Genomic DNA, 223527 nt, shown 5'->3' on the forward strand with positions numbered 1-223527 from the left:
GCTCATGACGACTGTGACGACTCAGGGGTGGGTGGCTTGAGGAGATCCGGTATACGGCTGCTGGCCGCCGCCGTCGGCGGCGCCCTGGTCCTCGCGGGCTGCGGCGGCGACGGCGAGTCCCACGCCCGCCCCGCGCCCGAAGGGCTCACGGCCCGCGGCGCGCCCCAGAAGGCCGTCCCGCAGGGCAGGGGCAGCAAGGTGCCCGACGACTTCAACGGTGACGGCCACCGCGACCTCGTGCTCGACGACCTGGCGCACCGCGGGCACGGCGACGACCCCGGCATCGGCGTCGTGTACGGCACCCGCGCCGGCCTCTCCCCCGGCGCCCGGCAGCTGCTGACCGCGCGCGCCAACGGCGCCCGTACGAAGGGCGAGCTGCCCGCCGCCTTCGAGTCCGAGGCGGCCTGTGACCTGGACGGGGACGGGTTCACCGACCTGGTGGTGTCGACGGATCCGCCCTACGACGGCCAGGGGCAGCCGCCGGTGCCGCTCCAGCTCCTCTTCGGCTCCCCGAAGGGCCTGACCGGCAAGGCCGTCAAGCTCCGGGTGCCCACGCGGGCGCGGCTCGGCAACGACTGGCCGGACCAGCCGGTGTGCGGCGACTTCGACGGGGACGGCGCCCAGGACCTCGTCCTGCACGCGAGCGGCGCCCATCTGACCTTCCTGCGCGGCCCCTTCACCCGTGCGGGCGGGCCGCGCGCGGCCGCGGCCCCGCTCACCGCGCCCGGCAACGAGCTGGTGACGGGCGGGCCCGCCGTGGACGTGAACCGCGACGGCTACGACGACCTGGTGGTCCGCGCGGAGGCGGGCGCGTCCCGTGGCTCCCTGGTCCTCGGCGGGCCCAAGGGGCCGAGCCGCACCGGGGCGCTGCTCCCCGCGGGCACGGACACGGCCTTCGGCGCCTTCCGCGGCGGCCGTGCGGTGGACGCGGCGCTGCCGGGGCCGCGCGGCATCGCCCTGCGCTACGACGTGCCCGGCACCGCCCGCGCCACCCTCGCGGTGCGCGACGCCTCCGTGCGGACCGGCGACTTCGACGGCGACGGCCGCAGCGAGCTCGTCGTGACCGGGGGCCGCCCCGGCGAGGTGTGGCTCTACCGGGGCCGGGCCACGGGCCTCGCGGCTCGCGCCACGGCCACGCTCGCCCCCGCGGGCGGAGGCGAGAGCGTCCAGGTCCTGGAGGTGGCCGACTTCGACGGCGACCGCCGCGCGGACGTGGTCGTACGGACGTCCACGGGCCGGGGCACCGACCGCGTGGAGGTGTACCGGGGCGTGCGGTCCGCCGCCCTGGTGGAGCGGAAGCCGAGCCTCACCTTCTCCACCACCCTGTTCGCGAACCGCTAGGCCGCAAGCTGCGGTTCACTTCACGGCCCACCTCGCACAACCATTCGTACAGCCCGCCGGTCACATCCCCGGAAGGACCACTTCACTCACGGGGAGCGTACGTGCGCGCAAGGAACCTGGCCCTCACGGCGACCGCGGTCGTCCTCGCCGCGGGCGGCGTCACGCTGCCGCTGGCCGGGACGGCAGCGGCCGAGGGTGCCACCGTCCGCAAGGACGACTTCGACGGCGACGGCCACCGCGACCTCGTGATCGGTACGCCGGGGGCCAATTCCGTGACCGTGACGTACGGTTCGGCGGCCGGTGTCGACGAGCGCCGATCCACCACGGTCACGCAGGACACGGCCGGGGTGCCCGGAGTCACCGAGCGGGGCGACGAGTTCGGCGAGAGCGTCACCAGCGGCGACGTGAACGCCGACGGCTACGCGGACCTGGTCGTCGGCGCCCCGGGAGAGAAGACCCCGGGCAAGTCCGGCGGCACGGTCACGATCGTCTGGGGCGGCAAGAACGGCTTCACGAAGGGCGGCACGACGCTCACCGCTCCCGCCGACAGCGAGCGCCGCTTCGGCGAGGCCGCCGTCTTCGTCGACATCGACGGCGACGAGGTCGCGAACCTCGCCGTGATCAGCGGCGACCGCTGGTGGTTCTACGCCGACGGCGTCCCGCGGGACGGCCGTGCGATCGGCCTGGAGACCGACTTCCTGCCCCGGGGCGTCCGCCTGGACAACATGACCGCGGGCCACTTCACGTCCAAGGACGGCTACACGTACGTCCTCACCGGCGAGCGGGCGGACGGCGGCGCCTACACCGCGTACATGAAGGGCGGCGCGGGCGACTACGGCTACTGGTCCGGCGTCCTCGCCGAGGGCGACGACCCGAGCGCCTCGCGCGACCCGCTCGCCGTGGGAGACGTCAACGGCGACGGCTACGACGACCTGGTCACGGGCAACCCCCGCGCGGCGAAGGGCGGCGCCGTCAGCGTCCGCTACGGCGCCGACGCGAAGTTCGGCGCACCCGTGACGTACACGCAGGACAGCGCGGGCGTGCCCGGGAGCGACGAGCCGGGCGACGCGTTCGGCGGGTCGGTGGCGGCGGGCGACGTGACGGGCGACGGCCGTGCGGACGTCGCCGTCGGCGCGCCCGGCGAGACGCTCGGCGCCCCGTCCGTGCGGGGCGCGGGCGGTGTCGTCGTCCTCAGGAGCGGCGCCCGCGGCCCGGGCGACGGCCGCGCCGTGCACCAGGACACGCCCGGGGTGCCGGGCGTCGGCGAGACCGGTGACGCCTTCGGGTCCAGCGTCCGGCTGAAGGACGTCACCAAGGACGGCAGGGCGGACCTGGCGGTCGGCGCGGGCGGCGAGGACATCGGCTCGGGCTCCGCCGCACGTCGGGACGCGGGCGCCGTGTGGGTCCTGCGCGGCTCCTCGGGCGGCGTCACGGCCTCGCACGCGACCTCGTTCAACGGCTCCGACGTCGGCGTGCGGCTGCCCGCGGGCGCGGGCGGCCCCGGCAGGGCCTTCGGCGAGACCCTTCGCTGACCTTCCTTCCTCATTCCCCATCTCTCCCAGCACAGTTGGAGCAACCTTGCGCAAGAAGACCCTGTCGGCCGCGGTGCTGTGCGCCGCGACCGTGATCGGTGTCGCGGGCCTGTCCGTCACGCCCGCCGCCGCGGCCGAGCCCGCGCCCCGGCCGAAGGCCGACTTCAACGGCGACGGCTTCGCGGACCTCGCGGTCGGCGTGCCCGACGCGACCGTCGGCGGCAAGACCAAGGCCGGATACGTGAACGTGGTCTGGGGCGGCAAGAACGGCCTCGGCAAGCACGGTTCGGCGACCATCAGCCAGGACACGGCCGGAGTTCCCGGCAACGCCGAGAAGGACGACGGCTTCGGCCACACGGTGAAGTCCGCCGACATGAACGGCGACGGCATCACGGACATCGTCGTCGGCACCCCCGACGAGGACAACGGCCCGACGCTGAGCGCGGGCACCGTCACGGTCCTGTGGGGCTCGAAGTCCGGCATCAAGGGCGGCTTCACTGCCGCCAACGGCGAGTACTCCGACAACAGCCTGGGTGCGGTCCTCACCACCGGCGACTTCGACGGCGACGGCAAGCAGGACATCGTCCTGAACTCCCACTTCGACGAGTCCAGCGCGCTGATGCTGCGCCCCGGCCCGTTCAAGGCGGGCACGCCCGCGAAGCTGTCGCGCATCGACAGCTGGCACTTCGGCGGCCCGCGCGCGGTCACCACCGGCGACTTCGACGGCGACGGCCGCGACGACCTGGCGCTGGCGTACGGCGGCATGGAGATCCTGGGCACCAGGGTCGTCAGCCGTGCCTCCGGCGAGTGGAAGACCCAGTGGTCCACCGGCAACGGGGCGACCGCCCTTGCCGCGGGCGACTTCGACGGCGACGGCACGACGGACCTGGCCCTGGGCGGCGTCCAGGCCAACCCGGAGTCGGAGGACCCGAGTGAGGCGTTCTGCCAGAGCCCCGTGGGCGGCGCGATCGCCACGGTGTACGGCAAGAAGGACACCGCGCTCGGCGGGCCGGTCGCCTGCACCACGCAGGACTCCCCCGAGGTGGGCGGCACCGCCGAGATCGAGGACAACTTCGGCGCGCACCTGGCCGTGGGCAACCTCGACGGGGACGGCATCGACGAGCTGATCGTGGGCGCCGACACGGAGACGGTGGGCACCGCGAAGAAGGCGGGCAGCTACTGGACGCTGGCGTCCGCGGGCACCGGCAAGCCCTTCGTGGGCCCGTCCTTCACCCAGAACTCGGCGGGCGTCCCCGGCACGGCCGAGGCGGGCGACCGCTTCGGCGCGGCCGTCGCCACCGGTGACTTCAACGGTGACGGCTACCCCGACACGGCGGTCGGCGCGCCCGGCGAGGACGCGTCGACGGGCGGCGTCTGGTACGGCCGGACCCCGAAGGACGGCCCCACCCCGGACCAGGTCACCGTCACCCCGGGCAAGCTCGCCCTCAAGGGTGCCCACGCCTACGGCACGGTCCTGGGCCACTAGCCCACCGCCCCCATGGGTGCCGGGGCCGCGCGCTGGGTGCGCGCGGCCCCGGCCTGCCCTTCCGGGATCCCGTGAACGCCGATGGCCCCCTCACTGAACCAGTGAGGGGGCCATCGACTTCATGGAGCGCCCGGCAGGCCTTGCACCTACATTTCCCATCGGATGATGGGCGTCTTTCCTTGGACCACAGACGCGCGACTCCGGTGTTGTGCGCCGAAGTTGTGCCTTGATCTTACACAGCTCCAGGGCCCGGAGCCAACTCCGTGCCGCACGGCGGACACTGACGCCCGCGCCTCCGCCGCGCGGGGGAGGCGGACATCGGACGACGGTTCGATTACTGGGGACCGATGCCCGACGACAGTGGGGGTCATGACGATCAGTGAGACGGCGGACGGCGAGACGGCGATCGGCTCGACGGACGCGGCGGACGCGGCGCGAGGTCCGGCCCCCGGCGCCGACGGGACCGAGCGGCCGGTTCCCCCCTGGGCGGAACGCGTCGCCCGGCTGCTGCCGCTCGTGGCCCTGCCGGTGTGCCTGTGGCGGCTGCCGATCGGCTTCGGCTTCTTGATGGGCATGGACACGGAACCCGAGACCTGGCCCGTATGGGCGGGCGTGGCCTACGTGGTGACGCTCAGTCTGCTGTCCGAGGCGTTCGCGCTGCTGTGCCGGGGCCTGGTGCGGCCGTGGGGCGAGACCGTGCCCGGCTGGGTGCCGGGGCTGCGCGGGCGGCGGATACCGCCCTTCCTGGTGATCGTGCCCGCGGCGCTGAGCGGTCTGCTGCTCACGGCACTGCTCGTCGAGTGGCTCCTGTCCGCCTTCCACGTCGCGGGCTTCGCGAACGTCCCTTATACGAACGGCTGGTGGGCCCTCCTGGCCGCGACGGTCAGCGGCCTGTTCGCGCTGTGGGGCCCGATGGTGCTCGCGCTGACGTACGCGTACTGGCGTCGCCGCCAACTCCCCATCACAGCAAGGTAACTTCACCCCATGGGCACACAACCCTCACACCCCGTCAGCGGTCTCTCCTAGGTCAAGGTCCAGGCCAACGCATACGCAAACGTGCGACCGGGACCCGGCACCCCTGTCATCAGACCCGCAGGAGAGATCACCGCATGGCTCAGCGCAAGCGCACCGCCTCCCGCGACACCCGGCCCCACAGACCCGGCCACCGCCTCCGCCTCGCCGCCGCCACGACCGCCGTGGCGCTCACCGGCGGGCTCCTCCTGGGCGCCGTACCGACGGCCGCCGCGGCGCCGCGGGCCGCGCTCCCGGCCGAGGACGCCGACTTCGACGGCGACGGCTACGCGGACGTCGCCACCTCCGCCCCCTTCACCTACGTGAACGGCAAGAAGGCGGCGGGCGCCGTCGTCGTCACGTACGGGAAGGCGAGCGGCGTCGACCGCTCCGTGAAGTACACGCAGAACAGCCAGGACGTTCCCGGGGACGCCGAGGCGCAGGACTGGTTCGGCAACGAGCTGGCGTACGGGGACTTCGACGACGACGGCTACGACGACCTGCTCGTGAGCGTCTCCGGCGAGGACGTCGGCCGCGACAAGGACGGCGGCAGCCTCCAGATCCTGTGGGGCTCGGCGATCGGCCTGCGCGGCGGCACGACCCTGAAGGACCCGCGCCCCAGCAAGCACGACAACTTCGGCGGGGTCCTCCAGGCCGGCGACTTCGACGGCGACGGCAAGGACGACATCGCCATGGGCACGGTGACCACGGCGGTCGTCGACGTCTACCGCGGCGGGTTCAGCCGGAGCGGCAGGACCGGCGGCCACTACACCGTCACCCCCCGCATCCACGGCAACGGCGAGGTCGGCGTCAAGAACCTGCACTCCGGCGACGCCAACGGCGACGGCAAGGACGACCTGATCGTCAACGGCTACGAGAACGACACCCAGCGCGGCTACGACGCCAACTGGTGGATCCCCGGCTTCCGTTCGGGCCTCAAGGTGTCCTCCGCGCAGAAGCTGCTGCCCGGCGTCATCACGGACCTGGGCGACACCGACAAGGACGGCTACGACGACGTCGTCATCGGCAACTACTGGGACAGCGGCATCCCGGGCGCGGCCAAGGGCGGCGCGGTGCACGTCGTGCACGGCGGGGCGCGGGGCCCGGCGCACGGGGACCGCGACAAGTTCACCCAGAACACCTCCGGCGTCCCCGGCGGCAGCGAGAAGGGCGACAGCTTCGGCAACGAGCTGGACCTCGGCGACATCAACGGCGACGGCAACCTGGACCTGGTCGTCGGCGCCCCCGGCGAGACCGTCGACGGCGTCCAGGACACGGGCGCGGTGACCGTCCTGTACGGCCGCGCCAACGGCTCCGGCCTCAGCGGCCGCGGCGCGAAGCTCCTCACCCAGAACAGCCCCGGCGTACCGGACTCCAACGAGAAGCACGACTTCCTCGGCACGGACGTGCACGCCGACGACCTGAACGGCGACGGCCGCGCGGACGTGATCCTCGGCGCCCACGGCGAGAACGCCGGCAACGGCGCCGTCTACCCCCTCCTCTCCGCCCCCGACGGCTCCCTCAAGGGCACCTCCGGCGTCTACCCCGGCACAGCGGGCCTCCCGTCCACCGGCACCCCCCGCCTGGGCGCGAACTTCGCCGACTGACACCCCCTGCCCACCTCCGGCCGGGCCCCCGCACGGGCCCGGCCCTCCCTTCCCAAGGAGCCCCTGTGCGCCTGCGCACCGCAGCACTCCTCACCACCACCCTCACCGCCGCGACGCTCACCCCGCTCGCGCTGCCCGCGACGGCGACGGCGGCCCCCGCCAAGCACGCGGACGACTTCAACGGGGACGGCTACCGGGACTTCGCCGCGCCGCAGTCGGGCGAAGGCAACAAGGGCGGATCCGTCCACGTCACCTTCGGCACGGCGAACGGCCCCGGCACCCGGACCCAGGTCGTCGACCAGGACAGCCCGGGCGTCCCCGGCGCCGACGAACGGGGGGACTCCTGGGCCGAGGGCACCCGTGTGGCCGCCGACTTCGACCGCGACGGGTACGGAGACCTCGCCGTGTCCGCCGTGGGCGAGAAGGTCGGCCGAAACCGCGGCCAGGGCTCGGTGACCGTGCTGTGGGGGTCACCGACCGGCCTGAAGGGCGGCACGGAGATCCCCAACAAGGCCCCCGGCGCGCGGAAGGCGTTCGGGTACGGCCTCGCCACCGGCGACTTCAACGGAGACGGCAGACCGGACCTGGCGGCGACCAACGGCGGTGCGGTGTACGTCTACAAGGGCGGCATCTCCCGCTCCGGCGTGGGCGGTTCCGTGCAGCGCCTCGCCAAGCGGGGTCTGTCCCCCGACGACCTGATCGCGGGCAGGGTCACCAAGGACCGCGCGACGGACCTGGTCGTCGTCGGCCAGGTGATCAGGGACTGGAAGGAGACGGGCGACGCCTGGTTCGTCAAGGGCGGCACCACCCTCAAGCCCGGCGCGACGCTGCGCCTCGGCGCGTACGCGGACAGCACGAACGGCGTGGTCGCCGACTTCGACAAGAACGGGTACGGCGACCTCGCGATCGGCAACTACGCGGACGCCAAGTACAAGGGCGCGGTGACCGTGTGGCGCGGCGGCAGGAACGGCCCGGGTACGGCGACCCGGCTCACGCAGGGCACCCCCGGCGTGGCGGGCGCCCCGGAGAAGGGGGACCGCTTCGGCGGATCCGTCTCGGCGGGCGACACCAACGGTGACGGGTACCCGGACCTGGCAGTGGGCGCGAGCAGCGAGGACGTCGGCGGCACGCGGGACGGGGGCGGTGTCCACGTCCTGCGCGGCGGCGCGGGCGGCCTGAAGGGCGCCGGGTCGAAGTGGTTCGCCCGCGACAGCGCGGGGATCCCGGGCGCCCCCTCCGAGGGGGACCGCTTCGGCAGCGCGGTACGCCTGCGGGACACCGACCTCGACGGCTACGCGGACCTGTACGCGCACGGCGAGGTCGACCCGGTCCGCCTGCCCGGCTCCCCGTCCGGGATCAAGAACAGCGGGGTGACCCGCGTGGAGTACGGAATCGTCGAGGGCTTCCTCCAGTAGGACAGAGTCGGCCCCGGCCCTCGCGGAGGACGCTCACGGGCGCGGGGGCAAGGGCCGAGGGGATGGCGCCGCCCCTCACCACAACCCTCGCCCAACCTCGCGTGTCACACAGGTGAAGACCAGGCGTCACCCACAGAGTTGGAGCACCCGTGCGCACACGCACCCTCGCCCTGGCCGCCGCCTCGGCGCTCGCGGCGACCGGCCTCACCCTGCCGTTCGCCGCGAGCGCGGGGGCCGCGCCCGGCGGCGCCACCCCGCCCGTGAAGGCCGACTTCAACGGGGACGGCTACGAGGACCTCGCCGTCGGCGTTCCCGCGGGAAGCGTCGGCGGCAAGGCCAAGGCCGGTTATGTGAGCGTGGTCTGGGGCGGGCCCCAGGGACTGCGCGTCAAGGACAACGTACGGATCAGCCAGGCGACGGCGAACGTGCCGGGCACCCCGGAGGCCGGGGACCGCTTCGGCGCGGCCGTATCCGTGGCCGACTTCGACGGCGACGGGCTCACGGACCTCGCGGTCGGCGCCCCGGGCGAGGACGTCGACGGCAAGGCGGACGCGGGCAACGCGACCGTCGTGCACGGCGCGAAGGACGGCTTCGGCAAGGCCAACAGCGCGGGCCGCGGCGCCAAGGCCAAGGACAGCTACGGCAACGCCCTGGCCGCCGCCGACTTCGACGGCGACAAGCGGACCGACCTGGCGATCGGCGGCACCGACAAGGTCGTCGTCAACTACGACCCGCGCGGCGCGAAGACCCAGCCGGGCATGGGCGACCGCATGGGCGGCCGCGCCCCCGTCCTGACCACGGGCGACTTCGACGACGACGGCCTCGCCGACCTGGCCGTGGCGTACTACACCAAGCAGCAGCCGTACACCCAGTCCCACGTCCACCTCTACCGCTACGACAAGCAGGAGCGCCGCCTCCTCCTGTCCTGGGCCAGCAGCAACGGCGCCGCCTCCGCCCTCGCCACCGGCGACTTCAACGGCGACGGCCTGGACGACCTCGCGCTCGGCAACTGCCGCGAGATCGCCGACGAGAACATCGACGACCCCTGCGGCCCCGAGGAGCTCACCAAGGGCGGCGGCGTCCACATCCGCTACGGCAACCCCAACGGCTCCTTCGGCTCCCGGACCCAGACCCTCAACCAGGACACCCCGGGGGTCCAGGGCGTCGCCGAGAAGGGCGACGGCTTCGGCGAGGCCGTCACCGCCCGCGACATCGACAACGACGGCTACACCGACCTGATCATCGGCGCCCCCGGCGAGGCCATCGGCAGCAAGAAGAACGCGGGCAGCGTCACCGTCCTGTACGGCGCCAAGAAGGGCATCCTCGACGCCGACGACGAGCTCGGCGACGGCAAGGCCAACGGCTACGCCTTCCAGCAGGACACCAACCAGATCCCCGGCCCCGCCGAGACCGGCGACCGCTTCGGCGCCGCCCTCGCCACCGGCGACTTCGACCACGACGGCAAGCCCGATCTGGCCACCGCCGCCCCCGGCGAGAACGCCTCGTCCGGCGGCGTCTGGGCCTCCCCGGACGTCCTGCCGCCCGGCACCACCGTCTTCACCCCCAAGTCCCTTAAGCTGCCCGCGCCTTCGTCCGCGCTGACGTACGGCGCCGTCCTCGGCCGCTAGGCCGCCGCACCGCCCGCACCACCCGAGGCACCCGCGTCACAACAGGTCACCCGCGCCCCGGGGACCCTGAGGACAACCCCTCAGGGTCCCCCTAGGGGTTGTCACAGGTCGGCCGCAAACGGACTCTCCCCCACAGGAGGGGCGCGACCGCCCCGCCGGACCAGGTACGTTCGATTCCGTGGCTGGATTCAGGATCGGACGCGGCGGCCGGGACAACCGCGCACAGCAATCGGGACGCCCCCAAGGACACCAGGGGCCGGGACAGAGCCCGCAGCAGGGCCCCGGGCAGGCCCCGTACGGACAGCGGCCCCCGCACCAAGGCGGCGGCCAGGCGCCGTACGGCTACCCGCCCGCGCCCTCGCACGGACACCCCGCCCCGCCCCCGTACGGCGGCCAGGGCCCCGGCCCGGGCCAGTACGGCGGCGGGCACCACGGCGGCGGGCACCACGGCGGCGCCCAGCAGTGGCCCCAGCCTCCCGGCGGCCGGGACGAGCCCGAGTACTTCGGCGGCCAGGGCGGCCACGGCGGTCACGGCGGACACGGCGGCGCCCACGACCCGTACGCCGCCAACAGCCCCGGCAACACCCAGGCCTTCTCCCTCGGCGAGGACCCGTACAACGACGGGGACACCTACCGCGCGGGCCAGGCCCCGGCCGGCCCCATCGGCCCCAAGCTGCCCTGGAAGGACCTGCTGCGCGGCATCGTGCTGCGCCCGGGCCCGACCTTCCTCCAGATGCGCGACTACGCGATGTGGGCCCCGGCGGTCATCGTCACGTTCCTCTACGGCCTGCTCGCCGTCTTCGGCTTCGACGAGGCCCGCGAGGACGTGCTCAACGCCACGCTGTCCACGGCGATCCCGTACGTCCTCACCACCGGCGTCGCGATCTCCCTGAGCGCCCTCATCCTCGGCGTCGTCACGCACAGCCTGGCCCGCCAGTTCGGCGGTGACGGCGCCTGGCAGCCGACCGTCGGCCTGTCCATGCTGATCATGGCGATCACGGACGCGCCGCGCGTCATCGTCGCGCTGTTCCTCGGCGGCGGCAACGGCTTCGTCCAGCTGCTCGGCTGGGCCACCTGGCTCGCGGCGGGCGCCCTGCTCACCCTGATGGTGAGCAAGTCGCACGACCTGCCCTGGCCCCGCGCCCTCGGCGCCAGCGCCATCCAGCTGCTCGCGATCCTGTCGATCATCAAGCTCGGTACGTTCTGACGCCGCCGCGCACGCACGCGAGTCCAGGGCCCCGGCGGGCACGACCGCCGGGGCCCTTGCTCATGCCCGCCTCCGTCACGTACCTTGCAATGCAATGTTCCAGGCGAAGCAAGGAACCGAAAGGGGGCGGGGGGATGACGGATCCGCTGACGAAGGCCGCGAGCCAGCTGCGCAAGGGCGTCCTGGAGTACTGCGTCCTGGCCCTGATGCGGGACGGCCCGCGCTACGGGGTGGAGCTGGTCGAGGAGCTGTCCGCCGTCGCCGTGATGACGACGAGCCAGGGCACGATCTACCCGCTCCTGTCCCGGCTGCGCCGCGACCGCCTGGTGGACACCGAACTGCGCGAGTCCCCCAGCGGCCCGCCCCGCCGCTACTACACGCTCACGCCCGGGGGCCGCACCGCCCTCGCGGACTTCCACACGAGCTGGCCCCTCTTCCGGGACGCGGTCGACCACTTCCTGGCCCCGGCGCCCGGCACGTCGCACGACACGGAGACCCCTCATGAACGCCCTTGACCACACCCTGGTCCGCGCCTACCTGACCGAGGTGGAGCGGGCCACGAGCGCCCTGGAGCCGGCCCGCCGCCAGGAGCTGCTCGCCGATCTGCGCGAGCACGTCGAGTCCCGCATCGCCGACGCGGGCGCGCCCGACGACGCCACGGTGCGCGGGATGCTCGCGGACCTCGGCACCCCGGCGGCCATCGCGGCCTCGGCCCTGGCGGAGTCCGCACCGGCTACAGCTCCGGCCCCGGACACGGCCGGGCCCACCGCCGATTCCGATTCCGGCTCCGACGCCGTCCGCACCAAGCTGACGATCCTGCTGCTGCTCTGCGCCGCCCCGCTCGGCCTGCTCTGGCACCCCTTCGCGACGGTGGCGGCGGGCGGCGCCGGCCTCTACCTGCTGTCGACGTCCACCCGGTGGACCACCCGGCAGAAGGTCACGGGCACGACCCTGACCCTGCTGATCCCGCTCCTGCCGGTGCTCGTCGGCCTGCTCCTCGCGGCCGGCCGCATCGGCCCGATGGAACTGCTCCTGCTGATGCTCTTCAGCCTGGTCCTGCCGGTGCTCGGCGCGCGGCTGCTGTGGCAGGCGGCGCGGGGCGCCCGGACGGCGGCCGGGGCCTGAGCCCCGGCGCAGGACGACGGCGCGCCCCCACCCGTCCCGGGTGGGGGCGCGCCGTCGTACGCGAACGACCCGGTCAGGCGTCGAGGACCTGCCCGTGCCGCTTCACGACCGGCGGCTCGACGCTCCACGGGAAGTTGATCCACTCGTCGGTCCGCTTCCACACGTACTCGCACTTCACGAGCGAGTGGGACTTCTCATAGATCACGGCGGAGCGGACCTCGGCGACGTGGTCGAGGCAGAAGTCGTGCACGAGCTTCAGCGTCTTGCCGGTGTCGGCGACGTCGTCGGCGATGAGCACCTTCTTGTCGGTGAAGTCGATCGCGTTCGGCACCGGGGCCAGCATGACCGGCATCTCCAGGGTGGTGCCGACGCCCGTGTAGAACTCCACGTTCACCAGGTGGATGTTCTTGCAGTCGAGGGCGTACGCGAGGCCGCCCGCGACGAAGACGCCACCGCGGGCGATGCTCAGCACGACGTCGGGCTCGTACCCGTCGTCGGCGATCGTCTGGGCGAGATCACGGATCGCGCCGCCGAACTTCTCGTACGTAAGGTTCTCGCGCACGTCGCTCATGGGGGATGTCACACCTGGGTCCGATGGAAGTTGAGGAAGGAACGGGAGGCGGTCGGCCCGCGCTGGCCCTGGTAGCGCGACCCGTAGCGCTCGGACCCGTACGGGGCCTCGGCGGGCGAGGTCAGCCGGAACATGCAGAGCTGCCCGATCTTCATCCCCGGCCAGAGCTTGATCGGCAGCGTGGCGAGGTTCGACAGCTCCAGGGTCACGTGCCCCGAGAAGCCGGGGTCGATGAACCCGGCGGTGGAGTGCGTGACGAGCCCGAGCCGCCCGAGGCTCGACTTCCCCTCGAGCCTGCTCGCCAGGTCGTCGGGGAGCGTGATGACCTCGTACGTCGACGCGAGCGCGAACTCGCCCGGGTGGAGGATGAACGGCTCGTCCCCCTCCGGCTCGACGAGCCGCGTCAGGTCCGCCTGCTCGACGGAGGGGTCGATGTGCGGGTACCGGTGGTTCTCGAACACCCGGAAGTACCGGTCGAGGCGCACGTCGATGCTCGACGGCTGCACCATGGATTCGTCGTAGGGATCGATCCGTACCCGCCCGGCGTCGATCTCGGCCCGGATGTCCTTGTCTGAGAGAAGCACGCACCGAGGATACGCAGAGCGCGCGGGAAGGCCGCAATTTGCGCAATGCGGCACCCGCGCGCTCTGTCGCCGTACTGGCGGTGGTGGTGCGGGGCGAGGGGCGCCCGGCCTCGCGGCCGCCCGCGCCCTCCCCCCGCTGTCCGCCTACCGCTTCTCGAACTCCACCGGCACCGCGTGGCGGAGCCGCGCACACCGCGGACAGCGGATGAGGCGGCCGGGCCCGAGCCGGTCGGCCTGCTGCATCGGGAACGAAGCGGTGCTGAACACGTGCCCCTCGGCACAGCGGACGACGGTGCGCTCCATCAAGTCTTTGAGTCCCTTCCCCAAAGCCGTAACTGGCGGACGACGAAAGCCACATTACGGGATGAAAGGGACGCCACTCCAGGCGGCACTCCGACCCTCACGCCCCCCACACACGACCCCCGGATCCGGCACGCCGAGACCTCCCGAGGACCCTTGGGAAGACCCCCCACCGTACGCCCCAACTCCCTTCGCCCGCAGTCACGCAGACCCCACACAGCGCAGCCGGGCCCCGGGGGCACGGCGCCCGGGGCCTGGGATGAGGTAGAGTGTGCGACAGTACGAAACCGGTTCAACCGGTGTACCGCGCGGGTGTAGTTTAATGGTAGAACATCAGCTTCCCAAGCTGAGAGCGCGAGTTCGATTCTCGTCACCCGCTCTTCTGAAGCCCCAGGTCAGCGACCTGGGGTTTGTTGTTTTCCGGGTGTCGACGTGCCGGGCCGGTCAGCGGTGTTCCGGGTACGCGGACCCGTCGTACAGATACTCGGGACACCCCGTGGTGAGGGCCCGCAGCGCGGCGTTGAGGCGTCTGCCGAGGCGGGGGCGCAGCAGCGCCCGGGCATCGGCGACTGCGACGAAGGCCGTGTCGGACAGTTCCTCGTCGTGGGGACGGAGGGCGGCTGCCCGGTCGTGGGGCAGGACGCCGCCGTCGTAGACGAAGCAGAGCTGGTCGTCCCACGGGCCGTGGGGCGGGACCCAGTCCACGACCAGGAGCGGGAGCGGGGCGACGTCCAGGGCCAGCTCTTCCCGCAGCTCTCGCAGGGCTGCCCGGTGTGGGGGCTCGTTGGCCTCGGCCATTCCGCCCGGCAGGTCCCAGCCCGGCTTGTACGTGGGCTTGACGAGGAGCACCCGGCCGTCGGAATCCGTGATGAGCACGTCCGCCGCTACGCGCTTGCGGGGCTGGGTGGCGTTGCCCTCGGCGAGATACGCGTTCCAGGCCACCGGGTCAGCGGGAGAGGGAGGCTTCATCTTCGGTCCTCCGGGGCGTGAGGATGTCGGCGAGCAGGGCCATTCTCGCCGTCCGTGCGGCGTCGGACCGCTCCAGGTACTCGCCCACGGGCCGGTGGGCGCGATGCGGCCGCAGCGTCCGGTGGAGCGTGTCGAGTTCGTGGGCCACGCGCACGGACGCCAGGGCGGGACTGGTGGTCAGCAACCGCTGCGCGGTGTGGACGGCCGCGTCGAGGTCCCCCCGGCGCGTGTGCACGGTGGTGAGGGTGATCCGGGCCAGCGCCAAGGAGCGCGTACGGCGCTCGTCCCGGAGGCTCACCGCGGTCTCGGCGTGGATCAGCGCACGGTCGTACTCCCTGAGGTCCGACCAGACCAGCGCCTCCTCCCCGGCCAGCGCGGCGTCGTCGAACGGGCTGAGCCAAGGGTGTGCGGCCCCCGTCGGCGCGTCGAGGGCGGCGTGCGCCCGGTCGAGCGCGCGGGCCGCTGCGGAACGGTGCCGCGCTGTCGCCAGGGCTCGGGCGTGCATGGTGTGCAGCCGCGCCGTCAACGCCGAACTGGCAGGTCCGGCCCGCAGCAGCTCAAGGCCTGTGCGGGCCCACTGAGCGGCCGCCGCCGGATCTCCGGTGTGCAGGGCCAGGTGGCTGCTGCTGGCTGCGATGTTCGCGGTCAGCGGTGCGTCACCCGATGTCCGGGCCAGTGGCAGGGCCCGGCTGAAGTAGCGCTCGGCAAGGGCGTCGTTCCCCGAGTCGTGAGCCATCCAGCCGGCCATCTCCGTCAGTGCCGCTGCGGTGGCGAACACGTGCGCCCCGCTCCCGGCAGGGGCGACGAGCCGGGGAGCGACATGTTCGCTGAGGTACCGCACCACCGCCCCGTGGAGCCGCCCTCCACCCGATTGCCGGTCGGCGGCCCGAAAGGCATCCACCGCAGCCAGGTCACCCTCGTCGTCCCCGTTCGGTACGCCCGCCCCAGGGTGTGCCCGGGCCTCTCGGACAGGACTCGTATCCGGCTCCCAGGAGCGGCGAGCGAGGCCGAGCAGGTGGCCGGGGATGTGGAAGGCGTCCGCGATCTGCTCGAAGAGCGCGAGCTTCTCCACTCGGCTCTTGCCGTTCATGTAGTCGTAGAGGCGTCCCTGTGTGATGTCCGCCGCGGCGGCGAGGCGACGCGTGCTGATGCCCCGGTGGTTGAGCAGCCGGAAGACCGCTCCCATGTCCCGTTCCGCGCAGGCTTTGGTGAAGCGCTCGTCGCCCAGGAGCCCGGCGACGACGCCACACACCTCTGGGGATCGGCTTCCCATACGGCCCTCACTCCCGCGACGGGCCTCCGATGCTAGGGCCAACAAGGGCCCTGTGACTCCACGTTGGGGTCACCCTTTGGAGTCTCCCTGGCATCGGGCCGAGTCCTTGACTGGAGCATCAGGCAGCGCACGCTCCGCCGACCGCACCAACCGTCAGGAGTCCTCGTGATCACTCATGCGACGCCGAGAAGGCGCGACATCCGCTACGACCCCGCCAGCCGGCGCACGACCGTCCCGATCGTGGTGCACCGCCTCGACGGCACCACCGTGGACACCGCCCTCGTGCTCACCCCGGACGAGTTGCAGCTCTACGCGATCCAGCTCGACCAGGCCATCGAGCAGCGCAAGAGGACCGAGGAACGGGCGGTCGCGTGAGACGCCCCGCTCCAAGAGCCACCGGAAGGAGCACCGGCCATGGACGACTTCCTACCGCCGCCGAAACGCACCACCAGCCTCGAGAAGCTCTTCACGACAAAGGCGTACCGCCGGGTTCAGACGCCCGCGGAATGCCATGAGTACAAGAAGGTCTCGGGTTCCTCCGACGGCGCCAAGACGTACGACACGACCGCCACTTGACCTGCTCGCTCCCGTGGGGCATGGCATCGCCGCGCCCCACGGGCGAACACCTGGAGGAATCGCGTGATCAAACTGCGCCTCACGCCGTACGCAGACAGCGCATGGTCGTGGGACGGCGGCCGCTACACCACCGCGAGCGGCACCAGTGAAGTCGTCCCGTACGAGCATCCGATGCTGGAGCAGGCCGCGGTCACCGATGGAACGCGCACCCTGCTGATGGTCCGGGAGCGCGTCGCGGACCATCAGCCTTCCCGCCCGGACGTGCGGGCGGTCGTCCCAGGCGATCTGGACAAGGCCCGCACTTCGGCGAGGTGCTGGCCGACGGACTACGTACTGGTGGAGACGGCCCCCGGTCTGCCGGTACGGGTATCTGCCGGGCCGTGCGGCACCGCGCCGCTCTACGTGGCCCACGACAGCAGCAGCCTTTACGGCTCCTGGGACATGGCCGACCTGGCCCGGCACGCGACCGGGCTGAACCCGCGCGAGGTCGCCCGGCTGCTGATCTACCGGCCCCGGTACAGCGGCGAGACCGTCTTCCGGGGCATCCACCGGCTCACCGAGCGAGCCACCGCGATCTACGGTGGCCACCTGCACCTTCACTACCCCGAACCGGCCCTGCACTGGGGCCCTCGCGAACTGGCCGACGACGCCGACGTCCTGGGCGCCTTCGTCACCACGTTGGACGAAGCCCTCGACATACGCCCCTTGGACCCCGCGACCACGGTGTTCCACCTGACGGGCGGCTTCGACTCGGGCACGCTCGCGACCCGCGCCGCCGAGCGATGGCCGCACCGATTCGCTACTTCGACCCTGCTGATCGGCGGGCCGGGACGCGACTCGCAGGTCCGGCGCCGTCGGCAGATCTTGCAAGCGGTGCCGTTCTCCGGCGAGGACTTCATCGTCGACGCGGCACGGCATCCTCCACTCCACCCGAAGTGCGAACGGGTACGTGGCGCGCCGATCAGCCCGTACGAGGAACCGCTGCACCACCCCTTCACCACGCTCACCGCGCTGCTGGCCGAGCACGGCGCCCGGGCGGTGGTCACCGGCCTCGGCGGGGACGAAATGGTCGCGCTCTCCCAGGACGAGTACCCCCACAAGTCCATGGGCGAGATCGGTGACGACCTGCCCTGGATCGGTAAACGAGCTCGGAACGCCCTGGAGTTCGCGGACGACGGCATCGCTCCGCCCGCGACGGTCAACTCCATGACACTGCTGTCGCTGGAGACGGCTGCACCGATCCTGCTGCGAGCGGGAATCTGGCCGGTGCATCCCTTCGCCGACCCCGGCATGGTCCAGTTCGGTGAGTGGCTACCGCTGTCCTGGCGGGAGTTGAAGCATCTCCAGCGGCGTCGCCTGGCGGCCCTCGGGCTCGGGCCGGACGTCACCGAGTCGAGGAGGCGGGAGTCGTTCGCCGAGGTCGTCCAGCAGGCCCTCACGACGCACGCCCGGCCCCTGTTCACCCACATGCTGCGCGAAGGATCGCCCCTCTTCGAGCAAGGACTGGTCGACCCCGACGGGCTGCGCCGCGCCGTACGACGGCTCGGCACGGTGCCTTACCGGGAGGACGGCGACGCCCAGCTCCTGGAGGTCATCGACCTCCACCTCGCCGTCCGCGCCTTCCTGTAGCTTGCGCCGCAGCCCCGATGAGGAGCTCGCCTCATGTACGTCATGCGCCCCGCCACCGCCGCCGACTCCCCCGCCGTCGAGCGGATGATCCTCGCTCGCTCCACCTGGCTGGAGCAGCGCGGCCTGCCCAGCTGGCGCGGCAGCGCGGCAGACCTGGCCGCGCAGGCCGAGAACTCCGACGGCTCGATGTGGCTCCTCGTCGAGGCCGACTCCGGCCGTGTAGTCGGCTGCACGAGCGTCCAGCCCCACACCCCGCCATGGGGCTGGACGAAGCACGAACTCGCCGAGCCCGCGGACTACCTGTACTCCACCGTCACCGACCCCGCCGACCGCGCACACCGCCCCGGCACGCTGATCGCCCACTGGGCCGTGGACCGCGCGGCCCGCACCGACAGGAGCTGGGTCCGCCGCGGCTGCATGATCCCCGCCCTCGTCCGCTACTACGAGACCCAGGGCTTCCAGCTGCTGCACGAGGTGCAGCGCACGCGTCATCGGGTGTACCTCATGGGGCGGAGGGCAGAGCGAATCGGTGGGCTCGACTCGCGTGTCCGCACCGCGGTGGGGCAGACGGAGCGGCCGCGGCCGCGAGGCCGCGGAGAACCGAAGCCATGAGGGAGACCTGAGCAAGCGCAGCTCCGCCGACGCCGGTCAACGCAGCAGACTCCCTGCGCTCCCCTTCACCACGCAACAAGACGCGACCGCCCGAGCACGCCGCTCGGCACTCGGCCTCCTCGACGCATCGCTTCTCACAGAGGACACCGAACTCATCGCGAGCGACCCGACCGCCCACGCGATCCTGCACCCGGTCAGCAGTCGGCCCACGTGCAGCTTCCACCCGGCCCTGACGGTGTCGGCCCAGGTCACCCCCCTGTCGGTCACGGGCGGCCGGGGCGCTCCGAAGGCCGAGCACCCCGACGAGGAAGCGGTCCACGGCAGAGCCTGGGCATGGTCACTGCGCTGGCCCACCGGGGCGCACAGGGTGACGGCGGAGCTGTTCACTTCGCCGCGGCCGGGGCCGGGGCATCCGTGCTGAGCGAGGGCCTGGCCCGCGGGCTGGTGCGAGTGCTGGGCGGAGCGCCTGAGGACACCGGCGGGCCGACGGCGACGACATCCTTCGGCACGTACTCCGCGCCCCAGGCGGACGGCTGGCTCCCCACGGCCCTGCGAGCCATCACAGCGGAGCTGAACCCAGCGGCCCCAAGGAGACTTGGGACTGGCTCTACGAGAGCCGTAACGACACCCGGCGAGCTCTTCTGCGCCCGGAGCCCTGCACGGCGTCGGCGACCCACGCCAGCACACGCATCACTTGGGCGGTGCACCCGGTGCTCTTCCTGCCGCTCACGGACGACCACGAAGCTTTTGAACTCCGAGCGCGTGTGCACGACTTCAAGCCCCACGCGACCGACTGAGTTACAACTCTCTACTGGTTCAGGCGGATCGCTCCGCTCCCCGCGCGCGGCCCGGCCGCGGACCGCGCCGCGCGCCAGGCGTTCAGCCACCTGAAGCCAGAGAAGGGGTACGTCGTGGCTGGGGCGGTCGGCTCCACGGCTTTAGGCAGCCGATTTGGCGCGAGCCTCGAAGATCACGGCCCCAACGTCGCGCTTTAGCGGGCAGGTCTACAGACTGCCCGACGCGCCGGAAGCTTACGGGGCCATGATCACTCGCGCCAAAGCGGCTCCACCCGCAGCCCCAACCGACCTAAGAAATCACCACATCCCTAGAATTCGATCTGCGCGAAAACATAGGAAACGAAATCGCCACTCTTCGCGTTCTTCTCCATAGAGCCCGGCTTCACCTTGGCATAGTCGCTATAGTAGCCCCTAAGTTCACCCAGGATGCCATTGAGATCCAAACTGCTAAAATCCGTCTGCGCTGCGGCCAATTCACGGAGCTGCGTCGGAGCATAGATGCGCTTACCGAGCAACCTGGCCGCAGCCATCATGGATAGATGAAAACGCAGATTTGTGCGCTCGCTCGCCGAAGTTTGCTGATGAGTCGTAAGCAAAAATAGGTCGATTTCCTTTTGCCGCCGAGCCACCCAGAGATAGATAGGCAAATCGATCTTTTTCGAAAAAATGCGAGAATACTCGTCGTTTCGCTTCAAGAGGCTAGACGGCCGAGCCCGAGAGTTGTGCGGTTGACTCAACCCCATAGCCATGACCGATTGCGCAAGGAGAGGAATGCCCACGATTCGCTCGGCACTCTTACCAATATTGCGATAGTAGTTCTTGCGGCGGTCGTAAAACCACCCGTTGGCCAGGAAGTAGGACTCGATCTCACGCTGAATCTCATCAGTTGCCCTTAGCGAGGCAGCTGGCACAGCTGTCTGTCTATTAGTTGCCCTAATAACTCGATCCCTCTCTCCGGGATCTTCTGTTACAAGAATCCGGACCAGAACAGAGCGAGAGAAAGCGGGGTGGTCCTGCTCCAGATCAGATAGGGACCTGTAGATCGTGTGTGAGGTTTGAAGGCCATTTACGATCTGCACATCATCGAGGATATAGGTCTTACTCACAATGGAAGTCTTGGAGCAAACGATTGTCACTCCGTTATTCAGCCACCAAAATTCGACACCATTTTCGTCCAACAGGGACTCTCGAATCTCCTGGTTTACCTCCACATCACCTTGATAATCCCTGACATTCCAGTCGAAAATATGACGCCGGAGCAATCCGGCATCATCGCTTAGGAATCCCAGGTAATCCTTCAGCGTTACCAACGCTACGTGGCTTGTCCCACTCGTCGCATTCTCCAAGTAGGTCAGCTTCAAGGTATACGAAGGAACGCGACTGGCGGCCGCCCAGAGCTCTGCAGCACCGAGAAATTCCGCGTACCCAGTGGCATTAGGAACCAGGCCGGCAAACTGACTTTCGAGCTGTTTAGCCTTGGCTTCAACTTTTACGTTGACTTCGCTCTTCTTGCCACGCGTTACGTACGAAAAACGTACTTCGACGCTAGGGTGTCGAATTGCCAGCTTCTGCAGTGCTCGCCTGAAGATAGCGACTCTATCGACCACAGCATTAGAATACAGAAGCTTGAGGTCTTCATCAGATTCACCCAAATTGAGTAGCCGGGAGACCGAGGAAGATACCAGATCGATTGCAGTCTCAGTGAACGACTCCTCCTGCTTGGCCTGCACAAGCCAGAGAAGGAGGCGTGTACCTACTGCGATACTCGACGGCGAGAATCCAGCGTCAAATACATCGCTATCTTCCTCAAGAAGAGAGCTGCCAAGGAAGACATATACGCCATCAATCGCACCGTCGTTCCCGCCCCCCACAACACCGCTGACCACCTCATCGGCAGACAAGTCAAAGTCTCGCAAAGCTTGCTCACATGCGAAAATCTCGAATGCCTCATCTGCTGGCAGAGGAGTAGCGCGCTCTGCCTGGCGCTGCTGCATGATCTGGTCCAACAGCACGAGTTCATTACTTGGCACTGGACTACCTGCCTCACCGTCAGTCCCTGAAGGCTGGGACTCAAGGCTAGAGCAAAGCTACTTCGCCACGGCCCAGTTGGACATCTTTCTGGCGTCTGGATCGTGGCTCGCGAAGCTACCCGGCAACGGCAGAGGCCCACTTCGTCCCGCTGGCCATCCGCAGGTGTACAGCCAACCGACAAATGAACGCCCTCCCGGGCCGTGGAAGGGCGCTCAGAGTTGGCCAACGTCGACAGCTACCGACAGCTCAGCAGCAGGTCAGAGCGTTGATCGACAAGGCGGCCACAGGTCACGGCCGTCGGTAATCAGTTGTGGCTGTACAGCACCGCGGTACCGCAACCCCAGCAACCACCCCGTCCGGTAGCTTCCATCCGGGCCGGGAAGTGACCGAGATGGCTGGCACTGACCGATTCTCTGTTGAGCTACGGATCAGAAGGCCAGGGGGCAGACGAGACGGTTCGGCACAGGCCGGGCCGTCTCAGTTTCCGTCTCAATTCAGGCCCGTTCACGGTCGTTCAGACGAGATCCAACGAGGGCTCACCCTCGGCAGCAGAGCCCCATGAACGCGGGTAACGCCCCTGCGCACGCCCCTCTGAGCCCCCAACAGGCTTGGCAGGCGTGTTGGTGGTTGGGACGCGGGCTGTGTGTCGGCCAGACAGCTGCATCAGCCCTGCTGCTGGGCCGCAGTCCGTGCAGTCACGACGTCACCGTGAGGCATACACAGTCGTGGCCACCAGTGTCTGTGTTGGGACGTGCTCCCCGGCCCGCATGCGCAGCAACAGGTCGACGGCAGCGTCCGCGATACGCCGGGGATCCTGCACGATCGTCGCCCGGAAGGGCGTGACACCTGACTTGATGGTTGCCAGCGCGTCCGGTGTCCCGTCTACGCCGAGGATGAACAGTCCGGCGTGCTGGTAGCCCCGCGCCTCCTGCTTCTTAACCGCATCCACAGCTCCCAGGGCCATTTCGTCGTTGGTGCAGTAGATGGTGTCCAGCGATTCCCCGCGTCGGAGAAGGTAGCGCAGATGCTGGTCAACGATGTCGCGTGCACTCTCCCGAGAGAAGTCCCCCTGCAGGTTGATGTCCAGTCGGGAGGGCGACACCATGTCGCGAATCTTGGCCGCGAAGACGAGGTGCCGGCCAATCTGTGCCTCACCTGCCACGACGAGGATGGAGGGCCGGTTCTTCCCTGCTTCCCGCAGCTCCTGACCAACCCACTGCGCTGCGCGCTCACCGATCTCGTCCGCGTCACAGCCGACGAACACGGTGTTGGGAGGATAGTCCTGCACCTGCGGGAAGGGCCTGATGTCGACGAACACGATCGGCAGGCCGGACATGGTGCTGGTATCAGCCAGTTCTCGCCGGATGGTCTCCGGGCGGGAACAGACAATAAGGCCGCCAACAAATGACCGCCTCTTCTTCCGAATGGCATTGAGCTCCCGCACCTGGCTCTGACCGCTGTAGTCGTGCCGCGGCAGTTTGACGACGAGGTCCATACCGTGGTGATCAAGAGAGCGGACTGCGGAGTCCAACAATCCGGCGAGCCAACGGGTCTGCACAAACGCTGAGATCAGGATGAAGACTTGAGGCCCAGGTCGAGTGAGGCGACGCATCAGCAGGAAGGCTGCCGGAAAGGCCATCGCGGCGGTTGCCACGAACAACCAAGCAGGAACGGAGGCACCAGCACACGAGCGGGTCAGCGCCGCGACCGCGCCTCCGCCAGCCGTCAGGACGATGCCGCTAGCCAACGAGACTGCCAGATCGGCGAGCACTTCCCGTCGTATGCCTCGTCTTTCGCTCAAGTGCTGCCCTTCTGATCATGCTCCTGCGCCAGGGGCCAAGCACTGCGGCCGACGGACGCGACGCACGTGTCTGGTAGTACCGCACGCAGGCCCCATCCGGCGAGGGCGCACGAGGGGAGCGCAGAGGGTACAGAGATGGCATAGAGGAGCGAACCTCTAGCGACCCGCCCGTCAAGCTACCGACAGCTCAGCTTGACCACCGACCCACCTGCGGTACCGCAGCGAAGTGCAGCAACTTCCACCAACCGACAGTGCCCATCACCGGCCCTCATTGGACTCCCGGCAGCCTGTATCAACGCCAATGGCCGCTTTCTGTAGAGCTACGGATCAGGAGGTGGGCCATGGTGTGCGCATCAGCCGCACCACAGGCGCACCGGATCAGGCAGGGAACAGCGGGGAACACGGTGAGCATAGGCAGGCCTGACGAGACCGCTATCCGGCCGTCCGCCCTGGTCGGGGCCCTAACCGCCCCCAAATGCCCACAGCTTCCCAAGCTGGGGAGCGCGAGTTCGATTCTCGTCGCCCGCTCTTCTGAAGCCCCAGGTCAGCGACCTGGGGTTTGTTGTTTTCGGGGGCGGGCGCTACCGCCCGAGCCGTGGCTCCAGCAGGTCCAGTGCCTCCTCCCATCGGTACCGCTCCGCGCCGCCTCCCGCCTTCGGCGGATGGGGCTCGTACGAACCGATGAGCACACCCATCGCGCGCAGCCGCTCCAGGCTCTCCGAGTAGGCGGGGTGGGCCGCCTGAGCGGCGTTCACGTACGGGAGGGCGGCGGTGGGGATGCCCAGGGCGTACGCCTCGCACAGGATGCCCAGGGTTAGGTGATCAGCTGGCCGGCGTCGGGGGCGACTCCGGCGGCACAGTACTCGGCCTCGGGCGTGGCCCGGCCGGGTCGATCGCCAGGGGGCGCCGTGGGTGGACAGGGCAGGGCCCGTGGGCGTGGGGGCAACTGCCGCCTAGGCTCGTGGTCATGACTCTTGTCGACGCGGTGATCGTTCGTGATCTGGCGCCCACCGGGGTGTTGCGGGTCGCCATCAATCTGGGGAATCCCGTTCTTGCTCAGGGCACGCCCGAGGAGCCGGGTGGGGTGAGTGTCGCTCTGGCTCGGGAGGTCGGGGGGCGGCTGGGGCTGCCGGTGCGGTTTGTTTGTTTCGACGCGGCTCGTAAGTCGTACGCCGCGATGACTGAAGGGCGTGCCGACCTGTGTTTTCTGGCCGTGGATCCAGGCCGCGAGGAGGAGGTCGCGTTCAGTGCGCCGTACGTGCACATCGAGGGGACGTACGCGGTGGAGCGGGGCTCGCCGTTCGTCTCTGCCGCCGACGTGGACCGGGTCGGGGTGCGCGTCGGCGTCAAGAAGGGGTCCGCGTACGACCTTCATCTGAGCCGCGCCCTCCGGCACGCCACCGTGGTGCGCGGTGACGACGGGGTCGACGTGTTCCACGCCGAGGGTCTGGACGTGGCGGCCGGCATCCGTCAGCCGCTGACCGCGCACGTGGCCCGGCGCCCCGAACTGCGCCTGCTCGAACCGGCGTTCATGACCATCCGGCAGGCCATGGGCACGACGCGGGAGCGGGGTCCGGAGACCGTGCGGTTCCTCAGCGAGCTCGTGGCCGAGCTGGTGGCGTCCGGGTTCGTCGCCGAGGCGCTGCGCCGCTCCGGCCAGGATCCGGCGTTGGCCGCCCCCGCCGGGGGCTGACGCGAGCCGGGGTGCGACGGGGGCGGGGTGGGCGGCCTCCCCGCTGTGGGAGACCGCCCGGACCAGGGCGGGCGACAGGAAAGCCGTGTCCGCGCGGAGCAATATCTGTGCTCGCCGGGTGAGAAATAGGCGCGAGCCGTGGCGAGTATTTCTCGGGCCTTGCCGGGAGGGAAGTTATTCATCGTGTCCGGCCGATCTCGGCGTGCTACTGTCGACTCAGTTGCAGGTGTGGTTGCCAGGCAGGTTCATTTCCGACGGGGTAATCATCACGGCGACACGGAATGCGCGCAGTGCATTCCTGAAAACGCCTCCGAAGGAGAAATGACATGGCTGCCGGTACCGTGAAGTGGTTCAACGCTGAAAAGGGCTTCGGCTTCATCGAGCAGGACGGCGGGGGCCCCGACGTCTTCGCCCACTACTCGAACATCGCCACCCAGGGCTTCCGCGAGCTGCTGGAGGGCCAGAAGGTGACGTTCGACATCGCGCAGGGCCAGAAGGGCCCGACGGCCGAGAACATCGTTCCCGCCTGACACCCGCACCACCGCGCATACTTCGCAGCTGGGGCCCGCACCTTGGGGTGCGGGCCCCAGCTCGCTGCTTTTTCAGCTACGCCGCACCATGTCATTTGGCGCCTTCTCACGTCTCCTCGCGCCTTTTCGCTTCCTTTCAGCCAGCCGTTCCGGGGCGTTCCTGTGGTTCCCCGTGCCGTCCTCTCGACGCGTCAGGGAATGTCCTATGAATTTCAGGTGTTCACCGCGCTCCCTGTGATGCAGGGACGTGCGGAAATCGGCAGGCCGTACCCGGCGCGTTCGCGCTGCCGGAGACCGGTGTGCCCGCGCTGCTCGTCACCGACCCAGCACTCTCCTGGAGGTCCCTTTGACGCCTGCTCGGACTCAGCACCATGGAGTGAACCCGTCCCCCGTGGCCGTGGTCGACGGCAAGGACGCGTCCGGGCCACGGGTCTGTGACGACATGACGGTCGAGGTGGCGCTGTCCCTCATGGCGGGGGCCCGCGTCGATCACCTCGTCCTCTGCGACGGGGACGAACAGAGGACGGGCCTGGTCACCCTGGCCGGGCTCGCCGTCCTCCGCGGCAGCCCCGGCTACACGGACCGGCTCCGGCTGCGGGACGTCCTCGGCGGGCCGGTCGCCTCGCCCGGCGGCCTCTCCGTCGCCTGCTGACCCCCTCGCCCGGTCGGCCCACCCTCCTTACTCCTTCCCTGTGAGGCATCATGCGCTGTGTCATCGCCCGGTACCCGTTCGAGCTGACCAAGAACGGGGTGCTGGCCTCGATGGAGGGCGTCAAGCCCGAGTGCGTCACGGGCGAGTCCGTGACCATCGGCCGCCGCCGCTACCCGGTCAAGCAAGTGGGCCGCGTCATCACCCGCCAGGACCCCCGCGACTTCACCAGCGGCGAGATCGTCCGGGCCATGACCCGCCTCGGCTTCACCTGCCACGCGCAGCCCGAGGCCGCGCCCGCGGTCGCCCCCACGCCGTTCCAGAACGCGTCGGCGCTGCTCGGCGGCGCCGCCGTAGCGGAGGTGTGACGACCGGCGGGAGACCGCCAGCAGAGACTCAGTGAGGGCCTTGCCGCCAGGTGCCGGCAAGGCCCTCACTGGCGTACGGGCGCGGCACCGCCCGCGCCGCGGCCCTCGGCCCCCACCGCCCCGGGCCGCAGAAAGCCCCCGGCCGGTCGCGGTGCCGGGGAGCGGAAACAGGCGGTCGGCACGGCACGAGGGGCGACCGATGGTGTTGAATTCCCTTCGGGGCCCTGGTGCCGTACGGCATCGGGGCCCTTCGACGCGTTGCACGACGAGGTGACATGGCAGCAGATAATCCGCTCAGCGGTCGTCTGGACGACGACGACTACCCCGCGTACACCATGGGCCGGGCCGCCGAGATGCTCGGCACCACCCCCGGCTTCCTCCGGGCCGTCGGTGAGGCCCGGCTGATCACTCCGCTGCGCTCGGAGGGCGGGCACCGCCGGTACTCGCGCTACCAACTGCGGATCGCCGCACGGGCCCGCGAGCTCGTCGACCAGGGGACCCCGATCGAGGCCGCCTGCCGCATCGTCATCCTCGAGGACCAGCTCGAGGACGCCCAGCGCATCAACGCCGAGTACCGCCGGGCCGCGGCCGCGGCGTCCGACGACCGTTCCGCCCCGGGCTCCGGTTGACGGAACGCGCGGACCGGCCGGGCCCGGCCCGGTGCCCCTCAGCGGCGTCGGGGTGCGAAGCGCCAGGGGCCCGAGAGGTCTCCTTCCGCGGTGAGGCCGTAGTGGGGGAGGTCGCGCCAGCGGGGGTCCGTACGGGAGCGCAGGGCGGACCAGGCGGACAGGGACGGGTCGTGGCCCGCGTCGACCGCGAGGCGGTAGAGGCGGTCGGCCTCGGCGAGGGAGCCGCGCTGGGCGCAGAGGTGGGCCAGGTCGCAGAGGGCCTCCACATGGCCCGCGTGGGCGGCGGCGCGGGCGTGGTGTCCGGCCGCCTCGTGGTCACCCGACTGCTGTTTGAGGCGGGCCAGTTCGCCCAGGGCCCGGGTGCGGCCCAGGTCGGCGGCGCGCTGGTAGAGGCGCTCCGCCTCGGGCTTCCTGCCGTCGGACTCCCAGAGCCGGGCCAGTTGCAGCAGGACGCGCCCGCCCCCGGCGGCGGCCAGGCGTTCGGCGCCCTCGCTGTCGCCGCTCCGCTCCCGGCGCAGGACGAACTCGTTGAGCACCTGGGCGTCCCCGGCGCGGGCGGCACGCAGGACGAGCGCCTCGGCTCCTGACGTGTCGCCGGACTTCTCGCGCAGCCGGGCGAGGAGGACGAGGGCGCCGGAGTTGCCCGCCCGGTTGGCGGTGTGGGCCAGGCGTTCGGCGCCTTCGGAGTCGCTGTTCTTCTCGCGCAGCCAGGACAGTTCGAGCAGCGCGAAGGTGCTGCCGCCGCCCGCCGCGCCGCACGCCATGCGCTCGGCCTCCTCGCCCGCCCCTTCCTCCTCCTTGAGCAGGGCGAGGTGGGCGAGCGCGTCCGTGCTGCCGTACGAGGCCGCGTTGCGGTAGAGGGCCACCGCGGCCTCCCGGTCCCCGGCCTTCTCCCGCAGCCGGGCCAGCTCGGTCAGGGCGTACACGCTGCCCTGGCGCACGGCCGCGCCCAGGAACCGCTCGGCGCCCTCGCTGTCGCCCCACCGCCGCTTGAGCCGGGCCAGCTCGGTGAGGGCGAAGATGCTGCCGGAGTCCGCGGCGAGGTCGAGGGCGCGGGCCGCGCCCTCGCGGTCCCCGGCCTGCCGCCGCACCCCGGCGAGGCGCAGCGCGGGGCGCACCTTGCCCCGGGCGGCGGCCGCGATCACCAGGCGCTCCGCCGCCGCGCCGTCGCCCGCCTTCTCGCGCAGGCCCACCAGGTCGGAGAGGGCGTACGTGCTGCCGGTCTGGGTCAGGGCGAGGAACGCGAGCTCCTCGGCGCCGTGGCGGTCCCCCGCCTCCTCCCGGGACCGGGCGAGTCCCGCGTACGTCCTGATCTTGCCGGTGGCGGCGGCGTTCCTGGTCAGGCGCTGGGCGCCCTCCTCGTCCCCGGCCTCCTGGCGGAGCCGGACGAGGCGGGTCAGACAGGAGCTGTCGCCCTGGTTGGCGGCCTCGTGGGCCAGTTCCTCCGCCCGGCCCGGCTCGCCCTTGAGCTGGCGAAGGCGGACGAGTTCCCAGCGCGCCCTGTGGTCGTCCTCCCACGCGGCCTCGTAGAAGTCCTTCGCCCGGTCGAGGTCGCCGACGCCCTCGGCGATGCGGCCCAACTCGGGCCGCACGTCGGTGTTCCCGGCCTTCAGCGCCCGGCCGTAGAGGGACGCGGCGATCCGGAACCGGCCCCGCGTCTGCGCGGCGCGCGCCAGGGTGACGCTGTCGTCGGTGGTGAGGCAGTGGCGCTCGGCCGCGGCCCAGAAGGGGGCCGGGGGGCACAGCAGGCGGCGCTCGACGCGGCCGTACTGCTCCAGGTAGTCCGCGAGCCGGTAGGCCCGGCGCGTGCCCGTGCCGCTCCGGGACGCCACGGGCGTGAGCGGCCCCGGCACCCCGTGGCACGGCATGGCGCAGTACGCGAGGGCTTCCTCCAGCCAGGCGCTGCCGAGCAGGCCCCGCTCCTGGTCCTTCAGATAGCCCTCGGCGGCCTCGGCGAGCAGCTCGTGCGGCAGGGCGGGGCCGTGCCCCAGCCTGCGGTAGTCCATGGCGGCGTGGACGAGCGCCTTCTCCGCCGGGGGCGCGCACAGATAGCGCCGCATCAGTTCGGGCACGCCCGCGAGGAACTGGGTGATCTCGCCGTCGGTCGCCCCCGCGAGGGCGCTGGCGAGGCGCGGGTCGTGGTGCGCGCGCTGCCGCGCCCGGTACAGGTCGTGCTCGGTGAACGACTTGGGCACCACGACGCACCGGCCGATGCCGGTGAGGAGCTTGCGCTGCTGCTCGAAGCGGTCGTCGGCGCCGGTGACCGAGGGCAGCGTCAGGGCCTCCCAGAACCGGGGCCAGATGGTGGCGAGGACCAGGACCGGGCCGCGGCGCCGGTCGGTCAGGAGCGAGCGCAGGGCGGCGGCGATGCCCTCGGCGGTCCGCGCGTCGGGAGCGAGGAGGTAGTGCTGGACCTCGTTCAGCCAGATCACCGTCTGGGCGCCGACCTCCGCGAGGTGCACCAGGGCGGCGTCCGGGCGCGTCGGGTCGAAGGGGTGCCACACCCGCCACCCCGGCGGCAGCCGCCGCAGCACCTCCCAGCAGGCGCGGGTCTTGCCGGTCGAGGACTCGCCGACCAGCGTGACCATGAGGCTCTCGCCGCCGGTCGCCCGGTCCACCAGGTCGCCGAGGGCCGCGTCGTGGTCCCTCGGTACGTACGCGGGCAGCCTCGGCAGCGACCGGTCGCCGGGCACGCTGATCGACCGGTGCACCTCAAGGGCGAAGGGGTCGAGGTCGACGACGGGGCTGCCGAGGGGCTGGGCGAGCTGGGCGGCGACCCACATGCGCCGCACCCGCGTCGCCACCTTGCCCGGATCCCGGCCCGCCCACCGGGCCAGCAGGAGGGCGACGGAGGCGACGTCCTCCTGCCCCGTCGGGAGCTCCGTGGAGCCGATGATCCGGTGGATGGTGGCCTTCGAGGGGCTGCCGGGGAGGGAGTCGTCCTGCCCGATCTCCTCCGCCATGCGCTGTGTCGACGGCGTCCCGGCGTCCACGTAGAGCTCGTAGACGTACTCCTTCAAGTCCCGCAGCGGCGCGGGAGTCACGCCCAGCGGCTGCGGAATCCGTCGCTGGCTCCCTTGCCGCGCACCACTCTTGCGACCGGTCATCGAAGCATCCTTGCGTGGGCGGGGCGCGGCCGCCGCGAAAGTCGCGGATTCGGCCGCGGACGGGGCGTCAGGGGCGGTCGGTCAGGAGACGAGAGCCCGGAAGGTCTCGTCGGCGGCCGCTCCGACGAGGGCGGACACGAGGCCGCTCAGGACGAATCCCAGCAGGGTCAGCCGCTCGCGACGGCTCAGGGGGCGTCGGGGCATGACGGGGCTCCTGTCTCGGTGGGCTCGGGCGGCCGACCGGATCGCCGGCCGGGTTCCACTCTCACGGACGGGCGCGCGCCCGGGACGAGTTGAGACGAGACGGCGGCGCGCGTACCGGCGTACTGGACCCGAGGGGGCCGGGTAGCCGCACGGGATGGGTGACATCCTCGTGGGCACGTGTTCGTGGACCGACCGGGAGCTCGTGCGGAGCGGCTGGTACCCGGTGGGGCGGCGGGACGCCGAGGGGCGGCTGCGGCACTACGCCGAGCGGTTCCCGGTCGTGGAGGTGGACGCCTCCTACTACGCGCTGCCCAGCGCGCGGAACAGCCTCTTGTGGGCGGAGCGGACGCCGCCCGGGTTCGTCTTCGACGTGAAGGCGTTCTCGCTGCTCACCGGCCATCCCACGCGGAGCACGGCGCTGCCGGAGGAGCTGCGGGGCGGGCCCCGGGGCCCGGAGGCGCTCGACGCGGTGTGGGAGCGGTTCACCGCGGGGATCGCGCCGCTGCGCCGGGCCGGGCGGCTGGGCAGCGTGCTCTTCCAGTTCCCGCTGTGGTTCCGGCCCGGGCCGGAGGCGGAGGCGTTCCTCGCGGACTGCGCCCGGCGCACCCGGGGGTGGCCCGTCGCGGTGGAGTTCCGGCATCCGGCGTGGTGGTCCGCCGAGCGGGGCGGGGCCGCGCGGGCGCTGCTCGCGCGGTACGGCATGGCCGCCGTCGCCGTCGACATGAACCGGACGCTGCCCTCTTCGGTGCCGCCGGTCACGCCCGTCACCACGTCACGGCTCTCCGTCGTGCGGTTCCACGGGCGCAGCGCCGCGTGGGGGACGGGGAGCAAGGAGGAGCGGTTCCGGCACGCGTACACGGAGGCCGAACTCGCCGAGTGGGTGCCGAGGCTGCGCGCCCTCGCCGAGCGGGTCGAGCGGGTCCACGCCCTGTTCAACAACTGCTGCGGGGACGCCGCGGTGCGGGCCGCCGAGGCCCTGACGCGGCTGCTCGGCCCCGCCGGCCCGCGGTGACCGCCGCCCCCGGGTCCGCGGTGACCGCCGCCCCGCCGCCCCGCCGGTCCGCGGTGACCACCGCCCCGCCGGTCCGCGCCGGCCGTCGCGCTCAGGCCAGGAAGCCGCCGTCGATGTTGATCGTCGCGCCCGTCACATACGCGGACTCCGGGCCCGCCAAGTAGACGATCAGGCCCGTCAGTTCCTCCGGGGTCGCGTAGCGGCCCGCCGGGGTCAGGCCGGTCATGACGTCGGCGACCGGGCCCTCGGGCGGGTTGGCGTCGGTGGCCACCGGGCCGGGCTGGACGTTGTTGACCGTGATCGCCCTGGGGCCGAGCTCCCGGGCGAGGGCGCGGGTGAAGCCGGCGACGGCCGCCTTGGTGAGGGCGTACGTCGTACCGTTCGGGAACGGCATCCGGTCGGCGAAGACGCTGCCGATCGTGATGATCCGGCCGCCGTCGCCCAGGTGGCGCAGGGCCTCCTGCGAGGCCACCCACACCGCGCGCACGTTCACCGCGACGTCCCGGTCGAAGTCGTCGACGGTGAGCTCGCCGAGCGGGCCCATGGAGCCGACGCCCGCGTTGTTCACCAGGACGTCCAGGCGGCCGAAGGCGGACACCGTGCCGGTGACGGCGGCGCGGACCGCCTCCGCGTCGGCCGAGTCCGCCGCGATGGCCACGGCCCTGCCGCCCTCGGCCTCGATGTCCGCGACGACGCCGTCCGCGCTGCCGGGCGAGGAGTGGTACGTGAGCGCCACGGCCGCGCCCTCGCGGGCGAGCCGGCGGGCGATGGCCGCGCCGATGCCCCGGCTCCCGCCGGTCACCAGGGCGGCCTTGCCGCTGAGGGGTCCGTCCTGCTTCGGCGTGCTCGTCATGCGGCTGCCTTTCGTGGATCACCCGTCGGACGACGCGTCAGGTTGATGCGTCAACCCGAAGCTAAGCCCGGTAGGTTGATACGTCAACCTGAACGCGTAGAATCGCGCCATGAGCGATTCCGGGTGGCTGAGCGACGAACAACAGCGCGCGTGGCGGAGCTTCGTTTCCATGCACACGGCACTGCTCACGCGCCTGAACGCCCACCTCCAGGACGAAGGGGGCCTGTCCTCCTCCGACTACCAGATCCTGGTGGCCCTCTCCGAGGCGCCGGGCGGCCGCGCCAGGGCCACCGCCCTGGGCCGCGAGACCGGCTGGGAGAAGAGCCGCCTCTCGCACCACCTCAGCCGCATGGAGCGGCGCGGCCTGCTGCGCCGCGAGGCGTGCGCCGACGACAGCAGGTACGCCGACGTCGTCCTGACCGACACCGGCCGGGCGGCGATAGAGACGGCTGCGCCGCGCCATGTCGCCCATGTGCGCGCGTGGTTCGTCGACGCGATGACGCCCGAGGAGCTCGCCGCCTTCGGTGACCTGTGCGACGCGGTGGTGACCAAGGTGCGGGTGCCGACGGACGGGCCCTGCCGGATCGGTTTTGAGCCGACCGGGGCTTGAAACCCGCGCCCCGGGCCCTTTTGCCCCTACGCTCGTTGATCCCCTCAGTGCGATGTGAGCGGTGCCCGAGCGGCATGGAGGCATGGATCGACAGTGCTGCCCGGCGTCGGCCTCCCGAGGGCAGGTGAGGTGAGAGCCCCGTGCGCATGACCGACCTTCAGCGGTGCGAGCTCCGTCCCGGACGGCTCGTGGAGTGGACGCTGCACCCGGCGGCGGTGGGGGCCGCGCGCGACCTGCCCGACGACGTCCGGCCGCCCGCGTACGTACAGGAGTCGCACATCCGCACCTCCCGTACGGTGCGCGGCGACGGCCTCTTCGTGCCGACCTGGCTCGGCACCGTCTTCGACCTGCCGGGGCGGATCGACCTCGACGTGCTCCAGGACGCGCTGCGGGCCTGGACGCTGCGGCACGAGACGCTGCGCAGCGGCTTCCGCTGGGCGGGCGACGAGATGCGGCGCTTCACGCTGGCCGCCGAGGACGTGGCCCTGCACCGCGCGGACGGCGGCACCTTCACCGACGCCGCGACCCTGACCCGCTATCTCCAGGACCGCTTCGACACCGCGGCCGACGCGCTGACCTGGCCGAACTTCATCTTCACCGCGATCGTCCGGGACGACGGGGCGACCGTGTGCATGGCGTTCGACCACAGCAACGTCGACGCGTACTCGGTCCACCGCATCACTGCCGAGATCCACGAGCTGTACGCCGCCGGGCTCCGGGGCGACGCCGTGGCCGCCGCGCCGGTCGCCAGCTACGTCGACTTCTGCGCGAGCGAGCGCTCGGACGCCGACCGGATCGACCACACCCACGCCGTCGTGGCGCGCTGGCGGGAGTTCATCGGCCGGTGCGAGGGGAAGCTCCCCAACTTCCCCGTCGACCTCGGCCTCGACCCGGAGGGTCCGCTGCCCGAGCAGCGGCTGCTGCACGAGATGCTCGTGGGCGACGCGGAGGCCGCCGCCTTCGAGGCGTACTGCCGTCCCTACGGCGGCAGTCTCGTCGGCGTCCTCGCGGCCGTCGCCCTCATCACCCGGGAGATCAGCGGCCTGCGGGTGTACCGCACGGTGGTGCCCTTCCACACCCGGGTGCGCTCCCAGTGGGCCGAGTCGGTGGGCTGGTACGTGGGCGGGGCGCCGATCGAGGTGCCCGTGGCCGACGCGGCGGACTTCGACGACGCGCTGCGGATGGTCCGCGCCGCCCTGCGCGAGGCCAGGCCGCTGTCCCGGATGCCGATCGCTCGGGTGCTCCCGCTCCTCGGCGCCGACTTCCGGCCCACGTCACCGGACCTGTACTCGATCGTCTCCTACGTCGACACGCGGGCGACCCCGGGCGCGGAGCGGTGGCAGGAGCTGAAGGCGTACGGCCTGATCCGGGTGTCGTACGGCGACCAGGTGTGCGCGTGGATCACGCGGCTCCACGAGGGGCTCCAGTTCGCCTGCCGCTACCCCGACACCGACGCCGCGTACAAGAACATGCGGCTCGTCGTGGAGCGGCTGCGGGAGCGGGTGGTGGAGGTGGCGCGGGCGGTGCCGGGCGCCGGCAGGACCGTGCGGGCCGAGGGCGTGTCGCGGCTCAACTCGGTTTCCTAGGGCCCGGTTCCGCCTCGCGCGGGGCGCGCACCGCCGCCTCCAGGTGGCCGCGGAACCAGCGGTGGCCCGGGTCGGCGTCGTTGCGCGGATGCCAGGCCATGCCCAGGTCGATCGGCGGCAGGGGCAGCGGCACGGGGAAGGTCCGCAGGCCCAGGGCCTCGGTCGCGCCGGGGAGCCAGCCGGGCAGGGTCAGGGCGACGAGGTCGGTGTCCCGGGCCAGCAGCATCGCGCCGGTGTGGCTGGGGACGACGACCGCGACCCGGCGGCGCAGGCCCAGCTTCGCCAGCTCGGTGTCGATGGGGCCCAGACGCTTGCCGAGCCGGGAGATGCCGATGTGGCCCGCCTCGGCGAAGCGGCGGGCGTCGAGGGGCCCGTCGAACAGCGGGTGCCCGGCGCGGGCGACGCCGACCAGGGTCAGCCGGGAGAGCTGCCGGGTGCGGGTCTCCGGGTCCAGGTGGGCCAGGACGCCCAGTTCGACGTCCACCAGGCCCTGGCGGAGGGCCGGCCCGCCCTCCGCCGACTCCGGCAGGAAGACCACGTCGACGTGCGGCGCCTCGGCGTGGACGCGCTCGGTGAGGGTCCCGGCGAGGCCCGCCTGGAGCAGGTCGATGGTCTGCACGGTGAAGGTGCGCCGCAGGTGCTCGGCCGCGAAGCCCGCGCCGGGGCGCAGCACCTCGTCGCAGCCGCGCAGCAACGCGGCGACCTCCTCGCGGAGTTCGAGCGCACGCGGCGTGGGGACCATGCCCTGGCCCGCGCGCACCAGGAGGGGATCGCCGACGGCGCGGCGCAGCCGGGCGAGGGTGCGGCTGGCCGCAGCCGGGGACGTGCCGAGCCGCTCGGCGGCGCGCGTCACGCTGTTCTCCTGGAGCAGGGCGTCCAGGGCGCGCAGCAGGTTGAGATCCATGGGCCCTCCCGAGCTGCGTCTTTACGCAGGCGGCAACTATGGGGTGCCGATCCTTGCATTGCTCCGGCAGCCCGCGGTGGCGAGGGTGGAGGCATTCCCCGGGGCACCCGCGACAGCCCGGACCGCGCCCCCCTTCGCCTTTCTCAGGAGACCTCATGCACCAGTCCGACCAGGACAAGACAGCCCGCGTCGGCCGCGAAGGCGACGTGCTCGCCGTGGTCAGCCAGAGCGGCCCGGCCGTCTCGTTCTTCGACGCCGTCACCGACCGGTGCGTCGGCTCGGTGGAGGTCCGCGCCGAGCCGCACGAGGTGTGCTTCGACCCGGTGCGGCGACTGCTGTGGTGCGCGACGACGTACGCCTCCGGCTACTACCACGACAACACCGGGCGGCGTACGGAGCTGACCGTCATCGACCCGGACGCGCGCCGCGTCGTCGAGGTCGTCGACATCGCGCCCGAACACGGGCCGCACGGACTCGCGTTGGACCTCGCGCGCGGGCGTCTCTACGTCAGCGTGGAAGGGTCCGCCGACCGGTCCGGCGGGGTCGTGGTGATCGACGTCGAGAGCCGCAAGCCGCTGGGCCGCATCGACACGGACGCGCCGGGCCCGCACTGGTTCGCCATCGACCCGGCGGGGACCGTCGGGTACGCCACCAACAAGGAGGCGCCGTTCGTGTCGGTCGTCGACCTCGAACGGGGCGTGCTCACCGCGAAGGTCGAGGTGCCGGGCAGCGAGGGCCTGGCCGTCTCCGCCGACGGCACGCACGCCTTCGTCGCCTCCCCGTACGGGTCCTTCGCGCCGCCGCGGGCCGCCGACGGGACGGCGGGGGCCCCGCCCGCCCCCGGCATCCGCGTCGTCGACGCCCGGACGGCGTCCGTCACGGGCTTCCTGCCCACGGAGAACGTCGTCTTCCCCGTGCACCTGACGTCGACGGGCAAGCTCCTCGCGGGCGAGCTGCGGATGACGCCCACGTCGGCGAGCAGCCTGGGAGGCCACGCGCCCGGACGCCTCCGGGTGTACTCCGCGGCCACCCACGAGGCCCTCGGCGAGGCCGAGGTGGGGCACTTCCCGCTGACGATCACCTCGTCGCCCGACGGCAGGCTCGGCTACGTTTCCGGCGTCGTCTCCTCCACCGTCGACGTCGTGGACCTGGAGACGCTGCGGCGCCTGGCGCGCATCGACGTCGCCCGGCGCGGCGAGGCCGGCGCCCACGGCCTGGCCTACGTGCCGCGCCCGGCCTGAGGCGCCGGGCCCCGGCGCCCGGCCCGGCGATCAGGTTCACGCCGACTTCGGCCGTCCGGGGCCCGCCCCGGGCGGCCGGGGGCCACACTGCCCGGAAACCGCCGCCGCTCCTCCGGAGGACGCCATGACCACCGCCCCCGCCCCTCTCAACGCGTTCAAGGCGCGCCTGTCCGGGGGCGGTTGCCTCACCGGGCTCTGGCTGAGCCTCGGGGAGGCGTCCGCGGCCGAGGTCTGCGCGGACGCCGGGTTCGACTGGCTGCTCGTCGACGGCGAGCACGGGCCCAACGACGTGCGCAGCACCCTGGACCAGCTCCGCGCGATCGGCGACCGGACCGACGCCGTCGTACGGCCCCCGAGCGGGCGGGCGGACGGGCTGCGGCCGCTGATCGACATCGGCGTGCGGTCGTTCCTGGTGCCCATGGTCGAATCGGCCGCGCAGGCACGTGAGTTGGTCCGCGCAACGCGCTATCCGCCGCACGGCACCCGGGGCGTCGCCAGCGCGGTGACGCGCGCCTCGCGCTGGAACCGCACGCCCGGCTATCTGGGCGCCGCCGACGCCGCCATGTGTCTGATCCCGCAGATCGAGACGCCGGGGGCGGTGGCCGCCGCGGCGGACATCGCGGCGGTGGACGGCGTGGACGCGCTGTTCGTGGGGCTCTACGACCTGTCGGCCGCGCTCGGGCACCTCGGCGCGCCGGACCACCCGGAGGTGTGGGGCGCCTTCACCGGGGTCGTCGCCGCGTGCCGCGGGGCGGGGAAGCCGTGCGGCACCTTCGCGCCGACGCCCGAACTCGCCGCCGCCGCGCGGCGGGAGGGCTGCTCCTTCGTCGCCGTCGGCAGTGACGTGGGCCTGCTCGTGCAGGGCGCCGCGGAGCTGCTGGCCCGCTCCCGCACGGCCGGTCGGGCCTAAGCGGTCTCGTGGAAGTGGGCCGCAGACCGGCAGCGCCCCGAAGGGGCGCGGGGAACTGCGCGACCAGCCACGACGGTCCGCAGGCGATCGACGGCCCCATCGCGGCAATTCCAGCAAAGCGCCTAGTCGGGCCGCAGCGACCGCCAGATGCGGTCGGGCAGGACCCGGGCCGCCTCGTCCAGGTCCACCTCGTAGGTGCTGGAGAGCCAGCGGTGGGCCGTCTCCGCGACGGGGCCCATGACCAGGACTTCGATCAGGGCGGGCGGCAGGGCCGCCACCTCGCCCGCGACGATGCGCGGGCGCAGCCAGGCGGCGATGGGCGCGAACTTGGCCTCCTTCGCCGCCATCACCTCCTGCGCGTGGGCCGCCAGATAGCTGGAGTACGCGGAGCCGTGCAGGAAGAGGGCCACGTCCCGGTGGTCGCGAGTGAAGTCCAGATAGGTCCGCACCAGGGCGCGGATGCCGGTGCGGACCGTGCGGCAGCGGGTGACGGCGGCCGCCACCGGGTCGCAGAGCTGGTCCACGCAGCGCAGATAGAGCGCGGCGGCCAGGCCGTCGAAGCTGCCGAAGTGGTGGTACAGGCTGCCGAAGCTCACGCCGCTGCCCGCCGTGACCGCGTTGACCGTGAAGCCCTGCGCGCCCGCGTGCGCGTACACCCGCAGCGCGGTGTCCAGGAGCAGGTCGACGGTGGCCTCGCCCCGCTGCTGCTTAGGGGACACGGCGCCGCCCGGCCTTCCGCGTGGCTCCGGAACGGATGCGTCCGGCTGCTGTCACCTCGTCCGCCGCCATGCGTTCCAGCGTAGAGCAGAACCGGCCGCGCGGAGGTCGGCCGGAACGCTTCGCCACCCGGGTCTTCTAGAGGAATTTTCTAGAAACTATCTCCACCAACTCGCTTGCTGGGCCACACTCTTGCCATGGCAGGTCCTCCGCCCCAGCGCCCGCACGAGCCCGTTCCGGGCAATCCGTACGTCGACCCCGTCCCCGCCCCGCGGCGGCGCGGGGGTGCGACAGCCTGGATCGTCGCGGGCGCCGTGCTCGCGGCCGTGGGCGCGGGCACGGGGGCGTACGCGCTCCTGAAGGAGGACGGGGGCAAGGGGTCGGGCGGTTTCCGCGCCCCCCTCACCCGGGACCGGGGACCGTCGGGCGAGCCGTCCGGCTCGGGGGAGCGGACGGACGCGCCCGGCGGCCCCGGCACGCCGGTGCGGCGGATCGACGTCAACGCCGGGGCGAAGCCCGGCGAGTCCAGGGGCTGGCTCGACCTGAACGGCGTCAAGCTGCCCGGCAAGGGCGCCATGCTCGGCGACCTGTGGACCGTGGACGGCGGCGCGCCCGGCGGGTCCGACGCCCTCGTCGTGCAGGCCCTCTACGACACGGTTACCGGGTACCGCGCGCGGGACGGGAAGAAGGCCTGGACGCTGCGGCTGCCCGACCGGGTGTGCGACACCCCCGTCGACAGCGCGGGCGGACACGTCGTCGTCGCGTACGGCGACGGCACCACCTCCGGCTCCGGCAAGTGCAACCAGCTCCAGCAGATCGACCTGCGGACCGGCGAGAAGGGCTGGCACCGCGAGCTCAAGGAGCACGACCTCTCGGACAGCACGATCAGCGTCCGCCTCGCCATGACCGACGCCACCGTCACCGTCGGCCAGGGCGATCGCGCCCACACGTACCGCGTCAGCGACGGCAAGCGGCTCTTCTCCTCCAAGCGGGACCGCGTGGGCACCTGCTACCTGAACGACGTCGCGGGCGGCGCGCGGCTCCTGTACGTCGAGAACTGCGCGGCCGGGGCGCCCAAGGCCCACGGCGTGGTGAAGAACGTCGACCCCGAGACGGGCCACGTCCGGTGGCGCTACCGGACCAGGAACGGCTGGAGCGTCGACAAGGTGTACTCCGTCGACCCCCTCGTCCTCGCCGTCCGGAAGCGGGGCGACTACGACAAGTGGAGCGTCGTCTCCGTCGACGGCCGAGGGCGCCAGCGCGCCTGGATCCCGATGGACCGGGGGCCGTACGCGTTCGAGTTGTGCGACGGGGCGGGGGACGCGGGGGAAGGCGTGCAGAACTGCCCCGGCGGCGCCGTCGGCGGCGACGCGCTCGTCCTGCCCACCGAGCCCAAGGACGGCACCCTCGGGCCCAACAAGGTCGTCGCCTTCGACCTGGCGACGGGTAAGCGGCGGTGGGACGCCGCCGTGCCCGGGCGGCAGCTCAGGCCCGTGCGGCAGGCCGGGAGCGGCCAGGTCTCCGGGATCGTCGTGTACGTGCGCGCGCAGTCCGGCAAGACCGGCCGCACCGTGCGGTTCCCGGCCGCGGGCGGGGCGCCGCGTGAGCTGCTGCGGCACTCCACGCCCGCCCAGAAGTGGGAGGCCGCGATGTTCGCCGGGGAGACCCTGTTCAGCGGCGGGCGGATCTTCGTGGCGCCGTCGCGGCTCGACCCCAAGAGCCTCAGCGGCGAGAAGGAGCAGGGGCGGCTTGTGTCGTTCGGCCGGTGACATCCGCTGACGGCCCCGCCGGAGAAGCCCCTCGCAGAGCACAGACCTTGGAGAGACGATGACGCAGCCCCCGCCCGGACCGCCCGAGCCCCAGGGGCAGTTCGGGCCGCCGCCGCGGCTTCCGGCGCCGCCCGAGGGCTTCGGCCCGCCGCAGGCCGGGTTCGGGCCGCCGCAGGCCGGGTTCGGCCCGCCGGTGGAGCCGCCGCCCGGGGGCTACGGGCCGCCCGCACCGCCGCCCTCGCCGAGGGCCCGCCGCCGCAGGGCCGTCGTGATCGCCTCGGTGGTCGCGCTCGCCCTCATGGCCGGGGGCGGGGCTTGGTACGTCGCCGCGCGCGGTGACGGTTCGGACGGCGGCGGGGGCAAGGGCGGCGGCAAGGAGCCGGGGCCCGCGTACGCGCGGCCCAAGGAGGTCGTGCCCGCCGACCCGAAGGCGACCTTCCACGGCGGGGCGCCGGTGCCGAAGCTGCCCGGCAAGGAGAGCACCTGGCCCGTGAAGGGGTCCTGGCTCACGGACGAGGTGTACGTGAAGTCGTCCGTAGCGAAGATCACGGGGCTCGACGCGGCCACGGGCGAGACGCGCTGGACGCTGCCCAAGCCCGGCCAGTCCTGCGGCGGTTCGCCGGAGGTCGGCGCGGGCGGGATCGCCGTGGTGGTCGTCGCGCCCACCACGCACGACAAGAAGGGCTACCGCACGCCCTGCACCCAGGTCATGGCCTTCAAGGTCGCCACCGGCGACAAGCTCTGGACGAAGACCGTCAGGACCGGCTACCAGACGGAGAAGACCGCGTTCAACCAGGTCGCGATCAGCGGCCGGACGGTCGCCGTCGGCGGGCTCTACGGCGGGGCCGCCTTCGACCTGCGCACCGGCGAGCCGCGCTGGAAGCCCAGCGCCAGTGACACCTGCCGGGACGTGGGCTACGGCGGCGGCGCCCGGCTCGTCGCGCTCCGCTCCTGCGGCGACTACGGCTCGCAGAAGTACGAGGTGCAGGACCTCGACCCCAGGTCCGGCAAGCCGCGCTGGCGGTACAAGCTGCCGGGCGGCGTGAAGAACCTCAACGTCATCTCCACCGCCCCCGTGGTCGTCGGCGTCGACTCGGGCGAGATCACCGGGCAGGGGGCGAGCGACGTCTTCGCCCTGGACGGCCGCGGCAGGCTGCGCTCGAAGATCTCGCTGCCGGAGCGGAGGTACATGCACGACTGCGGCGACACCAGCGTCGTCAACGACTGCCAGGGCCTCGTCGTCGGCAACGACCGGCTGTACGCCCCGACCGCGCGCCGCAACGCCAAGGACGGCATCTCGTCCACGAACGACATCGTCGTCTTCTCCCTCGCCACCGGGAAGACGACCGGGCAGCGCGGCAACACCGACAGCAAGGGCCCCCTGTTCCCCTTCCGCATGGACGGCGGGAACGTGCTCGCCTACCGCGACCAGCTGGGCGTCCAGGTGGTGACCCTCGACGGCCGGACCCTGCGCGAGAGGAAGCTCCTCACCTCCACCAAGAGGCCGAGCGGCCTCGTCCCGGTCGGCTCGGAGCTGCTCTTCACCCACGGCCGCCTGTACATCAGCACCGACCTGGTGTCCAGGTCCAGCTCGAAGACCCCGCAGTTCATGATGTACGTCTTCGCCCGCAAGGACCAGAAGGGACAGCGGGGGCAGGGCGGCTAGCCGTCCAGGAACTGCGAGCAGCGGTACGGGCCGAAGCGGCGCTCGCCGTTGTCGAGGGTGACCTGGACGTCGTCGGGGCGGATGCGGCGGTCCTCGTCCTTCGACGACAGGTACGACTGGGCGCGGGCCAGGGTGCAGACGAGCTGGCCGTTGGGCAGGCGGTCGCTGTCAGCGTCGAAGAAGGAGCCGGGCGAGCGGTAGGTGACCCGGTCGCCCCTGCCCGTCACGTCGATCTCGCCGATCTCCACGAGGTTGGTCAGACCGCTCTCCCGCTCGGTGCGGTTCGGGCCCGCGCCGAGCAGCTTGACGGCACCGGCGAGGTCCCGGATTTCCGCGTCGGGGCGGGACACACCCCGCAGCCCGGTGCCGTCCACGAAGTACAGCCGCAGCCCCCGGGTGAGGCCGGTGGCCGGGTCCGCGCCGGTCACCACGCCGGTGGGGCGCACCCCGCAGGCCGTGAGGGCGGCGGCGAGCGCGAGGGCCAGGACGGGCGCGGCCGCGCGTGCGGGGGTCACCGGGGCCCGTCCCCGGGGCCCGCCGCCGGGCGCAGCGGCAGGCGCAGGGTGAAGACCGCGCCCCGGCCGCCGGGGCCGTTCGCGGCCTCGATGGTGCCGCCGTGCAGGCGCGCGTTCTCCAGGGCGATGGCCGTGCCCAGGCCGCTGCCCTCGGAGCGGGTGCGGGCCGCGTCGGCCTTGTAGAAGCGGTCGAAGACGTGGGCGAGGGCGTCCGGGGCGAGCCCGGGGCCGTGGTCGGTCACGGTGAGCGTGGCGAGGCCCGCCCCGGTGGTGAGGCGGACGGTCACCGGCGGGGCGCCGTGCCGCAGCGCGTTCCCGACGAGGTTCGCGACGACCACGTCGATCCTCCGTACGTCGATCAGGGCGGGCGCGGAGTCCGGGAGTTCGGCGGTCACCCGGCCGGTCCAGGCGCGCAGGGCGAGGGACGAGCGGACGGTGGCGGCCAGGTCCGCCTCCGTCGGACGCAGCCGGGCCACCCCGGCGTCGAAGCGGGACATCTCCATCAGGTCGTCGACCAGGCGGGTCAGCTTCGCCGTCTCGGCGCTGACGGTGCGGGCCGCGTGCGCGGCGTCGGGCGGGAGCCGGTCGGCGTCCTCGTCGAGCACGGTCGCCACCATCGTCATGGCGGCCAGCGGGGTGCGCAGCTCGTGCGACACGTCGGCGACGAACCGGCGCGCCTTCGCCTCCTGCTCCCGGGCCCTGGCCTCCTGGTCGCGCAGCTCGGCGACCGTGGTCTGGAGCGCGTCGGCGGTGGTGTTGAAGTCCCGCGCGAGGTCGGCGAGTTCGTCCCGGCCCCGGGGTTCGACGCGGGTGCCGAGGTCGCCGTCGGCGAGGCGCCGCGTGGCCCGGCCCAGGTCCCGCACCGGGCGGAGCACCGTACGGGCGGCGAGCAGCGCGAGCACGGCGGTGAGGACGAGGACGGGCAGCAGTCCGTCGCGCACGGAGGTCAACAGGGCGGCGACGTCCCGCTCTTCGGCGCGCAGCGGCGTCACGGCGAAGACCTCCAGGCGGGAGGCGCGCCCGCCCTCGTAGGTGACGGGCGTACCGACCGTCAGATACGGCTCGCCCTCGTGGGTGACGCGCTGGAAGCTCATCCGGCCCGAGACGCGGACGTCGGCCCTGAGGCCGGGGGTGATGCGGGGGTCGTCCGGCGGCCCGTCGGAGGCCGCCTTGAGGTTCTCGTACCGGGCCACGACCAGGGGCGAGCCGGGGAGCCCGGAGGACACCGAGCGCGCGAACACGCTCAGCGAGCGCTGGTCGGGCGGCACGTCGACGTCGGGCGCGAGCGCGTCGACGCGGGTGCGGAGGTCCTGCTGCGCGGCTTCCTGGGTGCGGCTGAGGACGGCCGTGCGGGCCTCGCGGTAGGCGAGGGCGGTGGCCGTGGCGGTGCCGATGAGGGCGACGAGGACGAAGGTGACGACGAGCCGGGTGCGCAGACCGCGCGGGGCCCGCGGGGCCCGGAGCCTTCCGGTGCGGCGGCCGGGACGCCCGGTGCGGCGACCGGGACGTTTCACAGCGGGCCGAACCGGTAGCCGAAGCCGCGGACCGTCTGGACGTAGCGCGGCCGGGACGCCACGTCCTCGATCTTCGCGCGCAGCCGGCCGACGGCGGCGTCCACGATGCGGGAGTCCCCGAGGAAGTCGTGGTCCCACACGCTGCGCAGCAGCTGTTCGCGGCTGAAGACCTGGCCGGGCGACGCGGAGAGCTCAAGGAGGAGGCGGAGTTCGGTGGGCGGGAGCGCGAGGGGGGTGCCGCCCTTGGTGACGGTCAGGCCCGCGCGGTCCACGACGAGGCCCGCGTAGGTGTCCCGGGCCGCGACCGGGGTGGCGCGGCGCAGGGCCGCGCGGATGCGGGCCTCCAGGACGGGTGCGGTGACGGGCTTGACCACGTAGTCGTCGGCGCCCGCCTCCAGGCCCCGGACGACGTCCGTGTCGTCGCCGCGCGCGGTCAGCATGATCACGGGCAGCGTCGGACGGGACGTGCGGGCCCGCACGCGGCGGCACACCTCGAAGCCGTCGAGGCCGGGGAGCATCAGGTCGAGCACGGCGATGTCGACGGCCTCGCCCCCGGGCCCGTCGAGCAGCGCGAGGGCGGCCTCCCCGGTGGCGGCGGCGGACACCTCGTAGCCGTGGCGGCGCAGCACCAGCTCCATCCCGTCGCGCACGGGGGCGTCGTCCTCGATCAGCAGCACATGCGGCATGCGCTCGATTATGGGCGAGGGCCCGGCTCTTCCAAGCTGGTCAGAGGGGTCGGACGGGCGCCGCCCGCACATTGTTACGTGCTCATCATGTGGCCATGGAGGGACCATCATGTGGCCGCCGGACGGTGAGGCGCATGACCACCACCTCACGCAGGGCGCCGGTCTCCGGCGCGCCCCGGCTCCGGCTCGCCGCGCTCGTCGCGGCCCCCGTGCTCGCGCTCTCCGTCGGCTGCGGCTCGGGCTCCGACGGCGGCGACGGCGGCAAACAGGACCAGGTCGCCTCCGTGCCCGATTCCCCCGGCAAGGGGAGCGGCGACGACAAGGCGAAGGGCTCGGCGGACACCTCCGGCGGGGACAGGGCGGGCAAGAGCGCCTTCTTCGACGCGCAGATGAAGTACGTCCGCTGCATGCGCACCAAAGCGGGGCTGAAGGACTACCCCGACCCCAAGCTGAGCGGCTACCTCGACTGGCCCGAGATCGACAAGATCGTCGACCCGGACGGCAGCGGCGAGGAGTACAAGGGCGGCAAGGACGGCGTCTGCGGCGACGAGCTCCGCGCGGCGATGAACCTGGAGCCCAAGCGCGACCAGCAGCAGGACTTCGAGTCGATGCTCGCGCACGCCAAGTGCATGCGGGACAAGGGCGTCTCGCAGTTCCGCAACCCGACGATGACCGACGGCAACGCGCAGCCCGGCGGCGAGCCCGACCCCACGTCACCGAAGCTCGACACGGAGTCCCCCGCCTACAAGGAGGCGCGGGAGGCCTGCGCGGCCAAGCTGCTCGACGGCCTGGACGGCATGCAGTGAGACACCGTACGGGCTGGCTGGCGGCGGCCGGCGCGGCCGCCGCCGGGGTCGTGACGGCGGGCGCCTTCGCGGTCGGCGGCGGACAGCGGGACGGGGCCGGGGACGAGGGCGGGGCGCCGCCCGCGACCGCCGAGGTCGTCCGCACCGACCTGGTGCTCAGCAAGACGGTGGACGGCACGGTGGACTTCGCCGGGCGCAGGCCCGTGAAGTCGGCGGTGCAGGGCACGGTGACCGTGGCCGCGCGCGAGGGCACGACGGTCCGGCAGGGCCGGGCCCTGTACGAGCTGGACGACAAGCCGGTGACCCTGCTGTACGGGCCGGTGCCGATGTTCCGCGAGATGAAGAAGGGCGACCGGGGCACGGACGTGCTCCAACTGGAGCGCAATCTGCGCGACTTGGGGTACGGGGCCAGCCTCTACGTCGACGTACGGTACGACGCCGCGACCGCGGTCGCCGTCAAGCGGTGGCAGAAGTCCCTCAACCGGGTGCCGACCGGCCGCGTCGGCAAGGGCGAGGTGGTGTTCCAGGGCGGTCCTGTCAAGGTCGTCGCGGCGGACGCCGCCCTCGGCGACCAGGTCGGCCCCGACGCGGCCGTGCTCACCGCCGCCTCGCCGACGCCCGTGGTGCGGGCCGGGCTCGACCAGGGCGACGGCTCGCTCGCCGCGCGCGGCACCAGGGCGGAGATCCGGCTGGCGGGCGGCAAGAAGGTGCGGGGGAAGGTGACGGGCACCGTGCGCCCCGAGCGCACCGAGGACTCCGGGCCGGGCGACAACGGCATCACCGTGGAGATCGCCCTGGACGGCGGCGCGGCCGCGCTCCACGGCGAGGCGGCGCGGTCCACCGCCAGCGTCACCTTCGTCAGCGAGAGCAGGCGCGGCGTCCTGGCCGTACCGGTCGAGGCGCTGGTCGCCCTGCGCGGCGAGAGCGGCGGCTACGGCCTCCAGCTCGTGCCCGCCTCCGGCCCGCCCCGCATGATCCGCGTCGGGACCGGCATGACGGCGGACGGCCGGATCGAGGTGCGCGGCGAGGGGCTGCGCGAGGGCGTACGGGTGGGGGTGGCGACCCAGTGAACGGTCCCGCGCCCCGGACAGCCGCGGCACGGCAGGACACCGTCGGACCCCCGGGCGTCGCCGTGGTCGAGCTGCGGCGGGCCACCAAGGTCTACCCCGGTGGCGTCACCGCCCTGCGCGAGGTCGACCTCACCGTCCGCGACGGGGAGTTGCTCGCCATCGTCGGGCCCTCCGGCTCGGGGAAGTCCACCGCCCTGAACCTCATCGGCACGCTGGACCGGCCCACCTCCGGCAGCGTGCGCGTGGCCGGGCACGACGTCGGGGCGCTGTCCGACGCGCAGGTGGCGGCGCTCCGGGCCCGGCACATCGGGTTCGTCTTCCAGCACTTCCACCTCGCCCCCGGGCGCAGCGCCCTCGACAACGTCGCCGACGGCCTGCTGTACGCGGGCGTCCCCGCGCGGCGGCGGCGCGCGGCCGCCGCCGACGCCCTGGAACGGGTACGGCTCGGCCACCGCCTCGGCCACCGGCCCGGCGAGCTGTCCGGCGGCGAGAAGCAGCGCGTCGCGATCGCCCGCGCGCTCGTCGGCGCGCCCCGGCTGCTGCTGGCCGACGAGCCGACCGGTGCCCTCGACTCCGCGTCCGGGCAGGTGGTGATGGAGCTGCTGCGCGAGCTGAACGCGGCGGGCACGACCGTGTGCGTCATCACCCACGACCACGACATCGCCGACTCGCTGCCGCGCCGCGTGCGCTTCCGCGACGGGGAGGTCGTGTTCCAGGACGGGGAGAGCGCCTTCCGGGGCGGGGGCATCGCCTTCCGGGGCGGGGGCATCGCCTCCCGCGACGGGGGGACCGCCTCCCGGGACGGGGAGATCGCCTCCCGCGACGGGGAGGCCGTCGGATGAGCGCGCCCGGCAGGGACCGGCTCAGGCCCGCGCGGCTCTCCCTTGCCGACGTGCTGCGCGTCGGCTCCGTCGGCCTGCGGGCCCGGCGCGCCCGCGTGGTGCTCTCCTCGCTCGGCATCGCCATCGGGATCGCCACGATGGTGGCCGTCGTGGGCCTGTCCACGTCCAGCCGCGCCGATCTGATGCAGCGCCTCGACCGGCTCGGCACCAATCTGCTGACCGCCGAGGCGGGCAAGGACGCGAGCGGACAGCAGGTGAAGCTGCCGAAGAGCGCCGTCGCCATGGTCGAGCGCATCGGCCCGGTGCGGCAGGCCACCGCGACGGCGAACGTCGACGCGCGCATCCGCCGCAGCGCCGCCGTACCGGAGGAGCGGTCGGCACCGGTGACCGCGCAGGCGGCCCGCGCCGACCTGCTCTCCGCCCTCAACACCCGGGTGGCGAAGGGCGCCTGGCTCGACCGGGGGCGCGACCGGCTGCCCCTGACCGTGCTCGGCCGGATCGCCGCCGAGCGGCTCGGCATCACCGCGCCCGGCGAGAAGATCATGATGGGCGACCGGTACGTCGTGGTCGTCGGCATCCTCGCCCCGGTGGAGCTGGTGCCGACGCTCGACCGGGTCGCCCTGGTCGGATTCCCGGCCGCCGAGCGGTACTTCGGCTTCGACGGCCATCCCACGACGGTCTTCGAGCGCTCCACGGACGCCTCCGTCGAGGACGTCCGCGCGGTCCTCGCCCGCACGGTCAACCCCGGCGACAAGGGCTCCGTGACGGTCTCGCGCCCCTCCGACGCGCTCGCCGCGAAGACCGCGACCGACGAGGGCCTGACCGCGCTGATGCTGGGGCTCGGTGCGGTGGCGCTCCTCGTCGGCGGGGTCGGCGTCGCCAACACCATGGTGATCTCGGTGCTCGAACGCCGTACGGAGATCGGCCTGCGGCGCGCCATCGGCGCCACCCGGGGCGCCGTCAGGATCCAGTTCCTGACCGAGTCCCTGCTCCTGTCGGCCATCGGCGGCGTCGCGGGCGCGGGCCTCGGCGCCCTCGTCACCCACGGCTTCGCCCTCGCCCAGGGCTGGACCCCGGTCGTGCCGCCCTGGTCCCTCGCGGGCGGCCTGGCCGCGACCCTCGTCATCGGCGTGCTCGCGGGCCTGTACCCGGCCGCACGGGCGGCGCGGCTGCCTCCGACGGTGGCCCTGAACGCCGCGTGATGCCCGCCATGGCGGGGGCGCGGCTTCGTCCGACGACTGTCCTGAACGCCGCGCGGCCTCCACCGCGCGCGGGGGGGCGCGGCTGCATCCGTCGGGTGCCCGGAACGCCGCGTGACCTCCGCCGTGGCGGGGGCACGGCCGCACCCGTCAGCTGCCCCGAACACCGCATGACGCCCGCCTCGGGGGCGGCGCGGCCTCCACCGCGCAGGGGGGCGCGCGGCCGTGTCCGGCAGCTGCCCCGAACGCCGCGTGACATCCGCCGCGATCGCGGTACCCATCCCGTATGGAGCCCATCGACCACACATCGGCCCCGGTCCTGGAAGCCCTCGACGCCTACCACGACCGGGGCCGGCTCGCCTTCACCCCGCCCGGACACAAGCAGGCCCGCGGCGCCGATCCCCAGGCGCGGCGGGTCCTGGGGGACGCCGTGTTCCGGTCCGACGTGCTCGCCGTCGGCGGCCTCGACGACCGGCGCGCGAGCGGACACGTGCTGCGCCGGGCCGAGCGCCTCATGGCCGACGCCGTGCACGCCGAGCACACGTACTTCACCACCTGCGGGAGTTCCCTGTCCGTCAAGGCGGCCATGCTGACCGTGGCCCACCCCGGCGACCGGCTCCTGATCGGCAGGGACGCACACAAGTCCGTGGTCGCCGGGCTGATCCTGTGCGGCATCGACCCGGTGTGGGTGGAGCCCCAGTGGGACGCGGAGCGCTCCCTGGCGCACCCCCCGTCCGTGGCCTCGTACGCGGCGGCCCTCGACCGGCACCCCGACGCGCGCGGCGCGCTCGTCACCAGCCCGACGCCGTACGGCAGCTGTGCCGATCTGCGGGGGCTCGCCGAGCTGTGCCACGGGCGCGGCCTGCCCCTCGTCGTCGACGAGGCGTGGGGCGCGCACCTGCCCTTCCACGGGGACCTGCCGTCGTGGGCGATGGACGCGGGCGCCGACATCTGCGTGACCAGCATCCACAAGATGGGCAGCGGCCTGGAGCAGGGGTCCGTCTTCCACCTCCAGGGCGACCGCGTCGACCCCGCCGAGCTGGCCTCGCGTGCCGACCTGCTCGGCACCACCAGCCCCTCCGTCCTCATCTACGCGGGCCTCGACGCCTGGCGCCGCCAGATGGTGCTGCGCGGCCACGAGCTGATGTCCGACGCGCTGCGGCTCGCCGCCGAGGTCCACGCGGAGATCGAGCTGATCCCGGGCCTGCACGTGAACGGCCGCGCCGACCTCACGGGCCCCGGGCGCGCCGCCGACCTCGACCCGCTGCCCACGGTGATCGACATCTCCGGACTCGGTACGACGGGCTACCGCGCCGCCGACTGGCTGCGCGAACACCACGCGCTCACCGTGCACATCGGCGACCACCGCCGGATCGGCGCACAGCTCACCCACGCCGACTCCCGCGAGACGGTCGACCCCCTCCTCGACGCCCTGCGCGACCTGGCCGCGCACCGCGCCGAACTGGCCGACGCGCCACGCGTCGACGTGCCCTCCCCCGCCGAGCTGCGCATGGAGCAGGTGTGCCTGCCGCGCGACGCGTACTTCGGCGCCGTGGAGTCGGTGCCCCTCGACCGGGCCGCGGGCCGCGTGGCCGCCGAGATGGCCACGCCCTACCCCCCGGGCATCCCCGCCGCCCTCCCCGGCGAACGCCTCACCGAACCGGTCCTGGAGTACCTGCGGAGCGGCCACGCGGCGGGCATGTACATCCCCGACACCGCCGACCACACCCTCCGTACGCTCCGCGTCCTCAAGGAATGAGCGCCGCCGGGCCGCACGAAGCGTGACGTTCTCCTCTAGCCTTGCCGTGTGTCGGACACATGTCCGACATGCGAACCGGAGCGAAGTGCCTCGCGGCGCGACGCGGTGAACAAGAGGACGGACAACCGATGCCGCGGCGGCCCCCGAGACGCCCCCGCGGGCGAAGACGCCCGCAGCCCCGGATAGCGGGCGCGCTCCCGCCGGGGGCGGAGGGCTCGCTGCCGCCGGAGTCAGAGGTCCCGCTGCCACCAGAGGCCGAGGTCTCGCTGCCGCCGGGGCCTGAGGGACCGCTGCCGCGGCGGGCTCGGGACGGGGCCGGGGCGGGGTCGGGCCCCGTGCCACGGGCGCAGGGTGAGGCCGGGGTGGAGTCGGGCCCCGCGCCCCGGACGCAAGGTGGAGCTGAGGCGGGGTCGGATCCGGCACCCTGGGCGCAGGGTGGAGCTGAGGCGGAGTCCTGCCCCGCGCCCCAGACGCAGGGGGAGGCTGGGGCGGAGTTCCGCCACGCACCCCAGGCACAGGGTGAGGCCGGGACTGAGGCGGGCCCCGCATCCCAGACGCAAGGTGGAGCTGGCCCCGCGCCCCGGGCACAGGGTGGAGCTGCGGCAGAGTCCCGCCCCGCTCTCCGGGTGCAGGGTGAGGCCGAGGCGGAGTCCAGCCCTGTGCCCCAGGTGCCGGGCGAGGTCGGGCCGGGGCCGGGCGTCGCTCTCCGGGCGGAGGTTCCGAGGGCCGAGAAGCGGGGTGGGCTCCGGGCGGAGCGGGGCCTGGCTCGGCAGGGCCGGGGCGTGCTGCCCCTGATGCGTGGTGTGCTGCGGCGGGAGTGGCAAGGCGTAGCCGTCACCGCGTGGCGGGAGCTGCGCTCCCGGGGCGTGGCGGGCGTCGCGCTCGCCGTCGGCGGCACCCTCGCGATGCTCCTCCTGCACGGCTTGGAGCAGATACCCGACCCCGACCGCGTCGTCCGCATGCTCGGGGAGGTCCGCGCCGACCAGCCCCTGTGGCAGTCGCTGCTCCGCACCCCCCTGTCCGTGTTCATACCGACCCGCGACCAGCCGCCCTGGGGCGGCGTCCCCCGCCTGGTCCTCGCCTTCGGCCTGGCGCAGCTCCTCGTCGGCTGGCGCCGCACGCTCCTGGTCGCGTACGGGGCCACGCTCGCGGGCACGCTCGGCGCCCGCGTGATGATCGCCATCGGTCCCGGGCACTGGGCCGGGGTCCCGGCCTCGTACGCCCACGACGTGGACACGGGGGCCTCCGCGGCCGTGGTGGGCCTCTTCACCTATCTGGCGGTACGGCTACGCGCCCCCGTCCTGGGCCTGGCCTTCGTCGTCCCCACGGTCGTCGGCTCCCTCCTCAACCCGAACCTCGCGGGCCGGGAGCACCTGGTGGCCGTGGCCCTGGTTGCGGGGGTGGCCATGGCGCTCCATGGCCGGGGTGGCCTGCCGCGCGGCGGCTGAGCGGAGCGGCCCCACCGCTACCGCGGCGGGTTTCCTCCCGCCCTCCCGCCCGACGCTCGGCAGCCTTGCCGGCCGAGCCCCGACGCGAAGCGCCTGCGGCTGAGCGAGCACCACCACCGCTACCGCGGCGGATCTCTCCCACCCTCCCACCCGACGCTCGGCAGCCTTGCCAGCCGAGCCCCGACGCGAGGCCCCCGCGCGTGGCGCCCCACACATCCCGCCCCGGCGGGGGCAGGCGGCAGGACAACGCCGAACGTGGACGGCCAGGCCCCGACACCAAGCACCCGCAGGGCGGTGCCCCACGCACCCCACTCCCGGGCGGGGCAGGTAGTGGGACCACGCCGGGCACGGGTGGCTGGGCCCCGGCACCTAGCACCCGCGGCTGGTGCCCTGAACGGATCCCCACGGGGTGGAGGGCGGCGGGACCACCACAAGCGTGCGCGGCCAGGCCCCGACACCAAGCACCCGGGCGGCGCCCCACGGATCCCACCCCGGCGGGGGCGGGGAGGCGGGACCACCCCGAGCATGCGCGGCCCGGCCCCGACACCGAGCGCCCGCGGCAGCCTGCTCCGCCCCGGAGGGGGCATGGGCTGTGGCACCGCGTCGGGTTCGCACCGCCGGGCCCGGCACCAGGCGGTTGGGGCCGGACACCCCACGGGTCCTGCCCCGGGCGGGGTGGGGCCACGTTGAGCCTGCGTGGCCGGGGCCCGGCGTGGGGCGTCTGCGGCGGAAGGTTCCGAGGTCCCCGTCCAAGTTCAGGGCGGGTGGGTGGGGCCGTCCCGGTCGCGCGGAGCGCGGCCACCTGGGTGCCGGGGCTGAGGGCGGGCGCCCTGCCTCGGGGGCGCCTCCCCGGGCGGGGCGGGTGCCGCGAGGTGCCCGGGCCAGGGCAGGCGGGTGGGACCACCCCCGGCTCGGGCGGGTCCGCAAGGCACCCGGGTCAGGGGGGTGGGCGGGACCACCCCAGGGCGCGGGCAGGTGCCGCGAGGTGCACAGGCGGGGGCGGGTGGGTGGGACCACCCCGGCTGCGCGGAGCGCGGCCACCTGCGTGCCGGGGCTGAGGGCAGACACCCCCGGCCCGCCCGCGCAGGGCCCCAGCGAGCGCGCAAGGCCCGGCCAGCGCACGAGCCCCGGTCGCGGCGCAAGGCCCCGGCCACCGCGCAGGCCCCGGCGCGGGCGCGGGCCCAGGTCAGCGCGCGGGCCGCAGGAGGGCCGCCGCGGTCAGGAAGGCCGCGGCGAGCAGCGCCGTGCCGATGCCGAAGGCCAGGTGGTAGCCCGAGGTCAGCGCCTCGGCCCGGGAGTGGCCGGAGGCGAGGAGGGACTCCGTGCGGGAGGCGGCGAGCGTCGAGAGGACGGCGACGCCGAGCGCGCTGCCGATCTGCTGCGTGGTGTTGAAGAGCCCGGACGCGAGCCCCGCGTCGTCCGCGCGGGCCCCGGACATTGCGAGCGAGGTCAGCGCGGGCAGCGCGAGCCCGAAGCCGGCGGCGAGGAGCATGACGGGGAGCAGGTCCACCCAGTAGGTGGCGTGCACGGGCACCCGGGTCAGCAGGCCGAGGACGCCGAGGAGGAGCACGAGCCCCGCGAGGAGCACGGCGCGCTCGCCGAAGCGGGCGTTGAGGCGGGCGGAGACTCCGAGGGACACCGCGCCGATGACGGCGGCGGCGGGCAGCATGGCGAGGCCGGTCTCGGCGGCACCGTACCCGAGGACGTTCTGCAGGTAGAGGGCGACGAGCACCTGGAAGGAGAAGAGGGCGGCGACCATCAGCATCTGCACGACGTTGGCCCCGGTCACCGCCCGGGAGCGGAACATCCGCAGGGGCAGCAGCGGCGTGCGCGCCTTGGTCTGGCGGACCACGAAGCCGCCGAGCAGCACGACGGCGAGCCCGCCGAAGCCGAGCGTGTGCCCGGAGGCCCAGCCGTACTGCTCCACCTTCACCACGCTGTAGATGCCGGTCATCAGGCCTGCCGTCACCAGGAGCGCCCCCGTGACGTCGGCCCCGGCGCGCAGCCCGAGCCCCCGGTCGGCGGGCAGCGCGGGCAGGGCGAGGAGCAGGGCGGCGAGGCCGATCGGCAGGTTGATGAAGAAGATCCAGTGCCAGTTCAGGGCGTCGGTGAGGACGCCGCCGAGCACCTGCCCGAGCGAGGCCCCCGCGGCTCCGGTGAAGCTGAACACGGCGATGGCCCGGGCCCGTTCGCCCGGCTCGGTGAACAGGGTGACGAGGATGCCGAGGCTGACCGCCGAGCTCATGGCCCCGCCGACGCCTTGCAGGAAGCGCGCGGCGATGAGCGTCGCGGGACTCGTGGCCGCGCCCGCGAGGACGGAGGCCAGCGTGAAGAGCCCGATGCCGGTGACGAACATCCGCTTGCGGCCGATCAGGTCGCCGAGCCGCCCCGCGAGCAGGAGCAGGCTGCCGAACGCGATGAGATAGGCGTTCACGACCCAACTCAGCCCGGCCGGAGTGAAGTTGAGGTCCTCCTGCATGGCGGGCATGGCCACGGTCACGATGCTGCCGTCGAGGATGATCATCAGCATCCCGGTGGCGATGACACCGAGGGCCAGCCGCCGGGAGCGACCCCCGGACGGTGCACCCCCGGACGGCGCACCCGCAGACGGCGCACCCCCAGACGATGCACCCGCGGACGGTGCGCCCCCAGACGGCGCGCCCGCAGACGGCACTTCCAGGCCCGCCGGATCCCCGGCCGGTGCGGTGGTGGCTGTCATGAGTCTCTCCTGTCCGATACGGCCGGGCGACGAGGCCCGGCACGCGAGAAGGGGGCGGGAAGCAAGGGACGCCCCAGGCGTTCCGCAGCGCGGGCCCGGCCCGGCCCGATCAACACTCCGGACCGTAGCAGATAGTTTCGTTGCAGACTATCTATCTCGGTCGCACCCCCCGCCGCTCGGCTACCCTGGCCGTATGACCGCCATGGCACCCACCCGCACCGAACCGGACCTCTCCTTCCTCCTCGACCACACCAGCCACGTCCTGCGCACGCAGATGGCGGCGGCGCTCGGCGAGATCGGGCTCACGGCGCGGATGCACTGCGTCCTCGTGCACGCCCTCCAGGAGGAGCGCACCCAGGCGCAGCTGGCCGAGATCGGGGACATGGACAAGACGACGATGGTCGTCACCGTGGACGCCCTGGAGAAGGCGGGCCTCGCCGAGCGGCGCCCGGCGCGCGAGGACCGCAGGGCCCGTGTCATCGCCGTCACGGAGAAGGGCGCCGAGGTCGCGGCCCGCAGCCAGGAGATCGTCGACGGGGTGCACGAGCGGGCGCTCGGCGCGCTGTCCAAGACCGACCGCACGGCCCTGCTCCGCGCCCTGAACCGCCTGGTCGAGGGCCACTTGGCGACCCCGGCCGAGAGCCCGCGCCCCGCCCGCAGGGCACGTCAGCGGGCCTGACGGCCGCCCTTCGCGGTCCGTCCGCGCGGTCCCGTACGGTGAGAGGTCCCGGTGCGCCGTCGGCGCGTACGGGCGACCGCAGAGGAACGAACGAGGGTGGGGCCACCATGGCGCTGTTCGGAAACGCGCACACCGTCGACCCGGCGTCGGCACAGCAGGAGTACGCGCGGCTCATGGGCCACGGCGAGCAGGTGTACGCCGCGTACCGGCTGATACGCGACACGATCCTGCTCACCGACCGGCGCATGATCTTCGTCGACAAGCAGGGGATGACCGGCAAGAAGGTCGAGTACCACTCCGTGCCGTACCGGAGCATTACGCACTTCGCGGTGGAGACCGCGGGCCACTTCGACCTGGACGCCGAGCTCAAGATCTGGATCTCCAGCAACCCGGTGCCGATCGAGAAGACCTTCACCAAGGGCGTCGACATCTACGAGGTGCAGGCGATCCTGACGCAGTTCGTCGCGCGCTAGGGCCGACCCGTGGGACGGGGGCCAACCCGTGGGACGGCCCCCGTCCGCCGCGTGGACGCCCCACGTGGACGCCCCGCGCAGGCGCCGGGCGGGCGGCTCGGGGTACGTTCGTAGGGCACCTAAAGGCTAAGAGGGAACGCCCCATGATCTTCATCACCGTGAAATTCACCGTCCGCCCCGAGCGCAGCGAGGACTGGCTCGACCTCGTCGACGACTTCACGCGTGCCACCCGTGACGAACCCGGCAACATCTTCTTCGAGTGGTCCCGCAGCGTCGACAACCCCCACCAGTTCGTCCTGGTGGAGGCCTTCCGCGACGGCGAGGCGGGCCGCGAGCACGTGGAGTCCGCGCACTTCGCCGCCGCGATGGAGACCATGTCGTACGCCATCGCGAGCACCCCCCAGATCGTCAGCACGGAGATCCCCGGCATGGACGGCTGGGGCGCGATGGGCGAGGTCTCGCCGCGCGAGGCCTGAGCGAGGCGCGAACGCGAGAGGGGCCCGGCCGCGGTGCGGCCGGGCCCCTCTCGCGTTCTCCCGCTCCCCTCACGCCCGCGGCAGCCGGTCCAGGAAGCCGTACACCGTGCGGATGCGGCCGTCGTCCGCGAGGACCGCCACGTCCGAACCGGCCACCGGGGCGGAGCCGTCCGCCCCCGACACCAGCTCCCAGGTGAACCGGACGAGGCCGTGATGGCCGTCGAGCTCGCCGGTCCGCCGGAACTCGAACCCCGGGAACTGCTTCTGCACGGCGGCTATCACCGCCACCAGCGCGTCCGTCCCGGCCGCGTCGGCCAGCGGGTCGGTGTACGTGCCGTCCGGCGTCCAGGCCGCCTCCACGGCCTTGCGGATGCCGTCGGTCCCCGTGGCGTTCCAGGCCTCGAAGTACCGGGCGACAGCGGTCTCGTGAACGTCCTGTGCGGGCATGGTCTTCGCCTCCGTGAGTGTCGGTGTCCGTACGTCGTTCCCGGGGCCCGGCCGGAGTGCGCCGCCCGGGCCCCGGTGACCTCAGAGTGCCGCGCGGGGGCCGCCCGGCGCGATGACGTCCCAGGTAAAGCAGTCTCGTGAGTGGCTTCCGCCGGGCGCGCGCGTGTGTTGTCCTAGGGGGCCGATTTCGTTCGCCGAGCCGGGAGTTGCCGGATGCGGAAGCAGTTGGTCGGTGGTGTCGTCGCGGGGATGCTGCTGCTCGGGGCCTGCGGGGACCCGGGCGCGGAGGACGGTTCGGGCGGGGCGCCCGCGCCGGATCCGCCCGCGGCCTCGCGCACGGACGGATCGGGACGGCCGTCGCAGACGAACCGGCAGCAGGCGGAACGGGACAGGGAGAGGGACAAGGAGCGGGGCAAGGAGGGGAGTGCCTCCCGCGAGGGCCCCAAGTCCCCCGGTGCGTCGGGCGGTCGGGCCTCCGGGCCCGAGCCCGCGCCCCGCGTCCTCTACCTCGGCGACTCCCTCGCCATGGAGAACCAGGACGTCCTCGGCGCCCTCCTGCGCGACCGGCTCGCCGCCCGCTACACCAGCGCCCCCTACTCCGGCACCACCCTCTGCGACTACCTGGAGGACACCGGCGAGGACTCCCTCGTGCCGGACGGGGACAAGGCGGCCACGCTCGTGCGCAAGCTGCGGCCCGACTTCGTGGTGCTCCAGTTCTGGGGCAACGCGTGGGGCTACACGCCGTGCATGGGCGGCGTCACCTACGACAAGCAGCGGGACGCGTACTTCACGCGGTACGCGGCCGACGCGCGGCGCCTGACCGGGCAGATCGAGGAGGCCGCGCGGGACGTGGGCGCGGCGCGGCCGAAGGTGGTGTGGGTGTCGCAGGGCCCGGACGTCATGACGCCCGACCGCGTGCGCCGCGTGAACGAGCTGTACCGGCGGCAGGCCGCCGCGTCCGGCGACCTGGTGTCGGACGCGGGCCGGGCGGTCAGCCCGGCGTCGGCCCGCTACCGGTGGGTGCGGGAGCTGCCCTGCACGGCGGACGAGCGCGCGCACCCGGTGTACTGCACGGAGCCGGGCGGCCGTACCGCGCTGCACCGGAGCGACGACTACCTGCACTTCTGTCTGGCCCCCACGACCCCGAAGTCCCGGCCCTGTCCGGTGCGTTCGCCGGGCATCCGCCGGATCGGGCAGGCGGTCACGGACACGGTGGCCCGCGCCGCGCGCCGCTGACCCGTTCCCGGTCCCGGTCCCGGTCCGGTTTCCCGTTCCCGGGCCCGGGAACGGCTCAGTCCCTGCGCCACGCGCTGTACGTCATCACGTCCCCCGCCCGCGCCCCGCTCCGCGGCTGCGCCTTGGTGAACATCACCTCCAGGCCGAGCACGGTCCCGGTCCCCGGGTCGAGGATCAGCATCCGGCGCAGCTCGTCGTCGCCCGCGCCCCGGGACCGGTGTACGTACGCCTGGCCGGAGCGGCCCAGCCGGTCGGTGATCGCCCCCGCGGGCCGCAGGCCCTCGGTGTCGGCGAGGACGCGGGCGAGCGCGGCGCGCTCGCGGGCGCCGGGCGTCCAGGTGTCCAGGAGCCGCGGCAGCGCGTCGAGGAGCTGGTCCGTGGTGAGCGGGCCCGAGCGGCGGCCCGCGCCCCGGTCGTAGGCGTCCGCCAGATAGGCGCGCAGCCCGGCGGGGGTGTGCGGCGGCCTGGCCGGCGCCCCGGGCGGCCGCGCGGGCGGCTCGGCGCGCGGCCCGGACTCCGCGGGCAGGCTCCAGGTCCGGACGTGGCTGCCCCGGCGCAGGCCCGGCTCGCCGTCGCGCGCGGCGGCCCGGGCCCGCACGGCGACCTCGGCGAGCGGCACGGCGGCGGAGCCCGCGCGCGGGTGCAGGGCGCGGGGCGCGGCCGTGGCGGACGTGGCCGCGAGGTCGGGCAGGGTGAGCACGAGCACCGCGGCGAGCGCGACGGCGGCGGCCTCCGCCCACAGCACGACGCGGCGGCGGGCCCGGCGCCGGCTCGTGTGCAGGAGCTGGTTGAGGCCGCGTTCCGCGCGGGCGTCGAGCGGCCGGTCGCGCCAGGGCCCCTCGGTGGCGGACACGGGGTCGGCCGCGCGCAGCAGGTCCAGTTCGTCAGTCATGGGTGCCGTCTCCTGCCGTTACGTTCATCCGCATCCGGTCGATCTCCGCGCGCAGCCGCCTCCGGGCCCGGTGCAGCCGCATCGCGGCGGCGCCGCGCCCGCAGCCGAGGGCCACGGCCAGGTCGTCGATGCCCAGCTCCTCCCAGGTGGTCAGGCGCAGCGCCTCCTGGTCGGCGGGCGAGAGCCGGGCGAGGGCCTCGTGCACCCAGGCGCCGGGCGCGTCGGCGTCGGGGCCGGTGACGACCTGGCCGTGCCGGGTGGCCTCGTGGTGGCCGATGCGGTGCAGCAGGCGGCGGTAGCGGCCGAGGCCCCGCACGGTGTTGGCCAGGCAGTTGCGGGCGACGCCGTACAGCCAGGGCAGCGCGTTCTCGGGCAGTTCGGCGCGGCGCCGCCAGGCTATGGAGAAGACCTCCGCGACGACTTCCTCGACCTCGTGCGTCTCGCCCGCGCCGAGTCTGCGCGCCACGAAGCGGCTCACCGCCCAGTAGTGCTCGCGGTAGGCGGCCGCGAAGGCTTCGTCCGTGCTCATGAACCGTAGGTGTCCGGCATGTCCCCGATCTTCACACCCGGGCGCTGTGAGTTTCGCGGCAGGGCTTCGCGGTGACGCCCCGGGCGGTCCCGGACACGTACGGGGCATGAGGGCAACCGTGAAGTGGCTGACGACCACCGACCACAAGACGATCGGCACGCTCTATCTGGGGACGGCGTTCGCGTTCTTCTGCATCGGCGGTGTGATGGCGCTGTTCATGCGCGCCGAGCTGGCCCGCCCGGGGCTCCAGATCATGTCGAACGAGCAGTTCAACCAGGCGTTCACGATGCACGGCACGCTGATGCTGCTGATGTTCGCGACGCCGCTGTTCGCGGGCTTCGCGAACTGGCTGATGCCGCTCCAGATCGGCGCCCCCGACGTGGCGTTCCCCCGGCTGAACATGTTCGCCTACTGGCTGTACCTGTTCGGCTCGCTGATCGCGGTGGGCGGCTTCCTCACCCCGGGAGGGGCGGCGGACTTCGGCTGGACCGCGTACGCCCCGATCACGGACGCCGCGCACGCGACGAACATCGGCGCCGACATGTGGATCATGGGCTTGGCCTTCTCCGGCTTCGGCACGATCCTCGGCGCGGTCAACTTCATCACCACGATCATCTGCATGCGCGCGCCCGGCATGACGATGTTCCGCATGCCGATCTTCACCTGGAACGTGCTGCTGACCGGCGTGCTCGTCCTGCTCGCCTTCCCGGTCCTGGCGGCCGCGCTGTTCGCCCTCGAAGCGGACCGGAAGTTCGGCGCGCACATCTTCGACGTGGCGAACGGCGGGGCGCTGCTGTGGCAGCACCTGTTCTGGTTCTTCGGCCATCCCGAGGTGTACATCATCGCGCTGCCGTTCTTCGGCATCATCTCCGAGGTCATTCCGGTGTTCTCGCGCAAGCCGATGTTCGGCTACATGGGGCTGATCGGCGCGACCATCGCCATCGCCGGTCTGTCCGTGACGGTGTGGGCGCACCACATGTACGCGACGGGCGGGGTCCTGCTGCCGTTCTTCTCCTTCATGACGTTCCTCATCGCGGTGCCGACGGGCGTGAAGTTCTTCAACTGGATCGGCACGATGTGGAAGGGCTCGTTGAGCTTCGAGACCCCGATGCTGTGGGCCGTCGGCTTCCTCATCACCTTCGTGTTCGGCGGTCTGACCGGGGTGCTCCTGGCGTCCCCGCCGATGGACTTCGCGGTGACCGACTCGTACTTCGTGGTCGCCCACTTCCACTACGTCATCTTCGGCACGGTCGTGTTCGCGATGTTCTCCGGATTCCACTTCTGGTGGCCGAAGTTCACCGGCAAGATGCTCGACGAGCGCCTCGGGAAGATCACCTTCTGGACGCTGTTCATCGGCTTCCACGGCACGTTCCTCGTCCAGCACTGGCTGGGCGCGGCGGGCATGCAGCGCCGCATCCCCGACTACCTGGACGCGGAGGGCTTCACGGGTCTGAACACCCTGTCCACGATCTTCTCGTTCCTGCTCGGGATGTCCCTGCTGCCCTTCTTCTACAACGTCTGGAAGACCGCGAAGTACGGCGCGTACGTCGAGGAGAACGACCCCTGGGGCTACGGCCGCTCCCTGGAGTGGGCGACGACCTGCCCGCCGCCCCGCCACAACTTCCACTCCCTGCCGCGCATCCGCTCCGAGTCCCCGGCGTTCGACCTGCGCCACCCCGAGATCGCGGCGGAGCTCGCGCCCGCGCCGGAGCCGAAGGAGAGGGCCGCCCTGTGACCGCGATGGACGACCGCCCGGTGGCCCCGGCGGAGGCGGCCCTGCTCATCCACGAGATCGAGGGCCACCTCCTGGTGGAGTCCGCCCGCACGGAGAGCCGCGCGGCGGCCGCCCGTTTCACCGCCCGCCTGGACTGGCTCACCCAGGCCCAGCGCGAGGAGGTGGAACGGGTCTACACCGAGGACCACATGGCCCTCACCCGCCACACCTGGCGCCATACGGCCCACCGCTGCCGCGAACTCCGCACGGAGTACGAGACCCGCTACCGGTCCCTGCGCCGCCGCCTCTTGGCGGGGGCCCTGCTGGGCATGACGTTCGCCCTGCTGGTCGCCGGGGCTTGGGTGAGCGCCCCTTAAGGGGCGCGGGGAACTGCGCGACCAGCCCCCACGCGGCCGCAGACGAACCCCTAAAGCGCAGGCGGCCCGGCCTCGACGCGCCGGAGCACCGGGACAAGCCGGTCAAGGTCAGGGCCCGACTGGAGCTGCCGCTCGTCCCACCAGGTAGCCCCCGCGTCCCGCAGGGGCGCGACCACCTCCCCCGCGGCACCGGGTTCGCACGGCGTGGCCCCGCCCAGCACGAGATCGAAGGCCCCGCCCCCGTAAGGACGGTGATCCCGAAGGTAGCCCACAAGATCGCGCACCTCGGCGACAGCCGGAACGCACCCGTGTCGGGCGGCCTTGAACAAGGGCACGGCCCCGTCCCACCGGGCGGCCCTGCGCATCGGGGGCCGGTTGGGCCAGAACCCCCCGATCCACACGGGCGGCCGGGGCCGCTGCACGGTCGCGGGCAGCAGGGTGACGTCACGGACCTGGAAGTGCGGGCCCTCATGGCTGACGGCCTGCCCGGACCAGTAGCGGCTCAGGAGGTCCAGGCCCTCGTCCAGGAGCTCGGCGAGGACGCGCGGGTCCGTGGGCTCGCCGAAGCTGCCGTACTCGTCCTCGACGGGCCCGCCGAGCCCGGCGGTGAAGATCACCCGGCCGCCGGACAGGGCGTCCAGGGTGGCGACCTGCCGGGCGAGCTGGTGGGGGCGGCGGCGGGCCACCGGCGTCACCAGGGTGCCGAGCCGCAGCCGCGAGGTGGCGAGCGCGGCGGCCGTCAGGAGCATCCAGGGGTCCCCGAAGGGCTTGCCCGCCTGTGCGGCCTTGTCGTGCACGACGTGGTCCCAGACGAACAGGCCGTCCCAGCCCGCCTGTTCGGCGGCGACGGCGACGCGCGCGACCGCCCTCGGGTCGGCGAAGTCACCGAAGTTCGGAATGTTGATCGAGAAGCGCATGGGAGGCATGGTGACGCGGGGCCGGGAACGGCGGCAATGGGTTTGCCCCCCGCGGCCGACCGCCTACCGCCACCATGGAAGCCATGGGAACCATGGAGACCGGCGACGCGGCCGCCCCGGACCCGCACGCGGAAAACCCCACCGACATCGCCGTCCGCTACCACCGGGCCGTGGGCGCCGGGGCCACGGGCGACGCGCTCGCGGCGTTCTTCACGGCGGACGCGGTCCACCGCGAGCTGCCCAATCTGCTCTTCCCGAAGGGCGTCGTCCGCGATCTGCCGGGCATCCTGGAGGCGGCCGAGGCCGGACGCGGCACGCTGCGCCGCCAGACGTACGACGTCCGCAACGCGGTGGCCTGCGGCGACAAGGTGGCCCTTGAGGTGGAGTGGACCGGCGAACTCGCCGTCCCGCTGGGCTCTCTGCCCGCGGGCCACGTGCTGCGGGCCCACATCGCCACGTTCCTCGACTTCCGCGACGGCAGGATCAGCGGCCAGCGCAACTACGACTGCTACGAGCCGCCGGCCTGAGGGCACACGCCCCGGGACGGCGGCTCGCGCACTCCACGGCCGGGGTCAGAGCGGCAGGCCGTAGTCCGCGCAGACGGGCTTGAAGTCGGGCTTGTCGGCGCCCAGGGCGTTGACGACGTCCTGGGTCGTCGGACCGTCCGTGAACAGGCCGACGTGGCCGACCGGGTTCTTCGGACACTGGTCCTGGACGACGATGTTGCGGACGTTGTCGCCCTTCAGGAAGCCCTGGCTGTACGGGGTGGAGACGCGGTCGTTCTTCGTCGCGATGACGGTGTAGCGCACGCCCGGGACGGTGTCGCCGTCCGCGAACAGGGCCTTCTGGAAGTCCGAGCCCTCCTCCTGGTCCTTGAGGCCCTGGAGGTTCAGATGGTCGAACGCGCCGTTGACCAGGCCCATGACGCCCAGGGCGCGGCCGAGTTCGGTCAGGCCGCTGAGGGTGGTGCCGTGGTTGGTGGGGGCGAGCGCGACGAGCCGGTCGACCTTCTTCGCACCGCCGAGGCGCTTGATGTAGTAGTTCGGCATCATGCCGCCCTGCGAGTGCCCGACGACGCTGACCTTCTTCGCGCCGGTCGACGCGAGCACCTTGTCCACGAAGGCGCCCATCGTCTCGGCCGACTGGGGAATGGCCGTGAGTCCGCCGACACGGCCGCCGAAGTTGAACGGGCTGCCCATGCCGTAGTTGAAGGCGTAGACGCAGTGGCCCTCGTTGGCGAGGGTCGGGCCCATCGTGACCCAGTTGGCGCCGAGGTTGACGCCTGTGCCGTGCACGAAGACGACCGGGTTGGGGTGCTCGGCGGACGGCTTGCAGCTCCAGTCGTTCACACCGGTCACGGCGTTGGGGCTGACTAAGAAGTTGCGGACGCCGTCGGCGACCCCGCCGACGGGGTACGACGGCTTGCGCGGCTGCTCGGCGGCGCCCGCCGGGGCCCCGGCGGCGGTGAGCGCGGTGGCGGCGAGGGCGACGGGCACGACGGCGGCGGCGGCGCGCCGCAGGGAGCGCGGCAGACGGCGGCCGGGTGCGGGTGTTCCGTTCACGGTTCCTGTCCCTTCGAGCGAGCTGGCACGTGCGGGGGGTGAGGGCGTCACGAGGACGCGCCAGGGGAAGGTCATGGCCATGACATACGGGTGAGGGGAATCTGAAACGTCACCGCTTCAGATTTGGTTACTTGAAAGTAGGAGCGGGGCGGCGCCGACGCAAGAGGCGTGCGCGGGACAATTTCCCTGCGGGGGCGGCGAGTTGGCGAAGCGGCAGCTGAGAGGGGCGGCAGGGGTGGAGTCCGACGAGGCGGACGAGCCGGGCGGGGCCGCGCGGCGGCCCGCGCGGGCGTACGGAGGCAAGTCGGCCGAGCAGCGCAAGGCGGAGCGGCGGCGGCGCCTGCTCGACGCGGGCGTCGACCTCTTCGGCTCGGGCCCCGGCGCCTACCGCGCCGCGTCCGTCGCGGCCCTGTGCGCCCGCGCGGGCCTGTCGACGCGCCAGTTCTACGAGGAGTTCCGCAATCTCGAAGAGGTGCTCGCGGCCCTGCACCAGCACGTCCAGAAGGCTGCTCAGACCGCCGTCCTCGCGGCCCTGGCCGAGGTCACGGACGGCACCGTGCGCGAGCGCGTGGAGTCCGCGTTCCGTGCGTACGCGCGCGTGCTCACCGCCCATCCGCACCTGGTGCGGATCGCCTTCGTGGAGGTCACCGGCGTCACGCCGGAGCTGGAGAAGCAGCGCCTTGAGGCCCGCAAGGGCTGGGTCGGCCTGCTCGTCGCCGCCCTCGACGAGGCCGCGGCGCGCGGCGAGATCGGCGCCCGCGACTACCGCGTGGCCGCGCTCGGCTTCGTCGGGGCGGTCAACGCGCTCCTGTACGACTGGACCACCGGGTACGTGGACGCGGACCTGGACACGATCGTGGACGAGCTGATGCGGATGTTCATGGGTCTGCTGCAGCCGCCCGACGCCGGCGGGGCGCCCGCGACGGACCCGGGCTGACGGGCGGCCCGGGCCCTTCGCCCTAGGGGCGCAGGTGGGCGAGCAGCGCGTCCGCGACGGGGTAGACCGGCTCCGCAGGAAGCAGCGCGCGGGCGCCGTCGAGGTCGCCCGCCACCACCGACTCCCGTACGCGCCGGGCCAGGCCGGGGCGCCCCGCCTCAAGATCGGTATCCTGCGACTGCGCCACGCGGCGCCCGTCGCCGAGGAGTTGAGCCGCATGCAGCCGCCCGTCACCCTGCGCCCCTGGCGGACCGCCGACGCCGCGAGTCTGGTCGAGATCTACCGCGACGCCGCGCTGCGCCGCTGGGCGCTCCGGGGCCCCGAGGACGAGGCGGCCGCGGTCCGCTGGATCGAGGACCACGAGCGGGCCCGCGAGGCGGGTGACCGCTTCGCCTTCGCCGTTACGGAGCCTTCGGCCGAGGACCGCGTGCTCGGGCAGGTCGTCCTCAAGCGCGAGGGCCCCGACCCGGCGTCCGCCGAAGTCGGCTACTGGACCGCCGCCCCGGCGCGCGGCCGGGGGGTCGCGCCCCGCGCGCTCGAGGCCCTGACGGACTGGGCCTTCACCACGTTCGCCGCGGAGGGGCTGACGCGCCTGTCACTCCTCCACCAGGTGGACAACGAGGCGTCGTGCCGGGTCGCGCACAAGTGCGGCTACGACCTGGCGGAGGTTCTGGCCCCGTTCCCGCCGGACTATCCGCTGAGCGGGCACCTGCACGTACGCGAGCGGGTGGCCTGACCGGCCGCTACTGCGTGGCCCCGCGCACGAGCGCCGCGAAGGCCGCCACCGAGACGGTGACGCGGGGCCCGTCGGGCCATTTGCTGTCGCGGATGGCTATGTGGGGGCCGGGGAGTTCAGCGACCTCCAGACATAGGCTGATGTCCCCGCTGTACGACGACTTGCGCCAGGCCGCGCCGTTGAGGGGGGCGCACTCCACGCAGTCTCCGCCGGTGTCGCCGGTGTACGACGACTTACGCCACCGCGTGGTCGTCAGGTCCAGAGTGGTAGCCATGACGTTCCTTCCCGTACGCGGGTGATCAGCGCCTGGGCCTGCGGGTCCGACCTCAGAAGACGCCGCGCACAGCAGCACCCACAAGGGCCGTGAAAGCGCCTGCCGAGACGGTGACGCGGGCCCCGTCGGGGCGCTTGCTGTCGCGGATGACTATGTGCGGGCCGGGGAGTTCAGCGACCTCCAGACATAGGCTGATGTCCCCGCTGTACGACGACTTGCGCCAGGCTGTGCCGTTGAGGGGGGCGCACTCGACGCAGTCGCCGCCGGTGTTACCGCTGTACGAAGCCCTTCGCCACCGCGTGCTCGTCAGGTTCTGGGTGTGCCCCATAGCGCTCCTCCATCACGCGAGTGATCAGCTCCGCCGAGTCTTCCGTCGGAAGGGCAGCGGCCTGCAAGTTAGCGTAACGGAGGGTGGCTTCGCGGATAGTTGACGGATTGGCGGTCATGTGGCCGGAGATCAGGTCCTCCGTGTAGACGACCTCCGGGTCGCTCTCGAAGCGCAGCTGGTTGAACGAGCCGATCAGGCCCATGTGTTCGCCTGCCGAGAAGGGCAGGATTTGGATGTGCACCCAGCGCTGCTGCCCACAGGTCAATAGGTGCCGCAGTTGCTCCCGCATGACTACGCGGCCACCGATCGGCCGGTGCAGTGCCGCCTCATCGAGGATCACCGTGAGCAGAGGCGGGCTCTCTCGGTCCAGAATCCGCTGGCGCTCCATTCGAGCTTCAAGCAAGTCGTCAAGGTTACCCGGCATGCCGGTGGCCAGCACCGCACGGGCATAGTCCGGAGTCTGGAGCAGTCCGTACACGTACTGCGCCTGGTACGTGGAGATGTACGTGGCCTTGGCCTCCATCTCCGCGTAGGCCTGGAACCAGCTCGGCAACTGGCTGCGCAGCACCAGGCCTACCAAACGCGAAAACGTACCGTCCGTGCCGAGCGCAGCGTCAAGGCGCTCGGAGAAGTCGCGCGTGGGCACCTTCTTCGCGGTTTCCACCTGGCCGACCAGGGAGCCCGTGCAGAAGATGCAGCCGCCGAGCTCGGCCTGGTTGAGCCCCGCACCTTCTCTCAGGCGGCGCAGCTCCGATCCGTAGAAGTCCAGCGGGGACGCGCTCGGGTCCAGCTCGTTGATGCGTACCACGGAAAGGTTCACCCCCGGCGTCAAACGCCCGTCAGCGTTGCTCTCGTTGCGTAGCCAAGGGTAAGCGGAGCGCGTCAGCCTGAGTGACATGAATCACGCAACTGACCTCCTTGACCAAGGAGTTGGCGGCAGCTATCGGATGAGCTTCACCGTCGGTGAGCACTCGGCGCGGCCGCTGCGGCGGATCCTGCGGTCGTACCTGGGGCGCTGGGAGCTCGCCGGGCTGGCGGACGACGCGGAGCTGGCGCTCACGGAGCTGGTCGCGAACGTGGTGCGGCACGTGCCGGACCGCCGGTGCGCGGTGCTGATCGTGCGCCGCCCGCGCGGGCTGCGCGTGGAGGTGATGGACGGCAGCCCGATGCTGCCCGCCCCGGCGGGCGAAGCGGACGGCGAACCGGCGGAGGGCGGGCACGGGCTGAGGCTCGTCGCCGCGGTCACGGACCGGTGGGACGTTACGGTGCTGCCGGGTGGCGCGGGCAAGACCATCTGGTTCGAGTGCGACGACGGGAAGGGCGTGGACGGTGACCCCTGAGCAACTGATCGCCGAGCACGGGCTGGTGCCGCTGGAGTTCGAGGGAGGCAGGTTCCGCCAGACGTGGGCGGGGCCGCCGGACGCGGCGGGACGCCCCGTGGGGACGGCGATCATCATGCTCCTGACGTCGGAGCCGGGCGACTTCTCGGCGCTGCACCGCCTGCCGACCGACGAGGTCTGGCACTTCTACCGGGGGGACGCCCTGGAGCTGCTGCTCCTGCACCCGGACGGCAGCGACGAGCTGCGCGTCCTCGGCGGTGGGGGCGAGTTCCAGGTCGTCGTACCGGCGGGGACGTGGATGGGCGCGCGGGTGCGGGCCGGGGGCGACTGGTCGCTGTTCGGTACGACGATGGCGCCCGGGTTCATGGACGAGGATTACGAGGGCGGGGAGGCGGGCGCGCTCGCCGCCGCGTACCCGAGCCGAGCGACTCACATCAGGGAGCTGTGCCGTGACTGACCCCGAACTTCCCTCGCTGGCAGGCCGTGTGGCCCTCGTGACCGGGGCCAGCGGGCTGCTCGGCGGCGGTATCGCCCGGCGGTTCGCGGCGGCCGGGGCCGCGGTGGTCCTGCACTGCCGCGAACAGGGCGCGCGGGCCGAGGCGTTGGCCGAGGAGATCGGCAAGGCGGGCGGCGACGCGCTGGTCGTGGCCGCCGACCTGCGCGAGGAGGACGAGTGCCGACGGCTCGTCGGCGCGGCCCGCGACTGGCGGGGGCGGCTCGACGCGCTGGTGAACAACGCCGGGGTGCAGCCCGTGCAGCCGCTCCCCGGCATGTCCGCCACCGACTGGCGGGAGCTCCAGGAAGCCAATGTGACCAGCGCGTTCGCCTGTACGCAGGCGGCGGCCGAGGTCATGGGCGCGCAGGAGGGCGGCGGCAGCGTCACGCAGATCGCCTCCGTCGAGGGGCACCAGCCCGCGCCGGGGCACGCGCACTACGCCGCGTCGAAGGCCGCGCTGATCATGTTCGCGCGGGCGGCCGCCGTGGAGTACGGGGCGGTGGGGGTGCGGGTGAACAGCGTGTCGCCGGGGCTCATCGGACGGCCCGGGCTCGCGGAGGACTGGCCCGACGGGGTGGAGCGGTGGGGCCGGGCCGCGCCGCTCACCCGCCTCGGGCGGGCGGAGGACGTGGGCTCGGCCTGTGTGTTCCTGGCGTCCTCGGGGGCCTCGTGGATCACGGGGGCGGACCTGGTCGTGGACGGCGGGGTGAGCGCCCGCCCCACGTGGTGACCTGACGGCCGGCACCCCGGGCTCCTGCGCGGGCCCAGGCCTCGCCCGGGGCGTTCCCGGGGCCCTGCGCGGGGCCCTGCGCGGGGCCCTGCGCGGGGCCCTGCCGGGTCGGCGCGGCCCTGGCCCCGGCGGCACCGGGCCTCGCGGCGGCTGGGGCCCGCGCGGGCCGGTGCGGCCCGGCCCGCGCGCCCTGTCGTCCGCTAGCCCGCCGTGTCCTCGTCCGCGGCCGCGTCCCCGGCTGCCGCGTCGCTACAGACCCTCACGGTGCCGGTGTTGTCCACGTACCGGGCCGAGACCCATCCCGGGCGGTCGCGCAGCAGGTACCAGACCGCGTTGCCGTCGATGACCTGGGCCCTCACCTTGCATCGCAGGCCGACCGTGGCCCGGTGGGGCAGCCTGGCGACGGTGGCGGAGTCCGTGCTGGGGAACTCCCGCACGTTGACCCCCGATTCGTTCACGACGGTCCCGTAGGGCTGCCTGGGTGTGGCCATCTCTTCCTCACTTCCGTGACGGCCCCCCGCCCGTGCACCGAGGGCCTGAAGGAGGTTTCGGCGCCATCCGCCTCGTTCACACCGCATCGGCCATCTGTTCGCGCGGATCAGGCCAGGTGGGGCCCTCCCGGGGCGCGGCCCGCCGCGAAGGGCCCCGGAACGGCGACAACCCGCGAGCCGGGGGAGGATCGCGGGTGTCGCCGGGGGATCTGTGGAGGGCCTGGCGGGAGGTGACCCGCCGAGGGCCCAGGGCCGAAGCCCCGTGGAGAGGCCCGGGGGGCCAGGGTCAGTGGGAGACCAGGTCGGGCTCCCGGTCCTCGTCGACGGCGGGGGCCTCGGGCCCGGGCTTCATCAGGAAGAGGGAGAGGACCGCGGCGACGAGGACGGCGGCCGCCCCGGTCACGAAGGTCGCGGACATCGCCTCGGTGAAGGCCGACCGGACCGCGTCCCCGAGGGCCGCGTTCCCCGTACGGGCGGCCTCGGCGAGGCCTTCGACGACGGAGTTGTCCGCGACGTCACCGTACGACGCCGGCATCTCCTTGTCGTACGTGCTGGAGAGGACGGAGCCGAGGATCGCGACGCCGAGGGCGGCGCCCGCCTGCTGGACGGTGTCGTTGAGGGCGGAGCCGACACCGGCGTGCTCGCCGGGAACCGCGCTCATCAGGGCCGCCACCGCGGCGGGCATCGCGAGACCGCCGCCCATGCCCATCAGGACCATGGCGATGGCGACGATGCCGAAGCCGTCACCGGGCTCGAGCGTGGTGAGGGTGAAGAAGCCGCCCGCGGTGATGGTGAGACCGACGGCCACCAGGAAGCGGTTGCCGAGCTTCTGGCCGAGCGTGGCGCCCAGCGTGTTGAAGACGAGGGAGGCGACGGCCAGCGGCGCGAAGGCCCAGCCGGTCTTCGTCGGCGAGTAGTGCAGGACGAACTGCAGGTACTGGGTCAGGACCAGCAGCAGACCGCCGTTGGCGAAGGTCAGCAGGACGATCGAGAAGCTGGCGCCGGTGAAGACGCGGTTGCGGAACAGCTCGATGGGGACCATCGGCTCGTCGACGCGCGTCTCCCAGAAGCCGAAGCTGACGAGGGCGACCACGGCCACGATCCCGGCGACGAACACCTTCGGGGAGTCGAAGCCCTCCTTCGGCCACTCGGTGATCGTCCACACCAGGGCGACCATGCCGATGACCGACAGGGCGATGCCGAGCGGGTCGGCCTTGCGCCAGGGGCCCTTGGACTCGGGCATCAGGATGAGCGCGGCGAGGATCGCGAGACCCACGATGGGCAGGTTGATCAGGAAGACCGAGCCCCACCAGAAGTGGCCGAGCAGGGCGCCGCCGAACACCGGGCCGCCGACGAGGCCGACCATCGCCACGGCGCTCCAGGCCGCGATGGCCTTGGGCCGCTCGTCCTCGTCGAAGACGGTGATGAGGATCGAGAGGGTGCTGGGCATGATCAGCGCGCCGCCGATGCCCATCAGGACGCGGCCCGCGATCAGCTGCTCCGGGCTGTTCGCGACGGTCGCGATCAGTGAGGCCCCGCCGAAGAGGACAAGGCCGAGCACCATCACCTTGCGGCGGCCGAAGCGGTCCGACAGCGAACCGGACGTCAGCAGCAGGCCCGCGAAGACCAGCATGTACGAGTCGAGGATCCACTGGATGTCGGAAGCGGTGGCGTCGATGTCCTCGGCGATGGGCGGGATCGCCACGGTCAGGATCATGTTGTCCACGACCAGGACCAGCGTGCTCAGGCACAGCACGACGAGGATCAGCCAACGTCGCGGGTCACGCACCGGGGTCTCACCGCCCGTTCCCTCCCCCCGGTCGTCCGTGCCCTGTGCTGCAAGCCCGTCCATCGGACCTCCTCGGTACGTCGTTCGCTGACACCGAACACTGTACGCACGCCGCACAGTGTTCGCAACCTCCGAACACTGTTCGCATTCTGCGCTAAGGTGGGGGCGTCACGTCGGAGCAGAAAGAAGGGTGGCCGCATGCCGCGCACCGGGAAGCCGACCGCGATCTCTGTCTGGACCCGGCCGCAGCGACCGCGCCGGGAACAGCCCGCGCTCAGCCGCGATCAGATCGTCTCCGAGGCCATCGCGCTGCTCGACGCCGAGGGCCTGGAGGCCCTGAGCATGCGCAAGCTGGGCACGCGGCTGAACGCGGGCGCCACCTCGCTCTACACGCACGTGTCGAACAAGGACGAGATCATCGAGCTCGCCGTCGACCGGATCTACGGCGAGATCGAAGTGCCGACGCCCGCCTCCGGCTCCCGCGACGACTGGCGCGCCGCGACCAAGCAGTTCGCCGAGAACGTCCGCGAGACGCTCCTGCGGCACCTGTGGATCTCCTCCGTCCTCGGCGAGCTGGGCATGGCCCACCTGGGGCCGAACATGATGGGGCTCACGGAGGAGATGCTCGGCCTCTTCGAGGCGGGCGGCTTCGACCTGGAGACCTCCGAGATCGCCGTCAAGACCATCTGGGCGTACGTCATCGGCATCGCCACCACCGAGGCCGCGTACCTCACGACGGTCGCGCGCAGCGGCCGCACCGAGCAGGAGTGGCACGACACGGTGCGGCCCGCGGCGGCCGACGCGGTGCAGGCGTATCCGCGGCTGCGGAAGATGTACGCGATGTCCCCGCAGGGCGCCGACGCGAGCAGCGCGCGGCAGGGGTACTTCGAGGTGGGCATCGCCTGCATCCTCGACGGCCTGGAGACCCACGTCGCCCTCTGACGCGGCGGGGCCCGGTCCCTCCAATGGCCCGCTCCGGTGGCCGCCCCCCGACGGCCACCGGACGCTCGGGCCATGACCTCACCGGAACGTGACACGCATCGTGCGGCGCCCCCGGGGCCCGCCGGACCCTCGGGACCCGGGGACGACGAGAGCGCCTGGGCGTCGGGCGGCACGCTCTTCGCCGGTGTGCTGATGCTCGTGTACGGGGCCCTCGGAGTCCTCACGGGAATCGCGGGCATCGGCAAGGACGACGTGTACGCGCGCATCGGCGACTACGTGTACAAGTTCAACCTCACCGCCTGGGGATGCATCCACCTCGCGCTCGGCGTCCTGGTGGCGGTGACGGGCTGGGGCATCCTCAAGGGCGCCGAATGGGCGCGTGCGACCGGCATCGCCCTCGCCGCGGTGGCCATGGTCGCCCAGTTCCTCTGGCTCCCCTACAGCCCCCTCTGGGCCCTGATCTCCCTGGCCATCGGGGCGTTCATCATCTGGGCCCTGTGCACGAACGACTCCCCCGGCGGTCCCGCGGCCCGCTGAGCCGGGCGGCTAGAACGACGCGGGGCCGCCGTTGGCCGCCAGGACGTCGTGGATGGCCCGGGTGAAGGCCTGGGCGGGTGCCGACGGGGTGCCCGTGCGCCACACCGCCGCCACCTCCGCCGCGGGCAGGTCCGGCACGGGCACGAAGGTGATGTCGGGCCGGGAGTAGTACGTCTGCACGGACGCGATGACCGGCGAGACCCCCTGGCCCGTGGCGATGAGCGTGATGAGCTCCTGGAACGTGGCCACCGCCTGCCCCCGTCTGATCTCCCGGCCGGACGGCGTCCGCGGCGGCACCTGGAAGTCCCACCAGTAGGACGGCGCGCTGTTCACCACCCCGAAGCAGGTCTCGCCCGCCAGGTCCTCCCAGGACACGGAGGCACGCCCGGCAAGGCGGTGGCCGACGGGCATCGCCAGGACGCGGGGCTGGCTGATGACGACGGGCCCGACGGTCAGGTCGGGCTCGCGCACGGGCAGGCAGGTGAAGAGCACGTCGACCTCCCCGGACCGCAGCGGCCCGAGCGGATCCTGGAACTGCGTCTCCCGCATCCGGACCTCGCACCGCGGGCACCGCTCGCGGAACAGCTCCAGGATGGGCTGGGTCAGCGCCCCGGCCCCCGCGCCGAGGAAGCCGACGCCCAACTCGCCCTCCACACCGCGCGCCGCGTCCTTGGCGCGGGCCACCGCCTCCTCCATGAGGCGGTGCAGCGGCGCCAGGTCCTCGTACAGCCGGCGCCCGAGCGGCGACAGCCGCACCACGCGGCTGGTGCGTTCGAAGAGCGTGCCGCCGATCCTGCGCTCCAGCTTCTTCACGGTCTGGCTGACGCGCGCCTGCGACACGAGCAGACGCTGGGCCGTGTGCCCGAAGTGCAGCTCCTCGGCGAGCGTCAGAAACGTCTCAAGCTCCTGCCGTTCCATCCCCGGCCCCTCCCCCTGGTAACCGCCTGACCTGCATCGATAAGTCAGAGCGTGGTGATCGTTTCATGGATCGTCGTTGATCGGCCGCGGGCGGCGGCGGATCGTTGGCCTTGGCCCGCCCCCCGTCAACTCCCAAGGATCCGCCATGTCTTCGCGCCCCCGCAGGTACGTCGTCGCCGCCACCGCACTCGCCCTCGTCGCGGGACTCTCCGCAGCCGGGGCCGATGCCTCCACCGCCCCCGCGGGCAAGGACGCGCGGTGGAACGCCGCCTGGGCGGCCGCCCCGCAGCGCCCCAGCATCGGCTTCGGACCCAACTGGTCGGAGGCGGGCTTCGAGGGCCACACGCTGCGCCAGGTGGTGCGCGTGACCCAGGGCGGCGACCGGGCCCGCGTCCGCCTCTCCAACGCCTACGGCGCGTCCCCGCTGCGCATCGCGGGCGCCACCGTCGCGCGCACCGAGGGCGCCAAGGGCGCCGCCGTCGCGAAGGGCACGCTGCGCCGCCTCACCTTCGGCGGCGAGCGCGCGGTCACGATTCCGGCCGGAGGGCAGCTCTCCAGCGACGCGGCCGCGCTCGGCCTGGACCGCTTCGACTCCGTCACCGTGACGCTCCGGCTCGCGGGCACCACCGGGCCCGCCACCTTCCACGCCCAGTCCTTCGCGACCAGCTACCGCGCCACGGGCGACCACCTCACCGACACCGGCGGCGGCGCCTTCGGCGAGTCCACCGCGTCCTGGTACTACCTCGCGGGCGTCGACGTGCGCGGCGAGCGGCCCGCGCGGCGCGACGGGGTCGTCCTGTTCGGCGACTCCATCACCGACGGCTTCGGCTCCTCCGCCGACCACAACCGCCGCTGGTCGGACGCCCTCGCCGAGCGCCTCGCGAAGGCGGGCACGCCGCGCCCCGTGGTCAACTCCGGCATCGGCGGCAACCTGGTCCTCAACGACTCGGCGTGGTTCGGGGACAGGAGTTCCACGCGGTTCGCGCGGGACGTCACCGACCTGCCGAACGCCCGGACCGTGGTCGTCCTCGAAGGCGTCAACGACATCGGCTTCAGCGAGACTGACAAGCCGCTGTACAAGCCCGCGCCGGTCGTCACCGCGAAGGAACTCATCAACGGCCACCGGAAGCTGATCCGCGCCGCGCACGCCAAGGGCCTGAAGGTCGTCGGCGCGACCCTGGTGCCGTTCGGCGGCTCCGACCACTACGGCGAGCGCGCCGCCGCCGTCAGCGACGCCTTCAACACCTGGGTGCGGACGTCCGGCGCGTACGACGCGTACGTCGACTTCGACAAGGCCCTCGCCGACCCCGAGGACCCCGAGCGCATCCGGCCCGCGTACGACAGCGGCGACCATCTGCACCCGAACGACGCCGGGTACCGGGCCATGGCCCGCGCGGTCGACCTGAAGACGCTCTAGCGCCGCGCCGTCTCCTCCTCCCGCGCTGAGTAGAGCGTTCGTTCCAGTCCGTGGCGAGGATCCGCCGTGGGCTACTCGTGCGTGTAGAAGTGGTAGAACGTCGCCGCGAAGACGCCGCCCGCGACCACCGCGGCCATGCCCGTCGACCGCAGCACGCTCGCGTCCGTGAGGCTGTACAGGAAGCCGAAGCTCACGCCCGCGAAGGTGGCCCAGGCCGCGGCGCGCAGCTCGCGCGGCAGGCCGGGGGCGAAGCGGCGCACGGCGGCGTACAGAACGCCGAAGGCCACCCCGGTGACCAGGCCGTACAGGACGTTCCCGCCGGTGATGGGGCCGCCCTCGCGGTGGATGCCCGCCGCCCAGACGCCGTAGACGACGGCGAGGACGAGGGGCCCCGCGAGGACGTGGGAGAGGCTGCGGATGCCGGGGGATCCGTGTGCGGTGAGTGCCATGGCGGTTCCTCTCTGCTCGGGCCCTGCGGCCTCCTCCCAGGAAACACCCGCGTGAGCCCGCGCTCCACCGGAGCGATGAGTTTCCGGGCCGGGACCGGTCTCCCCCATGACACGGCGCACCGCTACCGCACCGCGCGAGGCATCGCAGGTGACGATGCGCCTGTACAACCGCAAGCAGGCAGCCGCCCGCCCGTCCTGCTCCATCCGGAGTCACCCCGGTCGCGCCCGGCGCGGCCGGGGTCTTGCCTGGGGGCGTGCCCCCACGCCTGCGCGCCGCCCTCTGTGCCGTCCTGCTCGTCCTCGCCTGCCTCCTGGTGCCCCTCGGCGTGGTCGCGACCTGGGCGGCGTACGAGATCCACGACACGGACCGGTACGTCGCCACGATGGCGCCCCTGTCCTCGGACCCGGCGGTGCGGGCGGCCGTGGCCGACGCCGTCACCGACTCCGTGGTCAAGGAGATCGTCAAGGAGGTCGACGCGGGGCCGCTGCAGCCCACGGTCGAGTCGTTCGTCCGGGAGGCCGTGGGCTCCTTCACCGGCACCGCGGCCTTCCGCACCGCCTGGAACGCGGCGAACCGCGCCGCGCACGCCGCCGTCGAACGGGCCCTGGAGAACGACTCCGACGGCGAGGTGAGCATCGACCTCGCGCCGATCACGGAACAGGTCAAACGGCGGCTCACGGAAGAGGGCGTGCCGTTCGCCGACCGCATCCCGGTGCGCCACACCGAGATCACGGTCATGAAGGCGCAGGACCTGAGCGACTACCGGAAGGTGTTCCGCATGCTCCAGGCCGCGGGCCTCTGGCTGCCCGTCGCCGCGGTGGTCTTCGCCGTCGGCGGCATCCTCCTCGCGGTGCGCCGCCGCCGCGCCGTCCTCGCGACCGCCCTCGGCACGGCCGCCGGGGCCGCCGCGCTCGCCGCCGCCGTCGCCGTCGGCCGCGCGCTCACCCTGGACGACCTGCCCCCGGACGTGTCCCGGGCCGCCGCCGGTGCCGTCTACGACGCCCTCACGGAGAGCCTGCGCGTGACGGCCTGGGTCCTGGTGGGCCTGGGGCTGCTCGTGGCGGCCGGGGTGTGGCTGCTGTCCCGCGGGCGCCCCGGGAAACTTTCCGCGGGGCCGCCACGTCTCTAAGGGAGGATTCGGACAGCGCGCCGCCCGCCGGGCGCCCCGTCGAGGAAAGGCCGCCCCTTGGAGCACGCGACGGCACCGCCCACCGCCCCCGAGGACCCGTTCCCCGACGACGCCCCCACCCGGCGGCCGGGCCGGTGGCGGGCCTCCGCCTGGACGGCGGGCCTGCTGCTCGCCGGGGTGAGCGCGGTCCTCGGCTGCCGCGCCGCCGACACCGACGCGGTCACGCCCGTGCCGCAGGTCCTCGCCTTCCTGCCCTGGCTCCTGGCGCCCGCCGTGCTCGCCCTGCTGCTCGCCGCGTACGGGCGCTGGCGCGTCGGGCTCGTCTGGGCGGTGGCCGTGCTCGGCGGGCTCGCCTGGTTCATGGAGCCGTACGGGAAGATCACGGAGCCGGACGGGCCGCCCCTGGCCGAGCTGCGCGTCCTCGCCGCCAACGTCGAGTTCGGGCACGGCGCCCCCGGCCTCGTCGAGGCCGTACGCAAGCACAAGCCGGACCTCGTCTTCGTCTCCGAATGCGACCGCGGCTGCCAGGACACGCTGCGCGAGGGGCTGCCGAAGTCGGCGTACCCCCACCGGGTGGCCGCCGGGGGCGACGGGGCCGACGGGTCCGTCATCCTCGCCGACGTGCCCCTGAAGCGGGCCGAGGGCGTGCGCGGGACGCTCGGCATGCCCGGGGCCGTCGCCGACGTCAAGGGCGTGGCCGTGCGGCTCCAGCTCGCCCACCCCATGCCGCCCACGCCCGGCGACGTCGACCGCTGGCGCACGGAGCTCGGCGCCCTGCGGGACTTCGCCGCGGCGGGGGACGGGCGGCCCACCATCCTGGCCGGGGACTTCAACGCCACGCAGGACCACGCGGCGTTCCGGCGCGTCCTCGGTACGGGGCTGCACGACGCGGCGCGGCTCGCCGGGGCCTCGCGGACGCCGACCTGGCCCACGCTGCTGCCGCGGCCCTTCGGCGCGCAGATCGACCACGTCCTCACGACGCCGGACTTCGCCGCGCACGAGGCCCACTTCCTCACCCTGGGCAACACGGACCACCGTGCGGTGCTGCTCGACCTGACGCTGCACCGGGGCTGATCCCTCGCGGGGGCGCCCCAGACCCGCCCCTTCCCGAACCGGGGGCTGCCGCCCCCGTGCCCCCGCCTTTTCGGCGCTGCGCGCCTCGTCCTCAAACGCCGGACGGGCTGGAAGATCCAGCCCCTCCGGCGTTTGAGGAGCGGGGGTCTGGGGGCGGAGCCCCCAGTTTCGGGAAGGGGCGGGATGGGGGAGGCCCCCGGCAGGGCCCGTCGCCGCAGGTCAAGGCGAGGCCCGGCGATAATGGCGGCATGCCCCGCCCACCGGACTGGCTCGTCAGGTCGCTCAAGCCCCAACCGGCCCCCGTCCCCTGGGCGGCGGTCGCCCGCGCCGCCATCGCCATGGCCCTGCCCCTGGCGGTCGGCACGGCGGCGGGCCACCCCGCCTACGGGGCGCTCGCCAGCATGGGCGCCCTGTCGGGGGTGATCGGCGACACCGCCGACGCGTACCGGATGCGGATCCTCAACATCGCCGTCCCGCAGCTGTTCGGCGCGCTCGGCGTCACCCTGGGCTCGCTGGCCCACGGCCACGGCTGGGCCGCGGTCGCCGCGGTGACCGTCATCGCCCTGGTCTCGGGGATGATGTCGACGATCGGCGCCGTCGCCTCCGTGTCGGGGCTCCTGCTGCTGCTCAACGCGGTCATCGGCGCGGGCCTGCCGCTGCCCGGCGCGTGGTGGCTCGCCCCCGCCCTGATGACCGGCGGCGGCCTGCTCGTCCTCGTGCTCGCGCTGCTCGCCTGGCCGCTGCGGTCCGGCGTACCCGAACGGGCCGCCGTCGCGGCCGCGTACGAGAAGGTGGCCGCGCTCCTGGAGGCGGCGGGCACCGAACACACCGGGGACGACGCCTACGACGAGGCCCGCGCCGCCGTCACCGCCCAGCTCAACCAGGCCTACGACCTCGTCCTGGCCCGCCGCGCCCGCGACCACGGCCGCAGCCCCGACCTGGTGCGGCTCATCGCCGAGCTGAACGCCATCACGCCGGTCGTGGAGGCCGCGCCCGCCGCCCACCAGTACGGCGAGGAGCTGCCGCCCGAACTCCCCGAGGCCGCCCGCCGCCTCGCCGCCGCCATCGCGCGCGGCCCCGGCGCGGAGCCCGTCGCGCTCGGCCTGCCCGCGGAGCTGCCGGGGACGTACGGGGCCGCGGCCCGCGCCGTGTACCAGGCGCTGCGGCACGCCGCCGACACCCTCGCCGACCCCGACCCGCTGACCGCCGTGCACGCCGACGACCGGCTCGGACGGCCCGCCGCGCTGCGCGTGCGGGCCCGGCGCGCGACCCGCAACGTCGTGCTCTCCGGGGCCTCCTGGCGCTACGGCCTGCGGCTCGCCCTGTGCATCGGCATCGCGCAGTCCCTGGTGTCCCTCATCGACGTGCCGCGCTCGTACTGGGTGGCGCTCACCGTCACCTTCGTCCTGAAGCCGGACTTCGGCTCGGTGTTCTCGCGCGCGGTGATGCGGGCCGTCGGCACGGCGGTGGGCCTCGTGGTGGCCGCCGCGGTGCTCGCCGCGCTCGAACGGGGCTGGTGGGACGTGCCCGTGGTGCTCGTCCTCGCCATGCTCGTGCCCGCGCTCACCCCGCGCGGGTACGGCTACCAGACCGCCGCCATCACCCCGGTGATCCTGCTCCTGTCGGACGTCCTCAACCACCAGGGCTTCGGGCTCGTCCTGCCCCGTCTGCTCGACAGCCTCATCGGCTGCGCCATCGCGCTGGTCGCGGGCTATCTGCTGTGGCCGGAGAGCTGGCACACGCGGATCGGGGACCGGCTCGCGGACGCGGTCGCCGACACGGCGGCGTACGTGGAGTGCGCGTTCGGCAAGGACGGCGCCGCGGGCGATCCCGCCGCGCGGGCCCGGATGCGGCGGCGCCTGTACCGCGACCTGTCCGACATCCGCACCGAGTTCCAGCGGGCGCTGACCGAACCGCCGCCCGTGGGGGCGCGGGCCGCCGCGTGGTGGCCGCTGGTGGTGGCCGTGGAGCGGATCGTCGACGCGACCACGGCCGCACGGGTGCGCGTACGGCACGGAGCCTCCGCCCCCGAGGGGGCGGAGGCCGGGGAAGTCGTGCGTCAGCTGCGCGAACTGGCTGCCGCGCTGCGGGAGGTGGAGGTGCTCGTCCCGGTGCCCGTGGAGTTCACGGGCCCCAAGGACAGCGTCCTCGAACCCCTCCGCCAGGAGGTGGCCGCGGCCCGCGCGATCGCGTCACCGCGGCCGTGACGCTTTCAGGTCTGCGCACGGCCGCCCAGGAACGTCAGTGCTTGGCGGCCTGAACCTGCTTCATGGCCTTGGCCAGACCGTTGGCCCAGAGCTGGTTGACCCGGGCCCGCTCCTGCGCGTTGGGCTGGGCGTTCTGGCAGGACGTGCCGGGGCCGCCGCCGGACATCAGTTCCGAACAGGGGCCGGAGTAGTGGTCGGGGAGGCCGAGCACGTGGCCGGTCTCGTGGGCGGTCACGCGGGTGGAGTTGTACTGCTGGTTCTGCCGGTAGTCGAGGAAGATGTAGCCGCGGCCGTGGCCGTTGGTGCTCGCGTACGAGCCGCGCGGGTCGTTGCCCTCGCGGTACTCGAAGCTCGTACCGCTCGTGCCCTCCTGGAGCTTGACGTTGGAGACGGCCGCGTTCCATATGGAGGTACTCGCGGCGATCTGCTGCCGGAACGACGGGGCACGCTGGGTGCTGTAGGTCACCGTGACGGCCTGGGCGCCGGGGTTGGCGGCACGCTTCTCGGCGACGGCCTTGACGACGGCCTCGAAGAACGCCTTGTTGGCCGCGGCCTCCTCGGCGGAGCCGGTGTACCCGGCGTAGGAGGACGACGCGGTCGTGGCGGCCTTGGCCGAGTCGGACGACGTGGCCGCCGAAGCGACGGAGGAGGTGCCGAGCGCGGCGACCGCGAGTCCGAGCGCGGCGGCGACGGACACATAACGCTTGTGCATGTGGGGGGCTCCCTACTCGTTCGGTGAAAGATGAACGTTTCGGTATCCGTGAGTGTCGGGGAGCCGGGCGCGTTGCGGATGATGGCAGCTGGCGATAGCCCAGGGCTATCGCCGTACATCCGGTCACCGGACGGAGGGGCAACTTCTACGGTTCCATGGGTGTTTGGGAGGCTGGTGTGCTGCCGTAACCCGCTCTACGCTCACGCCCATGGAGCTCGAGGTCAGGCACCTCCGCGCACTCTGCGCCATCGCTGACAGCGGCAGCCTGCACAAGGCGGCGCGCCAACTCGGCATGAGCCAGCCCTCGTTGACCACCCAGCTGCGGCGCATCGAACACGCCGTGGGGGGCCAGCTCTTCACCCGCGAGCGCACCGGCTGCCGCCCGACCCCGCTGGGCCGCACCGTCCTCAGCCGCGCCCGGCCGCTGGTCATCGAGATGCGGGCGCTCGTCACCGAGGCCCGTGCGGCCGCCGCCCGCTCCGCCGACGGGGAGCCGCGGCTGCGCATCGGGTCCACGGCGAGCCGCGCCATACCGGGCTGGCTGCGCAGGCTCCGCGCCAGCATGCCCGGCACCGAGACCTCGCTCCAGATGGACGTGTCCGCGAACGCGCTGCTCCGCGACGTCGCCGAGGGCCGCCTCGACGTCGCGTTCGTGCACGAGGTGGAGGGCAGTCCGCTCAGATTCCCCGACGGGCTCGCCCGCCGCGTGCTCATCGACCGCGAGCCGCAGTTCGTCTCGCTCGCCGCCGACCACCCCGCCGCCCGCGAGCCCGTCATCAGCCTCGCCGACCTCGCCGACGACCGCTGGATGGTCGACCCGACCGTGGACGGGGAGTGGGACGGGCTGCGGCGGATGCTGAGATCCGCGGGGCTCGACCCCCGCGTGCTGCACGGCGACTACCTGACCGCCGCCACGCTCGTCGCCACCGGCGAGGTCGTCACCGTCTGCCAGCCCACCTCGGTGGCGAGACCCGACATGGCGGTCAGACCCCTGCACGGCGATCCGCTGGGCGTCCGCCTGTACGTCGCGGCCCGTACGGAGACGGAGCTGAACGCCGTGTACGGCGAGCTGGAGGCCGCCTACTGGGAGGCCGCCGCGGAGGCCCCCGCCTACCAGGACTGGCTGCTCGGCACCCGCGGCGCCGGACCCGCCGCGCCCCGTCCCCCCACGCGTCCCCCCGCCGCTCCCCCCGGCCGCCCGCCGCGCGGCGTCCCCGCCCCCGGGGACCTTGGCCCCCACCCCACTCGGGACCTTCGGCCAACCCCTCTCTGACCTGCACTTCTTACCGTTTTACGGTTCTGCGTCGCGGTCTGCGGCCAGTTGTTACGTGCCCTACGGACGACGCACACATGGCGCCCGTAGCTTCATGTCCGTCGCCACCGCAAAGGGGCACATAGACGGACAAGACGCCGACCAGTACGAGGGAACCACGCCATGCGCGCCACCCGACGCACCATCCGCACCGCCGCCATCGCCACCGGCGCGATCGCCGCGCTCGCCGTCCCCGCCACCGCGGCCTTCGCCGACTCCCCGGCGGCCCCGCACCAGGTCGACGGCGCCACCGCGCCGAGCGACCGGACCGGCGACGACGCGACGCCGGCCCCGGACCCCACGCCGACCCCGGACGACCACGCCAAGCCGGACGACCACACCAAGCCGGACGACGAGACCAAGCCGGACGACCGCACCAAGCCCGACGACGAGACCAAGCCCGACGAGGACAAGGACAAGCCGGTCCCCGGCGGCTGGGAGTCCAAGGGCACCGTCGCCCTCGGCCACGGCTGGACCGCGAAGGTCGACGTGAACGCCTCCGCGCGCTCCGCCAAGGCCCAGCTCCTCAAGGACGGCGTCGCCAAGGGCTCCCTGGAGGCGTACGTCAAGCCCGCCTCCACGAAGATCGACGGCTGTACGTTCACGCTGACCGCCGACGGCACGGTCACCAAGACCGGCACGCCGACCCCGCCCAAGCCGCAGCCGAAGCCGAAGCCGAAGCCGCAGCCCGCGAAGAAGCGCACCTTCGTGCGCGAGTACAAGGACCTCGGCAGGACCGGCTTCGACGCCAAGGTCTACAAGACCGGGGCGGGCTACGAGGCGGACATGATCGCCCCGGCTCCGGACACCGGCAAGAAGACCGTCTGGGACACCCTGAAGCAGACCGGCGCCAAGGCGGCGTACGGCCGGCACAACGGCGCGCACTTCGTGCTCAACCCCGACGGCACCATGAAGGGCTGGGTCGAGGGCCACGCGCAGGGCGGCACCACGCCGAAGCCCACGCACCCCTCCTCCACCAAGGTGCCGCGGGGCGGCGTCAAGGCGGGCGCCGAGGGCGTGGACGGCTCCGCCGACGCCTCGCACGCCACCCCGCTGGTCGCCGCGGGCGGCGGCATGGCGGCCCTGGGCGCGGCGGGCCTGGGCTTCGCGATGTACCGCCGCAAGCAGAACGACTAGGCAGCCGGTCAGCACTACGTGAGACGGGGCGCCCCGGGAAAAGGGGCGCCCCGTCCACGCGTTCACGTACGCGACGGCTCAGATGCCGATGTCGTCGCCGTCCGTGCGCCACACCGACACGACCGCCGGGCGCACGATCTTGCCGGGGCCGTCGGGCCAGACGCTCGCGGGCTTCTCGACGGACGCGCCGTCGACCTCGCCCGGGTGCTGCACGGCGACGAGCACGCGCCGCTCCTGCACGAGCGGGCCGCAGGTCTCCGCGCCGGTCGGCATCGTCAGGAACTGCTTCAGCTCACCGCGCCGCTCGCCCTTCGTGGCCACGCCGAACAGGCCGTCGTGGGAGCCGAGCTGGTTGCCGTCGGTGGAGATCCACAGGTTGCCGTGCGGGTCGAAGGCCACGTTGTCGGGGCAGGAGATGGGGCTGACCTTGTCCTTGGGGAAGCCCGCGAAGTACGTGGCCGGGTCGTTCGGGTCGCCCGCGACGAGGAAGAGGTTCCAGGCGAAGCGCGTGGCCTCCGGACGGTCGCGGGACTCCGTCAGTTCGAGCACCTGCCCGTGCTTGTTGAGGTTGCGCGGGTTGGCCTCGTCGGCACCGGCCTTGCCGGGCTTGCCGCGGTCGGCGTTGTTCGTCAGGGCGACGTACACCTTGCCGGTCTTCGGGGACGGCTCGATGTCCTCGGGGCGGTCCATCTTCGTGGCGCCCACCTTGTCGCCCGCGAGCCGCGTGAAGACGTACACCTCGTCGGCGGTCATGCCCTCGACGTGCGAGACGGCCTTGCCGCCCGCGTACGCGGTGGCCAGCGGGATCCACTGGCCACTGCCGTCGAACTCGCCGTCGGCCGGGAGCTTGCCCGTGCCGTCGATCTCCGTCACCGGCGAGTCGCCCGTGAACTTGGCGACGTACAGCGTGCCCTCGTCGAGCAGCGTGAGGTTGTGCTCGCGGGCCCAGCGCGAGTCGCCCTTGGCCATGCGCTTGCTGGAGACGAACTTGTAGACGTAGTCGAAGCGCTCGTCGTCGCCCATGTAGACCACCGGGCGGCCGTCCCGGGTCAGCCGGGGCTGGGCGCCCTCGTGCTTGAAGCGGCCGAGCGCGGTGCGCTTGCGGGGCGTGGAGTCCGGGTCGTACGGGTCGAGCTCGACGACCCAGCCGAAGCGGTGCGGCTCGTTCGGCTCCTTGGTCAGGTCGAAGCGGTCGTCGAACCGCTCCCACTTGCGCTCGGACTCGCCCCCGACGACGCCGTAGCGCTTCAGGCGCGCGGCCTGGGTGGGGTCGGTGACCTTGTCCGCGTGCGCGAAGTACTGGTTGAAGTTCTCCTCGCCGTGCAGCGTGGTGCCCCACGGGGTGGTGCCGCCGGAGCAGTTGTTGAGCGTGCCGAGGACGGTGGTGCCGCGCGGGTCGGCCTTCGTCCGGACGAACTCGCTGCGGGCGGCGGGGCCGGAGAGGTGGAACGTGCTGGTGGCGGTCAGGCGCCGGTTCAGCCGGTGGCGCGGCACCGCGCGCAGGGCGCCGGTCTTCCGCTCGCCGTCGACCACGACCACGGACAGGCCGTGCGCGGCCCAGGCGATCTCGACCTGCTCACGGGTCGGGTTCTTGGCGTCGTAGCCCTTGAACATCAGGACTTCGTCCGTGTACTCGTGGTTGGCCACGAGCACCTGGCGGCCGTGCTCCTCGCTCTCGCCGCGCAGCGGCAGCAGGCTGAGGAAGTCGTTGTTGTAGCCGAACTGGCCGGCCTGGGCCTTCGCGGACTGCTTGTCCGCGTCGAAGGCGGGGGCGCCGCGCAGGATGGGCTCGCCCCAGCGGATCACCACGTTCTGGCGGTAGCCCGCGGGGACGGTGACCTGGTCGGCCGTGTTGGGCGCGACGGGCGTGAACCGCAGGCCGCGGGCCGCCTTCTTCCCTCTGGGTTTGTACGCCGCCGGGGCCGCGCCCGGGGCCGCCGCGGCTTCGCCCGCGCCGGGGCCGAGGGCGACGCCGCCCGCCGCGGTGGCGGCCACGGTCACCACGGCCGCCGCGCGCATCACGGAGCGCCGGCTCAGGGCACCGGCTATGACGTCGCCGACGTACTCGTTGTCGCTGGTGTTCGGCACCGGGTGGAAGCAGGCGTCGCCGCAGCGGAACCGGCACGTCATGGCCGAGCGGCCGCCGGTGCCGCCCGGGTGTGAGGTGATCAGGGGCAGCAGCTTGCGCACGGGTTCCTCCAGGGTGGCTGAAATGGGCTGCGACGTGGCTGTTTTCACTCGATTCACAGCGGTCCGGCTGGAGGCTAGGGGCGGCTGCCAGCAGCACGGGGGACTGCGGGTGAACGGAGCGTGAACCGCGCCTGGCCCCTGAGGTCGGGCGGGGGCCCCGTGCGGCCTGGGAGGCGGCGGATACCCTTACGTGTCCCTTGTGGCCAGGGGGCCTGTCGGGGACCCACTCACGCTGAACTCACATTTAGGGGTGCGCATATGGGCATTCTGGATCGTCTGCGGAGCGCCTTCCGGCGTCCCCGAACCAATCCAACGCCCCCCTCCCCCCAGGCCTCCACACCCGGGGCCGAGCCCCTCGCTCCCCAGGCCGAGGCCGAGTCCCCCGCCCCTGCCGAGCTCCAGGCCCCGCCCCGGGAGGAGCCCGCCGACCGGGCCCCGGCCGTCCCGGCCCAGGCGTCACCGGCGGAGGACCTCGTGGCCGCGGCCTTCGACAACGTGACGGTCCGCCGCTCCGCGGCGGAAGCCCCCGCCCACCCACCCGCCCATGCCGGGGAACCTCACAGCGCAACCTCCACGGAACGGCCCACCCCCACGGTGCCCGCCCCCGCAGAGTCCCCCCGAGCAGAGGAGCCCCAGGCCACAGAGCCCCCGCCGGAGCAGCAGCCCCAGGCCGAAGCCCCGGCCGTGGCGAAGCCCGAGGCGGAAGTCCCGGCCCAGGCCGCCCCCGCCGCAGACGCCCCGGTCGAGGAGCACCCCGAGGCCGAAGCCCCCACGGAGCCCACTCCCCCGCAAGCTGCCGAGGAACCGCCCCCAACCGCTGTGGGCAATCGTCCCGCGGGGCGAGTGGGGCATCCCCTGCTCGAGCGAAGCCGAGAGCTTGGGGAGGGGTGGGCACAGCCCGAGGTGCCGAGCAACCGTACGGCAGAGCCCGCCCCCAAGGTGCCCGCCCCCGCGGAGGCGCCCCGGACGGAGAAGCCCCAGGCCATAGAGCCCCCGGCAGAGGACCAGCCCCAGGCCATAGAGCCCCCGGCAGAGGACCAGCCCAAGTCCGAAGCCCCGGCAGAGCCGGAAGCCCCCGAGCAGGAGCCCAGGGCGGAGGCCCCGGTCGAGGAGCAGCCTGAGGCGGAAGCCCCCGCCGAGCAGGAGCCCGAGGCGGAAGCCTCGGAGGGAGCTTCGGCCGAGGAGGGAGGACCGGCCCCGGCGGACGCCCCGGCCCCGGCGGACGCCCCGGCCAAGCCCGCGCTCAGCCTGGCCAGGCTCAAGGCGCGGGCCCCGGGCCTCGCCCCGGCGTACAAGGCGGCCGGCGCGGCCCTGCGCAAGCGGGGCCTGACGGGCACCCGCGCCCGGGTCTACCTCGTCCTGGACCGCTCCGGCTCCATGCGCCCGTACTACAAGGACGGCTCCGCCCAGGCCCTCGCCGACCAGACCCTCGCCCTGGCCGCCCACCTCGACCCCACCGCCACCGTCCACGTCGTCTTCTTCTCGACGGACGTCGACGGCACCGGCACCCTCACCCCGGCCGACCACGAGAACCGCGTCGACGAGCTGCACGCGGCCTGCGGCCGCATGGGCCGCACCAGCTACCACCGCGCCGTCGAGGAGGTCGTGGCCCACTACGAGAAGTCCGGGGACGAGGGCCCCGCCCTCGTGGTCTTCCAGACGGACGGCGCCCCGGACACCAAGGGCCCCGCGACCCAGGCCCTGGCGGACGCCGCCCGGCACCCGCTGTTCTTCTCCTTCGTGGCCTTCGGCGACGAGGACAACAAGGCCTTCGACTACCTGCGCCGCCTCAAGGCGGACAACGCCGCCCACTTCCTCGCGGGCCCCGCCCCCAAGGAACTGACCGACAAGCAGCTGTACGACGGCCTCCTGGCCGCCTGGCGCCCCCGGCCGTGAGGTGAGTCGATCTTCGTCGGGCCGTTAGGATTTCGACCATGGCGGCCACTGGATCCGAGAAGCAGGGGGCGGACGAGAGCGCGAAGGCGTTCTACGTCTCGACCCCCATCTACTACGTAAACGACGCTCCTCACCTGGGCCACGCCTACACGACCGTCGCAGGCGACGTGCTCACGCGCTGGCACCGGCAGCGCGGCGAGAAGGTGTGGTACCTCACCGGCACGGACGAGCACGGTCAGAAGATCATGCGCACGGCCGAGGCGAACGGCGTGACGCCCCAGGAGTGGTGCGACAAGCTCGTCGAGGAGGCCTGGCGCCCCCTCTGGGAGCACCTGGAGATCGCGAACGACGACTTCATCCGCACGACGGAGAAGCGGCACACCGACCGGGTGCAGGAGTTCGTCCAGGACCTGTACGACAAGGGCGAGATCTACAAGGGCGGCTACGAGGGCCCGTACTGCGTCGGCTGTGAGGAGTACAAGCTCCCGGGCGAGCTCCTCGACGGCGAGGGCGCGTACGAGGGCCAGAAGCTCTGCCCGATCCACAAGAAGCCGGTGGAGCTCCTCAGCGAGGAGAACTACTTCTTCAAGCTGAGCGAGTACGGCGACAAGCTCCTGGAGCACTACGCCGCGAACCCGGGCTTCATCCAGCCCGAGTCGGCGCGCAACGAGGTCGTGAATTTCGTCAAGCAGGGCCTTCAGGACCTGTCGATCTCGCGCTCCACCTTCGACTGGGGCGTGAAGGTGCCGTGGGACGACAAGCACGTGATCTACGTGTGGGTCGACGCGCTGCTCAACTACGCCACGGCCGTGGGGTACAACGAGAACCCGGCGAAGTTCGACGGCACCTTCCCCGCGAACGTGCACCTCGTCGGCAAGGACATCCTCCGCTTCCACGCGGTCATCTGGCCCGCGATGCTGATGGCCCAGGGCCTCCCGCTGCCCGGCAAGGTCGCCGCGAACGGCTGGCTGATGGTCGGCGGCGAGAAGATGTCGAAGTCGAACCTGACCGGCATCAAGCCGCAGGACCTGACCTCGCACTTCGGCGTCGACGCCTACCGCTGGTACTTCCTGCGGGCCATCGCCTTCGGCCAGGACGGCTCCTTCTCCTGGGAGGACTTCACCGCCCGCTACACCAGCGAGCTGGCCAACGACTACGGCAACCTCGCGTCCCGCGTGGCCGCCATGGTCGGCAAGTACTTCGGCGGCGCGCTGCCCGCGGCCGCGGCGGACGGCCCGGCGGAGGCCGCGGTGCACGAGGGCCTCGCGCAGGCCGTCGCCACGGCGGACGCGAAGATCGGCGACGACCTCGACTTCCAGGGCGGCATCCTCGCCGTCTTCGACTTCGTGAAGCAGGTCAACGGCTACATCACGGAGCAGGAGCCGTGGAAGGTGGCCAAGGACGAGAGCGAGCAGGGCAAGGCCCGCCTCGCGACCATCCTGTACACGGCCGCCGAGTCCCTGCGCGCGGTCGCCGTGCTCCTCAACTCCGTCATGCCGGACACCTCCCAGAAGCTCTGGGACTCCCTCGGCGCCGAGGCGTCCCTGGGCGCGCTCGCGGACCAGAAGGTCCAGGACGCGGGCGCGTGGGGGCAGCTCCCCGCGGGCTCCACGGTGACGAAGGGCGCGGTGCTCTTCCCGCGCCTGGAGGAGCCGAAGAAGGCCTAGCCGGACACGCGGCACAGCTCGGCGGAAGGGCCCGGAACCATGCGTTCCGGGCCCTTCCCGCGTCTCCGCGCGCCTTCCGTACGAGGTGGCGTCAGCTCTCGTACGTCCGGACGAGCCGCGCCAGCTGGCGTCCGGCCGCCCGCAGGGGCTCCTCGCTGCGGTTGACCTGCGCCGTCACCTCGGCGCCCTCCAGGGTGCTGATGACGGTGGTGGCCACCTCGCGCGCGTCGGCCTCCGTGAAACCGCAGGCCAGGAGCTTCTCGGCGACGATGTTCTCCCAGCTGCGCAGCGCCTCGCCGCACACCCGCTGGATCTCCGAGTCCGTGCCGAGGGTCTCCAGGGCGGCGGCCGTGATGGGGCAGCCGTCGGTCCAGCCCGACGCGCGCAGTTCGACGGCCAGCCGCACGGCGCAGGCCTCGATCGCGGCGGCCGGCTCGCCCTCAGGGGTGAGCGCGTCCTCGAGCAGCCGGCCGAACTCCCTCTCCCCGTACTTGATCGCGGCCACCGCGACGGCTTCCTTGCCGCCCGGGAAGAAGTGGTAGACGGAGCCGAGCGTGGCCTGCGCCTCCTTGGCGATCTGTTTGATGCCGGTGCCGACGTAGCCCTGCCGCTGGATGAGCTGCGCGGCGACCACGACGATCCGCTCGCGCGTGCTGGGGGGCGCGCTGTACATGCTCATCCCGCCACCTTACCCACTCTCTGAGTAGAGCGTTCGTTCTAGTGCTGTGCTACGTTACTCCCGGCTCTGGATAGATCGTTCGTTCTAGAGATACTCAACAGGGAGACAGGAGACAGCCATGTCACAGTCCGTAACCGTTCTGGGGCTCGGTCCGATGGGGCAGGCCATGGCGGGCGCCTTCCTCGACCGGGGCTACGAGGTGACGGTGTGGAACAGGACCCCCTCGCGCGCCGCCGCGCTCGTCGAGCGGGGCGCCCGGCTCGCCGCCACCCCCGAGGAAGCCCTGCGCGCCAATGACCTGGTGGTTCTCAGCCTGATCGACTACGACGCGATGTACACCGCGCTCCAGGGCGCCGAGGCCGCGGTCGCGGGCCGGGTCCTGGTGAACCTCAGCTCGGACGTCCCCGAGAAGGCCCGCGCCGCGGCCCGCTGGGTGACGGAGCTCGGCGGCACCCATCTGACCGGCGGCGTCCTGTCCCCGCCGCCCACCATCGGCAGCCCGGACATGTCCACCTTCTACAGCGGCCCGCGCGCGGCCTACGACACGCACCGCGCGGCCCTGGAGGTCATCACCGGCAAGACCGACTACCGCGGCGAGGACCCGGGCCTCGCGGCCCTGATGTACCAGCTCAACATGGTCGTCTTCTGGCCCGCGATGCTCGCCTACTGGCAGGCGGTCGCCCTCGCCGGGGCGCACGGCATCTCGGCCTCGGAGATGGCTCCGTACGTGGCCGGCAACTACGAGGGCATGCGGCAGTTCATCGACTTCTACGCGCCCCGCATCGACGCGGGCCACCACGCGGGCGACGTGGACCGCATCTCGATGGGCGTGGCGAGCATGGAGCACGTCGTCCACACGAACGCGGACGCGGGCGTGGACACGGCGTTCCCGCAGGTCGTCCTGGACGCCTTCCGCCGGGGAGCGGACGCCGGGCACGGCGCGGACAGCTTCAGCAAGCTGGTGGACCTCATGAAGAAGCCCGCCTGACCGCCGGGGCCGTGCGGGCCGTACGCCGGGGCCCGCACGAGTGGCTTGATCTCTACCCCGTCAGTGAGCTGTTGATCACTTCGTGACCGGACTCACTCCCTCTTCACGCCTCCGCACGTACGCTTCACAGCATGGCCACGAATCCCGCTTCCGACCCGCGGCGCCCCCGGCGCTCCGCGGACGAGGTGAACGAGGAGATCCGTGCGCTGTGGCTGCGCTGCGGCGGGCGGTTGAGCACCGACCAGCGACGCGAGTATCAGCGCCTGGTGACGGAGTGGGCGACGGCGGAAGCCGCGGACCAGCAGGACTCCCCGACCAGAGCCGCGTAGGCGTCAGCCGCTGGGCACGACGCAGTCGCGCGGCTGGGCCCGCCCGTCGGGCCACCCGAGCCCCACGAACCTCAGCTTGCGCGTGCGGGGGTCGAGTTCGACCACCGCCACGGGTTTGTCGTAGGGGTTGCCCGCGTTGGTCAGGCACACCCACCCACTGGTTCCGGCCACCCGGTGCGCGGACTCCAGGCGTGACCACTGGGCGGCGACCCGCTCGCGGGGCGGCACCGACCCGGCCGACCGGGCGTTGGCGAGGAAGACGGCCTGCGCGATCGTGCGCACGCCGTCGTGCACGAGCATCGTGCGCGAGTCGTCGTAGCGGACGGGCCCGATGTCACCGGCCCCCTGCCGGTCGGTGAGCGCGCGCAGCTCGGCCAACTCCCGCTGCGGCTCGGTCAGATACGCGGGCCGGCCCTTCGCCCCGGCCAGCTCCCGCGACCAGGCCTCGGGGTGTCCGGGCGCGGTGTACTGCACGGTGACCGTGGGCTCCCCGGCGCCCTGCCCGCCGCGCAGCTTCCGCCAGTCGGCGTCGCTCAGGTAGCGGTCCAGGGTCGCCGCGCCCGAACCGCTCACCACGGTGTACCGCTTGCCCCGGCACGGCACCTCCGCGAGCTTCAGCGCGAACAGGCGCAAGTGCACCGGACGGCCCGCGAAGTAGACGACCTTCGCCCGGGACTGGCAGATGTTGTGGCCGATCAGCGAGAAGTCGTTGCCGGTCTCGCCCGGGTCGCCGATGGACGGGGACGTGAACTCCTGGTCCTTCGCGCCCGCCGGGCCCTTCTCGTCCCCGCTGAACGCCCGCGCGAGCGACTCCACGTAGACGTCGTCCGGACGGGTGTCCTTGACCAGGACCGTCTCCTCGTCACGCAGGCCGTGGTGGAAGGCGGCGAGCGCCGCCGCCTGCTGCCGGTTGGTGGGGATCACCCGCGCGAGCCCGGGGAAGCGCGGCCTGCCCTCGCGCCGCTCGACGTTGGCGAGTTCGTCGGCGCTGGCCCGGCTGATGAGGACCGGGATGCGCAGCCCGTTCGTCAGCCGGTCCACGGCGTCGACGGTGTGCCGCAGGCTGAGGTTGAAGCCGGTCACCGCGCGCAGGTTGTGCTTCTTGTCGTCCGCCAGCTTCGCCAGGCCGTCGACGACGCGGGCCTGCTGGGCGTAGTTCCGGCCGGGGTTGGCGAGCACCAGGCGGATCAGCGGCTTCTGCTCGGCGCGGTTGGCGCGGTACTGGGCGAGATAGGCGCCCTGTACGTCGCTGCGCAGCTGGGTGCGCTCGGCGGCCGAGTCCGGCTGGAGCGGCAGCAGCATCGCCACGGTGACGTGCGGCTCGCCGTCGATCCGCCGGTTCTCCCTGGCGATGGCGGCGCTGACCCTGCTGATCTCGGCCGTGCCGAAGTCGTAGCCGGAGCCGTTGATTCCGACGCATTCGCCGCGGTGCTTCTCCACGCCGTCCGCGCAGTGGTCAGGACCGCCCACGGCGGGCGGCACCAGGATGCCGACAGCGGTCCTCACGGCCGCCACGACCAGGATCGTGACGGCCTTCTTCAGACGTGTGGCCCACACGTGGTTGTACAGCCAGTTCAGCACCGCCGCCCCCTTCGCCCCGCCATCCGACCTCCCCTTCGCCCGCGGCCCCCGGTGGCCTCCGCCCGGCCGGTCAGCCGATGTGCCGCGTGCAGGCGCACGGCTTCAACGGCTGTCGCTCACGGGCCCGTTCGGCCCACTCCCCGGCCGTGCGCGACAGCACCTCGACACCCGGCACGGGCTCGTCGCCGAGCCGGTCGAGCAGCTGCCGCCAGGTGCCCGTCACCGCCGGGTCCACCGGGCCCGTGCGGTCCTCGTACAGCCACACCGCGTGCAGCAGCCGGTCCACGCGGCGGCGCAGCACGTCGTCGCCGCGCGCGGGCACCTCGCCGAGCGCGCGGGCGTGCCGGTCGTCGGGCGTGCCCGCGAGCGGCGCCTCGCAGGGCGCGCCCGCGACGGCGAGCAGCTCCCCGCACCAGTCGGCCATGGCCCGGCGCGGGTCGCGCGCGGGGAACGACCGCGTCAGGTGGTCGACGGCGCGCGCGGCCCCGGACACGGCCAGGTCGTGGTGCGCGGCGTGCGCGGCGGCCGAGCCGAACAGCTCGTCGGCGGCGTCCTCGCCGGGCCCCGCGGCCGGGGGCGGCGGCCCGAAGTGGTCCCGCAGCAGCGCGTGGTCGGCGCGCCACATCGCGCCCCGGCCCTGGCCCGCCCCGCCCGTCATCGCGTACAGGCGGCGCATCAGGAGGTGGCGCAGGCCGCGGTCGCCGATGAAGTGGCGCGGGCAGTGCGGCCAGCCGTTGTCCTGGAGGAGTTCGGCGACGCGGTACGCGGACAGGCGCTCGTCCCGCTCGCCCTGTCGGGCCCGGATCAGGCGCTGTGCGCACGGCCCGGTGTGCGCGACCGAGAGATGGCTGAGCAGGTCGAGCCAGTGGCCGTGCTGCTCGGGCGGCAGTTCCTCGGGGAGCCGGCGTCCGACCAGATCGTCCAGGAGCAGTTCGGCGACGGGCCGCGGCGGGGCGTCGGACGCCTCCCGGCAGCGCACCGGCGCGTCGAGCAGGGACCAGTCGGTGAGCGCGGCCGGGTCCGTGACGCGCAGCGCGGCCGCGGCCTCGCCGAGGCGGGTGACGAAGCGGGGGCGTCCGCCGCTGAGCCGGTGCACGGCGCTCTCCACGCGCAGCCGCGCGGCGTGTTCGCCCGGCCGGTGGCCCGCGTCGCGGCCGTGCCCCCGGAGCCGGGCCAGCTCGTGGTTCTGCTGCTCGGGGGTCAGCAGCGGCATCCGGACGAGCAGCACGCCGCGCGCGGGCGCGACCAGGCCCGGAACGCCGCCCTGTCTTCGCTCCCAGCCGGGCAGGCCGCCGTCGGCGGGAGCCCAGACGGCCGGGGCGTCCGCGGCCCCGTCCGCCGCGTCCGGCGAGCGGTACAGGAAGCGGCCGCCGTCCGCGCGGCGCGCGGTGGCGAGGACGACCACGCGGTCGTGGTGGCCGCTCTCGCGGTCGAGCAGCACGGACCGGAGCAGGCGGCGGCCGAGGCCGTTGTCGGCGTGGTCGAGCAGCACCGCGGGCCGCCCGGCCCGCGCCATCCGGCCGCGTACGGAGGTGTACGCGGCCTCCACGTCCTCGCGCAGGGCCCGGAACAGGAAGCTCTCCGCGTTGGCGCGGGCCTCGCCGCCCTGCTGGAAGTCGACGCTCAGCGCGTGCAGGCCGAGCCGGGGGTGTCCGGCCGCGCCCGAGTAGGAGCCGTAACAGGCCTCCAGGGCGGCCTTGCCCTCGGACGAGGTCCGTTCGAAGAGCTCGTCGAGTATGGCGGTGATCAGCGGTGTGGCCAGCGGCTGGGCGACGAGGAGCGCGCCGAGCGCGGCCAGGTAGGCGCGGAAGGCGCGGTGCAGCACGCCGCCCCAGAACGAGCCCCGCGGCAGCAGGTCGTCGTATCTGCGCACCTCGCCCAGGCCGTCGGCCGGGACCGCGAGGGCGTCCCCCGCGGCGACCGCGACCAGGCCCGCGTACAGGCGCGGGGCGCCGATCGCCCCGCCGTCGCCGCTCCAGGCACCGAACTGGACGGCCAGCTCCCGCAGGGCCTCGGTCGCCTCCGAGCGGGTGCTGCGCCGCTGGTCGGCGCCTTCGCGGAACACGGGCGCGGCGCAGTCGACGTGCGCGGCCGGGACGTAGCGCCCGAACACGTCGCGCACGCAGGCCAGCAGCCGCCCCTTGCCCATGCCGGGTCCGCCGGTGAGGAGCACCACCGGCAGGTCGGGCCCGTACAGGAGCGGGCGGTTGCGGCCCTTGGCCGTCTTGCCGAGCAGCCGGGCGAGAAGGCCGTCGTCGTCCAGCAGCTTGCCGAATCCCAGGTCGTCGGGCACCGGTCCCCCGAAGCGTCACGATTCCGCCCCGCGCCCCGCAGCGTGACGGATCGTCAGGGTAAGGGCACGGCACGGGTGTTGAGGAGACCCCGCCGGGTCACGATTGGCCCTCAGGCTCCGGTGAGCGCCGGGTTCGGGGTGAGGATGCGGCGCAGGATCGCCTCGACCTCGGCCCGGGTCGGCGGGGTCTGCGAGGCGAGGGAGCGCAGGCTGATCCCCATGAGCGCGGCTCCCGCGGCGGCGGCGGTGTCCGGGTCGGTGTAGTGGGCCAGGGCGCGCAGGATGTGCCCCTGGTGCTCCTCGGCGATGTGCCGCAGCGCGGGCCGCCGCAGGGCGGCGAGGTACAGCTCCAGGTCCACCACCTGCTGGGCCCGCTCGGGCCCGGCGAGCGGCGGCAGGACCGCGTCGGCGAGCAGCACGGCGTGCTGCTCGGGCGTGAGCTGGGGCCGGCGCGCGACCCACTCGTCGAGGTACGCGGCGAACCGGTCCACGGACCGGCGCAGGGCCGCCGCGATCAGGTCGTCCTTCGTGGCGAAGTGGTACGTCGTCGCGCCGAGCGGCACCCCCGCCTCGGCGGCGACGGCCCGGTGCGTGAGCCCCTCGACACCGCGCTCGGCGATGACGCGCTCGGTGGCGGCGACGATCTCCGCGACGCGCCGCACGGGATCACGCCGACGGGGCTCGGGGGCGGCCATGTCTCCTCCTCGACGACGCGCACAACAGTACGTTCGTACTGTAACGCCGCACGAGTCCCACCGACTCGATCCGGCCCGCCCGGCACCCGAGAACGAGACGCGAGGCAATCCAGCCCGCCCGGCACCCGAGAACGAGACGCGAGGCAATCCAGCCCGTCCGGCACCCGAGAACGAGACGCGGGGCAATCCAGCCCGTCCGGCGTTTGAGGACGAGGCGCGAAGCGCCAATGAGGGGGAAAGGGGCGAAGCCCCAGACGAAAGGGCCCGGACCGGAAGAGGCCCGAACGCAAAGGGGGGCCCGGGACCGCCGAGGTCCCGGGCCCCCTGCCCTGAGCCGGAGGCTTACTTCTCGCCCTGCTCACCCTTGGCGGGAGCCTTGCGCAGGGCGATGTTCAGCTCCTTGAGCCGCGCCTCCTCAAGCACCGTGGGCGCGCCCATCATCAGGTCCTGGGCGTTGCCGTTGAGCGGGAAGGCGATGGTCTCGCGGATGTTCGGCTCGTCCGCGAGGAGCATGACGATGCGGTCGACGCCCGGGGCGATGCCACCGTGCGGCGGGGCGCCGAGGCGGAAGGCCTTCAGCATGCCCTTGAACTCCTGCTCGACGGTCTCCGCGTCGTAACCCGCGATCTCGAAGGCCTTCAGCATGACCTCGGGCTCGTGGTTGCGGATGGCGCCGGAGGACAGCTCGATGCCGTTGCAGACGATGTCGTACTGCCAGGCGAGGATGTCCAGCGGGTCCTTCTCCTCCAGGTCCTTCATGCCGCCCTGGGGCATCGAGAAGGGGTTGTGGGAGAAGTCGATCTTGCCGGTCTCCTCGTCCTTCTCGTACATCGGGAAGTCGACGATCCAGCAGAAGCGGAAGACGTTCTCCTCGAAGTGGCCCGCGCGCTTGGCGGCCTCGACGCGGACCGCGCCCATGATCTTGGAGACCTCGTCGAACTCGCCCGCGCCGAAGAACACGGCGTGGCCGGCCTCCAGGCCGAGGCGCTTGGTCAGCTCCGCCACGTTCGCCTCGGTGAGGAACTTGGCGATCGGGCCCGCGAAGGCCCCGTCCTCGCCGACGCGGATCCAGGCCAGGCCCTTGGCGCCGTGCTCGACGGCGTACTCACCGAGGCCGTCGAAGAACTTGCGGGACTGCCCGGCCGTGTCCGGCACCGGCAGCGCGCGCACGTGCTTGCCCGCGAAGGCCTTGAACTCCGAGCCCTCGAAGACGTCGGTGATGTCGACCAGTTCGAGCTTGGCGCGCAGGTCCGGCTTGTCGTTGCCGTACTTCAGCATCGACTCGCGGAACGGGATGCGCGGGAACGGCGAGGTGACCTCGCGGCCGCCGCCGAACTCCGTGAACAGCTCGGTCATGAGCTTCTCGATGGGCTGGAAGACGTCTTCCTGCTCCACGAAGCTCATCTCGACGTCGAGCTGGTAGAACTCGCCCGGCGAGCGGTCCGCGCGCGCGTCCTCGTCGCGGAAGCACGGCGCGATCTGGAAGTAGCGGTCGAAGCCGGAGATCATCAGCAGCTGCTTGAACTGCTGCGGCGCCTGCGGCAGGGCGTAGAACTTGCCCGGGTTCAGGCGGGAGGGCACCACGAAGTCGCGCGCGCCCTCGGGGGAGGTCGCGGTGAGGATCGGCGTCGCCATCTCGTTGAAGCCGAGGGCCACCATCTTGTGGCGGATCGCGGCGATGACGGCCGAGCGCAGCATGATGTTGCGGTGCATGCGCTCGCGGCGCAGGTCCAGGAAGCGGTACTCCAGGCGCCGCTCCTCGTTGACCCCGTCCTCCGCGTTGATCGTGAAGGGCAGCGGGGCCGCGGCGCCGAGCACCTCGACCTCGGCGGCCTCGATCTCGATCTCGCCGGTGGGCAGCTCCGGGTTCACGTTGTCCGCGCCGCGGGAGACGACCTTGCCGTCGACGCGGACGACCGTCTCCTTGGAGAGCTTGTCCAGGGCCTCGGCGGCGGCCGTGCCGGGACGGGCGACGAGCTGCGTGATGCCGTAGTGGTCGCGCAGATCGATGAAGAGGATGCCGCCCAGGTCGCGCCGATTGTGCAGCCAGCCGCTCAGCCGGACGTCCGTGCCGACGTCAGAGGCGCGGAGCTCACCGCACGTGTGGGACCTGTACCGATGCATCGTCGTTCATCCACTCTTTCGAGATCGGGGGCTAGCTGCCAAGGCTACCGTCCAGCGCAAGATCACTTCGCCTCCGTTCAGGGGCCGCCCCGAAGGGGCGCGGGGCTGTACCCATGAGCGGCTCCGCCGCGTGGCGCGCCCAGCCACGGCAAGCCCGCGGACGCGAAGTGGAGCGCAGCGACACGGCGGGGCGCAGGCCCACCGAGGAGGCAGGGCCCCGGCACTCAGTGGCGGCTGGTCCGTACCTCTTCCTACAGTGAAGCAATGCGCACCAATGAGCCCCGCGAGCAGAGGGGTGACGCCTCCCTGCCGCCCGGCCAGGGCGCACTGCCCCCTGTGGAGGACGTACTCGCCGCGATCGCCACCGGCCTGTGGCGCTGGGACAACGCGAGCGGCACCGTCACCCTCGACGCGGAGGCCGCCCGGCTGCTCGGGCTCGCGCCGCGCGCCCAGACCACCACGGAGGTCGGCGTGCGCTCCCGCTTCCACCCGGTCGACTGGAACGAGATCCACGGCATCGTGCAGCTCGCCGTCGCCGAGGGCACCCTCGCCGAGGCCCGGCTGCGGATCATGGACGAGCAGGGCCGGCACGTCCTGCGCACGGTCCGCAGCCGCACCAAGCCGGTCGTCCACGACTCCTCGTCGACCGCGTACGAGCTCATCGGCACCCTCCAGGAGGTCACCGAGCCGGGTCCGGGCGCCGCCGCCCGCGCGCCCGTCACCGGCGACTGGCGCCGCTCCCGCGAGGCCTTCCTGCTCGACGCGGGGCGCGCGCTCGCGGAGGCGCGGTCCACGGAGGAGGTCCTGCGGGTCGCCGCGGGCCTGTCCATGCCCGGGTTCTCCCCGGACGGCCTCGCCGTCTTCGGCTCCACCGGCGACCGGCTCACCGTCGTCGGCCACCACGGACACCACGGCTACGGGGACGACGATCCGCTCGCCGCCATGCCCCTGGACACCGACTACCCGGCCGCCGAGGTGCTGCGCACCGGCCGCGCCGTCTATCTGTCGTCGCCGCAGGAGTACCGCCGCCGCTATCCGACGACGTGGCCCCTCGCGTCCCGCTTCAAGCGGCAGTCCTGGGCGTTCCTGCCGCTGACCGTGGCGGGCCGCACGATGGGCGCCTGGATGGCCGCGTTCACGTACCCCGTCTCGTTCACGCCCGACGAGCGCTCCGTCCTGACGACCGTCGCCCGGATGCTGGCGCAGGCCCTGTCGCGGGCCGGGGTCGCCGAGTCCGAGCGGGAGCTGACCGAGGGCCTCCAGCGGTCCATGATGCCGACGCTCGGCCCCGAGATCCCCGGCATGAGCGTCGCCGCGCGCTACGTCCCGACCGGCGGCGGCCTCCAGGTCGGCGGCGACTGGTACGACATGATCCCGCTGCCCAGCGGGCGCATCGCCTTCGTCATCGGCGACGTACAGGGCCACGACGTCCGGGCGGCGGGCCTGATGGGGCAGCTCCGCATCGCCCTGCGCGCGTACGCCTCGGAGGGCCACCGCCCGGACGCGGTCCTCTCCCGCGCCACCCGCTTCCTGTCCGGCATCACGGACGGCATCACCTACGGGTCCACGGACACCCGGGACGACCCCGACCACGCGGCCACGGACCCGCGCTTCGCGACGTGCCTCTACGTAGAGGCCGATCCGGCGACCGGCCTCCTGGAGATCGCCCGCGCGGGCCACCCCGAACCCGTCATCCGCATGTCCGACGGAACGGTTCTGCAGCGGCCCATCGCGGGCGGCCTGCCCCTCGGCATCGACCCGGACGCGGACTACCCCACGACCCGGCTCGTCCTCGACACCGGCGAGACGATGCTGATCTGCACCGACGGCCTGATAGAGACCGGCGGCCACGACCTGGAGACCGGCTGGACGCGGATCCGGCGCGTCCTGGAGAACTACGACGGGTTCTCCGAGTACGCGGAGCCCGCGGGCCCGGAGTACGAGACCCGGTCCCGTCCCGCCGGGGCGGACGACGACCTGGAGACCCTCGCCGACACCCTCGTCCAGGCGGTGCACGGCCCCTCCTCGCACCACACCACGGGGCCGCTCGCCGACCGCCGCGAGGACGACATCGCCCTTCTGCTGCTGCGCCGCACCGGGCGCCCCGAGGAGCGCGTCCGCATCCGCCGCACGATGCTGACCATCGCGCAGGCCGAGCCGGAGCGCGTCGCGGGCGCGCGGGGGCACCTGCGGGACCTGCTGCACGACTGGGCGGACACCGACCAGGTCGACTCCGCCGTCCTGCTGATCTCCGAGATGATCACCAACGTCCTGGTGCACACCGACGGCGACGCCCTCCTCGTCGCCGAGGTCACCGGCGAGAACGGCACGCGCAGGCTGCGCGCGGAGGTCACCGACAGCAGTGACGACCTGCCGCACAAGCGCCACCCCGGCGAACTCGCCTCCTCCGGGCGCGGTCTCGTCCTCATGGACCTGCTCGCCCACCGGTGGGGCGTGGACCCGCGCGGGGAGGGCAAGAGCATCTGGTTCGAGCTCTACGAAGGCTCGGCCTCGGCCGGAGGGGATGCCGGGGAGGGCCCCGCGGACGCCTTCTCCGCGTAGCGGGCCCGCAGCTCGCTGACCACCCCGAAGGCCGCGGCCGTCAGCGGCACGGCGAGCAGCATGCCGATGATCCCGGCGACGGACGCGCCCGCGGTGATCGCGAGCATCACCACCGCCGGGTGCATCTGCACGGTCCTGCTCTGGATCATCGGCTGGAGCACGTGCCCCTCCAGGACCTGCACCGCGAGCACCACGCCGAGCGCCCACAGGGCGATGACGAGGCCGCGGTCGGCGAGCGCCACGAGGATGGCGATGGCCCCGGAGAGGAACGCCCCCAGGTACGGGATGTAGGCCCCGACGAACACCAGGGCCCCGAGCCCCCACGCCCCGGGGACGCGCAGGATCAGCAGCCCGACGGTGATGCACACCGCGTCGATGAGCGCGATGAACGTCGTGCCGCGCATGAACCCCTCGACGGCCGTGAAGGCCCGCCGCGCCATCGCCTCCACGGTGTCCCCGGAGTGCGCGGGCACCAGGGACCGCAGCGTGCTCGCCGCCTTGTGGGAGTCCCGCAGGAAGAAGAACACGAGCAGCAGCGCGAGGACCGCGGTCGCGATCATCTCGCCGACCACGCTCAGGCCGCTGACCACCCCCGAGGCCGCCGTGCCGCCGAACTTGCCCAGGAGGTCCTTGGAGTTGGACGCCAGGTCGTCCAGGGAGGTGCCGGCCGCGCCGAAGTGCTTCGACAGGTCGTGCGCGGCGTTCTTGAGGGAGTCCACGATCTGACTGCCGGTGTCGATCAGGGCCTTCACGACGATGTACGTCGCCCCGCCGACGACCGCGAGCACGGCCGCGCACGTCAGTCCGGCCGCGAGGGACCGCTGCACCCGCATCCGCACCAGGCGCCGGTACAGCGGCCCGAGCAGCGCGGTCCCGAGCAGCGCGAGCAGCACGGGGGTGACGGCCGTCTTGAAGACCACGCACAGCCAGACCCCGACGGCGGCGACACCCGTGACGAGCAGCGCCACCACGCACCAGGCGGCCAGCCGCCGCACCACCTCAGGCAGAAGCGAAGACACCCTGCCACCCGACCACGCCCCCCACCACTCCGCACCCGGAACGAAGCGCCCGGGTGCCCCACCCGCTCCCTTCCTTCTCCCCGCTGTGGGCAGCTGGTCCGCCCGCCCCCTCCCCCTCCCAGCTGTAGGCCGCTGGTCCGCCCGCTCCCTCCCCCTCCCAGCTGTGGGCAGCTGGTCCGCCCAGGGGGCGGAACGGGTGGGCACAGCCCACAGCGGGGAGCAACCGTCCAACAGGGCCCCGCCCCGGGCAGAGGGCACCCGCCCCGCGCAGGGGGGGGGCAGGCGCCCAGCAAGGAGGTCACATGCCGTGCACCGCGGGCACGGACCCCAGCCGCCCCTTCTGGAAGTCCTCAAACGCCTGCTGCAGCTCCTCGCGCGTGTTCATCACGAACGGCCCGTAGTGCGCCATCGGCTCCCGAATCGGCTGCCCGCCCAGCAGGACGACCTCCAGATCCGGCGTGTGGGAGTCCTGCCGCTCGTCCGCCCGGACGGTGAGGGAGCCCCCCGCCCCGAAGACGGCGGTCTGCCCGACCTGGACGGGCCTCCGCTCCGCACCCACCGAACCACGCCCGGCCAGCACGTACGCGAGCCCGTTGAAGTCCTCCCGCCAGGGCAGCGTGACCTCGGCCCCCGGCCGCACCGTCGCGTGGACCATGGTGATCGGGGTGTGCGTGATGCCGGGCCCCTCGTGCCCGTCGAGCCCGCCGGCGATGACCCGCAGCAGCGCCCCGCCGTCCGGCGAGGTCAGCAGCCGCACCTGGCCACCGCGGATGTCCTGGTAGCGCGGGTCCATCATCTTGTCCTTGGCGGGCAGGTTCACCCACAGCTGGAGCCCGTGGAAGAGGCCGCCGGACATGACGAGCGACTCCGGCGGCGCCTCGATGTGGAGCAGGCCGGAGCCGGCCGTCATCCACTGGGTGTCACCGTTCTTGATGGTGCCGCCGCCACCGTTGGAGTCCTGGTGCACGAACGTGCCGTCGATCAGGTACGTCACGGTCTCGAAGCCGCGGTGGGGGTGCCAGGGCGTGCCCTTGGGCTCTCCGGCCGCGTACTCCACCTCGCCCATCTGGTCCATCATGATGAACGGGTCGAGGTACTTGTAGTTGATCCCGGCAAAGGCCCGGCGCACCGGGAACCCTTCGCCCTCGAAGCCGCTCGGCGCGGTCTTCACGGCGAGCACGGGCCGCGCCGTGGTGTCGGCGGGCACGGTCACGCGGGGCAGGGTCAGCGGGTTCTCAACGGTCACTGCAGGCATGGTTCGGACCTCCTCTTGCGCTCAGGTTAGTTGAACGTAGAACTTTCTGCCACCTGGAACGCGGCACGGCCCGACGGCATTCCCACCGCCCGCCCCGCCACACACCCCCCTGACCGAAACGCGCCCCCCGACACCCCGGCCACCCCCTCCGCACCCGGAAGCACCCCCGCCCCCGCACCCGCCCCGCGCCCATCCCGCACCCGGCGCCACAAGATCGCCACATATCCCGCATATGCAGATAACGACTTCCCGGGACACACCAAAAGAAGAGCAACCCATTGACAACGTGAGCCACAGACCGATTCACTCACCACGCAACAACAGGAGCACATTTCCCGGCACCCTTCGGGGCGCCCGCGAATTGCTACTCCTAAACCATTGTTTCCGCGTACTCAAAACGCAGGGAGGGAGGGTTTTACATGGCTAAGATCATCAAGGCCCTGAAGGCCGCCACGAAGAAGAACGAGCCGAGCCTGAAGCAGTCCGCCTGGTACATCTGGTACTGAGCGCCCTGCTGACCCGGGCCCGGACCGCCCGGCACGTCCGGTACCGACCTTCGGGCTCACGGGCCCGCGCACGGCACAGGAGCCGGTTTCCTTCCGTTCCGCCGCGCGCGGGCCCCTCATTCCGGAGACCTCCGTATGTCATCCACCGAGCACAGCCAGAATCAGCGGAGCCAAAAGCCGGAGAGCACAACCGGCGCCACCGTAAAGAATTCAGAAAGCGCAGCGGCGCGCGGAACCGGCGGCCCGGGAAATCCATCGGCCCCCACTCGGACGCATCCGCGGAACCGCCGCACCACGGTTTTCGCGCCCCGGCTTCAGGCCCTCCTCGACGAGCACACCGGCAAGGATCTCGTACGGCTGGAACCCGACACGATCGGCATCGCGGGCGCGGAGCTCTCCGACCGCATCCTGGCCGCGCGCCGGGCGACCGAGACCGAGCGCCCCACCTTCAAGCCCCTGCACGGCCGCTCGATCTCCAAGGCCGAGGCCGCGTCGGTGATGCGGACCGTCGGCCGGGACGTCCGCGCCGCCCTGGACGGCCCCGACCCGCTCCCCGCGGACACGGACCTGTCCGGGCCCTGGCCGATCACCGGGCACCGGTTCCTGCGCGACCTGGTCCTGCGCGACGACCCCTGGCGCCTGCGCGTCCTGATGTCCCGCCTCCTGGAGATCGACACCAAGGTCACCTGGACGACGATCGTGACCGGCGCGGCCCTGCCCCGCCGCCCCCGGCCCGGCCCGCACCTGACCCGGCTGGCGAACCTCGTCGCCGAGGCGGAGACCTACCAGGACCGGCGCTACGCCATGGGCATGTACCGCCGCGCCGCCGCCCCGGTCTGCTTCACCGTCTCCACGCTCGTCGCCAACGCCCTGTGGCTCGGCTCCCCCTTCGACGACTCCGCGTCCGACCGCGCCGTCCTGTACGAGGCGATGCGCCTGCTGCCCCCTTCGTGGAACCTGCTGCGCAACCGGTCGCCCGAGTACCCGGCCATCGACGACCGGATAGGCCCCGGCGACGACATCCTGATGCTGCCGCTGCTCACCCACCGCGACCCCGCCCTCTGGGACGCCCCGGACGAGTTCCGGCCCGAGCGCTGGGACGCCCTCGACCCCGACGACACCCCCGGCTACCTGCCGTTCGGCCACGTCAGCGAGCGCTGCTGGGGCCGCCATCTGGTGCTGCCGCTCGCCGAGCTGCTCCTCGGCCACATCCGCAGGACCGGCCTGATCGTCGCCCCCGGCCAACGCACCGCGGAGGTACCGCTGCTCGGCCTGCTCGGCGTACGGACCGTCCATGTGGGGCACCGCGACAAGGTCCGCCGGATCTGACGGGCGGCCAGCCTCCGACGGGCGGCCGACCCCTGGCAGGCAGCCGACCCCTGGCAGGCGACCGGCCCTTGGCAGGCAGCCAACCCCGGGCAGGCGACCGGCCCTGACGGGCGGTCAGCCGTACATGCGGCGCATCGCGAAGTCCACCATCTGCTCGACGGCCTTCGCGTCGAACACCATGCGGTGCTCGCCCTCCATGTCCAGGACGAAGCCGTAGCCGGTCGGCAGCAGGTCGATCACCTCGGCGCCGGTGATGACGAAGTACTTGGAGTCCTTGCCCGCGTAGCGGCGCAGCTCCTTGAGCGACGTGAACATCGGGATGACCGGCTGCTGGGTGTTGTGCAGCGCGAGGAAGCCCGGGTTGTCGCCGCGCGGGCAGTACACCTTCGAGGTCGCGAAGATCTGCTGGAAGTCCTCGGCGGACATCGAGCCCGTGGTGAACGCGCGCACCGCGTCCGCGAGGGACGGCGGCGACGGCTCGGGATACAGCGGAGGCTGCTGGCCGTAACCACCGGGCATCTGCGCGTGCTGCTGCGGCTGCTGCGGCGGGGCGTACCCCTGGCCGACACCGGCGTGTTGGTCGTAGCCGTACATGCCCCCAGCCTACCGAGAGCGGCGTGGCGGGCCGCCGGAATATTTATCTAGTGACCGCTAGACAATGGTGCGGCGACTCGGCTACGGTTTCTGTAGTGGCGGCTACAGATAGTCGTGGCCGCCGGAACCGGAGGGGGACTCCCATGCCCGCACACCCGCAGACGCCGACCTCAGCGACGGATTCGCCGGTCGCGACCACACCCGCTCCCGGCGCGACGTTCGCCCGCACGGCCGCGGGCACGGGCCCCGGAGTGCTGCTCGCCCACGGCGCGGGCGGCTCGATCGCGGCCAACTACGGCCCGGTCCTTGACGCGTTGACGCCCACGCACCGCGTCGTGGGCGTCGACTACCCGGGCACGGGAGCCACCCCCCGCTCCCGGACCCCGCTGACCCTGGACACCCTCGCGGACGAGCTGGTCGCGGCGGCCGACGCCGAGGGCCTGGAGACCTTCGCCCTGGTGGGCTATTCGCTGGGCACGGCCGTGGCGCTGCGGGCGGCGACGCGGCACCCGGAGCGGGTGACGGCGCTGGTCCTGACGGCCCCCTTCGCCCACCCGGACACGCGTACGCGGCTGACGGCCGAGGTCTGGCGCGGCCTCGCCGCGTCCGGTGACCGGGACACCCTGGCCCGGTTCCTGCTGCCGCTCGCCCTGAGCCCGGCGGCCCTCGCCTCCCTGTCCGCCGCCGACACGGAGGCGACCGTGCGGGGCACGGCGGAGTCGGTCCCGGAGGGCTCGGCCGACCACGTGGACCTGGTGGCCAGGGTCGACGTGCGGGCCGATCTGGCGCGGATCGCGGTGCCGACCCTGGCGGTCATCACGACCGAGGACCAGCTGATCCCGCCCGCGCTCCAGCGCGAGGCGGCGGCGGGCATCGCGGGCGCCCGGACGGCGGACCTGGCGACGGGCCACCTGCCCTTCGCCGAGAAGCCCGCCCAGTGGCAGCGGCTGATATCCGACTTCCTGGGCGACCTCCCCGCACACCGGGGCGGGAGGAAGTAGACCCAGCTCACACTTGGACGCTCAGGGGTTGCCTCTTATTACCGACGGGTAGCATCATTTAAGACCACAAGCTACTTACTGGTACGCCTACGAGGTCCCCGCCTCCCAAGCCATTACGGAGCCGTCGCCATGGGGCACTACAAGTCGAATCTCCGCGACATCGAGTTCAACCTCTTCGAGGTCCTCGGCCGCGACAAGCTGTACGGCACCGGCCCGTTCGCGGAGATGGACGTCGAGACCGCCAAGAGCGTCCTCAGCGAGCTCGCCCGCCTCGCGGAGAACGAGCTGGCCGCTTCCTTCGAGGACGCCGACCGCAACCCTCCGGTCTTCGACCCGGAGACCAACACCGCTCCCGTGCCGGCCTCCTTCAAGAAGAGCTACCAGGCCTTCATGGACTCCGAGTACTGGCGCCTCGGCCTGCCCGAGGAGATCGGCGGCACCACCTCGCCCCGCTCCCTGATCTGGGCGTACGCGGAGCTGCTCCTCGGCTCGAACCCGGCGGTCTGGATGTACTCCTCGGGCCCGGCGTTCGCCGGGATCCTCTTCGAGGAGGGCAATGACGTCCAGAAGAAGATCGCCGAGATCGCCGTCGAGAAGCAGTGGGGCTCGACGATGGTCCTCACCGAGCCGGACGCCGGTTCGGACGTGGGCGCGGGCCGCACCAAGGCCGTGCAGCAGGAGGACGGCTCCTGGCACATCGAGGGCGTGAAGCGCTTCATCACGTCCGGCGAGCACGACATGTCGGAGAACATCCTCCACTACGTCCTCGCCCGCCCCGAGGGCGCGGGCCCCGGCACCAAGGGCCTGTCCCTCTTCCTCGTCCCGAAGTACGAGTTCGACTTCGAGACCGGCGAGCTCGGCGCCCGCAACGGCGTGTACGCGACGAACGTCGAGCACAAGATGGGCCTCAAGGCGTCCAACACCTGCGAGATGACGTTCGGCGACCAGCACCCCGCCAAGGGCTGGCTGATCGGCGACAAGCACGACGGCATCCGCCAGATGTTCCGCATCATCGAGTTCGCCCGCATGATGGTCGGCACGAAGGCGATCTCCACCCTCTCCACGGGCTACCTCAACGCCCTGGAGTACGCCAAGGAGCGCGTCCAGGGCCCCGACCTCGCCCAGTTCATGGACAAGAGCGCACCCAAGGTGACCATCACCCACCACCCGGACGTGCGCCGCTCCCTCATGACGCAGAAGGCGTACGCGGAGGGCATGCGCGCCCTGGTCCTGCACACCGCCGCCGTCCAGGACGAGATCGCGGTCAAGGAGGCGGCGGGCGAGGACGCCGCCGCCCTGCACGCGCTCAACGACCTGCTGCTCCCCATCGTCAAGGGCTACGGCTCCGAGAAGGCCTACGAGCAGCTGGCCCAGTCGCTCCAGACCTTCGGCGGCTCGGGTTATCTGCAGGAGTACCCGATCGAGCAGTACATCCGCGACGCCAAGATCGACACGCTCTACGAGGGCACGACCGCGATCCAGGGCCAGGACTTCTTCTTCCGGAAGATCGTCCGCAACCAGGGCGCCGCGCTCAACGGCCTCGCCGAGGACATCAAGAAGTTCCTCGCCGTCGGCACCGGGGGCGAGGAGCTCGCCGGGGCCCGCGAGGAGCTGGCCAAGGCCGCCGTCGAGCTGGAGGCCATGGTCGGCGTCATGCTGACCGACCTCGCCGCCACCGAGCAGGACGTGAAGTCGATCTACAAGGTCGGGCTCAACACCACCCGCCTGCTGCTCGCCTCCGGTGACGTGGTCGTGGGCTATCTGCTGCTCCGCGGTGCCGCCGTGGCCGCCGAGAAGCTGCCGACCGCGTCCTCGAAGGACGTGCCCTTCTACCAGGGCAAGATCGCCGCGGCCAGGTTCTTCGCGGCGAACGTCCTGCCGGGCGTCGCCACTCAGCGCGCCCTCGCCGAGGGCGTGGGCCTCGACCTGATGGAGCTCGACGAGGCCGCGTTCTAGGCCCCGCCAAGGCTCTGGTGGCCCGCTCCCGTCCGGGGCGGGCCACCGGCGTCGACGACCCCCGCCGCCGCGGGCGAAGGGGGCAGGACCAGGGGCACCACCGCGCCCGGAGGCCCCGCACAGGGCCCGAGGGCCTGGTTAGGCTGAGCGGCATGCGCACACGCCCCCGCTTCGATCGCGGTCACACCGACGACCTGATGTCCTTCCTCGCGGCCAGCCCGTCGCCGTACCACGCCGTGGCGAGCGCCGCAGAGCGGCTGGAGAAAGCGGGCTTCAGGCAGGTCGAGGAGACCGACGCCTGGGACGCCTCGAGCGGCGGCAAGTACGTGCTGCGCGGCGGCGCGATCATCGCCTGGTTCGTGCCGGAGGGCGCGCGCGCCCACACCCCGTTCCGCATCGTCGGCGCGCACACCGACTCCCCGAACCTGCGGGTGAAGCCGCTGCCGGACGCCGGCGCCCACGGCTGGCGCCAGGTGGCCGTCGAGATCTACGGCGGGCCGCTGCTCAACTCCTGGCTCGACCGCGACCTCGGCCTCGCGGGCCGCCTCACCCTGCGCGACGGCTCCACCCGCCTGGTCAATGTGGACCGCCCGCTGCTCCGCGTGCCCCAACTGGCCATCCACATGGACCGTTCGGTGCCCACCGACGGCCTCAAGCTCGACAAGCAGAAGCACATGCAGCCCATCTGGGGCCTGGGCGACGACGTGCGCGAGGGCGACCTGATCCGCTTCGTGGAGGAGGAGTGCGACCTCGCCCCCGGCGAGGTGACCGGCTGGGACCTGATGACTCACTCCGTCGAGCCGCCCGCGTACCTCGGCCGCGACCGCGAGCTGCTCGCGGGCCCGCGCATGGACAACCTCCTGTCCGTGCACGCCGGTACGGCCGCGCTCGCCGCCGTGGCCACCGCCTCCGGGGCCGACGCGCTGCCGTACGTCCCGGTGCTCGCCGCGTTCGACCACGAGGAGAACGGCTCGCAGTCCGACACCGGCGCCGACGGCCCGCTGCTCGGCGGCGTCCTGGAGCGCTCGGTGTTCGCCCGCGGCGGCTCCTACGAGGACAAGGCCCGCGCCTTCGCGGGCACGGTGTGTCTGTCGTCCGACACCGGGCACGCCGTGCACCCCAACTACGCGGAGCGGCACGACCCGACGCACCACCCGCGCGCCAACCGGGGCCCGATCCTGAAGGTGAACGTCAACAACCGCTACGCCACCGACGGCGCGGGCCGCGCGGTGTTCGCCGCCGCGTGCGAGAAGGCGGGCGTGCCGTTCCAGTCGTTCGTCTCCAACAACGCGATGCCCTGCGGCACGACCATCGGCCCCATCACGGCGGCGCGGCACGGCATCAAGACGGTCGACATCGGCGTCGCGATCCTGTCCATGCACAGCGTGCGCGAGCTGTGCGGCGTCGACGACCCGCCCATGCTGGCGGACGCGCTGCGGGCCTTCCTCGAAGGCTGACCCCTTTCGGGCCGTCCCTGCGCGCGGGAGGCGAAAACATCCCGTTTGCGGGTACTCATGGGCGCATGAGGCTTCTCGTACGCGACCGTCTGTTCGGCATCGGCGACGACTACTGGATCGAGGACGACCGGGGCCGCAAGGTCTTCCTCGTCGACGGCAAGGCCATGCGGCTGCGGGACACCTTCGAGCTGAAGGATCCGCAGGGGCGGGTGCTCATCGACATCCACGCCAAGATGCTCGCCCTGCGCGACACGATGGTGATCGAGCGCGAGGGCGAGCCGCTGGCGAGGATCAAGCGCAAACGGCTCTCGCTGCTGCGCAACCACTACCGCGTGGAGCTGGCCGACGGCAGCACCGTGCTCGACGTCAGCGGCAAGATCTTCGACCGCGAGTTCGCGATCGAGTACGAGGGGGAGCTGCTCGCGGACGTCTCCCGCCGCTGGTTCAGCGTGCGGGACACGTACGGCCTCCACATCACCCGGGACGACGCGGACCCGGCCCTCCTGGTGGCCATCACGGTCTGCGTCATCCGCCTCGCGGAAAAGGAACACGGCGAGGACTGACCCTCTGTTCCCGCTGTGGGCAATCGTCCCGCAGGGCGAGTGGGGCATCCCCTGCTCGAGCGAAGCCGAGAGCTTGGGGAAGGGTGGGCACAGCAGCGAGGTGCCGCCCAGCGGTCACAGCAGGGGCGCGGCCCAGGCGCCGCCCAGCCGTCACAGCCGGGGCTCAGCCACGCCCATCCGCCGGTCCTTGAGGGCCGGGAACTGCTCCCGGGTCTCGGCGACCCGCGCCAGGTCCAGATCCACCGTGAGCACCTCCGCGGCAGACGGCCCCGCCTCCGCAAGCACCTCACCCCAGGGATCGACCACCACACTCGCCCCCGCCTGCGGCACCCCCGCGTGCGCCCCCGCGGTCCCGCACGCGAGCACGAACACCTGGTCCTCCACCGCCCGCGCCCGCGCGAACAGCGACCAGTGCGCGCGCCGCCGCGCGGGCCACCCCGCGGGCACCACGAAGACCTCGGCCCCCGCGTCCACGAGCCCCCGGAAGAGCTCGGGAAAGCGCAGGTCGTAGCAGGTGGCGAGGCCGAGCACCGCCTCGGGCGTCCGGACGGTGACCAGCTCGCGGCCCGCGCCCATCAGGACGGCCTCGCCCTTGTCGAAGCCGAAGCGGTGGATCTTGCGATAGGCGCCGGCGAGCTCACCGGCGGGCGAGAAGACGAGGGAGGTGTTGTAGAGGGGCCCCTCGCCCGCGGCGCCGCTGTCGGACGGGGCGCGCTCGGGGACGGAGCCCGCGTGCAGCCACACGCCCGCGTCGCGCGCGGCCTCGGCCATCGCCTCGTACGTCGGACCCTCCAGCGGTTCCGCCTCCGTGGCGAACGCCTCGTACCCGAAGGCCCCGGTGGTCCACAGCTCGGGCAGGACGATCAGATCGGGGCCCTCGCGCTCGGCCACCTCACGCACCAGCGAAGAGACCCGCAGCCGCCGGGACTTGACTGATTCGTCATCCTCTACGGCGATCTGGAGGAGAGAGGCGCGCACAGTACCACCGTCCTGGCATTCGAACCGTCAAGTAGGCCTACGATCGTCACACGAAAGCACTGCCGGGGTGCCCACGGGCAGCGTAACTTAAAGCCCCAAGACACCCACCGCCCGCGTACGACCGCCGAGGGGTCCCGTGAGTCTCCATCCCAGCCTGCAAACCTACGCCGATGCCTGGGCCCACGCCGTGGAAGCGATATCCGAGCTGGTGACCCCGCTCGCCGAGGGCGAGTGGAACCAGCCAACCCCGTGCCCGGGCTGGTCCGTCCGGGACATCGTCTCGCACGTCATCGGCCTGGACTGCGAGATGCTCGGTGATCCGCGCCCGATCCACACGCTGCCGCGCGACCTGTACCACGTGAAGACCGACGGGCAGCGGTACATGGAAATGCAGGTGGACGTCCGCCGCCACCACACGGCACCGGAGATGACCTCCGAGCTGGAGTACACGATCATCCGCCGCAACCGGCAGATCCGGAACGAGTCGCGCGCCCCGGAGACCATGGTGCGCGGCCCCCTCGGCACCGAGCAGAGCCTCGAACTCGCCATGCGGATCCGGGCCTTCGACGTGTGGGTGCACGAGCAGGACCTGCGGGTCACGCTGGGCAGGCCGGGAAACCTCGACTCGCCGGGCGCGTACGTCGCCCGCGATCTGATGCTGCACGGCCTCGCGAAGGTCGTCGCCAAGAAGGCGGGCGCCCCCGCGAACTCCGCCGTCGTCGTCGACGTGAGCGGGCCCGTGGAGTTCCTGCGCACGGTGCGCGTGGACGCGGAGGGCAGGGGCACCGTCGACAACACCCCCTCGCTGGGCCCGCTCGTCACCATCGCCACCGACTGGGAGACGTACGCGCGTCTCGCCTGCGGGCGAGTGGCGCACACGGCGGTCCGCGACCGCGTGAAGGTCGAGGGCGACCAGGAACTGGGCGAAGCGATCCTGGGGGACTTCTCCGTCACCCCGTGACCCGGCCGCACGCGGACGCCTCCCCACGACGCGGCCCCGGGGAGGGGGCGAGCCCCCTCCCACCGCCTCACGCCGCGGGCACGTGCACCGTCTCCACCCGGCTGGCGACGAGCCGCTCGCGCTCCCTGCGCGCCGCGCGCGCCCGCAGCCGCAGGATCTGGCTCACCCCGAGCGCCTGAAGGACGAAGACCGAGGAGAACGCGATCCGGTAGTCGTCGCCCGTGGCGTCGAGGAGGACGCCGACCGCGAGCAGCGTGGTCATGGACGCCACGAAGCCGCCCATGTTGGTGATGCCCGAGGCCGTGCCCTGGCGCTCCGGCGGGTTCGCCGGGCGCGCGAAGTCGAAACCGATCATCGAGGCGGGGCCGCACGCCCCTAGCACCACGCACAACACCACGAGCAGCCACATCGGCGCGTGCGCACCGGGGTGGACGAGGACGGCTGCCCAGACGACCGCCGTCGCGCCCACCGTGCCGAGCGCCAGCGGCAGCCGTGCCGCGTGGTGTCGGGCCACGATCTGGCCGAAGACCAGGCCGACCGCCATGTTCGACAGGACGACGAGGGTCAGCAGGTCGCCCGCCGCGCCCCGGCTGAGGCCCTGCGCCTCGACCAGGAACGGCAGGCCCCACAGCAGCAGGAACACCATCGCCGGGAACTGCGTGGTGAAGTGCACCCACAGGCCGAGCCGGGTGCCGGGCTCCCGCCAGGACCGCGCGATCTGCTCGCGTACGAAGCCGGGTCCGGCCGTGTCCCGGGCGGCCCGCGGCGGCGGCTCGTGGCCCTCGGGGTGGTCCTTCAGGAACAGCGCCATGAGGACGAGGACGACGACTCCGGCGAGCGCGCTGCCCGTGAACGCCCGGGTCCAGCCGATGTCGTGCAGGAGCCGGGCCAGGACGAGCGTGGAGACCAGGTTGCCCGCCATGCCCACCAGGCCCGCGAGCTGCGCGACCAGGGGCCCGCGCCGGGCCGGGAACCAGCGGGTGCCGAGCCGCAGCACGCTGATGAACGTCATCGCGTCGCCGCAGCCCAGCAGCGCGCGGGCGGCGAGCGCCGTCCCGTACGAGGGCGCGAGCGCGAAGCCCAGCTGCCCCGCGGTGAACAGGACCGCGCCGAGCGTGAGGACCTTCTTCGTGCCGAGCCGGTCGACCATCAGGCCGACGGGTATCTGCATGCCCGCGTACACGAGGAGCTGGAGGATCGAGAACGTCGACAGGGCCGACGCGTTGACGTGGAAGCGGTCGGCGGCGTCCAGGCCCGCGACGCCGAGCGACGTACGGAAGGTGACGGCGACGAAGTAGACGGCGACGCCGACGGACCACACGAACACGGCCCGCCGTCCGCCCGGCGGATCCCCGGGCAGCCGCCCGGCCTTGGTGGCGGAGCCGCTCATCGCGTGGCCCCCCGGGCCAGGTTCTGGAACCAGCCGACGTGCCGGGTGACGACCGCCACCGCGGCGTCCGCGTCCTCGGCCGTCAGCGCGGCCAGGATCTCCTCGTGCTCGGCCAGGGTCTTGGCGATCCGGTCGGGGTGCGAGTGCATCACCGCGACGCCCATCCGCAGCTGGCGGTCGCGCAGCTGGTCGTACAGGCGCGCCAGGATCTCGTTGCCGCCGCTGCGGACGATCGTGGCGTGGAAACAGCGGTCCGTGGTGGCCGCCCCCGCGAGGTCGCCCGCCGCGGCCTGCGCCCGCTGCTTCTCGAGCAGCTCGGCGAGCCGGTCGAGCAGGCCCGGCGGCGCGGGCACCGCCTTGCGCACCGCGTGGGTCTCCACCAGGAGCCGGGTCTCGACGACGTCCGCGATCTCCTGCGCGGAGACGGGCAGGACGAGCGCGCCCTTCTTCGGGTAGAGCCGGAGCAGCCCCTCCACCTCCAGCTTCAGGAGCGCCTCGCGCACCGGTGTGCGGGACACCCCCACGGCCTCCGCCAGCTCGCCCTCGGTCAGGAGCGTGCCGCCCTCGTAGTGCCGCTCCAGGACGGCCCGCTTCACGTGCGCGTAGACGCGCTCGGCGGCGGGGGGCTGTTTGCCGGGCGAGGCAGCGGCCGTGACGGGGGCGGGGGCGGGGGGAGCGGCAGGCGCGGTCGGCATGCGCACAGCATAGATACAACAGGTATCCGATGGATCTTGCGTCCACGATCCGGACGCGGCGCTCGCACGCCCGTGACCATGCGACAACTTTCGGGTCACTTTTTCCGTCGTCCGTGCATCCTTCACGCTCCGTCGCGAGTCTTGTCCGTGGCGGCTCCCCCATGTCGTCTGTAATTCAGGGGGATTTGGGGTGCGGGCCGCCCAATTTACGCATCAGGGACAATGGAGCGTTTACTTTGAGAATTCGGACAACAGGCATGCGCCGGGCCTCGGCCGCCGCCGTCATCACGGCCGGAGCCGTCATGACGACGACGGTCATCACGGTCCCCGCCGCGCACGCCGCCGCGCCGCCCAAGCCGTCGATCTCGGCCAAGGGCGGCTTCCTCATGAACAGCGGCACGGGCAAGACGCTGTTCACGAAGAGCGCCGACACCCGCCTCAAGACGGGGTCCACCACCAAGATCGCGACCGCGCTCACGGTGCTGAACCAGCCGGGCCTGAACCTGAACCGCAAGGTCAAGTACCAGAAGGCGTACAGCGACTACATCGTCCGCAACGGCGCCTCCTCGGCCAAGGGCCTGATCGTCGGCGACACCGCCACGGTCCGTGAGCTGCTCTACGGCCTGATGCTGCCGTCCGGCTGCGACGCCGCCTACGCGCTCGCCGACACCTACGGCAAGGGCTCCTCGCGCGGCGCCCGCGTGAAGTCCTTCATCGGCAAGATGAACAAGACCGCGCGCGACCTGGGCCTGCGCAACACGCACTTCGACTCGTTCGACGGCATAAGCAATGGCGCGAACTACTCCTCGCCGCGCGACCTCACCAAGCTGACGGTCAAGGCGATGAAGAACTCGCTCTTCCGCACCATCGTGAAGACCAAGGGCTACAAGGCCAAGCCCAAGATGCCCAACGGCGGCACCCGCGGGATGCCGGTCTGGGGCAACACCAACCAGCTGCTCGGCACCTACCGCGGTGCCATCGGCGTGAAGACCGGCTCCGGCGCCCAGGCCAAGTTCAACCTGGTCTTCGCCGCGACCCGCAACGGCAAGACGGTCGTCGGCACCGTCCTGACCGCGCCCACGAAGGAAGCCCGCTACAAGGACGCCAAGAAGATCATGGACTACGGCTTCCGCGTCGCGTGACTCCCGTCGTGACAGGGGAAAGGGGGCCCGCCGCACACCGCGGCGGGCCCCCTTCTCGCGTGCGTGCGCGCCTACGCCCAGGTCATCAGCCGCTTCGGCTGCTCCAGGATCGCCGCCACGTCGCCGAGGACCTTCGAGCCCAGCTCCCCGTCCACCAGGCGGTGGTCGAAGGAGAGGCCGAGGGTGGTCACCTGGCGCGGCTTCACCTTGCCCTTGTGGACCCACGGCTGGAGCTTGATCGCGCCGACCGCGAGGATCGCGGACTCCCCGGGGTTCAGGATGGGCGTGCCCGTGTCGATGCCGAAGACGCCGATGTTCGTGATCGTCACCGTGCCGCCCTGCATGGCGCCGGGCGACGTCCTGCCCTCGCGGGCCGTGGACACCAGCTCGCCGAGCGAGGCGGCCAGTTCGGGCAGGGTCTGGGCGTGCGCGTCCTTGATGTTCGGCACGATCAGACCGCGCGGGGTCGCCGCGGCGATGCCCAGGTTCACATAGTGCTTCTGGACGATCTCCTGGTTCGCCTCGTCCCAGGCGGCGTTCACCTCCGGGTTGCGGCGGATCGCCACCAGGAGCGCCTTGGAGATCAGCAGCAGCGGGTTGACCCGCAGGCCCTCGAAGGCCCGGTCCTGCTTCAGCTCCTCGACGAGCTTCATCGTGCGCGTCACGTCCACCGTCACGAACTCCGTGACGTGCGGCGCCGTGAACGCCGAGCTGACCATCGCCTGCGCGGTCGCCTTGCGGACGCCCTTGACCGGGATGCGGGTCTCCCGCGCGTCCCCGGCCACCACCGCTACGGGCTCCTGGACCGCCGCGGCCGCGGGGGCCGGGGTCTCGGGCGCCGGGGCCACCGCCGCGTGCACGTCCTCGCGGGTGATGACGCCGTCCGGGCCCGTCGGCGTGACCGTGGCGAGGTCCACGCCCAGGTCCTTGGCGAGCTTGCGCACGGGCGGCTTGGCCAGCGGCCGGGTGCCGGCGGGCGCGGCGGCCGCCGCCTCGGGGGCGGGCGGCGCGCTGTGGCCGTTCAGCTCGGCCTGGACGGCGGCCGCGGCGGGCGAGGGGTCGGCCTGGCCCGGCACCTGCTTGCGGGCGCGGCGCTTGGTGGAGGACTCCGCCACGCCGTAGCCGACGAGGACCGGCTGGCGCCCCGCGGGGGCGGCGGGCTCCGCCGACGGCGCGGGCTCCGGCGCGGCGGCGGGCGCGGGCGGCGCCGCCTCGGGCGCGGGCGCCGCGCCCCCGGACACGTCCACGGTGATGATCACCTGGCCGACGTCCACGGTCGTGCCCTCGGCGAACCGGAGCTCACGGACCGTGCCGTCGAACGGGATCGGCAGCTCCACGGCCGCCTTGGCCGTCTCCACCTCGCACACGACCTGGCCGTCGGTGACGGTGTCGCCCGCGGCCACGTACCACTTGAGGATCTCCGCCTCGGTGAGTCCCTCGCCCACGTCGGGCATCTTGAACTCGCGGACGGCCGCCGTGGTGTCAGTCATTGTCGTCACGACCTCTTCCCTCAGTACGCAAGCGAGCGGTCGACGGCGTCGAGCACCCGGTCGAGGCCCGGCAGATAGTCCTCTTCCACCCGCGCGGGCGGATACGGGGAGTGGAAGCCGCCGACCCGCAGGACGGGCGCCTCCAGGTGGTAGAAGCAGCGCTCGGTGATGCGCGCGGCGAGCTCCGCGCCCGAGCCGAAGAACACCGGCGCCTCGTGCACGACGATCAGGCGGCCGGTCTTCTCGACCGAGGCCTGCACCGTGTCGAAGTCGATCGGCGAGACGGAGCGCAGGTCGACGACCTCCAGGGACTTGCCCTCCTCGGCCGCGGCCGCGGCCGCCTCCAGACAGGTGCGCACCATCGGGCCGTACGCCGCGAGCGTCGCGTCCGTGCCCTCGCGGACCACGCTCGCCCCGTGCAGCGGGTCCGGGATGGCCTCGGTGTTGACCTCGCCCTTCTCCCAGTAGCGCCGCTTGGGCTCGAAGTAGATGACCGGGTCGTCGCTCTGGATGGCCTGCTGGAGCATCCAGTACGCGTCCGACGAGTTCGAGGGAGAGACCACCTTCAGGCCCGCGACGTGCGCGAACAGCGCCTCGGGGGACTCGCTGTGGTGCTCGACGGCGCCGATGCCGCCGCCGTACGGAATGCGGATGACGACCGGCACCTTGACCTTGCCGAGCGACCGCGCGTGCATCTTCGCGAGCTGCGTGACGATCTGGTCGTACGCGGGGAAGACGAAGCCGTCGAACTGGATCTCCACGACCGGCCGGTAGCCGCGCAGGGCCAGGCCGATCGCGGTGCCGACGATGCCGGACTCGGCGAGCGGCGTGTCGATGACGCGGTCCTCGCCGAAGTCCTTCTGCAGCCCGTCCGTGACCCGGAAGACGCCGCCGAGCTTGCCGACGTCCTCACCCATCACGAGGACCTTGGGGTCGGCCTCGAGGGCCGTGCGCAGGGATTCGTTGATCGCCTTGGCGACCGGCAACTTCTTCACGGCCATGGCTACTTGACCTCTCCGCCGGTGACGGCGTCCGCAGGGGCGTCCGCGAACGACGCTTGGTAGGCGGCGAAATCGGCTCGCTCCTCGTCCACGAGAGCGTGCCCGTCCGCGTAGATGTTCTCAAAGATCGACATCGGCTCGGGGTCGGGCATGGACCGCACCACGTCCCGCACCCGCTTGCCCAACGTCTCGCTCTCCGCGTCGAGTTCCGCGAAGAACGCCTCGTCCGCGTGGCCCCCGGCCTCCAGATACGCCCGCAGCCGCTTGATCGGGTCCTTGGCCTCCCACGCCTCGCGCTCCTCGTCGCGGCGGTAGCGCGTCGGGTCGTCGGAGGTGGTGTGCGCGCCCATGCGGTACGTGAACGCCTCGACGAGGGAGGGGCCCTCGCCGGTGCGCGCCCGCTCCAGGGCCCACTTGGAGACCGCGAGACAGGCGAGGACGTCGTTGCCGTCGACGCGCACGCCCGGGAAGCCGTAGCCCTGCGCGCGCTGGTACAGCGGTACGCGGCTCTGCTTCTCGGTCGGCTCGGAGATCGCCCACTGGTTGTTCTGGCAGAAGAACACCACGGGGGCGTTGTAGACCGCCGCGAACGTGAAGGCCTCCGCCACGTCGCCCTGGCTGGTGGCGCCGTCGCCGAGGTAGGCGACCACTGCGCTGTCGGCGTCGTCCTTGGCCACGCCCATCGCGTAGCCCGTGGCGTGCAGCGTCTGGGAGCCGATCACGATGGTGTACAGGTGGAAGTTGTTGCTGTTGGGGTCCCAGCCGCCGTGGTTCACGCCGCGGAACATGCCGAGCAGCAGCGTCGGGTCGACGCCCCGGCACCAGGCGACGCCGTGCTCGCGGTAGGTGGGGAAGACGTAGTCGTCGTCGCGGGTCGCGCGGCCCGAGCCGACCTGTGCCGCCTCCTGGCCGAGCAGCGAGGGCCACAGGCCCAGCTCGCCCTGGCGCTGCAGCGTGACGGCTTCGGCGTCGAAGCGGCGGGTCATCACCATGTCCCGGTACAGCGCGCGCAGGTCCTCGGGGGTCACGTCCGCCACGTACTTGTCGTACGCGGGGTTCTCGACCCGCTCGCCCTCGGGCGTCAGCAGCTGGACGAGCTCGGGCTGCGTGCCCGGGCCCGTGGCCTTCTTGGCACTCGCGCTCTTCTTCGCGCCGGCGCTCTTCGCGCCGGCACTGGTGCGCTTGGCGCCGCTGCCTGCGCGGCGCGGCGTACGCGCGGCGGTGCTTTCCACGGTCACGTGTGCTCCTCCGTCGGTCCGGCCCCCGGGGTCCACCGGCAGGCCAGTACGGCTCGCCCGATTCCAGCCCGTCGCACGGGGTGGGTGCGGCTCAGCGGGATTAGGCGTGACAGTCGTCCCGGCGAGCGCCCTTCTCCAAGCACGTTACCCAGTGCGTACCGAAACTGTGAAACCCCGTCTGACCTGCAATTTTGCTTGGATTTCCAAGTAAAGGCCCACTAGGAAATCCAACTAAACCGAGAAGCCGGGAAACACTCGCTGGTCACGCCACTGATCACAGCCTGGCAGGGGGCCGGAACACCGGCACGTTATCCCGGCCACCCCGGGCACGGGAAGAGTTGATGTGTGACACTGGCACCGTGCGCGAACAAGGAAAAATCACGGTATTCCTGCTCGATGATCACGAGGTCGTGCGTCGCGGAGTCCATGAGCTCCTCTCGGTGGAGTCCGACATCGAGGTGGTCGGAGAGGCGGGCACGGCCGCCGACGCCTTGGTGCGCATTCCGGCCACGCGTCCGGATGTGGCGGTGCTCGACGTCCGCCTTCCCGACGGCAGCGGGGTCGAGGTCTGCCGTGAGATCCGTTCGCAGGACGACTCCATCAAATGCCTGATGCTCACTTCCTTCGCGGACGACGAGGCCCTCTTCGACGCGATCATGGCCGGTGCCTCCGGATATGTCCTGAAGGCCATTCGCGGCAATGAACTCCTGACCGCCGTGCGGGACGTCGCCGCCGGAAAGTCCCTGCTCGACCCGGTCGCCACCGCCCGCGTCCTGGAGCGCCTGCGCGACGGCAACGGCGCCAAGGGCGACGACCGCCTGGCCAACCTCACCGAGCAGGAGCGCAAGATCCTCGACCTGATCGGCGAGGGTCTCACCAACCGCGCCATCGGCGAGCGCCTCCACCTCGCCGAGAAGACGATCAAGAACTACGTCTCCAGCCTGCTGTCCAAGCTCGGCATGGAGCGCCGCTCGCAGGCCGCGGCGTACGTGGCGCGGATGCAGGCCGAGCGCCTTCGCTGAGCGCTTCGCGGGACGTGCCCCAGCATGACGTGGGGCGTCCGCGGCACCGTTGTGGCCGCTCGCGCCCCCGCGGCGGAGCCGCACGTGGCCACAGCCCCGCGCCCCTTCGGGCGCTCCCGGGCCGCAGCGGGCCCTGGCCCTCGGGACTTACGTCCCTTGTTTACGGTACGGGGGGCTCTTCTCCCGCCCCGCACGCGTGCCGCACGGTAGGAACCATGCCCTCCGACTCCGACCAGCAGCTCGCCTTCGCCCTGCTCCGGCGCACCGACTACGGCCGGGTCGCGACCAGCATGCGCGCCCTGCCCTTCCTCGCGGCGGCCCGCCACATCGTGACCGACGGGCACGTGCTGCTGCGCATGCACCGGGGCTTCGGGTACCACGACGCGTGCGTCGGGAGCGTCGTCGCGTACGGCGCGGACAACCTGGGCACGGCGGCGGCCGCCGAGGGCCAGTGGACGGTCCAGCTCGTCGGCCTCTGCGAGGCCGTGCGCCCCACCACGGCGGAGCTCGCGCGCTTCGGCGCGCCCCCGCGCTTCGTGGACGGCGAGCCGTACGACGCGGTGTACCTCCGCATCGCCCCCCAGAAGGCCGTGGTCCACACGCTGAGCCCGGCGTCTGCCGCCGTGCGCAGCGCGCCCGCCCACGCCTCCGCCCCCGCTCAGGGCTGAGCGCGGCGGCCCCGGAGGGTCACCCGCAGTTGTCCCGGAGGGTCGCTGGGCGTCGGGTCGGAGGTCACTCGGAGTCGGACCGGAGGGTCACTCGGAGTCAGGCCGGAGGGCCACTCGGAGACAGACCGGAGGGTCACTCGGAGTCGGACCCCTCGCCGCCCTCCGTACCGCCGTCGTTCCCGCCGTCGTCGGGCGGGGAGACCGGGTCGGACGGCTCGGTGGGCGGGTCCGAGGGATCGGTGGGCGGGTCCGTCGGATCGGTCGGCGGATCCGTGGGCTCCGTCGGCGGATTCGTCGGCTCCGTCGGCTTCGTCGTCGGCTGGGTCTGCTGGTGCGTCGGCCGGGTCGACTGCTGGGGATAGTCGTTCTGCCCCCCGGTGCCGTCGCCACCGGGCTGTGTGTTGTTGTCCGCCGTCTCGTCGTCGTCCGCGCTCTTGCTCGGCTTCTTCTCCTGCGACTGCTTCGTCGAGGGCGTCTTGGAGGGGCCGTCGTCCTTCTTGTCGCCGGTGCCGTTCCCGGACAGCGCGAACGCGACGCCCACCGCGACCGCGATCACCGCGAGCACGGCCAGGATCCACACCTTGCCCGCGCGGCCGCGCCCGCCGCCGTCGCGGTGCCCGCCGTCGAAGCCACCGTCGTCGCCGCCCGGCGGCCGCAGCATGGGGCTCGGGATCTGCTGCGTACCGCTGTCCCCGGGGTGCGGCATCGCGGTGGTGCCGCCGACGCCCATCGCCGGGGTGTGCGCGCCCTCGTGGCCGTGCACGGCCGTCACCGGACCGGTGTTCCAGGTCCCGGTGTGGCTGCCCTGCTCGGCGAGCATCTGGAGCCCGTACTGGATCAGACCGCGCATCTCCTCGGCGGTCTGGAAGCGGTCGTCCGGGTCCTTGGCGAGGGACCGCATGACGAGCCCGTCGAGCTCCGGCGGCGCCGCGTCGGACACCTCGGACGGCGGTACGGGCGTGTCCTGGACGTGCTGGTAGACCACGGACAGCGGCGTCTCGCCGGTGAACGGCGGCCGCAGCGCGAGCAGTTCGTACAGCAGGCAGCCCGTCGCGTACAGGTCGGACCGGTGGTCGACGGCCTTGCCGAGCGCCTGCTCGGGCGACAGGTACTGGGGCGTGCCCATGACCATGCCGGTCTGCGTCATCGTCGTGGACGCGCCGTGCAGGGCGCGCGCGATGCCGAAGTCCATCACCTTCACCGCGCCGGTGTTGGTGATGGAGACGTTCGCGGGCTTGATGTCGCGGTGCACGATGCCGTGCTGGTGCGAGTAGGCGAGCGCCTCCAGGACGCCCGACACGATGATCAGCGCCTGCTCGGGCCCGGGCGCCTCCGCATTGATCAGCAGATCGCGGATGGTGCGGCCCTCGACCAGCTCCATCACGATGTACGGGACGGAGTTCCCGCCGATGAAGTCCTCGCCGGAGTCGTAGACCCCGACGACCGCGTGGTGGTTCAGACCGGCGACCGACTGCGCCTCGCGCGTGAAGCGGGCCTTGGACACCGGGTCCTCGGCGAGGTCGGCGCGCAGCAGCTTGACCGCGACCGTACGTCCCAGACGCACGTCCTCCGCGGCGAACACCTCGGCCATGCCACCGCGGCCGAGCCGGTGGGTCAGGCGGTACCTACCGTCTCCGACCAGGCCACCGTTTCCCCACATCTCGGGCACGTCTGACATACCGCCGCCAGTCGCCTCGGGGTCGGACGGGCCCTGAGCGCGCTGCGTCTGTGCCATCAGTCCTCGCCGTCGTTCTGATCGTGGTCCGCCCGTGGAGGGCGTGCACCGGATACGTGATAGGAGCGGTACGGGGTACTCCGCCGTGCCACGCTACAGCCTCCGCGTGGCATGCCGGTCCGAGGTGGACCGGCCATCAAACCCGCCGAGGGCTCCCCGAGGCAAACTTGTAACGCTTACGAGACTCTTCTTGCGCGTACGGTCACGGAACGGGCACCGAGCTTGACGTGGCATCCCCCTCGGGCAGACTTGGCCAGGAATAGCGGATCGATCACCGTCCTCGCGACGTCATCGGTCGCAACCCATAGCCACAGTCACAACCGCGGCGCCGTCTCGCGTCCGCGCCGATGGGGGACGCACGACATGAGCCAGGACGGCGCTCAGGGCCGGTACGCGGGCAGTTCACTGGCCGGCGGCCGCTATCAGCTGCGCGATCTGCTCGGCGAGGGCGGCATGGCCTCGGTGCACCTCGCTTACGACACGGTGCTCGACCGACAGGTCGCGATCAAGACACTCCACACCGAGCTCGGCCGTGAGCAGTCCTTCCGCGAACGCTTCCGGCGCGAGGCCCAGTCCGTGGCCAAGCTCACGCACACGAACATCGTGTCGGTCTTCGACACCGGCGAGGACGATCTTGGCGGGTCGACCATGCCGTACATCGTCATGGAGTACGTGGAGGGCAAGCCGCTCGGCGCCGTCCTGGACGCCGCGATCCGCCAGCAGGGCGCGATGCCCACCGACCAGGCGCTGAAGATCACCGCCGATGTGCTCGCGGCCCTGGAGATCAGCCACGAGATGGGCCTGGTCCACCGCGACATCAAGCCCGGCAACGTGATGATGACGAAGCGGAACGTCGTCAAGGTCATGGACTTCGGCATCGCCCGCGCCATGCAGTCCGGGGTCACCTCCATGACGCAGACCGGCATGGTCGTCGGCACCCCGCAGTACCTGTCGCCCGAGCAGGCCCTCGGCCGCGGCGTCGACGCCCGCTCCGACCTGTACTCGGTCGGCATCATGCTGTTCCAGCTCGTGACCGGCCGCCTGCCCTTCGAGGCGGACTCGCCGCTCGCCATCGCGTACGCGCACGTCCAGGAGGAGCCGGTCGCCCCGTCCTCCGTCAACCGCTCGCTGCCCCCGGCCGTCGACGCCCTCGTCGCCCGCGCGCTCAAGAAGAACCCGAACGAGCGCTTCCCGACCGCCGAGGCGATGCGCGACGAGTGCCTGCGCGTCGCGCAGTCCTTCCAGGCGGCGGCCCCCAGCATCGTCCCGGGCGCCCGGACCGCGAGCGGCGCGGGCGTCGGCTCCGCCGTCTTCCCGCCGGTCGACTCGACGAACCCGCAGACCCCGGGCAGCGTCCAGACGCCCTACCAGCCGGGCCCCTACGGCCCCGCGACCCCGGCCGCCCCCACCCCGCAGCCCGGGTACGGCTACCCGCAGCAGGGCTTCCCGACCCCCGCGCCCACCAACGCGTACGCCCCGGCCCCGCAGGCCGCCCAGACCCCGCCCCCGTACTCCCTGTCCCCGCAGCCCGCCACGGCTGCGGGGACCGGTGGGCGGGGCGGCTCGGGCGGCGGCAAGCGGACCATGCCGGTCGTCATCGGCTCGATCGTCGTCGCCCTGCTCGCCATCGGCGGCGTGATCACCGCGATCTCCCTGAACGGCGACAGCGACGACGGCGGCGCCAAGGAGACGAAGAAGCCGGTCGCCGGGCACCGCGGCCCGGACCGCACGAACACCATCGAAAAGACCGAGTGCACCGAGCCGGACACGGCGTACAACGAGCCGGACAAGATCAAGCTGCCCGACTTCAGCTACAAGGACTGGCGCTCGGTCCTCTCCTGCCTCCAGGCGGCCGGGTGGCACTACGACAAGCAGAAGCTCGACGAGAACACGTACGGCGAGGACACCGTCATGGGGCAGATCCCCAAGGCGGGCTCCGACGTCGACCCGAAGGACGTGGAGATCACCTTCCAGATCTCGACGGGCAACCCTTCGTAGCGCCTCCGCGTGGGCCCCTCGCAGGGTCGGCCGGTGGGCCTTCGCAGGGCCACCGGACGCCGGGCCCGGAAGTTCCTTCCGCGCACCGGTCACATTCCCTCCTCCCGCTCCGTCAGTGAAGCAACAGACCGAGCGGCGCGAGAGCGGCACAGAGGAGACCAGCCATGCAGGCCCGTATGAAGAACCCGGCGTACGTCCTTCCCACCAGCCTCAAGGGCATCGGCAGCATCATGCAGGCCATCGCCGAGAGCGGCCTGCCGCAGGAGCTCCAGGAGATCGTCGGCCTGCGGGCCAGCCAGATCAACGGCTGTAGCGCCTGCATCCACAGCCACACGGAGAACCTGGTCAAGGCCGGGACGAGCACCGAGCGGCTCGCCGCGGTGGTGGCCTGGCGCGAGGCGCCGTTCTTCACGGACGCCGAGCGCGCCGCGCTGGCCCTCACGGAACACGTCACGCGGCTCGCGGACCGCTCCGCGCAGGCCGTGTCCGACGAGCTCTGGGACGAGGTCGCCGACCACTTCGACGAGCGGGAGCTGTCCGCCCTGATCCTGGTCATCGGCGTGACGAATCTGTTCAACCGGATCAACGCCACGATTCAGGAGCCCGCGGGCCGTACGTGGGGCTGAGCCCGGAGCCATCGACCGAGGGCCCGGTACGCGGGGTGCGTACCGGGCCCTTTCGTGTCCGAGCCGCCCGGCCTGCGGGCGACGCCTTTCCCGTACGGGCTGGATGCGCGTACGGGACAGAGGTAGGGGCTAGAGGTAGGGGCCGCCGCTGCGGCCCGCCACGCCGCCCTCTTCGTCGCCCTCGTGACCGCCCACGCCCGGGGGCAGCGCGCGGCGCATCTGCTCCAGCTGGGCCCGCGCGGCCATCTGCTGCGCGAACAGCGTCGTCTGGATCCCGTGGAAGAGGCCCTCCAGCCAGCCCACCAGCTGGGCCTGCGCGATGCGCAGCTCCGCGTCGCTCGGCGTCGCCTCCTCGGTGAACGGCAGCGACAAGCGCTCCAGCTCCTCCACGAGCTCGGGCGCGAGGCCGTCCTCCAGCTCCTTCACCGAACTGGCGTGGATCTCCTTGAGCCGCACCCGGCTCGCCTCGTCCAGAGGTGCCGCGCGCACTTCTTCCAGAAGCTGCTTGATCATGCTGCCGATGCGCATGACCTTCGCCGGCTGTTCGACCATGTCCGTCACCGGGACCTCGCGGACGTCGTCGCCGCCTCCGCCTCCGCCGCCGAGCGCCATGCCGTCCTGGCCGACAACCAGGACCTGGGGATTCTCCGGCGACCGTTCGTTCCTCGGCATCTCCATGCCGCCATTCTCTCGCACCCGTTGTTCACACATCCTTGGTGCCCCCATTCGCTGATGATCCACCGTGTGCGGCCGCGCGGAACCGGGGCTCGTGACCGCGTCAGCCCCGGCGCACGCGCAGCCCCAGGAACCCCAGGCCGAGGCCGATCAGGACCAGGCCCGCGCCGAGCGGCAGGACGCGCAGGCCGGGGATAGGCGGTCCGGTCGCCGTACGCCGTGCGGACGGCGGCTCGGCGGCGTCGGCGGCGGGCGGCGGCCTCGGTTCGGTGCGCGGTTTCCGGGCCGCCGGGGGCGGCAGCGGACGCCAGCCGCGCGGATCGGGCACGACGAGCGGCTCCGCACGGCCCGGCCGGGCCCTGCCCTCGCCCGCACGGCTCCCGGCGAGCTCCACCTCGTCGTAGTACGCGGCCGAGGGGGCGGGGGACGGGTCGGCGGCGTACCCCGGGGCCGGGGCGAGCAGCACGCTCACCAGCGCCACCGGTACGGCCCCGCGCGAAGCACGGCACAGCCACGACGTCACCGCACGACTCCCTCCCGCTGCCGGGTCGCCAAGATCGCGGGCGTGCAGCCAGCCTCACACGGCACGCAGCATCCGGCATCTCGGCATCGGGCACGTGAGCCCGTCCGGCGTTTGAGGACGAGGCGCGAAGCGCCGATACGGCGGGGGCACGGGGCGGACAGCCCCCGGTTCGGGAAGGGGCGGGCCTGGGGCGCCACCCGCGAGGGCCGCTCCCGCGAGAGCTACCGCACCAGCAGCACCTTCCCCATGTGCCCCCCGTCCTCCAGAACCTGATGCGCGGCCCCCGCGTCCCGCATCGGCACGGTCCGGTCCACCACCGCCCGTACCTGCCCCGCCCCGATCAACGGCCACACGTGCTCCCGCACGGCCGCGACGATCGAGGCCTTCTCCGCGACGGGCCGGGCCCGCAGCGAGGTCGCGGTGACGGCGGCCCGCTTGCGCAGCAGCGTGGCGATGTTCAGCTCGCCCTTCACGCCGCCCTGCATGCCGATGATCGCGAGGCGGCCGCTGACCGCGAGGGAGTTGACGTTCCGCTCCAGGTACTTGGCGCCCATGATGTCCAGGATCACGTCCGCGCCCGCCCCGTCGGTGGCCCGCTGGATCTCCTCGGCGAAGTCCTGCTCGCGGTAGTCGATGAGGATGTCCGCGCCCAGGCCGCCGCAGAACGCCAGCTTCTCCTTGCCGCCCGCCGTCACCGCGACGCGCGCCCCGACGGCCTTCGCGAGCTGGATCGCCATGGTGCCGATGCCGCTGGCGCCGCCGTGCACGAGGAGCGTCTCGCCGGGGCGCAGATGGGCCACCATGAACACGTTCGACCAGACCGTGGCCGTGACCTCCGGGAGCGCGGCCGCCATGACCAGGTCGACGCCGTCGGGCACCGGCAGGACCTGCCCCGCCGGGACGGCGACCTTCTCCGCGTAGCCGCCGCCCGCGAGCAGCGCGCACACCTCCTGGCCGACCGCCAGACCGGCGACGCCGGGGCCGAGCGCCGCGATCCGCCCGGAGCACTCCAGGCCCGGGTACGGGGACGAGCCGGGCGGCGGGTCGTAGAAGCCCTGCCGTTGCAGCAGATCGGCGCGGTTCACGGCACTGGCCGCCACGTCGATGAGGACCTCGCCCTCAGCGGGTACGGGATCGGGGACCTCGGCCCACTGAAGCACCTCGGGCCCACCGGATTCGCGGATCGTGATCGCATGCATGCGGGCGAGGCTACTCCCGCACCCTTTGGCCGGAAGGGTGGTGCCCGCGAACGACACGGCCCCGGCCCCCCTCGGGGCGCGGGGCCGTGTCGGCACTCCGGGCAGCGCGGACCTCAGTCCAGCGGCCGCGCCACCCGCCGCGCGTCCGCCGCCGGTGGCTCCGGAGCCGGGGAAGCCCGAACGATCGTGATCAGCCGGTCCGTCAACTGGAGCTCACCGATGGCGGGATCGTCGTAGGCGAGCAGCCTGTGCCCCCGTACGACGCTGACGACGAGGTCCGGCATGTCGCGCACTCCGCGCCCCACCTCGGCCTTTATCACCGGCCGTTCGACCAGGTCGAGGCCGCTGCCCTGCTGGATCAGGTCCTCCATGACCACGCCCGCGCTCGGGCTGAGCACCGAAAGGCCGAGCAGCCGTCCCGCCGCGCTGGCACTGGTGATGACGGCGTCGGCACCGGACTGCCGCAGCAGCGGCGCGTTCTCCTCCTCGCGCACCGCGGCCACGATCTTCGCCTGCCGGTTGAGCTGCCGGGCGGTGAGCGTGACCAGGACCGCCGTGTCGTCGCGCTGGGTCGCCACGATGATCTGGCGGGCCTTCTGCACCTCGGCCCGCAGCAGCACGTCGCTGCGCGTGGCGTCGCCGACGACGCCCGCGTAGCCCTCCGCCGTGGCCGCGTCGACGACCTTCGAACTGGGGTCGACGATCACGACCTGCTCGGGCTTGAGTCCCGTCGCCTGCACGGTCTGGATCGCGGAACGGCCCTTGGTGCCGAAGCCGACGACGACGGTGTGGTCACGCAAGTTGGACCTCCAGCGGGAAAGCCGCCATTCCTCACGGGTGCGTTCCGTCAGCACTTCGAGCGTGGTGCCGACGAGGATGATCAGGAAGAGCACGCGCAGGGGCGTGATCAGGAAGATGTTGGCCATCCGCGCGCTGTCGCTGTGCGGGACGATATCGCCGTACCCGGTGGTGGAGAGCGTCACGGTGGCGTAGTACGAGGCGTCGAGGAAGTCGATCGTCCCGTTCGCGTTGTCGTGGTAGCCGTCGCGGTCGACGTACACGATGAGGATGGTCAGTCCCAGCACGAACATCGCCATCAGCAGGCGTTTGCCGACCTGGCGCAGGGGGCGTTCGACGACGCGCCTGGGGAGTTTGACGCGGTGGGTGACGAGGTGTTCGTCGGCTTGGCGCGCGATCGCGTCATGGCCGGGCAGTTTCACGTGAAACACACCTCGCCGAAGGGGTCCGCCAGTTTCACGTGAAACACACCTCGCTGAAAGGGTCCGTCGAGCCGTCGGGGCCCAACTCGCCGTGTGATCCACCTGGTTCGGTCCAGGGCAGATCGAGAATCTCCACTTCCTGCCGACGGCGCGCGCCGCCCGGCGGCACCACCGCGAGCCCGTCGGCGACCGCGATGCCCCGCAGCATCGCCGGGCCGTTGTAGTGCAACGGCACCGCGTACTCGGCCCGCAGGACAACCGGCACGAGGCGCGTGTCGTGCGGATGCCCGTGTACGTCGTCCCGCAGCGGCGCCGTGTACGGCTCTGCGGCGGGACGGCCCGCGAGTCCGCGCAGCAGCGGCTCGGCCAGGGTGAGCAGGCCGGAGACGGCGGCGAGGGGGTTTCCGGGGAGGCCCACGAGGTGGCGGACGGGAGGGCGGCCCGGCGCTGCCGGGGCCCGGCCGGGGGTAGCAGGGGGCGCCTTGGGGTGGGATTCCTTGGGCTGGGTGGCCTCCGGTCGGGCGGCCTCGGGCAGGCGGGCGAGCAGCATCGGGTGGCCGGGGCGTACCGCGACCCCGTCGACGAGCAACTCGGCGCCGAGGCGGCGCAGCGCGGGGTGGACGTGGTCGACGGGTCCGGACGCGGTACCGCCGGTCGTCACGATCACGTCGGCCGTGGACCGAACCAAGGCTTCGTAGAGGGCTTCCGCGTCATCGCCGAGGCGGCGTACGGCTGTTACGGCCACGCCGAGCGCGCGGAGCCAGGGCGGCAGCATCGGACCGAGCGCGTCCCGGATGCGACCTTCGTGCGGAAGCCCTTCGGTGAGCAACTCGTCGCCCAGGACGAGCACTTCCGCGCGGGGGCGCGGGGCGACGGACAGCGCGTCGTACCCGGCCGCGGCGGCGAGGCCGAGCACGGCGGGCGTCACCAATGCGCCGGGCGGAAGGAGTTGGTCCCCCGCGCGGCACTCCTGGGCGCGCGGCCGGATGTCCTGGCCGGGCACGACATCGCGCTGGGCGTGCAGCTTGTTCTTGTCGTCCACGCGCGCGTGCTCGCTGCGGATGACGGCGGTGGCGTCCTGTGGGATGCGGGCGCCGGTCGCGATCCGCACCGCCTCGCCGTCAGCGAGGGGCTCGGGCCGCTCCTGCCCGGCCAGGACCCCGTCCGCGAGGACCGTCCAGGGCCCCGGCCCGGCCACGGCCCACCCGTCCATCGCCGAGGTGTCGAAGGAGGGCAGGTCGGTGAGGGCGGCCAGGGGTGAGGTGAGGACGCGACCCAGGGTGTCGGACAACGGCGTGGTCACGGCAGCGGCGGCCCCCGGACCACCGGCCCTGCGGGACACCGCGCGGGCTTCGGGCCAGGAGGCGGCGCGGGAGCGGTGCCGCGCGCCTCCATGGGCCGCCGGGTCGTCGCCGGGCGCCGCGGCCCGGTCGCGCTGGGGCCCGGGGCCGCCTTGGGCAGGCGTGGACGGCGCCGACGGCTCGGGGTGGGAGCGGGGTGCGCCGGGCTCGTCGCGGTGGGGCGAGGTGCCCTGGCCGGTGGGCGGCGCGCTCGCGGGGGCGGTCCTGGGCTCCGGCCCGGGGGTGGAGGCGGTGCCCGGTGCGGGGGCGGCTGGGTCGTTCGCGGCCCTGGGGGCGGGCGAGGTGCCCGAGGTCTCAGCTGCGGGCGGAGCGCTCGGGGCCCGGGAGGCGGGCGGAGCGCTGGGTGACCCGGGGGCGGGCGGGACGTCCGCGGAACCCCTTGTGGGCGGAGCGCTCGGCGACCCGGGGGCAGGCGGCACGCTCGCGGAAGCCGCTGTGGGCGGAGCGCTCGGTGCCGCAGGGGCAGGCGGCACGCTCGCGGCTCGGGTGGCGGCGCGGTCCTCGTTCACCAGGGCCAGTGCCTCGTCCAGTTCGGCGTCGGCCGATTGGCCCCCGGTCATCGGGCGCCCGGATTCTCGTCGGCCGGGGCGGCCTGCGCACTGCCGGACGGCGCGTCCAGTGCCGTACCGGCGCTGGTGGCGGACCCTGACGGCCGGTTCCCGGCCGCGGGCGCCCCGCCCGGGTCCCCTTCCTCGGCCCAGCGGGCCGCGAGCGCGGCCGCCTTGCGCGATGCCTCCGCGACGGCCTGCGGCCCGCCGCTCGCCCCGGCGAGCCCCGCCGCGTACCCGACCAGGAAGGTGGTCAGCGGCGCGGCGGGCCGGGCCACGCCGTGCGCGGCGTCGCGGGCGAGGTCGAGGAGGGCGCCGGTGTCGACGTCGAGGTCGATGCCCAGTTCGTCCTTGACTGCGGAAATCCATTCATCCAACAACACGTGCCCATGCTCCCTGATCCGCGCGCGGGCGGCGGCGATGTCGTCCCAGGTGTCGCAGTCGAACGCGGCCAGCGGCTCGGCGATCCGGGCCAGGTCGAGGCGTTCGGTGAGCAGCCGAAGCGGCAGCCCGGCGAGCCCGGCTCCCGCGCGGGCGGGCTTCCCGGCGACGCCGGGGAGAGGCTCCCCGGCCGCACCCCGGGCGGAATCCCCGGCGGCGACTCGGACGGGACCCTCGGTGGCGACTCGGGCGGGACCTCCGGCGGCTTGAGCGGGGCCCCCGGCGGTGGCTCGGGCCGGACTCCCGGCCGCGATCCGGGCCAGTTCCCGGCGCAGCGCGGCGGCGCGGTACACGGCGACCAGCGGCTGGTCACGGCCGTCCGGGTCGGTGAGCAGCGCGCCGTCCGCCGTGCCCACCGCGGCGACGAGGCCGCGTACCGTCTCCGCGCGCAGGAACGGCAGGTCCGCGGAGAGCACCACCACCAGCTCGGCGGCGGTGTGGCGCAGGCCCGCGTCGAGCGCGGCCAGGGGCCCGCCGCCCGCGGGCTCCTCACGTGCCCACACCACGGGCCGCCCGGTGGGCCGGGGCGCCGCCACGACGACGGTCGTCGTCGCGCCGGAACAGGCGGTCAGGACGCGGTCGAGCAGCGCCCTGCCGCCCACGCGCACACCAGGCTTGTCCGCGCCGCCGAGCCGCGCCGCGCGGCCTCCGGCGAGCACGACGGCGTCGAACGCCGTCGTGCCGGGGGCCGTGTTCGTGGTCATCCACCGAGTATGGGCGCCCGAGATGTCAACGCCACCCCTTATGCGTGCCCCGCAGGTCTCATGTTCCTCACGGGCGGAGGGACCCGACGGGTGAGGGCGCCATCCGCTGAGGGCTCCGGGAGGTGGCGCCCGGGCGCCACCCGGCGGGGCCTTAGCCGTCGGCCGGGTGGCGCGGGGCGGCCCTCAGCCGGTGGAGCCCGGTCACACCTTGCGCAGCAGCACCGCCGGCTGTTCGACGCAGTCCGCCACGAACCTCAGGAAGCCGCCCGCCGTGCCCCCGTCGCACACCCGGTGGTCGAAGGTGAGCGACAGCTGGACGACCTGCCGGACCGCCAACTCCCCCTGGTGCACCCATGGCTTGGGCACGATCCGGCCGACGCCGAGCATGGCCGCCTCGGGGTGGTTGATGATCGGCGTGGATCCGTCGACGCCGAACACTCCGTAGTTGTTCAACGTGAACGTGGACCCCGTCAGTTCCCCGGGCGTGAGTGTCCCGGCCCGGCCCGCCTCCGAGAGGCGGGCGAGCTCGGCGCTCAGCGACTCCGTGTCGCGCGCGTGCGCGTCCCGCACGACGGGCACGACGAGCCCGCGCTCGGTCTGCGCGGCGAAGCCGAGGTGGACCTCGTCGAGCTGGACGACCTCCCGCGCCTCCATGTCGACCGTGGAGTTGAGCTCCGGATGGCGGGCGAGGGCCGCCGTGCAGATCCGGGCGAGCAGCGCGAGCAGGGAGACCTTCGGCCCGCCCGCCGCGTTCATCGCCGCGCGCGCGTTCATCAGTTCCGTCGCGTCCGCGTCGACCCATGTGGTGGCGTCCGGTATCTCCCGGCGGCTGCGGGACAGCTTGTCGGCCACCGCGCCGCGCACACCGCGCAGCGGCACGCGCGTGCCGGACGCGGGGGCGCGACCCGTGGCGGGCGCGCCCTCCCGGGTGCTGCCGAAGGTGGCGCCGAGGCCCGTCGCCGTGGTGCGCGCGGCGGCGGACGCCGGGGCGGGGCCCGCGGACGGCGCGGCCGTGGCCGCCGACGCCCGCATGACGTCCTCCACGTCGGCCCGCAGGATCAGCCCGTCCGGGCCCGAACCTGCGAGCTGCCGCAGGTCCACGCCGTTCTCCCGCGCCAGCCTGCGCACGAGTGGCGAGATCACCGGCACGGGCCCCTCGTCGTGCTCGGGGCCCTGCCCGGCGTCGGGGGTCCGGCCGGAGCCCGCCCTGGGCTCCACGGGCGCTTCCGAGCAGGCCTCCGCCCGGGTCTCCGTTGTCTCCGTTGGTGCTGCCGTGGGGACTGCCGGGGTAGCCGTCACGTCCAGCGCGGGGCGGATCCGTCGCCGCCTGGCGGGGGCCGCTCCCGTGCCGTAGCCGACGAGTACGTTCCCCGACGTCTCGTCCGCCGGGCCCGGGCCGCTGTCCGCGGCTCCGCCGCGCGCAGGTGCGCCCACCGCCGGGGTGCCCACCGCGACCGTCAGCAGGGGCGCCCCCACCGGCAGTTCGGTGCCCTCCTCGCCGAAGCGGGCGGTGACCACGCCCGCGTACGGGCAGGGGACCTCGACCATCGCCTTGGCCGTCTCGACCTCGACGACCAGCTGGTCCACTTCCACCACGTCGCCGACCTGCACCAGCCAGCGGGTGATCTCCGCCTCCGTGAGCCCCTCACCGAGGTCGGGCAGCTTGAACTCCAGGACCTGGGCCATCAGCTCCGCGCCTCCCACTGCAACCGCGCCACGGCGTCCAGGATGCGGTCGACGCCCGGCAGGTGGTGCCGCTCCAGCATCGGCGGCGGATAGGGGATGTCGAGCCCGGCGACCCGCAGCACCGGCGCCTCCAGGTGGTGGAAGCAGCGCTCGGTGACGCGCGCGGCGATCTCCCCGCCGGGCCCGCCGAAGCTGCTCGCCTCGTGCACCACGACCGCGCGCCCGGTGCGCCGCACGGACGCGGCCACCGTCTCGTCGTCGAACGGCACGAGCGAGCGCAGGTCGACCACTTCGAGGTCCCAGCCCTCCGCGCGCGCCGCCTCCGCCGCCTCCAGACAGACCGGCACGGACGGGCCGTACGTGATCAGTGAGGCGCTGCGCCCGGTGCGCCGCACCACGGCCTTGCCGATGGGCTCCACGGTCTCCGGAGCGTCCGGATTCCACTCGGCCTTCGACCAGTACAGGCGCTTGGGCTCCAGGAAGACCACGGGGTCGTCGGAGGCGATGGCGGCCCGCAGCAGTCCGTAGGCGTCGGCGACCGTGGCTGGCGTGACGACATGGAGCCCCGGCGTCGCCATGTAGTACGCCTCGGAGGAGTCGCTGTGGTGCTCGACGCCGCCGATCCCGCCGCCGTACGGCACCCGGATGGTGAGCGGCATGGGCATCGCGCCCTTGGTGCGGTTGCGCATCCGCGCCACGTGCGAGATCAGCTGCTCGAAGGCGGGGTAGGCGAACGCGTCGAACTGCATCTCCACGACGGGCCGCAGGCCGTACATCGCCATGCCGACCGCCGTCCCCAGGATGCCCGCCTCGGCCAGCGGCGTGTCCGTACAGCGGTCGTCGCCGAACTCCGCGGCGAGTCCGTCGGTGACGCGGAAGACGCCGCCGAGCGTGCCGACGTCCTCGCCCATGACGTGCACGGTGGGGTCGTCGGCCATCGCGTCGCGCAGGGCGCGCCCGAGCGCCTGCCCCATGGTGGCCGGTTTCACGGCGACAGTGGTCATCGGCCCGCTCCGTCCGACTCGGTCTCGGCGTCGAGCTCGGCCCGCAGCTGGGCGGCCTGCTCGCGCAGTTGGGAGGTCTGCTCGGCGTACACATGGGTGAACAGGTCCATCGGGTCCAGCTCGGGCTCCTGGTTCATCCGTTCCCTCAGGTCCGCCGCCATCGCCTCGGCGTTCTCGCGCACCGCGGCGGCGCGGTCCTCGTCGAGCAGCCCGCGCGCGGTCAGCTCCCGCTCCACGAGCAGGACCGGGTCGTGGTCGCGCCAGGCCTCCACCTCGTCGTCCTGGCGGTAGCGCGTGGCGTCGTCCGCGTTGGTGTGCGCTTCCAAGCGGTACGTCACCGCTTCCACGAGGGTGGGGCCGCCGCCCTCGCGCGCGTGCCGCACGGCCTCGCTGAGCACCTGGTGCACCGCGACCGCGTCGTTGCCGTCCACCAGGCGGCCCGGCATGCCGTAGCCCACGGCCTTGTGCGCCAGGGAGGGGGCGGCCGTCTGCTTGGCGAGCGGCACGGAGATCGCGAAGCCGTTGTTCTGCACGAGGAAGACCACCGGCGCCCGCCACACGGCCGCGAAGTTCAGCGCCTCGTGGAAGTCGCCCTCGCTGGTGCCGCCGTCGCCGACCATGGCGAGCGCGACCACGTCGTCGCCCTTGAGGCGGGCGGCGTGCGCGAGGCCCACGGCGTGCGGCAGCTGCGTGGCCAGCGGCGTGCACAGGGGCGCTATCCGGTGCTCACGCGGGTCGTACCCGGTGTGCCAGTCGCCGCGCAGGAGCGTCAGGGCACGCACCGGGTCCAGGCCGCGCGCCACGGCCGCGAGGGTGTCCCGATAGCTGGGGAAGAGCCAGTCGCGCTCCTCCAGGGCGAGCGCGGCGCCGATCTCGCACGCCTCCTGGCCGGTGCTCGACGGGTACACCGCGAGCCTGCCCTGCTTGGTGAGGGCCGTCGCCTGGGTGTTGTACCGCCGTCCGCGCACCAGTTCGGCGTGCAGGCGCAGGAGCAGCTGCGCGTCGGCCGAGGCGGCGGCCTCGGTGCCGAGCACCCGATACGGCGCCGCGTCGGGCAGCAGCGGCTCAGGGTCGGTCCTGAGCTGCCATGCGGGGGGCGGGGCGGGTCGATAGGCGCCCCGCTGCTCCATGACCGTCATGACGGCACCTCCTGGGGGGATGCTGAGGGAAGCGGTCTCCTCGTGGGAGCTGCAAAAGAGGCGCGGCGATGTGATGCGCCTCACCTACCGATTGTTCGGTCGTTGGCACATTTTGGCTACAGGCACCTCCAGGCTGTGGACAAACGGTTCTGCACAGCCTGGGATGGACGCATTACGTCCATGGTAAGGAGGCGGGGGGACATGGCAGCTGAACGAATGGCCGACAAGCAGGACGGGGGCCGTCCGGAACCGCCGCCCCGTCCGCTGGACGCCATCGACCGCGACATCCTGCAGATCCTGCACACGGACGGTCGCGCCTCGATACGTTCCGTGGCGGAGCGAGTCCACGTGTCGCGGGCGAACGCCTACGCGCGCATCAACCGGCTCATCGAGGACGGTGTCATCCGCGGCTTCGGCGCCCGGATCAACCACGAACGGGCAGGCCAGGGCGCTTCCGCGTACATCACCCTGAAGATCGTGCAGAACACCTGGCGCACGGTCCGCGACCAGCTGCGCACACTGCCGGGCGCCTCGCACATCGCCCTGGTCAGCGGCGACTTCGACGTACTGCTCCTGGTGCACACGCCCGACACGCGCGCGCTGCGCGAGCTGGTGCTCACCCGTCTGCAGTCCATCCCCGAGGTCCTGAGCACACGCACGCTGCTGGTCTTCGAGGAGGACGACCTGGAGACGGAGGGCTGAGGCGCCGGCCGTTCGCGCCGGGCGTACGCCGACGGATTCAGCCGTCGGCGTACCACCGGCTCTCAGCCGTCCGTACGCAACCCGGCGAACGCCAACTGCACCACTGCTTCAGCGACTTCCGTACCGTCGGCGGCACCACGGCTGTCCGGCCGGTACCACTCCACGATAGAATTGATCATTCCGAAGAGCAGCCTGGTGGCGAGGCGCAGCTCGACGTCCGAGCGCAGGTCGCCGTCCGCCGCGGCCTCCTTGAGGAGCGCCGCGACCTGGTGGTCGAAGTCCCTGCGCCGCTCCATCGCCCAGCGTTCGGTGTCGGTGTTGCCGCGCACGCGCAGCAGCAGCGTCACATAGGGCAGCTCGGCCACGAGCACCTCGACGGTGCGGCGCGTGACGTACTCCAGGCGGTCCACCGCCCTGCCCACGCGCGCGTGCTCCTCGTCGAGGACGGCGAAGAGGCCGTCGAGCGCCCGGCTCACCGCGCGCCGCAGCAGCTCCTCCTTGCCCGCGACGTGGTGGTAGATCGACGACTTGGAGATGCCGGCCGCCTTGGAGAGGTGCTCCATGGACGTGCCGTCGTAGCCCCGCTCGTTGAAGACCCGCACAGCGACCTCCAGGAGGGTCTGCGGGGTGTAGGTGTCGCGCCTCGCCGTGGTCATCCGTTCTCCTCCTGAGCGGCCGCGAGGCGCAGCCCCGGAGAGGGGGCGTAGCGCCCCGAGGGGTACTCGCTGTGCACGTCGTCGAGGAACCGGGCCACCCAGGAGAAGCCGAGCCCGGTTCCCCAGGCGAGCGGTCCGCGCGGGTAGTTGACGCCCAGGCGCATGGCGGTGTCGACGTCGTCCGCGTCGGCCACCTCGCGTGCGACGGCGTCGTGCGCGATGTCGACGAGCATCGCGACGGTACGGGCCACGATCATGCCCGGGGTGGCCCCGATGACGCTGACCTTCTTGCCGAGCGCCTGGAAGAGGCCCACGGCCTCGCTGAGGGCCCGGTCGCTCACGCGCACGTCACGGGCGAGGGCGATCCGGGTGGCGCTCGCGTAGTCGAGGGCCAGGTCGAACTCGATCGTGGGCTCCGCCGTGGCGTGCACGGACGCGCCGGAGACGAGGGCGAGCCGTGCTCCGCCGGGCAGCTCGATCCAGCCCGGGTACGGCGCGCACGCGGCCTCCTCGCGGTCCACGCGGATGCCCGCGGCCTCGATGAGCCCGACGAGGTCCGCGGCCTGGAACAGCTCGCCGCGCAGGGTGACGGTCGCCGGCGCGTCGGCGGGCTCCGCGGTGTGCGGCTCGGCACGCGGGGCGTCGTCCCCGTACGCGTACCAGCCCTGTCCCGACTTGCGCCCCAGGCGGCGCGATTCGACGAGGCGGCGCTGGGCGAGGGACGGCGCGAACTTGGGGTCCTGGAAGAACGACTCCCACACCGAGCGCGTGACGGCCTCGTTCACGTCCTGGCCGATGAGGTCGGTCAGCTCGAAGGGGCCCATCCTGAAGCCGCCGCACTCGCGCAGCACGGCGTCGATCGTCGCCGGATCCGCGACCCGCTCCTCGTACGCGCGCAGCGCTTCGGCGTAGAAGGGGCGCGCGACGCGGTTGACGATGAACCCGGGGGTGTCGGCGCAGCGCACCGGGGTCTTGCCCCAGGCCTTCGCCGTGTCGTACGCGCGCGTGGCGGCCGCTTCGTCGGTCGCGAAGCCGCTGACGACCTCGACGAGGGGCAGCAGCGGCGCCGGGTTGAAGAAGTGCAGGCCCACGAAGCGGCCGGGCCCGGTCAGCGCGCCCGCGATGGCCGTCACGGACAGGGACGAGGTGTTCGTGGCGAGCAGACAGTCCTCGGAGACGACGCCCTCAAGGTCCTGGAACAGCTTCTGCTTGACGTCCAGTTGCTCCAGGACGGCCTCGACCACGAGCCCGCACCCGGCGAGCTCGGCCAGGTCGTCGACCGCCTTGAGGCGCCCGGCGGCCGCGGCGCGGGCCTCTGCGTCGAGGCGGCCCTTCTCCACCAGCCGGTCCAGACGGGCGGCGATCGCCTCGGCGGCCGTCTTCGCGAAGCCGGGCGCGGCGTCGTACAGCCGCACCGGGTGTCCCGTCACCAGGGCGACCTGGGCTATGCCCTGGCCCATGGTGCCGGTGCCGACCACGGCGACCGGGCTGCTGAGATCGAGTGCTGTCATGCTCGCGATCCTCCCGCACAAGGGTCTTGGCCAGGGTTTCGGGGTGGGCGGGGAGGTTTTCCACAGCTTTGGCAGACCCTCTTGTCCCGACCGATCGTTCGGTTACTCTAGCTCTGTCCAGCTGTTCCTGCCCACTGCCCCTGCCCAGCTCGCCAGCTCGAAGGAGAGCTGACTCGACGAGGAGTTGGTCCCTCATGGCCGCCGAAGTCACCGCGCACCAGCTGATCGCCAAGCACCGGCCCACGCTCGACCAGGCCCTCGAGGCCATCAGCACGCGCGCGTACTGGTCGCCGCACCCCGAGCACCCCAAGGCCTATGGGGAGAACGGCAGCCTGAGCCTGCCGGAAGGCAAGGCCGCCTTCGAGTCCCTCCTGAACGGCCGCTTCGACCTCGACCAGCCCGGCACGGACGACTGGACGGGCGCGGAAGTCTCCCCCTTCGGCCCCGAGTTGGGCATCACGTATCCGCACCCGGACGTGGACACCCTGCTCCCCGCGATGCGCGCGGGTCTGCCCGCCTGGCGCGACGCGGGCGCCGAGGCGCGCGCGGCGGTCTGTCTGGAGATCCTGTCGCGCATCAGCGCCCGTACGCACGAGTTCGCGCACGCGGTCATGCACACCAGCGGCCAGGCCTTCATGATGGCGTTCCAGGCGGGCGGCCCGCACGCCCAGGACCGCGGCCTGGAAGCCGTGGCGTACGCGTACGCCGAGCAGGCCCGCACCCCCGGCACCGCCGAGTGGAACAAGCCCCAGGGCAAGCGCGACCCCCTGGTCCTCACCAAGCGCTTCACCCCGGTCGGCCGCGGCATCGCCCTGCTGATCGGCTGCAACACCTTCCCGACGTGGAACGGCTACCCGGGCCTCTTCGCCTCCCTCGCCACGGGCAACGCGGTCCTGGTCAAGCCCCACCCGCGCGCCGTGCTCCCGCTCGCCCTGACGGTGCGGGTCGCCCGCGAGGTCCTCGCCGAGGCGGGCTTCGATCCGAACCTGGTCGCGCTCGCCGCCGAGCGCCCCGGCGAAGGCATCGCCAAGACCCTCGCCGTCCGCCCCGAAGTCAAGATCATTGACTACACGGGCTCCACGGCCTTCGGCGACTGGCTGGAGACCCACGCCCGCCAGGCGCAGGTCTACACGGAGAAGGCGGGGGTCAACACGGTCGTCATCGAGTCGACCGACAACTACAAGGGCATGCTGGCGAACCTCGCCTTCTCCCTGTCGCTGTACAGCGGCCAGATGTGCACGACCCCGCAGAACCTCCTCATCCCGCGCGAGGGCATCGCGACGGACGCGGGCGCCAAGTCGTACGACGAGGTGGTCACGGACCTCGCCGCCGCGGTGAGCGGCCTCCTGGGCGACGACGCCCGGGCCAACGGCATCCTGGGCGCCCTGGTCAACCCGGACGTGAAGGCCCGCCTGGAGGCGGCGCCCGGCATCGGCGAAGTCGCCCTGCCCTCGCGGGAGATCGCGAACCCCGAGTTCCCGGACGCCGTCGTGCGCACCCCGGTGATCGTGAAGCTGGACGGCGCGAAGCCGGACGCCGAGGCCGCGTATCTGAGCGAGTGCTTCGGCCCGGTGTCGTTCGCCGTCGCCGTGGACTCCGCGGCGGACGCGGTGGACCTGCTGCGGCGCACGGTGCGCGACAAGGGCGCCATGACCGTCGGCGCGTACACCACCTCCGAGGACGTCACCTCCGCCGTCGAGGAGGCCTGCCTGGAGGAGAGCGCCCAGCTGTCGCTGAACCTGACCGGCGGGGTCTATGTGAACCAGACCGCGGCGTTCTCGGACTTCCACGGCTCCGGCGGCAACCCCGCGGCGAACGCCGCGCTGTGCGACAGCGCCTTCGTGGCCAACCGCTTCCGCGTGGTGGAGATCCGCAAGGAGGCGTGAGCGGGCGGCACACGGCGCCCGCCGGGCCCGGCAGCGGGCCGCGCGGCCCGGCCCCGGGAGCGGAGGCTCAGTCCCGCGCTCCCGGCGGTCCGCCCGCCGGCCCGTGGAGCGACGACCAGTGGAACAGCGTCATGCCGACGCTCGTCGCCAGGTTGTAGCTGGAGACCTGCGGCCGCATCGGCAGGGACACCAAGTGCTCGGCGCGGGCCCGCAGCTCCGGAGACAGACCGCTGCGCTCGGACCCGAAGGCGAGGACGGCGTCGTCGGGGAGCTTGAGCCCCCGGATGTCCTCGCCCTCGGCGTCGAGGGCGAACACCGGTCCCGGGGGCAGCTCGTCGACGTCCAGGCGCTCCACCGCCGTGGCGAAGTGCAGCCCCGCACCGCCGCGGACCACCGTGGGATGCCAGGGGTCGAGCGTGCCGGTCGTCACCACGCCCGTCGCGCCGAAGCCCGCGGCGAGCCGGATCACCGCCCCCGCGTTGCCGAGGTTGCGCGGATCGTCCAGGACGACGACGGGCGCCGTCCTCGGCCTGCGGGCCAGCACCTCCAGATTGGCGGCGCGCGAGGGACGTACCGCCAGAGCAGCCACCGCGGTGGGGTGCAGCCGGGGCACCAGGGCGCGCAGCGTCGCGTCGCCGATCTCGGCGAGCAGCCCGTCGAGCGCGTCCGTGACGTCCGGCGCGAGGTCCTCCGCAAGAGCGAGCGCGGCCGCCTTGTCGCTGGTCAGCGCCACCGGGACACGCGCGCCGAAGCGCAGCGCGTGCTTCAGCGCGTGAAAGCCGTCCAGCAGCACCGACGTAGCGGCGAGCCCGCGCCACACACGCACCGCGTCCGCCGTGCCCGGCCCGCCGCCCTCATCCGTACCGCTCATGCACCGAAGCCTACGCGCGTGTGCTCGGCACTCTCCTGCGCGCTCCGGCCGCCCTGCGGGGCCGTCCGCGGCCCCGCAGGGACCCGCGCAGGGTGGAGGCCCCGGGTAAGGCGGGACAGCGGCAGACGGGCGGACAGCGCTCCACGCGCGCGTGCCGCCCACCTCCCGAGCCGCCGCAGGAACGACGTCGGCAGGAACACCGCGTCGGCCGCGATCATCGCGAGCGAGAAGAACGGCAGGCCGAGGACCAGCGCGATCACGGCGTGCTCGCAGATCATCAACGTCAACAGCACGTTCTTGACGCGCCGGTTGAGCAGCGTGAACGGAAAGGCGACCTGCACGACGACCGTCCCGTAGGTGATGATCATGATCATCACGCCGTGCGAGGACAGCAGCTCCGACAGGGCGGGCCAGGGCGAGAAGTAGTCCAGGTTCAGCGGGTAGTAGACCGCCGTCCCGTCCTGCCAGCGACTGCCCTGGATCTTGTACCAGCCCGCCGTCGCGTAGATCAGACACGCCTCGACCATGATCACGAGCAGGGCCGCGTTGTGCACGAGGTTGGCCACGACGTCGAGCAGCAGGCGCTGCGCCCCGCGCGGCGCGTGCCGCCCGGCGGCCCACCACAGACCCTGGGACGCCCACAGACCCCAGAAGAGCACCAGCCAGAACCAGCCGAGCTCACCCATGCCCGTCACGAGGGCCAGCGCGATCCCGAGCACCCACCACAGAACGGGGCCGACGCGGTCCCCGCCCCCGGCACGCGCGCGTGTCCGTCGTCGCGCGTCCAGGGACCACACCTGTCCGCAGCGCGTGAACACCAGGTAGATCGCCATCAGATGGATGACGTTGTCGCCGCCGTCACCCATGAAGATGCTGCGGTTCTGCAGCGAGAGGACACCGATCATGAAGAGCACGGACATGGTCCGCGTGCGCCATCCCACCAGCAGCAGCGCGCTGGTGAGCATGGCGAAGCCGTAGACGAACTGGAACCAGAGCTGCGCTTCGGACCACATGAGCACCGTGAACGCGTCGTTCTCGGAGAGCAGCTGGCGGGCCATGTCCCAGCCCCACGGACCGTCGGGCCCGTACAGCTCGTTCCGGTGCGGCAGTTCGCGCAGCAGGAACAGCAGCCACGTCGCCGCGAAGCCGATGCGGACCACCGCGCTCTGGTACGGCCCGAGAGCCCGCGCGGTGACGCGCTGGAGCCCCCGCGCGAGCGGTTCGAGACGCGGCACTTGACGCTCCTTCGGGCGGCTCACCGGACACCGCTCCCCTCGGCGACGTCCCGCCTCGCGCGCGTGCCGTCGGCCAGGGGCAGGTCGTCCGGGGTCACCGACCACCATGGCAGCAACCGGAGGAGCGGTTCGGCGTTGCTCTTCTCGTCGCTCCACTTCGGCGGCCGCACCCCCGTCGTCCGTGACCGGACCTGCACCTGGTCGATCGCCTCACCGCGCGCGAGCGGCTCGTGGCGGTCGATGCGCAGCAGCACGATGCGGCGGACGTAGCGCTCGGAGATCTCTCCGCGCAGACCGGTGGGACGATTCTTCGCGTCGTGCGTGGACACGAAGAAGTCCCAGGCCCGGCGCAGTTCGTTCTGCTGCGTGTGGCTCGGCAGGAGGTTGTGGTCGATGGCCGCGCCGTCCTGCGCCGACAGGTCGTACCAGCGGGTGACCCGGCGACCGCCGTCCGCGGTACGCAGCTGCGCCCGGGCCTGCACCGCGACGTTCTGCTGCAGCGGATTGGGCGCGAACAGCTTCCAGTTCTGCTCGAACTCCGGGTACACCCAGTCGTAGATCTTCTTGCCGTGCTCCTTGCTCACCGTGTTCGCCGGGGCGACGTGCAGGAACAACATCCCCAGGTGCACGCAGACGGTGACGACGATCAACGCGAGCGCGAGGGCGGCGGCGAGCTGGTAGCCACGGGGGAGGCCGGCGATTCCGGCGGGCAGGTCGGGACCGGAGCCGGGGCCGGGGCCCGTGGGCAGTTCGGGGGGTGGGCTGCCGTGGTTCGGGGGAGCGCCCGCGATCGGGGGGTCCCCCGCAGGCCAGGCGCCGGCGTCGGCGGGGGAGTCTCCGGGGGCGGGGAGGCCTGCCTCTGCGGGAAAGCCGCCGCCGGCCGAAGGGGCACCACCTGACGAAGAAGCGCCATCGGCTGAAGGGGCACCACCCGACGAAGGAACCCCATCGGCCGAAGGGGCACCCGATGACGCAGGGGCACCATCGGCCGCAGAGGCATCGCCCTCCGGAAGGGAGCCATCGGCCGCAGACGCGCCATCACTACGGGAACCACCATCGGCCGAGAGACCATCGCTGGCCCCGCGCACCCCGTCCCCTACGGATGCCCCATCCGCCCTGGAGACCTCGCTCATCCCGGCGGCCTCACCTGCCCCAGCAGCCTTGACCATCCCGGCAGCCTCGCCCGCCCCGAACAGCTCCTCCACCGCAGGCATCCCACAGCCCTCTTGTGCCTCCTGCATCCCGGAGGCCTGCTCGGCCCCATCCGACGCTGAAGGCGCAACGGCCTCGTCCGGCGCGGAAGACCCGTCGGCCCCGTCCGGCGCAGAGGACCCGTCAGGCCCGACAGGCCCGTCCCGCGGGCCCTTGTCGTAGGCGTCCATTCCGTCCCGTTTCCCGTTCCCGCACCGAACCCTGCCGCCGGAACCGTACTCAGGCCTGCCCGCCAGGCACAGCGGCACGGAGGTTATCCACAGGGTTGACACCTTATGGCGAGGCGCCGCACCATTGAATTCCGGCGGACCGAACGATCGGTCGGGAGGTCGTCGGAGGACGCAGAGACTGCCCGAGGTCGAGGGGGACCGAGATGGCGACAGCGCACAAGGCGCCCGACGCGGCGAAGGACAGGGCTGCGCCCGGCCCCGCGGCCACCGGCGTGGTCCCGGACACCACCGAGCTCGAGGCCCTCTTCGACGCCGCCGTGGCGGCCGACGAGCGCATCGAGCCCCGCGACTGGATGCCCGACGCCTATCGCGCGACGCTCGTGCGCCAGATCGCGCAGCACGCCCACTCCGAGATCATCGGCATGCAGCCGGAGGCGAACTGGATCACGCGCGCCCCGTCGCTGCGCCGCAAGGCGATCCTGATGGCCAAGGTCCAGGACGAGGCGGGCCACGGCCTGTATCTGTACAGCGCGGCGGAGACGCTCGGCGTCAGCCGCGACGAGCTGCTCGACAAGCTGCACTCGGGCCGCCAGAAGTACTCATCGATCTTCAACTACCCGACGCTGACCTGGGCGGACGTGGGCGCCATCGGCTGGCTCGTCGACGGCGCGGCGATCACCAACCAAGTCCCCCTGTGCCGCTGCTCGTACGGCCCGTACGCACGCGCGATGGTCCGCGTCTGCAAGGAAGAGTCCTTCCACCAGCGCCAGGGGTACGAACTGCTGCTGACTCTCAGCCGCGGCACCCCCGAGCAGCACGCCATGGCCCAGGACGCCGTGGACCGCTGGTGGTGGCCGTCCCTGATGATGTTCGGCCCCCCGGACGCCGAGTCGTCGCACTCCGAGCAGTCCATGACCTGGAAGATCAAGCGCCACTCGAACGACGAGCTGCGTCAGCGCTTCGTGGACATCTGCGTCCCCCAGGCCGAGTCCCTCGGTCTCACGCTGCCCGACCCCGACCTGCGGTGGGACGAGGAGCGGGGACACCACACGTTCGGCCCCATCGACTGGAGCGAGTTCTGGTCGGTCCTCAAGGGCAACGGCCCGTGCAATGAGGAGCGCATCACCCAGCGCAGGCGCGCCCACGAGGAAGGCGCCTGGGTGCGCGACGCGGCAGCGGCGTACGCCGCCAAGCACAGCGACCACGACAAGGACCGCCGCCCCGCGGCGCTCGGCACCCCCGCGGAGGCAACCGCATGAGCAGCTCGACCGAATGGCCCCTGTGGGAAGTGTTCGTGCGCTCGCGCCGCGGCCTCTCGCACACCCACGCGGGCAGCCTGCACGCCCCGGACGCCGACATGGCCCTGCGCAACGCCCGTGATCTGTACACGCGCAGAAGCGAAGGCGTCTCCATCTGGGTCGTGCCCTCCGCCGAGATCACCGCGTCGTCCCCGGACGAGAAGGACTCCTTCTTCGATCCGGCCGCCGACAAGCCGTACCGCCACCCGACGTTCTACGACATCCCGGAAGGAGTGAAGCACCTGTGACCACGACGCCCCGCACCACCGACATCGCGGCCCTCGCCCTCGGCGACGACGCGCTGGTGCTCTCGCACCGCCTGGGAGAATGGGCGGGCCACGCCCCCGTCCTCGAAGAAGAGGTCGCCCTGGCGAACATCGCGCTGGACCTCCTCGGCCAGGCCCGCATCCTGCTGTCCCTCGCGGGCGACGAGGACGAGCTGGCGTTCCTGCGCGAAGAGCGCGCCTTCCGCAACGTCCAGCTGGTCGAGCAGCCCAATGGCGACTTCGCCCACACCATCGCCCGCCAGCTCTACTTCTCCGTCTATCAGAACTTGCTGTACACCCAGCTGGCCTCCACGGACAGCGAGTTGGCGCCCCTGGCCGCGAAAGCCGCCAAGGAAGTCGCCTACCACCAGGACCACGCCGAGCAGTGGACGCTGCGGCTCGGCGACGGCACGGCGGAGAGCCACCAGCGGATGCAGCGCGGCCTGGACGCCCTGTGGCGGTTCACGGGAGAGCTGTTCCAGCCGGTGCCCGGCGTGGACATCGCCTGGCAGACGCTGCGCGAGCAGTGGACCGCCACGGTCACCGGAGTCATCGAGAAGGCCACGCTCACCGTCCCGGAGGGCCCGCAGAGCGGGGCCTGGACAGCGGGCGCAGGACGCGAGGGCCTGCACACGGAGCCGTTCGGCCGGATGCTCGCCGAAATGCAGCACCTGCACCGCAGCCACCCGGGGGCGTCATGGTGAGCGTCGCGCCCACCGCCCTCGAAGAGCGCCTGCTCGCCCTGGCGGGTTCGGTGCCCGATCCCGAGCTGCCCGTCCTGACCCTCGCCGAGCTCGGCGTGGTCCGTGCGGTCCACGCCAGCGGCCCCGGCCGGGTCGAGGTCGAGCTGACGCCGACGTACACCGGCTGCCCCGCGATCGAGGCCATGTCCGCCGACATAGAGCAGATCCTCCACGAGCACGGCGTGGCCGACGTCCAGGTGCGCACGGTGCTCTCTCCTGCCTGGTCCACGGACGACATCAGCGCCGAAGGCCGCCGCAAGCTCGCCGAGTTCGGCATCGCCCCGCCCCGCCCGCACGCCGCCGAAGGGCCCGTGCCACTCACCCTCGCCGTGCGCTGCCCGCACTGCGGCTCCACCGACACCGAGCTGCTCAGCCGCTTCTCGTCCACGGCCTGCAAGGCGCTGCGCCGCTGCGTGGCCTGCCGCGAACCCTTCGACCACTTCAAGGAGCTGTGATGGCGCGCTTCCACCAGCTGCGCGTAGCGGCCGTCGAGCAGCTCACCGACGACTCCGTGGCCCTGACCTTCGACGTCCCCCCGGACCTGCGCGAGGACTACCGCTACACCCCGGGCCAGCACCTCGCCCTCCGCCGCGTCGTCGACGGCGTGGAGATCCGGCGGACCTACTCGATCTGCTCCCCGGCACCCGCCCCCCAGGAGGCCGGGGCCCCCGGCACGTTGCGGGTCGGCGTGCGCGTGGTGGACGGCGGCGCCTTCTCGACGTACGCGCACAAGGAAATAGCCGTGGGCGACGAGCTGGAGGTGATGACCCCCGCGGGCCGCTTCACCCTGGACCCCGCCCCCGGCCGGTACGCGGCGGTGGTCGGCGGCAGCGGCATCACCCCGGTCCTCTCCATCGTCACCACGCTCCTGGAGCGGGAGCCGCGTGCCCAGTTCTGCCTCATCCGAAGCGACCGCACCACGGCGTCCACGATGTTCCTTGAGGAGGTCGCCGACCTCAAGGACCGCTGGCCGGACCGGTTCCAGCTGGTGACGGTGCTCTCCCGCGAGGAGCAGCAGGCCGGGCTCACCTCCGGGCGGCTCGACCAGGAGCGGCTCGCGGCCCTGCTGCCCGCGCTGCTCACGGTGCCCGAGGTCGACGGCTGGTTCCTGTGCGGCCCGTACGGCCTGGTGCAGAGCGCGGAGCGGACCCTGCGGTCCCTCGGCGTGGACCGGCGCCGCATCCACGAGGAGATATTCCACGTCGACGCCGCCCCCACGGCAGCCGCGACCGTGCCGGTGCGCGAGCACAGCACCGTCACCGTGACCCTCGACGGCCGCTCCGGCACCTGGCCGGTGCAGGCGGGGGAGACGCTCCTCGACACGGTGCTGCGCAACCGCGCGGACGCGCCGTTCGCCTGCAAGGGCGGAGTCTGCGGCACCTGCCGGGCCTTCAAGGTCTCCGGGGACGTCCGCATGGACCGGAACTTCGCACTGGAGCCGGAGGAGACCGAGGCCGGATACGTCCTGGCCTGCCAGTCCCATCCGACCACGGACAAGGTGGAGCTGGACTTCGACCGCTGAGCCGACCGCTGCCGCGCCGGTGCGCCCGCCACCGGGGCAGCACCTGTTCCCATCTGCTAGAACCTGTTCTATCTTGACGACCCGTCAGAAACGGTGACGGGGCGAACGGACACGACCAGGCCGGCGCGCGCGGGAGGACGAACAGTGGACTTCACCTTCACCGAGGAGCAGCAGGCAGCGCTGGAAGCGGCCCAGGCGGTCTTCGCCGACGTCGCACCCGACGGCGTGCCCAGCCCCTCCCTCACCCCCGGGGCCGTCGCCGACGACTTCGACCGCGCCCTGTGGGCCAAGCTCGCCGAGGCCGACCTGCTCAGCCTGCTCCTCTCCCCCGAGTACGGCGGCTCCGGCCTCGACGCCATCGCGCTCTGCCTCGTCCTGCGCGAATCAGCGAAGGTACTCGTCCGCGTCCCGCTCCTGGAGTCCAGCGCGGCCGCGTGCGCCGTACAGGCCTACGGCAGCGACGAGTTGAAGCAGAGGCTCCTCACCCGGGCCGCTCGGGGCGAGGCGGTCCTGACCGTGGCCGCGCACGGCCGCACCGGACATGACGGAGCCGAACTCGCCGTCACCGCACGGCCCGACGGCGCCGACTGGCTCCTCGACGGCGTCCAGACCGCCGTGGCCTGGGCGCAGACCACCGACGTCACCCTCGTACCGGCCTCCGCCCCGGAAGGCCGCACCGTCCTCGCCGTCGTCCCCCGCGCCGCCCCGGGCCTGAGCCTCGCCGAGCAGATCTCCACCAGCGGCGAACGCCTCGGCGAACTGCACCTGGACTCCGTGCGCGTGCCCGGCTCCGACCTCATCACCACCGACGGGGCCTGGGACTTCCTACGCGACCTGGTCACCACCGGCACCTGCGCGCTCGCGCTCGGCCTCGGCACCAGGGTGCTGCGCATGACCAGCGAATACGCCGGGAAGCGCGAGCAGTTCGGTCACCCCATCGCCACGTTCCAGGCCGTCGCGGTCCAGGCCGCCGACCGCTACATCGACCTGCGCGCGATGGAAGCGACCCTCTGGCAGGCCGCCTGGCGCCTCAGCACACCGGACCGCACGGCCCCCGGCGACGGGCTGCTCCCTGTCGCCGCCGACATCGCAGTCGCGAAGACCTGGGCCTCGGAGGGCGTACGCCGCGTCGTCCAGACCGCTCAACACCTGCACGGCGGCTTCGGCGCCGACACCGACTACCCCCTGCACCGCTACCACGCCTGGGCCAAGCACCTGGAGCTCTCCCTCGGCCCTGCGGCAGCCCACGAGGAAGCACTGGGCGACGTACTCGCCGCCCACGCCCTCGGCTGAGCCGACACGCGACAGCGACCGGGGGCCGCCGAGGAGGAGCGGACCCGCGCGGGAAAGAGGCAGCGGTGGCGGCGCCCTAGATCACGGTGCCCGGCTGACCCTTGTCATCGACGACGGGCTTGCCGGAGGCCTCCCAGACCTGCATGCCGCCGTCCACGTTGGCCGCGTCGATGCCCTGCTGGGCGAGGTACATCGTCACCTGTGCCGAACGGCCCCCGGACCGGCAGATCACGTTCACCCTGCCGTCCTGCGGCGCCGCCTCGGTCAACTCCCCGAAGCGGGAAACGAATTCACTCATCGGAATGTGCAGCGCATCCGCCACGTGGCCAGCCTGCCACTCATCGTCCTCACGGACGTCGAGCAGAAAGTCGCCGTCCGTGAGATCAGCGACCGTGACCGTGGGCACACCAGAACCGAATTCCATGCCACCGACGCTACCCGACCCCCGCGCCACGGCCCCGCTCGACCGCCCACAGCCGACGGACTGCCGCGAAAACCGGGCCGCCGCCGCTCACGTCGCGGTCAGCCGCTCCAGCTCCGCCTCACGCTCCGCGACCTGCGCGAGCAGCTGCTCGGCGATCTCCTCGAGCAGCCGGTCGGGGTCGTCGGGCGCCAGCTTCAGCATCGCGCCGATCGCACTCTCCTCCAGCTCCCGCGCGACCACCGAAAGGAGCTCCTTGCGCTGCGCAAGCCACTCGAGGCGGACGTACAGCTCCTCGCTGGGGCTGGGCCGCTGGTCCTCGGGCACCGGCCCCGCGTCCCACTCCTCGAGGAGTTCCCGCAGCAACGCCTCGTCACCACGGCCGTACGCCGCGTTCACCCGGGCGATGAACCCGTCACGCCGCTCCCGCTCCTGCTCGTCCTGTGCGAGATCGGGGTGCGCCTTGCGCGCCAGCTCCCGGTAGAGCTTGCGGGCCTCGTCGCTCGGCCGGACCCGCTGCGGCGGCCGCACCGACTGATCGGTCAGCATCGCGGCGGCCTCGGGCGGCAGCCCGTCACCGTCCATCCAGCCGTGGAACAGCTCCTCGACCCCCGGCATCGGCAGCACCCGCGCCCGCGCCTCATCGGCCTTGCGCCGGTCCTCCGGATCACCGGACCGCGCCGCCACCGCCTCGGCGATCTGCGCGTCCAGCTCGTCGAGGCGCGCGTACATCGGGCCGAGCCGCTGGTGATGCAGCCGGGAGAAGTTCTCCACCTCGACCCGGAACGTCTCCACCGCGATCTCGTACTCGATCAACGCCTGCTCGGCCGCCCGCACAGCCCTCTCAAGCCGCTCCTCAGGCCGCGCACCGCCCCCGGGCGGCGCGCCTTCCGGCGTCTCGTCCTGCACCTGCTCGGCTTCCGGGCTCGTCACCAGGCCAGCGTAGGCCACACCCGGGGCAGGCCCCCGCCCAGAGCACGTCGATGAACGCCACAGTGGCTCCATCGGGCAGGTCCAGGTCGTGGCTGCCGCCGGAGAAGACGTCGCTCACCGACCTATGATGCGATCCCGGCCCTCCACCTGCTTGGAGAAGACGCATGAGGGATGCGAGCACCGGCAAAGTCGTCGTGAACAGGGCGATGTCCCTGGACGGCTTCATCGCCGGTCCCGGCCACACGATGGACTGGATCTTCGAGCACCTGACGTCGGCGACGTTCCCCGAGGTCATGGCGGCCACGGGCGCCATGCTCGTCGGTCGGGGCACGTACGAGGTCGGCAAGCGCATGTCCGACGAGAAGACCGACTACGACGGCGGGGCGCAGTTCGTCCTCACCCACCGCCCTCCCGACGAGCCGGACCCCCACGTCACCTTCCTCACCTGCGACATCGAGGAGGCCGTGGCCACGGCACGCCGCGCCGCCGGCGACAAGAACCTGGAGATCCTCGGCGCCGACGTGGCCGCCCAGTGCCTGCAGCGCGGCCTCGTCGACGAGATCCTGGTGTACGTGCTGCCGGTGCTGCTCGGCGACGGCGTCCGCTTCGCCCCGCCGGGCCTCGGCCGGATCGACCTGGAGCCGTTCAGCAACGTCCAGTCGGGCGGGGTCACCATGCTGCGCTTCCACGTGCGCAAGTAACGGTCGCACCCAGGGCCTGTCCGCTGCGTCAGCCCACCACAGCCACGGTCACGCCCTCGATCACGGACACGTCCTCACCCCGCCCGCCCCTCAGACCCCTGCCTCAGCAGCCACCCGCCCCTCGCGCACGGCGGCGACAAGTCGGGCGTGGTCCGCCTCGGTGCGGTCGGCGTACGTCATCGCGAAGTCGGCTATCGCCTCGTCCAGTTCGTCGTTCTTGCCGCAGTAGCCGGCTATGAGCCGGGGGTCCGCGCTGTGGGCGTGGGCGCGGGCCAGCAGGGCTCCGGTCATGCGGCCGTAGTCGTCCAACTGGTCGGCGGCGAGCGCGGCCGGGTCGACGCTGCCCTTGCGGTTCCTGAACTGCCGTACCTGGTAGGGCCGTCCGGCGATCGTGGTCCAGCCGAGCAGGAAGTCACTGACGACCTGCATCCGCTTCTGGCCCAGCACCACGCGTCGGCCCTCGTGGGCGGCTTCCTGCTCCTTGAACCCGGCCGTCGGCAGGTGCGGCAGCAGCGCCGACGGGCACGCCTCCTTGACCTGGAGGACGAGCGGCTCGCCCCGGTGGTCCAGGAGCAGCACCACATAGGAGCGCAGCCCGACGCTTCCCGTGCCGACGACGCGGAACGCCACGTCCTGGATCGCATAGCGCGCGAGCAGGGGAAGCCGGTCCGCCGACAGCGTGCTCCGGTACTCGCCAAGGGCCAGGGCCACCGCCGCGGCCTCGGCGTCCGGTATGCGGCGCAGGACCGGAGGCGCGTCGACGAAGCGCCTCGGCATGACGCCGCCGTGGTCGTCCCCGGAAGTGGGGACGGGCTCGGTCGACTTGGCCGCGAAGCGGGCGCTCGTGTTCTGCCGGGCCTTCTCCGAGACCCGGTCGAGGGTGCCGAGCAGGTCGCGGGCATCGGTGTGGGAGACCAGTTCCTCGTCGGCTATCGCGTTCCACGCGTCGAGGACCGGGAGTTTGGCGAGCAGCCGCATCGTGCGGCGGTATGCGCCGACGGCGTCGTAGGCGGCTTCCTTGCAGGTGTCCTCCGTGGCACCCGCCTCGCGGCCCGCGAGGACGAGGGAGGTGGCCAGGCGTTTGACGTCCCACTCCCAGGGGCCGTGCACGGTCTCGTCGAAGTCGTTCAGGTCGATGATGAGGCCGCCGCGCGCGTCTCCGTAGAGCCCGAAGTTGGCCGCGTGGGCGTCGCCGCAGATCTGTGCGCCGATGCCGGTGGTGGGGGTGCGCGCGAGGTCGTACGCCATGAGACCGGCGGCGCCGCGCAGGAAGGCGAAGGGGGTCGCGGCCATCCTGCCGGTGCGGATGGGGGTGAGCTCGGGGATCCGGCCCTTGTTGGTCTCGGCCAGGACGGCTAGGGGGTCGGGGCGGTGGTCGTCCTCGGCGTACTCCGCGTGGGCGGAGCGCGGGACGCGGGTGCGCAGGGCCTTGCCTTCCTGCTTGGGCCGCGGGTGGTGGCCCGCGCCGTGCGCGGGCAGACGGGCGAATCCGTCCACGTGCGGCAGCCGCCGCGCACCTTCCGGCTCCCGTGGCCCCGGCACCACCGCACCAGCGCCTGAACCGGCACCGGCACCGGTGGCCAACGCTCCCTTGCCACCGCCCGACGATCCGAGCCCGCCCTCGCCCGCGCCACCGCCGAGCGACCCGCCCGTGCCGGATGTGTCAGTTGTCTCAGTCACGGCCATCGCCCCCCGAATTCCGGCGTCCGCGAGGCCACGTCGGCGCGTGCGCCCCGTCCGGGGCGGAGCCGTCGCGCGGTGTCGCGAACATCAACTGGCTTCGACCGTACCGCCGCGAGCGAATCCTCGTCACAGCCTGTGGATAACTTCGGTCCGGCGCTCACACGAGCCGCGGCGTGACATACGTCACCGCCCCGCAGAGAAGCAGAGAAGGTGCGGCCCGGCGGACTCGACGGGAAGGCCGGCCGATCGCACGCACCGAGCACCGACCGGAGTGACCTCCGGCACAATCCGGCCCTAGGCGGCCCGGCCCACCGAGTCGGGCCCGCAGCCCGGCCCCAGCACCGCGTCCCAGCTTCAGCACCGCGCCCCGGCCTCAGCCCGCCTTCGGCCCAGCCCTCGGGTCACCCCGGCGCAAGTCCGGGAAAAACAGAAAGACCCCAGATGAACTGGGGTCTTCACTGGTGCGCGAGGGGGGAGTTGAACCCCCACGCCCTTTCGGGCACTGGAACCTGAATCCAGCGCGTCTGCCTATTCCGCCACCCGCGCATGGGTGTTGTCTTTGGGTCTCTCACTGTGTGGTGCGAGCGCCTTCCGACATGCAGAAGATTAGCACGCTGCGGAGGGTGGATTCACATCCGTATGTGCGAGCACCCGCACGCCATGGGCAAGCACCCGCACGACGCCCCCACGACCGCCCCCGCCGCCCACCAGCCCGGCGACCTGCACACCCACTGCCAGGCCGACCCCACTCCCACTCCCGGACCGACCTGCGCATCCACCACCGGGCTCACCGGCGAACTACCACCGGGCCGACCTGCGAACCACCACTGAACAGCGCCCCGGCCCTTCCGACCCACACGCCCCCGACCCCGCACCTCGGCACCACCCCACCCGCCGCCTCATGCACCGCCACCGGCACACGGCACCGCGCCACAGCCGCCCAGGCACCCACAGTCACGCCACAGCCGCCACACAGCCCGTCCGCGCGGCCCGACATCACCCCGACGACTCCCGTCCCCGACGCAACCGAGCCGCCCGTCAAGTCCTCCTCCAGAGTCGACAGCCACGTACGGGACACTGTCTTGAGAGCCCCTCTACGATCCCTGGTAAAGAGGAACCCCGGCCCGCTCCGTAAGGGCACCGGATGTCCGCCACGGACATGGGCGGGTACCTGGAAGGGAACTCGGCGGGAACGCCGGGCCCCGACGGACGCCCGACGGGTCGGCAACGCGCCTCACCGGGCCGGGCCCCGGTCCGGGCGGCCTCGCGGGGCTGGACGGAAGGAGCCGCGGTCGAACCGCGGCGCGGGCCGGTAAGGACCGCGGAAGGCAGCGGAAGGCAGGGGACGACGGAGGAAGGAAGGGCTGGAGGCGAGGGCAGAGCGAGACGAGGCGACACGGAGCGAGCAGCGAGTGCGGCAGGACCTGAGCCCAAGGACCTGAGTCGAAGGACCAGAGCCACATACCGAACAGATGGATCCGAACCCGAGGACCCGAGCACGGAGACCTGAACGGCGACCTCCAAGGGAGACCTCCAAGGGAGACCTCAAGGCACCTCACAGGCACCCCGGTGCACCTCATCGGGGACCGCGAGGAACCTCACAGAGGCCCCGCCGAGGAAGCCCCCCGGAGGAGCCCGCGGGGAAGCCCCTGGAAGCCTCGCGGGAGCCCACGAGGAGCCTCACAGGGACCCCGGTGAGGAAGCCCCACAGGGACCCCGTGAGGAGCCCCACAGGAAGCCCCACCAGGAATCCCGCAAGGCGATCTGCAAGGAGATCCGCAGGAGCCCTCGAAGGGACCCGGCACGGCACACGCCAGGGCCTTCCGAGGACACCCCGAGGAGCCACCCGGGGAAGCCTCCACGGCGGCGTCCGCGAGACCCTCGCGGGCACGCGGAGCGCCCCGGAAACGGGCGCCCCGCGATGGTTCCCGACGGAGCCCCTGAGGTCTCCCTGAAGATCTTCGGCGGATCTCCGCCGAAGGCCCGGGCAGGACCCTGGCGGGACTCCGGTGGAACCCTGAAGGAACCCGGAGGATCCCGGAAGAGCGGTGCGGGCATGCCTTGTGAGAGGCGACACTCGTGGTCTGGGCAGACAGGGGGAACCAGCTGATTTCCCGGCGCGTGGATACGATCAGTAAGCAGTACGAGGATGACAACGACGGAGGAGGTGCCCCATGGGAGTTCTGAAGAAGTTCGAGCAGCGACTCGAAGGTCTGGTCAACGGCACCTTCGCCAAGGTGTTCAAGTCCGAGGTCCAGCCGGTCGAGATCGCGGGCGCGCTCCAGCGCGAGTGCGACAACAACGCGACGATCTGGAACCGCGAGCGGACGGTCGTCCCGAACGACTTCATCGTGGAGCTCAGCGCCCCCGACTTCGAGCGCCTGAGCCCGTACTCCGGACAGCTCGGCGACGAGCTGTCCGGCATGGTGCGCGAGTACGCGAAGCAGCAGCGCTACAGCTTCATGGGCCCCATCAAGGTCCACCTGGAGAAGGCCGAGGACCTCGACACCGGCCTGTACCGGGTGCGCAGCCGCACGCTCGCGTCCAGCACCTCCCAGACCCCCGACGCCGCTCCCGGCGGCCCCGGTGGCCCGGCGAGCCCCGGCGGCGGGCCCACGAGCGCGGGCCAGGGCGGCCGTGGGGGCTTCGGCCATCCACAGGGCCCCTCGGGCGCCCCTCCCATGCCCGCCGCGCCGCCTCCCGGCGCGGGCGCGGGCCGTGGCGCCCAGGCGCCCGGCCGTCCGCCGCAGGGCCCCGGCGCGGGCCCGGGCGCACAAGTACGGCGCTGGATTGAGATCAACGGCAATCGCCACCAGATCTCCCGCCCGACGCTGGTGCTGGGCCGCAGCACCGACGCCGATGTGCGGATCGACGACCCCGGCGTATCGCGCCGGCACTGTGAGATCCGGACCGGAACGCCCTCGACGATCCAGGATCTCGGGTCTACCAACGGCATCGTGGTAGACGGGCAGCACACCACCCGCGCTACGCTCCGCGACGGCTCGCGGATCGTCGTGGGCAGCACGACCATCATTTACCGGCAAGCCGAAGGGTGAAGCGGGGGCAATGTCAGAGCTGACCCTGACGGTCATGCGGCTGGGTTTCCTGGCCGTTCTGTGGCTGTTCGTGATCGTGGCCGTCCAGGTCATCCGCAGCGACCTGTTCGGTACGCGCGTCACTCAGCGCGGCTCGCGCCGTGAGGGCGGACGGCAGGCGGCCCGGCAGGCCGCCGCGCCACCGCAGCAGCGCCAGCAGGACGGCGGCGGCCGCGGACGGCAGGGCGGCGGGGGCGGCCGCCAGCGCCGTGGCGCCCCCACGAAGCTGGTCGTCTCGGAAGGGACGCTCACGGGTACGACCGTGGCCCTCCAGGGCCAGACGATCTCGCTCGGCCGGGCGCACGACTCGACCATCGTGCTGGACGACGACTACGCCTCCAGCAGGCATGCCAGGATCTATCCGGACCGTGACGGCCAGTGGATCGTCGAGGACCTCGGGTCCACCAACGGCACGTATCTCGACCGGACCCGCCTGACCACCCCGACGCCCGTTCCGCTGGGCGCGCCGATCCGCATCGGCAAGACCGTCATCGAGCTGCGGAAGTAGTACGACAATGAGCGAGCGGAGCGAGCGAGCCGACGCGGTCCAGATTCAGGACGCCAGCGCGCTCCCGACCGGAGGGTGGGCACCGTGCGGATGTACCCGGAGCCGACGGGCGAGGTGCGCATGAGTCTGTCACTGCGCTTCGCCGCCGGATCGCACAAAGGCATGATCCGGGAGGGCAACGAGGACTCCGGTTACGCCGGTCCGCGGCTCCTGGCCATCGCCGACGGCATGGGGGGCCAGGCCGCGGGCGAGGTGGCGAGCTCCGAGGTGATCTCGACGCTCGTCACGCTCGACGACGACGTGCCGGGTTCGGACATCCTCACCTCGCTCGGCACCGCCGTGCAGCGGGCCAACGACCAGCTGCGGCTGATGGTCGAGGAGGACCCGCAGCTCGAGGGCATGGGCACGACGCTCACCGCCCTGCTGTGGACGGGCCAGCGGCTCGGCCTGGTGCACGTCGGCGACTCGCGCGCGTATCTGCTGCGCGACGGCGTGCTCACCCAGATCACGCAGGACCACACCTGGGTGCAGCGGCTCGTGGACGAGGGCCGCATCACCGAGGAGGAGGCGACGACGCATCCGCAGCGCTCGCTGCTGATGCGCGCCCTCGGCAGCGGCGACCACGTGGAGCCGGATCTGTCGATCCGCGAAGTCCGCGCGGGCGACCGGTACTTGATCTGCTCGGACGGCCTCTCCGGCGTCGTGTCGCACCAGACGATGGAGGACACGCTCGCCAGCTACCAGGGCCCCCAGGAGACCGTGCAGGAGCTGATCCAGCTCGCCCTGCGCGGCGGCGGCCCGGACAACATCACGGTGATCGTGGCCGACGTCCTGGACATCGACACCGGCGACACCCTCGCGGGCCAGCTGTCCGACACCCCCGTGGTGGTCGGCGCGGTCGCGGAGAACCAGCTGCAGACGAGCGACGGCGGAGCCATGGAGACCCCGGCGGGCCGCGCCTCCGGCCTCGGCCGCCCCGCGCCGCCGTCCGCGGGCGGCTTCGGCCCGCCCGGCAGCGGCGACACCGCGGGGTACGTCCCGGAGGGATCCTTCGGAGCGTACGACGACGAGGACTTCGTGAAGCCCGGCGGCGGCCGCAAGTGGCTGAAGAGATCGCTGTACACGGCGCTCGCGCTCGCCGTGGTGGCGGGCGGCCTCTACGGGGGCTACCGCTGGACGCAGACGCAGTACTACGTCGGCACGAACGACGAGCACGTAGCGCTCTACCGCGGCATCGACCAGGACCTGGCCTGGGTGAGCCTGTCGAAGGTCGAGAAGGACCACCCCGAGATCGAACTCAAGTACCTGCCGCCGTACCAGCGCAAGCAGGTCGAGGAGGCCATCGTCGAGGACAGCCTCGACGACGCCCAGAGGAAGATCGAGGAGCTGGGCCTGCAGGCGTCGGCGTGCGAGAAGGACGCCGAGCGGCGCAGGATCGAGCGGGAGAACAAGGAGCGTTCGGAGCGCGAGGCCAAGCCGAGCCCCAAGCCCGGTGAGGGCGAGGCCGGCGGCATGAGCGGCCAGACCGGCGCACCCGCGTCCGACGACGACAAGAACGCCAAGGACGACAAGTCCAAGTCCACCACCGCACCGACTCCCACACCCGGCCCCAGCCTCTCCGAGGAGGAGAAGAAGCTGGTCCCGCAGTGCGGTAAGCAGTAAGCAGCCGTTGGGGGCCCTTGCACGCCATGAGCAGTAGCACTACACACACGTCGACGATCGGCGCCATCGGTGCGCCGAGCCGGCGCAACACCGAGCTCGCGCTCCTGGTGTTCGCCGTCGTCATTCCGCTGTTCGCCTATATGAACGTGGGCCTCGCCATCTCCGGCGAGCTCCCCCCGGGCATGCTCGGCTACGGCCTCGGGCTCGGCCTGCTCGCGGGCGTCGCGCACCTGGTGGTGCGCAAGTTCGCGCCGTACGCCGACCCGCTCCTTCTGCCGCTCGGCACGCTGCTCAACGGCCTGGGCCTGGTGGTGATCTGGCGCCTGGACCAGTCGGAGAGACTCCAGCAGCTGGCCAAGGTGTCGTTCGGGGCGTTCAGCCCGTCCGCGCCGAAGCAGTTGCTGTACTCGGCGGTCGGCATCGCGCTGTTCGTGATCGTCATGCTGTTCCTGAAGGACCACCGCGTCCTGCAGCGGTACACGTACATCTCGATGGTCGCCGCGATCGGGCTGCTGCTGCTGCCGCTGGTCCCGGGCCTCGGCAAGAACATCTACGGCGCCAAGATCTGGATCCAGGTCGGCGCGTTCTCGATCCAACCGGCGGAGTTCGCGAAGATCGTCATCGCGGTGTTCTTCGCGGGCTATCTGATGGTCAAGCGGGACGCGCTCGCGCTGGCCAGCCGCCGCTTCATGGGCCTGTACCTGCCGCGCGGCCGTGACCTCGGTCCGATCCTCGCCGTGTGGGCGATGTCCATCCTGATCCTGGTCTTCGAGACCGACCTCGGTACGTCGCTGTTGTTCTTCGGCATGTTCGTCGTGATGCTGTACGTCGCCACGGAGCGCACCAGCTGGATCGTGTTCGGTCTGCTGATGTCGGCCGTGGGCGCGGTCACCGTGGCCTCCTTCGAGCCGCACGTGAAGGTGCGTGTGGACGCCTGGCTCGACCCGTTCAACGCCGATGTCATCAATGCGACCGGCACCGACCAGATCGCCCAGTCGCTGATGGCGTTCGGCTCCGGCGGCACCCTCGGCAGCGGCCTCGGCCAGGGCCACTCCGACCTGATCGGCTTCGCCGCCAACTCCGACTTCATCCTCGCCACGTACGGCGAGGAGCTGGGTCTCGCCGGTGTCATGGCGATCCTGATGATCTACGGCCTGATCGTGGAGCGGGGCGTGCGCACGGCGCTCGCGGCCCGCGACCCGTTCGGCAAGCTGCTCGCGGTCGGCCTGTCCGGCGCGTTCGCCATCCAGGTGTTCGTCGTCGCGGGCGGCGTCATGGGCCTGATCCCGCTGACCGGCATGACGATGCCGTTCATCGCGTACGGCGGTTCGTCCGTGATCGCCAACTGGGCGCTCATCGGGGTCCTGCTGCGCATCAGCGACACCGCACGCCGCCCGGCGCCGTCGCCCGCCCCGAACCCCGACGCCGAGATGACCCAGGTGGTACGGCCGTGAACAAGCCCCTGCGCCGCATCGCGATCTTCTGCGGGCTGCTCGTCCTCGCGCTGCTCGTCCGGGACAACTGGCTGCAGTACGTCCAGGCCGACAAGCTCGCCGAGCACACCATGAACCGCCGCGTGCCGATCGAGCGGTACGCGCAGCCGCGCGGCGACATCATCGTGGACGGCAACCCGATCACGGGCTCCAAGAAGGTCGACGGCGACGACTTCAAGTACAAGCGGACGTACAAGAACGGGCCCATGTGGTCGCCCGTCACGGGCTTCGCCTCGCAGCGCATAGGGGCCACCCAGATCGAGTCCATCGAGGACCGCATCCTCACCGGCAACGACGACCGGCTCTTCTTCCGCCGCAGCCTCGACATGCTGACCGGCAAGAAGAAGGAGGGCGGCAACGTCGTCACGACGCTGAACGCCGCCGCGCAGAAGGCCGCGTACAACGGCCTGAAGACCCGCGGCAAGGGCGCCGTCGCCGCGATCGACCCGGAGACGGGCGCGATCCTGGCGCTGGCCTCCACCCCGTCGTACGACCCCTCCCGGTTCGCGGGCAACACCAACAAGGAAGCCGAGACCTTCGGGAAGCTGGACAAGGACCGCGACAAGCCCATGCTGAACCGGGCGCTGCGCGAGACCTACCCGCCCGGCTCCACCTTCAAGGTGGTCACCGCCGCGGCGGCCCTGGAGCACAACCTGTACTCGGACATCGACTCCAAGACGCGCTCCCCGCTGCCCTGGGTGATGCCCGACACCCGCACCGAGCTGAAGAACGAGGGCCCGATCCCCTGCAAGAACGCCACGCTGCGCGAGGCGCTGCGGGTGTCCTGCAACACCGTCTTCGGCAAGATCGGCTCCGATCTCGGCAAGGACAAGATGCTGGAGACGGCCGAGGAGTTCGGCTTCAACGAGGAGCAGTTCGTCCCGGTCCGTTCCAACGCCTCGAACTTCCCCAAGGAGATGGACAAGCCGCAGACCGCGCTGTCGTCCATCGGCCAGTTCGAGACCGCGGCGACGCCGCTGCAGATGGCGATGGTGACGTCGGCGATCGCCAACGACGGCACCCTCATGGAGCCGTACATGGTCCGTGAGCTCCAGGCGCCGAACCTCGACGTGGTCGAGAAGCACTCGCCGAAGGAGATGAGCACCCCGCTGTCCAAGGAGAACGCGCAGAAGCTCCAGGACATGATGCAGACGGTCGTGAACGAGGGCACCGGCACCAAGGCCAAGATCCCCGGCGTCACCGTCGGCGGCAAGACGGGTACGGCCCAGCACGGCCTGAACAACAGCAAGAACCCGTACGCGTGGTTCATCAGCTACGCGAAGACCGAGTCGGGTTCTCCGGTCGCGGTCGCCGTGGTCGTCGAGGACAGTGCGGCGAGCCGTGACGACATCTCCGGCGGCGGTCTCGCGGCGCCGATCGCGAGGGACGTGATGAAGGCGGTCCTCGACAGCAAGAAGTGACCCGTGTCACGGCCACTCCACATCGGTGCACGTTGCGATACCGGTCCTGTATCGGGTGACGGTTGCGGCCGGGTCACGTTAGGCGATCCGGGTACGGTATGCCCGGACAGCACACCGCCGGACCGCGCAACACGGTGCGGTCGGGACCGACGGAGAGGGCTGGAATAGCTATGGAAGAGCCGCGTCGCCTCGGCGGCCGGTACGAGCTGGGCCAGGTGCTCGGCCGCGGCGGAATGGCCGAGGTCTACCTCGCGCACGACACCCGCCTCGGCCGCACCGTGGCGGTGAAGACGCTGCGGGTGGACCTCGCCCGCGACCCGTCGTTCCAGGCCCGGTTCCGCCGTGAGGCCCAGTCGGCCGCCTCGCTCAACCATCCGGCGATCGTCGCGGTCTACGACACCGGCGAGGACTACGTCGACGGGGTCTCCATCCCGTACATCGTCATGGAGTACGTCGACGGCTCCACGCTGCGCGAGCTCCTGCACTCCGGGCGCAAGCTCCTTCCCGAGCGCGCCATGGAGATGACGATCGGCATCCTCCAGGCCCTGGAGTACTCGCACCGCAACCAGATCGTCCACCGCGACATCAAGCCCGCGAACGTCATGCTGACGCGCAACGGCCAGGTCAAGGTCATGGACTTCGGCATCGCCCGCGCCATGGGCGAGTCCGGCATGACGATGACGCAGACCGCGGCCGTCATCGGCACCGCGCAGTACCTCTCGCCCGAGCAGGCCAAGGGCGAGCAGGTCGACGCGCGCTCCGACCTCTACTCCACGGGCTGTCTGCTGTACGAGCTGCTGACCGTGCGCCCGCCGTTCGTGGGCGACTCGCCGGTCGCGGTGGCCTACCAGCACGTGCGGGAAGAGCCGCAGGCCCCGAGCGTCTTCGACAACGAGATCACGCCCGAGATGGACGCGATCGTCCTCAAGGCGCTCACCAAGGACCCGGACTACCGCTACCAGTCGGCCGACGAGATGCGCGCCGACATCGAAGCCTGCCTCGACGGCCAGCCCGTCGCCGCCACCGCGGCCATGGGCGCCGTCGGCTACGGCGGCCACCCGGACGACCAGGCCACGGCCATGCTGCGCCCGCAGAACGGCGCGCCGGGCCAGGGCCAGACGTCGATGATGCCCCCGGTCAACCCGGACGACGGCACCTACGGCTACGACGAGAACGGCCGCCGGGGCCGCCAGAAGAAGAGCAACACGTCGACGATCCTCCTCGTCGCCGCGGGCATCCTCGTGCTGGTGGGCGCGGTCCTGATCGGCAAGTGGGCGTTCAGCGGCGGCGGAGGCGCGGCCGACGACAAGAAGGCACCGAATTTCGTCGGCGAGACCGTCAAGGAAGCCCAGGAGACCGCCGGGAACGTCGACCTGAAGATCAGCGTCACCAAGCGCGAGCCCTGTGAGAAGTACCCGAAGAACCAGATCTGCTCGCAGACCCCCGAAGAGGGTACGAAGGTCGAGAAGGGCGACACGATCAGTGTGGTCGTGTCGACGGGAGCTCCGAAGATCACGGTTCCGGACGTCGAGGGCCTCCAGTACTCCACCGCCAAGAGCAAGCTGGAGGACAAGGGCTTCAACGTCGACAAGAAGACCGAGGAATCCGACCAGAACCCGGGCGTCGTCACCAGTCAGGACCCGCCAGGTGACTCGGAAGCCCAAAAGGGAACGACCATCACGCTGACGGTTGCCAAGAAGAAGCAACTGACAGCCGTCCCGGACGTCTCCGGCCAGACGTGGGAAGCCGCCAAGAAGCAGATCCAGGACAACGGCTTCACCCCTGTCCGCCAGGACGTCGAAAGCGACAGCGTCGAGGAAGGCAAGGTCATCCAGACCACGCCGACCGCCGGCACCCAGGCCGAGCCCGGCTCCCAGGTGACCGTCCAGGTCGCCAAGAAGAAGCCCGAGGAAGAGGACGTACAGGTCCCCACCCTCACCGGCCAGAAGCTGTCCGACGCCCGTGACGCCATCGAGGACGCGGACCTGACGGTCGGCAACATCCAGGGCCCGCAGGACGACGACGCCCTGGTGGTCCTCGCCACCCCGACCGCGGGTACGAAGGTCAAGCCCGGCACAGCCATCAACCTGACGACCGTCGGCGGCAGCGGCGGCCAGCAGGGCGGCGGCGACAACGGCGGCGGCGGAGACGACGGAGGCGGCGGCTTCATCGAGGGCGCCACCGGCTTCGGCCGTCACGAGCGGGACTGAGTCCCGAGCCCCACACGGGAAGAGCCCCGGCACCACAGCGGTGCCGGGGCTCTCTCGTGCGCGGGCCGCGTCAGCGAAGCGTGCGCGGGCCGCGTCAGCGGAGCTCGGGCGGCGGTGTCCGCTTGTTGTCGACCTTCTCGACGCGCTCCAGTTCGCCCCACACCACGTAGCGGTACGCCGACGTGTACACGGGTGTGCAGGTCGTGAGCGTGATGTAGCGGCCGGGCTTCTTCACGCCCGACTCCTTCGGGACCGGGTCGAGGACGCGGACGTTGAACTTCGAGGTCTCGGGGAGCGTCTTGTAGACCTTGTACACGTACCACTTGTCGCGGGTCTCGAAGACGATCGGGTCGCCCTCGCCGATCTTGTCGATCTTGTGGAACTTCGCGCCGTGGCCGTCGCGGTGGGCGGCCAGCGAGAAGTTGCCCTTCGCGTCCTGTGGCAGGGCCGACTTGACCGGGTCCGTGTAGTAGCCCGCGACGCCGTTGTTGAGGGTGTGGGTGGCGGTGCCCTTCTTCACGAGGATCTCGCCGCCGCCCATCGCCGGTACGTGGAGGAAGCCGATGCCGTCCTTGGTGTTCAGGGCGCCGGGGCCGCCGGCCCAGTGGTCGCGGACGCGGTCGCCCTGCTTCCTCGCCTCGCGGTCCGCTATGACGTTCGTCCACCACAGCGAGTAGACGACGAACAGGCCCAGGACCAGGCCCGCGGTGATGAGGAGTTCGCCGAAGACGCTGACGGCCGTCGCGATGGGGCCGCGGCCGCGCGGCGGCGGCCCGTCCGCGGGCTTGGACTCGTCGGTCCGCTCGTCCTCTTCGGTGGTGGCTGCCACTGCATCCGCCCTGTCTGTCTCGGCTTTCCGGCGCCCTTAGTCGACCAGCGCGGCCGGTTTCCCCTTGGCCCGTGGCCGGTCTTCGACCATCTTGCCCCACACGATCATTCGGTACTTACTCGTGAACTCGGGGGTACAGGTGGTCAGTGTGATGTAGCGGCCTGGTTTCGTGAAGCCGGAGCCCGGTGGGACGGGGCCGAGGACCGCCGTGTTGCCGGGGCTGGTCTGCGGGAGGATGCTCGCCATCTTGTAGACGTAGTACGTGTCCTGCGTCTCGACCACGATCGGGTCGCCGGGTTTGAGCCGGTTGATGTACCGGAACGGCTCACCATGGGTGTTGCGGTGTCCGGCGACGGCGAAGTTGCCGGGGTCCGCTTCCGGCATCGGGGTCTTGGTGCCGCCCTCGCTGTAGTGGCCGACCATGCCCCGGTCGAGGACCTTGTGCTTGTCGATGCCCTCGGCGACCGGCACGACGACGTCGAGCTTGGGGATGTGCAGCAGCGCGAAGCCCTGCCCGGGCTCGAAGACGCCGGGCTTGCCCTTGCCCTTCGCCCAGTCCTCCTGGAGGTCGCGGGCGGCGGCGTTCGCCTGCTGATGGGCTCTTATGTTCGTCCACCACAGCTGGTACGTGACGAACAGGAGCATCAGGACACCCGCGGTGATGAACAGCTCGCCGATGACGCGGCTCGCCACGGTGGCCGGGCCCGGTCTGCGGGCGCGCTCGGCCCGCCGGGCTTCGATCCTGGTCAGCGGGCGGTCCGGCGGGCCTTCGGCGGCGGGAGCCGCTCGTGCCCGGGCCTTCGCGCCCCGGCGGCCCTTGTGCTTGGCCGCCTTCCGCCGCGCGGCCCGGCCGCCCGGCACCACCGGCCCGGCCGCTATTCGGCGGGTGTCCGCCGTGCGCAGGCCGATGGTCGCGTCGTCCGGCGGCGGAACGTACGGCGGTACGTACGGCTCCGGGGCCTCGGGAACAAGCTCCGGCGCAGGGGGACCGGCGGCAAGCTCAGGCGCAGGGGGACCGGGATCGGGCGCATCCGGCGCCGACGCACTGCGGAACCACGGTGACGGGTGCTCCCCCGCCCCCGTCGCGTCGGCGCCCCCGTGCGCCTCCGCGGTCACGCCGTGGCCCTGCCCACCACCGGGGCGAGCCCGCTCGATCGTGCGACGGCCCCGGCGTCTCCGCACTCGGCGAGCCAGTTGGCGAGCATCAGGTGTCCGTGCTCGGTGAGGACGGACTCGGGGTGGAACTGCACGCCCTCGACGGGCAGTTCGCGGTGGCGCAGGCCCATGATGATGCCGTCCGCCGTACGGGCGGTGACCTCCAGCTCCGCGGGCACCGTGGCGGGCTCGGCGGCCAGCGAGTGGTACCGGGTCGCGATGAAGGGCGAGGGCAGGCCCGCGAAGACGCCCTTGCCCTCGTGCGTGACCGGCGAGGTCTTGCCGTGCAGGAGCTCCGGCGCCCGGTCCACGACACCGCCGTACGCCACGGCCATCGACTGCATGCCCAGACAGACGCCGAAGACGGGCACCCCGGTGGCGGCGCAGTGGCGCACCATGTCCACGCAGACGCCCGCCTGCTCGGGGGTGCCGGGGCCCGGCGAGAGCAGGACGCCGTCGAAGCCGTCCTGCGCGTGCCGCAGCTCGACCTCGTCGTTGCGCAGCACCTCGCACTCCGCGCCCAGCTGGTACAGGTACTGCACGAGGTTGAAGACGAAGCTGTCGTAGTTGTCGACGACGAGGATGCGCGCGCCCATCAGTTGTCCACCGTCACGTCGTTGAAGGGAAGCAGGGGCTCGGCCCAGGGGAACACGTACTGGAACAGCACATAGACCACGGCGAGGACCAGCATCAGGGAGATCAGTGCCCTCACCCATGCGTTCCCCGGCAGATGTCGCCAGATCCAGCCGTACATGCCGTCCCTTTCGTCGCCACACGGCCACCCGGCCCCATCGCACCGGCCGTCGCCGCCGTACCGCACCAGACTAACGGCGCAGTGCCTCGGGTTTCCCGGCCTCCACGGGCTGGGTGGCGTCCAGATGGGCCCAGGCGATCAGACGGTGGCTGTGGCCCCACTCGGGCTCGCAGGTGGTCAGGGTGAGATAGCGGCCGGGCGCGCGGTAGCCGGAGCCCCGCGGTACCGGGTCGACGACCCCGATGTCACTGGGCAGCGTCTTGTACGGCTTCTTGTCGATGCGGTACGTGAACCAGGTCGTGCCGTCGGTCAGGACGACCGCGTCGCCGGGGCGCAGGGCGGGGAAGTCCTTGAAGGGGTCCCCGTAGGTGCGCCGGTGTCCGGCCACGGCGAAGTTGCCGCGCTGGCCGAGCCGGGCGGTGCGCGCGTAGTGGCCGAGGCCCTTCTTGAGGGTGTCGGTGGCGGTGCCCTGGAGCACGGGCTTGTTCCACGTGAAACCGAAGCGGGGGATGTACATGACGGCGAAGGCCTCGCCGTCCTCGTAGGCGGGGGGCTTCGGGGGCGAGGCGTCCAGGGCCCCGGCGCCGGTGGCGACCGGCCCCTGGGACCACCGGTCCTGGAGGTGGTCGACCTGGTCGTCCATGGCCCGGTCGGCCTTCACTCCGGTCCAGAACAGGACGTAGACCACGAAGAGCACGATCAGGGTGCCGACGGTGACGCACAGTTCGCTGACCGTCCGGACGAGCACGCGCACCGACACCGCAGGGACCTCCCGAGCGAGCGCTACTCCACAGGCTTCGCGTGATGGAGGTTCACTGTGCCCGAGTAGCCGGGAAGAGTCACCGCCCCGTCGTCGTCGACTTTCCAGCCGAGCCCGTAGGCGTTGACGTACAGCATGTAGTTCTGGATCTCGGGCGAGGCGGCGAGGGCCTTCTTGAGGCGGTCGGGGTCGCCGATCGCGGTCACCGTGTACGGCGGTGAGTAGACGCGGCCCTGAAGGATCAGGGTGTTGCCGACGCAGCGCACGGCACTGGTGGAGATCAGCCGCTGGTCCATGACCTTGATGCCTTCGGCGCCGCCCTGCCACAGGGCGTTGACCACGGCCTGGAGGTCCTGCTGGTGGATGACCAGGTCGTTGGGCTGCGGCTCGGGGTAGCCGGGGAGCTTGGCGGTGGCGTGCGGCGGGGCGTCGGTGAGGGTGACCGAGACGGCCTGGCCGCTCAGCTTCTTGGTGCCCGCGTTCCGCTCCAGGGCGCTCAGCCGGGCGTCGTCGGCCTTGGTGCCGGGGCTGTCGCGGCGGGCGAGGGACTCGACCTCGTCGCGCAGCGAGCCGGTGGACGCGTCGAGGTCCTTGTTCTTGCGGCTGCGCTCCTGGATGAGGTCGGAGAGCTTCAGGAGGGAGTCGTCGGTGCGGATGTTGGTGCCCTTGGCCGTGTTGAAGCTGGTCATGAAGAGCAGCCCGGCGAGCGCGAAGACGCCTGCGGTGAGCACGCGGACCGGCCGCCAGCGGCGGCGTCGGCCCGTGCCCGGGGACGGCCGGCCCGGGCCCGTGGGGAAGTCGGCGGAATTGCTCAACGTACCCTTATCTCCTTCACCGCCGCGGAAGCACTACGCTAACGGACGCCCGGGGGAAGACTTAGCGCACCGTAGTGTCCGCTCCCGGCGCCGGACCCAGTTACCTGCGCGGCCACGCAGCGCATCGACAGGAGAGACCCTCGTGCCGAAGTCACGTATCCGCAAGAAGGCAGACGACTACACGCCCCCGTCGTCGAAGAAGGCGACGAACATCAAGCTGACCAGCCGCAGCTGGGTCGCTCCGGTGATGCTGGCGATGTTCCTGATCGGCCTCGCCTGGATCGTCGTCTTCTACGTCACGGACGGCGAGCTTCCGATCGACCCGCTGGGTAACTGGAACATCGTGGTCGGCTTCGGCTTCATCGCCGCGGGCTTCGGCGTCTCCACTCAGTGGAAGTAACGATCCGGGGTAACGGCGGGCGCGGAACGCAAGCCCTGGCCTGAGTTATCCACAGCGCGAGCGGTGCCATCCACAGACCTGGGGAAAGGTCTGAAGATCTGTGGATAACTCTCCGGACGTTGACGCCGGTGTGACTGGTCGACCACCCCGGCCCGGGCCGTCCACCCCTTGCCCTGCCTGGGAAAACCCGGATCGGCGACGCACGGAACAGACGTTCCCCACTTCGTGCACAAGATCGGGCACAGACTGTGGACAACCTGGGGTGAGACGGTGGGGACATCCCCGTACCCACACCGGGCACGGGGAAGGTCCTGTACCCCGGCCCCCGACGCCACAAGCGGACGTGGCCCCGCCCGGGAACGGGCAGGGCCACGGAAGCCTCGGCTGCAGCGGTGCCTCAGGTGAGCTGCACGGTCCGCACGATCACGGTGGCCGCGATCACCAGGAACACCAACGCGCAGGTGCCCCACTGCACCAGGGCCCGGCGCTCGCGCGGCGCGTGCACCATGCCGTACGCGATGGCGACACCGGCGACGAGACCGCCGACGTGCGCCTGCCAGGCGATGCCGCTCCAGGTGAAGGTGAAGAGCAGGTTCAGCGCGAGCAGGGCGATGACCGGACGCATGTCGTAGTTCAGCCGACGCATCAGGACCGCTGTCGCGCCGAGCAGGCCGAAGATCGCTCCGGAGGCGCCGAGCGAGGCGTCGCTGGGGTCGGAGACCAGATACGTCAGGGCGCTGCCGCCGAGCCCCGACAGCAGATACAGGGCGAGGAACCGCGCCCGGCCGAGCGCCGCCTCCAAGGGGCCGCCGAGCCACCAGAGCCCCAGCATGTTGAACGCGATGTGCCAGATCTCCTGGTGTGTGAACATGGCCGTGACCAGGCGGTACGCCTGACCGTCCGCCACGCCCTCGGTGGCGGGGAACGGCTCGGGGGGCCACCGGCCGATCAGGAACAGGTCCCCGACGAGGTCCTCACGGGCGCGCACCGCGATGAACACCAGCACGTTGAGCACAAGGATGATCTTCGTGAGCAGGCGCGGGTCCTGCGTGAGCGTGCCGCCCGCCAGTGTGCGCGGCTGAGCGGCCGCCGGGGCGTGCCCGGTGCCGGAGCCGCCCTTGACGCACTCGGGGCACTGGAAGCCGACGGAGGCGCTGATCATGCACTCCGGGCAGATCGGACGCTCGCAGCGGGTGCAGCTGATCCCCGTCTCCCGACCGGGATGCCGGTAGCAGCTCGGCAGGCTCTGCGCGTCCTGCGGCCCCTCCGGGCTGCCTGGCGCCTGGTCCATCGCGGTCCCCTCTGGTCTGCCGTACGCGGGCGGCGTCGGCATGCTGGTCAACGCACCGCCCCGCCCTCCTCTACGGATGGGCGGGGCGGTTTTGTTCCCCGGCGTGCGGGCTCTCCCGGACGGGCGGGAGCCCCCGACGGACGGGATCGAGCGTGGAGGCGCTCAGCCCTCGCGCGTCTCGACGACGACGGACTCGATGACGACGTCGTTCACCGGGCGGTCCGTGCGCGGGTTGGTCTGCGTACCGGCGATGGCGTCCACGACCTTCTTGCCGGCGTCGTTGGTGACCTCGCCGAAGATGGTGTGCTTGCCCGTCAGCCACGCGGTCGGGGCGACCGTGATGAAGAACTGCGAGCCGTTGGTGCCCGGGCCCGCGTTCGCCATGGCCAGCAGGTAGGGCTTGGTGAAGGCGAGGTCCGGGTGGAACTCGTCCTTGAACTCGTAACCCGGGCCGCCCGTGCCGTTGCCCAGCGGGTCGCCGCCCTGGATCATGAAGCCGCTGATCACCCGGTGGAAGACCGTGCCGTCGTACAGCTTGTCCGTGGACTTCTTGCCGGTCGCCGGGTGCGTCCACTCGCGCTCGCCCTGGGCGAGCTCAACAAAGTTCTTGACCGTCGTGGGCGCGTGGTTCGGCAGCAGCCGAATCTCGATGTCGCCCTGGTTGGTCTTGAGGGTGGCATAAAGCTGCTCAGCCACGATCTGCCTTCCGTTGTCCTCTGTGACTCTCCGATCCTCGCACGGACCGGTTTGGGACGAGTAGCCGCCGAGCAGGCGCACCTGGGGACGATCCGTGGCATTGTCGTCGGCGGGCCCTGCCCGTACCGGATCGTGCGGCTTCGCCCGTCATGGATCGCGCGGCTCCGGGTACACCGGGAGCTGCGGTACGAGCCGCGCCGGGCGCCGTGCCGAACACCGTGTCGCACCGGCGGCCGGGGCGGACCGACGCGCGCCCCGCGCTCGTGGGGACGCCCCGGATGCCCATCCGCGCGTGGAACGGTTCCATCCCGGCAGGCATGATCCCGGAAAGGGTGGAAAGGTGACATACCTATACGCCACCAAGGAGGAGGATCCCGTGACCCGCAAAGACAGCGTGCGCGCCGCGGCCGACTCGGCGAAGGAAAGCGCGCGGCACGCCGCGGACGCGGTGGCGCCCTACGCCGAAGAAGCCAAGGACCGGGCCGCCCACCTGGCACAGGAGGCGCGCTCGCGCCTCGCCCCGAAGGTGTCGCACGCGGCGCACACCGCCGCCGACCAGGCCCGCGCCCAGTACGGGGCGCACGTCGCGCCGCGTGTGACGCAGGCACGGGGGCACGTGCCGCCGAAGCTCGACCACGCGGCGCACGAGGCCGCCGCCCGCACCCGCAAGGCCGCCCGCCAGGCCGCCGACTTCTCGAAGCCCCGCATCGAGCACGCCGTGGCCGTCTCCGGACCGGTCCGCGAGGAGGCGGCGGCCCGGGGTGCTGCGGCCCTTGCCGCGCTGCGCGGCCAGGTGTCGCCGCAGGAGATCAAGGAGATCGCCCGCAGGCAGGAGCGCCGGGCCCGCACCGGCCGCACGGTCAAGCGGCTCGCCGTGCTCGGCGTGCTCGGGGCCGCCGCGGTCGCCGTGTGGAAGTGGTGGGACAAGCAGGCCAACCCGGACTGGCTGGTCGAACCCCCCGCGGCCACCGAGGTCCCCGATCGCACCCCGCTGACCTCGGTGGACGGCAGCGGCCAGGCGTCCCTGGACCCCGAGGTGCAGGCGAAGCAGGCGGAGGCCGAGGCGGAGGGCCAGGACGAGCGGGGCTGACGCGACGTCCGGGGGCGGGGTGCCACGGGCCTCGCTCCCGGACGGACATCCCGCCCCTGACTCGGCTCCAGCACGCCGGCCCCCGTCAGGGACCACGCCGGACCCGTCAGGGACCACGCCGGACCCGTCAGGGATCCAGCCTCCCCTCCACCACGTCCCGCGCCACGCCCGACAGCTTCCGCTGGTGCGAGCGGGCGTAGCCCCGCAGCAGCGCGAACGCCTCGTCCATGGTCAGCGTCCGGCTCGCGGCGAGCACGCCCTTGGCCTGCTCGATGACGAGGCGGCTGGTCAGGGCGTGCTGAAGCTGCCCGGCGAGGGTGTGGGACCGGCGCAGCTCGTCCTCCCGCAGGAGCACGGCGGCCACGATGTCCGCAAGGGACTGGCTGATGACGAGGCCCTCATCGGTGACCGGTTCCTCGGCGGAGCCGAAGAGCACCAGCGCGCCGACGGTCCGCTCACGGCCCCGCAGCGGATGGGCCGCGACATGCGTACAGCCGAGGGCCAGCGCACGCGGTGCGTAGTGGGGCCAGCGCAGCCGGGCGACCGGGTTCTCCAGGTCGGTCAGGGGCACGGCGCGGCCGGTCTCCCGGCAGTACGCCCCTGGTCCCTCGCCCTGCTCGTGGTGGGCGAGGACGAGGTCCCGCGCCACGGGCTCGGACGCATACACCTGCTCCTCGCCCGTCTCGGACGGCACGCCGAGGACCGCGCAGGCGCGGGCGTCGAGGAGTTCGCTGCTGCGCGCGGCGAGCGCCGCGAGGAGCGCGGGCGGGTCGACCGGTTCACCCGGCGCACCGCCCGCCAGCTCCACGAAGGCCTCGGCGAGGCGCTGCTGTGACATCGTCATGGCGACTCTCCCGGAGTGATCTTCAAGTCACCGGCCAGGATCTTCCCCGCGAGTGCTTCCAGGCTCTCCGCACCGCTGTACGCCCGTGCCTTGATCAGCGCCAGGGCGTCCTCGACAGGACATCCCAGGTACACGGAGAGCATGCCCGCCGCTTGCTGCACCACGTCCCGGTGGTCGGTGCCGCCGTACAGCTCGGGGTCGGCGTCGGGGTCGAGGAGGACGGTGCGGGCCAGCGCTTCCACGATGTCCTTGAACATCCGGGTGCCGACGAGGCCGGGGCGCGGGTCGAACACCGCGAGCGCGCCGAGGCACCGGTCGCTGGAGTCCAGGGGGACCGCGGCGACCTCGTGGATGCCCAGCGCGGTCAGGGCCGGGCCGTAACAGGGCCAGCGCGTCTCGATGGCCTCGCGCGAGGCGAAGACCAGGTTCCGGCACCGGGTGGCGTCCTTCGTGGGGCCTTCGCTGAGCATGAACTCCAGGTCCTGCGCCGCCCGCGCCGGTTCGTCCGACGCGGCGACGGCGAGCTGCCGATGACAGCCGTCCACGAGGGTCAGCGCCGCGCTGCTCGTCCCGCAGGCCTCGGCGACCCCGCTCATGAACCGGGGCCGGGGCCCGCGCCCCTTCTCCCACCCCGTCATGCGGCGCGCGAACGACTCCTGCAACTGGGCCGACGAACGGTGACATCCCGCAGTGGCGTGCAGCGCGGCGGCCATGTCCTGGTGTATCTCGCGGCCCGTCGTCGCCGCGAGGATCTCGTGCCGCGCCGCCGCCTCCTCCGCGCGGGCGGCCCGCCTCCGCGCGGACGCAGCGCGACGCCAGGCCGTCAGGGCCTGGTCGACAGAGCCCTCGCCCGAGGTCATGCCTCAAGCCTACGCCCGCCCTTGTGAGCGGTGGCGGCTGTTTCGGACCTTTCGTCATCGCACGGTGGACAGGCCTCGCACTTCGGCACGAGAGGAGACACACGCGAACGCTCGGGTGCAGACGGTTCTCGTACCGTGCCCGGACGAAGCGGAACACGTCATTTCATGGAGGTGCCGAGGCCTTCCCCCGTCGCGGCGTTGCCTTCCTCCATCAGCAGGACGACCCCGCCGTGGTGGCCCTCGAAGGGCGAGCAGACCACGTGGCACGTGATGCGGCGGCCGATGCGGTTCACCGCGGACACCGAGACCGGACCGGTGCGCTTGCGGCTGTCGAGGCACTTCTGGACCGCGGGCCGCAGCTCCTCGGTGGGCAGCCCGAAGTCGAGGCCGAAGAACAGCTCGTCCATGACCTCGTCCCGGCGCAGCCCCCACAGCTCGGCCGCACCCCGGTTCCAGCTCTTGACCTTGGTGTCCGCGTCCAGGACCACCACGCCGGCCGCGATGCTGCTCATCACGCCTTCGAGGAAGGCCCGGACCTCGTCCAGCTCCTCGGTGCGGATCCGCATCTCCTCGTTCATGGTCTCCAGTTCCTCGTTGCCGGACTGGAGTTCCTCGTTGGTCGTCTCCAGCTCCTCGTTCGTGGACTGGAGCTCCTCGTTCGTCGTCTCCAGCTCCTCGATGCTGGACTGGAGTTCCTCGTTCGTCGTCTCCAGCTCCTCGTTCGTGGACTGGAGCTCCTCGTACGCCGTCTCCAGCTCTTCCCGGACGCGCTTGACCTCGGACTTGAGCTGGGTGGGGACCGTGACGTCGGAGAAGCTGATGACGGTGCCCGCCGGCAGTCCGTTGGGTCCGGTGAGCGGCTGGATCAGGATGTCGACGTACTGGAGGTCGTCGCCGACGCGGCGCTCCACGCTGTTGACGCGCAGCGTTCTGCGCTCGTGCGTGGACTGCTCGATCAGCGAGCGCAGCTCGACGGGCCGGTAGGAGATCTCCAGATCCTGGAAGGGCCGGCCGCAGTCGTTGGTGGTGAGGCCGAACTGCACGCGCGCCTGGCTGTTGATCAATATCACCGCGCCTTCGGTGTCGACGGCGACCGCGGGCACCGGCAGGGCGTCCAGGATGAGGTCGCGCATCTGGCGGTTGCGCGCCGCCGAGCGCGGTTCGAACGCGACGCCCGCCCGGACCTTCAGCGGTGCGGGGTGGTAGGGCGGCCCGGAGCCCCCGGGGCGGCGCCGGAAGAGGCGCTGGCGCATGTTGACGACCTGGAAGCGGTCGGCGTCGTTCAGGAGCATCTCGGCCTTGCCGAGGAAGAGGAAGCCGCCGTCGCGCAGCGCGAAGTGGAAGCGGTCGATGATCTGCGTCTGCGCCTCGACGTTGAAGTACATCAGGGTGTTGCGGCACACCAGCAGGTCGAGCCGGGAGATGGGGGCGTCCCGGGTCACGTCGTGCCGCCCGAAGATCACCCGGCGCCGCAGGTCGGGCCGGAAGCTGTACTGCGTGCCGTTCTGCTCGAAGTACTTGTCGCGCAGTTCCACCGGCAGGGCTTCCAGGCCCTTGGCGGTGTACAGCGCGGTGCGGGCGTCGCGCAGGGCCTCCTCGTCGACGTCCGTCGCGTAGATCTTGACGCGGTTCAGACTCTCCTCGACGCCGAGCGCCTCGGCGAACATGATCGCCAGTGAGTACGCCTCCTCACCGCTGGAGCAGCCCGCGCTCCACACCCTGATCTCGTCGTCGGCCCCGGCCGCGGCGAGCAGCTCGGGCAGGACCTCGCGCTGCAGATACGTCCAGGCGTCCGGATCGCGGAACATCGAGGTGACGTTGATCAGGATGGTGTTGAAGAGCGCGCCGAACTCGTCCGCGCTGGTCTCGAGCCGGTCGCGGTAGTCCGCGTACGAGGAGACACCGGCGTCCGACATCCGCTTGCGGATGCGCCGGCCCAGGGAGGAGCGCTTGTATCCGGTGAAGTCGAAGCCACGGGCGTCCCTCAGAAACCCGAGAAGGTCCTCCAGCTCCTCATCGGTTTCGGAGTCGTGTGTTTCGCCCATCAGTGCCTCTTGGTCTCGACGAGTCCGCGGATCACCGCGGCGATCTCCTCAAGGGGTAGCACGAAGTCCACTGCTCCCGTACCCAGGGCCGTCTGAGGCATGCTCTTGAACTCCGCCGACTGCGGATCCTGGACGATCACCGTACCGCCGCGGGCCTTCACCGCGTCCACGCCCATGGCGCCGTCGACACCCGTCCCGGTCAGCACGGCGGCGATGGCCCGCGGCCCGTACGCGCCCGCCACCGACTCGAACAACAGGTCCGCGGAGGGGCGCACGAAGTGGACGAGCGCGCTGCTCGACAGCGTCAGGACGCCGTCGGGCGCCACCAGCAGATGCCGGTCGGGCGGAGCGACGTAGACGGTGCCGGGCTCCGTGCGTTCGTCCTGCTCCGCGAGCTTCACGTTCAGCTCGGTACGCCGCGCGAGCACGTCGGCGATGACCGTGCGGTGGCGCCGGTCCAGGTGCTGGACGACCAGGAGGGGCACGGGCAGGTCCTCGCCGAGCTCGCCGAGCAGTACGCCCAGGGCGTGGATCCCTCCGGCCGACGACGCGATGGCCGCCACCGCGTAGGCATCCTCGTCGGACACTGCCGGGGGCTGATGAGCCGTCACAGGTACGAGCCTAGCGAAGCACCAGGGCCGTGACAGGAAGGCAGGAACGGCGTCCGGCCGGGGCGGTCCCGCGCCCGCGCGCGTTACGCCAGGTGGCGCAACCGGGCGTGCGCCACCACGCCGCCCCCGTTGTCCTGTCGGACATGGGCTCCCACATAGACGGCCCGCAAGCAGCGGGCAGAACACGACGTGACGCACTGGGGATCGGTGTGGTCCTGCTCGCCTCAGGAGCGCTCGGCATGGCGGGCACCCCGCCGGACGACGTCGTGGACCGCGACGACCCCACCGATCCTGACGCCACTGCCGCCACCACCGACCCCACCGACATCGGCGACCCCACCGAGATCGCTGACGTCGACGGCTTCGAGGACTCCGACGGCCTCGTCGATCCGGACGACGTCATGGGCTTCGACGGCGCCGCGGACCCGCACGAGGACTGTCTGGTCGGCTACGACCCGGACTTCGAGGACGACCTGGCGGCGGCCGACGCCACGGTCCCCGAGGTCCGCGCGCTCACGGGCCCGCCACGCCGCTTCGCCCGCCCGCTGCGCCGCCGCTTCCGCGTCAGCGCGCGCTACGGCATCCGCGGCAACTGGCTCGCGGGCCACCACACCGGCATCGACCTGGCCGTGCCCCGGGGCACCCCGGTGTACGCCGTCGGCTCGGGCGTCGTCGTGCTCGCCCGCTGGTCGGGGGCGTACGGCAAGGCCGTCACGGTCCGGATGCCGGACGGCCACTACGCGCTGTACGCGCATCTGAACCGCATCTCCGTGCGGCAGGGGGCGCGCATCCGCACCGGCACCCGCATCGGCAGCAGCGGCAGCACGGGCCGCGCCACGGGACCCCACCTCCACCTGGAGATCCGGTCCCGGCGCGGCTACGGCTCGGACATCAGCCCAGTCGGATATCTGGCCCGGCGCGGGGTCCGGCTCACCTAGCGCGCGGCCCGGCGCGGGCTCAGGTCTGGACGGCGGGGACGAGCTGGGTCACCGGCTGCACCAGGTCGGTGATCTGGTGCAGCTCGTTCAGCCGGTGGAGTCCGCCGAGCTGGCTGGACACCGTCGGCACGGCGTCGTGCTGTGCCTCGGGCAGCGGCATGCGGCCCAGCTCGTCGAGGGTGGCCATCGGCGAGATCTCCTTGGGCTGCTGGGCGCCGGTGGACGCGTGGGCGGCGGGTGCCACGAGCGCCGCCGCACCGGCGGCGAGGGACACGGCGGCCAGAATTCGTCGCGCTGAAGTCATGCCCTCAGCAACGGCGGAGCAGCCCGCGGGACACGGGCACGCACCGCATTCCGCCCACCGCTGGCACTAATGGCCTACAGAAGTACTGCTCGAATCGCCGCACCTGTTCGATCTCCCGAAGATCATCGATGAATTCACGCCGTTACTTCACATCAGAGAGTCGCGTTAGAGCAATCGCGGCCACACCCACGCGGCCGTGCTTTCCAATTCGAAGGAGAACGTGATGTCTCGCATCGCGAAGGCAGCCGCCCTTACGCTCGGCGCGGGTGCCGTCGTGCTGGGCGGCGCCGGACTCGCCACGGCCGACGCCGGCGCGCACGGCGAAGCCAAGGGCTCCCCCGGTGTCCTCTCGGGCAACCTGATCCAGATTCCGGTCCACGTCCCGGTCAACGTCTGTGGCAACACCATCGACGCCGCCGGTCTGCTGAACCCGGCGTTCGGCAACACCTGTGTCAACAACGGCGGCACCGGCGGCGAGGGCGGCTACGGCCACTGAGCACGCCACCAAGGAGAAGCCCCCGGCGAGCATCTCGCCGGGGGCTTCCCGTTTCACACTCATGGTCCCCCGTACTGGTTCCTCCGTACTGATTCACCTGTACTGGTTCACACATGGGTACTGGTTCACACGTAGCGATAGATCCGCTCGTGGTCGAGCAGGTCGCCCGGGGTGGTGCGCCACGGCGGCATCGGCTCGTTGCGGGCGACGACGCGGCCGTGCCCCGGCTCGCCGAGGCCCGGCGGGTGCTCCGGCAGGAAGCGCGCGCCCCTGCGGTGCTCCCGTTCCCAGCGGCTCCACAGCAGGTCCACGAACGCGTGGTTCAGCCAGAACACCGGGTCGTTCACGGAGCCGCCGCCCAGCATGTGTCCGCCGACCCACCGGTGCACGCGGTTGTGGTTGCGCCACCGCGCGGTGCCGACGCCGGACGTCCAGCCCTCCAGCTTGTTGCGGAAGCCGCCGTCCGCCCGTGAGTCCCAGGGCGGGACGTCGTACCGGGAGTCCTTCATCGCCCACTCCACGTCGGCGGGCGTAGGCAGGTCGATGGGGTTCGAGGGGTTGCCGAACGCGCGGGTGAGGAAGTCGCCGTCGGTGACGCTCTCCTTGATCCGCCAGTGCCCGTTGCGCCGGGCGAACGGACCGGTGAGCACCTGCCGGTCGCCCTCGCGTCCGTTGCCGCCCAGGAAGTCCTCACCCCACAGGGACGCGGCCGGGGAGCGGTCCCGCGTCCAGTCCCAGTACGGGACCGTGACCGCGTCGTCGACGCGCTGCAGGGCCTGCTCGAAGTCGAGCAGGAAGCGCCGGTGCCAGGGCAGGAACGTCGGCGTCATATGGGCGACCCGGAGCCGCTCCTCGCCGTCCGCCACGTAGAAGTCGATGTGCGTGCGGACGAATTCGTCGTACTCGCCCCGGCGCTTCAGGGTCAGTACGGCGTCCACGAATCTGCGCCGCTCGGCCCCGGTCAGCCGGTTCTGGTTCTTGCGTGTGTAGGCCACGCGCGCCCCCTTCGCCATCCCAAGCGTCCCGTGCGGTCACGGCCCGTCAGTGGGTGTGACCGCTCAGCCGCGCCGTCATCCCGAGCTCGTCGACGGCCCCGCGGGCGGCCGCGAGCGGGGTCGCGTACGACCCGTAGTGGTCGACCATGGTCAGGTAGGTGCCGTCGGCGCGGCGCATGAGGCCGAGCTGCCTGCCGTCGACCGTGACGCGCCACCGGTCCCGGCCCGCGCCGCGCTCGCCCAGGACCGGGTCGCCCTGGATGCGCCGCCCCCGGTACATCTCGTCGAACGAGCCCTCGTCCGCGGCGCCCGGCGGCGTGGCCCGCGCCCCGCCCGCCCGCATCACCCCCACGGCGGCGAGCGTGGCCGCGGCCGCGACGCCCAGCAGGTGGCGCCGCCCGAGGCGGTGGGTCAGTGGCGTACCGGGCGCTGCGCTCATGTGCTCCCTCTTCCGCGGCCATGTGCTGCTGGACCTCTAACCGCCCGACCCCCGCGGTCCGTTACGGGCCCGGCCGTCGCGGGCCCGGTCGCACCGGAGTGGGGCCAAGCCCGGCCGCCGGGCCGCCGGGCCTGCGGGCGTCAGTTGAGGCCCAGGTCCGCGGCGGGCTGTGCGCTGAGCAGGGGCTGGTGCAGGCCGCCGCCGGGCAGGGAGAGAGGCGGCAGGGCGGTGCCGTCGGCGCCCGGCGTGCCCAGCGGCGCCTCCAGCGTGGCGCCCGGCGTGAGGGCGTACACGTCGGAGCCGTGCGCCGCCAGGTCCACGCTCTTCAGGCTGTCCTCGCCCACCACGTCCGTCAGCGGAGCCGTGATCTGTACGTCGGGCAGCGCGTTGCCGACCGGGATCTGCGGGACGGCCCGCTCGGGCAGCAGCTTGCCCTCCACGTAGCGGGGGCCTTCGAAGTCACCGCCGGGCAGTGGCACCGGGAGGGTGCTGGTGACCTCGGGGGTGTGCAGGCCCAGGGAGTGCTTGACCCCGTCCAGCGGCACGGTCACGCCGGGGTGGTCCGCCGCGGCCGCGGTCGAGGCCGCACAGGCTGCCGCGGTGCAGGCGAGGGCCGTGGCGATGGCCCCCCTCGTGGTGTGCTTCATGGCTCGGATCCTTTCGCTCACGGCGACCACTCGGTTCGCACAGGCTCAACGAGCCCGCCCCGCGCACCAGCACAAACTTCGCCCGAGCAACCGAATACTCGCTTTAACGGATGATCCCCTGGACTGATCTCCCTGCCGGAGTTCTCGGTGTGCGGGGCCGGGTGAATTCACCGGGAAAGGCCCGTACGAATTCGGCTCGGGCTCCGGCCCCGGCTGAGGCTCCGGCCCCCGGCTCCGGCTCCGGCTCCGACTGAGGCTTCGGAGCGTGAATCCCACAGCCCCGCCACACCGCTCCGCGACCTGCCCGCACGGGGCCGTGGCGCTCCTTCGGCTCTTCGGCTCTTCAGCCGCGCAGCCGCTGCACCGGCAGCAGGCAGTGCGTGGCGTTGGTCAGGGTCTCCTCGTCGCCCGCGAAGGACCTGAGGTTGTCCTCCGACACGGGTGCGCCGGGCGTACCCTCCGGCCACGCGCGCGTGGTCATGATGAAGTACGCGTGCCCGCGCTCCTGTACGGCAGCGAGCCACTCGGGCGGGACCACGCACTGGGCGTTGACGTGCGGCATGCTGACGACCGCCTGCCCCGCCTCGACGAGCAGGGTCACCGGCAGGCTGGGGTTGCGCGCGCCGTCGAGGAGCGGGCCGCCGACCGGCAGACCGGAGTTGTGCAGGAGCGCGCCGACCGCCTCCGCCGAGGCGTCCGGACCGCCCTCGGCGTCCCCCAGGGGATAGGCCATGAGAAAGGCCATGTCCTTTTCTTCCTCGGGGTGTTCACCGCTCCAGGCGATGACACCCACGGTGCCCATGTCGGCCGCCCGGAAAGGACGCTGCTCGCTCGGTTTCGTGGTCATGGGCGAAACCGTAGCGACGCGCGCGGCAGGGATTCCGCGCTTGTCACCTAAGTGGCCGAACGGCCGTTCCGCATCACACGAAGGGGGAGTCGGTCGAACGGGTGCGCAGGGGCAGGGCTCCCGAATTCGCTCCGCTAAGCGTGCGTGTGGTCGGCCCTGCGTGCACGTGGTCGGCCCTGCGTGCGATCGGGCACGCGAAAGGCCGGCCCGCGGAAAGGGTTCCGCTGACCGGCCTTTGAGTGTCGCGTTCGCCCGGAGAGCATCGAGGGTGCCGGGAGCACCGAGAGCGCCGGGCGATGTCCCGTGGCGTCGGGGCCGGGACGCAACGTGCCGCGGGCGAACGTCAGTTGTTCACGCCGCTGTTGCCGAACGCCGGGTTCAGGGCGCCGATCAGGTTCGCGGTGTTGCCCACGACGTTGACCGGGACGTTCACCGGGATCTGGCCGATGTTGCCCGAGCCGACACCCGGGGAGTGCGTGGCGTCAGCGGCGGCGTCGGCGTCGGCGAAAGCGGTCCCCGACGCGGCGCCCGCAGCCATACCGGCGGCGGCGAGGGCGAGAGCGGCCTTCTTGGCAGTGTTCATCATCAAACCTTCCCTTAGGGTTTGGCTGAAGCCTAGGGGCGGAATTCAGGGGATTCCTGGAATAACACGCCCAAGCATTTTCGGTTTCCCGTTCGGCTCAGCCCACCCGAAGGAAACCGGGAATTCGGGTGACTAGTTGGCGAGCGGCAGGCCGCCGAGCAGCTGCGTCGGGCCGCCGCTCGCGTTCAGCCCGTCCGTGGCCTGCTTGACCGTGTTGACGACCGAGTTCTTGTTCTCGGTGTCCAGCATGTTGGTGTTCAGCGGCGCCGCGTCCAGGGTCGACTGGCTGAGCAGCGTGTCCAGGCCGCCGTTCAGGCTGGTGGGCGTCAGGTCGTTGGCGAAAGCGGGCGCGGCGGCACCGGCGATCGCCATCGATCCAGCGAGGACAGCGGCAGCCTTCAGGGGCTTCATCGTGTTCCTTTCTTGGTAACTCTTGTCACCGTTGGCCGGGTCACCAATGGGCTTCACTGCTCAGGCAATTACTTCTGCCTGTCGTCTCTCTCACCGGACCTAACGAGCGGAACTCGGCACGGAAACCCCTGAAACTCAAACTTCCCGGAACCCACTCGATGGAAGGGAACCCGCATTCTTCTCATATCAACTGGACTACGCACACGTGAAGTTGACGAACACCTGACGGTCCGCGCATGACGAGACCCGCCGCACCGGCACGTGCCGGTGGGGCGGGTCTCGTCATGCGCGCCCCGGAAGGGACGCGTGCTTTCCCGGTCCGCGCGCTTTTCTGTCTACTCCTCCACCGGGAGCGGGACGGGCAGCTTCGGCACCGGCAGGCCGTCCGTCGGCAGCTTGGGGAGCGGGGGCAGGCCCGGCAGGTTCGGCACCGGAAGACCACCGCTGAGCACCGTGGCGACGACCGTGTTGACCAGGCTGGTGAGAACGCCGGTGACGGCCGGGACGACCTGCGTCGGGTCGCCGCTCGTGACGGCCTTGACCAGGGTGTCCACCGCGGTCTGGAGCGCCTTCAGGGCGTCGTCCTTGATGTCGAGGGGCACCTGCGCGGCCTGCGGGCCGCCCAGCGGCAGCTTCGGCAGCGCGGCGGGGAGCTGCGGCACGGCGGGGGCAGGCGGGACGGCGGGTGCGGCCGGTGCGGCGGGTGCCTGGGGGACGCCGGGCACGGCGGCGGGCGGGGCGACCGGCGCCCCGGCGGTGGTCTTGGCGATGGCTTCCTTGACCGCGTCGCCGAGCTTGGCGGCGTCGGGAGCGGGCAGCTGGCCGTTGTCGGCCTTGAGCGTGGCTTCGAGGAGGTCGGTGGTCGGGGTGAGGACGCCGCCCAGGTCTCCGAGCGCCTGCACCTGGCCGAGCAGGGCGTCCGCCCCGGGGACGGGCGCCTTCACGGCGGTCGCTTCCTGGCGGGCCTCCGCCTGCATGGCTATGGCCGGTCCGGCCGTGCCGAGGAGAAGCGCCGCGCAGAGCGTGGTGGTCGCGATACGCCGTGCGGGTAGAGCACGCATAGGTCGTTCCCTTTCGGTGGTCCGTCGGATCTTGTGCTCACCGTGAAAGGGAGGCTCGCCCTCCGCAACCGAGCGGGCGCGCCGCGTCACACCCCCCTGCGGGCCGACCGGGCGTTTACGCAGGTGGGAAGCGGAAGTACGGGGCGGCTCCTGGGCGTTGCGGCTACCCGCCATTCGAGTACGGGTCCAAGAGCGCGACACGCCGACGATGCGGGGCCGACACGCCGGAACGGCCGCCTCCGCCGCTCACCCGGACGCGGCACGGGGCGAGGGCGCCGTCGGCGCATGGAAACGGCCGCCCCACAGGCTGTGGGGCGGCCGTACCGAAGAAGGCGTCAGCTCAGTCGTTGACGCAGGTGTTGCCGAACGCCGGGTTCAGCAGGCCGATCACGTTGATCGTGTTGCCGCAGACGTTCACGGGCACGTGCACCGGAACCTGGACGGCGTTGCCGGAGACGACACCGGGGGAGTTGGTGGCGGCACCCTGCGCGCCGCTGTCGGCGGCGGCGACACCGGCGCCACCGGCCACGGCGGCGGCCGCGACGGCGGAGAGGGCGAGGGCCTTGGTGGTACGCGACATGGAGAGTTGCTCCTTGGTCAAATGACGCTTGTGCCGTGCGGGATGCCCGGCGCGTGGATCAACGGCCATGCCTGACGGTCGGTTGTGCCCCGGACGGGTGATGGCTGGAGCGAGCCATTTCGGTGACAGCCGTGTCGTCGTGTTGCCTCGCCGTGTTACTCACACCGGCGGCTCACGTCCACGAACCCTCTCCAGCCAGCGAATTGACCACCCGCTTCACAGTTTCGACACACGTGGCCGGGTCACGGAGAAGGCTCTTGGCTCCCGCTACAGTTGCGCTTCCTCTTGAGGAATTTCAGCCATAGATGTGCTCATGCCACAAATGTGCATATTCACCCGGTTAGCCCCGTCTTCGCCCCCGCACTCTCCTTCTTACGCCCGCCTCCGTGCTCCAGCGTTTCTCCGCTCCTCCCACTCCGGAAGGCCAACGCCGTCATGTGCCACTCCCCGGGCCCGCGTCGCGTCCTCGCCGCCCCGCTGCCGTGCGCCGCGTTCCCGCTGGTGCCCGGGCACGCGGCGGCCGCGCCACCCGGTGGCGGGGAGAAACACGGTGAGTCGGCAAAGAGGTATCACGCGCCGCGCCGCACAGGGGTCGTACGCGCCGCCGCCCCCGCGATCACCTACCCCCGGGCGGTCACCCGGAAGGCGGCACCGGGCTGCCGCCCCCTCGCCGGGACCCGTTCCGTCGGCGGGCCTCGGCCCCTCGGGAGCCCTCGTCCCTCCGCCCCGCGCGGCGCTCTCCGGGCCGGAGCCACCGCGGCCGTCGACGCACGGCGGTAACGCACCTTGCCTCGCACCCATCCAGAGGAATCGCGCATGCCGCAGCCGTCGGTCCTCCCTCCCCCGCGTGTCCTGCACGTCAGCCAGCCCGTGGACGGCGGCGTCGCGCGCGTGGTCCTGGACCTCGTCGAGGCCCAGCGCGCCGCGGGCCTCGACGTCCACGTGGCCTGCCCGGGCGGCGTGCTCGCGGGCGGCCGCGGGCACGCCTGGGCGGCGAGCCGCTCCCCCGGGCCCTCGCTGTGGTCCGAGGTCCGCGAGCTCGACCGGGTCGTGTCCCTCGTACGCCCCGACCTCGTGCACGCCCACAGCGCCAAGGCGGGTCTCGCCGTGCGGCTCGCCGTGCGCGGGCGCGTGCCCACCGTCTTCCAGCCGCACGCCTGGTCGTTCGAGGCCGTCGGCGGGGTGACGGCGGTGCTCGCCCGCGCCTGGGAGAGGCACGGCGCGCGCTGGACGGCCCGGCTCGTGTGCGTCAGCGAGGCCGAGCGGCACACCGGGCTGCGCGCGGGCGTGGGCGGTACCGCCCGGGTCGTCCCCAACGGCATCGCCGTCGACCGTTTCCCGCCCCGGAGCAGGGAGGCGAGCCGGGCCGAACTGCCGCTGCCCCCGGCCCGCGACGCCGCGACGCCGCTGGTGGTGTGCGTGGGGCGGCTGTGCCGCCAGAAGGGGCAGGACGTGCTGCTCCGGGCCTGGGCGGCCGTCACCGCGGCGCTGCCCGCAGCCCGCCTCGCCCTCGTCGGTGACGGGCCGGACGCCGAGGCCCTGCGGGCGCGCGCCGACGACTCGGTGCTCTTCGCCGGTGCGGTGCCGGACGCGGCGCCCTGGTACCGCGCGGCCGACGTGGTCGTCCAGCCCTCGCGCTGGGAGGGCATGGCGCTGGCCCCGCTGGAGGCCATGGCGTGCGGCAGGACCGTCGTGGTCACCGAGGTGAACGGCGCGCGCGAGAGCCTGCCGCCCGACCTCGTGCCGCACGCCCTGGTGCCGCCGGAGAACCCCGACGCCCTGGCCCGCGCGCTCATCGCCCTCCTCGGGGACCGGGCGCTGCGCGACCGGCTCGGGGACCGGGCGCGCCGCCACGTACTCGACCACCACGACGTGCGGCACACCGCCCGCGCGATCGAGGAGGTCTACCGCGAACTGCTCGGCACGGCACCCCCCACGTACGCGGCCGCCACGAAGGACAGGGAGTGCACCAACCCGTGAGTGCGGAACGAACCGTCGTCACCTCGTCAGGGGAGCTGAGACAGCACCAGCAGGACCCGGCCGCGGCCGTCGTCGTGGCGCCCCGGGAGGCGCTGGCCAAGCGCGTCGGGCACGGCCCGTGGCGGCCCGCGCGCCGACGGCGCGTCGCCTGGCCGCTGCTGGCCGTCGACGGGGCCGCGGCGGCACTCGGTGTGTGCGCGTACGCCGTGTCCGAGGCCGCCGGGTCCGGGCCCCTGCCGGGGGCCGCGGCCGACTGGGCGGCGGCCGCTCCCTGGACCCTCGTCTCCTGGGCCGCCACGATGGCGCTGCTCACCACGGCCGTCGTCGCGCTGCACGCCCACGGCGGTCTGTACCGGCCCGCGCGGATGCCCGGCGCGCTCGACGAACTGCCCTCGCTCGGCGGGCGCGTGGCGGTCGCCTGGTGCGTGACGGCCACGTGCGCGGCCTCCCTGTCCGGCCTTCCCGTCCTGCCGCCGCTCGCCCCGCTCGTCTCCTTGTCGCCCGTCCCGCTCGTGACGGCGTGCGCGGCCCACTGCGCGCTGAGCACGGCCGGCCGGGCCCTGGTGTACGCGCGGTTCCGCGGGGCGCTCGCGCGCGGGCCGCGTCCCGTGCTCGTCCTCGGCCACGGACCCCGCGCCCGCGCGGTGGCCACCGCGCTGCTGCGCCAGCCGCGGTGCGGGATGCGCCCGGTCGGAGTCGTCTGCGACCCCGCCGACCTCGCCGCCCAGGGCCAGGAGACGGCACCGGGCCTGCCGGTGCTCGCCACCCTGGACGAACTCCAGCGCGCCGCCATCCAGAACGACGTCCGCACCGTGCTGATCGCCACCGGCCGCACGGACTCCCGCGAGCACTGGCTGCCCGCCCTGCGCGCCCTCGGCTGCGACCTGTGGGAGCTCGCCCCGGTGCCGGCCCCCGCGGGGCACCAGCACGTGGCCGGGTTCCCGTGCCGCCCGCTGCCGCCCGGCGGTCCGCTCCGCACGAGCCTGCGCAAGCGCGCCCTCGACGTGCTGGTGTCGGCCGCGCTCCTCGTCCTCGCCGCGCCGGTCCTGCTGGTGTGTGCGGCGCTCCTGCGGGGCCTGGAGGGGCCCGGCATCGTGTTCCGCCAGGAGCGCGTCGGCAAGGGCGGCCGCCCGTTCACCCTGCTGAAGTTCCGCACCCACCGGCCCGCCGACCCGCAGGAGGCCGCGACCCGGTGGAGCGTCGCCGACGAGCACCGGATGAGCGCGTACTGCCGCTTCCTGCGCCGCACCTCCCTCGACGAGCTGCCGCAGCTGTGGAACGTGCTGCGCGGCGACATGAGCCTGGTCGGGCCCCGCCCCGAACGCCCCTACTTCGTCGCCCAGTTCAGCCAGAAGTACCCCGACTACGCGCTGCGCCACCGCATGCCCACCGGCATCACCGGGCTCGCCCAGATCCACGGCCTGCGCGGGGACACCTCCATCGAGGACCGGTGCCGCTTCGACAACGCGTACATCGACAGCTGGTCGTTCTGGCAGGACCTGTGCATCCTGCTGCGCACGGTGGGCTGTCTCGTACGACACTCGGGGAGTTGACCCACGGTGCCCGTCGCTGATCACGCGCTGGCGCCGCCGCCCGCGTCGGCCCCCGCGCCGCCGTACCTCGCCGCGCTGGTGCCCGCCGTGCGGCGGGCCACGCCCGTGCTGCCGATCGTCGCCGTGGTGGCGCTGCTCGCCCTTCCGGTTCCCGCCGGGACCTCCGGCGGCGGACCGCAGATCACGGTCGCCGACGTGGTCTCGGGGCTCGTCGTGGCGCTGTGCGTCCTGACCGCCGTACGCTCCGCGCGGCGCCCGCTGACCCGGGCCGCCGCGCTCCTGTTCGGCCTGCCCGTGGTCGGCGTCACCGCCGCCGCGTGCGCCGCGCCGACCGGCGGTGCCGCGCTGGCCGGGGCGGCCCGCTACCTCCAGATCTTCGTCCTGGTGCCGCTCGCCGTCCTCGCGCTGCTCCGGGACGGCCGTGACGTACGCCTGGTGGCCTGGTCGTTCGTGGGGCTCGCCGGGTGGCAGGGCGCGCTCGGCGTGCACCAGTACGTCACCGGGACCGGCGCCTCGTACATGGGCGAGGACATCCGCGCGGTCGGGACGTTCGGGCCGACCGACGTCATGGGGATGGCCACCGTCGTGTCGTTCGGCGTGGTCTGCGCCCTCGCCCTCGCCTTCCGCGACGGCGCGCCCCGGCAGCGGGCCGCCGCGGTCACCTGCGCGGCGCTGCTGCTCGTCCCGCTCGCCCTGTCCTTCAGCCGGGGCGCGTGGATCGCCACGGCCGCGGCCTGCGGCGTGGTCCTGGTGCTCGCGGGGGTGCGGCGGGCGCTGCGCGTGCTGCTCGCCGCGACCGCCGCGGCCGTGGTCCTCGTCGGCGGGTTCGGGGTGGGCTCGCAGATGCTGCAGCAGCGCCTCGGCAGCATCACCGAGGTCGCCGACGCACCCGACCAGTCGGTCACCGACCGGTACACGATGTGGGCCGCTTCGGTCGACATGTGGCGCGAGCGCCCGGTCACCGGCGTGGGCCTCAAGGGCTTCCCCGAGTACCGCGACAGCCACGCCTCCGTCGCGCTCTCCTCCGGCAGCGACACCGCGGGCGCGGGCCACGGCTTCGCCCGTCAGCCGCTCCTGTCCCCGCACAACATGTACTTGCTGATCCTCAGCGAACAGGGGCTGCTCGGCCTGTGCGCCCTCGCGGGCTGCTGGGCGGGCCTTCTGGCCTGCGGGCTGCGGCGCTGGGCCCGCACGCGTGCGCTGTCCGCCGCCCCGCCCGGCGACCGCCTCGACTGCGCGCTCCTGGCCTGCGGCCTCCTCGTGTGGCAGCTGGTCGACTTCCTGTACGCCGACATCGGCGGGCCCTCGACGGTCCTCACGGCCATCGTCCTCGGGGTCGCGGCCTGGTGGGGGGTCGGCGACCACATGCGGCGGCGGGAGGTAACCGCACCATGATCACGGCCTCCGGGGGCGGGGACACGGGAGCGCTGCGGCCTCCCGGGGAGGCACCCGTCGACGTACGACCCCACGAGGAGCGGGCCGACGGTCAGGGGGCAGTTGCCGCCGACCCCGATGGCCGGGGGGAAGCTCCCGCTGACGTCGGGTCCGCCTCCGCCGGTGCCGAGCCCGCGCCCGCGCGGGGCGGGAGGTTCCTCGCCAAGGCCGCGCTCGTCACCGCCGCGCTGTCCGTCGCCGGGTCACTGCTCGGGCTCGCCCGGGACCAGGCGCTCGCGCACTTCTTCGGCGCCGGGACCGACACCGACGCCTTCCTGGTGGCCTGGACCGTGCCGGAGATGGCGGCGACGCTCCTCATCGAGGACGGCCTGGCCTTCTTCCTCGTACCGGCGTTCAGTCTGGCCCTCGCCCAGCGCGGGCGCGGCACCGGACGCGACCCCGTGCGAGCCCTCGTCGCCGCCTCGCTGCCCCGGATGTGCCTGTGCTTCGCGGCCGCCGCCCTGGCCCTCGCCCTCGCGGCGCCCTGGGTGGTGGCCACCCTGGCGCCCGGCCTGCCCGACCAGCGGCTCGCCGTGGACTGTACGAGGCTGACGGCAACCTGCGCCTTCTCCTTCGGCCTCGCGGGCTACTGCAGCGCCGCCCTCCGCGCCCATCAGCGCTACACCGTTCCCGCCCTGATCTACGTCGTCTACAACGCGGCCATCATCGCCACGCTCGCCCTGCTCGCGGCGCGGTGGGGGGTCCGGGCGGCGGCGGCCGGGGTCGCGGTGGGCGGCGCGCTGATGGTGGTCGCGCAAGTTCCGTCGCTGTGCCGGCAGTTGCGGCGCGGCTCCGGCACGGACACCGCCCGGACGCTCACCGGAACGGCGTCGCCCCGGCTGCGGACCACGGTCATCTGGACCGTGCTGCTCTTCGCGCTGTGCCGCCAGTCGCAGGTCCTCATCGAGCGCTTCCTGGCGTCGTCGCTGCCCGGCGGCGCCATCTCACATTTGAACTACGCGCAGAAGGTCGCGCAGATGCCGATGGCCCTGGCCCTGATGCTGTGCACCGTCACGTTCCCCGTCCTGGCCCGGGCGCAGGCCGAGGGGCAGACCCTCAAGGCACGGGACCGTGTGGAGCGGGACGTCGTGACGGCCGGGTGCGTGGTGCTGCTCGGCGCGGCCGCCGTGATCGCCGGGGCACACCCGCTCATCCAACTCCTCTTCGAGCGCGGCGCGTTCACCCCCGAGGACACCGCCGCCACGGCCTCCGTCATGCGCGTGTACTCCCTGGGGCTGCTCGGCCACACCCTCGTCGGCGCCCTCGCCCGCTCCTACTTCGCGGGGGGCCGCGTCACCTGGGCGCCCGTGACCGCGATGGGCCTCGGCATCGTCGCCACGGCGGGCCTCGGCGTGCTGAGCGTCGGCACCTTCGGGGTGTACGGGATCGCCGCCGCCAACGCCATCGGCATCTGCCTCACGGCCACGCTGCTGCTGCGCGGCATGGGTCCGCGCACGGTCCCCATCCGCATCCCCAAGGTCGTCGCGGAGCTCGCCGGGCTCGTCATCGCCGCCGCCGTCGCCACGCTCCTGGGCGCGCTCTGCGCGCGCTCACTGACCGCACCGGTGCCCGCCCTCCTGGCCTGCGGCCCGACCGTGCTCCTGGCCTTCGTGCTCGTGGCCTGGTTCCTGCGCGTCGGCCCGCTGGTCTCCGCCGTCTCCGCCCTCGGCCCCGCCCTACGAAAGCTGGCTTCGCGTCATGACCGCTGACACCAGACCCGCCCCCCGCACCGCCTCCACACGGTCGTGGATCGCCATGTACCACTCCGTGGACCGCTGCCCCGACGACCCGTACCGCATCACCGTCACCCCCGAACGCCTCGACGCCCAGCTCGCCCGACTGCGCCGCCGAGGCCTCACGGGGGTGTCCATGGCCGAGCTGCTGCGCGCTCGCGCCGAGGGCCGCGCGGACGGGCTCGTCGGCCTCACCTTCGACGACGGCTACCAGGACTTCGTGGACCACGCCCTGCCGCTGCTCCACCGCCACGGCTGCACCGCTACGCTCTTCGTCCTGCCCGGCCGCCTCGACGGCGACAACGCCTGGGACCCGCTGGGCCCGCGCAAGCCCCTGCTCGGCGCCGAGGGCATCCGTGCCGCGCACGACGGCGGCATGGAGGTCGCCTCGCACAGCCTGACCCATGTGGACCTCACCCGGGCCGACGACGAGCAGCTCCAGCACGAGATCGCGGGCAGCCGCAGCGCCCTCGTCCAGCTCATCGGCGCCCCCGTGGACGGCTTCTGCTATCCGTACGGCTACGTCGACGCCCGGGTCAGGGACGCGGTCCGCGCGGCCGGGTACCGCTACGCCTGCGCCATCGACTCCGGGCCGCTCACCGGGGACTTCACCCTGCCGCGCGTCCACATCGGGCAGCAGGACATCGGCGTACGGCTGTGGCTGAAGGAGCGCCTGAACAAGGCGCGGGGGAGGGCGCTGCCGCCGGCGGGGAGCCCTTCGACGGGTGCGCCCTGCGGGCATGTTTCACGTGAAACAGCCACGCGTGCGCGTGTTTCACGTGAAACATCGGCAGGCGCGGCGACCGACCCCCGCAGCACCTCGAACACGGCAGCCGCGCCACCCAGGACGGTGAAACCGTGAAGGCCCTGCACGTCATCACCGGCCTCGGCATGGGCGGCGCGGAGCAGCAACTCCGGCTGATGCTGCGGCACTTGCCGTCCAGCTGCGATGTCGTCACGCTCACCAACCCCGGCTCCGTCGCCCGCCAGATCATGGCCGAGGGCACCCGCGTCACCCACCTCGGCATGTCCGGCAATCGCGATCTGTCCGCCCTGCCCCGGCTCACCAAGCTGATCCGCGCCGGGCACTACGACGTGGTCCACACCCATCTGTACCGGGCCTGTCTGTACGGCCGGATCGCCGCCCGCCTCGCGGGCGTCCGCGCGGTGGTGGCCACCGAGCACTCGCTGGGCGAGTCCCAGATGGAGGGGCGGCCCCTGACGGGCGGCGTACGCGCCTTGTACCTCGCCGGGGAGCGCCTGGGCCGCGTCACCGTCGCCGTGTCGCCCGCCGTCGCCCGGCGCCTGCACCGGTGGGGAGTGCCCCGGCAGCGCATCAGCGTCGTACCGAACGGCATCGACGCGGACCTCTTCCGCTTCGACCCCGCCGCCCGCGCGATCGCGCGCCGCCGCCTGGACCTGCCGGAGGACGCCTACGTCGTCGGGGGAGTGGGCCGCCTCACGCCCGGCAAGCGCTTCGACGTCCTGCTGCGTGCCGTCGCCCAGCTCCCGGAGGACGTCCTGGCCGTGCTCGTCGGCACGGGACCGCAAGAGCCCGAGCTGCGGAAGCTCGCCGAGCGACTGCGGATCGCGGGCCGCGTGCGCTTCGCGGGAGAGGCCCGGCACGAGCCCGAAGCCACCCCGTCGGACGGTACCGACCTGCCCGCCCTCCTGTCGGCAATGGACGCGCTCGCCTCCCCCTCACCCGAGGAGGCCTTCGGGCTCGCCCTCCTGGAGGGCCTGGCCAGCGGGCTTCCCGTGCTCTACGCCGACTGCCCGGCCATCGACGCCCGGCCCTGCGCCGAGCGCGGCCTCGCCATGCCCTGCCCGAGCGACCCGGACGCCCTCGCCCGCGCGCTGCACACCCTGCGCCCGCGCGGCACCGCGTCCCGCACGGCACCGCCCGCCGCCCACCACTACAGCGTCGCCCGCAGCGCCGGGCAGCTGATGAACGTCTACGAGTCGGCTCTCTCCGGCTCGACCTCGGAGGTGACCTTCGATGCGTAATCCCTTCCCCGCCAGGTCCGGTGCCGCGCGCGCCCGTCTGGCCCGGCTGCCCCGCTGGTGGCCGCTGCCCGCCTGCGCGCTGCTCGGCGCCACCGCGGGCGGCGCGTACGGCGTCCTGCACACCCCGCAGTACGCGGCGACCAGCTATGTCATCGCCGTGCCGCAGGAGCGCGCGGACCCGTCGACGGCGATCGGCTACGCGCAGGCCTACGGCCGTGTCGCGACCCAGCTGGCCGTCCTCGGTGACGCCCAGGTCGCGGCGGGCATGTCGGCCACGCAGCTCAAGGACAGCGTGCGCGTGGCGACCTCGCCGGACGCGCCGATGATCGCCATCACCGCGTCCTCGGCCCACCCGGGTGAGGCCGCGCTCACCGCCAACGCCGTGGCGCGCTCCCTCACGGTCAGCGCCAACCACACCAAGAAGAGCACCCAGATCAAGCTGCTCCCGTTCTCGCGCGCGCTGAAGCCCACCGCGCCCTCGTCGGTGTCCACGCCGGTGAGCGCCCTGGTCGGCACCAGCGCGGGCGGCCTCCTCGGCGGTCTCGCCCTTCTCGTCAGGCCCCGGCGCCCCGCCGCGCGGGCGGGCACGGCCGCCGTGCCCGCGCCGACTCCGGTCCTGGCCGGGGACGCGGTGTGACGGCGGCGGCCGGCCGGTTGGCGGTCGAACTCTGCGTACGGGAGGAGGAGTTCGAGCGCCTGGGCGCGCCGTGGGGGCGGCTCTACCGGGCCTGCCGCACGGCGACCCCGTTCCAGAGCCACGCCTGGCTGTCCTCCTGGTGGCAGTCGTACGGCACGCGGGGGCGGCTGCGGGTCCTGCTGGTCAGGGACGGCGAGGAACTGGTCGCGGCGGCGCCCCTCATGCGGGCACGCGGCCCGCTGCCCGTGCTGACCCCGCTGGGCGGCGCCATCTCCGACTTCACCGACGTACTGCTCGACGAAACGGCCACCGAAGACGGCCTGCGCGCCCTGACCGAGGGCCTCGCGGGCCTGGCGCGCGCCGCCCTGCTCGACTTCCGCGAGGTCCGCCCGGGCGGCTGCGTGGAGCGCGTGCACGCGCGCTGGCGCGGGCCCCGCCACGTCGTGGACGATTCGCCGTGCCTCGAACTCCCCCCGCTGCCCATGGAGGAGCTGCTCGCCCGGCTGCCGACGCCCCGGGCCCAGCGCACCCGCGCCAAGCTGCGCAAACTCGCGAAGCTCGGCGTGGAGTCACACATCGTCCCCGCGGAGGACGTACCGGAGTCCCTGGGGACGCTGCTGCGCCTTCACCAACTCCAGTGGGAGGGGCGGAAGGTGACCACCGAGCACCTGCGGCCGCGCTTCCGCGAGCACCTGATCCGCTCGGTGCGGCCCATGGTCGCCGCGGGCGAGGCGGTCGTCACCGAGTTCCGCCTGGACGGCGAGGTGATGGCCGCGGATCTGACCCTCCTGTCCGGCGGCCTGGCCGGGGGCTATCTGTACGGCGCGCATCCGCTGCTGCGGGAGCGCAAGGCGGACGTGGCGACCATGCTTCTGGACGCCTGCACCCGGCACACCGCGGGCGAACGGCCCCGCACGCTGAGCCTGTTGCGCGGTACCGAGCCCTACAAGCGGCACTGGCGCCCCGACCCGGTCGTCAACCGCCGCTATCTGCTGGCCCGTACCGGCACGGCCCCGCTGCTCGCCGCGGCCGCCGCCTCGGCGGCCGGACGCCGCTGGGGCAAGCGGCTGCTCGACGCCCGGCGTGAGCGTCGCGGTGACGCGGCCCCCGAGTAGGTCCGCGCCACCGCGACCGACTGTGCGGCCCGCCTCAGCGGTCCCTGCGCCACCAGTCGAAGCGCAGGCACAGCTTGCCTCCCAGCCAGTACTCGACCCAGTCGCCGAGGTCCAGCGGGGAACACTCGGTCGGAGTCGGCTTCGGCTCGGTCGGCTTCGGCGGCGTGTCCCCGCGTCCGGTGAGGAGGTCGCGGTAGACCCGCGAGGACCTGGGGTTGGAGGAGCACTGCCACACGCCGTGCGGACAGTAGTCGGTGATGGTGTTGTACAGCGGCTGCTTGTCGTCCATCCAGGCCAGCATGCGGCGCATGTACTCCGCGTTGTCCCCGTTGCGGAACAGGCCCCATTCGGGATACGAGATGGCCTTCTTGTGCTGCGCCGCGAACTCGACGTGGTGCTGGAGCCCGTACGGCTCGCTCACCTGCTCGTCGAACGCCATGCCCCGCGGCTGGTCGTACGAGTCCATGCCGATGATGTCGACGACGTCGTCACCGGGATAGCACTCGGTCCAGGGAACGGCGTCCCGGCCGCGGCTCGGCGTGAAGTCGAACTTGAACTTCTGCCCGGGCACCGCGCGCATGGCCGTGACGATGCGCTTCCAGTACGCCTTCCAGGACTCCGGGTCGGGAGCGCACCGGTGCGTGTACGTGGTGCCGTTCATCTCCCAGCCGAGCACGAGGACCGTGTCCGGCACCCCGAGGTCGACCAGGCGCCGCGCGAGCACGCGGTAGTGCTCGTCGAACTCGCCCGCCGCGCCCCGGCGCAGCAGCGAGCGCACCGCGTAGTCGCCGACGCCCTCCTCGTTGCGGTCGAGCATCGGCACGTTCAGCACGAAGAGCCGGTCGTCCTTCTCCTTGCGCCAGTCGGCCCAGCTCTCCAGGAAGTCGGGCGCGCCCTCGATGTTGCTCCACCGGTCCCCCGGCAGATACGTGTGCCCGACCCGCAGCTCCGCGCCGCCGAGCCACTCGCTGAGCTCCTGGATCCGGCGGGGGCCGCGCGAGCCGTAGTCGACGTACGCGCCGAAGGTGCTCGCCCCGGCGGGTTCGGCAGGCTTGGCGGGCTCGGCGGGCGACGGCACGGCGGGGGCGACCGGCGGCCGGGGAGCGACCGGGCTCGCGGGCACGGGGCTGGCAGGAGTGGCCGGGGACGCCGGAGTCTCCGGGGTCGCGGGGGTCGCGGGGGTCGCCGGGACTGCCGGCGCAGGCGTGGCGGGCGGGGGCGGGTCGTCGGCACGCCGGATGTCCACCGCGTATCCCGGCCCGGCGGCCAGCGCGGCCGACATAATGACTCCGGCGGCGATAAAGACCGCGCGTTTACCGCGTCGATGACTGTGTCGGGTCCTCATGCCTGCTCCTCGATTCCGCCTCCGCTTACTGACGCTCAGTCATTTTTATGTTTATTGCGCCAATCGAGCTCCTAATCCTCCGCGCCGACAGATCGCCCCTTTGGGCGATCGAACAGTAAGGGCGAAAGTGCAGCGTCTGGATACACGCATCCCCGCGGTCCTGCTGCGGATCGACAGGAATTCCTTCCACCACGGAACGCTGGGCGCGGTGCGCTCCCTGGGGCGTGCGGGAGTGGAGGTGCACCTGGTCGCCGCCGACACCCACAGCCCGGTGGCCCGCTCGCGCTATCTGCACCGGATGCACCCGCCGCCCGGGCCCGCCGCGTCCCCGGCGGAGGTGGCCGCCACGCTGCTCCGCGTCGCCGCCACCCTGCGCGGTCCCGCCGTCCTGATCCCCCTGGACGACGCGGGCTCCCTGGCCGTCAGCGCCCAGCGGACCGAACTGAGCGACCGGTTCCTGCTGCCCGCGATGCCACCCGGCACGGCGGAGAGCGTGGCGGACAAGGCGGCGCTGGCCGAGCTGTGCGCGGCCGCCGGAGTACCGCATCCGCGGACCGAGCTGCCGGACTCGGCGAGCCGGGCCGCGGCGGTCGCCCGCAGCCTCGGCCCGGCGGCGGTGGCCAAGTGGAGCCGCCCCTGGTGTCTGCCGCGCGACGCGGGCCTGCACAGCACGGTGGTCGTCCGCTCCCCCGGCGAGGCCGCGGCGCTGTTCGAACGCGGTGCGGAGGCGGGCAGCCCCCTGCTGCTCCAGGCCTTCGTGGCGGCGGACGGCGGCAGCGACTGGTTCGTGCACGGGTACGTGGGCCGCGACGGCCGCGTGCACGGCGGCGGCACGGGGCGCAAGCTGCGCGCCTGGCCCCGCGCGGCGGGCATCACCGTGCGCGGCGAGTGGGTGCCCAACCCCGCCCTGGAGGCGCTCGCCGCCCGGCTCATGACGACGGTCGGCTACCGGGGCGTCTTCGACCTCGACTTCCGCCAGGACACCGCGACCGGCACGTACCACCTGCTCGACTTCAACCCGCGCCCCGGCGCCCAGTTCCGCCTCTTCGCCGACGGCGCCGAGCTCGACGTCGTCCGCGCGCTGCACCTGGACCTGACGCACCGTCCCCTGTCCGCGCCGCGCCCCCTGCCCGGCCGCACCTTCCTGGTGGAGAACTACGCCCCGCTGAGCGCGCTCCTCCCGCACCAGAGCACGGCGCGCGAGCTGGCCTGGCACGCCCCGGACGACCGCGCCCCCGGCACGGCCCTGCGCAGCTTGTGGGGCCGCAATGTCGCACGGCGACTGCGTGACCGCGTACGCGCGCGTGCCGTACCGGCGACACGGGCAGGTGTGCGGGAACCGGAGCGGCTCGGCAGCTGAGCGGCCCGGACATGCGTGAAGCGTGGGAGGCCGACCCGGTCCGGGTCGGCCTCCCACGCTTCACGTGGCGGCTGTTCGACTACGGCCGAGCCGTGGCGCGTCCGCGTCGGTAGAGGACAGCACCGGCACCGAGCAGCGCGGCGCTCGCCGCCGCGGCACCCAGGAGGCCGGGCTCCGCACCCGTCCGCGCGAGCTGGGCCCGGGGGGCGGGGACGACGTCGACCCGGGGCGCGGGCGGCACGGCCGGGGCCTCGTGCACCGGCACGGGGACCTCGGGCGGCGTCACCGACCGGGGCGGAGCCTTCGGTTCCGGCGCCGTGGGCTCGGCCGGGCGGACCGGCGGCTTCCCACGCGGCGGCATCGGCTGCTCCTGCGGCGGGGTGGGCGTCGAGTCCTCCTCGCAGCGGTTGCCGAAGACCGGGTTGAGGGCCGCGACGACGTCCACGGTGTTGCCGCAGAGGTCCAGCACGGGCTCCAGGGGGAGCTGCCCGAGGTTGCCCGACAGGAGACCCGGCGAGTCCGAGGCCTCACCCGTGGCCGTGGCTCCCGAACCGGCGGGCCGGGGGGCCGGGGGCGGCGTCGTGACGGCGCGCTCGGCGACCGGCTCGGCCGCGGGGCGTGCGGCGGGCTGGGGAGCGGCCTCCACCGCGGGCCTGGCCGCGTGCTTGGCGGCCGGGGGCTGCGTACGGGGGGACTCCTGCCGCGGGGCCGCGTGCCTGGGAGCCGCGTGCCGGGGGGACTTGTGCGGCCGGGACTCCTGCCGCGGGGACACGGGGGCGGGGTGCGCCGTCGCGCGGCGGCTGGAGCGGTCGGCGCGCTCGGCGTGGGCCGCGCGGGAGGCGTGGTCCGCGTGGTCGTGCGCCTCGGAGCGCTCCCCGTAACCGTGCGCCGTCGAGGGCTTCCGCGCCTTCGGGGTCGCGGCCGTCCGCTGCTCGTGGGCGGGCTTCGCCGTTTCTCGGGTGGGCTTCTTCGCTTCCGCGGCAGGCTTCGCCACGTGCGCGGGAGCCACCGGCTGCTGCTGCGCGCGGGCGGCGGCGGCGCGCTCGGGGTGGGCCGACCGCCCCGTGTTCGCGCAGCTGTTGCCGGTCGCCGGGTTGAGGCCTGCCGCAGCATCGGCGGTGTTGCCGCAGACGTTCACCGGCACTTCCACCGGGGCCTGCACGCTGTTGCCCGACAGGAGGCCGGGAGAACCGTGGGCCGCTCCGCTCGCGTCAGCCGCGAGGGCGGAGGTGCCAGACAGAGACAGGATGCTCGACGCCGCGGCGGCGGAGAGCATTCCTTTACTGAGGGCCTGTCGCAATCTAGTGATCTTCCTCTGTGCGGTGGAGCCGGCCTTGGCACCGAGTGGTACGCCAAGGCCGGCGAAGGCGCAGCCTGAACAGCTGGGCTGGCTGCTGCGTCAGTCGTTGACGCAGGTGTTGCCGAACGCCGGGTTCAGCAGCGCGATCAGGTCGAGGCTGTTGCCGCACACGTTGACGGGAACGTGGACGGGAACCTGGACGACGTTGCCGGACAGCACGCCCGGAGAGCCGTGCGCGCCACCCTTGGCGTCGGCGTCGGCGAACGCCGGGGAAGCCACACCCAGAGCCAGAACCGCGCCCGCGACGATGGCAGCGCCCTTTTTGAGCTTCACAACATTTCCCTTCTGTCGGGTCACGCCTATACGGCGGTCGAAACCGGGCGGTCAATATTTGCTTCCCGCACCGTGACCTGAGTCCTGTTAACGAGTGGAACTGGGCGAGGAAACCGAGATGGTGACGCGATTCGGAATTTCACTCGATTGACTCAGCAGGACCAAGAAGCCCTGGAGCAGGGTGAGTTGAAAACACCGTGCGCGAGAGCCGGAATGAAGTGGCCGAAAGGATCAGAAGCCGATCCCGCACGGTGCGGCCGCACCCGACACGGACACAGAAGCCGCACCCCACATGGGCACAGAGGTCGCACCACAACCGGGCACAGAAAAGGCCGCCCGGGCCGCCATCCCCGAAAACGAGGTACGGGCGGCCCGGGCGACCCGGGAACGCGCGGCGCAATCAGCCGTTGTTCACACCGTTGCCGGACAGCGCGGAGATGTCGTCCAGGATGTGCGACAGCGGCTCGTCGCCCTTGGCCTGCGTGGAGTTCTCGACACACTGCTGGTTCTGCGGCGCCGACAGGATCGGGATGTCCTGGACGGCGACCGGGACCACGCCGACGATCGAGCCGATGTTGGCCTTGATCGGCACGCCCGCACACAGCTTGTTCAGCGAGCCCTGGACGGCCGAGAGCTGGGGGCTCATGTGGCCGTGCGTGGCCGAGTTGCCGAACGCCTGCTTGGCGTCGTTGCCGCTCATCGAGTGGGTGCCGTTGTCGTCACCAATGGCCAGCGCGGTGGGCGCGGCGGCGGCAGACATTCCGACGACGGACGCGGCGACCGCGGCCGCTGCCATTGACTTCTTAAGCATTTCCTGTTCCTTTTCCTGGACAGAGACACGGCTTGCTTCAGCCCGGTTCAACAGGCCTACCAGGCGCACGGTTGCGCACGTTCACCCCATCGGATCCTTTTCCCGGAAGGAACTCGACACCGGACCGACAACACGTCCGCAGCACAGAGATCAGCTGATCGCACCACCCTTATCCTTTTGTCATTTCTTCTGCTTCCGCACATCTCTGCAGGGAAGTAGGAGTTTCATATCCCGCAGGTGAGCCATCCGGGTGAACCGGAGCAACCCCTGGCCATAGCGGCAGTTACCCAAAGTGCTCCTGGAAGGGGCTGAGACGGGGCTCATCAGAAGGGAAAACCTGTGCTCAAGAAGGTTATGGCCGCGACCGCGGTCACCGCTTCCGCAGTAGGCATGACCGCCGCGATGGCACCCACCGCGAGCGCCATCGGCAACGACCACGGCACCACCTCGGCGAGCGGCAACGGCGCTTCGCAGGAGTTCGGCAACTTCGCCACGCACGGCAACATGAGCCCGCAGATGGCACTCATCCAGGGCTCGTTCAACAAGCCCTGCATCGCCCTGCCCGCCAAGGCCAACGTGGGCTCGCTCGTCGGCGTGGTCCCGGTCGCCGTCCAGGACATCCCGATCCTGTCGGCGCCGCAGAACCAGCAGTGTGTCGAGAACTCCACGCAGGCCAAGGGCGACGAGCCGCTGTCGCACATCCTCAACGACATTCCCGTCCTGTCCGGCAACGGCGCCGGCAACCACTGACGTCCGCCCGTCGCCCCCGGTACCAGCGGGCCGCCACGCTCTCCCCGGCGGCCCGCTGTGCTGTGAGGGAGCGCCCCGCGCCACCGGGCCCGGGCCGCCTCAGGGCCGGGGCCAGAAGTCACGTCCCACGAGCTTCTGCCACTCCTGATCGGGTCGGCCCGGAACTGTCTTTCCCTGAGCACTCCACTTGTGCAGAAGCGATTCATAGATCGGCTCGACACGGCATTCCGAGGAACGCCTGCTGACCGGAATGACACCCTGCCTCTGCCATTTTCCGCCAGGGTTGCTCATGCCCTCACCTCGACACCGTGAAGCTTTCGCTGTCTTACGTACTCGATCGCCTTTTGCGTACTTGACCTACGTACCTGATTGCCCGCCCGGCAAAACAGCGGGTGGTCGCTTCGGATACGCACGGGCGACACCCCTGTAATACCTGAGCGACACCCGGTCGGAGCCACGATTCCACGTTTTGAGCGATGACCTCACTAATGGGCCGACCGGGTCGAGGGGCGCAACTCCAGCGCCATCACTCAGTTGATCATCACGCGGCTCCGTAACGGAGCCACTTTCCGAAGGGAACCCACATGAAGAAGGTCCTGGCCTCCGCCGCCATCGCCGCGTCCGTCGCGGGCATGTCGGCCGTCGCGGCCCCGCAGGCGCTCGCCATCGGCAACGACTCGGGCACCACCTCGAAGAGCGGCAACGGCGCCTCGCAGGCGTTCGGCAACTCCGCGACGCACGGTGACATGAGCCCGCAGATGTCACTCGTCCAGGGCTCGCTCAACAAGCCCTGCATCGGCCTGCCGGCCAAGGTGAACGCGGGCTCCATCGTCGGCCTGGTCCCGGTCGCCGTCCAGGACATCAACGTCCTGTCCGCCCCGCAGAACCAGCAGTGTGTCGAGAACTCGACGCAGGCCAAGGGCGACGAGCCGCTGTCGCACATCCTCAGCGACATCCCGATCCTCTCGGGCAACGGCGCCGGCAACCACTGACGCCTCCTCCCTCCCGCCACCGTTCGGGGCCGGCCACCGCCGTGGTCGGCCCCGAACGCGTCTTCGGCGGCGCCACGCCCGCCGCTCGTCTTCCGGTCGGGTGAAGGCGCGAGCGGCACGCATCCCCTTCCGCGAGTCATCGGCGGCAGAGCAAAAGTGCCCTGTTTGGATGCGGATTAACCAGATTGTCTGCATGGAGGGATCGATCATGCGAGTTCTGAGAAAGTCCGGGACGGCCTTGGCCATGGCCGTCGGTACGGCCTGCGCCGTCGGCGTCGCGTGCGGCACGGCCCTGGCCGGGGACGCCGATCAGACGCCAGGAGCGGCCGAGGTGCACGCGCCACCCCCGGCCGCGGCGGCACCACCTGCCCCAGCGGGGTCCACCGCGCGGAAGGCCGAGTCCCCGTCGGGCGACGCGGCCTCCGACAGCGCCGCCGCCAGAAGAGCCGAGCCCCCATCGCCCGTCACCGACAAGCGGACTGATGCCCCGTCAACGGCGGGCGGACACGGCCACCAGGACGAGGACGGATACGGGCACCAGGACGGGTACGGCCACCACGGTCCCGCCGCGGACACGCCCTCCACCCACCGCGGGGACGCACCCGATGACGGTGACGACGCCACGCACGGCTCCGACTACGGCGACACCGGCGAGCACGGCTACGCGGACGACTACGGAGACGCCGGTGAGACCGGTTACGGCGGTCCCAAGGATTCCGGTTACGGCGACGACCACGGCCCCTCCGGCTACGGCGACACCCCCTCCAGCCCGCCGCCCACGACGAAGCCGCCCACCACTCCGCCTCCGACGACGCAGCCGCCCACCTCGCAGCCGCCCACGTCGCAGCCCCCCACCTCCACTCCGCCGACCTCGCAGCCCCCGACCTCGCAGCCGCCGACCTCGGGTCCGCCCACCTCGGGGCCGCCGTCGCCGTCGCCCAGCACCTCTCGGCCGCCGGAGATGCCCCAGACCGGCTCCGGCAGCACCGTCGCCCTGGTCACCGCGAGCGGCCTCCTCATCGGCGCCGGAGTGCTCGTACGGCGCCTGAACCGCCGATTCGGTGACCGAGCGTAATGATCTGAACCAGGGTCAGCGACCACCCGGCCATCCCACCAAGCGCCTCTGACCTGCGAAAATGCCAGGAAGATCGATGTGGGGCCCGCCTTGGCACCTCAAGGCGGGCCCCACATTGGTTGCGTGCGCGAACATCCACGCACGCTTACCTACGACGTGCTGCGGCCCACCCCGTCCCGGGACATTCTGGAAGCAAACGGCCGCCATACGGCCGGACGCGGGCGCGGGAGGCACGGCGATGAGCGAGGACACCCCGTCAGGCGTGGGGCACGGCCGGTCAGTAGTACCGCTCGTGCGCACGACAGCCCGCCATGCGGGTGGCGCTCGCCTTCCAGTGGCTGCGCGCCGCGCGCGGCGAGAGGAGGGCCGCCCGGCAGACCGCCTTGCGCTACGCCGTCGGCCTCGTGGCCGTACAGGCCAGCTGGGTCGTCCTGCTGCTTCCGGACGCCGCCTGGTGGTGGGGGCTCGGGCCGCTGGCCGTCGCCGACCTCGCGGTGCCCGCCTTCGCCGAGCAGCACTACCGCACCACCTGGCACCTGCACCACATCGCCGAGCGCTACGGCCTCTTCACCCTCATCGTTCTCGGCGAGACCATCGCCGCCGCCACCGTCGCGGTGCGCTCGGCCCTGGACGGGTCCGCGGCCCTGGACGAGCTGCTGCCGATCGCGGTCGGCGGGCTGCCCATCGTCTTCGCCGCGTTCTGGATCTACTTCGCCGTGCCCATCCACGAGTACCTGGCCACCCACCAGCACTCGTTCCTCTGGGCCTACAGCCACAATGTGATCTTCGGCTCGGCCGCCGCGATCGGCGCGGGCATCGAGGTCGCCGTCGAGCAGGCCCACCCACCACGCCCACATCTCGGCGCTGCCGACCGCCCTGTTCATGATCACGACCTGGGCCGGGCACGCCCGTCACTTCAAGCGCGGCACCGCTCAGCACGCCGTCCTGCCCGTCGGCGCCGTCCTGGTCCTGGCCGGCAGCCTCGCCGGTCACTGGGCCGTCCCCCTGGCGGGCCCCGCCCTGACCTGCACGGTCGCCACCGGCGTCCGGCTCGCCGCCCCACAGCCCTGACCAGTACCGCAAAAGAGCCCCTTCACCCTACGTTTCCGCAGGTCAAAGGGGCTCTCCAGGGGTGGAGCCTAGGGGAGTCGAACCCCTGACATCTGCCATGCAAAGACAGCGCTCTACCAACTGAGCTAAGGCCCCGGACAACGACACCGGTACGTGAAGATCACGGCCCGGGGAGCGTCGCAGACCAGAGTACCGGGTCCCACCGGGGATCTCGCAAAAGGATTGGGGGTCCCCGTGCGCGACCACTCTCCGTAAGATGCTCGACGTGGTTCGCGGCAGCGAACCGCAGTCCAATGGGGAAGCGATGGGGAGACGCAACATGGACGCTGCACAGCAGGAATCAACCGCAAGAGCACGGGAACTCCAGCGGAATTGGTACGGGGAGCCGCTGGGGGCACTCTTCCGTCGCCTCATTGACGACCTGGGCCTGAACCAGGCACGGCTGGCCGGGGTGCTCGGCCTGTCCGCGCCCATGCTGTCCCAGCTCATGAGCGGCCAGCGCGCCAAGATCGGCAATCCGGCCGTGGTCCAGCGCGTCCAGCTGCTCCAGGAGCTGGCCGGGCAGGTCGCGGACGGCAGCGTGAGCGCCGCCGAGGCAACCGACCGCATGGACGAGATCAAGAAGTCCCAGGGGGGTTCCGTACTGACCAACACCACCCAGACCACGTCGAGTTCGGGCGCCCCCACGGTGAAGCGCGTGGTGCGCGAGATCCAGTCGCTGCTGCGCTCCGTCGCGGCGGCGGGCGACATCATCGATGCCGCGGACTCCCTCGCCCCGACCCACCCGGAACTGGCAGAGTTCCTCCGGGTGTACGGGGCGGGCCGCACCGCGGACGCCGTCGCCCACTACGAGGCGCACCAGAGCTGAGCCGTCGGCCGGGCCGCTGCCGGGCGGCCCGGAAGGGGAGCGGGGCACGACCATGGGTGAGGTCTTCGCCGGCCGGTACGAACTCGTCGACCCGATCGGCCGCGGGGGAGTAGGCGCCGTATGGCGTGCCTGGGACCAGCGGCGGCGCCGGTATGTGGCCGCCAAGGTCCTGCAGCAGAGAAACGCCCATACGCTGCTCCGCTTCGTGCGGGAGCAGGCGCTGCGGATCGACCACCCGCACGTGCTCGCCCCCGCCAGCTGGGCCGCCGACGACGACCAGGTCCTGTTCACCATGGACCTGGTCACCGGCGGCTCGCTCGCCCATGTCATCGGTGACTACGGAGCGCTGCCGCCCCGCTTCTGCTGCACGCTCCTCGATCAGCTCCTCGCCGGTCTCGCCGCGGTGCACGCGGAAGGCGTCGTGCACCGCGACATCAAGCCCGCCAACATACTGCTCGAGGCCACCGGGACGGGACGCCCGCATCTGCGCCTGTCCGACTTCGGCATCTCGATGCGCAAGGGCGAGCCACGGCTGACCGAGACGGACTACGTGGTGGGCACGCCCGGATACTTCGCGCCCGAGCAAATGCTGGGCGCAGAAACGGACTTCACCGCTGACCTCTTCGCCGTCGGCCTCGTCGCCCTCTATCTGCTGCAGGGCGCCAAGCCGGACGCCAAGGCCCTCATCGAGCACTTCGCGGCCCACGGCACCCCGAGCGCTCCCCGGGGCGTGCCCGAGCCGCTGTGGCAGGTCATCGCGACGCTGCTGCAACCCGATCCGCAGGCACGCTTCCGCACCGCAGCGGGGGCGCGGAAGGCGCTCGCCTCCGCCACCGAGGTGCTGCCGGAGCCCGGCCCCGACGACGAGCTCGTCGAGATCTTCGACCAACTGGGCCCGCTGCCCGAGGGGTTCGGCCCCGACGGCCCCCTCACCCCCGCGCCCAAACCACCACCACCTCAGCCACCACCGTCCCAGCCACCACCGTCCCAGCCACCACCGTCCCAGCCACCACCGTCCCAGCCACCACCGTCCCAGCCGCCTTCGTCCCAGCCGCCTTCGTCCCAGCCGCCTTCGTCCCAACACGCCGCGGCTCAGCACTCCGTTTCGCAGCACACCGCGGCTCAGCACGCTGCCGCTCAACACGCCGCGGCTCAGCACGCCGCCTCTCCGCCGTCCGCTTCTCAGCACACCTCGCCTCAACTGCCCTCGGCTCAAACGCCCTCGGCCCAGCAGCCCGCAGCCCACCAGGTCTCGCCCCATCAGCCCCCGGCCCACCCGCTCGGCGCCCAGCAGTCCGTCTCCCAGCAGTCCGTCTCCCAGCCGCACACGCCGCCGTCCGTACCGCGGCCGCCCACGGAGCAGCCGTCCGTGGGCCAACCGGCCATGCCCCAGCCCGCTGCGGGCCAGCCGACCACCGGTCAACCGCCCCTCGGGCAACCGCCCGTGGGCCGCCCACCCCTGCCCCAGCTCCCCCTGACGGAACCGTCCACACCGCAGCGCCCCGTCACACCACCCCCACCCGCACCTCAGCCCGCCACGCCCTCCACGCCCCCCGCAGCTCAACCGCTCGTGCCACCGCCGCCGCTCCCTCCGCCTCCCCCGATGTCGGAGACCGGCAGCTTCCACCTGCCCCCGCCGACGCAGGCGCCCCCGCAGCCCGCGCAGCCGCCCACTCCCCCCGCGCACACCCCGCTCGCCTCCGAACCCGCCCACGCGGCATCCCCCCGTCCGACCGCACCGGCGGAGGACGGCCTCTCACGGGTCACGGGCTCCTCGGTGCGGCGCGCCTACGCATACGCTCACCCGGCGCAGGTTCCCCACCCGAGCACCCCGATTCCGGGACCCCTCGCACCGGTTGAAGCCCTACTGCCGCCGGGGCGCGCGGAGTCAGCAGAGGCGCCGCCGAAGGAGCCCTCGCGCCCCCGCGCCGCCCGTTCCCGACCTGCCCGGTCCCACGCGGCCCGGCCGCGGCGCAACGGCCCGCCCGTGAAGGTGGCCCTGCCGATGCTGCTCGCCGCGCTGGTCTGCTTCGCGGTGGGCTTCTGGGCGCTGTCCCGCATCTGAGGCAGGATCCGGGGGCGCCCTCAGGCCGAAGCGCGGCGCCCCGCCGCCCGTCTGCGCCCCACAAGCGTCCACACCCCCAGCACGGTCACCAGCACCGTTCCGGTGCCGATGCCCGCCGCGGCCAGGACCTTCATGGCTTCGTCGCCGCCCGTACCCGCGGCGGTCGCCCCGCCACGGTCCGCGCCGCGCCGGCCGGGCCCGCCGGAGGCGTCGTCCCCTCCTGCGCCGCCCCGTGCCGCCGCCTCGTCCCGCTCCGTCACGCCGAAGGCGTCCGCGGGCCGTGCAGCCCCTACGTAGTCGGGTCCCGGCCGCTGCTCTCCGGAGACGCCCACCCGCAGGGTCAGTCCGACCGCCCCTTCGCCGAACTGCGCGCCGACGTCCGGGTCCAGAGTGACCGCCAGGTAGTACCACCCGGCGAACCGCACCGCGGCGACCTTGGAGAGGGGCGCGTACCGGTTCTCGTAGGCGACCGTCGGCAGTGTCGGCAGCGCGGCCGACTTCTGGCGGCCGTCGTACGCGGTGTCCATGTCGTCGACCGGGCCGCGCGCGGGGTTGAACACGGACACGACCAGCGCGGACGTGACGTACTCGCGGTCTGCCGCACCGCCGCTCGCCCCGGACCCCCTGGACCTGCCGGAACCCCCGGATCCACCAGCGCCCCCGATCCCGCCGGGAACCCCGGCTCCCCGCGCCCCGCCGACCTCGACCGTGGCGGACAGCCGCTGGCCCCAGTCCACCGGCACGCGGTAGTAGCGCGTGCGCCCCGGCTCGACCTCGTCGCCCCACACGCCCCGGTCCAGGGCCTTGGCCGTGCTGAAGCTGCTGCCTCCCGCGCGCGGGAGGGCCGGGCCCGCGGGCGGGGCGGGTGTGCCGGGGTCTCCCGTCCGGGGCGGTGTCGTGGCGCCCCGCTCGGCGAGCACGGGCTCCGAGGTGACGTGGAGCTCCAGATCCCAGCTCTCCGAAGTGGACGGTTTCTCGGTCGCGGACGAAATCGACGACCTGGAGTCGACGGTCCGCTCGACGACTACGTAGTAGGTGCCTGCCGTCGCGCACCGGCGCCCGTCCGGCCCGACGGTGCGCGAGGCCGACGCGGTGAGGGGGCGGGGGCTGCGCGAGGCACCGAAGCGTGAGGAGCCCGCGTCGCAGTCGAAGCCGTTCGCGTCCTCGACGGACACCCGGATGCCGTCCGCGAAGCCCACCTGGCTGCCGAGGCCGGGGAGCGCGGTGGCGGAGACGTAGACGTTGTCCTTGGCGCCCAGGTCGAGCCGGTAGTAGAGCTGGGTCGTGCCGCCGGGGCCCGGGGGCTTGATGGAGCTCCTGTACGTCGATCCCGGCGTGAGCGCGCGGCTCCCGGTGCTGCTCGGCGTACCCGTGACGGCCCGTGCGCCATCGGCGAAGGCATACGGCTGCGGAGTCTCGGCAGCGTGCGCGGTCGCGAGGAGCGCGGCCGCGGGGAGCGCGGCCGCGCACCACACCGCGCTCAGGAGCGCGGCCCCCGCGCCCGCCACCGTCCGACGGCTCGCCCGGTGCCGCGTCACGCCGCTCTCCACCTCACCCTCCATTGATTTGCCCAAGCAAGCAATGAAATTGCGTAAGTGAATCAAGGGGGCCGCGGCCGCCGTCCGGTGCGGCACCAGCCCCTCCCGCCCCGGCGAGGGAACGTCATACGCGCGGGCCGAGTGTCAGCAGCCCGGCCCAGGAGGAGCGGGACAAAAGCCCCCTCGCACAGCACAGGGCCCCGACCGCTCTAGCGATCGGGGCCCTGTGACGAGACTGCCGTCGATACTCACGAACCCGTGGGCACGGAGTCAGTCGCCTCCGTCCACAGATCCTGCTCGGCGCGATCCGCCTGGATCTGGCGGTACACGAGGAGCCCGCCGATGGCGGCCAGTGCGACCAGGAGAAGCTTCTTCACCGCGCGACCTCGTCTTTCCTTGACGTAGGGGACTTCTGGCGCCCGACTATACACACCGACCGATACCGATCGGTGACCTGGATCGGCCTCAACTCCCCTCCCGGACACCGCAGTAGATGCGGACTGAATCCCTCCGCCTACGCTCCGTCCCCGGTGGGGTTCGCCGATCTTGCCCCGCTTCCCGCTTTCTCGGGCCTCCTGCACCCATCTGGGTGGTGTTCATCTGAACATCGGCGCGACGCGAGCGTCGGTCCCCCACTGTCGGCCCCGCATACACATCATGAGGAAAGTACGCAAATCGCCCAACCCGAAAGTGAGGGGTCATGCCCGCCACGAAGGCCATGAAGCTGTGGGCCACGCTCGTCTCCGCCGTCCTCGCGCTGTTCGCCGCGCTCGGCTTCGCCTCCTCGGCGGCCGCGGCCACGCCGGTACAGGACGCCACGACGACGTGCAAGAGCACGACGAGCGCACAGGAGCACGTGCTCGCCGCCTGGGCAATGGCGTACGAACGGTCCCTGCCGCCCACCATGAAGCAACGCATCCGCGCCGAGGCCCACGGCTCGACGCCCAGCTGCCGCCACCTCCCGACGACGGACGCGGAGGCCGCGGACGACGCCTCAGGGGCCCTCACGAGCGCGAGCCTCGCCGCGGAGCCGTAACCCCCGAGCGAACCCCCGAGCAGTGACGTCACTCACGCAGAAGACCCCCAGCCGGTATCGGCTGGGGGTCTTCTTGCTGGTGGGGCTAACAGGATTTGAACCTGTGGCCTCATCCTTATCAGGGACAATGCGGCTCAGGACGTATGCGCAGGTCAGTGGATCATGCGCCTGCCAGCCTCTACATCCGTCTACATCATCGGGTGTCGCCCCACCCCTGCCCGGCATACCGTGATCTTGGAAGTTTTTTGGACTCCGGCTGGACTCAGGCCACCAGCCGCAACCTGGCCTTTCGCGCCTTCCAGTCGTCCATCGCCGCCAACACCTGTCCGCAGTGGTCCGCCGCCGCGTGCGTGTAGAGCCACGTCACCTCGCCCGCGCGCTCGTGCCCGAGGATCTCCTGGGTGATCGCCTCCGGCACGCCGCGGGCGTGGAGACGCGAGGCGTAGGCATGCCGGATGTCGTGGAAGTCGGGCCACCAGTCGACGCGGTCCTTCTGCTCCTGGCGCTTCCGGCCGGTCACCTTGTCGGTGACCGTGACCCACACCTTCTTGATCGTCTTGCGAGCGACGCCTGCAAGGTCGATCGCCTTGATCCACAGGCGCCGGAAGGCACTCCGCCGGATCGGCGCGCGGTACGGCTGATGCGTCGTACGGCTGACCTTGTTCCGGCCGTGGAAGACCAGCTCGTCCTCGCACAGCCCATCGCCCGGCTGGGACACGTTGGTGCTGGCGTCCGGCTCCTCGGCGAACAACTCGCGCAACACGCGGATCGCGAGCCCGGTCAGCGGTACCGAGCGGAGACCAGCATCGCTCTTGGGGTAGGCCTTGCGCCGGATGCGGCCGCGGGTCTCGGTCAGGACCTCGCGGACGTGGAGCACGCGCTTCTTGAAGTCGACCCAGCACCAGCGCAGCCCGGCCAGTTCGCCCCAGCGGAGCCCTGTCTCCTGGGCCACGATCTGAAGGGCGTGGAAGTACTTGGGGAGAAAGGCGCGGATGCGCCAGAGCATCGCGTACGTCGGCGGCCGCCGGTCTTCCGGGTGCTGCTTCTTGATCGTCGGCAGCGTGATGCCCTCGGCCGGGTTGTAGGGGATGCGCTTGTCGAGCTTGGCCGCGGTGAGCATGCGGTCGAGGACCTGGAAGCACTTCGTCACCGAGCTGGCGGCGAGCGGGCCTCCGTTCTCGTCGTGCAGTGCCCAGACCCAGTTCTGGATCTCCAGCCAGCCAAGCTCGTACAGCCGGTAGCTGCCGAAGACGGGCCTGATGTGGTTGCGCCACATCCCGTCGTCCCGGATCTGGGCCTGGTTCCAGTCCTCCGGGCGGATGTCGTCCGGGGCCTGCTTGACCTGTGTCGGCCACCAGAGTTCGTGCCACGCGCACAAAGCGATCTCAGCGCGCGTCGGGTCCAGCCATGTGCGTTCCCGGATCTCGGTGCGCGCCTTCTCCAGGAACGCGATCGCGTCGCCCTCGGTCGGGAAGTTCTTGGAGACCGGCTTCCCACCCGGCCCGGTATATCGGGCCTGCCAGGTGCCGGTGTGGTCCTTCGTCTTCTTCCGCGCGGGTTCCGGGTGCTTCTCCAGGCACGGCTCGCAGCCGCACCGCCTGGATGGGACCGGGCGCGGGTTGTTGGTGATGGGTCGCCCCACGGGACCTGCCTCAGTGATCAGAGAGTGGGGGCGCCGGACGCGGTGGGCGTCAGGGCGAGGGCGCGTGGAAGATCTACGCGCGTCCCGCAGAAGCAGAGAAGTCCGGCGCCAGCGATGTCAGGTGCGCCGAGATCAATCGTCAGGATCGCGTGAAGCTCTCTGATCAGATCGTGGGGGTGGGTGCCCCTGTCTACGAGGATCGTCACCTCGTGCGGGTCCCAGATGGCGATCTGTGGGAGATCGTCGACCACGGCAATGCGGATGCACACAGGTATCCCCCCAGGAATGCCGACGGCATGGCGTGATCCGCTCCGGGAGGACAGCGGGTGACTGATCGTACCTGTGTGTGGTGGTGCTGTGGAGGGGATTTGTCATATGCGCGGGGGCGGGATTCATTCACACCCCGTGCGTTTCAGAAACCCCTCCTTCCTCAGGCAACCCTTACCGAGCGCTACGAGACGCGACTGACCGCCAGCATGGCCTCGGCGTACTTCACGACGTCGCGCTGCTTGTCGTCTGGTAGCTGCCGGTAGAGCTTCAGAAGCCGGGCCTCGCGCTCCTCGTCAGCCCGTCCAGGTACGGGCCGGCCTGCCGCGGCGAACACCTCCCGAGGTGTGACGGTCACGCCCCACGCTCGGAAGGCCTCGACTAGCGCGCGGAGGCGGTCCGGGGAGACGCGGCTCGTGCCCCTGGTCCTGTTCATCCAGGCGTTGAGGGTCGGGTAGGAGATGGACGCCGCTGCGGCGAGGTCTTTCTGGGTCTTGTCGGGCGCCTCGTCCAGGAGGCGCTCCAGTAGTGCCGCCAGGTCCTCGCCCTGAGGGGCTCGGTCCTCGGCGGGATGGTCAGGCTCGCCGGGGTGGTGCTGGTGGCTCGTCACATGACGAGGATCGGCCATCAGCATCTACATCCGCAAGTAGATCGCAGAGCGATGACCCGGATTTGACGCTGCACAGGTGCGTCTACATAACCCCTGTGCACCCCTCCTCAGGCCCACCAACACCCCTGTGCGTCACCCTTGACGCGATATGCATCTGCACGTAGATTGTAGATAGTGCAGGTCAACGGGACCGGCACACCGCAGATTCGGCCATGCGCCGGAGGTTCGCTATGCGACGACTGGAGTCGGGTGCCCCGCTGCGGGCCGCCATGAAGGCGGCTGGGCTGGACATCCCGAGCCTCGCCGCCAAGACGAAGGAAGCAGACCCGGCGGGCGAAGGGCTATCCCGGGCAATGATCGGGTTCATCGCAGGGCGCGGCAAGACCGCCCGCGAGGAATGCAGCGCCCGCGCCGCCGGGCTCATCGCGGCAGCGCTCAACAAGGAGGTCGGGGAGCTTTTCCGCCAGGAGGACATTCCCCTGACCTCGAAATCTACATATGCACGTAGAACGCAGATCAGCAAGGGGCGGGGCCAGTCCCTGCCGGACCGGCTGATGGATCAGCAAGAGCTGTCCGAGTTCCTGCGCAAGTCCCTGAGCTGGATCGACAAGCAGATCCAGGAGGCGGCGGCGCAGGGCGAGACCTGGCCCGGACTGATCTACGTCGGCCGCAGCAGGCGCTTCGACCCGCACGCCGTCCTGAACGCGATGCGGCAGCAGCGCACCGCCGCCTGACACAGAAGGGCCGCCCCGGAAGCGACCCGGCGCGGCCCCGCACAACCCGAAGAACCCCTACGTCAAAGGAGATTCAGGTCGTGTCACACCAGCTTATCGGCAAGATCAGCACGGCGGGAGGTGCGGAGCCCGACGTGATCGTGCGGGCCCGCGCGGGTGACCGCGCGGCCTTCGCCGCCCTCTACGCCGAGCACCGTGCCGACGTGTACCGCTACCTCGTCCACCGGACCCACGACCAGCACCTGGCCGAGGACCTCACCCAGGAAGTCTTCGTGCGGGCCCTGCGTCGCCTTGAGACCTTCGGCGGGCGCAGCAGCAACAACTTCGCGGCCTGGCTGACCACCATCGCGAGGAACCTCCACGTCGACTACGTCAGGTCGAACCGTGTGAAGTGGGAGGTGCCGGTCGCGGAGATGCCCGACGGCGACGCCTGCGACCGCAGCGCCGAGGCGTCTGCCCTGCGGGCGCTGGACGTCGCCGAGGCGACCGAGACCGTGACAGCCGCGATGCGGGTCCTCACCGCGCCCCAGCGGCAGTGCGTTCGGCTCCGGTTCTTCGACGACTTGTCCGTGCGGGAGACCGCCGACCGCATGGGGAAGCACCTCAACGCTGCGAAGACCCTCCAGCACCGGGCCCTCCGTAGCCTGGAGCGCTTCCTCGCCGCCGGGGAGGCGGCGTGAACAGGAACCTTCCCCATGCCGTGAAGGTGATCCGCGCGGCCATCGCCTCCAGCGGCTCCGACCCGGCCGCCGCCGTCGCGCACGCACTGGACGCCTCGCGTCTCCTGGTCAACCCCGAGACGTCGTACGGCGTCGTCCTGCACCGCACAGCCGCCGGAGGCTGGTCCCGCGAGCCGCAGCCGCAGATGACGGACCTGGAGCGCCAGGCACGCGCCTGGGACGAGACGTGCGAGAGGGCCCGCCGGGTCGCGGCCGCCATCGAGCAGCACATCGGCGAGCGGCCGGAGTTCCAGAGCATCCGGTCCGATGGTGACCGGGTGCTGGTGGCGATGCACATCACGGATCAGGCTCAGTGGGCGCAGTGGCGCGTGTACTTCGGGATCACGCACGACGGCGAGCGTCCCCTGCCGTACGCGGTGTGCGGCGAGGGCCGTCGTGACGGGGTCCGTGTGTCCGTGGTGGCGTACGACGTGCCGCAGGTTCGGGCCCGTGCGGGCGAGGTCGCGGCGCGGCCGTTCCGGCTCGGCGGGATCGTGTACGACCTGGCGCTCCCGCAGCGTGACACCCGAGGGGGCGTCTGGTTCTTCCAGGGTCAGCGGGCCGGAGACGGGATGCCTCTGCTGTCGCTGGACGGCCGCCGGGAGCGCTGCTCGCTGGCGAACGTGGTCGGGAGAGCGGGCCCGCTGACGCCCGTCAGGACGACGTCGACGCCCGTCACCACCGAGGGTGGTGAAGCGGCATGAGCACCAACCGCCCCACCGCCTTCTTCCAGCTCGGCCGGGAGTACAGCACCCAGGACGGCTACAAGGCACCCGAGATGGTCTGGGTCTTCCGCTGCGCGAGCGTCACCGGGAAGCCGACCGGCGAGCGGATCGCTTTCGGGTTCGTCCGCCCCGGCGACAGCGAGAACTGGATGCCGACCGTCCTGGACACGCTGGACTGGGCTCGCGGCTGGAGGGAGGTGACCAGCGCGGCCAGGAAGGACGCCCCCGCCGGGGGCGAGTCCACCCGCACCGATGCCGACGAGCTGACCGTCTTCCGGGCTGACGACGACGGGTTCACCCTCGACCACTACAGCGACCGGGATCAGGCGCGCGCCCACTGCCTCTACAAGGCCCAGCGCGACCGCCTCATCGTCACCCCCTCGCGCCTGCCGGACGAACCGCTGGTCCACCGCTGGGTCATCGACGGGCCCGACCCGGACGAGACCGAGGACGCCGAGGAGCTGTACCTGGTCATCAACGGCGAGGAGCAGCCGACCGGTTACACGGTCACGCCGATCACCGTCCGCCCCGGGTTCGACCCGGAGGTCGAGGAGTGGGAGGCCGACGAGTGACCGCGTACACCGACGCGTACCGCGCGCTCACACGCGGCCGGGCTCTCCGCCCCGACGAGGCCGCCACGCTCCTCGCCGCCGTCCGCCGGGAGTACGGCGAGGAACTGGCGACCGCCGTCGAGCGGGACCTGTCCGGCAAGTACCGGCGGACGGCCACGGACACCGAGGGCTCGTTCCGGCGCAAGCGCCGTGACTACGGCGCGGCCATGCGCGTCGTGAACCGCTTCCGCCTCTTCGCCGCCTCCCCCCTCCGTCTCTCCCCGCCCCACCAGCGCACCCGGAGCACGTCATGACGACCTTCACCTTCCAGCCTGCGACCCGCGAGACGGCCCGCGCCCGCATCGGGCTCCAGGGCCCGGCCGGGTCCGGCAAGACCAAGACCGCCCTCCGCCTCGCCGAGGGCCTCGCGCAGGGCGGGCAGATCGGCGTGGCCGACACCGAGCGCGGCTCCGCCCTCAAGTACGCGCCCGTCCCCGGGCGGCCGGACCTGGGCGGCCACGAGTTCCTCCACCTGCCCATGGACCGGCACGACCCCCGCGACCTGATCCAGGTCGTCCGGGCCGCCGAGGAGGCCGGGCTCGCCGTCCTCGTCGTCGACTCCTGGTCGCACTTCTGGAACGGGAAGGGCGGCCTCCTGGAGATCGTGGAGCAGGCTGGTTCGGAGCGGGGCGCGGGCGGGACCTTCGGCGGCTGGCGCACCGGCAACCCGATCGAGCAGGAGATGCTCGACGCGATCCTCAACTTCCGTGGCCACCTGATCGTCACGATGCGCACCAAGGGCGATTACGTGATCGAGGGCAAGAAGGTCACGAAGGTCGGGGTCAAGGCTGTGCAGCGCGAGGGCGCCGAGTACGAGCTGGACGTCGTGATGGACATGGTCGAGGGCACCGCCACCGTGACCAAGACCCGGTACGAGCCGCTGAACGGCGCGATGATTCACCACCCCGGTGAGGATGTCGCCGAGCTGATCCTGGAGCAGCTCGGCCAGGGCGTGGACCCGGTGCAGGTGATCGTGGACGAGTTGGTCGGCGAGGGCCTAACGTACGAGCGCGCGATCGAGCTGCACCGCCGGGCGGAGGCGCGCCACATCCTCGGTGCTGGTCTGCTGCACCCGAAGTCGGGTGAGCCCGCGAAGCTCGGGGAGCTGATCCGGGAGTACGGGCAGGCCGTCAAGCCGCAGCCGACGCCCGTCACGACGGGCCAGCCCGCCCCGCAGGCCCCGGCGCCCGAGCCGACCCCGGCGCCGAGTGCGCCCGCCAGCAACCGGGCGACGCCCCCGCAGATGCGGCTCATGCACGCGACCTTCACCCAGCTCGGCATGACGGACCGCGACGACCGTCTCCGCGCCACCTCGCTGATCGTCGGCCGTGACGTCCCGTCGGCGAACGACCTGACGGCTGCCGAGGCGAAGACGCTGCTCGACACGCTCACGGCCTACGCCGCGCGTGAGAACGGCGCTGACGACTTCGTCGCCATGCTCCATGGCCTCGATGAGGACGCCGAGGAGTCCGCCGCCGACGGCTCCGACGGCGCGGCCCAGGCCGCCTGATCCACCACTGACCGCGGGCCCGCCCCGACTTCCCCCCATGCGGGGCGGGCCCGCACCTTCCCGGAAAGGAGGTGCACCCCAGTGGTGGACCCCACCCCAGAGCAGGCCGAGGCGATCGCTGCCTACGGCGACGGCACGGACCTGGTGCTCCAGGCCGGTGCCGGGTGCGGCAAGTCGTCGACGTTGAAGTTGATCGCGAAGGCGGACCCGCGCGCGAGCATGCTGTACGTCGCGTACAACAAGAGCATCGCGTCCGACGCGCAGCGCAGCTTCCCCGGCAACGCGTCGTGCTCCACGGCGCACAGCCTGGCCTTCAGGGCCATCGGCAAGGACTACGCCCACCGACTCAACGGCCCGCGCCAGCCCGCGCACAAGGCTGCTCAGCTTCTCGGCGTCTCCGACGTGATCGGCCCCGGCGTCGCCCGGATCACGGGTGACCTCGGCGAGGTCGTCGCGATGCCGTCGAAGCGGATCATGCGGTACGCGCTGGAGACGATCGCTAACTGGTGCTACTCGGCGCACCCGGAGGTCTCGGCCCGGCACATCCCGCGCAAGCCGAGCCTCAAGAAGGCCGCGACCGTCCAGCAGCTCGCCGAGCTGGTGCTCCCCGTGGCCCGCGCCGCCTGGCGCGACCTCCTCAAGCCCGACGGCGTCCTGAAGTTCGCCCACGACCACTACCTGAAGATGTGGCAGCTCGGTGGCGCCAAGCTGGACACGGACGTCGTGCTCCTCGACGAGGCGCAAGACACCAACGACGTCCTGGCGGCCGTCGTACAGGCTCAGGAGCACGCCCAGCGCATCGTCGTCGGCGACTCGGCACAGCAGATCTACGAGTGGCGCGGCGCGAACGACGCGCTGGCCAAGTTCGCGGCGGCGGGCGCGCAGGAGCTGACGCTGTCGCAGTCGTTCCGGTTCGGCCCGGCGATCGCCGAGGCGGCGAACGCCTGGCTGTACGTCGTGGGCACGGGGCTGCGGCTGAAAGGTTTCGAGCAGGTCGAATCCCGCCTCGCAGCTCTGTCCGACCCGGACGCGGTCCTCTGCCGGACCAACGCGGGCGCGATGGAAGTCGTCATGCACTGCCTCGGCCAAGGCGTCCGTGTTGCGCTCGTCGGCGGCGGCGCCGACATGAAGCGCCTCGCGGAAGCCGCCGCCGCCCTCCAGGCCGGGCGCGACACCGACCACCCCGAGCTGTGCGGCTTCCCGTCCTGGGACGCGGTGCGGCAGTACGCCGAGGAGGAGGCCGACGGCGCCGACCTCCGCGTCCTGGTCCGCCTCGTCGACACGCACGGCCCGGCCGCCGTCGTCGCGGCCACCGAGCAGCTCGTCGCCGAGGACCAGGCCGCGCTCGTCGTTTCGACCGCGCACCGGTCGAAGGGCCGCGAGTGGCCGCGCGTGCGGATTCACGACGACTTCCGGGCCCCGTCGCCGGACCCCTCCACGGGGCTGGTGACGATCCGGCGGGAGGAGGCGCGGCTCGCGTACGTCGCCGTCACACGGGCCCGCGAAGTCCTCGACGACCGCGCGCTGGCGTGGCTGGCCGATGTGAAGGCGGTGGCCGCGTGACGCCCGGCCTGTGGGCCGCGGTGGCCCTGAACTCCTTGTGGGCCGTCGTCCTGATCTGGTGGGCCGTCACGCCCGAGAAGCAGAAGCATCCCCAGCCTGTGGACAACGAGACATCGGATCCGACGGCCGCCGTCGCGCCCCCCGACGCCCGTCACGACGCCGACCCCGTCGGGGATCTGGTGACGTGCTGGACGATCTGGCCCGACGCCTCCGAGCACACGCCGAAGGAGTGGCTGTGATGGACCGGGAGTGGGAGTTGAAGGCCGCCTGCCGCGATGAGGACCCGGACCTCTGGTTCGACGGCACGATGCGGGCGAAGGCGCTGGAGATCTGCGCGGCCTGCCCGGTGCGGCCCCAGTGTCTCGACGCCGTGCTGAAGCGTGAGACTGGCGTGGCCAAGACACTGCGCGCGGGCCTGATCGCAGGCCTCACCGGCGCCCAGCGTTACGAGGTCTCGCGGGAGCGCGAGGCCGAGCAGAAGCCTGCGCTACGGAAACCCAAGGCCCGCGCGCGCCGTGCGCCCGCGCCGTGCGGGACCCGCCGCGCCTACCAGCGTCACCTCCGCCGTGGAGAGCCGATCGACCGCGCGTGCCGAGACGCGAACGCGGCGGGCAAGCGCAAGTGGGCCGCCACCGGGACCACGGAGGTACGCGCTGCCGGATAGGCCGCCGTGGGCCTGGCGGATGAGACCGGCCGCCGGGCCCACGGCCACCAGCACATCCCAGATCGACGAAGGGCAGGACGTGGGACACCGCCTGTACGTCGAGGTGCTCGACTACGCACCCTCGACGCTCACGCACCGGGAGCGGCTGCTCCTCGCGGTGCTGGCGGAGGACGCCCTCGACGAGACGCGCACGACCTGGAGCCGCGTGGAGGATCCGCAGATCCTCCGCCGGGCGTCCGTGTCTCGCTCCGGCCTGTACGACGTGCTGAAGGCGCTCGTGGCGAAGGGGGTGCTGGAGCGGGTCACGGCCGGGCAGAAGAACGCCGCCGCGAAGTACAAGATCGTGGCTCTCGCACCCGCTCAGTGTCCCGGAACTCCGGACACTGAACCCACCTCTCAGCGTCCGGGAATCCCGGACACTGACCGCTCCCGTCAGTGTCCCGAGAACCCGGACACTGAACCCGTCGAGACACCTCAGTGTCCCGAAATCCCGGACGCTGAACCGATCTCAGTGTCCGGAAATCCCGGACCCCTAAAAACAGAGAGTGTTAATACACACCCTCCAGCCCCACCCACCCCAGACGCCGAGGCCTTCGACGCCTTCTGGGCCGCGTACCCCCGCAAGGTCGCCAAGGGTGCCGCGCGGCGTGCCTGGGCCGCCGCCATCAAGCGCGGCGCCAACCCGGCCGCCATCGTCAAGGCCGCCGCCCGGCACGCCGCCCAGTGGCGCGCCGCCCACACCGCAGCGCAGTACATCCCCTACCCCGCGACCTGGCTCAACGGCGAGCGCTACGACGACGCCCTCGAACCCATCCCCGCGCACAACCAGCCGCCCATCCCCGGCACCCCCCAGCGCTACACCGATCCCGCAGAGCGAGGAGTCTTCTGATGACCGCCCCGCCCGACGACGAGCTGTTCAGCCGCGCTCAGCCCAACGACGCCGAAGCCGAACAGGCCTACCTCGGCGCCCTCTCCTTCGCGGGCCGCGACGCCCGCCGCGTCCACCAGCTCGTCACCCCCGCCGACTTCTACCGGCCCGCCCACGCCACCATCCACGCCACCGCTGGCGCCCTCATCGACCGCGGCCTGCCCGTCGACCCCATCACCCTCACCGACGCACTACGGGCCGACGGCACCCTGACCCGGATCGGTGGACCCGCCTACCTCCACCAGCTCCTCCAGGACGTCCCCACCGTCTCCCACGCCGAGCACTACGCCGACATCATCCGCAGCCTCGCCCAACGCCGCGCCCTCATCGCCGCCGGGGGCCGCATCATGCAGTCCGGCTACGACCCCACCGCCGGCACTCCTGCCGACCTCGCCGAGGACGCCGTCGCGCTCGCCCGCGAGGTCCGCGACCAAGGCCGCGCCGCCGCTGACACCCCCGTCACGGACATGCACGACTTCCTCACCGTCGAGGACACCTACGACTGGGTCATCCCCGGCCTCCTGGAGCACGGAGACCGGCTGATCCTCACCGCAGGCGAGGGCGGCGGCAAGAGCGTCCTCCTGCGGCAGATCGCCGTCGCCACGGCGGCCGGGGTCAACCCGTTCACGATCATGCCGAGCGAGCACGGGCCGAAGAAGGTCCTCGTCCTCGACTGCGAGAACAGCGAGCCCCAGAACCGGCGCCACTACCGGCCGCTCATGAACGCCGCCGCCCGCTCCCACATGCCCGTCAAGCGCGGGCAGATCCACATCGACTGCCGCCCCGAAGGCGTCGACCTCACCCGCGCCCAAGGGCGCGCGTGGCTGATGCGCCGCGTCGAGACCGTCATGCCCGACCTACTCGTCATCGGCCCCATCTACCAGCTGCACACCGGCGACCCGTCATCGGAGGACCACGCCCGCCGCGTCACCACGGCCCTGAACGAGGCCCGGGTGACGGCGAACTGCGCGATGGTCCTCGAAGCGCACGCCCCGCACGGGTCCGGCTTCGGCCCCCGCGCCCTCCGTCCCGCCGGTAGCTCGTTGTGGCTCAGGTGGCCGGAGTTCGGCTTCGGGCTCCGCCCCGTCGAGGACGAGAAGAGCGCCGACGAGGACCGCGCCCGCCGCCTCGTCCCCTGGCGCGGCCTCCGCGACGACCGCGCGTTCCCGCCGTTCCTCCGGCAGGGCCAGCGCGGCTCCTGGCCCTGGGTCCCCTACACCCCCATCGACACCGACATACGCGGCTACAGCAGCACTGGCGCCACCGGCTAACCCACCTAGGAGACCCCCATGGCACGAAACATCGGCGCCGACGGGAGCACCGTCTACCGCGCCGTCATCCGCATCACGAACGCCAGAGGCCAGCAGTGGACCAGACACGAAGGCCCCTACACGAAACCCGGAACTGCTCTCGCCCGCATCACGTTCTGGTCCAACCACATGAACCGCCTCAACGGCACCGCCACAGGCACCGTGGAACAAGCCGTCACCACGTGGCGCCCACTCAACGACCCCACGACGAAGGAGAACTGACCTTGCCTCTGCCCACCATGACGGGCGTCGGACGCCTCGTCGACGACCCCGAACTCCGCTTCACCCAGTCCGGCAAAGCCGTCGTCAACATCCGCCTCGCCTTCAACGCCCGCCGCCTCAACCCCCAGACACAGCAGTGGGAGGACGGCGACACCTTCTGGGTCCACGGCACCGCCTGGGAGCGCCTGGCCGAGAACGCCACCGAGACCCTCGCCAAGGGCATGGAGGTCCTCGTCACCGGCGAACTCCGCACCGAACAGTGGGAGAAGGACGGCCAGAAGCACAGCCGCCCCGCCCTACTGATCCGCTCGATCGGCCCGAACCTCGTGTGGGCGACGGCCACCGTGACGAAGGCCAGCGCCCAGCAGAACAGCGGACAGCAGCGGCCCGCCCCCCAGCAGCAGCGCCGCCAGGCCCCGCCCCAAGACGACCCCTGGGCCGTCGAAGCCACCACCAACGAACCCCCGTTCTAACCCAGCACCCACACGGACAGGGGCCCCACGCAGGGACCCGCCCCGGCCCCACACCGGAGGCACCCATGTCCAACCCCACCAGGAACCAGGAACCGGAACCGGTTCGCCCCTCGGCCACGCGCGCGAACCGCGATCGCGAGCAGCTGCCCCCGGAGCGCCTCGACGAGATCCGGGCTCTGACGTTCGCGACCGGCCTCACGCCCGTGCCCGGCCGCTTCGCCACCGAGACCGAGCGGGAGCTGTACGACCTGGCCGCGTGCTGCTGGAACGCCCTCCAGGACCTCCTCGCGGATCACGAGCACCTCACCGCGGCCCACGCCGAGGCCAGCGAGCACCTCGCACGGTGGGAAGGAGAGCTGGTTCCGTGACCGCAGCCGACGATCTCGACACCATCACCGAGCGCTGGAGCGCGCTCCAGGAGGCGGCCGGCACTCGCCTGACGACGAGCTGGCCCCCGGCGATGGGCATCGCCCGCCTCCTCGACGACGAGGAACGCCAGGCCCTCGCTGAGGAGCGCGCCGACACCAACCCGGACGCGCCCGGCCCGCGCCCGACACCCGTCAACGTGGACGTCCTGGACGTCATGACGACCATCGAGGCGGGTCTCGTCACGGCTGCGGACTGGCTGGCGTCACGCGTGCAGCGCCCGGCCGTGACGGCTGCGACGGGGCGCGGCTGGGGGGACGAGCTTCACCGCCAGGTCGTGCTCCTCGCGGCGAAGGATGGGGCGGATCCACGTCGGTGGCGCTTCACGGGCCAGCGGGACGCCCCGGCGGCCGCGGAGTGGCTGGCGCTGCGGGTGCGCGCGGTGCCGGGCCCGTTCCGCGCGCTCGACGAGGGCGAGCACCAGGCCGTGGCGAAGGTCGCGGCGATGGGCGCCGAGATGATCCGCCGCACCCTTGGGGAGGCTCGGCGGACGGAGGCCGTGCCGGAGCCGTGCCCGGCGCCGTGCGGCGGGCAACTGGTGGTCGAGGGCGGGGACGGCGCGCCGCCGGTGGTGCGCTGCGAGGACTGCGGCCGCACGTGGACCGAGGAGGCGCCCGGTGACGCGGCATGACACCCGTCAGGCCACGTCCATGCCCAGGTCTGACTCGGGTCGGCAGAACGAGCACGGTTCGACATTCGGGTCCGTGAGCGCTGCACGCGCGTCGTTCCCGGTGATCGGGTGAGTCCGGCCTTCGGCCATGGGGCAGTCGTCGGCATGGATCATGGCTGGCTCGGGCCCGGTCGCAGTGCGCTTCTGCTGAACGACGAAGCCAGTCGTCCTCCGGTCGGCACGCGAGGCGGAGTAGGACGCGATCGCGGCCGGGCGCTGCGGCGGCCGGGGTGGAGCAGCGGCCTGGGGCTGCTCGGCGCGGGCGAGGGCGGCTCGCACGGCGTCCCGCTGGAGGCGTAGGTACGTGCTCACCGTGGCGTTGTCGGCGAGGGCCGCGTCGAGGTGCGCGAGGATCGCGCGGAGGCGCGGCGGATCCGGAGGCAGCTCGCTCATACGTTCGATGGTAGATCGAGTGGCGCGCACATGACGCCCCTCACCGCCCGCCACTCGTTGAACCCGTAGCACCCCCCGCGCACGCGCGGTACCGTCGTGACGGCAGATGCCCCCCGTAGGGCGTCACCTCCAACGAAGCGAGCCCCGGCCAAGGACATTCCGGGTCCGGCCAGGGCTCTGACCACAGGAGAGTGACCTCCTATGGCTGAGCTGCACCCTAGTGCGCCCACCACCACGTACGACACCCCAACCCCGCGCTGGGTATCCCTCCTCACCGACGTCGGACGCCCCGTCGTCGCCGCCTGGGTCATGATCATGTGCGCCCCCGGTGAACACCACCTCGGCAAACTCGCAGGCTGGAACGACACCCTCGCCTGGGGCATGGCCGGAGTCCTCGCCGCCTACGCAGGCATCGCCGCCGCGGTCGCCAGCAAGCGCCCCAAGGGCGCCCCCGGCAAGACCTCCGCCGTCCTCGGCGCCTGGCTTTCCCTCGCCACCGCGATGAGCGCCCAGCCGGTCTCCCACATGTTCGTGACCGGGCACTGGACCGCCGAGCCGCGCCCGCCCGTGTGGCTGGTCGTCGCCGTCTCGTGCATCCCGCCGCTCGTCCTGGGCCACCTGCTGCACCTCGCTGCGACGCCCGTGCGCGTGACGCCCGTCATCCCCCAGGCGCAGCCCGTGACGGCCACCGTCGCGCCGCCCGCGTCCGCCGAGGAGCCCGAGCCCGCCCTGGAGCGCGCGCCCGCGCCGGAGCCGATCGAGTACAGCGACCCCCGGTGCGCGGCCATCCGCCCGCTCTACGACGACGGCCTCCGCCCCGGCACCAAAGCCATGCGCACGGCCATCGTCGCCGCAGGCTTCGAGTCGCCCTCCGACGGCGTGATCCGCGGGCAACTCCGCGCCGAGATCGAGCAGCGCGAGCCGCACCTCGCCGCGCTCCCGCCCGCCCCGGTCGCCTTCAGCGCCTGACCGACCCGCCGCCCTCCGCGCGCGGCGTGTCGTACAGCCGCGCCCTCATGCCCTGGGGAACCCATGCCCACATCCACACCCGGGCCCGACGAGCGCCGTGTCCGCAGCCTTCTGCGCCGCCTCGGCGTCGGCCCTGATGCCCAACCGCCGTCCGCGCCCCCGCCTGTCACCCCGACCCGTGTCATCCCGCCCGGTGCCCCGCTGCCCGCCCGCCCCCCGGAGCCCGGGGAGACCCCGCCGTGGCGGACAACGAGCGCCGCACCCCGCACACCCACAGCCGCCGAGGCTGTGCCGCCTGTGGCCCCGCCGCCCCCGGCAGACCCGCCGCCCGTGCTTGACGTACACGTGCACGTGAGCGTCGACAGCGGCCCGCCGCCCGAGACCCCGCCCGAACCCGCCTGGTGGGAGCGCGCCTGGCAGAAGATCACCGAGCGCGTCAAGCCGTGGCGAGCCGCACTCGCCCTCGCCGCCGCCGTCACGCCGATCCCGTGGACCGGCTACTCCGCAGCCACCACGTGGGCGTACACCGTCAGCCAAGCGCGCGAGGTGCACGTGGGCTTCGGGTACGGGCTCGCGCTCGCCGTGCTCGCCCTCGCCACCCGCCGCATGATCCACACCCCCGGCAGCCTCCACCTCGCCGTCCTCATCGTCAGCGCATTCGGTCTGACCGGTGCCTTCTCCTGGTGGGACGCGGTGCAGGGCCTCACGGGGGTGACCCGGTGAACGTCGCCTTGTCCGGCGGCGGCGTCGCCGTCGCCCTCTTGATCGTCTGGTGCAACCTCCGCCCGTGGCTGAAGGGCGGCCGTGACCCCAAAGCGCTCCTGCCCTACGCCTCCGGCGCGGGCCTCGGCTCGCTGTCGACCATCTGTGTCGGTGGCGCGCTCGGCTGGGGCGCCTCGGGCATCGCCGGGATCTTCTCCTCGGCCGGATCCAAGGGCGTCGCGGAAACCACCGGCACACCCGGCCCAGCCGCGCTGCCTGCCGGTCGCATGGGGACCCTCACCGAGTGGGGCGCCCTGGTCACCGTCATCTACCTCGGCGGCGTCGTGCTGCTCTTCAAGGCCAGCGGCAAGCAGGACAAACGCCGCATCGTGGGCGGCGCGATCAGCTTCGCCATCCTCGGCTTCCTGCCCGGCGTAGCCGCACTGCTCCAGTGGTGGCCCGACCTGATCAACGCGGCCGGTGACAAGCTCCGCGACCTCGCCCAGAAGGGAGGCGAGGCGCTGTGAGCCGCACTCCGTCCGCTGCCGCCCGTACGCGGGCCGCCGACCGCCTCGCCCGAGGAAGCCTCGCCCTGTGGGAGCGCCGCACCGACGCCCTCACCGCATGGGTGAGCGCCGGCCGCCGGGAAGACCTGGAAGGCTGGCGAGCCGCCCTCGGCCCGGTCCTGCGCCTGCTCTGCCTCGGCGCGGTCGCCTACGCCGCTTGGGCCATCGTCCGCGCTCTGCCCTGGCTGCTGTGGCTCCTCGGCGCCCTGTGGTGTCGTGCCGCCTGGCAGGCCGGACAGGCGCCCACCGAGCCCCCCGTCCCGGCCGCCGAGCAGACCCCCGCCGAGGCTTCCCCGACCCCCGCTGCGGAGGCTGTGCGGCAGCTGCTCCTCGACGTCATGGGGGACGCCCCCGCGGTGCACCTCCGCACCGTCCTGGCCCACCTCCAGAAGGAGGGGCACTGGGAGGGCCGTACGGTCACCGATCTGCGCCTGCGCCTGGGCCGTCTGGACATCCCCACCGACCGGTCCGTGAAGGTGGGCGGGACCCCCACGTGGGGGGTGCGCAAGAGGGACCTACAGGACCACTCCCCAGCCGGAGCCCCGGGGGCGTCTCCCGCGCCGTCTACCGGCGGCTGACCTGCGCGTCTACCGCGCCATCTACCGCCATCTCCCCGGTGTCTACCGGGCCATCTACCCCGGGGCGGCCCGTTCGCCTGGCAGCTGTCCGGCCGCCCCGGTCCCATCCCGATCACACGAGACAGGAGGCCACCATCGTGGCAGAGCAGAGCGGGGGCATCCCGGTACCGCCGTCACCGCCGCCGGAGTCCGAGCCTGAGCAGGACCCGCAGTTCCAGACCATCTACGACCCGGAGCGCGGCGGGCACTACCCGCCCGGCCGCTGAGAGGATCAAACCCATGAGCGAGCGAGAGACCATCCCCGTGCGCGTGCTGCTGCTGTTCGGCGACCAAGCCGAGATCACGACCCCGCACCGCGACCACACGGACCCTGAGCGGGTGCCGGTAGAGCGGCTCGTCGAGGAGACGGGCA

216 protein-coding genes, 3 tRNA genes and 2 pseudogenes (1 of these 221 cut by a window edge) are annotated in these 223527 nt (G+C 72.3%); 126 read left to right on the forward strand and 95 right to left on the reverse strand.

The window, feature by feature from the left end; translation table 11 throughout:
* Positions 1–27 precede the first annotated feature (27 nt).
* The 10 genes from AC5WAM_RS19430 to AC5WAM_RS19475 all read left to right on the forward strand — a co-directional run bounded on the left by AC5WAM_RS19430 (position 28) and on the right by AC5WAM_RS19475 (position 12352).
* Entirely contained in the window at positions 28–1341 is a 1314-nt protein-coding gene (locus tag AC5WAM_RS19430) for an FG-GAP repeat domain-containing protein (RefSeq protein WP_495523302.1), read from the forward strand.
* Positions 1342–1442: 101 nt separating this feature from the next.
* Complete coding sequence (locus AC5WAM_RS19435) at positions 1443–2873, forward strand: FG-GAP and VCBS repeat-containing protein (protein WP_495523303.1); 1431 nt, start codon at positions 1443–1445, stop codon at positions 2871–2873.
* Positions 2874–2919: 46 nt separating this feature from the next.
* Entirely contained in the window at positions 2920–4359 is a 1440-nt protein-coding gene (locus AC5WAM_RS19440) for an FG-GAP and VCBS repeat-containing protein (protein WP_495523304.1), read from the forward strand.
* 369 nt (positions 4360–4728) lie between these two features.
* Positions 4729–5334 carry a hypothetical protein gene (locus AC5WAM_RS19445; RefSeq protein WP_495523305.1) on the forward strand — a complete coding sequence of 202 codons (606 nt, stop codon included), beginning with the start codon at positions 4729–4731 and terminating at the stop codon, positions 5332–5334.
* 134 nt (positions 5335–5468) lie between these two features.
* Positions 5469–6977 carry a VCBS repeat-containing protein gene (locus AC5WAM_RS19450; RefSeq protein WP_495523306.1) on the forward strand — a complete coding sequence of 503 codons (1509 nt, stop codon included), beginning with the start codon at positions 5469–5471 and terminating at the stop codon, positions 6975–6977.
* Between the two features lie 65 nt (positions 6978–7042).
* Positions 7043–8392, forward strand: coding sequence for an FG-GAP-like repeat-containing protein (locus tag AC5WAM_RS19455; RefSeq protein WP_495523307.1), 1350 nt, complete (start codon positions 7043–7045; stop codon positions 8390–8392).
* A gap of 149 nt (positions 8393–8541) precedes the next feature.
* Positions 8542–10020 carry an FG-GAP-like repeat-containing protein gene (locus AC5WAM_RS19460; RefSeq protein ID WP_495523308.1) on the forward strand — a complete coding sequence of 493 codons (1479 nt, stop codon included), beginning with the start codon at positions 8542–8544 and terminating at the stop codon, positions 10018–10020.
* Positions 10021–10198: 178 nt separating this feature from the next.
* Positions 10199–11227 carry a Yip1 family protein gene (locus AC5WAM_RS19465; RefSeq protein ID WP_495523309.1) on the forward strand — a complete coding sequence of 343 codons (1029 nt, stop codon included), beginning with the start codon at positions 10199–10201 and terminating at the stop codon, positions 11225–11227.
* 134 nt (positions 11228–11361) lie between these two features.
* Positions 11362–11742 (forward strand): PadR family transcriptional regulator, encoded by a 381-nt coding sequence (locus AC5WAM_RS19470; protein ID WP_495523310.1) that lies wholly within the window; start codon positions 11362–11364, stop codon positions 11740–11742.
* Positions 11729–12352: an HAAS signaling domain-containing protein gene (locus AC5WAM_RS19475; protein ID WP_495523311.1), complete on the forward strand. Its 624-nt coding sequence runs from the start codon at positions 11729–11731 to the stop codon at positions 12350–12352. Before AC5WAM_RS19470 ends, AC5WAM_RS19475 begins: the two co-directional genes overlap by 14 nt.
* A gap of 73 nt (positions 12353–12425) precedes the next feature.
* Here the strand turns inward: AC5WAM_RS19475 and AC5WAM_RS19480 are convergent, their stop codons facing one another.
* The 3 genes from AC5WAM_RS19480 to AC5WAM_RS19490 all read right to left on the reverse strand — a co-directional run bounded on the left by AC5WAM_RS19480 (position 12426) and on the right by AC5WAM_RS19490 (position 13810).
* Positions 12426–12923 (reverse strand): phosphoribosyltransferase, encoded by a 498-nt coding sequence (locus AC5WAM_RS19480; RefSeq protein ID WP_138960925.1) that lies wholly within the window; start codon positions 12921–12923, stop codon positions 12426–12428.
* An 8-nt stretch (positions 12924–12931) separates the two neighbouring features.
* Positions 12932–13507 carry a dCTP deaminase gene (dcd, locus tag AC5WAM_RS19485; protein ID WP_138960924.1) on the reverse strand — a complete coding sequence of 192 codons (576 nt, stop codon included), beginning with the start codon at positions 13505–13507 and terminating at the stop codon, positions 12932–12934.
* A gap of 144 nt (positions 13508–13651) precedes the next feature.
* On the reverse strand, positions 13652–13810 hold the full coding sequence (locus AC5WAM_RS19490; protein ID WP_170316473.1) for a hypothetical protein: 159 nt from the start codon (positions 13808–13810) through the stop codon (positions 13652–13654).
* A 305-nt stretch (positions 13811–14115) separates the two neighbouring features.
* Between AC5WAM_RS19490 and AC5WAM_RS19495 the strand changes: the two genes are divergently transcribed.
* Positions 14116–14186, forward strand: a tRNA-Gly gene (locus tag AC5WAM_RS19495).
* 65 nt (positions 14187–14251) lie between these two features.
* On the opposite strand, the gene AC5WAM_RS19500 is transcribed toward AC5WAM_RS19495, so the two are convergent.
* Positions 14252–14776, reverse strand: a complete 525-nt coding sequence (locus AC5WAM_RS19500; protein WP_366795493.1) for an NUDIX domain-containing protein — start codon at positions 14774–14776, stop codon at positions 14252–14254.
* Positions 14754–16049, reverse strand: coding sequence for a helix-turn-helix domain-containing protein (locus AC5WAM_RS19505; protein ID WP_495523312.1), 1296 nt, complete (start codon positions 16047–16049; stop codon positions 14754–14756). Before AC5WAM_RS19505 ends, AC5WAM_RS19500 begins: the two co-directional genes overlap by 23 nt.
* Before the next feature lie 165 nt (positions 16050–16214).
* Between AC5WAM_RS19505 and AC5WAM_RS19510 the strand changes: the two genes are divergently transcribed.
* The 4 genes from AC5WAM_RS19510 to AC5WAM_RS19525 all read left to right on the forward strand — a co-directional run bounded on the left by AC5WAM_RS19510 (position 16215) and on the right by AC5WAM_RS19525 (position 18866).
* On the forward strand, positions 16215–16424 hold the full coding sequence (locus AC5WAM_RS19510; protein WP_495523313.1) for a hypothetical protein: 210 nt from the start codon (positions 16215–16217) through the stop codon (positions 16422–16424).
* 39 nt (positions 16425–16463) lie between these two features.
* Entirely contained in the window at positions 16464–16625 is a 162-nt protein-coding gene (locus AC5WAM_RS19515; RefSeq protein WP_495523314.1) for a hypothetical protein, read from the forward strand.
* A gap of 63 nt (positions 16626–16688) precedes the next feature.
* Positions 16689–18254 (forward strand): asparagine synthetase B family protein, encoded by a 1566-nt coding sequence (locus AC5WAM_RS19520; RefSeq protein WP_495523315.1) that lies wholly within the window; start codon positions 16689–16691, stop codon positions 18252–18254.
* Between the two features lie 33 nt (positions 18255–18287).
* Positions 18288–18866, forward strand: a complete 579-nt coding sequence (locus AC5WAM_RS19525; protein WP_495523316.1) for a GNAT family N-acetyltransferase — start codon at positions 18288–18290, stop codon at positions 18864–18866.
* Between the two features lie 1105 nt (positions 18867–19971).
* On the opposite strand, the gene AC5WAM_RS19530 is transcribed toward AC5WAM_RS19525, so the two are convergent.
* The 3 genes and pseudogenes from AC5WAM_RS19530 to AC5WAM_RS19540 form a co-directional block, all read right to left on the reverse strand.
* Complete coding sequence (locus AC5WAM_RS19530) at positions 19972–21675, reverse strand: AIPR family protein (protein WP_495523317.1); 1704 nt, start codon at positions 21673–21675, stop codon at positions 19972–19974.
* 722 nt (positions 21676–22397) lie between these two features.
* The gene (locus AC5WAM_RS19535; protein ID WP_495523318.1) at positions 22398–23465 is read right to left on the reverse strand and encodes a sugar ABC transporter substrate-binding protein; all 1068 of its coding nucleotides are present in this window, start codon (positions 23463–23465) and stop codon (positions 22398–22400) included.
* A gap of 611 nt (positions 23466–24076) precedes the next feature.
* Positions 24077–24322 (reverse strand): annotated as a pseudogene (locus AC5WAM_RS19540) (flavoprotein); the annotation flags it as partial.
* 140 nt (positions 24323–24462) lie between these two features.
* On the opposite strand from AC5WAM_RS19540, the gene AC5WAM_RS19545 reads away from it, so the two are divergent.
* From AC5WAM_RS19545 to AC5WAM_RS19565, 5 genes are all read left to right on the forward strand, one after another.
* Complete coding sequence (locus AC5WAM_RS19545; protein WP_495523319.1) at positions 24463–25188, forward strand: transporter substrate-binding domain-containing protein; 726 nt, start codon at positions 24463–24465, stop codon at positions 25186–25188.
* A 326-nt stretch (positions 25189–25514) separates the two neighbouring features.
* The gene (locus tag AC5WAM_RS19550) at positions 25515–25718 is read left to right on the forward strand and encodes a cold-shock protein (protein WP_030362120.1); all 204 of its coding nucleotides are present in this window, start codon (positions 25515–25517) and stop codon (positions 25716–25718) included.
* 376 nt (positions 25719–26094) lie between these two features.
* Positions 26095–26370 (forward strand): CBS domain-containing protein, encoded by a 276-nt coding sequence (locus tag AC5WAM_RS19555; RefSeq protein WP_375256781.1) that lies wholly within the window; start codon positions 26095–26097, stop codon positions 26368–26370.
* Positions 26371–26420: 50 nt separating this feature from the next.
* Positions 26421–26735 carry an SCO5918 family protein gene (locus tag AC5WAM_RS19560; RefSeq protein ID WP_366795496.1) on the forward strand — a complete coding sequence of 105 codons (315 nt, stop codon included), beginning with the start codon at positions 26421–26423 and terminating at the stop codon, positions 26733–26735.
* Positions 26736–27010: 275 nt separating this feature from the next.
* The gene (locus tag AC5WAM_RS19565; protein ID WP_366795497.1) at positions 27011–27364 is read left to right on the forward strand and encodes a MerR family transcriptional regulator; all 354 of its coding nucleotides are present in this window, start codon (positions 27011–27013) and stop codon (positions 27362–27364) included.
* A gap of 38 nt (positions 27365–27402) precedes the next feature.
* Here the strand turns inward: AC5WAM_RS19565 and AC5WAM_RS19570 are convergent, their stop codons facing one another.
* Both AC5WAM_RS19570 and AC5WAM_RS19575 read right to left on the reverse strand, forming a co-directional pair.
* On the reverse strand, positions 27403–30471 hold the full coding sequence (locus tag AC5WAM_RS19570; RefSeq protein ID WP_495523320.1) for a hypothetical protein: 3069 nt from the start codon (positions 30469–30471) through the stop codon (positions 27403–27405).
* A gap of 81 nt (positions 30472–30552) precedes the next feature.
* Positions 30553–30675 (reverse strand): hypothetical protein, encoded by a 123-nt coding sequence (locus AC5WAM_RS19575; protein WP_260422877.1) that lies wholly within the window; start codon positions 30673–30675, stop codon positions 30553–30555.
* A gap of 154 nt (positions 30676–30829) precedes the next feature.
* Here AC5WAM_RS19575 and AC5WAM_RS19580 point away from each other — a divergent pair, with 154 nt between their 5' ends.
* On the forward strand, positions 30830–31687 hold the full coding sequence (locus AC5WAM_RS19580; RefSeq protein WP_495523321.1) for a DUF72 domain-containing protein: 858 nt from the start codon (positions 30830–30832) through the stop codon (positions 31685–31687).
* 91 nt (positions 31688–31778) lie between these two features.
* On the opposite strand, the gene AC5WAM_RS19585 is transcribed toward AC5WAM_RS19580, so the two are convergent.
* Positions 31779–32540, reverse strand: coding sequence for a 3-oxoacyl-ACP reductase family protein (locus AC5WAM_RS19585; protein ID WP_366795501.1), 762 nt, complete (start codon positions 32538–32540; stop codon positions 31779–31781).
* A 109-nt stretch (positions 32541–32649) separates the two neighbouring features.
* On the opposite strand from AC5WAM_RS19585, the gene AC5WAM_RS19590 reads away from it, so the two are divergent.
* A complete protein-coding gene (locus tag AC5WAM_RS19590; RefSeq protein ID WP_495523322.1) occupies positions 32650–33150 on the forward strand; it encodes a MarR family winged helix-turn-helix transcriptional regulator in 501 nt (166 codons plus the stop codon).
* Between the two features lie 146 nt (positions 33151–33296).
* Entirely contained in the window at positions 33297–34736 is a 1440-nt protein-coding gene (locus AC5WAM_RS19595) for a condensation domain-containing protein (protein ID WP_495523323.1), read from the forward strand.
* Here the strand turns inward: AC5WAM_RS19595 and AC5WAM_RS19600 are convergent.
* A complete protein-coding gene (locus AC5WAM_RS19600) occupies positions 34720–35640 on the reverse strand; it encodes a LysR family transcriptional regulator (RefSeq protein ID WP_495523324.1) in 921 nt (306 codons plus the stop codon). The genes AC5WAM_RS19595 and AC5WAM_RS19600 overlap by 17 nt on opposite strands.
* Before the next feature lie 155 nt (positions 35641–35795).
* Between AC5WAM_RS19600 and AC5WAM_RS19605 the strand changes: the two genes are divergently transcribed.
* Entirely contained in the window at positions 35796–36881 is a 1086-nt protein-coding gene (locus AC5WAM_RS19605) for a YncE family protein (protein ID WP_495523325.1), read from the forward strand.
* A gap of 124 nt (positions 36882–37005) precedes the next feature.
* Complete coding sequence (locus tag AC5WAM_RS19610) at positions 37006–37791, forward strand: HpcH/HpaI aldolase family protein (protein WP_495523326.1); 786 nt, start codon at positions 37006–37008, stop codon at positions 37789–37791.
* Between the two features lie 122 nt (positions 37792–37913).
* Here AC5WAM_RS19610 and AC5WAM_RS19615 read toward each other — a convergent pair whose 3' ends face one another.
* Positions 37914–38510 carry a TetR/AcrR family transcriptional regulator gene (locus AC5WAM_RS19615; RefSeq protein WP_366795507.1) on the reverse strand — a complete coding sequence of 199 codons (597 nt, stop codon included), beginning with the start codon at positions 38508–38510 and terminating at the stop codon, positions 37914–37916.
* Between the two features lie 195 nt (positions 38511–38705).
* Here AC5WAM_RS19615 and AC5WAM_RS19620 point away from each other — a divergent pair, with 195 nt between their 5' ends.
* Both AC5WAM_RS19620 and AC5WAM_RS19625 read left to right on the forward strand, forming a co-directional pair.
* A complete protein-coding gene (locus AC5WAM_RS19620; protein WP_495523327.1) occupies positions 38706–40277 on the forward strand; it encodes an outer membrane protein assembly factor BamB family protein in 1572 nt (523 codons plus the stop codon).
* 58 nt (positions 40278–40335) lie between these two features.
* Positions 40336–41943, forward strand: coding sequence for an outer membrane protein assembly factor BamB family protein (locus AC5WAM_RS19625; protein WP_495523328.1), 1608 nt, complete (start codon positions 40336–40338; stop codon positions 41941–41943).
* On the opposite strand, the gene AC5WAM_RS19630 is transcribed toward AC5WAM_RS19625, so the two are convergent.
* Genes AC5WAM_RS19630 through AC5WAM_RS19640 form a run of 3 tightly spaced genes read right to left on the reverse strand, consistent with a single transcriptional unit; the run spans position 41940 to position 44658 of the window.
* A complete protein-coding gene (locus AC5WAM_RS19630; RefSeq protein ID WP_495523329.1) occupies positions 41940–42458 on the reverse strand; it encodes a GerMN domain-containing protein in 519 nt (172 codons plus the stop codon). The two genes, AC5WAM_RS19625 and AC5WAM_RS19630, sit on opposite strands and share 4 nt — an antisense overlap.
* Entirely contained in the window at positions 42455–43972 is a 1518-nt protein-coding gene (locus AC5WAM_RS19635) for an ATP-binding protein (RefSeq protein WP_495523330.1), read from the reverse strand. Before AC5WAM_RS19635 ends, AC5WAM_RS19630 begins: the two co-directional genes overlap by 4 nt.
* On the reverse strand, positions 43969–44658 hold the full coding sequence (locus AC5WAM_RS19640; RefSeq protein WP_495523331.1) for a response regulator: 690 nt from the start codon (positions 44656–44658) through the stop codon (positions 43969–43971). The genes AC5WAM_RS19635 and AC5WAM_RS19640 overlap by 4 nt, the downstream gene beginning before the upstream one ends.
* 134 nt (positions 44659–44792) lie before the next feature.
* Between AC5WAM_RS19640 and AC5WAM_RS19645 the strand changes: the two genes are divergently transcribed.
* From AC5WAM_RS19645 to AC5WAM_RS19670, 6 genes are all read left to right on the forward strand, one after another.
* Positions 44793–45464: a hypothetical protein gene (locus AC5WAM_RS19645; protein WP_495523332.1), complete on the forward strand. Its 672-nt coding sequence runs from the start codon at positions 44793–44795 to the stop codon at positions 45462–45464.
* Positions 45461–46534: a peptidoglycan-binding protein gene (locus AC5WAM_RS19650; protein ID WP_495523333.1), complete on the forward strand. Its 1074-nt coding sequence runs from the start codon at positions 45461–45463 to the stop codon at positions 46532–46534. Before AC5WAM_RS19645 ends, AC5WAM_RS19650 begins: the two co-directional genes overlap by 4 nt.
* The gene (locus AC5WAM_RS19655; protein WP_495523334.1) at positions 46531–47376 is read left to right on the forward strand and encodes an ABC transporter ATP-binding protein; all 846 of its coding nucleotides are present in this window, start codon (positions 46531–46533) and stop codon (positions 47374–47376) included. Before AC5WAM_RS19650 ends, AC5WAM_RS19655 begins: the two co-directional genes overlap by 4 nt.
* Positions 47373–48578 (forward strand): ABC transporter permease, encoded by a 1206-nt coding sequence (locus AC5WAM_RS19660; RefSeq protein ID WP_495523335.1) that lies wholly within the window; start codon positions 47373–47375, stop codon positions 48576–48578. The genes AC5WAM_RS19655 and AC5WAM_RS19660 overlap by 4 nt, the downstream gene beginning before the upstream one ends.
* Positions 48579–48861: 283 nt before the next feature.
* Complete coding sequence (locus AC5WAM_RS19665; RefSeq protein ID WP_366795515.1) at positions 48862–50334, forward strand: aminotransferase class I/II-fold pyridoxal phosphate-dependent enzyme; 1473 nt, start codon at positions 48862–48864, stop codon at positions 50332–50334.
* Between the two features lie 794 nt (positions 50335–51128).
* Entirely contained in the window at positions 51129–51782 is a 654-nt protein-coding gene (locus AC5WAM_RS19670) for a hypothetical protein (protein ID WP_495523336.1), read from the forward strand.
* Positions 51783–52968: 1186 nt separating this feature from the next.
* Here the strand turns inward: AC5WAM_RS19670 and AC5WAM_RS19675 are convergent.
* A complete protein-coding gene (locus AC5WAM_RS19675) occupies positions 52969–54339 on the reverse strand; it encodes an MFS transporter (RefSeq protein WP_495523612.1) in 1371 nt (456 codons plus the stop codon).
* A gap of 355 nt (positions 54340–54694) precedes the next feature.
* On the opposite strand from AC5WAM_RS19675, the gene AC5WAM_RS19680 reads away from it, so the two are divergent.
* From AC5WAM_RS19680 to AC5WAM_RS19690, 3 genes are all read left to right on the forward strand, one after another.
* Positions 54695–55180 carry a MarR family winged helix-turn-helix transcriptional regulator gene (locus AC5WAM_RS19680; protein WP_138960901.1) on the forward strand — a complete coding sequence of 162 codons (486 nt, stop codon included), beginning with the start codon at positions 54695–54697 and terminating at the stop codon, positions 55178–55180.
* A gap of 107 nt (positions 55181–55287) precedes the next feature.
* On the forward strand, positions 55288–55653 hold the full coding sequence (locus AC5WAM_RS19685; protein WP_030688977.1) for a PH domain-containing protein: 366 nt from the start codon (positions 55288–55290) through the stop codon (positions 55651–55653).
* A gap of 143 nt (positions 55654–55796) precedes the next feature.
* A complete protein-coding gene (locus AC5WAM_RS19690; RefSeq protein ID WP_172385080.1) occupies positions 55797–56129 on the forward strand; it encodes a putative quinol monooxygenase in 333 nt (110 codons plus the stop codon).
* Between the two features lie 69 nt (positions 56130–56198).
* On the opposite strand, the gene AC5WAM_RS19695 is transcribed toward AC5WAM_RS19690, so the two are convergent.
* Positions 56199–56576, reverse strand: coding sequence for a nuclear transport factor 2 family protein (locus tag AC5WAM_RS19695; protein WP_366791126.1), 378 nt, complete (start codon positions 56574–56576; stop codon positions 56199–56201).
* A gap of 213 nt (positions 56577–56789) precedes the next feature.
* On the opposite strand from AC5WAM_RS19695, the gene AC5WAM_RS19700 reads away from it, so the two are divergent.
* Positions 56790–57812: an SGNH/GDSL hydrolase family protein gene (locus tag AC5WAM_RS19700; RefSeq protein ID WP_495523337.1), complete on the forward strand. Its 1023-nt coding sequence runs from the start codon at positions 56790–56792 to the stop codon at positions 57810–57812.
* A gap of 55 nt (positions 57813–57867) precedes the next feature.
* On the opposite strand, the gene AC5WAM_RS19705 is transcribed toward AC5WAM_RS19700, so the two are convergent.
* Positions 57868–58704: a hypothetical protein gene (locus AC5WAM_RS19705; RefSeq protein ID WP_366791123.1), complete on the reverse strand. Its 837-nt coding sequence runs from the start codon at positions 58702–58704 to the stop codon at positions 57868–57870.
* On the reverse strand, positions 58697–59233 hold the full coding sequence (locus AC5WAM_RS19710; protein WP_366791122.1) for an RNA polymerase sigma factor: 537 nt from the start codon (positions 59231–59233) through the stop codon (positions 58697–58699). The genes AC5WAM_RS19705 and AC5WAM_RS19710 overlap by 8 nt, the downstream gene beginning before the upstream one ends.
* 106 nt (positions 59234–59339) lie before the next feature.
* Between AC5WAM_RS19710 and ctaD the strand changes: the two genes are divergently transcribed.
* Together ctaD and AC5WAM_RS19720 are read left to right on the forward strand one after the other, a co-directional pair.
* Positions 59340–60968, forward strand: coding sequence for an aa3-type cytochrome oxidase subunit I (gene ctaD / locus AC5WAM_RS19715; protein WP_366791121.1), 1629 nt, complete (start codon positions 59340–59342; stop codon positions 60966–60968).
* A 5-nt stretch (positions 60969–60973) separates the two neighbouring features.
* The gene (locus tag AC5WAM_RS19720) at positions 60974–61324 is read left to right on the forward strand and encodes a hypothetical protein (protein ID WP_495523613.1); all 351 of its coding nucleotides are present in this window, start codon (positions 60974–60976) and stop codon (positions 61322–61324) included.
* A 50-nt stretch (positions 61325–61374) separates the two neighbouring features.
* Here the strand turns inward: AC5WAM_RS19720 and AC5WAM_RS19725 are convergent, their stop codons facing one another.
* Positions 61375–62241: an LLM class flavin-dependent oxidoreductase gene (locus tag AC5WAM_RS19725; RefSeq protein ID WP_495523338.1), complete on the reverse strand. Its 867-nt coding sequence runs from the start codon at positions 62239–62241 to the stop codon at positions 61375–61377.
* Between the two features lie 83 nt (positions 62242–62324).
* Here AC5WAM_RS19725 and AC5WAM_RS19730 point away from each other — a divergent pair, with 83 nt between their 5' ends.
* Positions 62325–62768, forward strand: a complete 444-nt coding sequence (locus AC5WAM_RS19730) for a nuclear transport factor 2 family protein (RefSeq protein WP_366791119.1) — start codon at positions 62325–62327, stop codon at positions 62766–62768.
* Between the two features lie 45 nt (positions 62769–62813).
* Here the strand turns inward: AC5WAM_RS19730 and AC5WAM_RS19735 are convergent, their stop codons facing one another.
* Positions 62814–63761: an esterase/lipase family protein gene (locus tag AC5WAM_RS19735; protein ID WP_495523614.1), complete on the reverse strand. Its 948-nt coding sequence runs from the start codon at positions 63759–63761 to the stop codon at positions 62814–62816.
* Positions 63762–64038: 277 nt separating this feature from the next.
* Between AC5WAM_RS19735 and AC5WAM_RS19740 the strand changes: the two genes are divergently transcribed.
* Complete coding sequence (locus AC5WAM_RS19740; RefSeq protein ID WP_495523339.1) at positions 64039–64740, forward strand: TetR/AcrR family transcriptional regulator; 702 nt, start codon at positions 64039–64041, stop codon at positions 64738–64740.
* A 22-nt stretch (positions 64741–64762) separates the two neighbouring features.
* On the opposite strand, the gene AC5WAM_RS19745 is transcribed toward AC5WAM_RS19740, so the two are convergent.
* On the reverse strand, positions 64763–64927 hold the full coding sequence (locus tag AC5WAM_RS19745; RefSeq protein ID WP_495523340.1) for a hypothetical protein: 165 nt from the start codon (positions 64925–64927) through the stop codon (positions 64763–64765).
* 30 nt (positions 64928–64957) lie between these two features.
* On the opposite strand from AC5WAM_RS19745, the gene AC5WAM_RS19750 reads away from it, so the two are divergent.
* Positions 64958–65476, forward strand: a complete 519-nt coding sequence (locus tag AC5WAM_RS19750; RefSeq protein WP_495523341.1) for a GNAT family N-acetyltransferase — start codon at positions 64958–64960, stop codon at positions 65474–65476.
* Positions 65477–65483: 7 nt separating this feature from the next.
* Here the strand turns inward: AC5WAM_RS19750 and AC5WAM_RS19755 are convergent, their stop codons facing one another.
* From AC5WAM_RS19755 to AC5WAM_RS19765, 3 genes are read right to left on the reverse strand one after another with little or no spacing between them, the layout of a single operon-like run.
* On the reverse strand, positions 65484–65750 hold the full coding sequence (locus AC5WAM_RS19755) for a DUF397 domain-containing protein (RefSeq protein ID WP_495523342.1): 267 nt from the start codon (positions 65748–65750) through the stop codon (positions 65484–65486).
* Positions 65751–65802: 52 nt separating this feature from the next.
* Positions 65803–66078: a DUF397 domain-containing protein gene (locus tag AC5WAM_RS19760; RefSeq protein WP_172385092.1), complete on the reverse strand. Its 276-nt coding sequence runs from the start codon at positions 66076–66078 to the stop codon at positions 65803–65805.
* Positions 66020–66886: a helix-turn-helix domain-containing protein gene (locus AC5WAM_RS19765; RefSeq protein ID WP_309248690.1), complete on the reverse strand. Its 867-nt coding sequence runs from the start codon at positions 66884–66886 to the stop codon at positions 66020–66022. Before AC5WAM_RS19765 ends, AC5WAM_RS19760 begins: the two co-directional genes overlap by 59 nt.
* A gap of 88 nt (positions 66887–66974) precedes the next feature.
* On the opposite strand from AC5WAM_RS19765, the gene AC5WAM_RS19770 reads away from it, so the two are divergent.
* The 3 genes from AC5WAM_RS19770 to AC5WAM_RS19780 are packed head-to-tail and all read left to right on the forward strand — an operon-like array spanning position 66975 to position 68644.
* Positions 66975–67418: an ATP-binding protein gene (locus AC5WAM_RS19770; protein WP_253916851.1), complete on the forward strand. Its 444-nt coding sequence runs from the start codon at positions 66975–66977 to the stop codon at positions 67416–67418.
* The gene (locus AC5WAM_RS19775) at positions 67408–67875 is read left to right on the forward strand and encodes a cupin domain-containing protein (RefSeq protein WP_495523343.1); all 468 of its coding nucleotides are present in this window, start codon (positions 67408–67410) and stop codon (positions 67873–67875) included. The genes AC5WAM_RS19770 and AC5WAM_RS19775 overlap by 11 nt, the downstream gene beginning before the upstream one ends.
* A complete protein-coding gene (locus tag AC5WAM_RS19780) occupies positions 67868–68644 on the forward strand; it encodes an SDR family NAD(P)-dependent oxidoreductase (protein ID WP_495523344.1) in 777 nt (258 codons plus the stop codon). Before AC5WAM_RS19775 ends, AC5WAM_RS19780 begins: the two co-directional genes overlap by 8 nt.
* A gap of 200 nt (positions 68645–68844) precedes the next feature.
* Here AC5WAM_RS19780 and AC5WAM_RS19785 read toward each other — a convergent pair whose 3' ends face one another.
* Together AC5WAM_RS19785 and AC5WAM_RS19790 are read right to left on the reverse strand one after the other, a co-directional pair.
* Positions 68845–69135 carry an SH3 domain-containing protein gene (locus AC5WAM_RS19785; protein ID WP_495523345.1) on the reverse strand — a complete coding sequence of 97 codons (291 nt, stop codon included), beginning with the start codon at positions 69133–69135 and terminating at the stop codon, positions 68845–68847.
* Positions 69136–69421: 286 nt separating this feature from the next.
* On the reverse strand, positions 69422–70987 hold the full coding sequence (locus AC5WAM_RS19790; RefSeq protein WP_366791110.1) for an MFS transporter: 1566 nt from the start codon (positions 70985–70987) through the stop codon (positions 69422–69424).
* A 135-nt stretch (positions 70988–71122) separates the two neighbouring features.
* On the opposite strand from AC5WAM_RS19790, the gene AC5WAM_RS19795 reads away from it, so the two are divergent.
* Together AC5WAM_RS19795 and AC5WAM_RS19800 are read left to right on the forward strand one after the other, a co-directional pair.
* Positions 71123–71866: a TetR/AcrR family transcriptional regulator gene (locus AC5WAM_RS19795; protein WP_366791109.1), complete on the forward strand. Its 744-nt coding sequence runs from the start codon at positions 71123–71125 to the stop codon at positions 71864–71866.
* A 72-nt stretch (positions 71867–71938) separates the two neighbouring features.
* Complete coding sequence (locus AC5WAM_RS19800) at positions 71939–72403, forward strand: DUF7144 family membrane protein (protein WP_366791108.1); 465 nt, start codon at positions 71939–71941, stop codon at positions 72401–72403.
* A gap of 9 nt (positions 72404–72412) precedes the next feature.
* On the opposite strand, the gene AC5WAM_RS19805 is transcribed toward AC5WAM_RS19800, so the two are convergent.
* Positions 72413–73321 (reverse strand): LysR family transcriptional regulator, encoded by a 909-nt coding sequence (locus AC5WAM_RS19805; protein WP_366791107.1) that lies wholly within the window; start codon positions 73319–73321, stop codon positions 72413–72415.
* A 145-nt stretch (positions 73322–73466) separates the two neighbouring features.
* Here AC5WAM_RS19805 and AC5WAM_RS19810 point away from each other — a divergent pair, with 145 nt between their 5' ends.
* Positions 73467–74738 (forward strand): SGNH/GDSL hydrolase family protein, encoded by a 1272-nt coding sequence (locus AC5WAM_RS19810; RefSeq protein ID WP_495523346.1) that lies wholly within the window; start codon positions 73467–73469, stop codon positions 74736–74738.
* Between the two features lie 71 nt (positions 74739–74809).
* On the opposite strand, the gene AC5WAM_RS19815 is transcribed toward AC5WAM_RS19810, so the two are convergent.
* Positions 74810–75187 carry a hypothetical protein gene (locus AC5WAM_RS19815; RefSeq protein ID WP_366791105.1) on the reverse strand — a complete coding sequence of 126 codons (378 nt, stop codon included), beginning with the start codon at positions 75185–75187 and terminating at the stop codon, positions 74810–74812.
* Between the two features lie 254 nt (positions 75188–75441).
* Between AC5WAM_RS19815 and AC5WAM_RS19820 the strand changes: the two genes are divergently transcribed.
* The 3 genes from AC5WAM_RS19820 to AC5WAM_RS19830 all read left to right on the forward strand — a co-directional run bounded on the left by AC5WAM_RS19820 (position 75442) and on the right by AC5WAM_RS19830 (position 79598).
* Positions 75442–76317 (forward strand): hypothetical protein, encoded by an 876-nt coding sequence (locus tag AC5WAM_RS19820; RefSeq protein WP_495523347.1) that lies wholly within the window; start codon positions 75442–75444, stop codon positions 76315–76317.
* A gap of 57 nt (positions 76318–76374) precedes the next feature.
* Complete coding sequence (locus AC5WAM_RS19825; protein ID WP_366791103.1) at positions 76375–77391, forward strand: endonuclease/exonuclease/phosphatase family protein; 1017 nt, start codon at positions 76375–76377, stop codon at positions 77389–77391.
* A gap of 248 nt (positions 77392–77639) precedes the next feature.
* Positions 77640–79598, forward strand: a complete 1959-nt coding sequence (locus AC5WAM_RS19830) for an FUSC family protein (RefSeq protein WP_495523348.1) — start codon at positions 77640–77642, stop codon at positions 79596–79598.
* 34 nt (positions 79599–79632) lie between these two features.
* Here the strand turns inward: AC5WAM_RS19830 and snpA are convergent, their stop codons facing one another.
* Positions 79633–80310, reverse strand: coding sequence for a snapalysin (gene snpA, locus AC5WAM_RS19835; protein ID WP_495523349.1), 678 nt, complete (start codon positions 80308–80310; stop codon positions 79633–79635).
* A gap of 208 nt (positions 80311–80518) precedes the next feature.
* Here snpA and AC5WAM_RS19840 point away from each other — a divergent pair, with 208 nt between their 5' ends.
* Positions 80519–81583 carry a LysR family transcriptional regulator gene (locus AC5WAM_RS19840; protein ID WP_495523350.1) on the forward strand — a complete coding sequence of 355 codons (1065 nt, stop codon included), beginning with the start codon at positions 80519–80521 and terminating at the stop codon, positions 81581–81583.
* A 162-nt stretch (positions 81584–81745) separates the two neighbouring features.
* Positions 81746–82759, forward strand: a complete 1014-nt coding sequence (locus AC5WAM_RS19845; protein WP_495523351.1) for a hypothetical protein — start codon at positions 81746–81748, stop codon at positions 82757–82759.
* Between the two features lie 78 nt (positions 82760–82837).
* Here the strand turns inward: AC5WAM_RS19845 and AC5WAM_RS19850 are convergent, their stop codons facing one another.
* A complete protein-coding gene (locus tag AC5WAM_RS19850) occupies positions 82838–84949 on the reverse strand; it encodes a PhoX family protein (RefSeq protein ID WP_495523352.1) in 2112 nt (703 codons plus the stop codon).
* A 903-nt stretch (positions 84950–85852) separates the two neighbouring features.
* Here AC5WAM_RS19850 and AC5WAM_RS19855 point away from each other — a divergent pair.
* Both AC5WAM_RS19855 and metG read left to right on the forward strand, forming a co-directional pair.
* Positions 85853–86845, forward strand: a complete 993-nt coding sequence (locus tag AC5WAM_RS19855) for a VWA domain-containing protein (protein WP_495523353.1) — start codon at positions 85853–85855, stop codon at positions 86843–86845.
* 38 nt (positions 86846–86883) lie between these two features.
* The gene (gene metG, locus AC5WAM_RS19860) at positions 86884–88512 is read left to right on the forward strand and encodes a methionine--tRNA ligase (RefSeq protein WP_366791096.1); all 1629 of its coding nucleotides are present in this window, start codon (positions 86884–86886) and stop codon (positions 88510–88512) included.
* Between the two features lie 91 nt (positions 88513–88603).
* Here the strand turns inward: metG and AC5WAM_RS19865 are convergent, their stop codons facing one another.
* Positions 88604–89191, reverse strand: coding sequence for a TetR/AcrR family transcriptional regulator (locus tag AC5WAM_RS19865; RefSeq protein WP_495523354.1), 588 nt, complete (start codon positions 89189–89191; stop codon positions 88604–88606).
* 118 nt (positions 89192–89309) lie between these two features.
* On the opposite strand from AC5WAM_RS19865, the gene AC5WAM_RS19870 reads away from it, so the two are divergent.
* Both AC5WAM_RS19870 and AC5WAM_RS19875 read left to right on the forward strand, forming a co-directional pair.
* Positions 89310–90179 carry an NAD(P)-dependent oxidoreductase gene (locus AC5WAM_RS19870; RefSeq protein WP_495523355.1) on the forward strand — a complete coding sequence of 290 codons (870 nt, stop codon included), beginning with the start codon at positions 89310–89312 and terminating at the stop codon, positions 90177–90179.
* A gap of 131 nt (positions 90180–90310) precedes the next feature.
* Entirely contained in the window at positions 90311–90508 is a 198-nt protein-coding gene (locus tag AC5WAM_RS19875; RefSeq protein WP_366791093.1) for a hypothetical protein, read from the forward strand.
* A 3-nt stretch (positions 90509–90511) separates the two neighbouring features.
* On the opposite strand, the gene AC5WAM_RS19880 is transcribed toward AC5WAM_RS19875, so the two are convergent.
* The 4 genes from AC5WAM_RS19880 to aspS form a co-directional block, all read right to left on the reverse strand.
* The gene (locus tag AC5WAM_RS19880) at positions 90512–92089 is read right to left on the reverse strand and encodes an amino acid ABC transporter substrate-binding protein (protein WP_495523356.1); all 1578 of its coding nucleotides are present in this window, start codon (positions 92087–92089) and stop codon (positions 90512–90514) included.
* A 70-nt stretch (positions 92090–92159) separates the two neighbouring features.
* Positions 92160–94382, reverse strand: a complete 2223-nt coding sequence (locus AC5WAM_RS19885; protein WP_495523357.1) for a hypothetical protein — start codon at positions 94380–94382, stop codon at positions 92160–92162.
* Between the two features lie 110 nt (positions 94383–94492).
* Positions 94493–95077, reverse strand: coding sequence for a TetR/AcrR family transcriptional regulator (locus AC5WAM_RS19890; RefSeq protein WP_366791090.1), 585 nt, complete (start codon positions 95075–95077; stop codon positions 94493–94495).
* Between the two features lie 342 nt (positions 95078–95419).
* The gene (gene aspS, locus AC5WAM_RS19895) at positions 95420–97201 is read right to left on the reverse strand and encodes an aspartate--tRNA ligase (protein ID WP_495523358.1); all 1782 of its coding nucleotides are present in this window, start codon (positions 97199–97201) and stop codon (positions 95420–95422) included.
* A 264-nt stretch (positions 97202–97465) separates the two neighbouring features.
* Here aspS and AC5WAM_RS19900 point away from each other — a divergent pair, with 264 nt between their 5' ends.
* Positions 97466–99763: a SpoIIE family protein phosphatase gene (locus AC5WAM_RS19900; protein ID WP_366791088.1), complete on the forward strand. Its 2298-nt coding sequence runs from the start codon at positions 97466–97468 to the stop codon at positions 99761–99763.
* Here the strand turns inward: AC5WAM_RS19900 and AC5WAM_RS19905 are convergent.
* Positions 99697–100782 (reverse strand): AI-2E family transporter, encoded by a 1086-nt coding sequence (locus AC5WAM_RS19905; RefSeq protein ID WP_366791087.1) that lies wholly within the window; start codon positions 100780–100782, stop codon positions 99697–99699. The two genes, AC5WAM_RS19900 and AC5WAM_RS19905, sit on opposite strands and share 67 nt — an antisense overlap.
* 298 nt (positions 100783–101080) lie before the next feature.
* Positions 101081–102037, reverse strand: a complete 957-nt coding sequence (locus AC5WAM_RS19910) for a pirin family protein (protein WP_138960862.1) — start codon at positions 102035–102037, stop codon at positions 101081–101083.
* A gap of 641 nt (positions 102038–102678) precedes the next feature.
* On the opposite strand from AC5WAM_RS19910, the gene AC5WAM_RS19915 reads away from it, so the two are divergent.
* The gene (locus AC5WAM_RS19915; protein WP_495523359.1) at positions 102679–103872 is read left to right on the forward strand and encodes a cytochrome P450; all 1194 of its coding nucleotides are present in this window, start codon (positions 102679–102681) and stop codon (positions 103870–103872) included.
* A gap of 114 nt (positions 103873–103986) precedes the next feature.
* Here AC5WAM_RS19915 and AC5WAM_RS19920 read toward each other — a convergent pair whose 3' ends face one another.
* The gene (locus AC5WAM_RS19920; protein ID WP_172385119.1) at positions 103987–104466 is read right to left on the reverse strand and encodes an SseB family protein; all 480 of its coding nucleotides are present in this window, start codon (positions 104464–104466) and stop codon (positions 103987–103989) included.
* A 143-nt stretch (positions 104467–104609) separates the two neighbouring features.
* Here AC5WAM_RS19920 and AC5WAM_RS19925 point away from each other — a divergent pair, with 143 nt between their 5' ends.
* The 4 genes from AC5WAM_RS19925 (at position 104610) to AC5WAM_RS19940 (ending at position 109443) form a co-directional block, all read left to right on the forward strand.
* Positions 104610–105467 carry an alpha/beta fold hydrolase gene (locus tag AC5WAM_RS19925; RefSeq protein ID WP_495523360.1) on the forward strand — a complete coding sequence of 286 codons (858 nt, stop codon included), beginning with the start codon at positions 104610–104612 and terminating at the stop codon, positions 105465–105467.
* A 129-nt stretch (positions 105468–105596) separates the two neighbouring features.
* Positions 105597–107423, forward strand: a complete 1827-nt coding sequence (locus AC5WAM_RS19930; RefSeq protein ID WP_495523361.1) for an acyl-CoA dehydrogenase — start codon at positions 105597–105599, stop codon at positions 107421–107423.
* 152 nt (positions 107424–107575) lie between these two features.
* Positions 107576–108880 carry a M18 family aminopeptidase gene (locus tag AC5WAM_RS19935; protein ID WP_366791083.1) on the forward strand — a complete coding sequence of 435 codons (1305 nt, stop codon included), beginning with the start codon at positions 107576–107578 and terminating at the stop codon, positions 108878–108880.
* 65 nt (positions 108881–108945) lie between these two features.
* Positions 108946–109443 (forward strand): LURP-one-related/scramblase family protein, encoded by a 498-nt coding sequence (locus tag AC5WAM_RS19940; protein WP_138960856.1) that lies wholly within the window; start codon positions 108946–108948, stop codon positions 109441–109443.
* Positions 109444–109593: 150 nt separating this feature from the next.
* Here AC5WAM_RS19940 and AC5WAM_RS19945 read toward each other — a convergent pair whose 3' ends face one another.
* Positions 109594–110421, reverse strand: a complete 828-nt coding sequence (locus AC5WAM_RS19945) for a carbon-nitrogen family hydrolase (protein WP_495523362.1) — start codon at positions 110419–110421, stop codon at positions 109594–109596.
* A gap of 136 nt (positions 110422–110557) precedes the next feature.
* Between AC5WAM_RS19945 and AC5WAM_RS19950 the strand changes: the two genes are divergently transcribed.
* Positions 110558–111382: a maleylpyruvate isomerase family mycothiol-dependent enzyme gene (locus AC5WAM_RS19950; RefSeq protein ID WP_366791080.1), complete on the forward strand. Its 825-nt coding sequence runs from the start codon at positions 110558–110560 to the stop codon at positions 111380–111382.
* A gap of 67 nt (positions 111383–111449) precedes the next feature.
* Here AC5WAM_RS19950 and AC5WAM_RS19955 read toward each other — a convergent pair whose 3' ends face one another.
* Positions 111450–112772 carry an MFS transporter gene (locus tag AC5WAM_RS19955; protein ID WP_495523363.1) on the reverse strand — a complete coding sequence of 441 codons (1323 nt, stop codon included), beginning with the start codon at positions 112770–112772 and terminating at the stop codon, positions 111450–111452.
* Positions 112769–113467, reverse strand: a complete 699-nt coding sequence (locus tag AC5WAM_RS19960) for a GntR family transcriptional regulator (RefSeq protein ID WP_366791078.1) — start codon at positions 113465–113467, stop codon at positions 112769–112771. Before AC5WAM_RS19960 ends, AC5WAM_RS19955 begins: the two co-directional genes overlap by 4 nt.
* A gap of 257 nt (positions 113468–113724) precedes the next feature.
* On the opposite strand from AC5WAM_RS19960, the gene AC5WAM_RS19965 reads away from it, so the two are divergent.
* On the forward strand, positions 113725–114609 hold the full coding sequence (locus AC5WAM_RS19965; protein ID WP_366791077.1) for a D-alanyl-D-alanine carboxypeptidase family protein: 885 nt from the start codon (positions 113725–113727) through the stop codon (positions 114607–114609).
* 71 nt (positions 114610–114680) lie between these two features.
* On the opposite strand, the gene AC5WAM_RS19970 is transcribed toward AC5WAM_RS19965, so the two are convergent.
* From AC5WAM_RS19970 to pdhA (AC5WAM_RS19980), 3 genes are read right to left on the reverse strand one after another with little or no spacing between them, the layout of a single operon-like run.
* A complete protein-coding gene (locus tag AC5WAM_RS19970) occupies positions 114681–116108 on the reverse strand; it encodes a dihydrolipoamide acetyltransferase family protein (protein ID WP_495523364.1) in 1428 nt (475 codons plus the stop codon).
* 11 nt (positions 116109–116119) lie between these two features.
* On the reverse strand, positions 116120–117100 hold the full coding sequence (locus AC5WAM_RS19975) for an alpha-ketoacid dehydrogenase subunit beta (protein WP_495523365.1): 981 nt from the start codon (positions 117098–117100) through the stop codon (positions 116120–116122).
* Positions 117101–117102: 2 nt separating this feature from the next.
* Positions 117103–118338 (reverse strand): pyruvate dehydrogenase (acetyl-transferring) E1 component subunit alpha, encoded by a 1236-nt coding sequence (pdhA, locus tag AC5WAM_RS19980; RefSeq protein WP_495523366.1) that lies wholly within the window; start codon positions 118336–118338, stop codon positions 117103–117105.
* Between the two features lie 359 nt (positions 118339–118697).
* Between pdhA (AC5WAM_RS19980) and AC5WAM_RS19985 the strand changes: the two genes are divergently transcribed.
* Together AC5WAM_RS19985 and AC5WAM_RS19990 are read left to right on the forward strand one after the other, a co-directional pair.
* The gene (locus tag AC5WAM_RS19985) at positions 118698–119360 is read left to right on the forward strand and encodes a response regulator (RefSeq protein WP_150512111.1); all 663 of its coding nucleotides are present in this window, start codon (positions 118698–118700) and stop codon (positions 119358–119360) included.
* A gap of 215 nt (positions 119361–119575) precedes the next feature.
* A complete protein-coding gene (locus tag AC5WAM_RS19990; protein WP_495523367.1) occupies positions 119576–120028 on the forward strand; it encodes a pyridoxamine 5'-phosphate oxidase family protein in 453 nt (150 codons plus the stop codon).
* A 133-nt stretch (positions 120029–120161) separates the two neighbouring features.
* On the opposite strand, the gene AC5WAM_RS19995 is transcribed toward AC5WAM_RS19990, so the two are convergent.
* Positions 120162–121763, reverse strand: a complete 1602-nt coding sequence (locus AC5WAM_RS19995; protein WP_366791072.1) for a protein kinase domain-containing protein — start codon at positions 121761–121763, stop codon at positions 120162–120164.
* Between the two features lie 363 nt (positions 121764–122126).
* Between AC5WAM_RS19995 and AC5WAM_RS20000 the strand changes: the two genes are divergently transcribed.
* Both AC5WAM_RS20000 and AC5WAM_RS20005 read left to right on the forward strand, forming a co-directional pair.
* Positions 122127–123761: a protein kinase domain-containing protein gene (locus AC5WAM_RS20000; RefSeq protein ID WP_495523368.1), complete on the forward strand. Its 1635-nt coding sequence runs from the start codon at positions 122127–122129 to the stop codon at positions 123759–123761.
* 164 nt (positions 123762–123925) lie between these two features.
* A complete protein-coding gene (locus AC5WAM_RS20005) occupies positions 123926–124387 on the forward strand; it encodes a carboxymuconolactone decarboxylase family protein (RefSeq protein ID WP_172385133.1) in 462 nt (153 codons plus the stop codon).
* Positions 124388–124516: 129 nt separating this feature from the next.
* Here AC5WAM_RS20005 and AC5WAM_RS20010 read toward each other — a convergent pair whose 3' ends face one another.
* The 9 genes from AC5WAM_RS20010 to pdhA (AC5WAM_RS20050) form a co-directional block, all read right to left on the reverse strand.
* Positions 124517–125065: a bacterial proteasome activator family protein gene (locus AC5WAM_RS20010; RefSeq protein WP_366791070.1), complete on the reverse strand. Its 549-nt coding sequence runs from the start codon at positions 125063–125065 to the stop codon at positions 124517–124519.
* A gap of 100 nt (positions 125066–125165) precedes the next feature.
* A complete protein-coding gene (locus AC5WAM_RS20015) occupies positions 125166–125585 on the reverse strand; it encodes a hypothetical protein (RefSeq protein WP_366791069.1) in 420 nt (139 codons plus the stop codon).
* Between the two features lie 221 nt (positions 125586–125806).
* Positions 125807–126784 (reverse strand): NAD(P)H-quinone oxidoreductase, encoded by a 978-nt coding sequence (locus tag AC5WAM_RS20020; RefSeq protein ID WP_495523369.1) that lies wholly within the window; start codon positions 126782–126784, stop codon positions 125807–125809.
* Positions 126785–126897: 113 nt separating this feature from the next.
* On the reverse strand, positions 126898–128004 hold the full coding sequence (locus tag AC5WAM_RS20025; protein ID WP_366791066.1) for a potassium channel family protein: 1107 nt from the start codon (positions 128002–128004) through the stop codon (positions 126898–126900).
* A gap of 34 nt (positions 128005–128038) precedes the next feature.
* Complete coding sequence (locus tag AC5WAM_RS20030; protein ID WP_495523370.1) at positions 128039–129925, reverse strand: molybdopterin molybdotransferase MoeA; 1887 nt, start codon at positions 129923–129925, stop codon at positions 128039–128041.
* The gene (locus AC5WAM_RS20035; RefSeq protein WP_495523371.1) at positions 129922–131058 is read right to left on the reverse strand and encodes a DUF6457 domain-containing protein; all 1137 of its coding nucleotides are present in this window, start codon (positions 131056–131058) and stop codon (positions 129922–129924) included. The genes AC5WAM_RS20030 and AC5WAM_RS20035 overlap by 4 nt, the downstream gene beginning before the upstream one ends.
* A 201-nt stretch (positions 131059–131259) precedes the next feature.
* Entirely contained in the window at positions 131260–132744 is a 1485-nt protein-coding gene (locus AC5WAM_RS20040; RefSeq protein ID WP_495523372.1) for a dihydrolipoamide acetyltransferase family protein, read from the reverse strand.
* A complete protein-coding gene (locus tag AC5WAM_RS20045; protein WP_495523373.1) occupies positions 132744–133748 on the reverse strand; it encodes an alpha-ketoacid dehydrogenase subunit beta in 1005 nt (334 codons plus the stop codon). Before AC5WAM_RS20045 ends, AC5WAM_RS20040 begins: the two co-directional genes overlap by 1 nt.
* Positions 133745–134887 carry a pyruvate dehydrogenase (acetyl-transferring) E1 component subunit alpha gene (gene pdhA, locus AC5WAM_RS20050; RefSeq protein WP_495523374.1) on the reverse strand — a complete coding sequence of 381 codons (1143 nt, stop codon included), beginning with the start codon at positions 134885–134887 and terminating at the stop codon, positions 133745–133747. Before pdhA (AC5WAM_RS20050) ends, AC5WAM_RS20045 begins: the two co-directional genes overlap by 4 nt.
* Before the next feature lie 201 nt (positions 134888–135088).
* Between pdhA (AC5WAM_RS20050) and AC5WAM_RS20055 the strand changes: the two genes are divergently transcribed.
* Positions 135089–135589, forward strand: coding sequence for an Lrp/AsnC family transcriptional regulator (locus tag AC5WAM_RS20055; protein WP_495523375.1), 501 nt, complete (start codon positions 135089–135091; stop codon positions 135587–135589).
* A gap of 62 nt (positions 135590–135651) precedes the next feature.
* Here AC5WAM_RS20055 and AC5WAM_RS20060 read toward each other — a convergent pair whose 3' ends face one another.
* Together AC5WAM_RS20060 and AC5WAM_RS20065 are read right to left on the reverse strand one after the other, a co-directional pair.
* Positions 135652–136245, reverse strand: a complete 594-nt coding sequence (locus tag AC5WAM_RS20060; protein WP_366791060.1) for a TetR/AcrR family transcriptional regulator — start codon at positions 136243–136245, stop codon at positions 135652–135654.
* Positions 136242–137756 carry a 3-hydroxyacyl-CoA dehydrogenase gene (locus tag AC5WAM_RS20065; RefSeq protein WP_495523376.1) on the reverse strand — a complete coding sequence of 505 codons (1515 nt, stop codon included), beginning with the start codon at positions 137754–137756 and terminating at the stop codon, positions 136242–136244. Before AC5WAM_RS20065 ends, AC5WAM_RS20060 begins: the two co-directional genes overlap by 4 nt.
* A 194-nt stretch (positions 137757–137950) precedes the next feature.
* Between AC5WAM_RS20065 and paaN the strand changes: the two genes are divergently transcribed.
* Positions 137951–139642, forward strand: coding sequence for a phenylacetic acid degradation protein PaaN (gene paaN / locus AC5WAM_RS20070; RefSeq protein ID WP_495523377.1), 1692 nt, complete (start codon positions 137951–137953; stop codon positions 139640–139642).
* Between the two features lie 67 nt (positions 139643–139709).
* Here the strand turns inward: paaN and AC5WAM_RS20075 are convergent, their stop codons facing one another.
* Genes AC5WAM_RS20075 through AC5WAM_RS20085 form a run of 3 tightly spaced genes read right to left on the reverse strand, consistent with a single transcriptional unit; the run spans position 139710 to position 142377 of the window.
* Positions 139710–140513: a TrmH family RNA methyltransferase gene (locus AC5WAM_RS20075; protein WP_495523378.1), complete on the reverse strand. Its 804-nt coding sequence runs from the start codon at positions 140511–140513 to the stop codon at positions 139710–139712.
* The gene (locus AC5WAM_RS20080; RefSeq protein WP_495523379.1) at positions 140510–141856 is read right to left on the reverse strand and encodes an HTTM domain-containing protein; all 1347 of its coding nucleotides are present in this window, start codon (positions 141854–141856) and stop codon (positions 140510–140512) included. Before AC5WAM_RS20080 ends, AC5WAM_RS20075 begins: the two co-directional genes overlap by 4 nt.
* Entirely contained in the window at positions 141769–142377 is a 609-nt protein-coding gene (locus AC5WAM_RS20085) for a DUF5819 family protein (protein ID WP_495523380.1), read from the reverse strand. The genes AC5WAM_RS20080 and AC5WAM_RS20085 overlap by 88 nt, the downstream gene beginning before the upstream one ends.
* A 956-nt stretch (positions 142378–143333) precedes the next feature.
* On the opposite strand from AC5WAM_RS20085, the gene paaA reads away from it, so the two are divergent.
* From paaA to AC5WAM_RS20115, 6 genes are all read left to right on the forward strand, one after another.
* Complete coding sequence (gene paaA, locus AC5WAM_RS20090; protein WP_495523381.1) at positions 143334–144389, forward strand: 1,2-phenylacetyl-CoA epoxidase subunit PaaA; 1056 nt, start codon at positions 143334–143336, stop codon at positions 144387–144389.
* Positions 144386–144676 (forward strand): 1,2-phenylacetyl-CoA epoxidase subunit PaaB, encoded by a 291-nt coding sequence (gene paaB / locus AC5WAM_RS20095; protein ID WP_138960827.1) that lies wholly within the window; start codon positions 144386–144388, stop codon positions 144674–144676. Before paaA ends, paaB begins: the two co-directional genes overlap by 4 nt.
* A complete protein-coding gene (gene paaC, locus AC5WAM_RS20100) occupies positions 144673–145398 on the forward strand; it encodes a 1,2-phenylacetyl-CoA epoxidase subunit PaaC (protein WP_495523382.1) in 726 nt (241 codons plus the stop codon). The genes paaB and paaC overlap by 4 nt, the downstream gene beginning before the upstream one ends.
* Positions 145392–145892, forward strand: a complete 501-nt coding sequence (paaD, locus tag AC5WAM_RS20105; protein WP_172385145.1) for a 1,2-phenylacetyl-CoA epoxidase subunit PaaD — start codon at positions 145392–145394, stop codon at positions 145890–145892. Before paaC ends, paaD begins: the two co-directional genes overlap by 7 nt.
* Positions 145892–146959 carry a 1,2-phenylacetyl-CoA epoxidase subunit PaaE gene (gene paaE / locus AC5WAM_RS20110; RefSeq protein WP_366791054.1) on the forward strand — a complete coding sequence of 356 codons (1068 nt, stop codon included), beginning with the start codon at positions 145892–145894 and terminating at the stop codon, positions 146957–146959. Before paaD ends, paaE begins: the two co-directional genes overlap by 1 nt.
* Positions 146960–147103: 144 nt before the next feature.
* Positions 147104–148252 (forward strand): acyl-CoA dehydrogenase family protein, encoded by a 1149-nt coding sequence (locus AC5WAM_RS20115; protein WP_495523383.1) that lies wholly within the window; start codon positions 147104–147106, stop codon positions 148250–148252.
* 76 nt (positions 148253–148328) lie between these two features.
* Here AC5WAM_RS20115 and AC5WAM_RS20120 read toward each other — a convergent pair whose 3' ends face one another.
* Positions 148329–148658, reverse strand: coding sequence for a rhodanese-like domain-containing protein (locus tag AC5WAM_RS20120; protein ID WP_495523615.1), 330 nt, complete (start codon positions 148656–148658; stop codon positions 148329–148331).
* 105 nt (positions 148659–148763) lie between these two features.
* Positions 148764–149606, reverse strand: coding sequence for a J domain-containing protein (locus tag AC5WAM_RS20125; RefSeq protein ID WP_366791052.1), 843 nt, complete (start codon positions 149604–149606; stop codon positions 148764–148766).
* A 164-nt stretch (positions 149607–149770) separates the two neighbouring features.
* On the opposite strand from AC5WAM_RS20125, the gene AC5WAM_RS20130 reads away from it, so the two are divergent.
* A complete protein-coding gene (locus tag AC5WAM_RS20130) occupies positions 149771–150307 on the forward strand; it encodes a dihydrofolate reductase family protein (RefSeq protein WP_366791051.1) in 537 nt (178 codons plus the stop codon).
* Positions 150308–150397: 90 nt separating this feature from the next.
* Here AC5WAM_RS20130 and AC5WAM_RS20135 read toward each other — a convergent pair whose 3' ends face one another.
* Both AC5WAM_RS20135 and AC5WAM_RS20140 read right to left on the reverse strand, forming a co-directional pair.
* On the reverse strand, positions 150398–151993 hold the full coding sequence (locus AC5WAM_RS20135; protein WP_495523384.1) for a DUF2252 domain-containing protein: 1596 nt from the start codon (positions 151991–151993) through the stop codon (positions 150398–150400).
* A gap of 456 nt (positions 151994–152449) precedes the next feature.
* A tRNA-Leu gene (locus AC5WAM_RS20140) sits at positions 152450–152536 on the reverse strand.
* Between the two features lie 93 nt (positions 152537–152629).
* Between AC5WAM_RS20140 and AC5WAM_RS20145 the strand changes: the two genes are divergently transcribed.
* The 7 genes from AC5WAM_RS20145 (at position 152630) to pknB (ending at position 162379) form a co-directional block, all read left to right on the forward strand.
* Positions 152630–152821: a hypothetical protein gene (locus AC5WAM_RS20145; RefSeq protein ID WP_495523385.1), complete on the forward strand. Its 192-nt coding sequence runs from the start codon at positions 152630–152632 to the stop codon at positions 152819–152821.
* A 1343-nt stretch (positions 152822–154164) separates the two neighbouring features.
* Positions 154165–155046: an FHA domain-containing protein gene (locus AC5WAM_RS20150; RefSeq protein ID WP_495523386.1), complete on the forward strand. Its 882-nt coding sequence runs from the start codon at positions 154165–154167 to the stop codon at positions 155044–155046.
* A gap of 10 nt (positions 155047–155056) precedes the next feature.
* The gene (locus AC5WAM_RS20155) at positions 155057–155593 is read left to right on the forward strand and encodes an FHA domain-containing protein FhaB/FipA (RefSeq protein WP_366791048.1); all 537 of its coding nucleotides are present in this window, start codon (positions 155057–155059) and stop codon (positions 155591–155593) included.
* Between the two features lie 120 nt (positions 155594–155713).
* The gene (locus tag AC5WAM_RS20160; RefSeq protein ID WP_172385151.1) at positions 155714–157255 is read left to right on the forward strand and encodes a Stp1/IreP family PP2C-type Ser/Thr phosphatase; all 1542 of its coding nucleotides are present in this window, start codon (positions 155714–155716) and stop codon (positions 157253–157255) included.
* Positions 157256–157281: 26 nt separating this feature from the next.
* Positions 157282–158709: an FtsW/RodA/SpoVE family cell cycle protein gene (locus tag AC5WAM_RS20165; RefSeq protein ID WP_495523387.1), complete on the forward strand. Its 1428-nt coding sequence runs from the start codon at positions 157282–157284 to the stop codon at positions 158707–158709.
* Positions 158706–160169 carry a peptidoglycan D,D-transpeptidase FtsI family protein gene (locus AC5WAM_RS20170; RefSeq protein ID WP_366791047.1) on the forward strand — a complete coding sequence of 488 codons (1464 nt, stop codon included), beginning with the start codon at positions 158706–158708 and terminating at the stop codon, positions 160167–160169. The genes AC5WAM_RS20165 and AC5WAM_RS20170 overlap by 4 nt, the downstream gene beginning before the upstream one ends.
* A 170-nt stretch (positions 160170–160339) precedes the next feature.
* A complete protein-coding gene (gene pknB / locus AC5WAM_RS20175; protein ID WP_495523388.1) occupies positions 160340–162379 on the forward strand; it encodes a Stk1 family PASTA domain-containing Ser/Thr kinase in 2040 nt (679 codons plus the stop codon).
* A 94-nt stretch (positions 162380–162473) separates the two neighbouring features.
* On the opposite strand, the gene AC5WAM_RS20180 is transcribed toward pknB, so the two are convergent.
* From AC5WAM_RS20180 to AC5WAM_RS20200, 5 genes are all read right to left on the reverse strand, one after another.
* Positions 162474–163208, reverse strand: a complete 735-nt coding sequence (locus AC5WAM_RS20180) for a class E sortase (protein WP_366791045.1) — start codon at positions 163206–163208, stop codon at positions 162474–162476.
* 36 nt (positions 163209–163244) lie between these two features.
* Positions 163245–164324 carry a class E sortase gene (locus AC5WAM_RS20185; protein WP_495523389.1) on the reverse strand — a complete coding sequence of 360 codons (1080 nt, stop codon included), beginning with the start codon at positions 164322–164324 and terminating at the stop codon, positions 163245–163247.
* On the reverse strand, positions 164321–164959 hold the full coding sequence (locus AC5WAM_RS20190) for an aminodeoxychorismate/anthranilate synthase component II (RefSeq protein ID WP_138960812.1): 639 nt from the start codon (positions 164957–164959) through the stop codon (positions 164321–164323). The genes AC5WAM_RS20185 and AC5WAM_RS20190 overlap by 4 nt, the downstream gene beginning before the upstream one ends.
* Before the next feature lie 228 nt (positions 164960–165187).
* Positions 165188–165871 (reverse strand): class E sortase, encoded by a 684-nt coding sequence (locus AC5WAM_RS20195; protein ID WP_495523616.1) that lies wholly within the window; start codon positions 165869–165871, stop codon positions 165188–165190.
* 29 nt (positions 165872–165900) lie between these two features.
* On the reverse strand, positions 165901–166692 hold the full coding sequence (locus AC5WAM_RS20200) for a DUF881 domain-containing protein (protein ID WP_495523390.1): 792 nt from the start codon (positions 166690–166692) through the stop codon (positions 165901–165903).
* Positions 166693–166834: 142 nt separating this feature from the next.
* Here AC5WAM_RS20200 and crgA point away from each other — a divergent pair, with 142 nt between their 5' ends.
* Positions 166835–167092, forward strand: a complete 258-nt coding sequence (gene crgA / locus AC5WAM_RS20205) for a cell division protein CrgA (RefSeq protein WP_138960810.1) — start codon at positions 166835–166837, stop codon at positions 167090–167092.
* Between the two features lie 397 nt (positions 167093–167489).
* Here the strand turns inward: crgA and AC5WAM_RS20210 are convergent, their stop codons facing one another.
* Together AC5WAM_RS20210 and AC5WAM_RS20215 are read right to left on the reverse strand one after the other, a co-directional pair.
* Positions 167490–168383, reverse strand: coding sequence for a rhomboid family intramembrane serine protease (locus tag AC5WAM_RS20210; protein WP_495523391.1), 894 nt, complete (start codon positions 168381–168383; stop codon positions 167490–167492).
* Positions 168384–168545: 162 nt separating this feature from the next.
* The gene (locus tag AC5WAM_RS20215; RefSeq protein WP_495523392.1) at positions 168546–169079 is read right to left on the reverse strand and encodes a peptidylprolyl isomerase; all 534 of its coding nucleotides are present in this window, start codon (positions 169077–169079) and stop codon (positions 168546–168548) included.
* Positions 169080–169455: 376 nt separating this feature from the next.
* Here AC5WAM_RS20215 and AC5WAM_RS20220 point away from each other — a divergent pair, with 376 nt between their 5' ends.
* Entirely contained in the window at positions 169456–170169 is a 714-nt protein-coding gene (locus AC5WAM_RS20220) for a DUF5324 family protein (RefSeq protein WP_495523393.1), read from the forward strand.
* Positions 170170–170296: 127 nt separating this feature from the next.
* Here AC5WAM_RS20220 and AC5WAM_RS20225 read toward each other — a convergent pair whose 3' ends face one another.
* The 4 genes from AC5WAM_RS20225 to AC5WAM_RS20240 all read right to left on the reverse strand — a co-directional run bounded on the left by AC5WAM_RS20225 (position 170297) and on the right by AC5WAM_RS20240 (position 174505).
* A complete protein-coding gene (locus AC5WAM_RS20225) occupies positions 170297–171013 on the reverse strand; it encodes a GAF and ANTAR domain-containing protein (RefSeq protein WP_495523394.1) in 717 nt (238 codons plus the stop codon).
* Positions 171010–171873, reverse strand: a complete 864-nt coding sequence (locus AC5WAM_RS20230) for a GAF and ANTAR domain-containing protein (protein WP_495523395.1) — start codon at positions 171871–171873, stop codon at positions 171010–171012. Before AC5WAM_RS20230 ends, AC5WAM_RS20225 begins: the two co-directional genes overlap by 4 nt.
* 158 nt (positions 171874–172031) lie before the next feature.
* The gene (locus AC5WAM_RS20235) at positions 172032–173918 is read right to left on the reverse strand and encodes a CheR family methyltransferase (RefSeq protein WP_495523396.1); all 1887 of its coding nucleotides are present in this window, start codon (positions 173916–173918) and stop codon (positions 172032–172034) included.
* A complete protein-coding gene (locus AC5WAM_RS20240) occupies positions 173918–174505 on the reverse strand; it encodes a chemotaxis protein CheB (protein WP_495523397.1) in 588 nt (195 codons plus the stop codon). The genes AC5WAM_RS20235 and AC5WAM_RS20240 overlap by 1 nt, the downstream gene beginning before the upstream one ends.
* 167 nt (positions 174506–174672) lie before the next feature.
* Here AC5WAM_RS20240 and AC5WAM_RS20245 point away from each other — a divergent pair, with 167 nt between their 5' ends.
* Positions 174673–175467 (forward strand): M23 family metallopeptidase, encoded by a 795-nt coding sequence (locus AC5WAM_RS20245; RefSeq protein WP_495523398.1) that lies wholly within the window; start codon positions 174673–174675, stop codon positions 175465–175467.
* A 19-nt stretch (positions 175468–175486) separates the two neighbouring features.
* Here the strand turns inward: AC5WAM_RS20245 and AC5WAM_RS20250 are convergent, their stop codons facing one another.
* The gene (locus AC5WAM_RS20250; protein WP_366791035.1) at positions 175487–175771 is read right to left on the reverse strand and encodes a hypothetical protein; all 285 of its coding nucleotides are present in this window, start codon (positions 175769–175771) and stop codon (positions 175487–175489) included.
* A gap of 223 nt (positions 175772–175994) precedes the next feature.
* Here AC5WAM_RS20250 and AC5WAM_RS20255 point away from each other — a divergent pair, with 223 nt between their 5' ends.
* Positions 175995–176267: a chaplin gene (locus tag AC5WAM_RS20255; protein ID WP_495523399.1), complete on the forward strand. Its 273-nt coding sequence runs from the start codon at positions 175995–175997 to the stop codon at positions 176265–176267.
* Between the two features lie 125 nt (positions 176268–176392).
* Here the strand turns inward: AC5WAM_RS20255 and AC5WAM_RS20260 are convergent, their stop codons facing one another.
* The 8 genes from AC5WAM_RS20260 to AC5WAM_RS20295 all read right to left on the reverse strand — a co-directional run bounded on the left by AC5WAM_RS20260 (position 176393) and on the right by AC5WAM_RS20295 (position 181830).
* Positions 176393–177262: a tyrosinase family protein gene (locus tag AC5WAM_RS20260; protein WP_495523400.1), complete on the reverse strand. Its 870-nt coding sequence runs from the start codon at positions 177260–177262 to the stop codon at positions 176393–176395.
* Between the two features lie 46 nt (positions 177263–177308).
* Entirely contained in the window at positions 177309–177701 is a 393-nt protein-coding gene (locus tag AC5WAM_RS20265; RefSeq protein WP_495523401.1) for a tyrosinase family oxidase copper chaperone, read from the reverse strand.
* Between the two features lie 140 nt (positions 177702–177841).
* Positions 177842–178348: a hypothetical protein gene (locus tag AC5WAM_RS20270; RefSeq protein ID WP_495523402.1), complete on the reverse strand. Its 507-nt coding sequence runs from the start codon at positions 178346–178348 to the stop codon at positions 177842–177844.
* A 343-nt stretch (positions 178349–178691) separates the two neighbouring features.
* The gene (locus tag AC5WAM_RS20275) at positions 178692–179195 is read right to left on the reverse strand and encodes a DUF5949 family protein (protein WP_495523403.1); all 504 of its coding nucleotides are present in this window, start codon (positions 179193–179195) and stop codon (positions 178692–178694) included.
* Positions 179196–179538: 343 nt separating this feature from the next.
* A complete protein-coding gene (locus AC5WAM_RS20280; RefSeq protein ID WP_366791029.1) occupies positions 179539–179778 on the reverse strand; it encodes a chaplin family protein in 240 nt (79 codons plus the stop codon).
* Between the two features lie 132 nt (positions 179779–179910).
* Positions 179911–180189 (reverse strand): hypothetical protein, encoded by a 279-nt coding sequence (locus AC5WAM_RS20285; protein ID WP_138960796.1) that lies wholly within the window; start codon positions 180187–180189, stop codon positions 179911–179913.
* Positions 180190–180524: 335 nt separating this feature from the next.
* Positions 180525–181250, reverse strand: a complete 726-nt coding sequence (locus AC5WAM_RS20290) for a hypothetical protein (RefSeq protein WP_495523404.1) — start codon at positions 181248–181250, stop codon at positions 180525–180527.
* Between the two features lie 340 nt (positions 181251–181590).
* A complete protein-coding gene (locus AC5WAM_RS20295) occupies positions 181591–181830 on the reverse strand; it encodes a chaplin (RefSeq protein ID WP_495523405.1) in 240 nt (79 codons plus the stop codon).
* A gap of 816 nt (positions 181831–182646) precedes the next feature.
* On the opposite strand from AC5WAM_RS20295, the gene AC5WAM_RS20300 reads away from it, so the two are divergent.
* The 8 genes and pseudogenes from AC5WAM_RS20300 to AC5WAM_RS20335 all read left to right on the forward strand — a co-directional run bounded on the left by AC5WAM_RS20300 (position 182647) and on the right by AC5WAM_RS20335 (position 192289).
* Positions 182647–183810 (forward strand): glycosyltransferase, encoded by a 1164-nt coding sequence (locus tag AC5WAM_RS20300; RefSeq protein ID WP_495523406.1) that lies wholly within the window; start codon positions 182647–182649, stop codon positions 183808–183810.
* Positions 183807–185363 carry a sugar transferase gene (locus AC5WAM_RS20305; RefSeq protein WP_495523407.1) on the forward strand — a complete coding sequence of 519 codons (1557 nt, stop codon included), beginning with the start codon at positions 183807–183809 and terminating at the stop codon, positions 185361–185363. Before AC5WAM_RS20300 ends, AC5WAM_RS20305 begins: the two co-directional genes overlap by 4 nt.
* Before the next feature lie 6 nt (positions 185364–185369).
* Positions 185370–186758, forward strand: a complete 1389-nt coding sequence (locus AC5WAM_RS20310; protein ID WP_495523408.1) for an O-antigen ligase family protein — start codon at positions 185370–185372, stop codon at positions 186756–186758.
* The gene (gene murJ / locus AC5WAM_RS20315) at positions 186755–188506 is read left to right on the forward strand and encodes a murein biosynthesis integral membrane protein MurJ (RefSeq protein ID WP_495523409.1); all 1752 of its coding nucleotides are present in this window, start codon (positions 186755–186757) and stop codon (positions 188504–188506) included. Before AC5WAM_RS20310 ends, murJ begins: the two co-directional genes overlap by 4 nt.
* Positions 188496–189224: pseudogene (locus tag AC5WAM_RS20320) on the forward strand (polysaccharide deacetylase family protein); the annotation flags it as partial. The gene murJ and the pseudogene AC5WAM_RS20320, both read left to right, overlap by 11 nt.
* 164 nt (positions 189225–189388) lie before the next feature.
* Positions 189389–190537: a glycosyltransferase gene (locus tag AC5WAM_RS20325; RefSeq protein WP_495523410.1), complete on the forward strand. Its 1149-nt coding sequence runs from the start codon at positions 189389–189391 to the stop codon at positions 190535–190537.
* Positions 190530–191174: a YveK family protein gene (locus AC5WAM_RS20330; protein ID WP_366791023.1), complete on the forward strand. Its 645-nt coding sequence runs from the start codon at positions 190530–190532 to the stop codon at positions 191172–191174. The genes AC5WAM_RS20325 and AC5WAM_RS20330 overlap by 8 nt, the downstream gene beginning before the upstream one ends.
* Positions 191171–192289 (forward strand): GNAT family N-acetyltransferase, encoded by a 1119-nt coding sequence (locus AC5WAM_RS20335; RefSeq protein WP_495523411.1) that lies wholly within the window; start codon positions 191171–191173, stop codon positions 192287–192289. Before AC5WAM_RS20330 ends, AC5WAM_RS20335 begins: the two co-directional genes overlap by 4 nt.
* Before the next feature lie 34 nt (positions 192290–192323).
* Here the strand turns inward: AC5WAM_RS20335 and AC5WAM_RS20340 are convergent, their stop codons facing one another.
* The gene (locus tag AC5WAM_RS20340) at positions 192324–193634 is read right to left on the reverse strand and encodes a glycoside hydrolase family 26 protein (protein ID WP_495523412.1); all 1311 of its coding nucleotides are present in this window, start codon (positions 193632–193634) and stop codon (positions 192324–192326) included.
* Positions 193635–193761: 127 nt separating this feature from the next.
* Here AC5WAM_RS20340 and AC5WAM_RS20345 point away from each other — a divergent pair, with 127 nt between their 5' ends.
* Positions 193762–194994 (forward strand): carboxylate--amine ligase, encoded by a 1233-nt coding sequence (locus tag AC5WAM_RS20345; RefSeq protein ID WP_495523413.1) that lies wholly within the window; start codon positions 193762–193764, stop codon positions 194992–194994.
* A gap of 79 nt (positions 194995–195073) precedes the next feature.
* Here AC5WAM_RS20345 and AC5WAM_RS20350 read toward each other — a convergent pair whose 3' ends face one another.
* The 3 genes from AC5WAM_RS20350 to AC5WAM_RS20360 form a co-directional block, all read right to left on the reverse strand.
* Positions 195074–196270, reverse strand: a complete 1197-nt coding sequence (locus AC5WAM_RS20350; protein WP_495523414.1) for a chaplin — start codon at positions 196268–196270, stop codon at positions 195074–195076.
* A gap of 123 nt (positions 196271–196393) precedes the next feature.
* Positions 196394–196651 (reverse strand): chaplin, encoded by a 258-nt coding sequence (locus tag AC5WAM_RS20355; protein WP_495523415.1) that lies wholly within the window; start codon positions 196649–196651, stop codon positions 196394–196396.
* Positions 196652–197027: 376 nt separating this feature from the next.
* Complete coding sequence (locus AC5WAM_RS20360; RefSeq protein ID WP_366796175.1) at positions 197028–197438, reverse strand: rodlin; 411 nt, start codon at positions 197436–197438, stop codon at positions 197028–197030.
* A 339-nt stretch (positions 197439–197777) separates the two neighbouring features.
* On the opposite strand from AC5WAM_RS20360, the gene AC5WAM_RS20365 reads away from it, so the two are divergent.
* The 4 genes from AC5WAM_RS20365 to AC5WAM_RS20380 all read left to right on the forward strand — a co-directional run bounded on the left by AC5WAM_RS20365 (position 197778) and on the right by AC5WAM_RS20380 (position 201415).
* On the forward strand, positions 197778–198188 hold the full coding sequence (locus tag AC5WAM_RS20365; protein ID WP_366796174.1) for a rodlin: 411 nt from the start codon (positions 197778–197780) through the stop codon (positions 198186–198188).
* Positions 198189–198772: 584 nt separating this feature from the next.
* Positions 198773–199180, forward strand: coding sequence for a rodlin (locus AC5WAM_RS20370; protein ID WP_366796173.1), 408 nt, complete (start codon positions 198773–198775; stop codon positions 199178–199180).
* Positions 199181–199388: 208 nt separating this feature from the next.
* Complete coding sequence (locus tag AC5WAM_RS20375; RefSeq protein WP_495523416.1) at positions 199389–200255, forward strand: LPXTG cell wall anchor domain-containing protein; 867 nt, start codon at positions 199389–199391, stop codon at positions 200253–200255.
* A gap of 311 nt (positions 200256–200566) precedes the next feature.
* Complete coding sequence (locus tag AC5WAM_RS20380) at positions 200567–201415, forward strand: low temperature requirement protein A (protein WP_495523417.1); 849 nt, start codon at positions 200567–200569, stop codon at positions 201413–201415.
* On the opposite strand, the gene AC5WAM_RS20385 is transcribed toward AC5WAM_RS20380, so the two are convergent.
* A tRNA-Ala gene (locus tag AC5WAM_RS20385) sits at positions 201389–201461 on the reverse strand. The two genes, AC5WAM_RS20380 and AC5WAM_RS20385, sit on opposite strands and share 27 nt — an antisense overlap.
* Before the next feature lie 184 nt (positions 201462–201645).
* On the opposite strand from AC5WAM_RS20385, the gene AC5WAM_RS20390 reads away from it, so the two are divergent.
* Both AC5WAM_RS20390 and AC5WAM_RS20395 read left to right on the forward strand, forming a co-directional pair.
* Positions 201646–202194: a helix-turn-helix domain-containing protein gene (locus AC5WAM_RS20390; RefSeq protein ID WP_138960712.1), complete on the forward strand. Its 549-nt coding sequence runs from the start codon at positions 201646–201648 to the stop codon at positions 202192–202194.
* A 52-nt stretch (positions 202195–202246) separates the two neighbouring features.
* Positions 202247–204259: a serine/threonine-protein kinase gene (locus tag AC5WAM_RS20395; RefSeq protein ID WP_495523418.1), complete on the forward strand. Its 2013-nt coding sequence runs from the start codon at positions 202247–202249 to the stop codon at positions 204257–204259.
* A gap of 20 nt (positions 204260–204279) precedes the next feature.
* Here the strand turns inward: AC5WAM_RS20395 and AC5WAM_RS20400 are convergent, their stop codons facing one another.
* Positions 204280–205797: a hypothetical protein gene (locus AC5WAM_RS20400; protein WP_495523419.1), complete on the reverse strand. Its 1518-nt coding sequence runs from the start codon at positions 205795–205797 to the stop codon at positions 204280–204282.
* 248 nt (positions 205798–206045) lie between these two features.
* Positions 206046–206174 carry a DLW-39 family protein gene (locus AC5WAM_RS20405; RefSeq protein WP_003999697.1) on the reverse strand — a complete coding sequence of 43 codons (129 nt, stop codon included), beginning with the start codon at positions 206172–206174 and terminating at the stop codon, positions 206046–206048.
* 323 nt (positions 206175–206497) lie between these two features.
* Between AC5WAM_RS20405 and AC5WAM_RS20410 the strand changes: the two genes are divergently transcribed.
* Positions 206498–206833 carry a DUF6344 domain-containing protein gene (locus AC5WAM_RS20410; RefSeq protein WP_366796168.1) on the forward strand — a complete coding sequence of 112 codons (336 nt, stop codon included), beginning with the start codon at positions 206498–206500 and terminating at the stop codon, positions 206831–206833.
* 262 nt (positions 206834–207095) lie between these two features.
* Here AC5WAM_RS20410 and AC5WAM_RS20415 read toward each other — a convergent pair whose 3' ends face one another.
* Positions 207096–208475 carry a tyrosine-type recombinase/integrase gene (locus tag AC5WAM_RS20415; RefSeq protein ID WP_495523420.1) on the reverse strand — a complete coding sequence of 460 codons (1380 nt, stop codon included), beginning with the start codon at positions 208473–208475 and terminating at the stop codon, positions 207096–207098.
* Between the two features lie 451 nt (positions 208476–208926).
* The gene (locus AC5WAM_RS20420) at positions 208927–209352 is read right to left on the reverse strand and encodes a helix-turn-helix domain-containing protein (protein WP_495523421.1); all 426 of its coding nucleotides are present in this window, start codon (positions 209350–209352) and stop codon (positions 208927–208929) included.
* A 230-nt stretch (positions 209353–209582) separates the two neighbouring features.
* Here AC5WAM_RS20420 and AC5WAM_RS20425 point away from each other — a divergent pair, with 230 nt between their 5' ends.
* From AC5WAM_RS20425 to AC5WAM_RS20495, 15 genes are all read left to right on the forward strand, one after another.
* Entirely contained in the window at positions 209583–210086 is a 504-nt protein-coding gene (locus tag AC5WAM_RS20425) for a hypothetical protein (protein WP_495523422.1), read from the forward strand.
* A gap of 80 nt (positions 210087–210166) precedes the next feature.
* On the forward strand, positions 210167–210766 hold the full coding sequence (locus AC5WAM_RS20430; protein ID WP_495523423.1) for an RNA polymerase sigma factor: 600 nt from the start codon (positions 210167–210169) through the stop codon (positions 210764–210766).
* Entirely contained in the window at positions 210763–211509 is a 747-nt protein-coding gene (locus AC5WAM_RS20435) for a BN159_2729 family protein (RefSeq protein WP_495523424.1), read from the forward strand. Before AC5WAM_RS20430 ends, AC5WAM_RS20435 begins: the two co-directional genes overlap by 4 nt.
* Positions 211506–212102: a hypothetical protein gene (locus AC5WAM_RS20440; protein WP_495523425.1), complete on the forward strand. Its 597-nt coding sequence runs from the start codon at positions 211506–211508 to the stop codon at positions 212100–212102. Before AC5WAM_RS20435 ends, AC5WAM_RS20440 begins: the two co-directional genes overlap by 4 nt.
* Positions 212099–212395: a hypothetical protein gene (locus tag AC5WAM_RS20445; protein ID WP_495523426.1), complete on the forward strand. Its 297-nt coding sequence runs from the start codon at positions 212099–212101 to the stop codon at positions 212393–212395. The genes AC5WAM_RS20440 and AC5WAM_RS20445 overlap by 4 nt, the downstream gene beginning before the upstream one ends.
* Positions 212392–213651 (forward strand): AAA family ATPase, encoded by a 1260-nt coding sequence (locus AC5WAM_RS20450; RefSeq protein WP_495523427.1) that lies wholly within the window; start codon positions 212392–212394, stop codon positions 213649–213651. Before AC5WAM_RS20445 ends, AC5WAM_RS20450 begins: the two co-directional genes overlap by 4 nt.
* An 84-nt stretch (positions 213652–213735) precedes the next feature.
* On the forward strand, positions 213736–215214 hold the full coding sequence (locus AC5WAM_RS20455; RefSeq protein ID WP_495523428.1) for a UvrD-helicase domain-containing protein: 1479 nt from the start codon (positions 213736–213738) through the stop codon (positions 215212–215214).
* Complete coding sequence (locus AC5WAM_RS20460) at positions 215211–215453, forward strand: hypothetical protein (protein ID WP_495523429.1); 243 nt, start codon at positions 215211–215213, stop codon at positions 215451–215453. Before AC5WAM_RS20455 ends, AC5WAM_RS20460 begins: the two co-directional genes overlap by 4 nt.
* Complete coding sequence (locus AC5WAM_RS20465) at positions 215453–215878, forward strand: WhiB family transcriptional regulator (RefSeq protein ID WP_495523430.1); 426 nt, start codon at positions 215453–215455, stop codon at positions 215876–215878. Before AC5WAM_RS20460 ends, AC5WAM_RS20465 begins: the two co-directional genes overlap by 1 nt.
* A gap of 79 nt (positions 215879–215957) precedes the next feature.
* The gene (locus tag AC5WAM_RS20470; RefSeq protein WP_495523431.1) at positions 215958–216767 is read left to right on the forward strand and encodes an LvrA C-terminal domain-related protein; all 810 of its coding nucleotides are present in this window, start codon (positions 215958–215960) and stop codon (positions 216765–216767) included.
* A complete protein-coding gene (locus AC5WAM_RS20475; RefSeq protein ID WP_495523432.1) occupies positions 216767–218077 on the forward strand; it encodes a DnaB-like helicase N-terminal domain-containing protein in 1311 nt (436 codons plus the stop codon). Before AC5WAM_RS20470 ends, AC5WAM_RS20475 begins: the two co-directional genes overlap by 1 nt.
* An 18-nt stretch (positions 218078–218095) precedes the next feature.
* A complete protein-coding gene (locus tag AC5WAM_RS20480; protein WP_495523433.1) occupies positions 218096–218338 on the forward strand; it encodes a hypothetical protein in 243 nt (80 codons plus the stop codon).
* Between the two features lie 2 nt (positions 218339–218340).
* Positions 218341–218811, forward strand: coding sequence for a single-stranded DNA-binding protein (ssb, locus tag AC5WAM_RS20485; protein ID WP_495523434.1), 471 nt, complete (start codon positions 218341–218343; stop codon positions 218809–218811).
* Positions 218812–218876: 65 nt separating this feature from the next.
* The gene (locus tag AC5WAM_RS20490) at positions 218877–219179 is read left to right on the forward strand and encodes a hypothetical protein (protein WP_495523435.1); all 303 of its coding nucleotides are present in this window, start codon (positions 218877–218879) and stop codon (positions 219177–219179) included.
* Positions 219176–219868: a hypothetical protein gene (locus tag AC5WAM_RS20495; protein WP_495523436.1), complete on the forward strand. Its 693-nt coding sequence runs from the start codon at positions 219176–219178 to the stop codon at positions 219866–219868. The genes AC5WAM_RS20490 and AC5WAM_RS20495 overlap by 4 nt, the downstream gene beginning before the upstream one ends.
* Before the next feature lie 6 nt (positions 219869–219874).
* Here AC5WAM_RS20495 and AC5WAM_RS20500 read toward each other — a convergent pair whose 3' ends face one another.
* On the reverse strand, positions 219875–220300 hold the full coding sequence (locus AC5WAM_RS20500) for a DUF6233 domain-containing protein (RefSeq protein WP_495523437.1): 426 nt from the start codon (positions 220298–220300) through the stop codon (positions 219875–219877).
* Between the two features lie 201 nt (positions 220301–220501).
* Between AC5WAM_RS20500 and AC5WAM_RS20505 the strand changes: the two genes are divergently transcribed.
* From AC5WAM_RS20505 to AC5WAM_RS20530, 6 genes are all read left to right on the forward strand, one after another.
* The gene (locus tag AC5WAM_RS20505; RefSeq protein WP_495523438.1) at positions 220502–221269 is read left to right on the forward strand and encodes a hypothetical protein; all 768 of its coding nucleotides are present in this window, start codon (positions 220502–220504) and stop codon (positions 221267–221269) included.
* Between the two features lie 330 nt (positions 221270–221599).
* On the forward strand, positions 221600–221992 hold the full coding sequence (locus tag AC5WAM_RS20510) for a hypothetical protein (protein ID WP_495523439.1): 393 nt from the start codon (positions 221600–221602) through the stop codon (positions 221990–221992).
* A complete protein-coding gene (locus tag AC5WAM_RS20515; RefSeq protein ID WP_495523440.1) occupies positions 221989–222498 on the forward strand; it encodes a hypothetical protein in 510 nt (169 codons plus the stop codon). The genes AC5WAM_RS20510 and AC5WAM_RS20515 overlap by 4 nt, the downstream gene beginning before the upstream one ends.
* The gene (locus tag AC5WAM_RS20520; protein ID WP_495523441.1) at positions 222495–223115 is read left to right on the forward strand and encodes a hypothetical protein; all 621 of its coding nucleotides are present in this window, start codon (positions 222495–222497) and stop codon (positions 223113–223115) included. Before AC5WAM_RS20515 ends, AC5WAM_RS20520 begins: the two co-directional genes overlap by 4 nt.
* A gap of 137 nt (positions 223116–223252) precedes the next feature.
* Positions 223253–223381 carry a hypothetical protein gene (locus AC5WAM_RS20525; RefSeq protein ID WP_495523442.1) on the forward strand — a complete coding sequence of 43 codons (129 nt, stop codon included), beginning with the start codon at positions 223253–223255 and terminating at the stop codon, positions 223379–223381.
* Positions 223382–223394: 13 nt separating this feature from the next.
* On the forward strand, positions 223395–223527 hold the 5' portion of the coding sequence (locus tag AC5WAM_RS20530) for a hypothetical protein (RefSeq protein ID WP_495523443.1). Its footprint extends 83 nt past the window's final position; the window shows 133 of its 216 coding nt (coding positions 1–133); the start codon lies at positions 223395–223397; the stop codon falls past the right edge of the window.

It is taken from the genome of Streptomyces sp. JLYT201 (assembly GCF_059448825.1).

Excerpts from the sequence above, each read along its gene's own strand:
- AC5WAM_RS20165 (WP_495523387.1), top strand. The coding sequence starts at position 157,282 with ATGAGCAGTAGCACTACACACACGTCGACGATCGGCGCCATCGGTGCG.
- AC5WAM_RS19680 (WP_138960901.1), top strand. The coding sequence starts at position 54,695 with ATGACCGCCATGGCACCCACCCGCACCGAACCGGACCTCTCCTTCCTC.
- AC5WAM_RS20255 (WP_495523399.1), top strand. The coding sequence starts at position 175,995 with ATGTCTCGCATCGCGAAGGCAGCCGCCCTTACGCTCGGCGCGGGTGCC.
- AC5WAM_RS19450 (WP_495523306.1), top strand. The coding sequence starts at position 5,469 with ATGGCTCAGCGCAAGCGCACCGCCTCCCGCGACACCCGGCCCCACAGA.
- AC5WAM_RS19600 (WP_495523324.1), bottom strand. The coding sequence starts at position 35,640 with ATGGATCTCAACCTGCTGCGCGCCCTGGACGCCCTGCTCCAGGAGAAC.
- AC5WAM_RS20190 (WP_138960812.1), bottom strand. The coding sequence starts at position 164,959 with ATGGGCGCGCGCATCCTCGTCGTCGACAACTACGACAGCTTCGTCTTC.
- AC5WAM_RS19685 (WP_030688977.1), top strand. The coding sequence starts at position 55,288 with ATGGCGCTGTTCGGAAACGCGCACACCGTCGACCCGGCGTCGGCACAG.
- AC5WAM_RS19645 (WP_495523332.1), top strand. The coding sequence starts at position 44,793 with ATGACCACCACCTCACGCAGGGCGCCGGTCTCCGGCGCGCCCCGGCTC.
- AC5WAM_RS20265 (WP_495523401.1), bottom strand. The coding sequence starts at position 177,701 with ATGAGCGCAGCGCCCGGTACGCCACTGACCCACCGCCTCGGGCGGCGC.
- AC5WAM_RS20425 (WP_495523422.1), top strand. The coding sequence starts at position 209,583 with ATGCGACGACTGGAGTCGGGTGCCCCGCTGCGGGCCGCCATGAAGGCG.
- AC5WAM_RS19705 (WP_366791123.1), bottom strand. The coding sequence starts at position 58,704 with ATGACTGACGAACTGGACCTGCTGCGCGCGGCCGACCCCGTGTCCGCC.
- AC5WAM_RS20280 (WP_366791029.1), bottom strand. The coding sequence starts at position 179,778 with ATGAACACTGCCAAGAAGGCCGCTCTCGCCCTCGCCGCCGCCGGTATG.
- AC5WAM_RS19935 (WP_366791083.1), top strand. The coding sequence starts at position 107,576 with ATGCGCACACGCCCCCGCTTCGATCGCGGTCACACCGACGACCTGATG.
- AC5WAM_RS20145 (WP_495523385.1), top strand. The coding sequence starts at position 152,630 with ATGTGCGAGCACCCGCACGCCATGGGCAAGCACCCGCACGACGCCCCC.
- AC5WAM_RS20065 (WP_495523376.1), bottom strand. The coding sequence starts at position 137,756 with ATGACAGCACTCGATCTCAGCAGCCCGGTCGCCGTGGTCGGCACCGGC.
- AC5WAM_RS20270 (WP_495523402.1), bottom strand. The coding sequence starts at position 178,348 with ATGAAGCACACCACGAGGGGGGCCATCGCCACGGCCCTCGCCTGCACC.
- AC5WAM_RS19770 (WP_253916851.1), top strand. The coding sequence starts at position 66,975 with ATGAATCACGCAACTGACCTCCTTGACCAAGGAGTTGGCGGCAGCTAT.
- AC5WAM_RS20300 (WP_495523406.1), top strand. The coding sequence starts at position 182,647 with ATGCCGCAGCCGTCGGTCCTCCCTCCCCCGCGTGTCCTGCACGTCAGC.
- AC5WAM_RS19470 (WP_495523310.1), top strand. The coding sequence starts at position 11,362 with ATGACGGATCCGCTGACGAAGGCCGCGAGCCAGCTGCGCAAGGGCGTC.
- AC5WAM_RS19515 (WP_495523314.1), top strand. The coding sequence starts at position 16,464 with ATGGACGACTTCCTACCGCCGCCGAAACGCACCACCAGCCTCGAGAAG.
- aspS (WP_495523358.1), bottom strand. The coding sequence starts at position 97,201 with ATGCATCGGTACAGGTCCCACACGTGCGGTGAGCTCCGCGCCTCTGAC.
- AC5WAM_RS20225 (WP_495523394.1), bottom strand. The coding sequence starts at position 171,013 with ATGACGATGTCACAGCAGCGCCTCGCCGAGGCCTTCGTGGAGCTGGCG.
- AC5WAM_RS20080 (WP_495523379.1), bottom strand. The coding sequence starts at position 141,856 with ATGGTGGTCGGTGACCCCGGACGACCTGCCCCTGGCCGACGGCACGCG.
- AC5WAM_RS20380 (WP_495523417.1), top strand. The coding sequence starts at position 200,567 with ATGCGGGTGGCGCTCGCCTTCCAGTGGCTGCGCGCCGCGCGCGGCGAG.
- AC5WAM_RS20285 (WP_138960796.1), bottom strand. The coding sequence starts at position 180,189 with ATGAAGCCCCTGAAGGCTGCCGCTGTCCTCGCTGGATCGATGGCGATC.
- AC5WAM_RS19810 (WP_495523346.1), top strand. The coding sequence starts at position 73,467 with ATGTCTTCGCGCCCCCGCAGGTACGTCGTCGCCGCCACCGCACTCGCC.
- AC5WAM_RS19580 (WP_495523321.1), top strand. The coding sequence starts at position 30,830 with ATGGGTGACATCCTCGTGGGCACGTGTTCGTGGACCGACCGGGAGCTC.
- AC5WAM_RS19830 (WP_495523348.1), top strand. The coding sequence starts at position 77,640 with ATGCCCCGCCCACCGGACTGGCTCGTCAGGTCGCTCAAGCCCCAACCG.
- AC5WAM_RS20480 (WP_495523433.1), top strand. The coding sequence starts at position 218,096 with ATGGCACGAAACATCGGCGCCGACGGGAGCACCGTCTACCGCGCCGTC.
- AC5WAM_RS19700 (WP_495523337.1), top strand. The coding sequence starts at position 56,790 with ATGCGGAAGCAGTTGGTCGGTGGTGTCGTCGCGGGGATGCTGCTGCTC.
- metG (WP_366791096.1), top strand. The coding sequence starts at position 86,884 with ATGGCGGCCACTGGATCCGAGAAGCAGGGGGCGGACGAGAGCGCGAAG.
- AC5WAM_RS19955 (WP_495523363.1), bottom strand. The coding sequence starts at position 112,772 with ATGAGCGGCTCCGCCACCAAGGCCGGGCGGCTGCCCGGGGATCCGCCG.
- AC5WAM_RS19845 (WP_495523351.1), top strand. The coding sequence starts at position 81,746 with ATGCGCGCCACCCGACGCACCATCCGCACCGCCGCCATCGCCACCGGC.
- AC5WAM_RS19930 (WP_495523361.1), top strand. The coding sequence starts at position 105,597 with ATGGGGCACTACAAGTCGAATCTCCGCGACATCGAGTTCAACCTCTTC.
- AC5WAM_RS20490 (WP_495523435.1), top strand. The coding sequence starts at position 218,877 with ATGTCCAACCCCACCAGGAACCAGGAACCGGAACCGGTTCGCCCCTCG.
- AC5WAM_RS20475 (WP_495523432.1), top strand. The coding sequence starts at position 216,767 with ATGACCGCCCCGCCCGACGACGAGCTGTTCAGCCGCGCTCAGCCCAAC.
- AC5WAM_RS20465 (WP_495523430.1), top strand. The coding sequence starts at position 215,453 with ATGGACCGGGAGTGGGAGTTGAAGGCCGCCTGCCGCGATGAGGACCCG.
- AC5WAM_RS19815 (WP_366791105.1), bottom strand. The coding sequence starts at position 75,187 with ATGGCACTCACCGCACACGGATCCCCCGGCATCCGCAGCCTCTCCCAC.
- AC5WAM_RS19720 (WP_495523613.1), top strand. The coding sequence starts at position 60,974 with ATGGACGACCGCCCGGTGGCCCCGGCGGAGGCGGCCCTGCTCATCCAC.
- AC5WAM_RS19620 (WP_495523327.1), top strand. The coding sequence starts at position 38,706 with ATGGCAGGTCCTCCGCCCCAGCGCCCGCACGAGCCCGTTCCGGGCAAT.
- AC5WAM_RS19910 (WP_138960862.1), bottom strand. The coding sequence starts at position 102,037 with ATGCCTGCAGTGACCGTTGAGAACCCGCTGACCCTGCCCCGCGTGACC.
- AC5WAM_RS20340 (WP_495523412.1), bottom strand. The coding sequence starts at position 193,634 with ATGAGGACCCGACACAGTCATCGACGCGGTAAACGCGCGGTCTTTATC.
- snpA (WP_495523349.1), bottom strand. The coding sequence starts at position 80,310 with ATGCACAAGCGTTATGTGTCCGTCGCCGCCGCGCTCGGACTCGCGGTC.
- AC5WAM_RS19870 (WP_495523355.1), top strand. The coding sequence starts at position 89,310 with ATGTCACAGTCCGTAACCGTTCTGGGGCTCGGTCCGATGGGGCAGGCC.
- AC5WAM_RS20130 (WP_366791051.1), top strand. The coding sequence starts at position 149,771 with ATGAGGGATGCGAGCACCGGCAAAGTCGTCGTGAACAGGGCGATGTCC.
- AC5WAM_RS19785 (WP_495523345.1), bottom strand. The coding sequence starts at position 69,135 with ATGGCCACACCCAGGCAGCCCTACGGGACCGTCGTGAACGAATCGGGG.
- AC5WAM_RS19490 (WP_170316473.1), bottom strand. The coding sequence starts at position 13,810 with ATGGAGCGCACCGTCGTCCGCTGTGCCGAGGGGCACGTGTTCAGCACC.
- AC5WAM_RS19625 (WP_495523328.1), top strand. The coding sequence starts at position 40,336 with ATGACGCAGCCCCCGCCCGGACCGCCCGAGCCCCAGGGGCAGTTCGGG.
- AC5WAM_RS19475 (WP_495523311.1), top strand. The coding sequence starts at position 11,729 with ATGAACGCCCTTGACCACACCCTGGTCCGCGCCTACCTGACCGAGGTG.
- AC5WAM_RS19915 (WP_495523359.1), top strand. The coding sequence starts at position 102,679 with ATGTCATCCACCGAGCACAGCCAGAATCAGCGGAGCCAAAAGCCGGAG.
- AC5WAM_RS19550 (WP_030362120.1), top strand. The coding sequence starts at position 25,515 with ATGGCTGCCGGTACCGTGAAGTGGTTCAACGCTGAAAAGGGCTTCGGC.
- AC5WAM_RS20245 (WP_495523398.1), top strand. The coding sequence starts at position 174,673 with ATGGGCTCCCACATAGACGGCCCGCAAGCAGCGGGCAGAACACGACGT.
- AC5WAM_RS19575 (WP_260422877.1), bottom strand. The coding sequence starts at position 30,675 with ATGCCCCGACGCCCCCTGAGCCGTCGCGAGCGGCTGACCCTGCTGGGA.
- AC5WAM_RS20290 (WP_495523404.1), bottom strand. The coding sequence starts at position 181,250 with ATGCGTGCTCTACCCGCACGGCGTATCGCGACCACCACGCTCTGCGCG.
- AC5WAM_RS20210 (WP_495523391.1), bottom strand. The coding sequence starts at position 168,383 with ATGGACCAGGCGCCAGGCAGCCCGGAGGGGCCGCAGGACGCGCAGAGC.
- AC5WAM_RS19790 (WP_366791110.1), bottom strand. The coding sequence starts at position 70,987 with ATGGACGGGCTTGCAGCACAGGGCACGGACGACCGGGGGGAGGGAACG.
- AC5WAM_RS19500 (WP_366795493.1), bottom strand. The coding sequence starts at position 14,776 with ATGAAGCCTCCCTCTCCCGCTGACCCGGTGGCCTGGAACGCGTATCTC.
- AC5WAM_RS19875 (WP_366791093.1), top strand. The coding sequence starts at position 90,311 with ATGGCCACGAATCCCGCTTCCGACCCGCGGCGCCCCCGGCGCTCCGCG.
- AC5WAM_RS20500 (WP_495523437.1), bottom strand. The coding sequence starts at position 220,300 with ATGAGCGAGCTGCCTCCGGATCCGCCGCGCCTCCGCGCGATCCTCGCG.
- AC5WAM_RS19990 (WP_495523367.1), top strand. The coding sequence starts at position 119,576 with ATGCCCTCCGACTCCGACCAGCAGCTCGCCTTCGCCCTGCTCCGGCGC.
- AC5WAM_RS19710 (WP_366791122.1), bottom strand. The coding sequence starts at position 59,233 with ATGAGCACGGACGAAGCCTTCGCGGCCGCCTACCGCGAGCACTACTGG.
- paaD (WP_172385145.1), top strand. The coding sequence starts at position 145,392 with ATGGTGAGCGTCGCGCCCACCGCCCTCGAAGAGCGCCTGCTCGCCCTG.
- AC5WAM_RS20075 (WP_495523378.1), bottom strand. The coding sequence starts at position 140,513 with ATGAGCGGTACGGATGAGGGCGGCGGGCCGGGCACGGCGGACGCGGTG.
- AC5WAM_RS20020 (WP_495523369.1), bottom strand. The coding sequence starts at position 126,784 with ATGCATGCGATCACGATCCGCGAATCCGGTGGGCCCGAGGTGCTTCAG.
- AC5WAM_RS20375 (WP_495523416.1), top strand. The coding sequence starts at position 199,389 with ATGCGAGTTCTGAGAAAGTCCGGGACGGCCTTGGCCATGGCCGTCGGT.
- AC5WAM_RS20395 (WP_495523418.1), top strand. The coding sequence starts at position 202,247 with ATGGGTGAGGTCTTCGCCGGCCGGTACGAACTCGTCGACCCGATCGGC.
- AC5WAM_RS19865 (WP_495523354.1), bottom strand. The coding sequence starts at position 89,191 with ATGAGCATGTACAGCGCGCCCCCCAGCACGCGCGAGCGGATCGTCGTG.
- AC5WAM_RS19920 (WP_172385119.1), bottom strand. The coding sequence starts at position 104,466 with ATGTACGGCTACGACCAACACGCCGGTGTCGGCCAGGGGTACGCCCCG.
- AC5WAM_RS19505 (WP_495523312.1), bottom strand. The coding sequence starts at position 16,049 with ATGGGAAGCCGATCCCCAGAGGTGTGTGGCGTCGTCGCCGGGCTCCTG.
- AC5WAM_RS19560 (WP_366795496.1), top strand. The coding sequence starts at position 26,421 with ATGCGCTGTGTCATCGCCCGGTACCCGTTCGAGCTGACCAAGAACGGG.
- AC5WAM_RS20155 (WP_366791048.1), top strand. The coding sequence starts at position 155,057 with ATGTCAGAGCTGACCCTGACGGTCATGCGGCTGGGTTTCCTGGCCGTT.
- AC5WAM_RS20370 (WP_366796173.1), top strand. The coding sequence starts at position 198,773 with ATGAAGAAGGTCCTGGCCTCCGCCGCCATCGCCGCGTCCGTCGCGGGC.
- AC5WAM_RS20040 (WP_495523372.1), bottom strand. The coding sequence starts at position 132,744 with ATGGCCCAGGTCCTGGAGTTCAAGCTGCCCGACCTCGGTGAGGGGCTC.
- murJ (WP_495523409.1), top strand. The coding sequence starts at position 186,755 with ATGATCACGGCCTCCGGGGGCGGGGACACGGGAGCGCTGCGGCCTCCC.
- AC5WAM_RS19965 (WP_366791077.1), top strand. The coding sequence starts at position 113,725 with ATGCGCCGGGCCTCGGCCGCCGCCGTCATCACGGCCGGAGCCGTCATG.
- AC5WAM_RS19670 (WP_495523336.1), top strand. The coding sequence starts at position 51,129 with ATGCGTGGTGTGCTGCGGCGGGAGTGGCAAGGCGTAGCCGTCACCGCG.
- AC5WAM_RS19750 (WP_495523341.1), top strand. The coding sequence starts at position 64,958 with ATGCAGCCGCCCGTCACCCTGCGCCCCTGGCGGACCGCCGACGCCGCG.
- AC5WAM_RS19545 (WP_495523319.1), top strand. The coding sequence starts at position 24,463 with ATGACTCTTGTCGACGCGGTGATCGTTCGTGATCTGGCGCCCACCGGG.
- AC5WAM_RS19925 (WP_495523360.1), top strand. The coding sequence starts at position 104,610 with ATGCCCGCACACCCGCAGACGCCGACCTCAGCGACGGATTCGCCGGTC.
- AC5WAM_RS19605 (WP_495523325.1), top strand. The coding sequence starts at position 35,796 with ATGCACCAGTCCGACCAGGACAAGACAGCCCGCGTCGGCCGCGAAGGC.
- AC5WAM_RS20230 (WP_495523395.1), bottom strand. The coding sequence starts at position 171,873 with ATGACCTCGGGCGAGGGCTCTGTCGACCAGGCCCTGACGGCCTGGCGT.
- AC5WAM_RS19665 (WP_366795515.1), top strand. The coding sequence starts at position 48,862 with ATGGAGCCCATCGACCACACATCGGCCCCGGTCCTGGAAGCCCTCGAC.
- AC5WAM_RS19690 (WP_172385080.1), top strand. The coding sequence starts at position 55,797 with ATGATCTTCATCACCGTGAAATTCACCGTCCGCCCCGAGCGCAGCGAG.
- AC5WAM_RS20275 (WP_495523403.1), bottom strand. The coding sequence starts at position 179,195 with ATGACCACGAAACCGAGCGAGCAGCGTCCTTTCCGGGCGGCCGACATG.
- AC5WAM_RS19585 (WP_366795501.1), bottom strand. The coding sequence starts at position 32,540 with ATGACGAGCACGCCGAAGCAGGACGGACCCCTCAGCGGCAAGGCCGCC.
- paaN (WP_495523377.1), top strand. The coding sequence starts at position 137,951 with ATGGCCGCCGAAGTCACCGCGCACCAGCTGATCGCCAAGCACCGGCCC.
- AC5WAM_RS19480 (WP_138960925.1), bottom strand. The coding sequence starts at position 12,923 with ATGAGCGACGTGCGCGAGAACCTTACGTACGAGAAGTTCGGCGGCGCG.
- AC5WAM_RS19960 (WP_366791078.1), bottom strand. The coding sequence starts at position 113,467 with ATGCCGACCGCGCCTGCCGCTCCCCCCGCCCCCGCCCCCGTCACGGCC.
- AC5WAM_RS19570 (WP_495523320.1), bottom strand. The coding sequence starts at position 30,471 with ATGACCGGTCGCAAGAGTGGTGCGCGGCAAGGGAGCCAGCGACGGATT.
- AC5WAM_RS19800 (WP_366791108.1), top strand. The coding sequence starts at position 71,939 with ATGACCTCACCGGAACGTGACACGCATCGTGCGGCGCCCCCGGGGCCC.
- AC5WAM_RS20045 (WP_495523373.1), bottom strand. The coding sequence starts at position 133,748 with ATGACCACTGTCGCCGTGAAACCGGCCACCATGGGGCAGGCGCTCGGG.
- AC5WAM_RS19595 (WP_495523323.1), top strand. The coding sequence starts at position 33,297 with ATGACCGACCTTCAGCGGTGCGAGCTCCGTCCCGGACGGCTCGTGGAG.
- AC5WAM_RS19640 (WP_495523331.1), bottom strand. The coding sequence starts at position 44,658 with ATGCCGCATGTGCTGCTGATCGAGGACGACGCCCCCGTGCGCGACGGG.
- AC5WAM_RS20005 (WP_172385133.1), top strand. The coding sequence starts at position 123,926 with ATGCAGGCCCGTATGAAGAACCCGGCGTACGTCCTTCCCACCAGCCTC.
- AC5WAM_RS20360 (WP_366796175.1), bottom strand. The coding sequence starts at position 197,438 with ATGCTTAAGAAGTCAATGGCAGCGGCCGCGGTCGCCGCGTCCGTCGTC.
- AC5WAM_RS20035 (WP_495523371.1), bottom strand. The coding sequence starts at position 131,058 with ATGACCACGAACACGGCCCCCGGCACGACGGCGTTCGACGCCGTCGTG.
- AC5WAM_RS19730 (WP_366791119.1), top strand. The coding sequence starts at position 62,325 with ATGGGAACCATGGAGACCGGCGACGCGGCCGCCCCGGACCCGCACGCG.
- AC5WAM_RS20250 (WP_366791035.1), bottom strand. The coding sequence starts at position 175,771 with ATGACTTCAGCGCGACGAATTCTGGCCGCCGTGTCCCTCGCCGCCGGT.
- AC5WAM_RS19795 (WP_366791109.1), top strand. The coding sequence starts at position 71,123 with ATGCCGCGCACCGGGAAGCCGACCGCGATCTCTGTCTGGACCCGGCCG.
- AC5WAM_RS19890 (WP_366791090.1), bottom strand. The coding sequence starts at position 95,077 with ATGGCCGCCCCCGAGCCCCGTCGGCGTGATCCCGTGCGGCGCGTCGCG.
- AC5WAM_RS19840 (WP_495523350.1), top strand. The coding sequence starts at position 80,519 with ATGGAGCTCGAGGTCAGGCACCTCCGCGCACTCTGCGCCATCGCTGAC.
- AC5WAM_RS19695 (WP_366791126.1), bottom strand. The coding sequence starts at position 56,576 with ATGCCCGCACAGGACGTTCACGAGACCGCTGTCGCCCGGTACTTCGAG.
- AC5WAM_RS20295 (WP_495523405.1), bottom strand. The coding sequence starts at position 181,830 with ATGTCGCGTACCACCAAGGCCCTCGCCCTCTCCGCCGTCGCGGCCGCC.
- AC5WAM_RS20030 (WP_495523370.1), bottom strand. The coding sequence starts at position 129,925 with ATGACCGGGGGCCAATCGGCCGACGCCGAACTGGACGAGGCACTGGCC.
- AC5WAM_RS20450 (WP_495523427.1), top strand. The coding sequence starts at position 212,392 with ATGACGACCTTCACCTTCCAGCCTGCGACCCGCGAGACGGCCCGCGCC.
- paaE (WP_366791054.1), top strand. The coding sequence starts at position 145,892 with ATGGCGCGCTTCCACCAGCTGCGCGTAGCGGCCGTCGAGCAGCTCACC.
- AC5WAM_RS20330 (WP_366791023.1), top strand. The coding sequence starts at position 190,530 with ATGCGTAATCCCTTCCCCGCCAGGTCCGGTGCCGCGCGCGCCCGTCTG.
- ctaD (WP_366791121.1), top strand. The coding sequence starts at position 59,340 with ATGAGGGCAACCGTGAAGTGGCTGACGACCACCGACCACAAGACGATC.
- AC5WAM_RS20440 (WP_495523425.1), top strand. The coding sequence starts at position 211,506 with ATGAGCACCAACCGCCCCACCGCCTTCTTCCAGCTCGGCCGGGAGTAC.
- AC5WAM_RS20390 (WP_138960712.1), top strand. The coding sequence starts at position 201,646 with ATGGACGCTGCACAGCAGGAATCAACCGCAAGAGCACGGGAACTCCAG.
- AC5WAM_RS19805 (WP_366791107.1), bottom strand. The coding sequence starts at position 73,321 with ATGGAACGGCAGGAGCTTGAGACGTTTCTGACGCTCGCCGAGGAGCTG.
- AC5WAM_RS19610 (WP_495523326.1), top strand. The coding sequence starts at position 37,006 with ATGACCACCGCCCCCGCCCCTCTCAACGCGTTCAAGGCGCGCCTGTCC.
- AC5WAM_RS19445 (WP_495523305.1), top strand. The coding sequence starts at position 4,729 with ATGACGATCAGTGAGACGGCGGACGGCGAGACGGCGATCGGCTCGACG.
- AC5WAM_RS20060 (WP_366791060.1), bottom strand. The coding sequence starts at position 136,245 with ATGACCACGGCGAGGCGCGACACCTACACCCCGCAGACCCTCCTGGAG.
- AC5WAM_RS20350 (WP_495523414.1), bottom strand. The coding sequence starts at position 196,270 with ATGCTCTCCGCCGCCGCGGCGTCGAGCATCCTGTCTCTGTCTGGCACC.
- AC5WAM_RS19525 (WP_495523316.1), top strand. The coding sequence starts at position 18,288 with ATGTACGTCATGCGCCCCGCCACCGCCGCCGACTCCCCCGCCGTCGAG.
- AC5WAM_RS19660 (WP_495523335.1), top strand. The coding sequence starts at position 47,373 with ATGAGCGCGCCCGGCAGGGACCGGCTCAGGCCCGCGCGGCTCTCCCTT.
- paaA (WP_495523381.1), top strand. The coding sequence starts at position 143,334 with ATGGCGACAGCGCACAAGGCGCCCGACGCGGCGAAGGACAGGGCTGCG.
- AC5WAM_RS20055 (WP_495523375.1), top strand. The coding sequence starts at position 135,089 with ATGGCAGCTGAACGAATGGCCGACAAGCAGGACGGGGGCCGTCCGGAA.
- AC5WAM_RS19900 (WP_366791088.1), top strand. The coding sequence starts at position 97,466 with ATGCGCACCAATGAGCCCCGCGAGCAGAGGGGTGACGCCTCCCTGCCG.
- paaB (WP_138960827.1), top strand. The coding sequence starts at position 144,386 with ATGAGCAGCTCGACCGAATGGCCCCTGTGGGAAGTGTTCGTGCGCTCG.
- AC5WAM_RS20505 (WP_495523438.1), top strand. The coding sequence starts at position 220,502 with ATGGCTGAGCTGCACCCTAGTGCGCCCACCACCACGTACGACACCCCA.
- AC5WAM_RS20410 (WP_366796168.1), top strand. The coding sequence starts at position 206,498 with ATGCCCGCCACGAAGGCCATGAAGCTGTGGGCCACGCTCGTCTCCGCC.
- AC5WAM_RS19940 (WP_138960856.1), top strand. The coding sequence starts at position 108,946 with ATGAGGCTTCTCGTACGCGACCGTCTGTTCGGCATCGGCGACGACTAC.
- AC5WAM_RS20010 (WP_366791070.1), bottom strand. The coding sequence starts at position 125,065 with ATGGAGATGCCGAGGAACGAACGGTCGCCGGAGAATCCCCAGGTCCTG.
- AC5WAM_RS19975 (WP_495523365.1), bottom strand. The coding sequence starts at position 117,100 with ATGGCCGTGAAGAAGTTGCCGGTCGCCAAGGCGATCAACGAATCCCTG.
- AC5WAM_RS19995 (WP_366791072.1), bottom strand. The coding sequence starts at position 121,763 with ATGGCACAGACGCAGCGCGCTCAGGGCCCGTCCGACCCCGAGGCGACT.
- AC5WAM_RS19760 (WP_172385092.1), bottom strand. The coding sequence starts at position 66,078 with ATGGGGCACACCCAGAACCTGACGAGCACGCGGTGGCGAAGGGCTTCG.
- AC5WAM_RS20150 (WP_495523386.1), top strand. The coding sequence starts at position 154,165 with ATGGGAGTTCTGAAGAAGTTCGAGCAGCGACTCGAAGGTCTGGTCAAC.
- AC5WAM_RS20235 (WP_495523396.1), bottom strand. The coding sequence starts at position 173,918 with ATGGGCGAAACACACGACTCCGAAACCGATGAGGAGCTGGAGGACCTT.
- AC5WAM_RS20160 (WP_172385151.1), top strand. The coding sequence starts at position 155,714 with ATGAGTCTGTCACTGCGCTTCGCCGCCGGATCGCACAAAGGCATGATC.
- AC5WAM_RS19755 (WP_495523342.1), bottom strand. The coding sequence starts at position 65,750 with ATGGCTACCACTCTGGACCTGACGACCACGCGGTGGCGTAAGTCGTCG.
- AC5WAM_RS19565 (WP_366795497.1), top strand. The coding sequence starts at position 27,011 with ATGGCAGCAGATAATCCGCTCAGCGGTCGTCTGGACGACGACGACTAC.
- AC5WAM_RS19725 (WP_495523338.1), bottom strand. The coding sequence starts at position 62,241 with ATGCGCTTCTCGATCAACATTCCGAACTTCGGTGACTTCGCCGACCCG.
- AC5WAM_RS20135 (WP_495523384.1), bottom strand. The coding sequence starts at position 151,993 with ATGGCCGTGACTGAGACAACTGACACATCCGGCACGGGCGGGTCGCTC.
- pknB (WP_495523388.1), top strand. The coding sequence starts at position 160,340 with ATGGAAGAGCCGCGTCGCCTCGGCGGCCGGTACGAGCTGGGCCAGGTG.
- AC5WAM_RS20000 (WP_495523368.1), top strand. The coding sequence starts at position 122,127 with ATGAGCCAGGACGGCGCTCAGGGCCGGTACGCGGGCAGTTCACTGGCC.
- pdhA (WP_495523374.1), bottom strand. The coding sequence starts at position 134,887 with ATGACGGTCATGGAGCAGCGGGGCGCCTATCGACCCGCCCCGCCCCCC.
- AC5WAM_RS19590 (WP_495523322.1), top strand. The coding sequence starts at position 32,650 with ATGAGCGATTCCGGGTGGCTGAGCGACGAACAACAGCGCGCGTGGCGG.